The following is a 230,686-nucleotide window of genomic DNA, read 5'->3' as shown; positions in this document are numbered from 1 at the left end:
AGACCCACAGATCCGCCCGTCGGCGCCGACGCGCTCGAGCAGGCCGAGCACGCCTCGACGAGCGGGCAGCCGGGGCCGAGCCCCGTCGTCCGCCAGATCCTGCGCCTCGGCTCGCGGGGCGACGACGTCGTCGCCTGGCAGCGGGTCATCGGGGTCGATCAGGACGGGATCTTCGGCGGCGTGACCGAGCGGCTCACGCGCCAGTGGCAGAAGCGGCACGGCCTCGGGGCGGACGGCATCGTCGGTCCCCTCACCTGGAGCGCCGCCGAGGCGCGGAGCGGCGAGGCCCTGCCCCCACGCGAGGTGCCCAAGCAAGCCACGCCGCTCTCCGAGGCGGAGCTCTCGGCGGTGCTGGAGCACAGCCACGAGCTCGTCTTTCAGGAGAACCCGAGCCGCGCGCGCCTCGCCTGCGCGTGGGCGCACGTGGCCATCGAGAACGGACGCGGGCAGAAGGTGTGGAACTACAACCTGGGCAACATCACCGGATTCGGCCAGTGGCCCGGGCAGTATTACGTGATCCGCGTCGCCGAGCGGGTGCAGCGCAATCCCGACCTGTGGAAGCAGGTGGACATGCGCTTTCGCGCCCACGCCGAGGCGCTCGACGGCGCCGCCGACTACTGGCGGCTCATGGGCAAACACTACCAGCCGGCGCTGGCGCGCTTCGACGCGGGAGACGCCGCGGGCGCCGCCTTCGAGCTCTCGCGGCTGCGCTACTACACCGCGCACGCCGACACGTACGCGCGGAACATGAGCTCGCTGTACCGCTCCTTCCCCGGCTGATCGCGCGGCGCGCCGCCGCCCGCCCGGCGCGCCGGCGCTGGCTCCGGCCGCGCGCCGCTGTGGTACCCTCCCGCCCATGGGTACCGCGAACGCCCTTGTCCCCGAACGGCGCTCTGCCCTGCGCCGCGCCCCCTGCGCGGCCCTCCTGCTCGCCGCCTGCGGCCCCGCGCCCACCCTGGCCGAGCCGCGCGCCCCGGAGCCGCCGCCCCCCGAGACAATCTACATCGTCATCCACGATCCGCTCCCGGCGGCGGGAGCCGCGGTGGCCGCGGACGACTGGGTGCCGGACGAGCCCCGCGGCGACAACCCGTTCGCGCGGACGCGCACCTGGATCGGCGATTACGACTGCCCGCAGGGCACGACCGAAATGACGTTCCGGATCCTTCAGGTCCAGGGCGACCGGATCAAGGCCGTCTTCGACTTCCGTCATGCCGCGTCCGGCGCGTCCGGGAAGTACCTTATGCGCGGCCGTTACGACCCCGAGACGCGCACCGCGACGTTCTCGCCCGGCGCCTGGCTCGAGCGCCCTCCCAACTACGTCACCGTCAGCATGAAGGGCGATCTCGCGCTCGACGGCTCGCTCTTCGCCGGGCGCATCGAGCACCCGGAGTGCGGCGCCTTCCGGCTCCGGCCGGCGGGCTAGCGCGCGCCGCTCAGCGGCCGGCGGACAGACGCCCTTCCGCCACCGGGCCGGCGAGCGCCGCCCGGTACCCGAGATAGCGCCCGAACGCGCGCATCGCCTGGTTCCAGTGCTTGGGCTGCTTCACCCACATCTCCTTCACGCCGACGTCGGCCAGCGCGTCTCCCACGTCGATCCATCGCGGTTCGCCGGTCAGGGCGTAGGCGGCGCCGAACACGGGCACGATCAGCAGGTTGAGGTCGGCGGTCCCGCTGTCGTCGTACGCGTCGGTCTCGCAGCCCCAGAGGTACCGGAGCGCGCGCCGGTCCGAGGTGATCGCGCGCTCCGCGAGCCAGCCCGCGGCGCGCGCCACCACGTCGCGGACCCGCGGGTCGCCGGTGAGCGCGCGGTAATCCATGAGCGCGTCGACGAGCAGCGCGGTCATGAACGGCGAGCCGCCGCGCGGGCCGCGCTCGCACTCGGTCGGGTCCGCGCGGTTGAGGTCGTGCTCGAAGGCGCCCGACGCGCCCTGCCGCTGCCACGCCACCGTGCGATCCGCGAGGCCGCGCAGCGCCGCGAGGAGCTCCGGCCGCGGGTCGAGCGCGTAGTAGCTCGACAGCGTCATCATCGCCCAGGCCATGTTGCGCTCGGTCGCGCGCAGCACGTCCTCCTTGCCGCCCGTGAGCGCCGGCAGGTTCAGCCGGAGCGCCTCGCCCATCGCGAGGACCGCTTCCTTCGCCGCCGGGTCGCCGGTGAGCAGGTAATCGTCGAGCATCCCCTGGCCGAGCATGCGCCGGAGCACCTGCCAGGAGAGGGGCGCCGCGGGGGTCCAGTCCTCCTTCTCGCAGACGTGGACCGCGAGCCGCCGGTCGGGCGAGAACCGGAGCTCGTGCTGCCGGTACCAGACGGCCTCGGCGCGCGCGCGCCGGTAGCGGGCGGCGTCGCCGTTCCGGAGAAAGCGCTGGTAGAGCGCGTGCGGGCCGTCGTAGTAGGTGCGGTGCGCGCCCGCGCAGCTGACGCCGTACGCGTCGTAGGCGGGCGTCATGCGGGCGAGCGCACCCTCGATGCCGCTCTCGAAGCCGGGGAAGCGGCGGTCGTCGATGGCGGGGAGCTGCGGCCCGCACACCTGGCTCGCCGCGTACCACGAGGGCGGCAGCACCGCGGCGATCGGGCCGTCCGGGTCCGGCAGGAGCGATTCGTCGAGCACGGCGCCCTCGATGCCCGGCGCGTCCGCCGGCTGCCCGGGGGAGCTCGCCTTGGCGCGGCGCCGGGGCGCGCCCGCCGGGGGCTCGCCGGGCGGAGCGCCCTTTGCGGGGCGCGGGGGAGCGCCGTGCTCCAGCGTGTAGATCGCGCGCTCGCCCGGCGCGAGCGCGGCGCGGAACGCGACGAGCGCGCTGCGGATCGAGCCGTCCAGCGGCCAGACCGCGAGCGGCTTCGTGCGCAGCGGGACCGGGGCGCCGCGGCCGTCGCGCAGGCGGAGGAGGCGGACGTCGCGCAGCGCGCCCGGCGGGAACGGCACGCCCGAGGACACGACGGCCTCCGGCGGCGGCGTCGCGCCGGCCGGGCCCTTCGCGGGCGGCGGGCCCTTCGCGGGCGCGCTCGTCGCGGCGTCGGCGACGAGCAGCAGCGGGACCGAGCCCGCGCGCGCGGCGGCGACGTGCGCCTCCAGGACGGCCCGCACGCGCGGCTCCACGCGGCGCGCCGCGGGCACCCGAGCGGACGGCCGGCCGCAGCTCGTCCAGAGGAGGGGCGCTGCGAGGAGCAGCGCTGCGAGCAGGCGGAGGGCGCCGGGCCTCGCCTTTGCGCGCTGCGCATCCATGCCGCATCCGATGACCGGCGCCCGCCGGGCATCGCGGCCGAGCATCGGGGAGCGCGGCCACGATGAGCCCGGCCGTTCGGACATGGTGCGCTCACCTGGTCGCGCCCGCCGGCTCCCGGCGCTCGCCGCGCCCGTGGCTCGTCGTGATGGCCTCTTCGATGTACCGTTCCGACCAGCGACCGCGTGCCTCGTGGGCTATCCCGGGCTCCCCACTGACGATGGCGTCGTGCAGGACGAGGACGCGCCGGGCTGTGCTCGCTCTCTTTCGAGGATAGCGAGAAGCTCTCAGCTCCGCACCGTCCCGCCGGCAATTCCGATGTTCGTCCGGCGGTGGAAGGGATTGTCGCCGAGCATCGGCCTCTCAAGTGGACATCCTCATTGCAGGAGGTCGATACTACGGCGGTGCAGCCGGGGGACGTGATCGCTGGAAGGTTCGAGATCGACGGGCGCGCAGGCGTCGGCGGCATGGGAGAGGTCTTCCGGGCGAGAGACCGGAGCTCTGGCAGGGACGTGGCAGTCAAGGTCCTCCTCGAGCGGCGCCTCGACGATGAAGTACGGTTCACGCGAGAGGCCGCGGTGCTCTCCGATCTGCGACATCCAGGGATCGTCGAGTATGTGACCAGCGGCGAGACCCCTTCGGGCCAGCGCTACCTGGTGATGGAGTGGCTCGCGGGGGAAGACCTGTCGGTCCGCCTCGCGCGCGGGCCGCTCGGCGTGGACGAGGCGCTGGCGCTCGGAGCGCGCGTCGCCGAGGCGCTCGCGGCGGCGCACGCGCGCGGCGTCGTCCACCGCGATCTCAAGCCGAGCAACATCTTCCTGGTGGAGCGCGACGTGACGCGCGCGAAGGTCCTCGATTTCGGGATCGCGAGGCGCGGCGACGCCAAGACGATCACCAGGGCGGGAGCGCTGCTCGGCACTCCGGGGTACATGGCGCCGGAGCAAGCGCGCAGCGGGCGCGACGTCGACGCGCGCGCGGACGTGTTCGCGCTCGGCTGCGTGCTGTTCGAGTGCCTGACGGGGACGCCGGCATTCCTCGGCGACGACCTCATCGCCATCCTCGTCAAGGTCCTTGCCGAGGAAGCGCCACGCGTGCGCGAGCGCTGCCCCGAGGTGCCGGAGGCGCTCGAGCAGCTCGTGAGCCGGATGCTCGCCAAGGAGCCGGAGGAGCGCCCCGGCGACGCGGTCGCGGTGGCCGAGGAGCTCGAGGCGCTTCGCGGCGCGCAGCGGCGCCCCTCCGTCCACACGCGGCGCTCGAGGAGCACGCAGCCTCCGTCGTTGACCGGCGGAGAGCGGCGGATCCTGTCGGTCGTGCTGCTCGGCAAGCAGCCGCCCGCCGAGGACGGCGCGCCGACGCTCTGCGAGGCAGAGCTCTCCAGCGTTCAGGGAGAGCTGCGCCGGACCGCCGCAGACCACGGAGGGCTCTTGGAGGTCCTGGTCGACGGTACGGCCATCGTGACGCTCGCGCGGACGACCCAGGTCCCCACCGATCAAGCGGCCCAGGCCGCGCGCTGCGCGCTCGCGCTGCGCGCCGTCTCCCGGGATCGACCGGTCGTGCTGGCGACGGGTCGGTCCGAGGTGACCGGGCGCCTGTGCGCGGGCGACGCCATCGACCGGGCCGCGCGGATGCTGGCGGCGCCCCCCGCGCGCGGCCGGGATCGGCCCGTCGCCATCGACGAGGTCACGGCCGGGCTGCTCGACGCGCGCTTCGAGGTCGTGGAGACCGACGCCGGGCTCGAGCTACGCGCGGAGCGCGAGCTCGCGGAGGGAGCGCGCACGCTGCTCGGCAAGGCCACGGCGTGCGTGGGGCGCGATTGGGAGATCGCGACGCTCGAGGCGCTCCTCCAGGAGTGCTTCGAGGAGCCGCTCGCCCGGGCGGTGCTGATCACGGCGCCGGCCGGGATGGGCAAATCGCGCATTGCCTCCGAGCTCACCGGCCGACTTCGCCAGCGTGGCGACGAGGTCGCGATCTGGACCGGTCGCGTCGACTCGCTGCGAGCGGGATCGTCCTTCGGCCTGCTCGGGCAAGTGCTCCGGAGCGCGCTCTCCCTGCGCGACGGCGAGCCGCTGGAGGCGCGCCGGGACAAGATCCGGGCCCGGGTGGCCGGGAGCACCCCGGCGGCCGATCAGCGGGGTATCGCGGCGTTCCTGGGCGAGATCGTGGATACGCCGTTCGCCGACGAGGAGAGCGTGGCCCTGCGGACGGCGCGTCAGAACGCGCAGCTCATGAGCGACCAGCTGCGGAAGGCATGGCTGGATTTCCTTCGGGCCGAGGTGGCGCAGCGTCCGGTGCTGCTCGTGCTCGAGGATCTCCACTGGGGCGACCAGCCCACGGTGAGCTTCCTCGACGCAGCGCTGCGCGATCTGCGCGCCATGCCCTGGATGGTGCTCGCGCTGGCCCGGCCCGAGGTGCATGAGGCCTTTCCCCGGCTGTGGGCGGAGCGCCAGACGCAGGAGATCCGGTTGAAGGAGCTGCCGCGCAAGGCGTGCGAGCGGCTGGTGCGGCAGGCGCTCGGCGCGAGCATCGGCCGGGAGATGCTGGAGCGCATCGTGGCGCTCGCCGGCGGGCATGCGTTCTACCTGGAAGAGCTCATCCGGGCGGTGGCCGAGGGCCGTGGTGAGGCGCTGCCCGAGACCGTGCTCGCCATGGTGGAAGCACGCCTGTCGCGGCTCGACCCCGAGGCGCGGCGGCTGCTGCGCGCGGCCAGCGTATTCGGCGAGGTGTGCTGGGAGGGCGGCGTCTCGTCGCTGCTCGGTGGTACGGAGCCTCCGCCCTCCACAGATGCGCATCTCGCGCGCCTGGTCGACCTGGAGGTGCTCGTGGCGCTCCAGGAGAGCCGTTTCCCGGGAGAGCGAGAGTTCGCGTTCCGGCACGCGCTCCTCCGGGAAGGCGCGTATGCGATGCTGACCGAGGCGGACAGGGCGCTCGGACATCGGATCGCGGGCGCGTGGCTCGAGCAGCGCGGGGAGACGGATCCCATGCTGCTGGCCGGACACTTCGAGCGCGGCGGGGATCGCGCCCGGGCAGCAGACTTCTACCTGCGCGCCGCGGACCAGGCGCACCGGAGCGGCGACGTGGCCGCCGCGGCCGTCCGCGCTCGCCGGGGGCTCGCGTGTGGAGGCTCGGAGGAGCTACGGAGCGCGCTGCTCGGCGTCCTCTGCGAGGCGCTCGTCTGGTGTCCGCAGACACTGGGCGACGCAGCGGCGTACGCCGAAGAGGTGATGAGGATCTCGCCGCGCGGCTCCTCCTCCTGGTCGCGGGGGGCGATGGCGATGCTGGCCAGCGCGTTCGCGGCGCGACGGATCGATGAGTACATGGCCACGATCCAGCTGCTCCAAGAGACGACACCCGCCCCCGGCGCCGCGCGTCTTCACGCTCTGGCGATCGTCGCCGCCGTCAGCGGGCTCGACGTCCTCGGGAGAGTTCGACGGGCGGACGAGGCCATGGAGCGGCTCGACGCCGGCATCAACGCCCTCGACCGTCAGGAGCCGCTCGCGTCTCTTGTGTGGACCGCCATGTCCTCGATCAGGAGCGCCTGCGTAACAGGAGAACCGTGGCGAGGGCTCGACTACGCAAATCGCGCCATGGATCTCGCTCGCGCTCAATCGGCCAATCACGAGTCCGACATCGGCGTCGCCCACCTGGCGAAAGGAATGTGCCTATGGCACCTCGGCGCGCCGCTCGCCGCCGAGCAGGTCCTCTCGGGGCTGGCCCCGTTCGTCGACACAGGCCTCGCCGTATTCAGCGCGTTTCGTCGCTTCAGCCTGGCGTGGCTGCGCGCCGACCGCGGCGCGCACGACGAGGCCCGCCAGCCAGCCGTGGAGCTCCGCGATTTCGGGTACGAGCACCGCGTCCCCCTCGACGAGGGTCGAGGCCGCTGGGCGCTCGCGGAGGTGAGCCGCCGCGCCGGAGACCTCGAGAGCGCCGAGCGCGAGATCACGGCGGCGCTGCAGCTCCTGGCGGAGGCGTCTCCGATGGACCATCCCGGCGCGCTGGGGACGCTCTCGGCCCTCCGGCGCTCTCAAGGTCGCGCCGCCGAAGCCCTCGCTGCTGCGGAAGAAGCGCTCGCTCGCGTCGACGACATGGGCGGTGCATGCGGAATGTTCCGCGGCGCGTTCGTGCGCCTCGCCCACGCGGAGGCCCTCCACGCCATGGGGGATCGAGCAGCCGCGCGCGCCGCCATTGCCACGGCCCGAGCGCACCTGCTCGCGATCGGCCACAAGATCGCTGACCCCAATTACAAGAAGAGCTTCCTCGAGAACGTTCCGGAGAACACCCGCACCCTGGCGCTGGCGCGCGCATGGTTGGGAGAGCCCGCCGAGGCGGCCGCGGGTCGACCTTGACGAGTGGCCGGGATCCCGGCCTTTTCCTCTCCTCTCGGGAATGAGCATCTCTCCTCGGGCGTACGGCAGCCCGCATGCAAGACCACCCTCGATCCTCACGCCGCGGCTTCCTCGGTGGAGCCGCCTCCGTCCTTCTCCTCGGCTGTGCGGGAGCACAGCAGCCGCAACCGGCGGGCGCCCAAACCTCGAGCGGGGCCCCGGCGACGACGCCCCCAGCGGCGGCGAGCGCGCAGGCCGCCGCTTCGCCAGCGCCCTCGCCCGGGCCGGGCGCGCAGGCCGCGCCGGCCCTCGCGCGCATCGAGGCGCAGCTCGGCGGCCGCGTCGGCGTGGCCGCCCTCGACACGGCGACCGGGGCGCGCCTCGGTCACCGCGCCGCCGAGCGCTTCGCGATGTGCTCCACCTTCAAGGCGCTCCTCGCGGCGTGCGTCCTCGCCCGCGCCGACCAGGGCCAGCTCAGGCTGGATCAGCGCGTCACCTACCGTGCGTCCGATCTGCTCGAGCACGCGCCGGTCACGCGCGCCCGGCTCGCGGAGGGCGGCCTGAGCGTCGAGGACCTCTGCGCCGCCATCGTCGAGATCAGCGACAACACGGCCGCCAACCTGCTCCTCGCGCAGATCGGCGGCCCCGCCGGCCTCACCGCCTACGTCCGCGGCCTCGGCGACGAGGTGACGCGCCTCGACCGCAACGAGCCCGCCCTCAACGAGAACGTGCCCGGCGATCTCCGCGACACGACGACCCCCGACGCCATGACCGACACGCTTCGAGCCATCCTGGTCGGCGATCGCGCGCTCCAGCGGGTGTCGCGCGAGCGCCTCGCCTCGTGGATGGTCCGGGCGACCACCGGCCTCGCCCGCCTCCGGGCGGGCCTGCCGAAGGACTGGGTCGTCGGCGACAAGACCGGGACCGGCAACGGCATCGCGAACGACGTCGCGGTCGCGTGGCGCCCGTCGCGCGCGCCGATCGTGATCGCGTGCTTCGTCGACGCGCCGTCGGCGAGCGCCGACGCGCGGAACGCCGCGCACGCCGACGTCGCCCGCGTCGTCGCCGAGGCGTTCGGCTGAGCCGGCGCCCCCCCTGCGCCGCCGTCGAGCCACGGCGGCGATCGTGCGCGCCGGACGTCGTGATAAGCGTCGCCGCACCATGCAGGCGCCCGACACCGACCCCTCCGCGCCCTCGGAGCCGCTCCACGACAGCGCCCCCCCGGCCGCCCCCATCGCGGACGCCGCCGCGCCCTCCGACCGCGGCGCCGCCCCCGCGCCCGCCGCCCCCGCGCCCTCCCCACCCCGCCGCTGGGCCGTCGGGCTCCTCAGCGCCCTCCACGCCCCCGTCTTCGCCTGGGCCGCCCTCTCCCTCCCCTTCCGGCCGTGGACGCTCTTCGCCGTGGCCACCGCCGCGCTCGCGCTGCTCCACGCCGCGACCGCCGCGCTCTCGCTCCTCCCCCACCCCCTCGCGCCGCGCGCCTTCCGCGCGACGTCCTTCGCCTCGCTCGGCTACCTCGCCTTCCTGAGCTACGGGCTCCTCTCGTCGGCCGTCTACGTCGCCTCGCTGAACCGCGGCCTCGGCACCGGCATCGCCGCGGCGCTGCTCGCGGTCTGGGCGGTCGTCGCGCTCCTCACGCTGCCGTTCGCCTGCTGGGGCGTCGCCTCGACCGGCGGCCTCCGCCTGCTCCGCCCGGAGCGCCGGCCCACGCCCGCGCTCGCCGCGCTCGCCGCGCTGGCGCTCCTCGCCGCGATCGCGCTGCTCTTCCGCCACCGGGTCGCCAAGGCCGACGTCCTGCCCGTGCCGGGCGGCGCGCCGTCGCGCACCGGGGCGGCGCTGCGCGAGGCGCTCTCGTCCTTCGACGCGCTCCCCGCGCCGCCGGCCAAGGCGCCGTCGCTCATGACCACGGCGCCGGCCGCGTGCCCCGCGCCCCCGGAGCCCGGCCGGCCCACCCTCGTCGTCACCCACCTCGCCCGCGCCGAGGACCCCCAGCGCGCCGCCGCCGCCACCCGCTGCCTCCAGCCCGCGCCCGGCGACGACCTCGCGGCGGCGCTGCGCGGCGCGCTCGCCGAGGCGCTGCGCGGCCCCCTCAAGATCGACGTGGTCTCGGCCGTGCAGCCGCTCGCGTCGCCGGGGCCGGGCCTCGTCGGCCTCGCGCTCCGCCCCGGGCTCGACGGCCTCTGCCTCGCGGAGCGGTGCCTCATGCCGTGGCAGCTCATCGCGACCGACGCCTTCAACACGAACGCGCCGCTCGCCGGCGTCCCCGACTTCCGCTTCGGCGTGGACCTCGCCGTCCTGCGCCGCGCCCTCGGCGAGCCCGAGCCGCCCGGCGGCCGCGCCCCCGACGACGCCGCGCTGCGCCGCGGCCTCGCGCGGATCGAGACGCTGAGCTACGCGGTCGACGCCGACGGCGTGCTCCACCTCCTGTCCCGGATCGGCGAGCCGTCGGTCCCGCTCACCGAGGCGACCGCCCAGCGGGCGGCGGCCGCGGCCCAGCGCTACATCCTCGGCGCGCAGCGGAAGGACGGGATGTTCCGCTACATCGTCGACCCGTTCACCGGGCGCGCCTCGTTCGACGGGTTCTCGATCGCGCGACAGGCCGGCACCACCCTCGCCCTGTGCGAGCTCGGGGGCGGCGACGGCGGCGCGCCGGCGCGGCCGGAGCTCAGGAAGGTGGTGCAGCGCTCGCTCGGGCTGCTCGCGAAGCTGGAGCGCAAGGGCGGCGAGGGCGGCGCCGTCGGCGCGCTCTTCTACCCCGCGGACAGCCCCGGAACGGTCGCGAGCCTCAACCCCACGGCGCTCAGCCTCGTCGCGTTCCTGTCGTGCCGCGACGTCGTCGGCGATGGGCACGACGCGCTCATCGGGCGGCTCGCCCGCATGGTGCTCGCGACGCAGCGGGACGACGGCGGCTTCGCGCCGCAGCTCGACCTCGCGCGCGTCGCGCCGATCCTGGGCCCGACGCAGCTCTACGAGGGCGGCCAGTCGGTCCTCGCGCTCACGCTGCTCGAGGCGCTCGCCGCCCGCGATCCGCGGCCCGAGCTCCCGCCCGCGGCCGAGGTGCGCGCCGCCGTCGACCGGGCCATGGAGTACTACGCGAACCGCTACTGGGACCATTTCGCCAGCGATTTCGTGTACATGGAAGAGAACTGGCACTGCCTCGCGGCGCGCGCGGCGCTCGGCCACCACCGCCGGGACGACTACGAGCGGTTCTGCCTCGACTACGTGGCGTTCAAGTCGCGGCTCGTGCTCGACGAGGACAGCGACGTGGCGCCCGATCTCGTGGGCGGGTACGGGTTCGGCAACGTGCTGCCGCCGCACAACACGTCGACGGCCGGGTTCGGCGAGGCGCTGGCCGGGGCGATGGCGGTGAAGGAGGCGCGGGGCGAGGATCTCGCGCGGGAGCGGGCGCTCATGGAGCGGGTGCTCGGGTTTTTGGTGCGGCAGCAGTGGTCGCCGGCGACGTGCTTCGCCTGCAGCCGCGACGTGATCGTCGAGGGGGGCTTCAGCGAGAGCATGGCGTCTCCCCGGATCCGCATCGACTACGTGCAGCACGCCTGGGCCGCGCTCGGCCACGGGGGCCGGATGCTGGGGCTCGTGCCGGGGCGGAGCGCGCCGGCGGCGGGGCCGCTGTGAGCGCGGGCGCCGGCGGCGAGGGAGCCGGACGCGCGGGCGCGGGCGATCATGACGCGAGCGCGGCCGTGGCCGGTGCCCCCGCGGCGAGCGCGGCCGTGGGCGGCGGCCCGCGGCTGGTCGAGCGCAAGGGCTACGCGTACGGCGTGACGGCGGGGCTCGTGCTCCTCATGCTCGCCCCGCTGTTCCGGCGGCCTCCGGTCGACAGCTTCCCGCTGTCGACCTACCCGATGTTCTCGTGGGGCCGCCACGACGCGCGCACCACGGTGGAGCGCGCTGTCGGCGTGGACTCCCGGGGCGAGCGGCGGCCGATCCCGCCGCGCCTCGTGGGCAGCGAGGAGGTGCTGCAGGCCAAGGCCACGCTGGCGCAGAGCATCCGCCAGGGCGCCCGCGCGGCGCGCGCCCTGTGCCGCGGCGTCGCGACCCGCGTCGCGGAGGACGATCGGTACGCCGACGTCGTCAAGGTCGAGATCCGGACCGACACCTTCGACGCCGTGGCGTTCTTCGATGGGCACGAGACCCCGGTCGACTCGAAGCTCCACGCGACCTGCAAGGTGGGCGCGCGATGAGGCGGCTCCTCGACCGGCTCGACCGCGGCTTCTTCGCCGAGGCGCCCGCCGAGCGGCTCGCGCTCCTACGGCTCCTCGTCGGCGCCTTCGCCCTCGTGTACCTCTGCGTCCGCGCGGTGCACCTCCAGCGGGTGGGCCACCTGCCGCCGGAGAGCTTCAGGCCGATCGGCGTGGTCTCGGCGCTGTCCGCGCCGCTCCCCCTCTGGGCGGTGCGGGGCCTCATCGGCGCGGCGATCGCGGCCGGCGCGGCCTTCGTGGCCGGCTACCGGTTCCGCGTCGCCGGCCCGCTCTTCGGCGCGCTGCTGCTCTGGGTCCTGACCTACCGGAACTCCTGGGGCATGGTGTTCCACACCGAGAACCTGCTCGTGCTCCACGTCATCGCGCTGAGCCTCGGGGCGTCGGCCGACGCCTTCTCGCTCGACGCGCGGGCCGCGCGGCGCGGGGGCGCCGCCCCGCCGGCGCCGGACGGCCGTTATGGCTGGCCGATCCGGCTGTTCTGCGCGATCACGGTGGCTTCGTACTTCATCGCGGGGGTGACCAAGCTCCGGAACAGCGGCCTCGACTGGGCGTTCAGCGATATCCTCCGCAACTACGTCGCTTACGACAACGTGCGCAAGATCGCGCTCGGCGACACGCACTCTCCGCTCGGCGGCGCGCTGGTCCGCTACCGGTTCCTGTTCCCGCCGCTCGCGCTCGCGAGCCTGGCGATGGAGCTCGGCGCGCCGCTCGCCCTGTTCAGCCGGCGCATCGCGGTCGTCTTCTGCGGCGCCGCGTGGCTCTTCCACCTCGGCGTGCTGCTGACCATGGCGATCCTGTTCCCCTATCCGCTGCTCGGGATCGCGTTCGCGGGGTTCTTCGAGCTGGAGAAGATGCGCGATCTGAGGCGCCCGCGCCGCGGGGGGCCCACCTCCAGGGCGGGAGGTGTCGAGGGGCTCGCCTGAAGCGACGAGCATTTCGGAAACGCTGAACGGGGTGGAGATTTGAACCTGCAAGACGCCGAGGACGCTGGGGAGAGATTCAGCGCTTGGCGTCTTGCAGGTTCTTTGTGCAGGCTCAGCTCCGCGCGACACCGGGTCGTGCCCCCGGTCTCCTTTCCATGTCCAAGTGGTCGAGTAGCTCCTTCACTTCAGCGACGAGCTGCTCGTTGCCGTCGGCCCGCGCGACGTCGAGCGTCTCAAGGAGCACGTTTCGCGCTTTCTCCGCCTGATCTCCGAGGAACAATGCCGTGCCGAGGGAACGAAGCGCGTCGCTCAAACGTGCGCGGTCACCGGCCTCCCGGAAGCGTGCGACGGCAAGCTCGTACCAGACGGCAACATTGGGCCAATCTCTGAATTCGACCATGATACTGCCGAGCGCCATCAGCGCGCGTCCCGCGGCAGAGCGATTCCCCGTTTGCTCGTAGAGGCGCGCGGCTTCTTCGTACTCTCGCAGAGCGCCTTCATGATCGCCGCCCTGACGACGCACCTGTGCGCATTTGAAGAGCAGGGCCGCTTCCCAGGAAGGATTTCTCAGCTCACGTGCAAGCTCCAGCGCCGCGTTGTAAGCGTCTCGCGCGAGCGCCACGTCATTCATCGATGCACACGCATCGCCGAGCCCCTCGATTGCCCGCGCCTCCCCGGCTCGGTCGGAGAGAGAGTGATAGATCGGCGCGACCTCTTCGTAGGCTTCCCGAGCCCGGAGCGGCTCACTCCGGCGCAGGGAAAGCTCCCCGAGCGCCTCATGCGCGGCAGCCTCATAGAGCCGGTTTTTATGCTCCCTGGCGAGCGACAGGGCTTCCTCGAAATCCTGGCGAGCATTCTTGACGTTGCCCTCGAGCTGCCACAACCGCCCACGCGAGAGGAGCGTGGCAGCGCGCTCGACCCGATCCCCGGCGTCGTCAAAAGCGGCGAGCGCCCTCTCGTAGGCCGCCCGTGCTTCCTCGAGCTGGTCGAGCTGGACCCTGGCATCTCCGATCGTCGTCCATCCGGAGCCTTCCTCGCTCCGCATGCCGAGGCGCTGGAAGAGCCGTACGGACTCTTCCGCATCCTCCATCGCCTCATGCGCGCGCCCCGTCCAGAGCTTCATCTGGGACAGGCGATCCATACAGAAGGCGAGCCCCTTCCAATCATCAGCAGCCGCCGCCAGCTTGCGTCCGCGCTCGAATAGCGCCTCGGCGGCATCCCACTGATCGAGTGCCGCGCGGGCGATTCCCGCGCCGAAGAGAGACATCACGGCCGCCTCGGGCGCAGCGCCGGAGCGCTCCAGCCATTCGCTCGCGGCATCATAGAGCGCCGCGATCCGCTCGATGGTGGTGGGATCCATGATCTCCCCGCGCCGCCGGTTCTCGTTTATCGCCAACTTATATAGGGTCATCCCCGCGACATGCAGATCATCGTTGGACCAGGCGCTGTCGTCGCGTTGCTGGCGAGATCGGAGCAGGAGCCGAGCTCCCGACTCTGCATCACCATCCTCGACGAGCTTCAGCGCCGTGCGGACAGCCATGGCATGGGGCTCGGGCAGGCTGGGCGAGCGCGCCTCGACGGGGCTCGGCAGCTGGGTAGATACAATCTCCCTGCCAACTTGTATCGGTGACGCCCGCCCCTCCGCTTCGGGAAACAGCCCGGGGGCCAGCTCCGCGATTGATCCCTCGAACCGCCGCAGCGCGGCGACGTGCAATAGCGCCCGCCGGAGGACCTCCTGGTCGCGTAGCAGGTCGAGGATCGGCAGCATTCCTCCCGTGTCGGCGAACCCCGCCTTGTGCAGCGCCTCGCGCCCCTCGGCTCCGAGCGCTTCGCCCCTCCCGACTGTAACGAGGGCGCGCACAGCGGCCTCTGCTGGCCCGGTCGCGAATCGCCCGGCGATGATACGTCCGATCGCCTCCGCTTTCGCCACGCCGACCCCCTCGCCCTGCGCCTCGGCCTCGACCATGGCCTCCGCCGCATCGACGAGGTCGATCGGGCTGATCAGCTTTGCCGAAATCTCCCGGACTGCATCGGCGATCTCCTCATATCCCCCCACCGGCCGCTCATCGAGCAGCCGATCCAGGATGCGGTGCAGCACCCCCATCTTCAGGGGCCCGAGCCACGCCTCCGCTGGCAAGCTGACCTCCTGATCGAAGTCGTACAGCGCGAGCCCCGGCGTCATCTTGCTGCCCTCGATGACAACCGCCTGCGGGTCCACCACCGGCACAGCGTCGACGCGCCACCACACGAGCACCGAGCTCGGCAGGTTGATCCGGCCCGAGAGCAGGGCGTGCCGCTCCGCCCAGCGGAGCTGCACCAGCCTCAAATCCGGCTCGAGCGCGCGCAGCGCCTGCGCAAGCAACACCGCGAGGCGGTCGCGGTGCGCGCGCGGAAGCCCGAGCGGCATCACCCACGGCCGCGGCAGATCACCGCTCTGGACGGCGAGGCGCGGAAAATGATCGCCGGCGAACAGGCGCACGCGGCCTCCTCCGGGTCAGGGAGCCTGACCGGCCGCGTGCTCGCAGAGGAAGTGGAGCCCGGGCGAGAGCATGTACCGATCCGGGCTGAGCAGCCAGTCGGGAACCAGAGCGCCGTACCGGAGTGCGCGCTCACGGAGCTCCTGCGTCACGCCGTGCGTGTCGAGCTCGACGCCGGTGAGGAACTGGTGCGGCGCGTGCTTGAACGCCGCCGCGACGCGGCGGATCTCCTCGCCGCGCAGCCCGGCAAACCGATTCTCCGCGATCCGGAGCAGGGCCTCGCGCAAGCGATCCCCGTCATCGGGCGCGAAGTCGATCCGCTCGTAGTCGAGATCCGCGAGCCACGAGAGATACCCCCAAGCATTCGTGGTCCACGAGGCGAGCGTCGCTGCGAGCTTCTCGAACCCGGCTTCCTTGAGGGCCAGGCGCTTGTCCGGGCCCGCCGTGCCCATCCGCGTCTTCGCGATCCGGAGGAGCTCCTCGGGCTCCAGGCCTTTCACGACGACCTCGTTCGAGTACAGCTTGCGCAGGTCCGCAGACACGAACTCGGTGCGGAGGTTCGCGACGACCACGCAGTCCCGGAAGCCGAGGATGGCCTTCGCCAGATCGGTGACCCGACGCACGTCCTCCTCGATCTCGGCGTAGCCGACCTGATCGAGGTTGTCGACGAAGAGGACCACGTGCTCCCCGGCGGCGCGGCAGTCGCTGAGGAAGTCCTGCACCTTGTCCCTGAGGAAATCGGCGTCGATCGCGCGCTCGTACGACTCCTCGACGGTCCGGACCCGGCCGGCGGCGCCGCTGATGCCGAACTCGACCTGCACGCTCTCGACGAGCTTCGACTTCACCGAAGCGCCGAGCTGGATGTTGCGCGACCACTGGCGAACCTCCTTGACGCTGACCTTGGTGAGCGCAGCGAAGCGCTGGAGCAGCTCCGCGCCCTTCTGCAGCGCCGGGTCGTTCGCGTTCTCCGTGGCTTCACGGCCGAGGTCGGCTGCGATGCGCTTGAGCACGGCGTCAGGGCCGTGGCCTGTCTGGGCGCCGTCCACGATGACCCGGAGCGCGCCGGGCGACGAGATGACCGTGTCGAGCGCCTTGCGGGTCAGGATCGACTTTCCGACCCCGCGATGCCCGCGAACCAGGATCCTCGCCTGCCCCGGTCCACCCGGCTCCAGGACGCTCTTCAGCCTCTCCACCAGGTCGCTGAGGAGCTCCTCCCGGTTCGTGAACAGCGCCAGATCGACGTAGTTGTCCGGCTGGAAGCAGGCCGAGCGGGTGGGCTTGGGGCGAGGGGTCATCGCGACGCTCTCCGGACGCCTTCGTGGCTCGACAGGCTTTCGCACGTCCTCGCCGGGCGTTCAAGGTGCGCTGCACCGCCCGCCCGCCTCCAGCGCCGGCGCCCCTCGCGCCGCTACGCGCGTTCGTCCGGCGCGTCGTCGAGCGGCTCGCACACGACATAGGTCTTCTTCCCGCTCGGATGGATCGCGAGCGTCGCGTAGCGCTCGCACGCCAGGCACGCCCGCACGTCGATCGCCTCCTCTCGCCGCGGGCAGCGCACCTGTTGCGGCTCCACGCCGCCCCCCTCGATCTCGAGCCACGCCAGCTTCTCCGGTGCATCCAGACGACGGGTCATCGTGACCTCCTCCCGCGGCCCTCGGCCGATGAAAAGGGGTTGTGCAATCGACGATCCGCGCGAGGGCGCGCCGCGGCACGGGCGCGACGAGCCGTCCGGGCCGTATTCCGATCGCGCCTCCTGCCGCGGATCCCGCGCCCCTCCGCCCCGCTCCTCCGACCCGCGGGTGCGCGGCCGGCGGGCCGAGCGGCTCGGTCCTCGCGCCGCGGCGCACGCCCTGCGCTGGAGGGCGCACGGCGTGCATCGGCGACGAGCGCTGCTCGCCGCGCCGGGGTGCTCACGCCGGCGCTCCCGATGGCGTGCCGATTGCTGCGTCGTACACGCAGCGTTCGGAGGGGTCACGATGGCAGCAGACTGGCTGATCGAGCTGCTGGCGGCAGCCGGCGGCGTTGGGGCGGTGGTCGTCGCGACGAGACGCCTGCTCGCCCGGCGCCATTACCGCGCCTCGGACGTCACCCTCGTCTGCCCGCGGACCGGCACCCCGGTGCGGTGCCGGATGATCGCCGACGGGCGCTCGGGGGAGCTCGTCGAGGTCGCGCGGTGCTCGCGGTTACCCGTCGGGCAGCCCGCGTGCGATCAGGACTGCGTGAAGCTCCTCAACCTCGGCATCCGCCTCTCGCCCGTCGATCCCGCGCGCAGCGGCCCCTCACCCGTCGATCCCGCGCGCAGCGCCGCGCGCGCCGACGCTGGCGACCCCGGCGACCCGCCCGGCCCTCCGGCGCCCTGACGCGCACGGCATGCGCCGACGCGCAATCCGTGCATCTCCCCGCGCGCGGGCAGCCGTCCTCGCCGGGGAGCCGTCGTGGGCACATGGCGTGCTCTCGGCCGGGGATCATGGCTTTCCAGACCCAGACGACCACGACCCGCTCCTCTGGCAATCTGCCGATCGCGCTCCTCCTCCTCGGGGGCGGCGCCCTCCTGTGGATCCGCGCCGCCCTGCGCACCCCGGGCGCGCTGGCGCTCCTCCCCGGCGCCGACGGGTGCCTGACCGCCGGGATCGTCGGCGTGCTGCTCGCGCTGCTGCACGGCATCGCGTACCGGACAGCGCTCGTCTCGATCGCGGCCCCGCTCGTCCTCGTGCAGGTCATCACCAGCGCGCTCGCGGGGTCGTCCTTCCTCCCCGCGCTCGGGATCGAGCTCACCGCCCTCGGCCTCTTCGGCCTGCCGCTCTCCCGGCTGCCCCGCCGCCGCACCGCGGCCGCCGGGGCCGTCCGCTCGCTGCGCGAGGCGCACCCGTCGCCCTCCTGAGCCCGCAGACGACCGACAGCGCCGCCGGAACAAGCGCTCTCCCGCGACGCGCACGCCGAGGTCGCGCCGACCCCGGCGCGCGACAAAAGACTTGGTTGCAGTCCCGCCTCGCCGGGGCTCGTCGCCCGGCGATCCGCCGGGGGCCCGGGCGGCGCGGGCCCCGCCCGGGCGGGCGGGGCCCCTCGCTGCCGCGGATCAGAACTCGAACTTGTCGAACGAGTTCAGGTCCTTGAACGCCTCGACGAGGCGCGCGGCCAGGCCCTTCTCGCCGAGGTGGAGCCAGCCGCGCGGGTCGATGTACTTCTTGTTGGGCTTGTCCTCGCCCTCGGGGTTGCCGAGCTGCGACTTCAGGTAAGCACCCTTGTCATCCATGTACTTCTTGATGGGCTGCGTGAAGGCCCACTGCGTGTCCGTGTCGATGTTCATCTTGATGACACCGTAGGACACCGCCTCGCGGATCTCCTCGGGCGACGAGCCGGAGCCGCCGTGGAACACGAAGTCGACCGGCTTCGCGCCCGTCTTGCGCTCCTTCTGGATCGCGTCCTGGGAGTTCTTCAGGATGGGCGGCCGGAGCTGCACGTTGCCCGGCTTGTAGACGCCGTGCGTGTTGCCGAACGACGCGGCGACCGTGAAGTTGCCGATCGGCTTCAGCGCGTCGTAGGCCGCGAGGACCTCGGCCGGCTGGGTGTACAGCTTGGCGTTGTCGATGCCGCTGTTGTCGACGCCGTCCTCCTCGCCGCCCGTGACGCCGAGCTCGATCTCGAGGGTCATCTTGATGGCGGCCATCTGCCGCAGGTACTTCTGGCAGATCTCGAGGTTCTCGTGGAGCGGCTCCTCGGACAGGTCGAGCATGTGCGAGGAGAACAGGGGCTCTCCGTTCTTCTCGAAGAACTTCTTGCCGTGCTCGAGCATGCCGTCGACCCACGGGAGGAGCTTCTTCGCGGCGTGGTCCGTGTGCAGGACGACCGGCACGCCGTAGGCCTCGGCCAGGTTCCGCACGTAGTGGGCGCCCGCGATCGCGCCCGCGACGGCGGCCTTCTCGCCCTTGTTGTCCAGGAACTTGCCGGCGAAGAAGTGGGCGCCGCCGTTCGAGAACTGGATGATGACGGGGCTCTTGGCCTCCCGTGCCGCCTGGAGCGCGGCGACCGTGCTGTGCGAGCCGATCACGTTCACGGCCGGCAGCGCGCACTCGACGCTCTTCATGTACTCGAACAGCTCCTGAAGAGCGGAACCAGTGATCACGCCGGGCTTGAGCTTCATCTTGGACATGGCACCTTGAATCCTTGTTCCTTGCTCGGGTTGCGCTGAGCATGCAACGCGAGGGCGGAAAGCGGAAGGGTGGATCGGATCCCCAGGGCGGGCGCGTCCCGGTACCATCGCCGAAGCCCCGGGAGCAAGCGGATTCTCCCGTGCGGCAGCGCGCGGACGAGGAGCGTTGCGTCACCGCGGCGACGGCGAGGGACGAAGCGGCTTCGAAATCTTCCTGAGATGTCAAGCGCAACCGGCGCTCGTGGCCACCGCCCGGTCCCTTGCCGAGAAAAATCTATCAATTCCAATAGGTTACCATCGACCCAGGGGACGGCTCGCGATTGACGCCGCCGGGGAGGTGGGCCATGCCGGACGCACGCCCATGACCATCGAATGCGCAACGATCGCGAAAAGGATTCGCACTCGGGTCGCCTGGCTCGGCCTGGTTGCGTCGCTCGTCCCCCTGGCGGCCGGCTGTGGTGATGACGAGCACAATCAACCCAGCGGCACCGGGGGCGGGCAGAGCGCCGGTGGAGGCGGTCTCGGCGGCGATGGTGGCTTTGGCGGCGGCCAGGGAGGCAACGGCGGCCTTGGCGGCGAGGGTGGCATTGGCGGCGGCCAGGCGGGCAGCGGCGGCCGGGGCGGCGAAGGCGGCCTCGGTGGCAGCGGTGGCCTCGGCGGCAGCGGCGGCAGCGGCGGCAGCGGCGGCAGCGGCGGCTCGGGCGGCGAAGGCGGCCTTGGTGGCAGCGGTGGCCTCGGCGGCGCCGGCGGTCTCGGTGGCAGCGGCGGCCTCGGTGGCAGCGGCGGCCTCGGTGGCAGCGGCGGTCTCGGTGGCGCGGGCGGCGGGGAGCCGGGCGACGAGCATCGGGTGACGTCTCCCGGCGGCGAGATCGTCGTGACGTTCGACGTTCAGGGCGGGGTCCCCGTCTATTCGGTCGAGCGCGCGGGCAGGGCCATCCTCGCCGACTCCGCGCTCGGCCTCGCCCTCGGCGATCTCGGGCCGCTCGGCCGCGGCGCGCGCGTCACCGGCGCGGATCGGCGGACCGTGGACTCGACATGGAATCCGGTGTGGGGCGCCGCCTCCGAGGTTCGTGAGCATTACAACGAGCTCACGGTCCACCTGGCGTCGAGCGCGCCGGCGACGCGCCTCGACATCGTGTTCCGCGTCTTCGACGACGGGATGGGCCTCCGGTACGTCATCCCCGCGCAGGAGGGCCTCGGCGAGCTCGCCGTCACCTCCGAGGACACCGAGTTTCGCTTCGCCTCGGACGGCACCGCCTGGTGGACGCGCGCGGACTTCGAGGGCGACGAGTCGCTGTACAACCGCGGCGCGCTCAGCGCCGTCGAGAACGCCAATACGCCCTTGACGGTCCAGCTGGCGGAGGACCTCTACGTGGCCTTGCACGAGGCCGATCTCGACGACTACGCCGCCATGACCCTGGAGGCGCTCCCGGGCGCCCCCCACGCGTTCCGGAGCGCGCTCGTGCCGGCGCAGAGCGGCGCGGAGAGCTCCGCCGTCAAGGCGCGGATCACGCTGCCCTTCGAGACGCCGTGGCGCACCCTGACCATCGGCACCGGCGCCGGGCGCCTCCTGGAGTCGCACCTGATCCTCAACCTCAACGATCCGTGCGCGATCTGCGACGGCGACCTGTCGTGGCTGCGGCCAGGCAAGTACATGGGCGTCTGGTGGGAGATCCACAAGGGCCTGTCGACGTGGGAGCCGGGCGAGCACGTCGGCGCCACGACCGAGAACACGCAGCGCTACATGGACTTCGCGGGCGATCACGGCATCCCGTACGTCCTCGCCGAGGGCTGGAACCGGGGCTGGGACGGCAGCTGGACCGACATGGATTACACCGCGTCGAACGACCGCTTCGACCTCGAGGAGGTCGTCGCGTACGGGGCGGCGCGCGGGGTCGGCTTCGTCGCGCACATGGAGACCGGCGCCAACGTCGACGGCTTCGAGGCCCAGCTGGACGACGCGTTCGGGCTCTACGAGTCGCTCGGCATCCACGCCGTCAAGACAGGATACGTCGGGAGCATCCCGGGCTATCACCACTACAGCCAGCGGATGGTGAACCATTACGCCGAGGTGGCGAGGCGGGCCGCGGACCACAAGATCATGGTCGACGCGCACGAGCCCATCAAGCCGACCGGGGAGGAGCGCACGTATCCCAACTTCATGACGCGCGAGGGGGTGCGCGGCATGGAGTACGAGGCCTGGAGCGACGGCAACCCCGCCTCGCACACGCTGACCGTGCCCTTCACCCGCATGCTCGGGGGCCCGGTCGACTACAACCCTGGCATCTTCGACGTCCTCTGGGCGCCGGAGAAGATCCCCGAGAGCCCCTTCGCCGGGAACCCGCCCGCCCGGGTGCACACGACGCGCGCGCACCAGCTCGCCCTCTACGTCATCCTGCTCAGCGGGCTCCAGATGGTGACCGACGTCCCCGAGCACTACGAGGGGCAGCCCGAGCTCGCCTTCATCGAGCAGGTCCCGGTGACCTGGGACGAGACCCGCGTGCTGAACGCCGCGATCGGCGAGCACACGACCGTCGCGCGCCGGAGCGGGGGGGACTGGTACCTCGGGAGCGGCACGGACAGCACCCCGCGCGCGCTCCGGATCCCGCTCGACTTCCTCGGTGAGGGGGCGTTCGTCGCCGAGACGTACACGGACGACGCCGAGGCCGACTACGACGCGCGCCCGAACCTGGTCGCCCGGAGCCGGTTCCTGGTCAGGCCCGGCGACACGCTCGTCGCGGCGATGGAGGCCGGCGGCGGCCAGGCGGTCCGCCTCCGCCCGGCGACCGCCGAGGACACGGCGAGCCTCGAGGACTACCGGGAGCCGCGCTACGCGGTCGAGGACGTGGCGCTGCCGGCGGTGGCCGTGGAGGGCGACGTCGTCGCGGTGACCGCCGAGGTGACCAACCTGGGCAACCTCGTCGGCGGCGAGACGGTCGGCCTCATCGTGGGCGGCGCGCCGGCCGACGCGCGCTTCCTCCGGATCAACGCCGACGCGACGGCGACCGTCGCCTTCGAGATCCGGCTCTCCGGGCGCGGGCCGGTCAGCGTGGCCGTGGGCGACGCCGCGCCCGTGACCGTGACGGTGCTCCCGCGGGACGAGGCGCCCCCGGCGCCGGAAGACCTGCGCGTCACGGGCGCGAGCGCCGCCTCGATCGACCTGGCCTGGGGGGCCGTGCCCGGGGCGGTGGCGTACCGCGTCTACCGGCACCTCCCCGGCGGGCTCTACGGCGACACCCCGCACGCCGAGGTGGACGGCGCGCTCACGACGTTCACGGACGCGGGGCTGACCGCCGACCAGACCTACTTCTACATCGTCCGCGCCGTGCACGCGGACGGCGCCGAGTCGCCGGCGTCGAACGAGATCGTGCAGGCGGCGACGCCCCGCCCGGTGGCCGTCACGTTCCGCGTCTGGGCCCCGCCGGAGACGCCCGCCCTGGACACGGTCTACGTGCCCGGCAGCATCGGCGCGCTCGGCCCGTGGGACCCGGGCCTCGTGCCGATGACGCGCGTGGGCGGCGGGATCTGGGAGACCACGGTCGAGATCCCCGAGGGGACCGAGCTCCAGTACAAGTACGCGCGCGGCACCTGGGATCGCGTGGAGTGGTGGGGGCGCATCACCGGGGTCACGAACCGCGCCGTGTCGATCCCGCTCGGCGGCGGCCCCCAGGTCGTCGACAACACCTCCACGGCGTGGGACGACGGCGCGCTCCCCGACATCGACAAGGGGGTCCGCTTCTGGCGGGATCCGCTCGTGTCCGGCACGGCACCCGCCGACGGCGACGTCGTCGCGGCGGCGCCCGCGATCGAGGTCGGCTTCTCGCGCGACATCGATCCGCAGGGCGCGGGCGGCTACGAGGGGTCGGTGCAGGTGGCGCGCGACGGCGAGCCGGTCGCGGGCGCGGTGGTCGAGGCCGCGCCGGGCCGCCTGGTCTTCACGCCGGCCGAGCCGCTCGCGCCGGGCGCCTACGAGGTGGTGGTCTCCGACGTGAGGAGCGCGCTCGGCGTGGACGGCGTGCCGATGCAGGCGCCGTACGCCTTCGGCTTCACGGTAGAATAGCCCCCGCGGCGAGCCGCCCTCGCCGCACCGCCCTCCGGAGATCCGCATGCAGGCCGATTCCGCGTCGCCCGAAGAGCTCCTCGCCTCCCTGGGGGAGGCCGCGCACAACCTGCTGTTCCCCAGCGAGTCCGATCACCCGCTGGAGCCGTTCCTGTCGCGCGGGGACGCGTCGTCGCCGGCCGCGCTGCGCGCGGCCGAGGGCCTCGCCGCCGAGACGCCGGTCGAGGTCACGACCCTCGACGACTTCCTCGCGCCCGTCCTCGATCCGCCCGCCGAGGCCGGCGACGCGGCGCGGGCCGACGCCGAGCGGTACCAGGAGCTCGCGGACCTCCTGGAGCGCCACCTCGCCGATCTCCGCGTCTACCGCGTGGGCCGCGTGGACATCGACGCCTACGTCGTCGGCCGCCACCCGTCGGGCGCGTGGCTCGGGCTCAAGACCAGGGTCGTCGAGACGTGATCGACGGAGGGCGCGCCGCTCAGCGGCCGCCTACGGGCCCGTCGTCGGTGCGCGCCTCGAGCGCGCGCTGCACCGCCTCGGGCAGGGCGGTCAGGAGGTCGTAGCCCGCGCGCCGCTCGATCTCGTCCACCGTCGTGCGGTACTGCCCCCAGCCCTCGTCCAGGATCCCCGCCTCGTTCGGCATCACCGCCGCGATGACGCGCGTCGCCGGCCCGATGTCGTCCGGCCCCTGCCCCGGCTCGAGGACCACGGCGACCTTGAAGAACGCGTCCGGCACGGCGACGCCCTTGCCGATGGCAGCCGGGCGCGCGCGCCCGCCGAAGAGGCCGCCGGCGATCACGAACAGCACCCGCCGCTGCTTCTGCGCGAGCTCCTGGCACGCCTCCTCGAGCCGGAGCCACGGGCCGGCGTTGAGGTCGTGCCGCTGCGGCAGGATGTTCGTGAGCAGGAACGTCGCCTTGTTGTCGTCGGGGGTCCGCGTCCGCTCCTCGGAGCGGACCATGTGGCCGCGATCGAAGCCGGAGCCGGTGTAGTCGTCGTGCTGCACGCGGTACCAGCCGTCCGGCAGCGCCGCGTCGGCGAGGAACTTGCCCCGGTGGCGGGGCGCGTCGCCGAACGACGCCGCGTCGAGCCGCCAGCTGACCCAGTTCGCCACGTTCCTGGAGCGGTTGTAGGAGAGGGCGTACTGGGGCTTGATCATCAGATGATCGTCGGACGCCGCGGCCTCGGCCCGGGCGGCCTGCGCCCCGGTGCGGGCCGGCACGCCGAGCTCGAGGTGGACGCTCTGCGCCGGCGGCCGCGGCGAGGGCGCGCCCTTCGTCGGGGCGCCCTTCGGCGGCGAGGGGCTGCTGGATCGGCCGGACGACGGAGACGGCCTGGAGGGCCGGTCCTCGCCGCGGCCCAGGCCGAGCTCCTCGAGCCCGCGCTCCAGGCCGCACTTGACCCCTGCGGCGCTGAGCCCGGCGACGGCGAGCGCGACGAGCGCCCGCGAGCCCCAGGACTTCCGTTGTCGCTTCCTGTTCGAGCCCACGTCGGCGCTCCCAGCGTTCTACGGCAGCGAGGGTGCCAGCGTCCAGCGCGGCGAGCTCGGCGCGGCGCACCGACCGCGTGGAGCGCGCGACCGAGGCGGCACGTTTCGCTTGAGCATGCCGGCGCGACTCTCCATGGTTTCCGGAGCGCCGATGGAGGAGCCGGAGGACAGGGAGCTGCGACGCCGGAGCCCGGCCGGCGCCGCGGCCGGCGCCGCGCCGCGCGCCTCCCGCTCGGCGGGTCGCCGCCCGTTGCGCGGCCGGCGCCGGGTCATCGCCGCGTCCGCGGCGGCCGGCGCGCTCCTGACGCTGATGGAAGGCGAGTCGACGGCAGAGCCCGCGGCGGGGCAGCCCCGCGCCGCCGCGGCGCAGACCGCGCAGGTCACCCTGCCGTCGCCGATCGGCCCGACGGACCCGCCCTACCCGCCCGGCGGCGCCGGCGACGCGACGGTGGTGCTCCGCATCACGGTGCGCGCCGACGGGACGGTGGGCGCGGTCGAGGCGGCGGAGGGCGCGGAGCCGTTCGCGAGCGCGGCCCTGCGCGCGGCGCCTTCGTGGCGGTTCGAGCCCGCGCGCCGCGACGGGCAGCCCATCGGCGCGCGCATCCTGTTCCGCGTGACGTTCCGCGACCCTCGCCCCGCCGCGCCCGCCGCACCCGCCGCGCCCGCCGCGCCCGCCGCGCCCGCCGCGGCGGCCGAGCCTCCGCCGGCCGCCGCGGGGCCGCTATCGCCCCTGGCGAGCCCCGCGCCGGCGCCGCCCCCGCCGCCTCCGCCGCCGCAGGCCATCGACGTGGTGGTCGTGGGCGAGCGCGCGGCGCCGATGACGACCTCGATGACCCGCGAGGAGGTGCGCCAGATGCCGGGCGCGTTCGGCGACCCGTTCCGCGCGGTCGAGGCGATGCCCGGGGTGACGCCCATCGCCTCGGGCGTGCCGTACTTCTTCGTGCGCGGCGCGCCGCCCGGCAACGTCGGCTACTTCGTCGACGGCGTGCGCGTCCCGCTGCTCTACCACGTCGCGCTCGGCCCCAGCGTGATCCACCCGGCGCTCGTCGAGCGGGTCGATCTTTACCCCGGCGGCTTCCCGGCGCGCTTCGGGCGCTACACGGGCGGCGTCATCGCCGGCGAGACGAGGGAGCCCTCGCGCCTGTTCCACGGCGAGGCCAACGTCCGGCTGTTCGACGCCGGCGTCCTCGTCGAAGCGCCCTGGGCCGACGGCCGCGGCACCACGCTCGTCGGCGGCCGCTACGCCTACCCGGGCGCGCTCCTCTCGCTCTTCTCGCCCGGCGTGGAGCTCGGGTACTGGGACTACCAGGCGCGCGCCACCTACGATTTCTCGCCGTACGACCGGGTCGGGCTCTTCGCCTTCGGGTCGCATGACTACCTCGCCGAGATCGAGGACGACGGGGAGACCGACGTGGTGCTCGCCGGCGACTTCCACCGGCTCGACCTGCGCTACGACCGGTTCTTCCGCCGGGGCGGCCGCCTGCGGCACGCCGTCACGCTCGGCTACGAGCAGAGCTCGAACCAGGACGGCGAGCGGGCCGGGAGCACGCGCCTCCTCGGCGCGCGCGTGGAGCTGTCCGCGCCCGCCTCGGAGCACCTCACCGTGCGCGCCGGCGCCGACGCGCAGCTCGAGCGGTTCGACATCGACATCCGCGAGCGCGACGGGGATTTCCCGAGCCGGAACGACCGGGCGCTCGCGCGCCTGTTCCCGAGCCGGGAGGACCTCGCCGCCGGGCTCTGGGCCGACGTCGTCGTGCGCCCCGCGCCCGCGCTCGAGATCGTGCCGGGCGTGCGCGGCGACCTCTTCGCGTCGGGCGGCGAGACCGCGGCGACGGTGGATCCGCGCCTCGCCACGCGGCTGCAGGCGACGCGGAGCGTCGCCCTGCTGAGCGCCTTCGGCGTGACCCACCAGCCGCCGAGCTTCCTCGGCGCCGTGCCGGGCCTGCAGATCGGCGGCCTGCGCGGCGGCGTGCAGACCGGGCTGCTCGCGAGCGCCGGCGTCGAGCTCCGGCTGCCCGAGGGGATCAAGGCGACGATCACCGCGTTCCGGAGCGGGTTCTTCGACCTCAGCGACGCCCTCGGCAACCGGCTGCCCGGCACCGACATCGGCCTCGCGCAGCGGGCGGAGCTGCGCGGCACCGGCAGCACCCATGGCCTGGAGATCCACGCGCATCGCAGCCTGTCGAAGCGGGTCGGAGGGTTCGTGTCCTACACGCTCTCGCGCTCGGTCCGCCACGTCGGCCGCGAGACGTTCGACTCGGCCTTCGACCGCCGGCACGTGCTCAACGCGGCCGCCGCGGTCGATCTGGGCCGCGGCTGGAAGCTCGGGGGCCGGGCGGTGTTCTACAGCGGCCTTCCGATGACGCTCGATTACGATCTCTGGGGGAACGACGCCCTGAACGGGCAGCGACCCGACGACGGTGAGGATCGCCCCGACACCGAGGAAGACATCCGCCGGCGCGAGCGGCTGCGCGCGCAGATCGCTCGGTACGTACGCGGGCTGAACCTGCCAGAGCGGCTGCCGGCGTTCTTCCGGCTGGACCTGCGGCTCGAGAAGCGGTGGGTGCTCGGGGAGGGGCGAACCATCTCGCTCACGGTCGAGGCGCTCAACGCGACGGCCGGCAAAGAGACGCTGCAATACGAGTGCTCGATCCTGCGCGGCTGCGCGCCGGAGGAGCTCGGCCCCATCGTCATCCCGAGCCTCGGCGTCGAAGCGAGCTTCTGAGCGGCATCGACCGTGCCACGCCTACGCGGGCGCGCTCCGCCCGGCGCGCGCCGCGCGGCGCGCGCCGGGCGGAGCGCGCCCGCGTCGAGGTCGAGGATCCCCGGAACCGCCCGTTCGCGCCGGGTCACCGATGGGCCAGGCGACGGAGTGCAGTACGGCCGTGAAAATCGCATATTGGCGCATCACCCCGGACTCACGCGGTCACGGCGGCGGCTGGCCATGACGGATGACGAAGAACCTTGAAGCATAGCAGTAAAATTATCGCCAGCACAGCAAGCGCAACGCGGACGTGGGCTCCGGCATCTGCAGGAAACCGTTCATCCACGCCAGCCGCGGACGCAAATCATTGCGGCACAGCGCAACGATCGACGCAGCGATCACGCAACGATCCACGCAACGATCCACGCAGCGAAGCGCGCGGCGTCTGCGCCGCGCCACGGCACGGCCGGGTCCAGCGGTTCACACGGACATCGCCCCCGAGACGAAACTCATTAAGAAATGTGTTCGAGGGCGGCGCGCGCAGTGTTCGTGAGCTATCTTGGTGGATCAGACGTTTTATGGTCCGGTGTTTGCGAGCCTCGCGAGGTGGAGTTGGAGCTGAGAGACCACGGGACATCGCACCGCGAGAGACGTTGCCTCACCTCCCATCACCTTCCGCAACCATGAGGGTCGATCGATGAATTTGTATTCCCGCACACTTAGCACGGTTCTCTTCTCGGCGGCGCTCGCGGCCACCTCTGCCCCCGCGAGCCAGGCCGAGGCGTCGTCGTCGAGCCGGCACACCAAGGTCGAGCGTCTGGTGTTCCCGGTGACCCTCTCCGACGGCAACACGTACGAGGTCGTGGGCTACCTCTACTATCGCGACCACTACAAGTATCGCCCGCTTCAGGTGCTCGTCCACGGGCTCACCTACACGCACGAGTACTGGGATATCCCGTCGATCGGTGGACGCGACTATTCCTATGCCCGGCACATGGCCAAGGAGGGATACGCCGTCCTGGCGCTCGACATGCTCGGGGCCGGGGAGAGCAGCCGGCCGGACGGCGACTTCCTCGACCTGGCCGAGACGGCCGAGAGCGTGCATCAGGTCCTCACCGAGATGCGCACCCGCGGCGGGGTCTTCAAGACGCCCTTCAATCGCATCGCGCTCGTCGGCCACTCGAACGGCGCCATCATCAGCACGTACGTTCAGAGCACCTACAATGACGCGGACGTCCTCGTGAACACCGGCCTCACGTTCACGCCGCACCCGATCCCCGTCTCTCCGGAGGCGATCTCCGCGCTGCTGCAGACGCCCTATATCGCGATCCCGCCGGAGATCCGCGCCGACGTCTTCTACGACGCGGCGAACGCGGACCCCGCGCTGATCGCCTTCGACAACGCCAACATCGCCGACACGTACACGCGCGGGCAGTTCCTGAGCCTCCTCGCCGTCTCCGAGGACCCCTCGCTCTCCGGCATCCACGACGTGACGAGCCCGGTGCTCATCCAGTTCGGGGAGACGGACGAGCTGCAGCCGGCGTCGTATGTGAACTCCGACGCGGCGCTCTACACGAGCGCCGCGCGCGTGACGAAGGCGATCGTCCCCGACACGGGCCACATCCTCAACGGCCACCGCGGCACGCCGATCGGCTGGGAGCAGATCGACTGCTGGATTCACCACAACATGGGCTGGTAGCCCTCGAGACGAGCCCGGTCGCGGCCGCCGGCGCTGCGCGGGGCCTTGCCGGCTTGGCGGCCGCCGCCGGGGCCCTATGCTGCCCTCTATGCGCGAACAGCTCGCCAAGACGCTCGGGGAGGTCTTCTGGACCGATCTCCGCGCCCACGCGGCCCGCGACGGGGTCATCCTCGTCGCGGCCGACCTCGACCTCCTGGACGTCGGCGAGGCCATCGCCGCGAACGACGCCGCCAGGGTCCAGGCCTGGATCGCGGCCGGCAAGCTGACCAAGCCCACGGCCGAAGATCTCGCGCGATGGCCGCTCCAGCTCGATCTGCGGTTCCTGTCGCTGGTGGTCGCGCCGTTCGTGCTGGTGCGCCGGCCGGACTCTCCGCCGCCGTCCTGAGGCGCCCGGGCGGCCCCCCTGCGGGGCGACCGCGCGGGCTCGCGAGCGGCACTTCCCCGGCGGGGATTTCGCTCATGCCGCCTTCACGCTGGCCGACGGAGACATCGAGTTCGACGTCGCGCCGGCGCCTGCGGGCGCGGCGGCCCACGAGCGCGAGAGGGCGTGATAGCTTCGCCTCCATGCGCCGGTTCGAGTTCGTGCAGGGGACGAGCGCCAAGTTCTGGATGGCCGACGTGGACGACACGACGTTCGTCGTCGTCTACGGCCGGCTGGGCACCGCCGGGCAGCGCAAGGAGAAGGCGTTTCCCACCGCGGAGGCCGCGGCGCGCGAGTGCGACAAGAAGATCGCGGAGAAGCTCCGCGAGGGCTACCAGGAGGTCGCCGCACCCGCGGGCGGCGCGCCCGCCGGCAGCGCCCCGGCGTCGAGCGGCGACAAGGCCGCCCCGCCGCCGGCGAAGCTCGATCTGCCGCCGCGCGTGCGGCCCGGCGAGGCCACCGAGGCGCAGCGGAGGGCCGCCGTCCACGCGCTCTCCGCGCTCGCGGCCGCGCGCGGCCGGCGCAGCTGGGCCCTCGGGCGCGCCGTCCGCCGCGCCCGCCGCGCGCTCGAGCCGCTCGGTGGGCTCGACCCCGCGACCGACGCGGCGCTGTCGGCCGCCGTGGACGCGCTCATGGCCCGCGTCGTCGCGCCGAGCGCGGCCGATCGGCTGCCGCTCGTCCGCGCGATCGAGCTGCTCTCGGAGCTCGACGCCGCCGCGTTCGCGCGCGCCGTGCGCGACACCTGGAAGGCGCCGCCCGCGACCTCGCCGGCCGCCGGCGCGCTCGCCGTCCTCGGGCGCCAGCTCGAGGAGATCGGCGACCCGGAGCTCGGCCTCCGGCTCGGCGCGCTGCTCGTCGACCGGCCGCACCACGGCTCGATGAGCGCCGAGGTAGGCTGGGCGCTCCGCTGGAAGGCGCTCTCGCCCTACCTCGAGGCGCACCTCGCCCAGCGCGGGCGAAAGCTCAAGGAGTACCTCGCGGGCCTCGACGCGGGCAGCGACCCGCACGTCGCGCGGCGCATCGCCCGGATGCGCGCCGCGTGAGTCGACTCCGCTTGACCTGATCCCCAGGGCTCGCGATTCTCTCAGGCCATCCCGCCGCGGGAGGCGCCTTGGCGAGCTCACCGAACCCGATCGACATCGCGAACGTCAAGCAGCTCGCCGCGAGCGGCTCGCCCGCCCTGGCCGAGATCCTCGAGGCCTACCTCGAGCAGCCGGATCCCGCGCCGGAGGCGCCGCCCCGCGAGGGCGCGCTCACCTTCGCGGCGTTCCTGCAGCTGCTCTCGGTCGCGCAGGGCAGGAGCACCCCCGAGCAGCGGCGCGAGCAGGCGACCGACGCGTGGCGGCGCTTCCTCGCGCAGGTCGACGCCGCGCCGCCGCCGCGGCTCGAGCTCGCCGATCTGCTCGTCCGCATCTACGAGGAGGGCACCGACGCCGGGCGCAGCGCGCTCTGCGACGTCGCGAAGAGCGCGCCGCTCGTCTTCGGCGCGTGGGGCGGGCTCAAGCGCATCTACAAGCTGGCCGAGGCGCGCCTCGACGCGGAGCTCTTCGGCGCCCTCGCCTACCGCTTCGACGCCGAGCTCTCGCGCGGCGGGCGGCGCGAGGTCTCCCGCGGCACCCTGATCTACATGCGCCGCCGCGCGTGGCGCTTCCTGCGCGAGCTCGGCCGGAGCACCCCCGAGCTCTACCCGCAGTTCGCGATCGAGGTCCTCCGCCACTACCCGCCGGACACGGCCTTCCGCGACCTCTGGGTCGCGAACCACATCTGGGCGCACGGCGCGGGCAAGTACGACGGGCGCTCGTTCCACGGCGGCGTCCCGCCGAGCGACATGGTGAAGCACCGCGCCTTCGGCGAGGCGTGGAGGCGATCGCCCGATCCGCTGATGCTCCTGCTCTCGACCTGCCAGGCCGATCCTCCGGCGCGGTTCGCGATCCAGGGGCTCAAGAAGGATTTCGCCGACGCGCTGCGGAGCGCCGCCACGCCCGCGTGGCTCGCGCGCCTCGCGACCCGGCCGCTCGCGAGCGCGCACGACTTCCTCATCGAGACGCTGCTCGGCTCGCCGGAGCTCCACCAGAGCAAGCTGCGGAGCCTCGGGCTGCACGACGCCGCGCTCGCGCTGCTCGGCTCGCCGAGCCCCAAGGCGCGCGCGTTCGCGATCGAGTACGCCCGCGCGCACGCGGCGGATCTCGACCCGGAGCGGCTCGCCGCGCTGCTCGCCTCCGAGCACAAGGAGACGCGCGCGTTCGCGGCGTCGGCGCTCCAGGGCAGGAGCCCGCGCGCGCTCGGCTTCGCGTTCCTCGGGCGGCTGCTCGAGCACGGCGAGACCGAGGCCTGGGCCGGCAAGGCGCTCGGCGAGAGCTTCGACCGCGCCGAGCTGCCCGAGCCGTTCCTCGTCGACATGATCTACGGCGAGGGCGCGCAGAAGCGGTGGGCCGCCGCCTACCTCAAGGCGAAGTACCGGCCAGGGGAGCTCGGGCCAGCCTTCTGGATCCGCGTGCTCGACGACCCGCGCCACGAGGACGACGATCGCGCGACGGAGATCGCGCTCGACGCGCTCGGCAAGCACCCGGTCGCGGCGATCGGGACGCCGTGGCTGCTCGGCGCGCTCACGCGGAAGCGCATCGGGCGCGCCGTCGCGGCCTGGCTGGAGAAGGCCGACGCCCTGCCCGACCTGACCGCCGAGGGCGTGGAGCGCCTGAAGGGGCTCGTCTTCAGCGCCGAGACGCGCGCGGTCGCGCTCTCGGTGCTCGGCAATCCGAAGATCGTGACCGCGCGGCAGCTCACCCTGCCCTGGCTGCTCGCGCTCGCGCGGCGCGCCGACCCCACGCTGAACGGCTTCGCGCGCCGGTACCTCCTCGCGCACATGAAGCCGCAGGACTTCGACGCGGGGCAGGACGCGGGCGGCCGCGGCGACCGCGAGGCGGGCACCGCGCGGCTGTTCGCGCTCGCGCTCGGCGAGAAGGAGCCCGAGCCGATGCGCGCGTTCGCGCAGACCTACCTGCGGTGCCACCACCCGACGCTCGGGCCCGAGCAGAGCGAGGCCAAGGAGCTCGATCTGAAGCCGGCGCTGAAGCGCTCGGCCTTCACCGCCGAGCGGATCTGGCCCGCGCTCTCCGACAAGCGGGACGACGTCCGGCGCTTCGCCGCGCTGATCACCCGCGCGGAGCTGCGGGCGTGGGGCTACCAGACCCGCGTCTACGAGCTCGCGCACAGCGACGCGAAGGAGGTGCGCAACATCGCCTTCGACGCGCTCCGCAAGGCCGGCGATCCGTCGGCCGATCCGGCGCTGACGCTCACGCTCGACGAGCTCGATCCGGCGCAGGTCTTCGCGCTCACGGAGAGCCTGAAGAAGAGCGCGCGCGAGGTCGGCCTGTCGCTCATCCTGAAGCACTACGCGCGCCTCGGCGGCCCGGAGCGCCTCGGCTGGCTGATGCAGAGCGCCGACCGCGAGGTGCGCCTCTTCGCGGTGCGGATGCTCTGGGAGAAGCACCGGCCGCGCGATCTGCCGCCGGGCTGGCAGCCGCGCCCCGCGCGCGGGAAAGACGACGCGCGCGGGAAGGAAAAGGAAGAGGGGCCGCGCCCGGCGGCGGAAGCGCCGGAGGACGCGGGCCGGTTCGCGGACGTCGAGGCGCTCCGGGCCTTCCTGCGGTACGTGCTCTCCGGCATCCCCGCGGGGCGCTCGCCGGAGCCGGGCGACGACGCGGGCCCGCGGCGACGCCTCTCCGCGAGCGAGGCCAAGCGGCACGTGATCGAGGTCGTGCGCGATCTCGCGGTCGAGGACGCGGCGTTCGCGGCGCTCGTCGCCCCGGTCATCGCCGAGTTCACCGGGTCGATCGCGAAGGGCGAGTGGCAGGCCTGCCTGGCGGCGCTGATGCGGCTCCGGCGCGCGCACCCGGGGCTCGAGATCGAGGGGCTCGCCGCGCCGAGCGCCGGACAGGAGCGCGCATGAGCCACACGATCGGCCACTACGAGAAGGTCCGCGCGCTCGCCGCCGGCCCGCGGCTCCTCGCCGTCGGCGGGGTGCGCGCGCCGGCGCCGGGCGGGACGTCGCCCGCGCGATCGCCCGCCGGCGCGAGCCAGGTGACGCTGTTCGATCACGCGGCGAACAAGCCGGTGCGCTCGATCGACGTGCCGGCGCACGTGCTCGGCCTCGCGTTCGCGGGCGACCTGCTCGCCATGGCGTGCTCCGACGGCGCGCTGCGCCTCGTCGCGGGCGGCGCGGCCGAGGCGCTGGCGCTAGAGGCGCACCCGGGCGGCGTCACCGCGGTCGCGGCGGCGCCGGGCGGCGCGCGCCTCGCGACCGTCGGCGCCGACGGCGCGCTGCGGGTCTTCCGCGTCGGCGGGGGCGACGGGTCCGCTGCCCCGCCGCCCGGGGCCGCGGCCGAGGTCGCGGCGTTCGCGCTCTCGGCGGCGCCGCTCCGCGCCGTCGCCTTCGACCCCGCCGGCGAGCTCGTCGCGGCCGCGGGCGACGACGGCGTCGTCCGCGTGATCACCCTGTCGACCGGCGCCCGCCGCGACATGCCCGGCCACGACGGGCCGGTCGCGGCGCTCGCGTTCACGCCGCGCGACGGGCGGCTCGCGTCGGGCGGCGACGACGGCACCGTGCGGCTCTGGTACCTCGTCGGCGACGTCGAGTGCGAGGTGCGCGGCGCGGACGGGACCGGGCACGCGGGCGGGGTCCGCGCGCTGCTGTGCCTGCCCACCCCGCCGCCGCAGGACGACGGCAAGGAGGCCGGCGATCGCCTGGTGTCCGCGGGCGCGGACGGCGCGATCCGCGTCCACCGCCTCGAGGACCGGCGCAAGCCGCGCACGCTGGAGACGAGCGCGCTGCCGCTCCACGCGCTCGCGCTCGCGCCCGCCGAGGGCGCCGCCGCGCGCAAGGGGTCGCGCGCGTCCGGCCGCGGTACGGCGGACGCGAAGGACGGGCTCGGCGCCGTCTTCGCCGCGGGAGACCGGCGCACGGTGTGGCGCTTCCCGATCGACGCGGCGGGCGCGCTCGCCGACGGCGCCGCGGAGCTCGCGCACGGCTTCGACGCCCTCGCCCAGGCGCTCTCCGGGGCGCGGCCGGCCCGCGAGGCCGCCGTCAAGCAGCTCGCGGCGCTCGACGAGCCCGAGGCGCTCGAGGCCGCGGCGCGCGCGCTCCGGTCCGACCGCGACGCCGAGGTGCGCGCGCTCGCCGCCCGCGAGCTCGGGGCGCGCGGGCGCCGCGGCGCGCGCGCGAAGCTCCGCGAGGCGCTCGACGACGAGCACGCGGCCGTTCGCCTGGCCGCGCTGGAGGCGCTCCGCGCGATCGACCGCGACGCGCCGCTCACCCCGCTCCGCGCGGGGCTCGAGGCGCGCGCCGCGGACGTCCAGCGCCGGGCGCTCGTCGAGCTCGGCAAGCTCCACGGCAGCTCGCCGCTCATCCCGGGGCTCATCGCGGACAAGCTCGCCGCCCGCGACGCGTCGGTCCGGCTCACGGCGCTCGACCAGCTGGAGAAGCTCCACCCGGGCAGCCCGGAGCCGCTCCGCGCCGCGTTCGAGCGCGGCCCGGCCGACCTCCGGGTCGAGGCGCTCATCCGGGCCGCCCTCCAGGGCTGGCTCTCGGCCCCGGCGTTCGCGCCGATCGCGGCGCGCGCGCTCGACGACGAGGACGCCGAGGTGCGCCGCATCGCGTTCGCGGCGAAGGTGATCGAGCGGCGGGCGCTCGCCCACGCGCTCGAGGCGCGCGACGAGGACCTCGGCCGCGCCGCGCTCGACATCGCCCGGCGCGCGGCCGAGGTGCTGCGGCGCGCCCGCGACGGCGAGGGCGAGCCGCCCGCGCCGGACGCGAAGGCCAAGCCGAAGGCGCCCGACGACGCGGACCTGAAGGCCGCGCGCGCCCGGATCCCCGGCGTGGGGAGCCCGGGCGAAGGGCCGGCGGAGCCCGACCTCGAGCCGCTGCTCACCGCGATGGCGTGCCGCACGCCGGACACGGCGGTGCGCGGCGCGCGCGGGCTCGCGCAGCTCGGCGACACGCGCGCCCTCGGCGCGCTGCTGCAGCTCACGCGCGAGCAGGACCCGTCGCTGCGCCGGCAAGCGGCGACCGCGCTCGCCGAGCTCCGGGACACGCGCGCCGAGAAGCGGCTCGTCTGGATGCTCGACGACGCGGACGGCGCGGTGCGCGCCGCGGCGCTCGACGCGTACGCGCGGCTCGAGCCGTCGGCCCCGCTCGCCGTGGCCGAGGCGTCGCTCCGCTCGTCGCAGGAGGACATCCGCGTCCGCGGGCTCGATCGGCTGGTGGCGCTCGCCGGCGAGGGCAAGGGGCCGAGGCCCCCGGAGGCCGAGGCGCTGCTCGCCGACGCGATCGAGGACGAGTCGCCCAAGGTCCGCCGCGAGGCGTTCCGGACGCTCTGGTCGTGGCACGCCGCGGATCCGCAGACGGCGCTCGACCGCGCCCAGCGCGCGCGCTTCCCCGACCTGCGCCTGCGCGCCGTCGAGGAGCTCAAGGCGCACGGCGAGCAGCCGTGGGCCGCCGAGCGGCTCAAGGCGGCGATCGGCGACCGCGACGACGCGGTGGCCCAGGCCGCGTACGAGGCGGTCGTCAAGCTGCGCGGCAAGGACGCCGCGGAGCCGCACCTCGCCGCGATGGCGTCGATCCACCCGTCGGTCCGCGAGAGCGGCGCCCGCGGGGCCGCGCGCGCGCCGGTGAGCGACGCCGTCCGCAGCGCCCTCGTCCGGCTGCTCGAGGACGACCACGCGGGGCCGCGCACCGCCGCGATCGAGGCGCTCGACAAGCTCCTGCCCGGCGAGGCGGGGCCGCTCCACATCGGCCTCCAGTCGAGCCACCTCGACCTCCGGGTGCGCGCGGCCGAGCTCTGCGCCGCGCGGCGCGACGAGCAGCCGATCAACCCCATGCGGGCGCTCCTCGCCGACAAATCGCTGTTCAAGGAGCTGCCGATCCAGATCCTCGGCCCGCTCCGCGCCCGCGCCGCGACCACGCTGGCGACGCTCGGCGCGCCGCGGCTCGTCAAGTACTTCGCCACCGAGCTGCTCAAGGACGACTACCCCGACGTGCGCGAGCAGGCGGCGCGCGGGCTCGCCATGGCCGCCCGCCGCGGCGAGGAGGGCTACCTGCTCGACGCCATGGGCCACGCCGACGTCGCCGTGCGCTCGTGGGCCGCGGACGGGCTCGCGCGGCTCGGCGACGTGCGGGCGCTGCCGGTGCTGACGGGCACGCTGCGCCACGAGCACCCGCCCATCCGCGTCGCGACGATCATGTCGTTCGCGGCGCTCGGGCCCGAGGGCTACGGCGGGATGCTGCAGGGCCTCGAGGACAGCTCGCGCGAGGTCCAGGAGCTCGTCTTCGCGATCGTGCTCGCGCGCGACCTCCGGGCCTTCCGCCGCGGCGATCCGCCGGATCTCCTGACGAGCGCGCTCTCGTCGCAGCGCTCCGACGTGCGCTTCGCCGCGGCGCGCGCGCTGGAGCTGCGCACCGATCTGGAGGCGTACCTCGCCCACCTCATCGAGGTGCTGATGCCCCCGCGCCCCGACGCCGCGGCGCAGCCGGACCGGGATCGCGACGGCGCCGCCGAGGGCGAGAGGCCCGCCGGCATGAAGGACTGGCCGCCCGAGGTCGCGCGCGGCCGCATCCTCGTCGGGCTCGCCGAGGCGCTCGCCAGCGACAACCCGGAGCAGCGGTACGCGGCCGCGCAGGTGCTCCGCATCCGCCGCAAGCCGGTCGAGTACTTCCGCGAGGCGAAGCGCGTGGCCGCGCTGCGCCCGGCGGGCGCGCCCATCGCGGCGGACACGACCCCGCGCGCCGCGGAGGAGACCGACACGCGGCCCGCGAAGGGGTGGCTGCGCCGCCTGTTCGCGCAGCTCGCGCAGCCCGGGCAGAAGCAGGGCGACCGGCCGGCCGGCGACGCGGTCCCGGAGGGCGAGCAGCGCCGGCTCCGCTGGCTCGCGTTCGGCGCGTACATGGGCCTGCTCCGGCAGGTCTCGCCGGGCGACGACGAGGCGCACCGGACCCGCCGCGACGCCATCGACCGCATCGTCGACGCCTGCCAGAAGGGCCACGTCAGCAGCACGGCGGCGATCCCGCCGCTCGTCCGGGCGCTCGACGACCCGCACCACCTCGTCCGCAAGGCGGCCTTCGCCGGCCTCAAGGCGCTCTTCCCGGAGGGGGCCGGCGAGCCGCTCGCGCTCGGGCTCGCGTCGGCGTCGGCCGACGTGGCGCGGACCGCGCTCGACGAGATCGCGGCGCGCGGCGACGGCGCCCGGCCCGAGATCGCGCGCGCGCTGAGCTCGCCGCTCCCCGACGTGCGCCGCTACGCCTTCGAGCTCCTCGAGCGGCTCTGCCCGAAGGGCAGCCTCGAGCCGCTGCTCGCCGCGCTCGGCAGCGAGCACGCCGACCTGCGCCTCGGCGTGCTCGAGCGGCTCGCGTCGTCGAGCGATCCGCGCATCGTGCCGGCCCTGTGCCGCGCGATGGAGAGCGACCACGACGATCTCCGCCTGCGCGCGGCGGAGCTCCTCGCCCGCCGCCGCGACGATCGCGCGGTCGACGTGCTCGCGGCGTTCCTGCGCGAGGGCGCGGCGCCGCCGGCGAGCGCGACGCTCGCCCGCGCGCGCGAGGCGCTCGTCGCGCTCGCGAGCGGCGCCGCGGTGCGCGCCCTCGCGGCGCGCATGGACGAGGCCGCCGCGCCGGCGGACCGCGCCGCGCTGGCGCGCGCGCTCGGGAGCGCCCGCAACCCGGAGGCGATCCCCGCCCTCGCGGCGCGCTTCGAGGACGAGGCCGCCGAGGTCCGGGGCGCCGCGTTCAAGGCGTGCCTCGAGATCGTCGACCGCGGGCGCGAGCGCGACAAGCGCGACGCGGCGCGCGCGGTCGCGTTCCTCGCCGCCGCCGCGCGCGCGAAGGACCCGGCGCTCCGCCTCGCCGCGGCGCGCGAGCTCGATCTCGGCGACGACCCCGCGCAGAACGACCTGCTCGTCCCGCTCTTCTCGGACCGCGACCTCCCCACGCGCGTCGCGGCGGTCACGTCGTACGCGAAGCGCGTGAAGGACAAGGGCGCGCCCACCGGCCCGCTCGAGGCGGTGCTGCGCGCCGGCGCGCGCGAGCTCGTGCTGCCGGCCGCCGAGGGGGTGGCCGCGCGGGGCCTCGCGCCGGCGCTGCTGCCGCTCATGCTCGTCGTGCGCGCGGGCGAGCCCGGCGAGCGGGAGCGGGCGCTGCTCGCGCTCGGCACGCTCGGCGACGCCCGCGCGCTGGACGAGCTCGAGGCGGTGGCCGCCGGCGGCACCAAGGAGTCGCCGGTCGAGCTCACCATGCAGGCCGCCGCCACCGAGGCGCTCGGCCGCATCGCCCCGAAGCTCGAGGGCGCCGAGCTCCGCCGGCGCGCCTCCGAGCGCGTCGAGCAGGCGCTCCACGCCGACGCCGTCGACCTGCGCGAGTCGGCGGCGCGGGGCGTGCGCTGGATCGGCGGCGAGCGCGCCCGCGTGCTCCTGGAGGAGCTCGCGCGCGCCGGCGACACGCCCGACCGGCTCCGCCTCGTCGCGGTGAACGAGCTCGGCGAGCTCGGCGACCGCGCGGCCGAGCCCGCCCTCGCGCGCGCGCTCGACGCGCGGAGCGCCGAGGTCCGCAAGGCCGCGCGCAAGGCGCTGGAGAAGCTCTTCCCGGGCGAGCGGACGCGCGTCGAGCTCCTCGCGGTCGCGAGCGAGCACGACGACATCGCGAGCCCGGCGGCGAGCTACCTCGCCGCGGAGGCCGACCCGGCCGAGCTCCTGCCCCGGCTCGCGGCGCTCAAGGACGAGGAGCTCCGGCAGCGCCTCGCCATGGGCCTGCTCCGCCGCGGGTCGCTGCCGGCGGCCGCGCTCCGCGCCATGCTCGAGGACGACCGCGCCCCGGCGCGGCAGGAGGCCGCGCGGCTCATCGCCGCCGGCGCCGTGGACGGCGGTCGAGAGGCCCTCGCCGCGGCCATCGCCGCGGCGGCGCGGCGCACCGCGGAGCGCTGGTCGGCCGCGCACGGCGACGCGCGCGACGCCGAGGCCGCGGCGTGGCGCGAGCTGCTCTGGGCCGGCGCGCGGGCCGGCGCGACCGCGATGGCGCCCGCGCTCGCCGCGCTCCTCGCGGACGGCGCCGCCCCCGGCGAGGTCCGCCGCGAGGCCGCGCGCGCGCTCGCCGCGCTCGCGACCGCCGCGGGCGGCGCGCCTCCCGCGGGCGCCGCGGACGCCCTCGCGGCGGCCCTCGTGGACATGGACGCCGGCGTCCGCGCCTCCGCGGCGGCGGCGCTCGCCGCGCTCGCGCCGGACGGCGCGGCCGCGCGCGCGGCCGCGGCGCGGCCGTTCGATCCGGTCGCCTTCGGCCCGACGGCGCGCGCCGCCCCGCCCGCGGCGCTCTCGGCGCTCGCCGCGAGCGAGCCGGGCCGGCGCCTCGCGCTGCCGGCGATGCTCGCGCGCGGAGACACCGCCGCGCTCGCCCCGCTGGTCGCGCTCGCCAGGGGCGAGGGCGGCGACGCCGCGGCCCGCCTCGACGCGATCGCGGCGCTCGGCCGCGCCGGCGGCGAGCGCGCGCTCGAGGCGCTGGCCGCGCTCGCGTTCGACAAGGCGGCGGCGCCCGACGCCGCCGTCCGCAAGGCCGCGTACCGGGCGTACCGCCGCGCGCAGCGCAGCGCCGCGAACGAGCGCGCGCGGCGGGCTTCGACCACGCGCGCGCCCGCCGAGCCCGGGCCCCCCGACGGAGTCAACGCATGACCGCAGCCCTCGCCCGTCCGATCCACCTCCGGTACGCCGCGCCGAGCGAGCTCGCCGCCGCCCCGCTCCAGTCGAGCGTGCGCCTCTCCCTCGACAGCGCCCGCGGCCCGGTCGGCGTGCGCGGCACCGTCCGCGACGCGGCGCTCTTCCGCGACGCGATGGTCACGCTGGCGACGCTCCTGGAGAGCGACCTCCGGTACAAGGGCCGCGATCGCACCGCGTACCTCGCCTACCTGATGAAGCAGGGCAAGAAGGCGACCGCGGCGATCTGGGAGGCGCAGAAGGCGTACCTGGAGGGCGCCCTCGGCGGCGGCGCCGCGGGCCAGGGCGACGGCTCCCCCGGCGCGCGCAAGCCCGCCGGCGCGCTCGATCCGGTGCTCACGGTGCACCCGGACGAGGTCGCGATCGAGGTCTTCTCGCGCGACGAGAGCGCCTACGCCCGGCTCGCCTTCGCGAGCGATCTCTTCGAGGGCCGCGAGGCGGCCCACGGCACCGCGTTCGTCGATCTCTCGCCGCGCATCGTCGAGCAGATCGATCGCCTGCGCGTCTACACGAAGGTGGAGCTCGACGCCGGCGCGTCCCGCGCCCCGGGCGGCGCCGCGCCGGCCGCGCCGCCGGCGCCGATCGAGCGCTCGCTCGAGGTCCCGGCCACGTGGCTGCGCGGCTTCCTCCAGGTGCAGTCGGCGGCGACGCTCCCCGCGGTCTCGTGCGAGCTCGCCCCGATCGACCTCTACAACGCCCTCTTCGTGCTCCGCACGCGCAAGGCGAAGAAGCCGCCCCGCGGCCTGCGCTTCGAGCTCGTCCCCGGCAAGCCGCCGCGCCTCATCCTCGAGCCGTGGGAGATCCTCCTCGAGGGCCACGGCCCTCCGTACGAGGGCCCGCCGCGCGTGGTCCGGACCTTCGGCCGGCAGCGGCTGCTCGCGCTCTCGCGCCTCCTGCCGCACGTGCGGAGCGCCCGCGCCGAGCTCCGGGGCCCCGGGCTGCCGGTCTTCTGGGTGCTCGATCTCGGCCGCGCGACGCTGACCGTCGCGCTCACGGGCTGGACCGACGCGAGCTGGGCCAGCGCCGCCTCGTTCGACGCCCTGATGCCCCGCGACGGAGAGCACGGCGGCGCGCTCGACGCGCTCGCCGGCAGGCAGCTCGCCCTGCTCCGCGAGCGCGGGCCGCTCCCGCTCGCGGCCCTCGCGGCCGGCGCGAGCGCCGAGGACGCCCGCGCGGCGCTCCAGCTCGAGTGCCTGCGCGGCCGCGTGCTCTACGACGTCGCGCGCCGCGTCTACCGCCCGCGCGAGCTCTTCGCCGAGCCGGTCGACGAGCGCGAGATCCGCTACAGCTCGCCCCGCGAGGCCGCCGCCCACCGCCTGCTCGCCGCGCCGGGCGCGGTGCGGCCGACCAAGGTGCACGAGATCGCCGGCGAGGGGACGGAGATCCACGGCGAGGTCGCGGACCGGGAGGCGCACCGCAGCTTCTCGCCCCGGTTCACGGTGGATCTCGAGGGCCGCGTCTCGGACGCGTGGTGCAGCTGCCCCACGTTCCGCCGGAGCGGCCTCCGGGAGGGGCCGTGCGAGCACATGATCGCGCTGCGCGTCGCCTACGCCCGCGAGCGCGCCGCGCGGGACGCCCAGCGAAAGACGGCCGAGGGGCGGGCGCTCATCCGCGCCGAGACGCGCACCTACGTGCGCCGCGAGGCCTCGGGCGCGGAGGTGGTCTACCGTGTCTCGCTGGACGACCGTGTCGTGCACCTGTCGTGGGGCGCGCGCGGCAAGGAGGACCCTCGCCATCAGCGCATTTGGTTTGACACGGACGGCGAAGCGCGCGACGCGTATTTCAAGCGCCTGGATGCGTTGACGTCGTCGGGGTTCGTCGACGCCGAAGCGTCGACGGCGTGACGAGGGGAAGGAGGTCTCAGCAAACGTCAGTCAACGTCAGATTGCGTCGTGTTGCCAGGAGAGGTTCTGAACGCACCAGCCTCCGCGCCTCGAGCGCAGGAGCGGCGTCGCGCCGCTCTGGAGGAACCGCCAGTCACTCTCCGCAAGGTAGCCTGTTCTTGGTTCTCTTCGGCTAGACCAGCGCTACGGCGCCGGGAGAGCTGAGACAACCTCGCAACCGCCGTTTCTCCCGGCGCCGTAGCGCTGGTCTAGCCGGAGAACCGGTGAGGCTACCGTGCCCCATGGGTAGAAGGTGATGCGCTCGGGGCCTCTCTTGGCGACATGAACCCGCGATCGGCGAAGGGCGCCGAGCTCGACCGCCGGCCGCCGGCCGCTTCCATCGTGCTGTACAGCCGCGCTTTCACCGAGACATGACCGCGAAGATCGACGCGACCGTCCCCGCCCGAGCCCCCGTCGTTCTCCCCCTCGCGACGCCGCCCGCCCCGTTCGCGGCGGCGCGCGGCAGCGCCGAGGAGCGCCGCCTCGCCCACGAGGAGCGCGTCGCCCGCTGGAAGGCGATCGCCGAGGCGGGCGGGATCGACGCGTGGGTGAGCGCGGAGCTCGCCGCGCGCGGCGCCGTCGCGACCGGCGATCCCAAGGCGATGTCGGACCGGGAGCGCGCCCAGTGGAAGGAGCGCAAGAAGGTCGAGGCCCGGGAGCGCCGCGCGCTGCGCCGCCTCGCCTGGGAGGCGTACCTCGCCACGCACATCAACCACCTCGGCGCCGGCGTGCACTTCCGCGATCGCGAGGGGCCGGACGCCTTCGACGTCCCGGGCCTCGCCGAGCGCGCGCGCTCGCGCGGCCTGCCCGACCTGCCCTCCGCGGGCGAGCTCGCGAGCGCGCTCGGGCTGACGATCCCGCGGCTCCGCTGGCTCGCGTACCACCGCGAGGTCGACGCCGGCACGCATTACCGGCGCTGGCTGATCCCGAAGCGCGACGGCAGCGCGCGCGCCATCTCGTCCCCGAAGCGGGAGCTCAAGCGCGCGCAGCGCTGGGCGCTCCGCAATCTGTTCGAGAAGCTCCCGGTCCACGCCGCGGCGCACGGCTTCCTCGCGAGCCGCTCCATCGTCACGAACGCGGCCGCGCACGCCGGCGCCGACACGATCGTCAAGATCGATATCAAGGACTTCTTCCCGACGATCACGTGGCGTCGCGTGCGCGGCCTGCTCCGCAAGGCGGGGGTCGCCGAGGGTCCGGCGACGCTCGTCGCGCTGCTCGCGACGGAGGCGCCGCGCGAGGTCGTGCAGTTCCGCGGGCAGACGCTCTACGTGGCGACCGGCCCGCGCGTGCTCCCGCAGGGCGCGCCCACCTCTCCTGCGATCACGAACGCGATCTGCCTGCGGCTCGATCGGCGCGTGTCCGGGCTCGCGCGCAAGCTGGGGTTCCGCTACACGCGGTATGCGGACGATCTCACCTTCTCCTTCCGCGCGCCCGAGCCGTCCGGGGTCGCCGGCGCCGCGCGGCCGCGCGCGCCGGTGGGCGCGCTGCTCCGGGGCGTCCGGGAGATCTTGACCGCGGAGGGCTTCCGGCTGCACCCGGGCAAGACCGTGGTGATGCGCAAGGGCAGCCGCCAGAAGGTGACGGGCCTCGTCGTCAACGGCGCGGGCGAGGCGGCCCCCGCGGCGCGGGTCCCGCGCGAGCGGGTGCGCGCGCTGCGCGCGGCGATCCGCAACCGGGAGCTGGGGAGGCCCGGGAAGGGGGAGACGCTCGCGCAGCTCAAGGGGCTCGCGGCGTTCGTGTACATGACCGATCCGGTGCGGGGGCGCGCGTTCCTCGGGCGCATCGAGGCGCTCGAGCGGAATCCGCCGGCGCCGGCCGATGGGGAATCCGGGCGGTAGGCGGGCCAGGCAGCCTGTTCAGAGCGCCGCGCGCGCGAACGCCAGAGCAGGCAGCAAGAGGGCTACTGTCGCTCCATCCTGAGCAGCGTGACGTCCCCCGCGTCCCTGGCGATCGCTGTCCCCCGCTGCCCCTGCGCCGTCAGCACCCAGTCGAAGACGCTGACGCCGCCGGACGAGTCGACCGTGGTGAAGGTGCCCGTGCCGTCCTGGTCCAGCGTCCATGTACCGGTAAAGGTATCGGAGAAGTACGCCCCCTCGAGATTCCCCGATTCCGTGGCGGTGAGCGTCCCATTGCGGTGGAATGTAATGGTCCCATTCGCCACGAAATTGCCCTGCCCGACGATGGTGCCGGAGGCGTCCCAGCCGAAGCGGCCCTGAAAACCGCCGCCCCTGCGCTCGGACGCCGCAGGCTCCTTCGCGTGCGCGATCCCGGCGCCGCGCTGCTCCACGTCGAGGAAGCACGCGCCAGTCAGCAGACCAACGATCGCCAGCCTTACCAATGAATTTTTCATGTTGCACCTCCACTCCCGGCTTTCGCGGAGCGGGTATGTTCGAGATGGTCCGATGAGGGGCACAGGCCCCCTCGATCCGAGCGCTCGCGTCTTCGCGCCTGCGGCGTGCCCAGATGGGTCATGACCCGAGGGACGCCGCGAGCATCGAGCACCCAAGTCTCGGTATCTGATTGAGGCTACGGGCTAGCGGGCTCATCTGTCAACACCGAGGGCACGCTCACGACGAAACCTGCTCGAATGTCGGAGCCCGAACAAATCTGCGCGCCTCTACGCTCCCCGCGGGCTCGCCAGGAGGAGGTCGAGGAGCCAATGGGGGCGCGCCGCGCCGGCCTCGCGGGCTCAGCTCCTGGTCGAGAAGAGGCGGATCGCGTCCTTCGGGGTGCGCATCGTGACCATGCTCGAGAGATCGATGCCCAGCGAGGTCATCGTCTGCGCGACCGCGGGCTGGATCCCTGTGATCGCGGCGCGCGCGCCGAGCAGGGCTATCGCGCGGACGATGCCGACGAGGCGGTCGGCGGTGCGCGTGTCCATCGCCTCGAGCGCCGAGAGATCGATCACGACGCTGCGCACGTGCCGCGTCGCGATTGCGTCGAGCAGGCGCTCGGTGAGCATGGCCGTCCGCTCTTCATCCATGGCGCCGATGAGCGGCACGCCGACGATGCCGTCGGCGACCTCCAGGATGGGCGCGGAGAGCGCGAGGATTTGCCGGTGCTGCGCCTGGATGACGGCGAGCCTCCGGTCGAGCTCGGCGGCGAGCGCCGATTTCTCGTCCGCCTCGCGCCGGGCCGCCGCGGCCATTGTCTGCAGCTCGCGCGCCGAGCGCTGGAGCGCCTCCTGGGCGCGCTGGCGCTCGGAGACATCCACGCTGAAGCAGGCGACCTGCACCTCGCCGCTCCTGCGGACGATCGGCTTCTTGACGGTCTCGTACCAGTGCACCTCGCCGTTCGGCCGCGTCTCCTTCTCCTCGATGACCGCCGGCTGCCGTGTGTCGATGACCTGCCGGTCGACGCTGGCGAACCCTGCCGCCTCCTCGGCGCTCGAGGTGAGCTCGTGCTGGGAGGCGTGGACGACCTGCTCCGGGGTCATGCCGTAGCAGTCCGCGAGCGCGCTGTTCGCCATGACGTAGCGGCTGCGCCGGTCCTTGATGAACATGAGGCTGGGCGCGAGGTCGATGAAGCTGCGCAGGAGCTCCACCTCCTCGGCGAGCTCCTCCTCGCGGCGGCGCGGCGCCGCCCCGCCCTGCGCGCGCGCGTGCACGAAGACGAGCGGCTCTCCCTCGGCCCTCGCGCAGCGCAGGAACGTCCAGCGCTGCGGGTCCGATCCATCCCCCGCCCCCGCGTCGATCTCCATCCGGCGCTGCGCCCCTCCGAGCACCGCGCGCGCGGCCTCCTCCGCCTGCGGCGCGAGGACCGGCGCTGCCCCGAAGGCGTCGCGCCAAGCCGCGTTGACCTCTCGCAGCCGCAGGGTCGCGTCGAGCACCGCGAGCGGCTCAGGAAAAGCGTCCAAGTCTGCGCGCATGCGCACCTCCGTGGCGGCCGGTGCGACGCTGCAGACGCACCGTGTCGGGAGCGACGACGATGCCTGTACGGCGCGCGGTTGTCTACGGCGTCCGCCGGTGAGATGTCGTGAGCACAGGCACCGTCCCGGGCGCTTTATCCATTCACGCTGGGAGCTTGTTCGTCCGCTCCGCAACGAGGGTGTCCGGGTCGCTCTCCAGCTGTGAAGCGGGGCTCGGACCTGAATGCCTAAGGAAGGTTGGGCGGCGCGCTCTCCTTCAGGGGCAGCCGCGCAGGGGCAGCCGCGCCGCCGGATCGCCGAGCAGCACGTAGCCGCGCAGGTCGTTGCGGAGCATGAAGGCGCGGCTGCGGTGCACGGGCTCGACCGGGGAGGGCCGGTTCCACGCGCGCGCGTCCTCTTCGGCCTGGTAGCCGGCGATCAGCTCGTCGTTGACCTCGCGGTACGAGCGCATCAGCGCGTCGAGCGCCACGCCGGCGCGGCTGCCGCGGGCGGTCGACTGGAGGCTGCTGAAGATCCGGGAGGCGCGGCTCTGCGCCGCGCGGGCCGGGTCGACGAAGCTGTAGGTCCAGGCGAGGTCCAGGTGCCCGATCACCGCGAGCGGCCCGTCGGGGTTGCGGAGCGCGGCCTGCGGCAGCGCGGCGAGGAACGGGCGCTCGCCGTCGCGGGGCAGGCTCGCCAGCACGCGCCGGGCCTGGCCGGCATAGGCGCCCTCGCGCGCGAGGAGGGAGAGCCAGGGGTAGAACGCGCTCTGCTCGGGCGTCCCGGCCCCGAAGCAGGCCAGGCAGAACCAGAGGCCGCCCGGGAGGAAGGGGGCGCGCTGGAGCATGTCCGCCGTGAGCAGCGCCTCGGGGCCCCCGCAGGCGCCCACGAGCAGCGCGCCCTGGAGCGCGCGCTGCTGTTCGACGGAGGCCCATCCGGCGCTGGGCCGGCCGAGCCCGTGGCTCACGGACAGGAGCACGGAGGGCCTCGCGGTGCTCCCCGCGCGGAGGAGGTCGTCCGCGATCTCGGCGCTCGGGATTTCGACGACGTTCGCGGCCGGAGCGCGCCGCTTGCCCGGCTTCCGCGCCATCGCAATGCAGGGATCGACGAGCAGGCTGCGCCCCAGCTCGGTCGCGGCGGTGCCGTCCTCCGCGACGTAGAACAGGGCGTCGGGCTGGTCGTGGTCTGTCGGGGTTTCGGCCCAGCGCACGACCTTCTCCGCGTAGGCGGCATAGCCGGCGGGGTCGGGACGGCCGTCTGCGCCCGCGACGTGGAGGCGGCCGACGAAACTGCCGTTCGCGAGGACGTGCTGGAGCTCGGCGGAGATCTGGTCGAGATCGCCGAGGAGGAGCAGGTATCGCGGCCTCTCCTCCTCGGCGACGCGCTCGTCGCGCAGCACCTCGTGCTTCCACCGGAGCGACTCGGCCACGCCCATGCCGGACCGGACGCGGTAGGGCTCGACCTTCGCCCCTTGCTCCGCCTCGCGCAGCCGGAGGAGCGGAGAGATCGCCTCGAGCGCCTGGTCGCCCAGCGCGCCCTCGGGCGCGATCACCGACCAGCGCTGGAGCTCGAGATCGTTGGGCTCCGCGTCGGGCCTCTCGAGCGAGAGCGCGTCCACGGCCCGCGCGGTCTTTTCGGGCTTCGGCGCGATGCCCGCCGCGAGCTCGGGCAGACCGGCCGCGAGGGTGGGGCGGAGCTCGATGGCGTCCGCGAGCAAGAGCTCGAGGGTGCTGGGGGCGGCAGCGGTCATGAGAGCGGCAGGGTGCCAGGGGGGTGATGGGGGGTCAACGCGACGGGTCGGCGGCATTCCGAGGATGCCGTAGCCATTGATGATTTCTCGCCGCCAGGTGCGGAGGAGGGGTCCAGAGCGGGAGGAGCGCACGTCGGCGGTGTCCTTGAGGGACAGAATCGCCCCGTCGAACCTCGTGTTGCCGAGCCGTCGGCGGCGACCTTGCCGGCCTGGCGGGCTGGCGACGCCCCCTGTTCCTTTCGATGGTCCCTCGCGGTAGAGTGACGCGGTGATGTGGCTGCGCGCCGAGATGCCTGACGCGCTCGTATCGGAGGTGAACGATGCTGGACTGGCTCAAGAAGCGCCTCGGCTCGAAACATCAGCCCGTTCATCCGCCGTGGAGAGCTGGCCAGTATGTGACCTATTTCCTCGAGCGCGAGGACGGGACCTGGACGGCCATGGCGATTCGCCTCCATGGCCAGCTGGACGATGGATCCTGGGCCCTCTCCGCAGATTTAAAGACCCCGCTCGGCGAGTGCACGGCCTGGTTCCGCTCCGATCCGCGGGCTCCTCTGGACGTGCCCGATCCCACGCCGGGCCGGGTCGAGCGGATCCGAGGTGCCCCCATGAGCGGGAATGTCGATGTGGCGACGCTCGTCCAGCGACCCGAGATGCAGACGTCGATGGCGATGAACCTCCTCCTGGTCCGCCGCTGGGACGCCGCGAAGGAGGCCCTGGGCGGCGCCGCGCGCGAGGTTCGCTATCCGTGCGGGATCGACCGGGCGTACCCGCTCGTCACGCCCATTCCCGGGGCCGAGCACCAGAAGCACCACGATCTCAACCCGCGCGTGATGCTGACGGGCGTGGCGTGCTTGTCGATCGACGGCGGCAAGAACCCGATCACGGTGACGTCGTTCGGGTGGAGCGATCCCAAGGGGAGCATGCCCGACTCGTACGATGACTTCGTGGATTTCTCCCACCCGAAGCGCGTCGATCACGAGGGGTTCTCGCTCGCGTACCCGGCGACCTGGTTCCTCCGCTCGGAGGAAACCGAGGAGTCTGGCCTCCGGACCGCCAAGCATTTCGCGCAGCTCGGCGGCAACACCTGTGCGACGACGCTCTCGGTCACCCTGTCCCACGGCGATGAGGCGCAGGTCGCCGCCGAGCGCGACGGCATCGTGAGCAGGCTGGAGGCGCTCCCTGGGTCCCAGGAGGGCGAGGTTCGCCGCCGAACGGAGGATGTTCCGGTGTTGTCAGGGGACGCCGCGGGGTTCGCGTTCGATTTCAGCGGTCCGGCGATCGATGGCTTCTCCGCGAACGGCGTCTTCCGCGCGGAGGCTGGCGATCGCGTGGCGCATGTCTCCCTGTTTGGCTGCGTCGCGAGGGGGAACCCCCGGCGAGATCGGGCGCTCGCAGACATGCGCGCGGTGTTCCGAGAGACCGTGGAGAGCTTTCAGTTCAGCTGAGCTGGCTGGTCCGCGTTCGCAGGCCCTTCTCCTTCTGCTCCGTCCGACCGCCGTGAGCTCGGCTCCGTGTGCTCAGGAACGAGGCGAACGGCCTGGATCTGGTCCTGTGCGATCGCGAACGTCGCTCGCCCTTCTTCCGAGACGAGGACGCCATTGAAGGAGATGTCGAGCACGCGGACGCGCCGCGCTCGCGCCCAAGGATCGGCCCAGCCAGGCGCCGCCCCGATCACCAGGTCGACGGCCGCGCCCGTCTCGCTGGCGCTCTTCAGCTGCTGGTAGAGGCTCACATCGCCGGGCAACGCCCAATCCGTGCTCAGCGCCTCGTCGATGAATCCCCAGCGGAGCCGGACGAAGCCGTGGAGGACACCGTACTGGTAGAATGCGTGGAGCGCCTTCACATCGCTCTCGAGCCGGCGCGCGAGCTTCGCGTGGTCTCCTTCGGCCAGGTAGCTCGCCACCTTCTCGGGGTCGCCGAGAGGACGACTGATACCGGTGGTGCCGGCGATGAGGAGCTCCGGCGTGATCTCCAGGATGCGGCCGGCGCGGTTCAACCGTCTCGACTTCTTCGGCGGCCTGAGGTCCACGACGCGGCGGCGGTCGGCGTCGAGCCCCAGCGCGTGCAGCGTGTCGCGGATGTGGAGGCCCGCGATCACGTCGAACCGCTTGAGCGCGCCGGCGAGCTCGGCCATGTCGCGACCGAGGAAGGTCCGGATCGACCGCAGGCCGACGTCGAGCACCGCCGCGGCCTGCGGCTCTTCCGGAAAAGGCACCACGCGAACGACGGCGCGGCGGGCGGAGCGCGCGATCTCGGTGTCGCGGCGCGCCTCCGCGTCGAGCTCCGCTCGCCGGGCCGCGATGCGCGCCGTGCACGCCGCGCGCTCCGCCCGCCGGACGAGCTCTGGCTGCGACAGCTTGCGGATCGCCCGCCGCATCGCGGCGAGGCCGGGCGCGCGCGGGGCCAGCGTGAGGCGTCCGCCGTCGCCGAGGACCAAGAGGTCGCTGTTCTCAGGCCCGTTGCGCTCGCCGAGCGGCGTTCGATGATTCGTGAGCGCCGCCAGGCAGGCCTCGATTTCTTGGACCGTCATGGGCTCCTGCCGTGCGTCGAGCACGGCCGCGGCCTGCCGGACCCATGAGAGGCTCGTCATGTAGCGATCGCGGAAAGCCGCGTCGAGCTCCTCGGCGGACAGCGGGACGTCGTCGCCGGGCGCGGGAGGTGTCGGCGCGGGGGGTGCCGGCGCCGCGCGTGTCGCGAGGAGGCCGGCGGCGCGCACGAAGATGCGGAGCGCGAAGGCGTCGAGGTCGAGGCCGAAATGACCGGTTGCGTCGCGGTAGACCGGCGCCATGCCGTGCCATGCTTTTCGGAGCGAACGGGTGAGATCGCCAGTCTCTGCGACCACGCCGGCGGCTTCGAGGCGCTCCGCGATCTCGTCGAAGGTCATGGGTCCGCCGCGCTCGAGGAGGGCGACGATCAAGAGGTGGAAGAGCTTCGCCGTGCCCTGCGCTGCGACGTGCTCGACCCGGGGAACGGCGATGCCCAGGCGCTCGCAATACCTGTTCTGGGCGGGGCTCATGGCGCGGTCGGGGCGTGCCACGGCACGCTGCATGTCGCGTGAGCGCTCGGACCGAGCGCGGGTTTCTTCGCGGTTCTCGTGGTCCTCGTGATTCGGGAACTCGGCTTCGGCATGGGCGCGCAGCCTACCGCAGGAAGCGAGTCGGATGGCCGACCACAAGTGCGGTAAATTCGAGCACGCCACCGGAATGCAGGCCCGATGCGGCATTGGCATTCCGATAAGCCTCATCTGATTATCGCGCAAACGACGCCCCGTGCCGAGGTGCGGCCCAGCGGGGGAGCGCGCGGGCGGCCGTTCCGTGAGCGTCGTCGTGGATGGCGCGCTCTTCAGCGCTGCCGTTCGACGCTCCGGTAGATCGCGGCGGCGTCCTCGCCGCCGGCTTCCAGGAATTTCTTTCCGTGCTTCCTGGGCTGGAACCAGAGAGAGTTCATGTAGGTGATCCCTTTGGCTGCTGCCGAACGTCGGGCATCCGGTGGGCCTGTTGCCGTGGCGGGGCACGCGCCGATGTTACATGCGGTTGCATCGAGGTGGGGGGTCCACAAACGGAGCGGAGATGAGCCAGGCAACGGGCGTCGAGGCCGCTGACGGGGCGCCGTTGTTCACGGAGACGGAGTGTCGAGGAAGATCGGCTCCACGTGGTCGTCGCTCGGTCTCACCCTTCCGGTGTCATATCGCGCGGAGGGCACCTTCGCGGCTCACGGCAGGTTGACATCTGGGTAGAACGGTATTCGGCCATAGGAGCGCTCGCAAGACTCGTAGCCTTTCCGGGCGTCTTCCTCGCTCTCATCGAGGTAAGCTCGGCGCATTTCAGCGGAGAGGCAGTCGGTGGTGGCAGAGCGGAGGAATAGCTGAAGAGTGGAGACAGAGAGAGCCCACACACGCGCTGTCTTGTCGCCCGACGCTGTGACCACCCGCTGCCCGTCAGCGCTGAACGCCGCGGAGACACCCGCATCCTCGTGGCCCCGGAGCACGACGGGCGGGCCGCTGCCGTCCGCTTGCCACACCCGCGCCGTCTTGTCCTTCGACGCGGTGACCACCCGCTGCCCGTCAGCGCTGAACACCGCGGACAAAATCCAGTCCTCGTGGCCCCGGAGCACGACGGGCGGGCCGCTGCCGTCCACTTGCCACACCCGTGCCGTCCTGTCGAATGATGCCGTGACCACCCGCTGCCCGTCGGCGCTGAACGCCGCGGACCAAACCTCAGCCTCGTGGCCACGAAGCACGACGGGCTGGCCGCTGCCGTCCGCTTGCCACACCCGCGCCGTCTTGTCGAATGATGTCGTGACCACCCGCTGCCCGTCGGCGCTGAACGCCACGGACAAAACCCTCTGCTCGTGGCCACGAAGCACGACGGGCTGGCCGCTGCCGTCCGCTTGCCACACCCGCGCCGTCTTGTCGAATGATGCCGTGACCACCCGCTGCCCGTCGGCGCTGAACGCCGCGGAACTAACCCTCTGCTCGTGGCCCCGGAGCACGACCGGCTGGCCGCTGCCATTTGCGTTCCATACCCGTGCCGTTTTGTCGTCCGACGCGGTGACCACCCGCTGCCCGTCGGCGCTGAATGCCGCGGACAAAACCCAGTCCTCGTGACCCCGGAGCACGATGGGCGGACCGCTGCCGTCCGCTTTCCACACCCGCGCCGTCTTGTCGAATGATGCTGTGACCACCCGCTGCCCGTCGGCGCTGAACGCCGCGGACCAAACCTCGGCATCGTGGCCCCGGAGCACGACGGGCTGGCCGCTGCCGTCCGCTCTCCACACCCGCGCCGTCTTGTCGAATGATGCTGTGACCACCCGCTGCCCGTCGGCGCTGAACGCCGCGGACCAAACCTCGGCCTCGTGGCCCCGGAACACGACCGGCTGGCCGCTGCCGTCCGCTTTCCACACCCGCGCCGCCTTGTCGAATGATGCTGTGACCACCCGCTGCCCGTCGGCGCTGAACGCCGCGGAACTAACCCTCTGCTCGTGGCCTCGGAGCACAACGGGCGGACCGCTGCCGTCCGCTCTCCACACCCGGGCCGTCTTGTCGTCCGAGGCGGTGACCACCCGCTGCCCGTCGGCGCTGAACGCCGCCGACAAAACCCACTCCTCGTGGCCCCGGAACACGACCGGCTGGCCGCTGCCGTCCGCTTTCCACACCCGCGCCGTCCTGTCCCTCGACGCGGTAACTATCCGTTGCCCGTCGGCGCTGAACGCCGCCGACACAACCTCGCCCTCGTGGCCCCGGAGCACAACGGGCGTTCCGCTGTCGTCTACGTTCCACACCCGCGCGGTCTTGTCGTCCGACGCGGTGACCACCCGTTGCCCGTCGGCGCTGAACGTCGCCGACACAACGTCGCCCTCGTGGCCCCGGAGCACAACGGGCGCTCCCCTGCCGTCTGCGTTCCACACCCGCGCCGTAGCGTCCCTCGACGCGGTGACCACCTGCTCCCCGTCGGCGCTGAATGCCGCCGACACAACCTTGCCCTCGTGCCCCTGGAGCACGACGAGCGCTCTCGTGCCGTCTGCGCTCCACACCCGCGCCGTCTTGTCCGCCGACGCGGTGACGACGCGCCGGCCATCGGGGCTGAACGCCGCCGACACAACCTCGCCCTCGTGGCTCCGGAGCACAACGGGCGCTCCGCTGCCATCTGCGTTCCACACCCGCGCCGTCTTGTCCGCTGACGCGGTGACCACCCGCTGCCCGTCGGCGCTGAACGCCGCCGACACAACCTCGCCCTCGTGGCCCCGGAGCACAACGGGCGCTCCCCTGCCGTCTGCGTTCCACACCCGCGCCGTCTTGTCCGCCGACGCGGTGACGACGCGCCGGCCATCGGGGCTGAAGCCGGCAAAGAACACTTCACTGCGATGACCGCGCAGCGTCAGCATCGGAGGACCCAGAACCAGCACATCATGTGTCAAGTCGGTCCAGCCTCGTACTTTTTCCGGCTCCGCGACTTCGAGCAGCAGCTTCACCGCTGGCGCCGGCTTGTTTCTCGCCAAGAGCTCACGAACTCCGGCCATCAAGAAAGAAGTCCGCGCGCGCCCCGCCTGGGCCGTAGCCTCCTGCTGCGCTGTCTTCGCCGCCCCCTCCGCCCTTCGCGCGGCATCTTCGGCGCTCCGCGCCATGTCCCGCTGCCTTAACGCCCACAGAACGATGACCGCCATCGCGGCGGCCACCACAACCGCGGCTGCCGCAATCGCTGCCAGCGTCCGCCGCGCTTTGCGCTCGCGGGCGATCCTCTGGCCATCTTTCTCCCTCCGCTTCCTCTCCGCCTCTTCCTGTTCCCGCTCCCGCCTCCGCTGGAACACCCGGCTCGCCAGCCAGTCGTGCCCGAGCTCGAAGTACCGGCTCCCCTGGTGCTCCGCTGCGCGAAGCACCGCCGCCCTCTCCAACCGCCCGAGCACCTCCTCTGCAGCGCCGGCGGGCAGCACGCCGCGCGCCTCGTGCTCGGTCAGCAAAGTCCGGTGCCCCTCTCCATCGACGAGGTGCTCCTCGAGCAGGTGCCGCGCTGCCTCGCTCAGCGCCCCCAGCCCATCCACCGTGGCCTCGAGGTAGCGGTACACGATGGCCTCCGCCTCCACGACCCCGGCCTCGCTGCCCTGCCCCGCCGCGCGCTCCTCCCACAGCGCACGGCAAACGATCTGCCCGAAGGCGGCCTGCACCTCTGCCTCCTCCGAGGCCGACGATCCAGGCGTCCGCACCTCCAGCATCAGTGCGCGTACCTGCTCTCCGCTCCAGCGCTGGGCCGGCCTCCCGTCCTTCACCGCCTGGCACACCGCCCGGGCCATCTCGCCGACCGTGAGCGGTCCTAGCCGAAAACCGTGATCGAGAAGTTCCCGCCGCCCTCTCGCCCGATCCCGGAAACGCCCGAGGTAATCCTCCCGCAGCGAGAGCGCGATTTGCAGCCCCCGGCTCGGGCTCTGCGCCAGCCGATCGACCGCCTCGATCAGAGCGCTCACCTCCGCCGTGTCTCTCCCCGAAAAGAGCAACTGCTCGAGCTGATCCAGGTAGATCAGGATCGGCCGTTCGCTCCTCCGCTCGGCAAGGCTCATCGCCTCGTCAAGCGCTTCGACCAACTTCTTCCCGTCAGGCACATCGCCCAGCTGTAGATCGTCGAAGATCGCGCGCACGAGCCAGGAGAGCGGCATCTCCCCGGGCGGCCACGTATCAACGCGCACGATCCGGAAGTCGTGCGCCTCCTCCAGGAGCGGGATCACGCCCGCTTGCATCAGCGACGACTTCCCCGCCCCGGAAGGCCCGAACACCGTGGTGCATGGGTGCGCCATGAGCCGATGCGCGAGCTTCCTCGTGAGCTCCTCCCGGCCGAAGAAATACCCGCGATCCGCGGCGCGGTACGGCTGCGGGCCCGGAAAGGGGTTGTGCGGCGCGCTCGCCTTGCTCATCGGCTGTTCCCCCCAGCCGCCACGAGCGCTTCGAGCCAACCGACGACGTCCTCGCCGCTCGCCGCGACGACCCCCACGCCGGCTCTCCCCGGCAGGCTCACGCCCTTCTCCCAGAGCTCCCGCTCGGCGTCGTCCGGCTCGATCATCGCCAGGCTCCCTCGCGGCACCGGCCGCCGGCCGAACAGCCGGTGCAGCAGCATCCGGTGGTGCCAAGTCGTCAGCGACATCCCGGCGATCAGCGCCGGCCGGCTGTTCAGCGTGCTCAGGATCTCGTCGGCCACGTCGCGGGGCAGCGCGCTCTCGAGCTCGCGGAAGCCGAGCAGGTAGTCATCCTCGGTGAGCAGCGGCCGCGTGAAGATCTGCTCCGGCGTGTACCCGCGGTAGAGCCGCAGCAGCACGATCTCCCGCTCCAGATCGACCGACGCGGGCGGCGCCTCGAGCGCCTCCCAGTCGCCGCCGGCCGCACGCCGCAGCACCAGCGTGCTCTCCTCGTCGGGCTGGATCACGTGGATCGTCCTCTCCGGCTGCTGCTCCGCGAGCGCGATCTCCAGCAGCGGGCTGCGGAGCAGCGTCGCGTGCGCCCCGGGGCCGAGGGCGCGCGCCAGCGCCTTGATCACCGGAGGAGCCTCCGCGCCGGCGCGGAACGCGCGCTGGAACTCGGCGCCCAGCTTGTCGGCCCCGCGGCGGAGCGCGTACCGCTGGGCCAGCGCGCTCATCGGCAGGCCCGCCGGCGGCGGCTCGGACCCCCTCGCGAGCTCGGTCCGGAGCTTGTCGCGAAATCGGTCGAGCGCGGCGCGCTCCGCCTTCCACCGATCCCCGAGCAGCAGCGAGAACGGCCGCGAAACGATGCGCGCGAGCGCAGGCTCGATCGCCCTCGCCGCGTCGCTCACCGCGGGCTGCAGCACCAGGGGAGGAGCCACCTTGCGCCCCTTGAAGTCGAACAGCACCCCGTCCGGCCCCCGGAGGTACACGACCGGCGAGAACGCCTCGGCGCTGCCCTCGAACTCGGCGAGGATCGCCCGCCGCGCCTCGCTCACGGCGCGCGCGACGTCCCCTTTGCCGAGGCTCGCGCCGGCGAGCGCGCGGTAGAGCTGCGTTGAGAACGCCCTGGCCACGTCGGCCTGGACCGGCCACAGGTGCGCGACCACCGCGTCCGCGCCGGCCCGGGCGAGGATCTCCGCGGCCGACGCGAACGCCGCCGGCCGCGCTCCCTCGCACGCCTCGAGCACCACGAGCCGGAGAAAGCTGCAGAAGCCGGCCGCGAGCTGCTGCCCGAGGAGCTCGACCCGCAGCCAGCGCTCGTCGCCGTCCGCGTCCGCGAGCCGCAGGACGGGGACGCCGTCCTGCACCCCTCCGTGGCCGACGAAATGGAGCACGTGCGGGATCGGCTCGCAGCGCAGGCGATCGAAGAGCCACGGCAGCCGCGCGGCCTGCCCCTCGATCGGCGCCAGCCACTCGACCTCGCCCGCGGCCATCGGGCCGGCGAGCGCCTCCTTGAGCCGCGCGAGCGCGGCGCCGCCGGCGGGCGCGATCGCGAGCACGCGCACCGCGCCGCGCACCTCGCGCGGCTGCCACGGCTCGTTGCTCCTGACGCCGCGCACGGGCAGCAGATCCGGCGACGTCCCCCAGTGGCGCATCGCCCCGCCCGGCGCGGCGAGCGCCTCCCACGGGACCTCTTGCAGCCCCGGCTCGCCGATCGCGAGGCGCACGAGCAGCGGCCCGCCCGCGGCCTCGCCGAGGCGCGCCCGGAGGTCGTCGATCCCTTCGCGGAGCACGGCGCCATGGAGCGCCTGCGCCATCCTCGCGACGCGCTCGTCCAGCGGCCGCGCGCGCGCGGCCGCCTGGCGCACGTCGCCCGCGAAGCGGTCGAGGTGCTCCGCGCCCAGCTCCGGACCGAGCGCATGAGCTGCGGTCTGCTCCCCCCGGTTGCCGCGAGCCGAAGCCCGCACCTCGGCTCCGCCGCTGTCGAGCGCGATCTCCATCCACACGCCGGGCGCCCCAGGCCTCTGCATGAGAGCGAGATTACCTGGTCCACGCGCGTCGTTTCGCCTCGGGCACGCTCCGCGTTTCGCCGAGCAGCGTTCCAGCCCGCCCGCGCACGCACTGCATGGCAACCCGGAGGGGTCCGGGACCCCTGCGAACGCTCTGCAGTGCGGTCCGGAGGGGTCCGACCCCCCCTCTTGGCACAACAAACCGCGTTTTCAGGGGGCAAATGGCACAAAAAAGCGCGTTGCGGAGCGATTTTTGGCACACAATCGCACTCTCGGACGCTCCGAAGAACGTTCTCGAGGGGTCCGGACCCCGGTGTGTCGCAATGCATTGCGGTTGTGCCAGTGCCGGACCCCCCCTCACCTGGCACAGATCGAGCCCTGCACGGCACAGAGCCGGGCGCGACGCGCTGAGACCGCGCCCGCGCCAGCGACTCTCAGCGCGGCCCCGACGAGGCGCGCTCCTCGACCATCACGGCACACACACACCAGCGGCGCTGCACGATTGACCTCGGTCGCATCCATAGAGCTGCTCATCGGGCCAGGAGCAGTCGGGATCAGGAGCGCCGCAGTTGCAATCGCACCCGTCGCGCGTGCCGTAGAAGCTCATCGGGCAACGCCAGGAGGCGAAGGTCCCGCCGCCGCTGCTCGGCCCGAGGTACTTGAACTTGATGGCGTCGACGTTCGTACCGGGCGAGATGTCCGTGGCCCGCACGTAGGCGCCGTTCGTGAGCTCGACCGAGCTCGCGATCACCGCCCAGCCCGTCTCCATCGAGCTCCTGTGCTGGTCCACGGTCTCCGTGGCGATCTCGGCGCCCGATGCGTTGTACACACGGTACGTGACCGTACCGCTCTCCGGGTCGCCGACGAACTTGGTCGACACCTCGAACATCCCGCCCGCCTCGAGCCGCGGCGTCCAGCGGGCGGCGCGGTTTGCTTCGTTCGGGTAGTACCAGTTCCCCATGGGGCCGTAATAGGTCCACCACACGAGATCGCTCGTGCCGTCGATCGCGTCGTTCACGTCGTCCACCTGGAAGACGTTCCGCGCGGCGTTCCCGCTGGTGGGGTTGTTCCCGGTGTCGACCAGCACCGTGTAGGCGCGCTGCTCCGCCGGCTCGTTCGGGAAGAGCTGGATGGCATCGCGGAACCACCGCGAGCCGTCCCGCCCCCGCACGAAGAAATCGTGGTGCGAGATCGCCTTCCCCTGACCGCCCTCGGCGATGCCTGCCCAGCCGTCGTAAGGGTCGTTGACGATCACCGCGTCGTCGTCGCGGGACGGGGTACCCTGATCTTCGATCCCGAGGATCACGAGGTAATGACCGGCGGCGCTGTCTCCGTTGGCGTAGACGTGGCCGATCACCGGCCCTGCCGCAAGGGCGCTGTACAGGGCGTCCTCGCTGTACAGGTCCGTGGTCTGCATGCCCCAGACGTGGTTGAGGTACCTCACCATCGCCTCCCGGAGCGCGCCGGAGTAGCCCCGGCGCTTGTAGTAGTCCTTGTAGCCAGCGGGTATCGCCGTGTCTCCGGGATCCGCCGTGACCCCCGCTCCCCAGCTGATGTTGCGGTACCCCACGGCGGGGCCCTTATAACCGTAAGACTGGAAGCCCGCGTGGTAGATCTCCGGGACATCGATGAAGCTCGTCGGATAGTAGTAGCGCAGGATCATCGCAAGCGAGGTAGGCCCGCAGGCAGACTCTCCGATCCCGGCGTAGTCGAGCTGGCGCAGGTAAGGAACGTCGGCGATCAGCGCCTGGGCGGCCGACGCCGTGTGGTCCAGCCCGGCCTCGGGGGTCTCCGTGCCAGGGGCCGAGCACGCGGCGAGCGCGACAGGAGCCGCCAGTCCAGCGAGCGCGACCATACTGATGGAAAGACGCGTGTCCATGTTCTCTCTCCTCATCTCGTTCCAACATCATGCGTCCCGGGAGCGGGTCTCCACGCCCGGGCGCGAGCACTCCCCCTGACAGCACGCGCCGTGCCGAGCCGAGATGGCGGTCATCTCGCGGGCTTTCGGGTCAGAGTGCATTCGCCCGGATGCACCCCTCCGCGATCCGCGCCCCGGCGGTGCATCCATCTGAATGCACCACCGGGCGTTCGACAGGCGACGGCGGCCGAGGTAGCTTGTCGCGCCATGAAGCCCGAGGACAAGACGCTGCCTGTAGAGCGCTCGGCGGAAGGTCTCAAGCTGCGGTCGAACAAGATCCGCATCGACGTCGTGAAGGGACCGGCGGCCGGAGCGAACGCCGACCTGCCAGGCCCCGAGGTCCGCATCGGCAGCAGCGAAGAGTGCGACTTCGTGCTCGAGGATCCGACCGTGAGCCGCGTGCACCTGATCCTCCGCATCGAAGGCGACGCGATCCGGGTCATCGACGCCGGCAGCAGGAACGGGACATCGATCGACGGGACGCAGGTGCGCGACGCCTATGCGCGGCCCGACTCGTCGATCGCCGTGGGCGGCTCGACGCTGCACCTGCGCATGCTGACCGACGTCGTCGAGGTGCCCCTCTCGGCCAACGATCGCTTCGGGCGGCTGCTCGGCGGCAGCGTCGCGATGCGGCGCGTCTTCGCCCTGCTCGAGCGCCTCGCCCCGACGGACGCGACGCTCCTCGTCGAGGGGGAGACCGGGACGGGGAAAGAGCTGGTCGCCGCGGGCGTCCACGAGAACAGCGCCCGCGCCGCGGGGCCGTTCGCCGTCTTCGATTGCTCCGCTGTGACACCGAGCTTGATGGAAAGCGAGCTCTTCGGCCACGTGCGAGGCGCGTTCACGGGCGCCCTGACCGATCGCGCCGGGGCGTTCGAGGAGGCCGACGGCGGCACGCTGTTCCTGGACGAGATCGGAGAGCTCCCGATCGAGCTCCAGCCGAAGCTGCTCCGCGCCCTCGAGAGCCGGGAGGTGCGCCGCGTCGGCTCGAACAAGCCGCGGCGCGTCGATGTCCGGATCATCGCGGCCACGAACCGCTCCCTCAGCAAAGAGGTGGAGCGCGGCGAGTTCCGGGAGGATCTCTACTACCGGCTCGCGGTCATCACCGTGCGTCTCCCGCCACTGCGGGAGAGGCTCGAGGACGTCCCTCTCCTCGTCCGGCACTTCGAGCAGGAGCGCGCCATCCCGGGGAGCCCGAGACCTCCGCTCCCCGACGCGGTCCTGCACGCCTTCAGCGCTCAATCGTGGCCCGGCAACGTGCGCGAGCTGCGCAATGCCGTCGAGCGCGCGCTCTCGCTCGGCGGCCCCGGCGCCCGGTTCCAGGAGGTCGGGCTCGCCCCGATCGCCGCGACGCTCAACGTGTCGCTGGACGTCCCGCTCCTCATCGGCCGAGATCGCGTCGCGGAAGCGTACGAGAGAGCATACCTGGAGATCGCGCTCAAACAGGCGGGTGGCAACGTGTGCCGCACTGCCGAGCTTGCCGGTGTGGGGCGGAATTTCGTCCAGAAGGCAATGAAGCGATATGGCCTGCGCGGCGGCGCCGGGACTTGATGGATGGGACGTGATGGGCTATTGGTTTGGACCAACCGCCGCTACCCAGTGACCGATGACCAGTGACCAATGGCCGATGAGGCGCCGTAGGCCCATTCGCGTGTTCACCTTGACTCGGTGATGCTCTGTCGCGATGACGCGATCATGTCTGCGAGATGGAACTCCTGGAAGGGCAACACATCACGCCGAACCTGCGCCTCGTACGTCCTGTGGGACAGGGGGGAATGGGGAGCGTGTGGGCTGCCGAGCACCGGAGCCTCGGCGCGCTCGTCGCTGTCAAGTTCATCCAGCCCGACCTGTCCGGCAGCGGGGTGATCGCGGCCCGCTTCAAGCGCGAAGCGATGGCGGCCGCGCAGATCAAGAGCCCTCATGTCGTGCAGGTGTTCGACTACGGGCTCACGGGTGATGGCACGGCCTACATGGTGATGGAGCTCCTCGAGGGCGAGGACCTCGGCCAGCGCGTGAGGCGCGCCGGTCCGCTGACGATGGCCGAGGTGGCGACGGTCGTCCGGCAGGTGTCGCACGCTCTGGCCAGAGCGCACCCGCTCGGGATCGTCCACCGCGACATCAAGCCGGACAACGTCTTTCTGACCGAGGAGCCGGACGGCGGCCTCTTCGTCAAGTTGCTCGATTTCGGGATCGCCAAGCAGGGCGAGCTCAGCGGCGCGACGTCCGCCGGCGCGGCGATCGGCACCCCGGTCTACGCGAGCCCGGAGCAGCTCGACGACGCGCAACGCGTCGACATTCAGGCAGACCTCTGGTCGCTGGCTGTCACCACCTACTATGCGCTGTTCACGCAGCTGCCGTTCAACGGGGCGACGCTCCAGGAGCTGCGCGCCCACATCGCCCTGGGGGCATTCACCCCGCCGAGCGAGCTCTCGCCCGACCTCCCAGCGGCGCTGGACGTGTGGTTCGAGCGCGCGTTCAGCCGATCCCCCGCAGGCCGGTTCCTCTCCGCGCTCCAGATGGCGATCGCCTTCGAGGTCGCGTCCGGGGCGCCCGCAGACGCCGCGCCAGCACGGTCAGGGCGCGATCGCCCGGGGCCGACATGCGCGGGCGGCCCGAGGACACCACAGCCCGACCGTGAGCCGCCGGCCGCGCGTGCGGGCGAGCGAGCCTCGCCGGCCAGCGCGCCGCGCGCTGCGGGCCCGCTGCCGCTGCCCGCGGCCAAGCAGGCCGCCGTATGCGGTGACAGAGTGCCTCGGGGGACGCGCGCCAGGGGCGTGGCCACGGTGGCGGCGATCGCGGCGATCGTCGCCGCCACGTCCGTGGCCACGCACGTCGTCGGGCGGCGCGCCGAGCCGGCGAGGCTCGCGGAGCCCGTCAAGCCCTCGGAGCCGGTGATGATGGACGTCACGCCCGGGCCACAGCCCGAGGCCACGTCGCCGCCCCGGAACAGCGGAGTCGGCGAGGTGCCCGCGGCGATGTTGACGGCGGGCGCTGCGCCGGCGAGCGTGGCCGCCGCGGCAGTCACAGCGATCCCCGAGCGCGCACGGACGCCGCCCCATCAAGCCAACCGGCGGCGCCTGACCATGTCGCCGGAGAGTCACCAGAAGCTGCCTGCGCAGACGCGCCAGGCTCCCGAGGGACCCAACGATGACGGACTTCCCCCCGCGATGCCAAGGACCGATGGTTTCTGAACGCATCCCCTTGCGCAAGGCACGCGCGGCAGTGGCCGCCGTGCTCGTGGCCGCCGGCGTCGCCCTGTCGGCCGGCCCGCTCCGCGCGGAGCCGACCGGCGCCGAGCAGGAGATCGCGCGCGTGCGGATGGCCGAGGGGCGAGCGAGGTTCGCCAAAAGCGATTTCCAGGGGGCGCTGACCGCGTTCACCGAAGCCGATGAGATCATGAAGGTCCCCACCACGGGGATCGCGCGGGCGTTGACGCAGCAGCGCCTGAAGCGGCTCCTCGACGCGCGCGACATCGCGCTTCGCGTCATGCGGTATCCCGTGTCGCCATCGGAGCCGCCGGAGTTCACGAAGGCGCGCGTCGAGGCAGCGAAGCTCTCGGAGGAGCTCCTGGCGCGCATCCCGGCAATCGAGATCACCGTCGAAGGTCCCCCCTCCGGCGCGGCGGTCGTCGTCAAGCTGGATGGCTCCGTTCTCCCGAGATCCGCGGCGGGTCTTCGCCGGATGGTCGATCCGGGCAGGCACACGATCACGGTGGCTGCCCCGGGTTACATGACAGAGCGCCTCACGGTCATGGCCGCCCAGGGGGATGTGGTGCCGGTCGAGGTCGTGCTCAGATCCGCTCCGCTCGCGGCGCCGGACGTGCGACGGCCGGAGCTACAAGCTCGATCGACGCCGAGATGGCCGGGGTGGGTCGGCGCCGGCGGAGCGCTCGCGTCCGCCGCGGCTGCGGTGTTCGCCGCCGACTTCGGGATCGCGCAGCGCGCTGTCGACAGGCGCTGCCCGACCTACGAAGGCGGAGGCTATGACTGCCCGTCGCTCACGGCCGCGCAGGCCAGGGATCTGGAGGCCCGCCGGAACCGCGATCTCGTGCTCGCCATCTCGTTCGGGGGTGTCGGCGCAGGGGCGCTGGTCGCGGCGGCGGTCGGGTACCTGAGTGCGCCCTCCTCGCGAGAGCGTGCCAGGCCGACACCCACGGTGACAGGCTGGGTCGCCTCGAGCGGAGGTGGCGGGGTGATCCAGGGGAGCTTCTGATGCGCCGCCTCCGCTCGGTTGGATCCGGCTGGCTCGTGGTGCCGCTCCTGCTGTGCGGCCCCGCTGGGGCGGCGTGCATCTCCCTCCGCGGCCTGAAGGACAGGGAGAGCGATGCCGTCGCGGGCGACGGAGGGGGCAGCGGCGCGGCGGAGAGCGGCAGCGGTGGCGTGGTTGAGCGCGGCGGAGGTGGTACCGGAGACACCGGCGCTGGTGGCGTCGGCACGACCGGTGCGGGCACGGTGGGGACGGGTACGATCGACACCGGCGCGACCGGCGGAGGCGGCGCCCCCGTGCTCAGGTGCGATGTGCCGACGGGCGGACTCTACTGCGGCAACAACGATGTTGAGGGGGGTGATGCCCACACCCTTTACCAATGTTACCAAGGAACCGCGACCATCGACAAGGAGTGTCCGTTCGGCTGCGAGCGCAGGCCCGATGGGACAAACGACCGCTGCAAGGGCGGCACGGCCGGAGAGATCGCGACGCAGCTGCTCGGGAGGTCGAGGAGCTTCCTGATCGGGCTCGGGCATGCTCAGGCCGACGAGCAGGTTGCCCACCATGAGCTCGGGATCACGCTCGATCTGCACGACCACCTCGTCGATCGCCTGGCCGATCCGACGAACGACCGGCGATGGTCGACGCTCGACCAGGCGCTCGCAGCCGACGATCGGAACGGCGTGGTACCCATGGTCACGCTCTCGCTGGGCACGTTGCACACCCTGAGCTGGCCGAGCATCAGAGCGATCCTCGCGGACCAGACGGCGATGCGCGTCTACTGGGACAACGTCACCGAGGTGTTCAGGCGCCTCGCGCGGACCGGCGCGCCGCGGGTGGTGAACCTGGAGCCATACCTCTTCGCCCACGCCCAGGACCAGGCGGCGCCCGCCGTGGCCACATTGCACCTCCAGGAATGTAAGTGGATGACCGCCGATCTGAATCATTTTGGGCGCTGTCTCATGCACCTCGCGCATGTGATCGCCCCGAACGTGGTCGTGGGGTTCCATGCCACGAGCGGGCTTGCCGGCCCTCCGGCGAGCGATGCGCTCACGCTGGATCGGATAGGCGCCTCCGACGCCGACATCCTCATCGTGAGCGTGCTCGATCGTGACGCCGGGTGTTACGAGTCGGGTGATTGCAGCAGCGACGGCGGCCCCTGGTACTGGGAGACCGAAGATCGGTTCACCGAGTACATCCATTTCGTTCAGAAGCTTTCCGAAGACGTGGGCCGGCCCGTGCTGTGGTGGCAAGTGCCGCTCGGGCAGCCCAGCGATACCCCCGGCGGGACGCCGAAGCGCTACCGCGACAACCGCGTCCGCTACTTCTTCGATCACCTGAGCGAGCTCGTGAGCATCGGCGCCCTGGGCGCCGTGTTCGGCAGCGGCGATGTCACGCAAACCGACATCGACAGCGACGACGGGCAGTTCCGGGACGCGGTGCGTGAGTATTTGTTGGGTGGGGCTCACCCGCTCCCGTGAGGACGCGCCCTCCGCCGTCCCGGCGCGGCGCCCGACCGAAGCCGCGCGCCGCGCGGCCCCCTCACCGAGCGCGCTCACCTCGTCCGCTTCAGCGCCGCCTTGAGCACGTGCTCCGCGATCAGATAGCCGAACCCCTCCCCGTCGATCCGCCGGAGCAGCTGGTCGCGCGCGATCCGGAGCGCCGCCGCGGTGGCGTCCAGGTTCCACCCGTGCGCGGCGAGCTGCTCCAGGAGCCGCGCGCGCCGCACCTGCCCGGCCGAGAGCCGGTAGGTCTTCGCGTACTCCAGCGAGCCGTCGTCGCGCACGATCGCCTCGCCGATGTGGTTGTCGAGCGCCGGATCGAGCTCGGTCATGAACCGCTGCAGCGAGAACGGCCCCGCCCGGTACACGCGCTGCGCCGCGATCGGCCGGCCGAGGAGGCCCGCGGCCGTGTCCACGTGCAGCGCGCCGGCCTCGGCCCGCGCCCGGCCGAGCGCGGCCCGCAGGTCGTCGAGCGAGCCGATCTGCGCCTCGTCGATCGGATGCACGAACGCCTGGCTGTCGCCGTTGTGGCGGGCCGCGTAGAGCAGCGTCTGCTCGTAGAAGTCCTCGATCAGCGTGCGGTGCAGCGCGCGGTAGTCGTCGGGGTGCGACACCACGAACACCGACGCGAGCAGCTCGCCGACGAAGAGCAGCAGGCCGCTCTGGCCCTCGTGGATCTCGAAGACGCGCAGCGCGTCCTCGAGGCTCGGGATCGCCCGGCCGGAGAGCGACACCTCGGTGCGCGGATCGAGGCCGCGGGAGATCGCCCGCCGCGAGTACTCGGACCAGGCGATCTCGGGGGCGTTGAAGTGCAAGGCGAGGAAGCCCTCCATCGCGAGGTGCTGCGGCAGGAGGCGCAGGCGGTTCCGCTCGGCCGGGTCCTCGCCGCGCGCCTCGCGCCGCACCATGCGGTGGAGCACGTTGACGCCGCGGCAGATCTTGGCGAGCGGGTTGCGGTCGGCGGGCCCCGCGAGCGCCGCGCCGTAGGACGCGACCGGCGAGCCGTCCTCGGTCCACCCGACCACGAGCGCGTGCGGCACGTAGCTCGAGTAGTACGAGCCGTCGCCCACATCGACGAGCGCCATGGGGTCGTCGTACCGGCGGCGGGCGATGCGCAGGTCGTCGCGCGGCGCGGACCGGAGGAGCGGGACCAGGCGCACGCCCGCGAAGACCTGGGCGTGCGTGGCCGTGAGGCCCCGGAGCGAGAGCGACTGGAGCAGGGCCGGCCCCTTCGCCATCAGGGCGCCTCGAGCGCCGCCGCGGGCGCCTCCTCTGACGGCGCCGCCGCGACGGGCGACTCTTCCGCCGGCACCGACGCGCCGGGCGCCCTGGCGTGCCGCGCGAGCAGGGCATCCGCGCGCCGCGCGAGGTAACGCTCGAGCTCCGCGAGCGGCGCCGTCCCCTCGGCGAACCGCGCGAAGCCGAGGACCGTCGGCAGATCCTCGGCGTCGCGCAGGCCGACCGTCGGGATCGACGGGCCGAGCGCGCGCGGCGCGTAGCGCTCGCTGTCGAACACCGGGTTGATGTGGACGATCGACGTGCGCTGCCCCGGATCGAGCCGCGCCCGGAAGCACCGCGCGACCTCGGCGGCGGCGCCGGCCGGGTCGTTCTCGAAGCCGTCCGAGACCACGATCACGACGTCCGGCCGCCACGCGAGCGCGTCGAGCAGCGGCGTCGCGAGATCGGTCTGGCCGCGCGCGCCGACGAGGATCTCGTCCGGTGTGGGCGCGGTCCAGAACGCGCGGTACTCGCTCGCGGCGGCGCGGAGCAGGTAGCTCACGCCGAGCGCGACGGCGAGCGGGCGGCGGCGCTTCTCGCTCGATCCGGACGCCGAGTAGCTCCGGTCGAGCACGGCGGCGACGCGCCCGAGCGCGGCGGGGCTCCGGCGGAGCGCGCGGGCGGCGGCGCGCTCGAGCGCGGCGTGGAGCTCGTCGCGGCGATCGCGCCGCGCCGCCTCGGGCAGGGAGAGCGCGTAGAGGGCGACGCGCGTGAGCGGGGCGCGGCCGAGGTCGACGGCGAGGTCGACGTCCTCGCGCCCGGCGGCGCGCTGCAGCCGCAGGCGCTCGCCCTCGGTCATGCGCGGGGCGGCGCGGCGCAGGAGCTCGTCGCGCGAGACGCCGCGGGCGGCGGCGAGGCCCTCGGCGACGGTCAGCGGCAGGTCGAAGATCGCCTCCTTCGCGTAGCGGGCCTGCCGCGCGCGCTCGAGGAGCGGCGCCTCGAACGGCGCGCGCCGCCCGGGCTCGAACAGGAACGGCCCGATCTCGCCCGGGAGCCGGAGGTGCGCGTGCACGGCGAGCGCGCGGACGTGGGCGCGGTACTTCACGGCGTCGAAGGCCGGGTCGGGCCGGCCGGCGAGGTAGTCGCGGATGACGGCGCGCGCGCGGCGGTTGTTCACGCGCCGCTCCCGGAGCTCGCGGAGCGCCCGGAGCGCGCGCTGCGGCGGCAGCTCGCGGAGCGCGGCCGCGATGAGCAGCCCCTCCTCGCGCCGATCGGCGGGGGGCGTCTCGGCGCCGGTCGCGAGGAGGTTCACGGCGATGCGCGCCTGGTTGAAGTGGTTGATGCCGGCCGCGAGCGTGCGCGCGTAGAGGCGGCGGTAGTTGCCGAGGATGTACTCGTGGAGGAAGTCGACGGAGACGACCTGGCCGCCGGAGGAGCCGTAGAACTCGGCCTGCCCGGTGCACGCGAAGCAGGCGTTGATGAACATGACGAGGTCCTCGCGCTCGACGCGCTCGGTATGGAAGCGTGCGGGGGGCGCGGGCGGCATACGAAAGCCGCCCGGGGAATGGTGGGGCGATCTACCTACGACAGTAACCAGACTGGGCTCGGAAATCGCCCCGGAGTCCCACGGGCGGCAACCGGCAGGATACACCGGGAGGGCGCACCGCAGAACCGGCCGAGCAGCTTTGCCACACCGGCGCTGCGCCGCGCAGGCGCCCGGATCCACGCCGGTCTACTCCGGCCAGACCTCGATCCAGACGAACAGCACCTGTCCGGCGGCCTGGTTGCCGACGGCCACCGGAACCACCGTGCGCGCCCGGAGCGCCTCGATGAGGTGATCGCGGTGGATGGCGAACCTCCCGATGAAGTCGTCGCTCACGAGGTCGCGGTCGATGAGCTCACCGCTCACGTGGACGTCCGGCGCGAGCGGCACGCGGCGCCAGGTCGGCGGGCCTTTCCACCCGGGCGTGCAGGTGTCGCGCTGCCCCGGGCGATCGAGCGTGAGCCGGCCGAGCGACCGGCCGCCCGCGAACAGCTCCGCCGAGCCGAACGGCTCCGGCGGCTCGGTGCCCGCCCCCGCCGCCTCCGCGGCGTACCCCGCCGCGCTGGCGGCCGCCGCGGCGGGGTGCGCCGCGCGGAGCAGGTCGCCGATGGCGGTCAGCGCCCCCGCCGGGACCGTGCCCATGCCGTCCCACTGGCGCCCATCCGCCTTGGCCGGGCTGATGACCGCGCCGTCGATGGAGACGCGCACATGGGCCGGCAGCGGCTCCGCCGCCGGCTTGCACGCCGCGCAGCCGAGGGCGAGCCCACACACCGAGGCCGCTTCAAGGAGAAGACGTGACGCCATGCCTCGGGAGCGTACCCCGGCGGGCGCGGGGCACCAACGCGCAAGGCCCCGTCCGGCCGGTAGAAGGGGCGTGACGCGGGAAACACCTGCTTCCGCCACCTCAAGCGGGCATGGCGATCCGCCCTCGACCCCCTCGAATCGTTTTACTTTTCCTCCGCCCTCGGTAGGCTCTGAATCTGGCGTCCCTCGGCAGCCGCAGGACTCGCACGAAGCGCTCGTCCTCATGGCAGGTGCGCATGCCTCGCTCGCGTCCTCGACGGCGGTCAGCTCGAATCGGTCGCGCCAGATGAAGAGAGGGTGAGGAGCGCGCGCTCGGAGCCCCTCAGGCGATCACAGGAGAGAAGAACCAGATCATGTCGCACAAAGAGACCGTGTCCATCATCGGCTTGGGTCAAATGGGCGCCGCGCTGGCGCGCGCCTACATCAACGCCGGTCATCGGGTGACCGTATGGAACCGGACCCACAGCAAGGCAGCGCCGTTTCAGGGCCAGGCGAAGGTGGCGGCGACGCCCGAACAGGCATGCAGCGAGAGCGACCTGACGATCATCTCGCTGTCCAACTACGAAGCGAGCGACCAGGTCCTCCGCGCGCCCGTCGTGGCCGAGGCCGCGAAGGGTCGGACGCTGGTACAGCTGACCAGCGGCACGCCCAGCGACGCCCGCAGCGGGGCGGCATGGACGTCGGAGCTCGGGATCGGCTACCTGGACGGGTGCATCATGGCTTACCCCAGCTACATCGGGGGTGAACAGACGCCGGTGTTCTACTCGGGTCCCAAGGGGCTCTACGACCGCCACGAGCCGACGCTGCGCGTCATCGGCGGGGCAACCTCCCACGTCGGCGAGCCGATCGGGGCCGCGGCAGCGCTCGACTGCGCTCTCCTGGAGAGCTTTTACGGCGCCACGCTGTCGTTCCTGCACGGCGCGGCGATCTGCGCGTCGGAGAAGTTCCCCCTCGACGCCTATTTCGCCAAGTACCAGGCGATCATGCCGCTCATCTCGATCACCGCCGACATGTGCAACAAGATGCTGTCGACCGGCGATTTCAAGGGGACCGACTGCACGCTGGACATCCACACCGGCGCCCTCGAGCACATCGCGCGTCTCAGCCGGGAGAACAACGTTGACCGGCGCATCCCGGAGCTCATCCTGTCGTATTTCAAGCGGGCGTTGCAGCTCGGCCACGGCGCCGATGAGATGGCCGCCGTGTTCAACGCCATTCAGGATCAGGCCCGCGCCGACCAGCGCTGAGGGGTCCGCGCAGGCCGCGGGTCGGGCGGGGAGCGGCGCAGCCGGCGCGGCGCGCTCGCTCCCGCGCGACCGCGCGACCGCGCGGCGCCGGTCAGCTCGCGGCCTTGTCGGGCGCGATCAGGGTGACCGTCAGCCGGAACGTCGGCGCCCCGAGCACGAGCCCCAGGAACGTCACCTCTTGCCGGTACAGGGCGATCTCGCGGCTCGCGAGGAGCTCGGGCTTCCACTTCGCGACCAGATCGCGCAGCGCCGCGCCGTACGCCTCGTCGTAATCGAGCTTCGTCGACGAGCCGACGCCCATGAGCGGCGCGGGCAGCCCGGTGTTCGTGGGCGTGGGCGCCGCCGCCGACGCCTTCGGCAGCTTGACGGGCACCCGGATCGTCTCGCTGGCCGACGCGATGACGATCTCCTCGGGCGGCATCGCGCCGAGATCGAAGCCCTGCTCGTGATGGAAGGGCGAATCCCCCTTCCCCAGCGGGCCCGTCCAGCCCATGAGATTGTACCTCAGGCCGCCGACGAACTTCTCGTCCCGCACCAGCACGAACCCGGACGTGAAGTTCTGCGCCTCGCCGCTCACCTTGATGCCAAGCACGCCCACGACCCCGCCAAACCCGGTGGCGCGAAACTCGGCCGTCGCCTCGAGACCATGCGTCGTGACCGGTCCATAAAAACCCATGATGTACCTCCTCAAAGGGATTGTTGTTGTCGGAAGCGCGCTTGGCGCTGTCCGTCCCCTTCTGCCCCTCTCATTTCAATGATCGTGCCGCGCGCCTGGCGAGGAGGAGGAGACCTGGGCTAGCGCGCTCGATCCGCGCGTAAACATGGTGAGGGCTGGCCATCGACAGCGGTCCTCGGACCGTGGTCGAAGGCCAAGGCGAGGGCGATCGGCGAAGGAGCTGGCAAGATCTTGCCGGGGCTTGCCGGAATTGCCGGCAAGATCTTGCCGCAGGTGGAGACCCATGGCCTCCGGCCGTCGACTCAGGAGCGCTCGCGGACCAATTCCTCGCTCTTCGCCCAGAGCGCCGCTGCTCGCTCGAGATCGAGGGCGTACGGACGGACCCCTTCGCTGATGGGATCGATCGGGTCGAGGGTCACCCTCGTGGTGACATGGCAGTTCTCGCAGTAGCGGCCTCCGACCTCGTCCGCCTCGGCCACGACGCCAGCCCAGACCGACGTCGCCGCGCCTTGGGGGATCGTCTTCGGGACGAACGGCGGTTTGCCTCGAGCAGCGAGGTCCGCGTTGATTCGCTCGACCAGGGTCGAGAGGGAGTCGCCGGGGAGGTGACGCCCGAGCTCGGTCGCGATGACGCCCGGATGCACGGCGGTGGCGCGCGTCCCGCGCCCGCGGAGGCGTCGATCGAGCTCCACCGCGAACAGGATGTTCGCGGTCTTGGAGCGCCCGTAGGCGACGAACGGCTCGTAACGCGTGCGCTCGAAATGAGGATCGTCGAGGTCGACGTCCGCGTAGCGATGCCCCGCGGACGAGAGGGACACCACCCTCGAGCCCGCCCGCAGCAAGGACGCGATCCGGTTGACGAGCACGAAATGCCCGAGGTGGTTCGTGCCGAATTGCAGCTCGAACCCATCCTCGGTCAGGCCGAACGGGCACGCCATCACGCCGGCGTTGGCGATGACGAGGTCGAACGGCTCCCCCTGCCTCAGCAGATCGTCCGCGCAGCGGCGCACGCTGGCCAGCGAGGCGAGGTCCAGCTCCACGAGCTCGAGCCGTCCGGAGCCGGCGTTCGCCGCTCGCACCCCGCGGGTCGCCGCTTCCGCTTTCTCGAGGTTGCGCGCTGCGCCCACGACGTGGGCCCCGTGGGCGACCAGCGCGCGCGCCGTCTCGACGCCGAGGCCGGCGGAGACGCCGGTGACCAGGATGCGTTTGCCGCTGAGATCGCGGCCCTCGAGCACTTCGTCCGTGGTCGAGGTCGATCCAAACGACGGGGTCATCGTTGTCTCCTTGCGCGCGCGCTCTTCCGCGCGCTCAGGACGCCTTGTACTCCGTCGCGACATCCAGGACCCACGTGACGCCGAAGCGATCCTTGAGCATGCCGTACAGGGGGGTCCACCCCGACGGCGCCAGGGGCTGCACGATGGTCGCGCCAGCGGAGAGCTGCTCCCAGAGCGCGGAGATCTCGGCGGCCGAGTCGCCGCGGACCGAGACGAAGAACGCGTTCTCGCCTCGCTCCCATGGCGTCCGGGAGGGCACGTCGTAAGCCATCACGCGAAAGCCGTTCTTGGCGGCGACTTGGCCCCACATCACCTGATCCGCCTCCGACGGAGCCTGGACGTTGTGGGCGTCCTTGTAGGTCACGATGGTGAGGTCACCGCCGAACACGGACTGGTAGAACTCCAGCGCCGCTCGGGCATCGCCGCGGAAGTTGAGGTGGTTGGTAACGCTGACGGTCATGACGTTCTCCTATGCAGGTTCAGGGTTTCGAGCGTGTCCGCGCGCGCGGGGCCCGTCGGGGCGCCGGCGCGGATTCGTCGGCCGGTGAGGTGGTGGGATCAGGCCGACGGCCTGTCGAGCCTTGTCCCACGCCGGAGGGCTGATTCCGGAGGGCTGGCACGATGACGCCGTCGACCATCGACACGAGGAAGGCGAGGTCGATCGGCTTGCGCTGGACCAGGGTGCGGTACGCGGCCATCGACGGGACGACCTGGGACAGGGTGGCGATGTCGGCGGACGCCGAGATCTCGCCGCGCGCCACGGCCCGCTGCATCAGCGCGAGATGCGCTTCGGCCCACGGCTCGACGACCGCGCTGTTCGCTGCCTCGGCGAGCGCCTGCTCCTGCGAGAGCAGCGAGGCGAGCCCGGTCATGATCTTGAGCTTGCGCTCGCCTTCTTCGATCGACGGCGGCTTGAACAGGCCGAGGAGGTCTCCGCGGAGCGTGCCCGTGTCGGGCAGATGCTCGATGTCGACCTGATTGCGCTTCATGTGCGCGACGGCGTCGATGACGAGCTCGACCTTCGAGGTCCAGCGACGGTAGATGGTCGCCTTCCCGGCGCCGGCCCGCGCGGCCACCAGGTCCATCGTCAAGCCTGCTGCGCCCACCTCGGCGAGGACCTCGAGCGCGGCCTCGAGGATCGTGGCGTCGCGCGAGCGGTCTCGCTTGCGCCCCGGCCTCGCGGGCTCGACCTCGGCGCGCTCGTCCTCGTTCTGGGTCATGCGGTCACCTCACCCTGTGCACATATCGATACCGACGAGTTTCGATACTGTCAAGTTCCGAAACCGTCCGGTGTCGTTTTTTGCCGGCGTGCCCGGCGCCTCTGCGTCGCCCGCCGGGCGCGGAGCGGCTGGGCGCCGGCGTCGCCAGAGGGGGCGAGCTGCCGCGATCCGCCCCGTCCCTCGCTCCGCGGTCCCCTTACCGCCGTGCGCGCCCAGCACGCCGCCGACGTCACGGCCGGCGCCTGGGTGGCCCTCCCCGACGGGACGCCCAGTTGCGCATCCGTCGCGCCCCCTCAGGCGCCCCCGGCCCCCCGCAAAGGGCGCGACTGCTGCCGGTGTCGGACGGCTCTATACGATGGATCTGGACCGCGTTTGGGTGTTGCGGCGAAGAGCCGATCCGTGAGATTTTTCGCGCGGGGACGTCACAAAAGACGACGATTGAGAGAGACCTGGCCCGGCGGCTTCGGTCGACCCATCGACGGATCGTTGGGTAGGCTCGGAGGGGCCGCGATGATTGACGCGATGACGATCTTGATGGCGCAGCGCTCCTGGCGCGACGCGGCCCTTGCCGACGCCCAGGCAGCGGCGCGCGACGCGGTGCACGCGCTCGCTGGTTTGGAGAAGGCCGTGGCAGCTCTCATGACAAATCTCCGCGATCTGGGCTACCCGCCGGTCCCGGGAGTCATCCCGCCCGAACCTGGCCTCGATTCGAGACGGTGGCACCTCGAGGCAACGGTCGGTGGAGAGGTTCCGCCGGTCCTCGTCGCGTTTTGGCAGCAGGTTGGGGGGATCTCACTCGTGGACCTCGAGGGGTACTCGCACGTCTAATTCTGGAAGGCTCACGGTGTCACCGGGCCGGACGGCTACTGTGATGGCGTCCACGTGGACCCATGTAGCGCTGCGTGGGTCGAGTTTACCGTGCAAGACTTCACCGACTTGAGCGAGGATCCGGGCTCGCCGCTGCTGGATGGTCCGTACCTGCTGAGCCTCGCTCCGGACGGCTACCACAAGGACAACATCAGCGGCGGGGTGCCGTATGGCATCGCGGTCGGCGGCGGCTGGCTCGCGCCCTGGCAGAACTTCTCCTGGACTGGACCGCGACGCCCGGTCTCGGCGCTGCCCGATCCCAGCGATCTGTTGGGATACCTGCGAACGTCCATCCTTGAGTGTGCGGGGTTTCCGGCTCTCCTTGGTGTACCGGCGTTCGAACCGCTCCGTGAACGATTGCTACGAAACGTCGAGGTGTTTTGAACATGGGCGGCTCACCGGTAGTCGCTCGGCTCGACGTCCTGGTCGCCGTCCTCGACGGCCTGGCTGTATCGCCACACATCGGGGCGTGAGCCGTCGAGGTCGGTGAAGCCGTACTCGGCCGCCAGCTGCGCGGAGGTCACCGACCGCTGGTTCCATCGCTCACGCCGGGTGTCGGTCGCAAGCGCCACGACCGCGCGCCCCACGTAGCGAGGCGACTCCGAGACCGCAAACCCGGGCGGAGCGGGCGCAGCGCGCCAGTTGTCCTCGGTGACCTTGTAGTTCTCGAGCATCATCTCGGATCGGAGCCATCCGGGGCTGATCGCCACGGCCGTGGCCCCGTGCGGCGCGAGCTCGTGGCCTTGGGAGAACGCCAGACGATTCACCGCCGCCTTGGCCAGGTCGTAGAACACCGAGATGCGGTATCGCGAGGCGTTGTAGTCGGCGGTGCCGTCGGTCACCTCGACGAGAAGGCCTCCGGGGCGAACGATCAGGAGCGGGATGAGGTGGTGGGAGGTGATCAGGTGCGTCTCGATGGCGAGCCGGAGGATCCGGAGCCCCTTCTGGAGGTCGTGCCGCCAGATGGGCGTGTTCCATTCGGAGGGTCCACCTTTGAGCCGCTCGGCGCCCCAGATGTCGTTGACCAAGATGTCGATGTGGCCGTACGCATCCCGGATCTGGCCCGCCAGACGCTCGACCTGGGAGTCGTCGAGGTGGTCGACGACCATGGGGATGCCGCGGCCGCCCCGCGAGGTGACGAGCTCGGCGGTCTCCTCGATCGTCTCCGGGCGGCCGTAGTCGGATTGCAGGGAGCGGTTGCGGCTGCTGCGGCCGGTACAGATCACCGTGGCGCCGGCCTCTCCCAGGGCGATCGCGATCCCGCGGCCCGCCCCCCGCGTCGCCCCGGCGACGACCGCGATGTGACCACGCAAAGCCTCCGGATCCAGACGCCAGCTCGTCATTTCGCTGCTCCTTCGACGGCTCCGCCGCCGAGCAGCCCGCGTCGCTGCCGGGCGCGATCCTGCGCAGCGAAGCGGCACCGGGAGGACGTGAGGCCATACCGCGCGAACATATCCGGAGGCCCGCGACGCACCAAACTGGAAGCAGCGCGGGCTCGCGCGGCGGGGGCGCCGTGCGCTCGCGTGGGGCTGGGCGCGCTGAGCGACGATAGGGTGTCCGGCAGCGCGCCTGCCGACAGGGCGCAACGCGCTCAGCGGCGCATATCCGAGCCGTCGAGCGCCCGTTTGCGCGCATGCGAGTGCGTCGAGGACCTGGAGATGAGTGGCGAGCCTCGGCCGGGCGCAGGCGCTGCTCAGCCGCGAGGGTGTTGCCCGCGGCCCTGGCCGCGCTTCGGGCGAGGGGCGCCGTGGCCGGCGCGGCGCGCTCGGTCACGTGCGCCCGAGCGGCATTTGTCAGCTCGCAGCCTTGTCGGGCGCGATCAGGGTCACCATCCGCCGGAAGGTCGGCGCCCGCCGACAGGCGCGGCGCTCCACCAGACCGTCGAGCGGCTCGCGTCGCGCGTGGCGTCCCGGCTCGCTGCCGGGGTGGACGAGGCGCCGGCGAACGCCGCCCGCTGGCGCCGTGGTTCGGCGTGCCCCGCTCAACGCCGCGCCAGGAGTTTGCACTTCCTATATTCTTGTGAGAGGTCTAACATAGACTCGATGTGGATGGGTCCCGCCTTGGGTGCCAGCCTCGGCGCCGCTCTGATCGTAGGTCTCGGTTGCGGCGCGGCCGGCGGCGCCACGCCGGGCGCCGAACCTCGCGGTTCCGGAGCCGACGCTCCGCCGCAGAACGCGCGAGTTGCCCTCTTCGCGGTGGCGCTCGTCGACGAGCTGGAGGCGCAGAACGCAAACCCGCTCCAGGGCGGGGGAGCGATGGACGGAGCACGGTCCTTCGAGACGCGCCTCGTCAACAGAGTCAATGAGTGCACCGCCGAGGCGGACACGACGTTCCGTAGGTGGGCGAGCGAGAAGTCCTTCGTCCTCCTCCAGCGCAAGATATCGCGAGGCGATCTGCTCCTCCACTTCAGCAAGGACAGCTTCCCAGGGCTCCTCGAGTTCGTCTACAATATCACACCAGAAAATTCGAACATCGTCGCGAGGGCGACTTTGTTCTACAGGAAACTGGATGGCGCTAAGGTACACATCCAGGACTTGAAGCCCCATTTGACCGCAGAAGATGTAGGCAGACTGCAAGAAGTCATCACGCAAGCCATCGACTGCCCAGGCACCTGACCCATGAACGATATCGTCCTGCTCATCGATCTCGAACCCGGCGAGTGGAAATCTACCTTTGGCGGCTGGCGTGTTGAGGCCCTGCGGATACCGGGGGCTACGGTGACGTCTCTCTTTCATCTAACGAAACAAGTGGACCCGCAGGATTACCGGGTGGACCACGAGGTGGTTAGGTACGGCGCGAGCGCCCCTTCCGAAAAGGTCGTGCTGAAGGTGACTGTCCCCAGTACCCTGATGACGATCGACAGGCTGCAAGAGAAGGAGCTCGAGCTGAAGAAGGTCCAGGAGGAGAACCTGACTGCCTACCGGCGGCGGGAGCTCCGGGTCAAGTTGGCGCTCGGGATGCTGACGTTCGCCGGAGGGCTCGCCGCGGCGTTCTTGATGCCCGGGAGGCAGGCGGCCCCGGTCGCCGCGCCCGACCTTCGCGACTGCCGCAACAATCTCCAGCTCGTCATGTCGCTCAGCGTACGCCCCGAGACGACAGGCGAGACCTTGAGGTCGCTCGTCGCGAACGAGATCGAGCCGTGCCTGCGCACACTGGACAAGGTGACTCGGAATGAAACGCGTTAGGCGCACAGCCATAGCAGCGCTCCTCGCCGCGAGCTGCGCGACGCCGCGTGCCGACGCACCGCCTGGCAGCGCCGCGCCGCCGGCTCCGGGCACGGAGGCGCCGCGTGAGGGGCGCGGCCGCCTGGTCGTCTGCGTCGGCGACTCCGCGACGGACGTCGTGCCCGCGACCTGGGCGCTCTCCTCCGTGGCCCGGGAGCTAGGGGTGCCTTTGTACGACGTCTCCGTAGGAAGCTGCCCTCCAATCCCGCCGTGCTTCTCCGACGAGCGAGGGCTCCTCTGCCGCGCCGACGTCATCGCCAAGCTCGTGAGGACCGCTGCGTACCTCGCCCATCAGCGCTGGCAAGGCCCGGGCGATGCCCAGGCCGCTTTCCCCGATCACGCGATGGCGACAGCGGATATCGCATCGGTCAACACCGATGAGAAGATCGAGCAGGCGATCGCGGCCGCGATGCGCGACGAATCCGGCTTGACGGCCGAGGAGCAGCGGCTCGCCAGGCTCACGCGCTCAATCATGTGGGTTCCGCTCACGTTCCTCATCGGACACGAGGACTTCCACATGCGGGGCAATGTGTGCGGAGCCCCGATGGAGCAGGCTCTCCGCCGGCAGGTTTCCACGATGAGCAAGCTCGACGCGGGCGAGACGCTATTCTGCAAGGGCCACCTGGAATTGAACGAGGTCCTCGCGGACCAGTGCGGCCTTGCCTATGTGGAGAACATCGAAAAACGAGGTGTGCCCCTGGAGGGTGCCGATCTCGCCTATGCAAAACGAGCAGGCGTAGCGCTGAGCACGTGGATGCTGTTGAACCGGTTCCGCTGGTCTCAGCCTGGCAAGATGGTGATCACGTCACCGGCGGGCTATCTCCGTGCGCCGTTGCGGGCGCTCTTGGTCGGGTCGAGGGCTGCTCCGGCCGAGGACAATCACCGTGCATGCGGCGAGGCCGCCAAGCTGATCGTCACCTACATCCAGGCGGAGACCAAGCGCTGCGAGGATGCCGGGCTGCCCTGGGGCGGGGATGTGCCGGACTCGGTGCTGGAGCTGCTCCCGCCTCGGGTCGCCCTGGCATGGGCCGGTAAGGAGCGTTGGGACGAGTCGACTTTCTCCTGTACCGACTAAACTCGATTTGGACATTTTTCTCGTAAAATCCGCGACCATTCTCATATCAACGACGACCGGCCTGCGGTGGTCCGCGATCGTGCGCCGTGGTGGCAGCGCCAATCCGTGCACGTTGTCGCAGGGGGTGAGGGTCCGCGGTGCCGAGCAAAAACATGATTGAGCTTGATTCCGAGCTCCGCCTCCCCATCGCGGGAGTCCATCGAACATCGTAAATGGCGAGATAGCGTCCCACGTCACGCCGTCGAGCTCGACAGGGCTGGCACGTCCAGGGCGCGCAACGGCGACGGGCGAAGGCCGCGCACAACCTTCGCCCATTACCTGCGGCCTTCGTCCGGGCGCGCTACGGTTGCTCTCGGATCAGCTTGACACAGAGAGCACGCCGGAAGAGGCTCGAGCGATGAGAGGCAGGGGAGGGGCTGCGACGGCGACAGTATGGCTCTCGGCGGCTATCGCGGCTGCGTCTGGCGGGTGCGCGCAGCTCATCGGCGCAGACTGGGACAGGTATGGGCAGGACACAGCGCCGGGCGGTGCAGGGGGAACGTCCGGCAGCGGAGCCGGGGGGATGCCCGTGCCGGAGTCACCGGTGCCGCCCCCCGAGCGGCTCACGCAGAGCTCGCCCGATAAGCTCGACCTCCTCCTGGCCATCGACAACTCGGGCTCGATGGCCGACAAGCAGGACGTCCTCGCCAAGGCCATCCCCGACCTCGTGCAGAGCCTCGTCAACCCGCGCTGCATCCACAAGAACGGCATGGAGCCGCCCGAGACCGTCTCGTCGCCGAACGAAGAATGCAGGCCGGACTTCAAGCGCGAGTTCGAGCCGGTCAAGGACATCCACATCGGCATCATCAGCTCGAGCCTCGGCGGCCACGGCTCGGGCGCCTGCCCGGCGATGACGAGCCCGTCCAACGTGGACATGGCGCACCTCCTCGCGCGCGAGAGCGAGAACTCCGAGGTCAACGACCTCCCGACCTACCTCAACAAGGGCTTCCTGGCCTGGGACCCCGATCAGAAGCGCGACGTGAACGGAGAGCCGGGGACGCCCGACCCGGAAGACGGCGAGGCGGACATCGAGGGCGACTCGCCCAACGATCTCAACGACACTTCGCTCGTCGAGCAGCTCAGGGCGATGGTCAAGGGCACCGGGCAGTCCGGCTGCGGCTTCGAGGCGCAGCTCGAGAGCGTGTACCGCTTCCTCGTCGACCCGGAGCCCTACGAGCGGATCGAGATCCAGGGCGACGTCGCCGTGCCGATGGGCCTGGACGGCACCGTCATCGAGCAGCGCAAAAACTTCCTCCGGTCGAGCTCCCTCCTCGCGATCATCATGCTCAGCGACGAGAACGACTGCTCGATCCGCGAGGAGGGCCGCAACTACCTCGTCGCTGAGACCAGGAACGGCTTCCGCCTGTGGCGGCCGCGCGTCGAGTGCGCCACCGACCCGGGCGACAAGTGCTGCAGGTCGTGCAGCCAGAACCAGGACGGCTGCCCGCCCGACCCGGCCTGCACGGGTACGGACGGCTTCCCCGCCCGGCTGAGCGCCGTCGAGGATCCGGTCAACTCCCGCTGCTGGGATCAGAAGCACCGGTTCGGCTTCGACTTCCTCTACCCGATCGAGCGCTACCGGCGCGCCTTCACCGAGGCGCAGATCCCGAACCGCCAGGGCGATCTCGTCCCGAACCCGATCTTCAGCGACCTGGTCACGGAGGACGATGACTCGATCATCCGCGATCCCGGGCTCGTCTTCTTCGCCGGCATCGTCGGCGTGCCCTGGCAGGACATCGCGCGCCAGAACGCGCAGGGCGAGCCGGACCTCCTGCGCGGCCTCAACGAGGACGGCGAGCCGGTCGGCGGGTTCAAGAACGCGACCGAGCTCGGCTCCCCGCTGCTCGACAACGCGTTCGCCAGCACCTGGGAGCTCATCCTCGGCGACCCCGCGAAGTTCCAGCCGCCGAAGGACCCGTTCATGATCGAGTCGACGGCGCCGCGCTCGGGCACGAACCCGATCACCGGCGACACGATCATCCAGCCGGACCAGACGGGCTGGAACACCATCAACGGCCGCGAGTACACGATCCCGCAGACGAGCACCGGCGACCTCCAGTACGCGTGCATCTTCGATCTCCCCGAGTCGAAATCCTGCGAGGGCAACGCCCAGAGCTGCGACTGCAGGGAGCAACAGGGCGCGCCGAACGACAACCCGCTGTGCCAGCCGGAAGCCGGAAGCAACCAGGAAGCCCCGGGCTCCAGGACGACGACGCAGATCAAGGCGAAGGCCTACCCGGGCCTCCGCGAGCTGCAGCTCATCCGCGAGCTCGGACCCCAGGGCATCGTCGGCTCGGTGTGCCCGGCGCAGCTCGACGACGACAACGCGGCCGACTACGGGTACCGGCCGGCCATCGGCACCATCATCGATCGTCTGAAGACGGTGCTCGGCAGCCGGTGCATGACGCGTCCCCTAACGCCTGACGCTGGAGGACAGCTCTCCTGTCTGCTCCTCGAGGTACGAAACTCGAAGGGCGCGTGCGACTGCGGTGACCTGCCGGCGCGCACCGACGCGGCCGAGGCGTACCCGTCGGCGGAGGCGGCCGTGCTCTCCGTCGACATCGCGAAGGCTGCCGGGTGGGATTGCGTGTGCGAGATCGAGCAGCTCGCGGGCGCAGCGGCCGAGGTGTGCAGGACCGATCCCGACGACATCCTCAGCGTGAACGGCAACGACCTGCACGGCTGGTGCTACGTTGATCCGTCGAATGGCCTTGGCGACCCCGCCATCGTCGCCGACTGCCCCTCAAACGAGCCGCGCAAAATCCGGTTCGTCGGCGAAGGTGAAGCCCAGCGAGGGGCCACGCTGTTCATCTACTGCCCGGACGAGTAGGCCATTCGCTAGTTTAGCGCCTCGGGGGTGGAAGGGAATTCGAGCGCTCACGCGGGTCTCCTCCGCTACGCGCCTGCCGGGCCCGCCCGCGCTCTCGTGCGGCGCCGGGATCGGGGCAATGTCGTGCCAGCGGTCGCGGTATGAGCTCATCTCTTACGAGACAAGGCGCGCCGAGGTACTGCCAAGCGTGTCCCTGCCGGCCTCTCGCGCCCGAGCGGCCGGCCGCGCTCCAGCGTACCTCGCGGACGGCGCGCGATCCAATGGTTGGACCAGCGTCGCTTTCCCAGGGGTCGTCGGGTCGCAGGGAAGAACGTTCTGTCAACCCGGCGTAGGTCCCACAGATCCCGCAGTTTTGTGGTGACCACCAAATTCGACTCTCGCCCGAATTGTGCAGTCCATCAACGAGGACGTGCCGTCACGCGTCGAGGCATAGGCGGGTATGCCTATACCTCGATCCAGCTGGCTCGGGTACGAAGTGGTGGCAGTCAGTTGCATCGTGCGATGCGAGGACAGACGGCGATCTCGGAACAGAGGGGCGAGGGCAGCGCATCCTCGCCGTACCGGATGACTACGATTCGATTCGTGCTCACCGGCTGTTCTTCGCCTGGGCGCACCCTGGACACCGAGACCACCCTCTCGACTTCAAGCGTGGCTACGAGCCTCTCGAATTGGATCGGCGTTCGCCACGACGATGCATCGCAAGGCAGATGCAGGCCTTTCGCACCCTGAAACCTCGGCACGAATTCGGACACTGGAGAAAGAAAAATGCGGTCAATACGTCGCTGCGTCTCTACGAACTTGATCGTCCTCGGTCTCCTGAGCATCGGCATTTGTGCCTGTGGTGAGGCGAACGACGGTGATACGACCTCGACCAGCGGAGGCACCCCTGACGGGTCTACCAGCGGCGGGGGTACCACGGCGACGGTCGGCACCGGCGGCACGGGTACTGGCGGCATGGGCCCTGGCGGGACCGGAGGCTCGGCAGCCGAGAGCACCTCGAGCAGCGGTGGCGCGACCACCGGGCCGGCCAGCAGCTCGGCCAGCGGCGGAGAAACGGCCAGCACCGGCGGGAGCTCGGGCGAGTGCGTCACGGGCCAGACCAGGGGAAATCAGGTCGCGGTCATCGGCGAATCGTTCATCGCCGCGACCCACGGCATCACGCAGCAGATCGAGAAGCAGGCCAAGGCCAACGGCTCCCTCGCCGAGAACGAGCGCTACATCGACAACTCGGTCAGCGGCACGACCCTGGCCGGCGATCAAATCCCCAGCCAGTACCGAAAAGCCGCGGAGAACGGCATGATCAAGTACGTGCTGATGGACGGGGGCGGGAACGACTGCTTGTTGCGAGGGGACGGCGACGGAGCCCTCGCGGCGGCGGAGTCGTTGTTCGAGACCATGGCCGGGGACAACGTCGAAAAGGTGGTCTACTTCTTCTATCCAGACCCCATCGGAAACCAGTTCGCGTCGCTCAAGACCTGCCTCGACGCGCTCCGACCGAAGATGAAGGAGCTGTGCGACGGGCTCACGTCGCCGAAGTGCTACTGGCTCGACCTTCGTCCGACCTGGAACGGACACAACGAATATACGCAAGACGGGATCCACCCCACCTCTGCCGGCAGCATCGCCACCGGGGATGCCGTCTGGGAAGTGATGAAGGAGAACTGCGTCGCGCAGTGACGACGCCGAAGCGACGGCCCCGCCGGCCGGTGGTGGCCCAATTCGCCCCGGCGTGATTCACATGAAGGCGGAAGGCAGGAAGATCATTGATCTTTTCTTCCCGCCTTCCCGCCTTCATGTTCAAATCTGGCCACCATCCGCCCGCCGATAGCGCGACGTCCTCCGCGCGGCGCGCGCGCCGCTCACCCCCGGCCCATCCGCGCGATCGCCTCGGCCAGCGCGCCGTCGTCCGCGCCCTCCACATCGCCCGCGAGCGCCGCCTCGGCCGCCGCGAGCGCCGCGTCGCGGAGGCGGTAGAGCTCCGGCTCGGGGATCCGCTCGCGCGCGGCGAGCACCCCGGGCGGGACGCCGCGCAGCATCTCCAGGACCACCCCGAGGCGGCGCCTCGCCTCGGGCGGGGCCGGCGCGCCCAGGCCGAGCCGCCGGCGCGTGGCCTCCGGCGCGCCGGCGACGCGGCGCGAGGCCGCCTCGGCGACCTGGGCGGCCAGCGCGCGGTACGCGGGCGGCGACGGGAGCGGCGCATCCATCCAGACGAGCAGCCGCACAAACTCGCGCGCGCCGCCCTCGAACGCCCGGCGGCCGTGGAGCATGCGCCGGTTGTCGACCACCAGGAGATCCGCCGGGCCGAACGCGAGCTCGATCACCTCGCGCCGCGACGCCTCGACGAACCGCGCGAGCCGCGCGGCGATCGCGTCCCCCGGCGGCGCGACCGGCGCGTGCGTCAGCGCGAGGGCGCCGTCGCGGAGCGACACCGTGGGGCCGAAGACGTCGCCGAAGACGAACGGGATGCGCCGGTAGGCCGTGAAGAGCGCGCGGAAGAGCTCGGGGTCGGCGCGCTCGACGGCCGCGAGCAGCGCCCAGCCGTCGAGCAGGAGGCTCTCGCCGCCGCGCTCCGCGGGCCGGACGCAGGCCATGATCTGCACGGCCGGCGGCGCGCCCGCGAAGCTCTGGCTGTCGGTGTGGAGCGGCGCCGCCGCGGAGCTCGCGGCGAACGACCTCCCCCCAGGCACGGCCTTGATCGGCTGCCGCTCGACGAGGCGCGGCCTCGACCCGAGGAGCCGCTCGGCGAAGCTCCACGGCGCCCGCGCGGCCTCCTCGGGGGCCAGCGAGGCGTCGCCGCGGAGGACCGAGAAGCCGCGCGCCGCGAGCTCGTCTAGGAGCCTCGCCGGACCGCGCTCCGCGCCGGGCCAGATCCACCGCTCGCTCACGGGCGCGCTCCGCGGGGGCGCTCGAAGGGCGAAATCATCACCGATATCCAGCACATACAGCCACGATGACCGCGCCGTCCACGCCGCTCACGCATCGAGGAACCGAGCCTCCCGGAAGCCGGCCCGGAGCAGGTCGCGCGGGATCGGCAGGACCCGGAGCAGCGGCGCGCCCTCGGGCACCTCGATCGGCGCCCCGATCCGGCGCACGTGGAACACCGCGGGGGTCGCGAAGAAGACGTCGGTCGCGACCACGCCGCGCATCACGTCGTAGCCCTCGCCGTGGATGCCGTCGAGCAGGCTCGACCAGCCCGGCGGCGTCCGGGTGAAGGCCCACGGCTTGACGAAGAAGTGCGGCTCGCCCGGCGGGTGGGGCGTGAAGTACTTCGTCAGGTACCAGAGCGCCCCGCGGTTCGCGGCGATGAACTCCTCGCCCAAGGCCCGGGCGAAGGTGCGCTCCACCGCGGCCGCGCCCTCGGCCAGGCGCGTCGCCTCCGGCGCGACGGCGAGCGTGTGCCCGTCGAACGTCGCGCGGAACGGCACGGCGTTCCTCACCACGAGCGACTCGAGGCGCCGCGCCCCCCCGCGCCACGGGACCGGATCCGGCCCGGCCGCGGTCGTGACCTCGGTCACCTCGGCGATCTCGGGCGCCGCCGGCCCGGCGACCACCAGCCGCACGCGCGCCGGCCCCGCGCTCCCCTCGCCCGCGTCGCTCCCCTCGCCCGCGTCTCCCGCTCGCGCGCTCCCCGCGCCCGCATCGCTCCCCTCGCCCGCATCGCTCCCCTCGCCCGCATCTCCCGCTCGCGCGCTCCCCTCGCCCGCGTCTCCCGCTCGCGCGCTCCCCTCGCCCGCATCGCTCCCCTCGCCCGCATCTCCCGCTCGCGCGCTCCCCTCGCCCGCCTCTCCCGCTCGCGCGCTCCCCTCGCCCGCTTCGCCCGCACGCCCCTTCCGCGCGCCGGCCTCGCCTCCCACGAGGCGCCGGTACTTGCGGGTCACCTCGCCCTTCTTCACCGCGAAGTACCTCGCGTCGTAGAACTCCGCGTGCGCCCGCCCCACCTCGGGCGCGTCCGCCAGCGCGCAGGCCTCGATCCGCACGCCGGGGCGCACCGGCGCGAGGCAGCCGATCTCGCCCTCGAGCCGCAGGCGCCGCGGCGCCTCGTCGCGGACGCGCAGCTCGACCACCAGCGGGACGAACGCGCGCTCGTCCGCGAGGTACGCCTCGCTCACCTCGATCAGCACGTTGCGGCGGTTCGCCGCGCCCGCGACCCGCAGCCACACGCCAGGGTCCGGGCGCACCAGGAGCCCGGTCCACAGCCGCAGGCGCGGCCGCCCCAGCCCCGTCCGGCACGTCCAGGCGAGGCCGCCGCGCAGCGCCCGGTGCCACGCCCCGTCCGGCGCCAGGAAGCCCTGCGACACGAGCCGGGGCAGCGCTGCGCGGTGGGCGCGGAGCAGCGCCTCGCGGTGCTCGCCCACAGGCTCGGCGCGGAGCGACCCGAGGCCCCGCTGCACCTCGATCGGCCGCGCCAGCGTGATCTGATGACCGAACGCGTTGCCCTCGAGCAGCGGCGCGCACGCCTTGGCCACGCGCAGCGGCACCGCGCCGTCGAGATCGCCGGCGCGCCGGGTCAGCCGGCACAGGCCGAGGGCGTCGAGCACCTCGAAGCAGGCATCACCCGCCGCAGCCACCGCCACCGCCGCAACCGCCGCCGCCACCGCAGCCGCCGCCGCCGCCGCAGCTCGACGAGCTGCACCCCGAGCCGCCGGAGCCGCCCTCGGTCGAGACCACGCGCGGCGGCGTGATCGCGAAGATCATCGGCCCGAAGAGCGGCGACATCGCGAGCGCCGCCGTGCCGGTCGCGGCCACCGTCAAGCCGATGTCCACCGCCTCCCGGCGGCGGCCGCCCGCGACGTCGGCGCGCAGCGAGACGGTCGAGTCCTCGATCCAGTCGAGGTAGGCCGACTTCAGGGCGCTGTACGCGCTCGTGCTCCTCGCCACGAGCCACGTAGCGAACAGGAGCGCGATCATCTCCACCACCAGGAACGTGTGCGGCCGGTGGAGCTCCTCCGCGCGCAGGACGCGGATCAGCCCCACGCCGAGCAGGACGACGCCCACCGCCCAGACCACCGCCGAGAGGATCGCCACCGTCCCCCGCGGCCGGATCATCCCGGCGGCGGCGAGCTCCTCGCGGAGCTCCGGCTCGACGTCGGCCGCGACCCGCTCGGCCGAGGCGCGCACCTGCGCCACCGAGAGCGCCGCGCTCGGGTCGCCGCCCGGGCGGAGCGACGTGAGCAGGCCGAAGAACGCCGAGAGCACCCGGTCCCGCGGCGGGGCGCCGCCCGCCACCTGGAACGACTCCCCCTTCCCGTCGCCGCCGGGGACGAGCCACCCCGCGGCCATCGCGACCGCGATCAGCGTGGCCGCGACGCCCTTGTTCTCCTCCCGGAGGTACGCGATCGCCCAGTACTCGTCCGGCTGCGGGACCCAGCCCACCGAGAGCCGCTGCCGCTCGGGCGGCGGCGCGTGGAAGCGGTACGGCGTGCCCGCCGCGGCCGCGGCGGCCGCCGGCGCGCCGCCCGGCTGCGCCGCGCGATCGAGCGACGCGCCGAGCGCCTTCCGCGCCAGCGCGGCGAAGAAGAGGCCGGACGACGACAGCACGAAGTAGAACAGCAAGAACTCCGGCCCCGACGCGATGTTGAACGGGAAGAAGTCGAAGATCTCGTGGATCATCGCGCCGCCTCGCCGTGCTCGAGCCGATCGACGTCGTCGACCGCGCGCGCGAGCAGCGCCGCCAGCGCCTCGTAGGCCGCGCCCGGCGCCTCGTGGGCCCGCTGCAGCGGGGCGACGTCCACGCCGAGCAGCTTGCCCGCGCCGACGAGCACCGTGCCGAGATCGTCGTCGCCGTCGATGCCGCGCAGGCCGAGCAGGGCGTGCAGCGGACCGCGGATCTGCTTCACCTTGCGGAGCACCGCGCCGCGCAGGGCCTCGTCCGAGCCCATCCCGTCCACCACCGCGCGCCGGAGCCGGATCTGCGCCTCGCGGAGCTCCTGCTCGACGCGCAGGCGGCGGTTCTTGCCGTCGATCACCAGCGCCGAGAACGGGTCGCGGCCGGAGAGGAGCACGTGGCACCGGCGGATGTCGTCGTAGAGCAGCGGGAACACGTCCGCGGCCTGCGGGATCTCGGCCGCCGTGAGGATCATCGCCTCGATCCGGGCCGCGTAGCGCGCGAGCCGGAGCGCGTTGGCGATCGCGTCGAGGCTCTCGCGGGACGCCTCCTCGAGCACCACCATCAGGTCCACGTCGCTCTGGCCGTCGCGGTAGCCGCCCCGCGCCGCGCTGCCGTAGACGAGCAGGCACGCGAGCCGGTCGCCGAGCGCCCGCTCCAGGCTGTCCTTGAGCTCGACGAGCCGCGCCTGCACCGGCGCCGGCAAGCGGGAGACCGCGCTCCCCGCGGCGTTCGATCCGTCTTTCATAGGCTATCTTCGCGGCTCGACGATCCGGACATCGGCGCTCGAGCCCATCCCCTTGATCGCCCAGATTACCCGACCTCCGGGCAGCCGTTCCCGCCGAATGAACGGCAGGAGCCTGGGCCGCACGCTCCCGTCGGCCGCCGGCCCGACGAAGCGGGCGCGGAGGAGCAGGCCATCGACGAGCGCCTCGGCCGCGAGGCGCTCGTCGGCCGCCGCCGCGGCGGCGATCCGGAGCGCGTCGGCGACCGCGGCGAGGCGGTGGGCCCGCGGCGACGCCTCGACGCACCGGGCCCCGAGGCGCGCGGCCGCCTCGCGGTGCGACGCGAGCCGCGGCAAGAGCGGGAGCGCGTCGTCGACCCGCTTGCGCTGGAGGATCGCGCGCGATCGCGCGACCTCGTCGGCCGCGAACGGCCGGACGTCGGCCGGCGACGGCGCGCGCGGGGCGGTGAAGAGCTCGGCCACGCGCGCCTGGACCGCGGCGAGCGCCGCGGCGCCGGGGGGCGGATCGGCGGCGGACGCGGGCGGCGACGCGGGCGGCGACGCGGGCGGCGGCGGGGGCGGCGAGCGGCGCGGCGGCGCGGACCGGGCGAGCGCGCGGGCGGTCGCGAGCTCGGCGGCGAGGGCGGCGAAGGGCGGGAAGTCGCCGTCGCGCTCGAGGAGGATCGGGACCGGCCCGGTGGCCGCGAGGACCGCGGCGAGGAGGGCGAAGACCGGCTCGGGGACGGGGTGGGCGTGCGTGTCGAAGTAGAAGCCGTGCTCGCGGGCGCCGCCGGCGACGTGGATCATCGCCACGCGCTCGAGCGGGTACGACCGGGCGAGCGCCCCGGGATCGACGCCGGCGTTGACGGCGTTCGCGTAGACGTTGCCGACGTCGAGGAGGAGGTCGCAGCCGGTGCGGGCGACGACCTCGGCGTAGAAGCTCCCCTCGTCGAGGCTGTCGTCGGGGAAGCGCAGCGTGCGCGCGGCGTTCTCGAGCAGGAGCGGGATGTCCGGGAGCGCCCGCCGGGCGGCGGCGACGTTCCGCGCGACGACGCGGGCCGCCTCGAGCGTGTACGGCAGGGCGGTGAGGTGCCCGATCTCGCGCCCGCCCCCGCGCACGAAGGCGACGTGCTCGCTCACGACCGGGGCCGCGAGCTCGCGGCAGAGCGCCCCGAGGCGGCGGGCGCGATCGAGGTCGACGCCCTCGGCGCTGCCGAGCGAGAGCTTCACCCCGTGGGGCACCACCGGCCAGATGCGCGCGATGGCCGCGGCCTCGCGCCGCGCGGCCGGGCTCGCGAAGCAGGCCTCGGCCACGACCTCGACGAAGTCCACGGCCGAGGGCGCGGCGAGCAGATCCGCGGCGAGCTCGGGGCGGAATCCAACGCCGACGCCGCCGACGCCGCCGACGCCGCCGACGCCGCCGTTCAGAGGAACTGGCTGCTCCATTTGCGGAACGTCATGATGGTCTTCTCGCCGGCGCACAGGACGGGCTGGGGGCGATAGATCTTGTTCTCCCAGATCGGGATGTCCTCCTCGATCTGCCGGCACACCTCGGCGGCGAGGGCGTGGCCGAGGCGCTGCGCGCCGTCGTTGCGCAGCCAGAAGGCGACGCGCACGTCGACGAGCTCCTCGTCGATCGGGGTGACCGCGTTCACGAAGAGGAGCTCGACGATGCCGGTGAAGCGGATCGTCCCGTACCCCATGCCGTGGCCTTCCCAGGTGATCGTGCCGTCGACCACCTGCCCGTTCGGGCCCTTCTGCTTCACCGACGATCGGGATCGGATGATGTGACCGTCGATCTCGATCTCGGTCCGGGGCTGCGCCGGCATGCTGTGCACCACGACGAAGTGGGCCGGGTCCACGATGTTCTCGAGCGTCTCCTGGACGTGCGTCCGGATCCTCCAGCGCTTGCTCATGCCCGGGGACCACTCCGCCGAGCGCGCCTCGGGGAGCGGCGGGATCTCGAACGCCGGGGGCTCGCCCGAGGGCGCGTGGTGGACCAGGATGGCGCCGTCGAGCTCCCGCACCTCCCAGCAGCGGACCCTCGCCTTCGGGGGGATCGTGTCCGCGTACGGGATGTGCACGCACGCGCCCTCGCCGGAGATCACCCATCCATGGAACGGGCACCGGATCCCGCGCTGCTCGACGCGGCCCCCCACCCCGAGGTGGGCGCCCATGTGCGGGCAGTGGGCGTCGAGGACGCGGGCCTCGCCGTCCTGCGTCCGGAACAGCACCAGGTCCTGCCCGAAGCAGCGGAGCGGGAGGGGGCCGCCGGTGGACAGCTCCTCCGCAGAGGCGACCTGGAACCAGCCTTTCGGGAAAGGCGGAAGGGGGATTCGAGCGCTCACGTGGATCTCCTCGGCGCCGCGCCTGTCGTGTTCGCCCGTGCGCTCGTGCGGCGCCGGGGGTGGGGGCGGAGTCGTGCCGGCGGTCGCGGCATGAGCTCACCATCTTACGAGACCCGGGCGCGCCGAGGTACATCCGAGCTCACGCCGGCCTCGCGCGCCCGAGCGGGCAGCCGCGCTCCAGCGAACCGCGCGCTCGGCGGGCGATCCGATCAGGCGGGGTGGAGCGTCATCGTGAGGGCATGGCGCGGCCGGAGGGTGGTGACGGCCTGAGGCGACACCGGGCGACCGGGCACGAGGCGCGTGCGGAGCCGCCGCAGCAGGACGGCGAGGAGGATCTGCGCCTCCATGATCGCGAACAGGTTGCCGATGCACTGCCGCGGTCCGCCGCCGAACGGCATGAACGAGTAGCGCGGGCGGGAGGCCGAGCGCTCGGGCGTGAAGCGCTCGGGGTCGAACCTCTCGGGGTCCTCCCAGAAAGCGGGGTCGTGGTGCATGACGTACTGGCTGACGATGACGGTCGCGCCGGCGCGCACGGGATAGCCGCAGATCTCGTCGTCCTCCTTCGCCACGCGCGGGAGGAGCCAGGAGGGCGGATAGAGGCGCATCGCCTCCTGGATCACCATTTTTGCGTAGTCCATCTTCGCCAGGTCGGCGGCCGTGGGCCGCCGGTCGCCGAGCACCTGCTCGATCTCCGCGCGGAGCTTGCGCTCGACCTCGGGGTGCCCGTCGAGCAGGTAGAAGAGCCAGGTCATCGTGATCGCCGTGGTCTCGTTGCCGGCGATGAACATGGTGACGAGCTCGTCCCGGAGCTGTCGGTCATCCATGCCGGAGCCGGACTCGTCCCGCGCGTGCAGGAGGAGCGAGAGGAGGTCGTCCCGCTCTTCCCCGCTCCGGCGGCGTTCCTTGACGAGGCGCAGGAGGCCCTCGTCGATTTTGGCGAGCGCGCCCCTGAAGGCGCGGTCGCCCGGGATCAAGCGGTCGGGCACGAAGTAGAGGAACATCCTCGCGTTCAGCGCCTGGAACGCGGTGAGGAGCGCGTCGCCGAGGCTATCGGCCTGCCGGGGGGTGATGCTGGCGCCGAACATGGTCGCGAAGATGATGCGCTGGGTGAGCCGCATCATCTCCCTGTCCATGTCGATGACGGCGCCGGTGCGCGCCAGCTGCTCGAGCCGCGGCAGATCGCTCTCGACGACATCGACCATGAGGTCGACCAGGCCCTCGAGCTGCCGCGGCGCGAATAGCGGCTGCATGCGTCGGCGGTTCCGGAGCCATTCGTCGCCGCTGGCCGAGATGAGGCCGTTGCCAAGGAGCTTCCTGAGGGGCTTCCACATCCCGCCTTCCTTGGTGAAGTTGCGCCAGTTGTCGTTGAGGACGTACTGCGCCTGATCGGGGTGCGTCGCCAGGTAGGCGTGGAGGACGCCGAGATCGAGCTCGATGAGCGCGCCCGGGTGCTGCCGCGCGAGCTGGAGGAAGAGGCTGGGCGCGTCGTGCACCAGCCCCGGGAGCAGCCCTACCACCGGATAGCCGCGGGCACGCGCGGCAGGCTTGCGAACCGACGTTGACGCAGCCGTGGACGAGGGATCGAACGTTTCGAGCATGGTCGCGCTCTCCTCTCCCGGAGGAGGCTACACGAGCTCGGTCGCCTGCCCAACCGCGGCTGGGGCGGACGCCCCCGCATGTCCCACGATGCAGCCAAACTGCCGACCAAGGCGGTCAACGCACCGTATCGTGCTCGCATGTGACCGTTGAACCGGCGGTCACGTCCTACGAGCCCACCATCGCTCGAGGTCGATAGAGGTCCTCGCGCGACGACGCTACGGAATCGCGAACGACTGCGACCGGGTGACCGGGCCTCCGGCGAACGGCGGGATCGTCGCGCCGCGGAATATTGAGGTGACACAGGAAGCGACGTCGGTCGCCGCGAACGGCTGACCGACGACGACCGCATGGCCGACGTGTCCATTCGGCGCGAACGTCACCTGCACGACGCCGCTTCCCGTGGGGCCCGTAGCGCGCGCGCAGCTCTTTGCCTTCGCCGCGGCCTCGACCAGGACCCGACGCGCGAACAGGTCGTGGAAGGGCCTTGCCGGCGCCGCCGCCGCCCTCCCCTCAGGCACGGGCACGACCGGCTCCGCGTACACGGGTTCTGCTTCCGGTGTGCTCGGCACGCGAAGCGCAGGGCCGGGAGCGCTCGCCTTGTCCTCGTCGTAGCGGCCGTCCGACGCGACCGGCCGGGGCTGCGGTGTCCTCCGGCCATCCTGCGGTTGCACGGTCGGCTGGCGTCCTTGACCGATGTTCCCGTCCGGGGGAGCGCTCGGCTGCGCGACCATCGCCGCTGAAGGCGGGCGGCGTTCCTCCAGCGCCCGCGGCTCCGTCGACTCACGCTGCTGCGCGGGCGGCGGCTCCGTCGACCCACGCTGCGGCGCGGGCAGCGCCTCCATCGACATGCGCGGGCTCGGCGCCTCCACGTCGCCCCTCGAGGCGGCCCACACGAGCCCGCATCCTCCCAGCACCGCAGCGGCCGCGACGCCCAGGAACCAGGCCCGCGTGGAGGTCACCGGGAGCTGTATCGACTCCTCGGGGGAGATCCTCGGGCCGGAGTCCGTCACCGCGGAGGAATCCGTGACATGCAAAGCGGGCACGCCGGACGCGCGATTCTCGGGCGCGAGAGGCGCCTCGCTCGGCTCGGCCCTCGGCTTGGGACGGAGGTCGACCGTCGCGTGGTCCGAGCCGCGCACCAGACCTGACGTCGCTTCCTCCGGGCGATCATCCTGGCCCGGCGTGGGCGCGTCCTCCGGGGGCGCTGGCGCCGTGGTCGCCAGGCCCAGCACGGAGACCCCGGCCGATCGCTCTCCGGCCGCCGGCGGCTCCATCTCCGGCAGCGACGCGGCCGGCCTCGGCACGCCCGTGATCCGCGCGAGATCGTCCAGCATCTCGTTGACGGACTGGAACCGCTGCGTTCGATCGCGCTCGAGCGCGCGGGCGAAAAACGAATCGATCGCGCGCGGTAGGTCGGGCGCGGCCCGCGTCGGACGTGGCGGTGGATCCACGAGGATCTTCGCAAAGACCGAGCCGAGCTCGTCGCCCGGGAAGGGGAGCTCGCCCGTGATGGCGCGGAACAGGATGACCGCGAGGGACCACAGGTCGCTTCGGTGATCGATGTCTCGCTCGCCCCGCACCTGCTCCGGGCTCATGTAGTAGGGCGAGCCGAGCACTTCGCCCGTGCGCGTCACCTCCGTCATGGGTCGGCCGGAGATGTCCTTGGCGATGCCGAAGTCGAGGATCTTGACGACCTCCTCGTCGTCGACGCGGGCGAGGAAGAGGTTGCCGGGCTTCAGGTCGCGGTGGACGAGGCCGGCTTCGTGCGCGCGGCGCAGGGCCCTGCCCGCCTGCATCAGGATGCGCGTCGCGCTGGACACCGACAGCCGGCGCACGCGCTTGAGACGCGCTTCCAGGTCCTCACCATGAAGCAGCTCCATGACGAGGTAGGGATGGCCGCCGTCGATGCCATGATCCTGGACATGGACGACGTGCGGGCTCTGGAGGTTGGCCGCGATGCGGGCTTCGCGCTCGAAGCGAGCCACGAACGACGGCACGGCAGCCAGCTCGGGGGCCATGAGCTTGACGGCGACGGGAGAGCCGAGCGTGACGTGGCGCGCCACCCAGACCGACCCCATGCCGCCTTGCGAGAGCGGGCGCTCGATCCGGTACTTCCCTCCGATGACGGATCCTGGAGCGATGTGCATGTCTGGCGCCTACTTCTGGTTGCCCTACGTAGGCGAGGGTACATGAACGGTGGGCGAGGAACCAGAATCTCTGCGGAAGGGCGCCTACCCGACTACCCGAACCTGGGTCGGATATCCCGAACCGGCTGCACCATGCCCGCCGAGGTGCGCGCGCGTCACGGCCAGGTCGCTGGAGAGCGAGGTCTCCGGGCACGCTGCGCCCCGCAGCACGGCGTCCACGACGTTTTGTTCAGCCGCCCTTCCGCGGGCGCCGCCTACCAGCAGGTCGGCTGTCCCTGGCAGCAACCGGGCTCCCCGGGCTCGCAGGTCTGTTCGTCGCAGTCCGCCATGCAGGCGTCCCGCTCGCCGGCGCACAGCTCGTAGTCATCGCCGGACTGGACGCAGAGCATGAAGAACCTGGCGCACCGGCCCTTGCAGTTGAGCATGGCCTGGCTCGCCTCGCCCACCTCGCCGTCGGGGGACGGCTCGTCGACGACCTCGACCTGACAGCCGATCAGGGTGAAGCTCACCAGCAGCGACGCGAGAAGGACGGACATGGTTCGTTGGATGACGCGAGTAAACATTCGATTCTCCTCGATGTAGACCGGGCATGTGAAACAGAGATGTCTTTGACGTCGACAGGAGCTCACCTCGAGCGCCCTTTGCGTCGGAGTCGCCCGCAGCTCCCGTCGAGCTACGCGCTCGCGCGAGGGGCCGGCGCAGGCCGCGATCGACGGCCCTTCGCGACGGCTACTCGCAATGGCAAACAGGCGGCGGCCCCAGGGTGCATACGACCTTCTCACCAGGCAGGCAGAAGGGAACGGGCGGCTTCGCTGCGGCGTCGCTCTCGGCGGCGGCCTCGACCACCGCGCCTTCGCTCGATCCGGGCGTGGCGGGGTCGGCATCGCCGACGTGCGCGAGCGGCAGCAAGAACGCGGCAAACAACAGGTGCTTCATGGACAGGCTCCTTCGGGTTGCTGTTCGTCTGGACGCCGACGCGCCGCCCCCTGCGCGCCGAACCACGCGCGACGTGCGTGGCTCGGCGGTCGAAGCGGCGTTGTCGGCGAGAAACGAAGCGGTCGGCGAAGGAACCAGCAATCGTCATGCCGCGGCGGGCGGGCCGGGCGACCGTCGGCGAGCTCCCGCGTTTGCTCCGAAAACGAGGCCAATCGCTCGCCTGAGCCACGGAGATGAGCGCGAGGCTGGCGAGCCCCCTGCCTCTCCAGAGGAGACACCTGTTCCTCCCAAGGAACAGCCGGGGGGTCAGCGCTGCGCTTGCTTCGCGAGCGCGGTCAGGCGACGGCCCTCGAGGACCGAGGCGACGGCGTAGCCGCCGCCGCCGGCGATGGAGAGGACCCAGAAGAGGCCGGGAGCGCCGAGGAAGAGCGCCGCGGTGGAGGTCAGGGCGAGCCAGGTGCCGAGCCCGTAGTGCAGCAGGTTGCGGCGGACAGCGCCTTCGCCGAGGTAGATCAGGCCGACGACGAAGCCGGAGCCGGTGGGCCAGAGGATGGTCTGCAGGTCCGGCATGTCGAGGGTGTACGCGAGGCCGGTGATGGCGAGGAACAGCGCGGTGAAGGCGCTGACCCACGAAGCGCCGAGCAGCTTGCCGGACAGGGCGTCGGCCCCGCTCGCGCCGCGCTGGGCGCGCGCGGCGGCGAGGGTGGCGTAGACGGTGCCGACCGCGAGCCCCGTTCCCAGGAGCGCCATGGGCAGCCAGCCGGGCAAGGCGAGCAGGGGGCTGGCTCCCTTGGAGAGCGCGGCGGCGCCGTGGCCGAGCGCGTAGGCAAGCCCGAAGCTGATGTAGATCGCGCGGTTGTCGACCTCGCCCACGGGAAGCGCGGGGACGGCAGCGGTGGTGGTGGCGGCGAACAGGGTCGGGGTGGCGGCGGACATGATGGGAACCTCCGGGTCATGGGGGCGAGCCGAGAACGGCGAGCCGTTGAAAGACAACGCGACGCCATCGGCATCGACTTACATGTGTAAGCTTATTATCGTCACCTAACGGTTGTCAACTTAACTCGGCGAGAAAATCGCTCCGGTGCGCGGAGGGTGTCGGGGCGTGACGCGAAGCAGCTGGCCCGCGCCCCCTCGCTGGGGCTGAGGTCCGCCTTCTCGGGCCGCAAGACGACGAGCCCACGGACCGGAGCCAGAGCGCAGGGTCACGGCCGCTCGTCGCCGCCGTCGAGCAGGTCCGCCGACCCTCCTCATATGTAATGATTCTTACGTTATCGTCAGCCCGCAAGGGCTAACATCGATAAGTTTTTGGGTGTAAGGTAACACCATGAGAGACAGCGGAACGGCGGCGTCGGCCGCACCGAAACCGGCCCGCGACCGCAACCGCCGCGGCGAGGGCGCCCGCCTGCGCGACGACATCGTGGCCGCGGCGGTCGCGCTGCTGGACGAGGCCGGCGACGAACGCGCCATCACGCTGCGATCGGTGGCCCGCCGGGTCGGGATCGCCGCGCCCTCGATCTACCCCCACTTCCCCGATCAGCCGGCGATCATGCTGGCCGTCGTGCAGCAGGCCTTCGCCGAGCTCGAGAGCAACCTGCGCCGCGCCGCGGAAGAGGCCGGCGACGATCCACGAGAGCGGCTGTACGCCGTCTGCAACGCCTATCTGGAGTTCTCCCGGACGCACCCAGAGCGCTATCGCACCATGTTCGGTGGCCTCTGGATGCCCACGCTGGGCGACAGCTCCCTGACGGAGCGGGACCTGACCACGCTCGGCGAGGGAGCCCTGAAGCTCCTCGTCGACGCCCTCGGCGGCTGCGTCGCCGCCGGCTGCTCCGCCAGCGCCGACCCCGCCGCCGACGCGATCGCGCTGTGGCTCGGCCTGCACGGGCTCGCACACCAGCGCGCCGTGACCCGCATCTTCCCCGGGCCCGCCGACATCGCCGAACGGATGATCTCCGCGCTTGCGCGCCTCAACCCCTGAGCGGGCGGCGCGGCTCAGCAGCCGAGGAAATCGAGCACATCCTCGTTGAACTTCTCGGGGTTCTCGACCCACATGAAGTGGCTGCCCCCCTCCTCGGCGCTGAAGATGATGAGCTCCGCGCCGGGGATCTGGTCGGCGACCCACTGCTGGGAGATGGGGCTGAAGATGCTGATCTCGCCCCCGACCACGAGGGTGGGCACGTCGATCCGCGGGATCACGTCCCGCCAGTCCTGCGCGGCCTGGTCCACGAGCAGCTTGGCCGCGTACTCGCGCGGGAGCTTCAGGTTCTCCTCGACGATGGCGGCCAGCCGATCCGCCGGAAAGTCGGGGCTGAAGAGGCTCGCCACGAGGCCCTGGGTCGTGGCGAGCCCGTCGGGGCCGCGCAGCGCGGCGGCCGTGTCGTAGAGCGACTGCGGCGTGAACAGGGACCCTGCCTCGACCTTCTCCTCCTCGGACCAGTCGGGCCAGGCCGTCATCGCCGGGCCCACGTCGACCAGGATCAGCCGATCCAGGTACTGCCCACCGTAGTTGTCCCAGTAGCTATAGAGCACGCCGCACCCCATCGAGTGCCCGAGCGCGGTGACGCGCTTGAGCCTCATCCCGCGGAGGAACTCGTGGAGATCCGCGCTGAAGCGCGCCATGCGATAGCCGTGGTCGACCTTCTCCGACTCGCCGTGGCCGCGCCAGTCGAGCACGATGACGTGGTAGTGCTCCGCGAAGGCGAGGATCTGCGTCCGGTACAGCGCCGCCGACTGGGACCACCCCGGCAAGAGGAGCAGCGGCTCGCCTCGGCCCGCCTCCAGGTAGTTGAGCGCGACGCCGTCGCTGGTCGTGAAGGTCCCGGAGCGGATGCGCGGGCGCGGCGCGGCGGACGCCTCTCCGCCGAGCAAGCTCGCGGCGGCCAGCCCCGCGCCGAGGCCCACCGCCTGCTTCAGCACCTGGCGGCGCGTACGGTCCGAGCGGGACGAAGGTGCTCCTTGCTTCTTGTCGGTCATGACTCTCGATCTCCACTGCAGGCCGCGCGAGCACGAGGCTGCCCCCCGGACACAGCGCCGCCACTGCAAAAGAAAGCTCTCGACACGACGGCAGGGACGTCGGAAGTGACGACCTTTGCCGGCGCGCCACCGGGCAAGATGCACACGAGTGGGCCGCCGCGGCAAGGAGGGAAATGCTCTTTACCAAAGAAACGTAAACAAACCTCCGACACCGGCGCTCGCCATGAGTCTGGCGGTCTGGCCAGCTGCGCCGGAGGGGCGGCTGGGTCATCCGTCATCCGCCATCCTCCATCCGCCATGCACGCGCATCGCCGCGCGTCAGGCCATGAACCGGACGCAGTAGATCGGCGGGAGATGGGTGGAGATGGCCTGCCACGAGTCGCCCTGATCCTCGGTGATCCAGAGCGAGCCTGTGGTGGACCCGAAGGCGAGGCGATCGCCGCTGTCGTCGATGTCGAGGGCGTGCCGGAACGTGAGGTCGTACGCGTGGCGCTGCGGGAGCCCGTCGCGGAGCACGTCCCAGGTCTCGCCGCCGTCGCGGGTGCGGGACACGACGACGCTCGCGCCGACGGGCACGCGCGTCTCGTCCTTCTGCGCGGGGACGAGCCACGCGGTGTCGGGGTCGCGCGGGTGGACGGCCACGGCGAAGCCGAACGTCGAGGGGGTCGCGCTCGGGACGTCGCGCCACAGGGCGCCGCCGTTCGTGCTGCGGAAGACGCCGTTGTGGTGCTGGGCCCAGAGGTGGTCCGGCCGCGCGGGACAGGCGACGACGCGGTGCGGATCCTGGATGGCGGGGTCGTCCCGGCGCTCGGGCGGCATGTACGCGGCGTACATGCCGGTGCCGCGCAGCGCCCACGAGGCGCCGTCGTCCTCGGTCTGCCACACGCCGCCGGACGACACGCCGATCGTGACCCGGCCCGGGCGCGAGGGGTCGACGCAGATCGAGTGGATCCCCGGCAGATCGGCGCCGCCGCCGAACCACTCCCTGCGCTTCGGGTGGTCCCAGAGCGACCGCACGAGCGTCCAGGAGGCGCCGCTGTCGTCGGACCGGAACAGGCCGCCCGGGATCGTGCCGCAGAAGAGCGTGCCCGGCTGGCTCGCGTGGGCCGCCTCGAGCGACCAGACCTGCTGGAGGCGCCAGGGCCACGGCTGCCCGTCGGGCAGGGAGTCGGCCTCGCCCTCGGGCTGCTGCGGATAGGCCGGCGTGGGGAGCTCCTCCCAGGTCTCGCCGCGATCGCGCGAGCGGCGCAGCTTCGCGCCGAAGTGGCCGAGCCCGAGCGCGGCGTAGATCGCGCCGTCCCGCGCGTCGGGCAAGACCATCGGGACAGCGTCCCCGAGGAACGACACCTGGGCGATGTCCCACCCGGCGCTACCGCGGTCGATCCGGAACAGGCCTTTGCGGGTCGCGACGAGCAATGAGTTCATCATGGTCCCTATCCTCCGGAGAGCGCCTGCATGACGTAGAGGCTCGTCCCGCCGCGCACCGGCTCGCTCAGGCCGGCGCGATCCCTGAGCTGCTGGCCATCGACGAAGATCACGACGTGCTTGCGGAGCGCGCCCTGCTCGTCGAGCACGTAGCCGCGCACGCGCGGGTGCAGCGCGAAGTAGCGCTCCAGCGCCTCGCGCACCGTCCCGCCGTCGACCTCGAGCGCGGGACATTCCACGTGTCTTGCCAGGTTCTGCGTGAAGGTGATCTGCGCCATGCCGCGTGCTCGCGCGCGGAGCCCGCCGCGCGCCCCTGCTCGGGCGGCATGGTCGATCTGGACGGAGGACGATGCAAGCCCCACGGCGGGGCCCGGCCGCCCGTGACGGCGATCACAGCGAGGCCGCGCCGCCCGTCAGGACAGGCGGCCCGTTCAGGGCATCACGGACGCCTGCCGTTGCCTCACCCACGCTTCTCCGAACGGGAACTCGAACCTCTCGAGCGACTCGGGCCGCAGGGTGACGCTGCATCCCGCCGCGCTGGGCGGCATGTAACGGCCAGCCTCGATCACGACCGGATCGACGAAGTGCTCGTGGAGGTGGTCGACGTGCTCCAGGACGCGATCCTCCAGCGACGCGCTCACGCAGATGTAATCGAAGAGCGAGAGGTGTTGCATGATCTCCGGCAGGCCGACCCCGCCGGCGTGAGGGCAGACCGGGACGCCGAACTTGGCCGCCATGAGCAGCACGGCGAGCACCTCGTTGACGCCGCCCAGCCGGGCGCCATCCACCTGGCAGAACCGGATGGCGCCGGTCTGGAACAGCTGCTTGAACATGACCCGGTTGTGGGCGTGCTCTCCCGTCGCCACGCCGATCGGCGCGATCGCCCTGGCGATGGCGGCGTGGCCGAGGATGTCGTCGGGGCTCGTGGGCTCCTCGATCCACCACGGATCGAACGCGGCGAGGCGCTGCATGCTGGCGATCGCCTGGTCCACGTCCCACACCTGGTTGGCATCCATCATGAGCCTGCGGTGCGCCCCGATCTCCTCACGGAGGATCTGCGCCCGGCGGATGTCGTCGTCGAGGTTCGCGCCGACCTTCATCTTGAAATGGGAAAAGCCGCGCGCGAGCCCCTCGCGGCACAGGCGGCGCAGCTTGGCGTCGGAGTAGCCGAGCCACCCCGCGGACGTCGTGTAGGCGGGGAAGCCGCGCTCTCGCATCTCTCGCTCCCGCGCGCCGCGGGTCGGCGCGCTCCGGCGGAGGATCTCGAGCGCCTCGTCGGGGCCGAGCGCATCCGTGATGTAGCGGAAGCTCACGCAGCGGACGAGCTCCTCGGGGGTCATGTCCACGAGCAGCTTCCAGAGCGGCTTGCCCGCCGCCTTCGCCCGCAGATCCCAGGCGGCGTTGACGATGGCCGCCGTCGCCAGGTGGATGACCCCCTTCTCGGGGCCGATCCAGCGGAGCTGGCTGTCGCCGGTGATCTCGTCCCAGAATGCCCCCGAGTCGGCCGTCACGTCGGCGAGGCGCCTGCCCACGACGAACGGCCGGAGCGCGCCGATCGCCGCCACGCAGAGCTCGTTGCCGCGGCCGATCGTGAAGGTCAGGCCGTGGCCTTCCAGCCGCTCCGGGCTATCGGTCTCGAGCACGACGTAGGCCGCCGAGTAGTCCGGCTCGGGGTTCATGGCGTCCGATCCGGCGAGAGAGCGCGAGGTCGGAAAGCGGATATCGCGGGCGACGACATCGGTGATACGGACGGACATAGGCCCCCTTCGAAGACCGCGCCGGACAGCGCGCGTGGCCCTCGCCGGTTAGATGCCGGCGCAGCGCGAGGGGGGCGGTCACGAGCGGCGCGGGCGCCGGGATCGCAGCGACGATCGGTCATGCGCCCGGGGCAGCGCGTCGAGGCGAGCGCCGGTCATTCGCAATTCCAGCCGCCACCGGTCACGCGCAAGCCCGCGGCGCAAGCCCATCGCTCCTCCGTGAGGGCCTTGTAGACGCAGGACAGCGATTTCTCGTCGAGATCGAACGCATCGGTCCCGATGGCGCAGCCCACCGCGTCGAACATGACCCCGATCGCGCCGCCGCACGGGAAATTGGGGACGAGGCACTCGTTCCCGATCTCCTCCACGCGCTTCGCTGCCACCTCGGCGGAGATGCCTGAATCTTCGCAGAACACCGGGCGCTCCTCGCAGGCCGGGCGGCCATCGAGCGGGATAGGCTTGTAATCCCAGTCGGTGACGATGACCCCACCGACGCCAAAGCCCCCGAGATCGTCCCGGCCTCCCGTGCCGCCCGAGCCTCCGGCGCCGTCCGAGACGTCCCGGCCCCCCGCGCCGCCGGCGCCGCCGGTGCCGGGGCCCGACGCCGGGTCGCTGGTGGCGCAGCCGAGAGAGATCACGAGCCCAAGGACAAGGAATCGCTGTTTCGATTGCATGGCCAGAGCATAGGCGCTTCCGTGGAGAGCACAACACGACTCTTCGGGTTCAGCTCTCGGCTGCCGCGAGGCGCTCGGCAGTCGCCCCGCGCCGCCGGCGAGCTCGAGGCGCTGCGCCACGAGGGACAGCCGCTCGCACGACACGGCGACGTCGATCACGTCGACGATCGCGCCGCCGAGCCGGAGGAGCGCGAAGCGGCGCGCACCACCTCGCGCTCGGGCGCCGGCCGCGCGGCGAAACGGGCGCCACCGCACGACCAGGCGAGGATAGCCCGTCAAATGGAAGCGCAAGCTTTGAGATGGGGGAGCAGAAGGTGGCCAATCTGCTCGCCGAGGCAGTGGGCCAGGAGCAGCTCATGCTCGGGCTTCCAGGCCTCCCGGGCGGAGGCTTCCGCTTCGAGGTGGGCGGTGCTGATGAGGCGCAGATCGAGGCCCAGCCGGCCGATCACACGGCCGTCGGGAGCGAACAGGTACGCGTCGTGGACCTCGCCCGGGCGAGCCAACCCGGGCGTGACAGCTACACGGAACCGCGCGAATACCGCATTACCGGAGCGGATCCAACCGTCCACGACCGCGCCAGGAGCGATGGCGTCTGCGGGGCCGAGGTCGAGGCTCTTGTCGAGGCGGACGTTCCAGACGAGGCGCGCGCTGGGCTCGAGCTCGAGGGTGCGGGGTGTCTGCAGGCCGTCGAAGCGCAAGCTGCGCAGGCAGGCGTCGACGGCCGGTCGGGGACCGGCCGGGAGAGGCGTGTCGAGCAACTCCAGATCGGCCAAGCCGAGCACCAGGCGATCCCCCAGGGGGTCACCCTCTGGCGCCACGCGCCAGCCTTGGGCGGCGTGGCTGCGCAGGAAGCGCCCAAAGTCGCGCACGATGTAGTATTCGAGCGCGGAGGCGTGTGGATCCCAGTCTCCTTGCTGGAGCAGGCAACCCGGGCCGACGGGTGAGGCCGGGGGCAAGGGCTTGCCTCCGCGATAGACCCGGTAGGCACTGAGCGCCTGGGCGCGCGCCCGGGACCGGTCCACGTGGCGGAGCAGGCGTGGGAACTCGGCGTGCGGATGGCCGATCAGGCCGCGGGCTGGCGGCACGATCATCTCGAGCGTCGTCACCACCGCCCGCGTCACCGCCAGGCTCTGGGTGGGGTCGACCGATTCGGGCTCGACGGCCACGAAGACCTCGGGCCCGCCCACGTAATAGGCCACGCGGTCGCGTTCCCACCCTTCGACCAGCAGGTCGTACACGGTCCGCTGCGCGTCTTCGGGATTCGCAGGGCTGGAGTCCACCCGTACGACGTCGAGGGCGACGTCTCGGGTCCCCTGCCGTGCGGCCAGGACGACTCCCGGTCGAAGCCGGCAAACCCCCTTCTCGGTGATGGTCGGCAGGCCATCGATCAGCGTCCAGGGTTCGGCCGCCGCGATGCGGGGACCGGCGGTCGAGGCGCAGCGGAACGGGTGGCCGTCGGTCGCCCAGAGATCGAGGTCGTTGATCCGGTGGAGCGTGCGGGTCCCGCGCGGCGGTTTTTCGACGAGGACGACGCGTCGGGGGCCCCTGTCGGTCGCCAGGAGGTCGCCGTTCTCGATGGTCTCGATGCCCTGGGTGGAGCCGTCGGCCATGAGGACCTGGGTGCCCGCGGAGAAGCAGCAGCCGCTGTCGTGGGGCACATACCAGTTGAGGGATCCCCATTGCGTGAGGCTGACCGCATAGCCGTTCGATTCGCTCGGGTACGTCACCGAGGGGTAGCTGCTGCCGGTGTAGGTGGTCATCTTCTCTTCCGGCATGGAAGCGGCGATGCCGGCACTGGCCTGAGGCAGCACGTCTGCGCCGGTCAAGGCCGGGAACCAGCTGGTGTAGCCGCCGCTCCGCCAGCTGACGGCCTGCACTTCGGCAGGCACTTGCAGGCCGTTCTGCTGATATCGGGTGATGGCGCCGTCGACGTCGGGCAGCCCCAGGGCGTCGAGGACCACCCAAAGATTGTAGAGGAACCACGTCGCCGCATTGGCGCTATCGCCGCCCATGGCCAGGGCCTGGTTGATGTCGGCGGTGAACTGGCCGCGGGAAATGGCTTGGTCGAGCAGCGTGGCTGCCGCGCCGGACTGGCCGGCGCTGACGATGGCGGCGAAGGCGCTGGCCGTGCTGGCGTAGCCACTCGTGAGAACCGGGAGGTAGCTGGCGGTGAGCGCCCCACGGAACGCGCTGTTGCCGTTGTCGAGATCGGTGGAGAGCTTGCCGCCATCGAGGCTGACGGACACCTCGCGACGAACCCCGTCCGTCAGGACCGTGACCCCGAAAGAACCCCACCAGCTGGGATTCAGAGATGATTGGGAAGCCTGAACCTTGGCCAGGATCAGCCCCGCGAGGCTGCTCTGACCAACGCCGCCGTAGAAGGCGTCGCGATAGCCGGAATAGGGCCCTCGATAGTAGTAGATGGAGAGATAGTAAGCATACCACGGACCGGATTCGTCCGGGTGCGGGGCGACGGCGTTGTTGGGCAGGTAGACCGCCAGCAGGTTGGCCAGGGCGCCACGGTGGACGGCCTCCATCGCCATGTCGCCGTAGTAAGGCAGGGCGTCGACGAGGGCGTCGACCCGGCGGCTCAGGTCAGGATCGCCCGCCGCGGCTGGGGCCCGACGGCCGTCGGCAGCTGCATCGATGCCAGCGGTCAGGTCTCGCGCAAACCGTTGTTGATATTCGGGATAGGTGGGCATGGCTCTCGGAAGGTAGGAGATTGGTGGGGCACGGGCTGGTTCATGGCCCGGACATGCACCGCCCCCCCTCTTCGAGAGGAGGGCGGTGCGGGTCGAGGAGCACACCGAGCGCGCTCTACGAGACGGTGATCACGAAGTCCGCATGGTCATTACCCAGATCATTCGTCGCCGTGATCGTCATCGGCCGTTCGAGGGCCGCGCTGGCCGCGCGACCGTTGGGGCTGAGCTTGCCGGTGGCATCGTCGAAGTCGAGGAAGTCCGGCAGGGAGCCGCTCAGGGTGTATTTCAGCGGCGAGCTCGGGTAGGTGCCGAAGTTGGGCCCGAAGGACTGAGAGGTGGAGGGGGTGGTGTTCACCAGGAACCTCGGGTTGACCATCGACATATAGTTGGGCTGCAGGCCGGCCATGGAGAGGAGGAAGTCAGTGGCTCGATCGCGGCTCCAGGCGAGCGTGTTGCCCTGGAGGACGAGCTGGCCCGACGCCTGGCTGGGCGAATAGTCGCCGTTTGCGTCGGGCAGTACCGGCTGGAGGTAGATCTGCATGGACGCGAGGGCGGTGGCGCCGTTGTCGGTCTGGGTGGTGGTGACGCCGCCGGCGGTGTTGCAGAGCCACATCTGCGTCGTGACGGTCGGGCCGCCGCTCGACCTGGGCGGGTTGGCCTTGGTCACCTTGGGCTGGAACGACACGCTGTTGTCGCTCATCAGGCTGAGCAGCAGGCTGACGGGCGCCTTGCCCTGCGCGGGCTGCACCTGGGCGCAGATTTGCGTCAGGCCGAAGCCGTCCGCGGCCGAAGCCCAGACGCACGAGGGCATGTAGTTGGGCGTGCCCAGGGCGATCGTGCCGTCGCCGTTGGCGAGCAAGGCCTGCGCCCCGACGGTGAGCTGGAAGCCCATCATGAGCAGGTGCGTGCCGGAGCGGGCGTAGGAGGTGGCGTAGTCGATGGCGCCGCACTGGGTGGCCACGTAGAAACCGGCCGGCCTCACGTAGTCGTCCACGAACTGCTTCACCGGGTCAGGCGGAGTCTGGAACATTTCCCAGATCATCAGGGCGACCCCCACCAGGGCGGCGATGATCGCCAGCGGGCCGGCCACCGCCACCATGGTGGCGAAAACACCGGTCGCCCCCTCGACGATGAACCAGCCCCCGACGACCGCGAAGAGCGAGAGCGCGCCGCTGACGAGGTTGCAGATGTCGGCCCCCAGGGCCAGGCCGGACTCCCCGGTGGCGATGAAGTAGATGCTGAGGCCCATGCCCGCGAGGATCAGCACCGGCCCGACCCGCGTGGCGATGAACTCGTCGAGGTTCCGGCCGAAGATCTTGGTCGTCCAGCTGACTTGCGCCGCCTCGTCTTCGCCGAAGAGGCCGACGCGGGCGAGCCTGGCCATGGCCTCGCGCTCGGCGTAGCTGCCGGCGGTGTCGCCGATCCAGCGCGCCATGTTGTTGGAGACCTGCATCATGGCGTCGTTCATCACGGCGGTCTCCGCTTCGCCGCTGCCGATGACCTTGAAGATGCTCGCGAAACGCTGGTATGTGGTGAGCCCCTCGGCGCTGTAGATGGCGTATACCCGGACGCCGCGCGTGACCACGGCCGAGATCATCTGCAGACCGAACTGGCAGGTCTCGAGGATGAGCTCGGCCTTCTGCCCGGCGTCGAGCTTGTCCCACTGCTTGTACTCGCGGATCATGTTGAACACGGCGAGCATGTTGAGGCCCGTCAGCACCATCGTGCCGAAAACGCTGCTGTACTTCGACAGGCGCGGGTAATTCGTCTCGAACCACTTGACGAAGCGGTTGGCGACGTAGGGCAGCGCCAGGGCCTCGTCGATGCTCTCCGCGATCGTGCGCAGAGCCGCGAGGGAGTTCTTCAGGATCTCGTCGGCATCCTCCTCGTCGAGGATCGCCTGGATCTGCACGGCGGCGGCGGCGATGTCCTTGTTCTCGCTATTGATGTTCTGCTTGACGAACTCCTGCAGGTATTCTTTGAACAGGTTGAAGTCGTCAGCGTCCCCTGTGAAGCCATACATGCTCGGGAGGATGTTCGTGCACATGAAGGTGTTGATCGCCTCGTTGTACTTCCGGGCGAAGTAGCCGGAGGGGTCGAGCGCGGTCAGCACGGTGATGTTTTGCTGGAACAGGCGGGTCAGCGTGGTGCCGTCGGTCGAGCCGGTGTTGACGCCGAGCTGGATCGCGATGTTGGCCAGGATGGCGGGCGCCGTGTTCCAGGTGTAGTACGCGAAGGCCCAGTAGAGCTTGTTCGTCTTCGCATAGAGCCCGGCCTCGCCCACCTGGTCCTCCAGCTTCTGCTTCATGTCGGCCGGAGACGCGTCATTCGCCACCACGTTCCGCTCGATGTCTTGCACGCTGAGCTTCACCTGGGCGTCGATGGTCGGCTCATAGGCCCCGGCGTTGTCGATCTGGTCGGCCAGGTAATCGTTGATGAGCGGGTTGCGCTGGGCCCACCGGTAGGTGAACAGCAGCTGGCTGTGGGCTTGGTAGACGGGAGCGTTGGCGACCTCCTGCTGCAGCCACGCGCCGGCGCGCGGGCCGTTCATGTTCTTGCAGTTCTCGTTCGAGCCGCCGGACATGCCCTGCGTCATCACGGCGGTACCGAGCGATTGATACCAGCTCACCGGATCGTCCACCCCTTTGACGGGCGTGTGCGCGACCCGGGTGAGCTCCGCGTTCAGGGTGGGCTTGGGCGTGCTGGGGAACAGCAGCTGCCAGATCGAGTCCGGCACGAAGGAGTTCATGATCGTGCCGAGGTCGTCGCGGACGGCCTTCTGGACGACGTCTTCCCAGGCGCCCTTGTCGTTCTGGCCAAAGGGCGTCATCGCCAACAGCCCCTGGATGGTCAGGTTGAGGTCGGCCATCGCGCCCGCGTGGCTCTGCGCGGCCCGGAGGACCCGCGGGTGAAGGTCGCGGTGCTCGCCGAGGGCGCGCAGCGTCTGGGCGGCGTCGAGGCGCTGGGCCCCCAAGCCCTCCGGGGACTCCGCGCTGCCGCCGTGCGAGGCAAAACGCAAGCTACCGCGCTCGGGCAGTCCGAGGCGCTCCTGGTGCTCGGGCGAGAGCCCCTGCCAGTAGAGCGTGTCGGCGTCGGCTCGACACCTGGCGACCGCCTGGCCGTCCACGTGGAGCTTCCCGTGGAAAACGCCGAAAGGCGCCTTGTCGCCCGCGGTCTGGTAATACCCGGACACGGACGGCAGCACGCGGGCCCCCTGCACGCCGATCAGCTGGCCCTTGGGAGCGATGTTGTTGATCTCCATGGCGCCGTCGATGGTGGAGGCGGAAGCGTCCTCGATCGCCTGGAGCCAGTAGGGATAGACGCTCTTCGGACCTGTGGATGGACCAGAGTCCTGCGGCGGATCGATCTCCGACTTGAAGACGAGGTTCCAGATCATCCTTCCCTGAGGGTCGACGCCCAGCTTGAGGCTCGCCAGGAAGGAGCCGACCACGGGATCCCACGGGAGGTCGCCCGTCTCATCGTCTGCGAACTCGAAGGTGAAGCTGGGCGGCAGGATGGGGCTCTCCTGCGTGACCGTGTAGGTGAGGAGCAGGCGGTCTTGCACCCATGCGGCGTTCTTCCAGGCGGCGGAGCTCGGATCCCAGTGAAAGCCGACCACCTTGTCGCCGTCGGTGATGTAGGTGGCGCCGCACTTTTCGGCCACCGCGCAGCGGAACTGCGCTTGCGCCCCGCCGGTGACCGAAACGGGCCCTGCCTTGGTCGAAAGCACCCCGACGGCGCCGCGGGTCCGTTGGGCCAGGTGGAGCTCGCCACCCCCGTCGTGATCCGTCCAACGCAGGATGCGGTCGTGCGCGTCGAACGACCACGCTTCGCGGGGGAGCGGGACCTGGTCGATGAAGAGCTGGTCGTAACCGCGGTCGAGGGGATTCGAGCGGATGAGGGTAACGAAGCTGGGAATCTGGCCTTCAGGGTTATTCGGAGTCTCCATCCGGCGAAGGCGGAGGTTGACGACGTCCTCAGGACGAGCGGAGAGGCGTTCCTTTTGCTTCGTGTTGGACGGATCACGGCGAATCATTGAAAACCTCTAGTTATGGTGGTGGATAGCTGCAACATCCTCGGACGCGAGCTTCGCGCTATCGACAACGCCGTAAGGGTCTCGCTTGTCGTGATAGCAGTCGCCTCGCATTTGTCTCGCGACGACGACGCTCAGCCTCCGATGGTGCACGCACCGTGCCCAGCCAGAGGCCCGGCGCTTCAGGCGCTCGTCCGCGCAGCGCGGCGACGGCGCTGGGTCACTCGCGCTCGCAGCGTGGATATATCCATATGCAGGTCGACCCGGCCGAGCGGCTCCGAGGGTATGTCGCCGCGCGATCGCCGCCAGTCGACGCTTCGCCGAGGACGTGTTGCCGGCGCGCCTTGCCAGCCCGGCGCGGGCAACTTCTTGCCGTGGAGTCTCTGCCGGCGTCGCGCGGGCAACTTCTTGCCGGCAACGCGTTGCCGGCTTGGCGCGGCGAACCTCTTGCGGTCGCCCCCGGCGACGCGCTCGCTATCATCGAGGCAGTCCGGGCGCCGTCGTGCGACTTGCCCCCTGCCCTGCTCGACCCCTTGCGCTTATGGCGAAGCGCTCCTCTTCCGTCCCGGGATGTGCGTGCGCAGCGAGGCGAAGCTCACGACCACCAGCGCGACGGCGGCGGCCACGGCGTAGAAGAAGTAGCTCACGGGCGGCTGCGGATCGAGCGCAAAGAACGAGCCGCCGGCCACCGTGCCGAGGAGCCCGCCGGCGCGAGACACCGTCTGCGCGCAGCCCACGCCGGACGCGCGGATATACGTGGGATAGGAGTGCGCCCCCACGGTGTAGAGGAAGCTCTGCATGCCGTTCATCGCCATGCCCGCGAGCGTGAGCAGCGCGAGCGACCGGCCGTCGAGGACGCCCCCGTTATCGAGGATGGTCGTGCCGATGAGGAACGTGGCGAGGGCGCCGACCGTCGAGAGCGCCGCGCCCACGCGGCGCGAGCCCCACCAGCCGATCATCACGGCGCCGCCCAGCGCGCCGAAGAACCCGCCGAAATTGAAGAGCTTCGAGCCCTGCAGCGACTCCGCGGTGCTCATGCCCGTGAACGACAGCACCGTGGGCAACAGGTTCACGCAGGAGAACAGCGCGAGCGTGTTCAACGCAAACGCGGCCCAGAGCAGCAGCGTCGTGGAGCGGTAGGTGGGGCCGAGCAGCCCGGCGAGCCAGCTCTTGGGCGGCGGCGGCGGCTCGGCCACCACGAAGCGCTCGTCGCCGGTGAAGCGGCGCTCGCGGAACAGGCGATTCAGCAGCTTCGCGAGGCGGCCGTGCAGGTGGGGGCGCTGCGCGAGGTACTTGGGCGACTCGGGCAGCAGGAACATCGCCGCCACGAAGAGCACGAGCGGCAGCGCCGCGCCGATCCAGAACACACCGCGCCAGCCGTACATCGGGATGACCCGCTGAGCGACCCCCGCCCCGAGCATGCCCCCGAGGGGCACGGCCACCATGGCGCACGCCACGGCGATGCTGCGGGCGTGCTTCGGGGTCCATTCGGAGATGATGGCGGCCGCGAGCGGCGTCACCCCGCCGAGCCCGATCCCCGTCACCACGCGCCAGATCGTGAGGCTGGCGAGCGAGCCGGCGTGGGCGCAGAAGAACGACCCGAGGGCCAGGAACGCCATGCAGGCGATGTACGAGCGCCTGCGCCCGACGCGATCGCCGGCCCAGCCGAGCGCCACCGAGCCGACGGCCATGCCCACCATGCTGCCCGTCAGGGCCGGCGTCAGCGCCGCACGCGCGATCCCCCACTCCTTCAGGACCTCGGGCGCCACGAACGCCATCGCCTGCAGGTCGAAGCCGTCGACCAGCATGATGATGACGGTGAGCACGGTTATCGCGAGCGGCAGGCCGATGAACTTCGCCGAATCGATGAGCGAACCGATCTCGATCTCGTTCTTGTTCATCTGGCCTGCTGCTCGACGCGACGCGAACGGGGTTGCACGTCCTACTCGACCTGGCCTGGCGCGTCCATCGCCCGGCGCCGCGCCCGCGAGCCGAGCTGATCCGCCGCGGCGTCTGCGCCGAGCCGGCTCGCCGCGCTCCGCGGCGCACGCAGGCTGTCGAGGCGAGTCCGGTCGGCGCGCGCGCAGAGGCCCTGCTGTATCTGTGCGAGCCCATCATAACAGGGGACACGAGGGCTCCTCGCCCATTGAAAAATTCGCTTGAGTTCACCCCAGACGGAGCGCGAGACATGGACTCAGGGCAGGAGCCGGAAACGCGCTGTCCGTCGAGGTTTGGACGAGCACCTTTGACCGTTGCGCCGTGAGCGGGGCGCGTGTTAGGGGTCGGGGAGGAGGAAATCCGGTTCGTTCGCCCCAGGCGCCTCGGGTTTCCAGCGGAGACAACCTCGATTGCCACGTGAGCGAGCCCGACCCTGGGTGGGAGCCGGCGTCGCCGAGCGATCGCGCCGGGGCGTGCCGGGGGCGCCCTCATCGCGCATCGGAGGGCGAGCGAGGGCTCGTTCGAGGTCGTGGACGACCGCAATCGTCGGAGCCAAGAGGGGTCATGAGACGCAGCGAAGACCGGATTCTCACCACCCACGTCGGCAGCATCGCCCGACCGGCCGCGATGCTCGAGATGGCGAGCCAGCGCATCGGCCCGCCGAAGGACCCGGAGGCCTACGCCAGGCTGCTGCGCCAGTCGGTCGCCGACGTGGTCAGCCGGCAGGCGGCGGCCGGGATCGACATCGTGAACGATGGCGAGTACGGCAAGTCGAGCTGGGCGAACTACGTCCTCGAGCGCGTGTCGGGCTTCGAGCTCCGGCCTGGCGGCAAGAGCCCGCGCGACTGGCTCGGCCGTGACAAGGTCCGCTTCAAGGAAGTCGTCGATCTCGAGTTCAAGGACAACCCCGGCACCCTCATGCAGCACGTCTGTACGAGCGCCCTCCGCTACCGTCCGGGCGACGTGCAAAGGGACGTCGACAACCTGAGGGCCGCGCTCGCCGGCGTGAGCGTCGCGGAGGGGTTCCTCACGGTCGTCGCGCCAGGGAGCGCCGTGTTCAACGGCCTGAACGAGTTCTACGGGAGCGAGCGCGACTACATCTTCGCCCTCGCCGAGGCGCTGCGCGAGGAGTACCTGGCCATCTCCAAGGCGGGCCTGGTCGTCCAGGTGGACGACGCGGTGCTCGCGAACATGTATGATCACCTCGTGCAGCAGAGCCCGCAGGCGTACCGCAAGTGGGCAGAGCTGCGCGTGGAGGCGCTCAACCACGCGCTCCGCGACATTCCGGAGGATCGCGTCCGCTATCACGTGTGCTTCGGCAGCTGGCACCTGCCGCACACGTCCGACGCGCCGCTGGAGGACATCGTGGACCTCATCCTCCGCGTCCGCGCGGGCGCGTACTCGATCGAGGCGGCGAACCCGCGGCACGAGCACGAGTGGCGCGTGTGGCAGAAGGTGAAGCTGCCGCCGGAGAAGATCCTCATTCCCGGCGTGATCACCCATCACATCACGACGGTGGAGCACCCGCAGGTGGTCGCCGATCGCATCGTGCGGTTCGCCAACATCGTGGGCCGCGAGAGCGTCATCGCCGGGTCGGACTGCGGGTTCGCCCAGGCCGATCACATTCAGCGCGTCCACCCGACGGTGATGTGGGCGAAGTTCGAGTCCCTCGCGCAGGGCGCGCGGCTCGCCACCGAGGAGCTGTGGGGGCGCAAGGCGTGACGCGCTGAACGCGCCGCGCGGGGGCCGCGCGGCGGAGCGTCGATGAACAGCCGCGGGTGAGGCAGCCGCCGCGGAGGGGGCGCCGGGTCAGCCGCGGCGTCCCCACGCGTGCGCCGGGGGGATCCGCGCCTCGAACCAGCAGAAGGTCTCGTGCACCAGGAACGCGCCGCCTTCGCCATGCTGCTCGGCGAACCGCGCGAGCGCCGCCGGCTCGATCGCCCGCGGGTCGAAGCGGTCGTGCGTCGTCGCCCGCCACCAGGTGAGCAGCGCGTCCAGCGTCGGATACACGTGTGTCCCCTGCTGCTCCTCCACGCGGAGCAGCTGAAGGCCTGCGCCCTCGACGTGGCGCGCGAGCGCCGCGGCGTCCTCGAAGGCGAAGTCCCGGAGGATCCTCTCCCCCGACGGGTCCGCGAGCCGCGAGAGCTCCCCGACGAGCGCGGGGAGCGACGAGACGCACTGGACGACGATGCGCCCCGCGGGGTGGAGCAGGCCGCGCAGCCGGCGGAGGACCGCCCGCTTGTCGCGGATCCAGTGGAACACGAAGTTCGAGAAGACGAGATCGACGGGGCGGTTTCGGGCGATCTCGCCGAGGGTCTCGGCCGTGCCCACCCGGAACTCGAGGTTGGGCGCGACCGCGGTGTCCTGGGCGAGCGCGATCCGCGCCTCGTCCGGATCGATCCCGACGACGCGCCCGCCGGGGCCGACGAGCTCGGCGAGCTGTTGTGTGAGGCCGCCCGTGCCGCAGCCGAGGTCGAGCACGAGCTCGCCCCGCCTCACGCCGGCGAGCTCGATGAGGCGCTCGCCGCGCCCCTTCTGCCAGAGGCTCCCTCTCCGGTAGGCCTGCGCGGCGGGGGGGATGGTGATGGATGGCAACGTCGCGTCGGCATCGGCGTCGGCGTCGGCGTCGGCGTTCCGAGGAAGACCGCAGCTCATGTCGCGACCCCGCGATCGAGGCGCACGGTGACGAGGTAGCCAGAGCCCTGGACCACGTTGGCGGAGTGCGGGACGCCCGGCGGGATCCAGATGCTCGTGCTGCCCGTGACGAGGTGGGCGCTGGAGCCGAGCTCGATGCGGTACTCCAGGCCTGTGGGGTCGGGGAGGATCAGGTTGATCTCCGGGACATCGTGGGTGTGCAGCGCGGTGTAGTCCCGGCGCGCCGGCTCGGCGCTGTCCACGCGATGGACCGCCAGGTGAACGGGGAACCCCGCGGCGAAGAACCGCTGGATGCACTCGACATCCTGATGAAATGCGACCGCGGACAGCGGGCTCGGCACGTTGGCGCAGAGAACCGCCTCGTCGAGCCGCTGCTCAGCAGAAATGGACCTCGCGAGGAGGTTCATGGTGGTCATCGGTATCGGCGCAGACATCATGATGCTCCGTTCCCCGGGTGATGGCGCGGCCATCCGCGCGCCTGTGCGTTGCGAGCCAGCGCGCGGATCAGCAAGGCACATGCCGTCTGGCGCGCCCTCCGAGGGAGCGCGCCGGCGGCGCAGCTCCGGCCGAACCGGGCGCGCCGCGGCCCGCGCCGGCCGAGGGCGCCCTCTCCCGCGGGGCGAGCCGCGGCGACATGTCACGGCCCGAGGCGTGACATGTCACGGCCCGAGGCGTGACATGTCACGCTCGCGCCGCGCGGCGCGGCTCACGGAGCGCGCGCATCGCACGCCGACCCCGTGCGTTGCTCAGTGAGAGGCGCGCTTCCTGCGCGAAGGTACCTTGTCAGCGCCCGGCGTCTCGCTGCCGGCGACGGAGCGTCAACAGCGCGAGGCCCATGGCGACGGCGGCTGCGGTCGAGCTCATCGGCTTCGAATCGCCGACGACATAGGCGCATCCGCCCGATTCGGATGCGGAATCCGGGCCCGCGCCGGGGTCGTCGCTGCCCGCAGCGCCGGTCGGGGTGCTACCGCCCGTGCCGCCGCCGCCCGTACCGCTGCCGGCGGGCTGCCCGCCAGAGCCGGCGGTTGCGCCCCCGCCGGTGGTGGTGCTCCCCGCGGCCGGTCCGGTGCCGCCCCCGGAGCCTACCGCGCCGCCCGCGCCGCCTGCGCCGCCCGCGCCGCCCATGCCACCGCCGCCGTCCGGCCCCGGACAGGCGGGCTCTGGATCGGCGCCGCCGGCCTCGTCGAGGCCGAAGAACGCGAGGATGGCGTCGGCCTCGTACGGCATGGAGTGCGCGCCGTCTTTCCCTGACCACGCCTCGAACACCGTGTAGCCACACTCGTCCTTCCAGAACTGGCGCTCATAGGTCGTCCCGTTCGAGGTCGTGCTGTCGGTCGAGCTCGGGGCCTCGCTCAACCCCAGGACGTTGGTCCACTCCTTGATCGCCTCGCCCTGGTTCTTGTAGTTGATCGTGGCGTCCGCCGTGCCGTGGAAGATCTGAAGACGCGGGCGGTGTCCCGTGTAGCCAGGAAACATCGCGCGAACCTGGTCTCCCCATTGCTCCGCCGTCTTGCTCGTCCTGCCCCCCGCGCAGTTGCCGCTCCACTGGTTGCTCGGGTCGAAGCCGTCGGCCCAGCACCCAGCCGGCACCCCCGCCCTCGCCGCGCCGGCCCTGAAGATGTCCGGGTACACGGCCAGCATGGCCTGGGTCATCATCGCCCCGGAGGAGCCGCCCATCACGTAGACGCGCTTCGGGTCGCCGCCGTACTTCTCGAGCGTGTATTTCACCATCTGAGCGACGGCCTGCGTGTCGCCGCCGCCGTCGTGGGTCAGGGACTTCGTCGAGCCCACGTCCCAACAGTTCCGGCCGGTGGCCTCCGGAAGGACGATGATGAAGCCGTTCCTGTCGGCCCCGGCGCGGATCCCCGAGATGCTGTTGAAGAACCCGCTCACCGGCGTGCTGCAAGAGTGGCAGGCCACCACGATGGGTGGATTGTCCGCCAGCCGGTCCGGGACATAGATGTTCATGTTGACGTAGTCCGGTACGCCGCTCGCGCCCCACGTCGTCCGGTCCACCTTCACCACGGACGCCGCGCGCGCTGGCATGGCCGCGAGCAGGCCCAGAGACATCGACGCGACCACGAGGGCGCGGTTCAGAAATCGACGCATGTCGAGCACCTCTTGCGCTGGCGTCGCCGACGATGGCGCGACGCTTGCCGCGTCGATGCTAATCGACGACAGAACTTCGGCGCAAGCCACGCTTCGAGTTCTTCCACGCCGGCAAAAGTTGCATCATACCGTTCCCGGCCGCAGAACATTACAGCATTGCAGAAGGCCGTGAGCCTGGGGTCTGCGCCGGCGCGCCCTCCGAGCGCGCAGCGCTGCCCCGAGGCCGCCGAGCCTTCCATCGAAGCGCCCGGATTAGCACGAAACCAAACGGATCGGTGTTCTAGCCGCTACGACGGCGCGCGACGATCCCGTCAAAGCGCCCGGCGGGCCAAGCGCCCGCCAGGCGATCGTCCCTCAGGGAGAGCAATCTATCTGAGGGGGCAGGCTCTTGAGCAGCGTACACCCCGGACGTCCGCATTCGATGGCGCAAGCCGCTTCCACCGTGGTGCACACCGTGCCCCCGCAGCGCTTGAGATCGAAGCATTGGCTCCCCGCGGGACAGAGGCCATGTTCATCACAGCGCGCGAGCGCATCACAGCGCGGCGCGGCCGCCTGCTGGACGCCGGCGGCCGGCGCGGCTGGGCTCTCCGCGGGATGACGTTCGGTGCTCGGCGGCTGCGGAGGGGGCTCTTGTGCCGGAGCGCCGGCGTCTTCGGCCGGACCGCCGGCGTTCGAGGCAAGCGGTGAGCTGCGCGGCGCCTCGCGTCCGGTCCCCGCCCCCCCGACGCGGCTCGAGCCGACGCACGCTGAGCCAGCGACCACAGCCCCGAGGAGAAACGGCAAGACGGCCTGCCACCGCGGGCCGCGGCGGTGACCTGTTGCGGAGCGTGCGCCGCGGGGCGCCCGCGGCTTCGGTTCATGCATCGGCGTTCGCATCGTGTCGACACCCAGGGCCGCGCTTCAGGCCGCGGGGAAGCGAACGCGCAGCGAGCTCGGCCCGCGGTCCTGCAGGTTCGACCCGGCGTAGCTCAACGTCGGTTCGGCGAGCTCCCAGCGCGGCAGCGAGAGCAGAGCGCGCAGCGACTCCTCCACTTCCATCCGGATGAGCGGGGCCCCCGGGCAGTAATGAGCGCCGCTCCCGAAGGTCAGGTGCCGGCTCTGCTGCCGCGTGATATCGAAGCGGTCCGGTGCGGAAAACAGCCCGGGATCGCGGTTCGCTGCGGCGATCATCGCGAAGACGAACTGCCCCTCGGACACCCTGACGCCCCGGATCTCGGTGTCCGTTTTGCACATGCGGCTGAGGGAGAGCACGGACGGCTCGAAGCGCAGGCTCTCCTCGACCGCGCCGCGGACGAGGCCCGGCGCCTCCCGGAGCTTCGCGAGCTCTGCGGGGTGGTTGAGGAGCGCGAGCACCGTGTTCGCGATCTGGTTCACGGAGGTGACGAAGCCGGCGGCGACCATCTGGAAGCACTGCATGGCCGCCTCGCCCGCGAGCTCGGTGTCACCGTCCTCCGCCGCGATGAACCTGCTCGCGACGTCCTCGCCCGGCGCCTTCCGGCGCTCCTCGACGAGCCTCATCATGTAGTCGAGCATGTCGCAGCAGCTCTGCTTCACCGCCCGCTTCTGCTCCTCCGAGCTCACCCCGCCGCCGGCGAGCTTCAAGAGATCCGTCGACCATCTCAGGAACTGCGGGCGATCGGGCTCGGGGATCACGAACATCTCGGCCAGCGTGTTGAGCGCGACCGCCTCGGAGAACGCCGAGACGACGTCCATCTCGCCGTCCCGCCGCGCCCGCTCGATGGCCCGCTGCACGAGCCCCAAAACCCGCGGGCGCATCCACTCGACCGCCGAGGGCGAGAACCCTTTCATGATGAGCTGCCGGAGCTGCGTGTGGCGCGGCGGGTCCTGGAAGAAGGTGAGCCGCGACAGGGAGTCGAACGTCCTCCTCGAGAGCTCGTCGTCGCCGAGCATGCCGAGGCCGCCGAGGAGCGCCGTCGCCCGCCGCGCGGTGAAGCTCGAGTCCCTCACGAGCCCCTCGATATCGGCAGGAGCGGTGATGATGAAGCACTGGAGCGGCTCGAAGAAGTAGACCGGCGCCTCGGTCCGGAGCCGCTCGAGCGTCGGGAAGGGATCGGCGAAGAAGCGCTCGCTCGTGAGGTCGAATCCAGCGGGAACGGCCATGAGTCCTTCCTTCCTTGTGGCGCCCGCGGCGCGGCTCGTGGCGCCCGTGGCGGCGGAGACTGACGGCCAGGCTATCCGAGGGGGACGGCGGAGGCAACCGGGCGGCGGTTCGACGCGAGCGGCGAGGGAGGCCGCCAATCACTCCCAGCCGGACATGCCGTTCGTGTCGCGCAGGATGGCGTGCACGGCGTGCACCTCACCGCCGGACATCTTGATCATGTGCATGTCCAGATGCCCGTCCGTCATGAAGTCGAACATGGTGAGACCGATGGCGATGCCGCGCACCTCGTCCGCCAGGATGACGCGCGGGATGAAGGTGCCGCCGGACCCAGGATCGCCGGCGCTGCAGGACGCTCCCGTGCGGCAAGAGAAGTTGCCGCCGCCGTTCTCCAGGCGCTTGCAGGCTGCCGTGACGTCGCAGACGCCGGCGGGGAACGCGCGGAAGTATTTGTCGATCCAGCTCGTCAGCTCTTCCCGCGTGGCCCGCTCGGCTTCCGGGACCTCGTCGTGCCATCCGATGTCGTCCGCGATGGCGATGATCGCGGCGGGATCCGACGCGACCGCGAAGGACGCCGTGTAGTCGCCCGGGCGGACGACGATCGTCTCGATCTCCGTCATCTCCGAGCCTTCCACCTTGATGCGGAGGGCGACGGGGAGATCCCTCCCGCCTTCCGGGATCACCGCCTGAGCGCCGACGCTGCACGCCTCGGTGTCCAGGGCGCGCTGCGAATGCTTCACCTCGCCAGCGTTCTTCCAGAAGTCCGTCGTGCCGATCTCGGCCTGCACGGCGTTTTCGGTGAACTTCACGCCTTCTGCCAGGGGTAGGCTGGAAGGATCCCCGGCGGCGAGGGCGGCGAAGTAGTCGTCCAGGAGGCCATCCAGGAGCTCGCGCGTGCATTCGCCCCCCGGAGCGCCGCCCGACCCCGACGCTCCGCCGGTGGCCGCTCCGGATCCACCGCCGCTGGAGGTGCCGCCGCTCGGCCCCGCCCCGCCGGTCGACGTCGCGCTGCCGCCGCCCGACGAGGCGCCGCCGGTCGCTTGCGGCGCGCCGCCGGTGCCTCCCGCGGGGCTCTGGCCGCCAGAGCCCGCCGCGCTGCCCGAGGCTCCACCACCTCCGGTGCCGCCCGCGGCGTCACCACCTTCGCCAGGGCCGCAAGCACCCAGCGTCAGGGCCAGGGCGACCCCGAGAGCTTGAAACGAGCTATGATTCATGGGCTACCTCCTCTGCGCTCGATCAGAGCTCGCCGGTGAGCGTCGGCGGTGTCCAGTCGATGTGGTCCAGGTGGTTGGGCTTGTTGGGCAGGTCCGTGGCGAAAGCGCCCGTCGCCGTGGCGTCCTTGCCCAGCAGGAACTTGTCGATCATCGCGTTGAGGGACGCAGTGTACTGCGAGCGCCAGCTGCAGTGGCTCCCACCCGCGCCCGTGTAGGCCATATGGTCTCCGACGCCGAGCGCCTCGAAGATCATCTTGCCGACGTTGGCGGTGACCCACGCCGAGTTCCGATCGAGCCCGTTGTACATGGTGCTCGGGTTGTCCACGATGTAGAGGCCGCGCGGCGCGATGAGGCCCATCATCTCGTGCATGTCGACGGGGAGCTTGTTCGTGTTGTCGGCCCCGGCGTTGTTGCCCGTGGTGAACTGGCCGAGCGCCACCTCCGAGAGCCAGCGGACGTAGCTGATGCCATGATAGGGCCACTCGGAGCCGCTGTAGCTGTCGAGCACCTCGACGAGGCGCAGGCCGACCGTGCCCCCGAGACCCGACTCCACCGGGATGGTCAAGGCGATGCGGTTGTCGAGCGCGCCGGCGACGAAGGCCCCCTTGCCCCAGCGTGAGCAGCCCGTCACACCCACCCGGCGCGGATCGATGACGCCGGGGTTCTGCTCCAAGACGTCGAGGACGCGGCTGATCTGCCAGGCCTGCGCCGTGAGGTACCCCGCGGGATGGTCCGAGCCGTACACGCTGTAGAACGGCCCGTTCTTCGCGCCGCTGCTGCCGGTCGACTCCACCGCGGTGAAGGTGATCGTCGCGACGCCTCTCGGGACTGGCATGCCGCTCAGGCCGCCATAGCCGATGATGGCCGGGGCGGGCGCCGTCGCACCGTTCATGTTCACGGTGAGGTTGAACGAGCCGCTGCCTCCGCCATCGTTGACCTGGACCGTGATCCTGCTGTCGCTCACGGTACCGGACACGGCTCCCTCTGCCGGGACGGGCTTGTCGCCGTAAATGAATTTGTAGGCTTGCTGGAGGATCTCTTCGCGCCGGCAGGCCCACTCGCTCTTGTCGGCGATGCGGGTGCCGTCCATCTTCTTGAAGGGGTCCGGCAGCTTCGCGTTCGCCGTGAGCGAGCCGACGCTCGGCATCGGTCCGACGGCGCACCCGGCTCCAGGGTCTTCCACCTGGCCCCACTCGGCGCTCGCCGCGTCGCCGCCGCCGCTGCCATCGGTACCACCGGTTCCCGGCGCTCCGCCCGTTCCGACCGGGCCCCCACCACCGCTGCTGGCCTCGCCCGTCGTTACGCCGCCGCCCGTCCCGGTCGGGGCACCACCCGAAGAGGACGCTCCGCCAGTGCCCGTCGACGCCCCTCCGGTGCCGCTGCTGCCGACGCTCCCTGTGCCGACTGACGAGCTTCCTCCTGAACCGGCAGGATCCGATCCTCCGTCTCCGGTGCCGCAGGCGGCGAGCGCCAAAGGCAGCGCTGCGAACAAGGCCAAAGAGATCGTGGGACGTGCGGTGCGTAGACGCATGTTGAGCGCTCCTCGTGAAGGGACCGTGAAGCAGGACACCGCCGGGGTCGGGCGACGGGGTGGCGGACGAGGGCCCGACCCGCGAGTGCCACTGTGGTTATTCCCCACTTTGCCGATCGTCTCAAGTCGATTCTGTCTTATTTCGTCGCGTCCGTTCGGTGCGCGCACCGCTCAGGTGGACTTTTTCGGGCCTTGAAAAATCTTGACTCTGGCGGAACGCGCCGGGCGTGCGGCCTCCGCGCTGCTTCGGCGGCTTGCCGCCGAACGAGCTCTCTGCGTCCTTTTCGACGGCCTCGATCCCTCCGGCCGCAGCTGGCAATCGTCCTCTTCGCCCACGCCAGGGGCCAGGAGCAGGCCGAAGCCGATTCCCCACTTGACCCTCGACGGTGCGACGAAAGAATCCTTTGCTTTGTACGCGAGGGTATCGAGGCGCACGATCGAGCTCTCGCGGACGTGCGGCGAGTCACCGATGAACGATGTCTCTATCTGCCCACACCGTCACGTCGCCGGTCTCGGGGAGCGGAGACAGGCTTTGAGGTGAGAGAATACTCGGAGTCCTTCAAAAGAAGGAGCGTCCAGCGGCGCGGGGCTAGCACTCCGGCAGGTGGACCCCGACCTCGAGCGGCAACTCGACCACGTTCACCGCGAGGCCGCCGCGCGCCGTCTCCTTGTACTTCGACTCCATGTCCGCGCCCGTGTCGCGCATCGTCTTGATCACCTTGTCGAGGCTCACGAAATGCGCCCCGTCGCCGTGCAGCGCCATGCGCGCGGCGCTGATCGCCTTGATCGCGGCCATCGCGTTGCGCTCGATGCACGGCACCTGGACGAGCCCGCCCACCGGATCGCACGTCAGCCCGAGGTTGTGCTCCATCGCGATCTCGGCCGCGTTCTCCACCTGCGCCGGCGTGCCGCCCAGCCCCTCGGCCAGCGCGCCCGCGGCCATCGAGCACGCGGAGCCAACCTCGCCCTGACACCCCACCTCCGCGCCGCTGATCGACGCGTTCTCCTTGTAAAGAAGGCCGATCGCGCCCGCCGTCAGCAAGAACCGGATCACCCCCTCGTCCGTCGACGTCGGCACGAAGCGCCGGTAATAGTGCAGGACCGCCGGGATGATCCCCGCCGCGCCGTTGGTCGGCGCCGTCACGACGCGGCCTCCGGCGGCGTTCTCCTCGCTCACGGCGAGCGCGTAGAGGCTCACCCAGTCCATCGCCGTCAGCGGATCTCGGAGGCCCGCCTCGGGGCTCTCGATGAGCTTGCGGTACAGCGCCGGCGCGCGGCGCGCCACCTTGAGGCCGCCCGGCAACACGCCCTCTGTCCGGAAGCCGCGCCGCACGCACTCCTGCATCACCTCCCAGATCCGCAGGAGGCCCGCCCGGATCTCCGCCTCCGGACGGAAGACCTTCTCGTTCTCCAGCATGACCTGGCTGATCGACAGGCCCCCGGCCGCGCACGCCGCGAGCAGCTCCGCGGCGCTGTGGAACGGATACGGGAGCGGGGTCGCGTCCTCCTCGATCGGATTCTCCCCCTTCGCCGCGGCCTCGTTCACCACGAAGCCGCCGCCCACCGAGTAATACACGCGCACGCGCAGCGGGGCGCCGCCCTGGTCCAGCGCGGTGAAGCGCATGCCGTTCGGATGGAAAGGCAAGCTCCGGTGCAAGAAGGCCAGATGCCCCTTCACCTCGAAGCCGATCTCGTGCCGGGCGAGCAGCGACAGCCGGCCGCTCTGGCGCACGCCCTCGACGACCTCGCCCGCGCGCTCGACGTCCACGCCGTCCGGCGTCTCGCCCATGAGCCCGAGGATGACGGCCTTGTCGCTGCCGTGGCCGCGGCCCGTGGCGCCGAGCGAGCCGAACAGCTCCACCCGGACCGACGCGGTGCGGTCGAGCAGGCCCGACGCGTCGAGATCCACCGCGAACATCCGCGCGGCGCGCATCGGGCCGACCGTGTGCGAGCTGCTCGGCCCGATGCCGATCTTGAAGAGATCGAAAATGGTGACTGCCATGTGCGCTGGTGCGCCGGAGAGCCACGCAGGGGCGCCGCTCGACGCCCGCGGACACTACGGGATCGCGCCGGCGACCGCCACCGCCGCGCCGGCGCGGCGCAGAGAAGCGCGCCGCCGCGGCGCAGAGAAGCGCGCCGCCGCGGCGCAGAGAAGCGCGCGGGGGGACGCGGGCAAAATCGCGCGGCGCGCCGGACGCCCGCCGGCGCGGGGCCGGCGTCCCGGTGGTATACTCGGCCCGTCTTCCTCACTTCCCTCACCCTCCGAGATGAGGTCCCCATGCGCCATCTCCCGGCCCTGCTCCTCGCCGCCTCGCTGCTCGCCCCCGCCGCCGCCCGAGGCGACGGCCCGGCACCCGCGCCCGCGCAGGGCGAAAAGGCCCCGAGGCCGCCCGCGCTGGAGGTGACGATCGACCGGTCGAAGGTGGACCTCAAGGGCCGCCAGATCGAGGTCAAGCTGTCGCGCGCCGCCGCCAAGGTGCGCATCAAGGTCGTCGGCCAGTCGGGCGCCGTCCTCGCCGAGGAGGAGAAGCCGTTCGGCGGGGCCGCGGCCGGCACGCCGCTCACCGTGACCTGGACGCCCTCGAGCGACGAGACCGTCGCGCGCATCGAGGTGTACGGCCACGACACCCAGGGCTACTGGGCGGGGGTCGCGATCCTCCCGTGGAACGTGAGCATCCCCCACGAAGAGGTGCAGTTCGAGACCAACTCCGATGTCATCCGGGCGCCCGAGGTGCCCAAGTTGGAGGCGAGCCTCCAGAAGATCTCGGAGGTCGTCGCGAAGACCAGCGAGCTCGGCAAGATCACCCTGTTCATCGTCGGCCACACCGACACCGTCGGCAGCGCGGAGCACAACCTCGCCCTGTCGCGGCGGCGCGCGCGCGCGATCGCCGCCTGGTTCAAGGGCCGCGGCCTGAAGCTCCCGGTCGCGTTCGAGGGGCTCGGCGAGTCGGCGCCGCTCGTGAAGACCGCGGACCAGGTGGACGAGCCGCGCAACCGCCGCGTCGACTACATCCTGTCGGTCGAGCCGCCGCGGCTGCCGTCCGGCGAGGCGTCCTGGAAGGCGCTCTGAGGCGAGGGCCCCGCATGAAGACCACCGTGCTCGCCGTCGGGACCCGGGGCGACGTCCAGCCCGCGATCGCGCTCGGCAAGGCGCTCGCCGCCCGCGGCCACGACGTCCGCGTCCTCGCCGGCAAGAGCTTCCAGGGCTGGATCGAGGCGCACGGGCTCACGGCGATCCCGGCGAGCGTCGACACCGTCGACATCATGGAGAGCGACCTCGGCAAGGCGTGGGTGGCGCGCGGCACCGATCCCCTGGCCCAGCCGCGGATCCTGCAGCAGATCATCGATCGCTACGGCGTGGAGATGTCCGAGGACGCGCTGCGCGCCTGCGAGGGCGCCGAGCTCATCCTGAGCAGCTTCACCTCGGACACGTACGCGGCGTCGATCGCCGAGGCCTCCGGCGCGGTGCAGATCAGCATGCCGCTCCAGCCCGCGATCCTCGCCACGCGCCACGGCCCGACCGCGATGGTCGCCCCGGTCCCGCGCGGCGACAGCGCGCTCAACCTCCTCGTTGGCAAGCTCCTGATCGAGCCGACGGTGTGGCGCTGGTACGCCGGCGTGACGAACCGCGTGCGGGAGCGGCTCGGCCTGCCGCCGCAGGGCCGGCGCGCGTACCTGGCCACGCTGCGCCGCACGCTGGTCGTCCACGGCTACAGCGCCCACGTGGTCCCGCGCGCCCCGGACTGGCCGCCCGGCTTCCACACGACGGGCTACTGGTTCCTCGACGAGGGCGGCGCGTACCGGCCGCCCGAGGCCCTCGAGCGGTTCCTCGCGGCGGGCGAGCCGCCCGTCGCCGTCGGCTTCGGCAGCATGACGTCCCACGATCCCGCCGCGACCACCCGGCTCCTCGTCGACGCGGTCGTGCGGAGCGGCCGGCGCGCGGTCCTGCTCTCGGGCTGGGCCGGGCTCGGCGACGCCGCGCTCCCCGACTCGATCCTGCGGATCGACGCCGTGCCGCACGACTGGCTGTACCCGCGCGTCGCCGCGGCCGTGATCCACGGGGGCGCCGGCACCGTGGCCTCGTGCCTGCGCGCCGGGCGGCCCGCGGTGGTCGTCCCGCACCTCGGCGACCAGCTCTACTGGGGTCGGCGCGTCGAGGAGCTCGGCGTCGGCCCGCGCGCCATCCCGCGGCCGCGCCTCACCGCCGAGGCGCTCGCGGCCGCGATCCACGCCGCCGCGACCGACGCCGGCATGCGGCGGCGCGCCGAGGAGCTCGGCCGCAAGATCGGCGGCGAGGACGGCGTGGCGACGGCGATCGGCCACATCGAGCGGCGCCTCGCGGCGCGCGCGTGACGCGGGCGCCTGCCCCCAGCGCGCCGCCGCTTGCCTCCGGGGCCCGGCGGCGCGAGGGAGCCGGCGATGGCAGAGGACAAGGCGTTCGCCCTGTGGCTCGTCCCCGGCGGCGCGCCGGCCGCGCGGCTCCGGGAGCTCATCGCGGCGCTCGCCCGGGAGACCGGCGGGCCCGCGTTCGCGCCGCACCTCACCCTGGTCTCCGGGCTGCGCGGCGACGGCGCCGCGCTGGCCGCGCGGCTCGGCGAGCTCGAGGGCGCCCTCCACCCCGTGGAGCTCGAGGCGCGCGGCCCCGCCGTCGGCGCCTCCCGCCACCAGTGCGTGTTCCTCGACGTGGCGCTCACCGAGCCGCTCGCGGCGCTGCGCCGCGCCGCGCAGGCCGCGCTCGGCGCCGGCGAGAGCCCCTTTCGCCCGCACGTGAGCCTCGTCTACGGCGACCTGCCGGAAGACCGCCGCCGGTCGCTCGCCGCGGATCCGCGGGTGCGCTCGCTCGGAGGCGACCGAGCGTGGGCCGAGCGGCTCGAGCTGTGGGCCGTGGACGGGCCGACCGAGCGCTGGCGCTGCGTCGAGGGCGTCGCGCTGACGCGCCCGTGATCGCCTCGCCGGGCGGGCGCCGAGCGTCGAGCCGCCCGCGGCATGCCCGGGCGCGCGTGTCCGGGCGCACAGCTCCGACAGTTCCGCCGGGGCGGCGCGGCTCGCCGGAGCTTTGTGTCCTGCGCGCAGGGCGCGGCGCTCCGGAGTAGGTGATCCCCTCGGATCTCGGCTAGCCTACGGGCCATGGTGGCGGTTCCCGTTGCGATAGGCGATGTGCTGGCGGGCAAATACCGCGTGGAGCAGATCGTTGGCGCAGGCGCGATGGGCACGATCGTCGCCGCGTGGCACCTGGAGCTCGATCAGCGGGTCGCGATGAAGTTCCTGCACTCGCCCGGGACCGAGGGCGGCGACCCGGCGGAGCGGTTCCGGCGCGAGGCGCGCGCGCTGGCCAGGATCAAGAGCGAGCACGTGGCGCGCGTCCTCGATGTCGGCTCGATGCAGGGCGGAATGCCCTACATGGTCATGGAGTTCCTCGAGGGGAACAACCTCGCGGAGGAGATCCGCGCGCGAGGTTCGCTCCCCGTGGTGGAGGCCGTCGGGTACGTCCTCGAGGCCATCGAGGCGATGGCCGAGGCGCACGCCGCGGGGATCGTCCACCGCGATCTCAAGCCGGCCAACCTGTTCCTCGCGCGCCGGCCCGACGGTGGGCGGATCATCAAGGTGCTCGATTTCGGGATCTCCAAATCGATGCTCGGCGGCTCGCGCGACGAGCTGGCGCTGACCAAGACGGCGGCGCTCCTCGGCTCGCCGCTCTACATGTCCCCGGAGCAAGTGCGCTGCGCCAAGGACGTGGACGCGCGCACCGACATCTGGGCGCTCGGCGTCATCGTGTACGAGATGCTGATCGGCCGGACGCCCTACAACGGCGACTCGGTGCCGCAGCTCTTCGCGTCGCTGCTCCACGAGACGCCCCCCACGATGGCGCAGCTGCGCGCGGACGTGCCGCGCGAGCTCGACGCGGTGGTGATGCACTGCCTCGCCAAGGACCCCGAGCAGCGGTGGAGGAACGTCGGCGATCTGGCGGCGGCGCTCCTCGCGTTCGGCCCGGCCGGGAGCCACGTGCACGTCGAGCGGGCGCGCCGCGTGCTCGGCCTCCCGGGCGGTCGGCCGTCAGCGTTCAGCCAGCCCGGCATCTCGCTCCCTCCGCCCGGCGCGGCGACCGGCGGGCAGCTCGCCGGAGCGCGCGTGTCCGTGCCGCACGGCGCGTCGTCCCCCGCGGCGTCGGCGGACACGGGGCCCGCGGTGAGCTCGTGGAGCAACACGGGCCAGGTGCCGCGCGCGGGGCGCAAGGGGGCGCTCGTCGGCGTCGCCCTCGCGGTCGGCGCCGCGCTGGCCGCGTTCTCGTTCGGCGCCCTGCTCTTCCTCTTCGTGCGCCCCGGGAGCACCGCCGGCGGCGAACAGCCCCCCGCGCCGGCGGCCACGCAGCTGCCCGGCGCCCCCGCGCCCGGCGCTGCGCCAGGCGCCGCGAGCGCCGCCCCGCCCGGCGCGACCGCCGCGCCGGAGCCGCCCGTGGCCGCCGGCAGCGCCGCCGCGCCGGAGCCGGCCGCGGCGGTCGGCAGCGCCGCCGCGCCCGAGCTGCCCGCGGCCGCCGGCAGCGCCGCCGCGCCGGCGGCGGCCTCCAGCCCGCCTCCCGCCTCCCGGCCGGCCGCGCCGCCGGCGAGCGCGGCGGCCCGCCCCGCCGAGCGCCCGCAGCCCGGCGCGGGCGCGCCGCAGGAGCCGCGCCGGAACACCACGATCAGCGACTTCGGCGGGCGGCGCTGAGCGCGGCGCCCGCGTCAACCGGGCGACGGCCCTCGGACGCCGTCGCGGCCAGCTTGGAGGAGAGTACAGGACGAATGAGACGGCATCAGCGAAGCACCGCACACCCCGTCGCGCTGGGTCTGTGCGCGGCGTTGATCTCCGGGGCGCTCCCCGCGCGGGCGGAGCCGAGCGCCGCCGAGAAGGCGACGGCGGAGGCGCTCTTCGACGCGGCGCTCGATCTGATGAAGCAGGGGCGCAGCGAGGAGGCGTGCCCGAGGCTGGAGCAGAGCCACCGCATCGACCCGGGGATCGGCACGCTGCTCTACCTGGCCGAGTGCTACGAGAACACCGGCCGCACGGCGAGCGCCTGGGCCACGTTCCGCCAGGCCGCGTCGGAGTCGAGGGCCGCGGGCCAGGCCGAGCGCTCCCGCAAGGCGCAGGCGAGGGCCGCCCGGCTGGAGCCGGGCCTGTCCAAGCTGAGCATCGGCGTCGCCCCGGAGAACCTGGCCCTCCAGGGGTTCGCGGTGCGCTCCGCCGGAAAGCCCGTCGAGCCGGCGATCTTCGGCATCGCGATCCCGGTGGATCCGGGCGAGATCGCGATCGAGGCGAGCGCGCCGGGTCATGAGACCTGGAAGACGACGGTGAAGCTCGGGAGCAACAAGGCGTCGGCGAACGTCGACGTGCCGGCGCTCAAGCGGCTCGAGGGGCCGCCGCCCGACCCGGTCAAGCCGGCGCCGAGCGAGGCGGAGGTCGCCGCGCCCGTGGTCGGCGCGCCGGCGCCGGCGCCTGCTCCGGCGCCCGCTCCGGCGCCGGCGGCGTCGCGGGGCGACACGATGCGCCTGATCGGCCTTGTCGTGGGCGGCGCGGGCGTCGTGGGGCTCGGCGTGGGGACGTTCTTCGGCGTGAAGGCCATCTCGAAGAACGGCGACGCCGAGGGCTACTGCAAGGGCGGCAGCACGTGCGAGGATCCGCGCGGCGTGACGCTGACCGAGGAGGCCAGCAGCGCCGCCACCGGCTCGAACATCGCGTTCGGGCTCGGGGCGGCCGCGCTCGCCGGCGGCGCGGTGCTGTACTTCGTGGCGCCGCGGGCGTCGTCGCGGGTCGAGGTGGGGCCGATCGTGGGCGCGCGCAACGTCGGGCTGCGCGTCGGAGGGACGTTCCAATGAGGCGCCCCCTCACGACCGGGCTCTTGCCGCTGGTCCTGCTGGCCCCGCCGGCGCTCTTCGGCTGGCTCGGCTGTCACGCCATCGCCGGCATCGAGGACCGCACCTATGTTCCGCCGGAGGAGGAGCCGGATCCTTCTCCCGTGAGCGAGGCGTGCGCGTCGTACTGCGCCGACGTGATGGCGAACTGCACGGGCGAGAACCAGGTGTACTCCACGCTGGACACGTGCCACGGCGTGTGCGCGGCGCTCCCGGCGGGCGATCCGCTGGAGCCGGTGGACAACACGCTCGCCTGCCGCGCGCGCCAGGCGGAGCTGGCGGGGCTCACCGACGAGCCGGCGGTGCACTGTCCGGCGGCGGGCCCTGGCGGCGACGGGGTCTGCGGGACCAACTGCGAGAGCTACTGCGCGCTGCAGGCGGCGGCGTGCTCGCCCGAGCTCCCCACGCAGGAGGAGTGCGTCGCCAAGTGCGCGGGGCTCCGGAACGTCGAGGGGTTCGACGCCATCGAGAACCACGAGGGCGACACGCTGCAGTGCCGCCTCGTGCACGTGAGCTCCGCGACGGTGGACCCCGACGAGCACTGCGATCATGCGAGCCTGATGCCGGTGGAGCCGTGCATCGAGCCGGAGGGGACCGAGCCGAGCTGCGAGGACTTCTGCCGGGTGGTCATGACGTCCTGCGAGGACGACCTGGCCGTCTACGACTCCGTCGAGCAGTGCCTCGCCGTCTGCGGGGCGCTCCCGCCGGGCGGGACGGAGGACCGGAGCGAGAACACGGTGGGCTGCCGCCAGTACCACGCCTACAGCGCGCTGCTGGCCCCGGACACCCACTGCGCGCACGCGGGGCCGGGGGGCGACGGCCATTGCGGGCTCGACGGCGACTCCACGACGACGGGCAACTGCGCGTCGTACTGCACGCTGCTCGAGGCGGCGTGCAAGGAGGCGTTCGACGAGATCTTCGTGGAGCGGGGCGCGTGCGAGCTCGACTGCGGCGACGTGTCGGGGGCGGGCCACGACTCCGGCTACGCCGTGGCGAGCGCGGAGGGCGCCACGGTCGCGTGTCGGCTGCTCTACGTGAGCCGCGCGTTCGAGGATCCGACGCTGTGCGCCGTGGCGCTCGGCGACGCCCCCTGCCAGTGATGGGTGACGAGCGGCGCGGCGCCGCGCTGTAGACCTTGAGGCCGGCGCGCTGAAGGGGCTCGGCAGCGGGCGTGAGCCGTGCTGCGGGGCTGCATGGTGCGGGCTCCGGCGCGGCGGGTGCTCGCGCCGGCCCTCGGGAGTCACGGTCACGGATCCCCGACAGCGCGCGCGGATCCGCCGTGCCGAACGGCGCCACTTCAGCGGCTGGCGCCTTTCTGGTCAACACCTCGGCATCCGGGAGCGGGTCTCGCCCACGCGTCGGCGTGCCGCGAGCAGCAGCCCCACCAGCACCGAGAGCTCGCCGCTGCCTCCGGAGGGAGCGTCACCCGTGGCGCAGCCGTTGCCGTGCAGCCGCGCGTGACCGTCAGGCGCAGGGATCATGCCAGGCGCACCGCCCGCGTCCGGGCCGCTGCCTCCGGCGCCTCCGCTGCCGTTGCTGCTGACGCTCGTGGAACCATCGTCCGCGCCCCCAGAGCCGCCGCTGCCGGCGGCGCCTGCGCTGGAACTGCCGTCGTCGCCCCCGGAACCGCTGCCAGGGGGCAATTCGATGGAGCAGCCGCTGGCAAGGCACACGCCGCGCTGACCGCCGTCGACGCAGGGGGTACCTTCGAGCTTCGGGGCGGGTACGCAGGCCCCCGTGCGAGGATCGCACCGCCCGGCGATGCACACGGCCACGTCGGGGCAGGTGACGTGGGTGCCGCTGAGGCAGACACCGTCCTGGCAGGTGTCGCCCTGGGTGCAGAGGTTGCCGTCATCGCAGGCGGCGCCGTCGGGCCTGGGGGGGCTCGCGCAGTCGCAGGCGTCACCGCGGCCGTCGTCGTTCGCATCGGCCTGGGTGGGGTTCGGGACCGTCGGGCAGTTGTCGGTCGGGTTGGGCACGCCGTCGCCATCGGAGTCAGGGGAGCAGACGCCGCCGAGGCACTGGGCGTTCAGGCACTCGTTGGTCGCGGCGCAGGGGTCACCGAGCGGCTTCTTCGGCGAGCAGGTGCCGGCGGCGCAGTACGCCTCGGGCACGCACGTGGCATTGCTAGCGCACGTCGTGAGGCAAGTAGCCTCCGCGCACAGGAAGAGGCCGCAGTTCTGGGAGCCGCCGTCCGTGCAGGCGCCGAGGCCATCGCATTGGTCGGGCAGTTCCATCAGGGCGCCGCTACAGGTCGCAGGGCCGCAGGGGCTACCGGCGGGCTTCGGAAGGTAGGCGCATTCGCCCGTAGCAGGCTCGCAGATGCCAGGTTCGTGGCAGGCGCCTGGCGGAGCGCAGTCGACAGGGGTCGAGCCGATACACAGGCCTGCCTGACAGGTGTCCGTCTGGGTGCAGGCATCGCCGTCGTCACAGACGGGCCCGGTAACCGGACCACAGGTGCCGTCGACCACGGCGCCAGCAGCGACCGAGCATGCCTCACACAGTCCGGCACAGGTCGTGTTGCAGCAGCTGCCGTCGACGCAGTAGCCGCTGCCACACTCAAGCGCGGTGGTACACGCACTGCCGACAGGAAGCTGGAGACGGAAGCTGTACACCATGCCAGAATCGGTGCCCGAATCATCCTCCCGGTACGCCCCCACCAGCGCGGTATCTCCCGACAACGCAACCGCAGTGCCGAAATAGTCATCCGCCACCCCGTCGGTCGAAGTTAGACTAGCCTCCAACGACCAGGTGACGCCGCTGCGAACGAAGACACGGGCCGCGCTCATTCCGGCGTCGCTATCCCAAGAAGGCCCAATCACTGCAGCGTCGCCTTCCAGCGCAACCGAGATACCAAAATCTCCTCGATTTTCAACCACTCTATGCTGCTGTAGCCATGTGGCGCCGCTACGCACGAAGATGTACGCCGCTCCAGAGTCCGGTCCCGCGGCGTGGGGGGCGCCAACCAGCGCTGTCTGTCCCGCGATCGCGACCGATTCGCCAAACGATGCTCGACTACCAAGGTCGCCAGGCCGGAGCTCAGCCTGCCGGGTCCATCTGGTTCTGGTACCAACGAATACGTGGGCCACGCCTGCGGTCGGCCCTCCTACAACATGGCCATTTGGAGCCCCAATGAGAGCTGTATCTCCAGACAGGGAGACCGACTGACCAAAAGATGAAAATCCATCAATGTCAGAAATAACATCCTGCTCAGACCAGACGCCACCGTCGCGGGCGAATACATGCACCAGTGAATGATTGGGTGAGCCAACCAGTGCCAAATCTCCGGAAATAGCAACCGAGTGACCGAAAGCAGCATCGTGAACTACGCCGGCGGGGTGGAGCTTAGCCTGTAGAGACCATGCGGCGCCGCTGCGCACGAAGACATACGCCGCACCAGTCTCACTGCCCCGAGAGTCGTTGCGCTCGGCCCCGATCAGCACTGTATCGCCGGATATCGCAACCGAGACACCGAACCGGTCGTCCCCGGATGCGTCGTGAGGGGAAAGCTTGATCTGCTGAAACCAGGCGTCTCCGATGCGCGCGAAGATGTAGACCGAGCCGTGTCCATCGTCATAGGGGGCGCCGACTACCGCTGTATCTCCCGACAGAGCAACTGAGCTACCGAAATAGTCATAGGGCATGCCGTCATTTGCCGACACCTTCGATAGTACCCAAACGAATGGATCTACCAGAACCGGATACGCGGCCCGCCGCACGTCCACGCGGATGGCCACCGATCCATCGCGCACCTCCAACCGTGCTGGTAACTGCTGCTCTACATCATCGTGCACGTACAATTCTCCGTAGCGCGCGACCCGCGTCCCGCCCGGCTCGCGCAGCGTCACCTCGCCACCCCCATCGACCGACTGCGCTGGCACCGCGCCCGCCACCGACAGCTCGATCACGACCTCCTCCGGCCGCGCTCCGTTGCCGCAGTCCGGCGCCGCAGGCAGCGTAAACCCCTGCTCCAGGCCGAGCGGACCGTTCACATACCACTCCACCAAGCCCACCCCCGTGGCCCCGTCGCGGCGGTACTCCACGCGGTTCTTCTCGCCCGTGGGCTCGACCGAGCCGACCGGACGCAGCGCGCCCGCGCACCCGTAGCGCGCGGTCGCCAGCGAGAAGCTCCAGCCCTCGTGCTCCAGCCGCACCCCTTCTGCCGTGAGCTCTATACCGAGCCGTTGCCTCGAATTGTGGGCCCGAAGCCTTCCCGTTGCCTCCGACGTTACGTGATACGCCGCTGGTGCCCCAGCCTGCACTGCCGCGAGGTGCGCGGCGCGCAGCCCTGGCGGCGCCCCATCGCTCCGCGCCGGCCGCCTGAGCCGTCGGGGCCAGGGATCGGACACCGCTGCCGTGGTCTCCGCCGACAGCTGTTCGCCCCCGGCGCCTGAGTCGACCTCCAGGCTGGCGCAACCCAGGCCCGCTACCTGGACTGACCCCACCGCCAGCAGGACAGCGCGCCGCACCCCCACACCGATCTTCTCCATCTTGACGTGGCGCACTATCTCAACAAACGCTCATGAACGCAACGAGCGCCGCCCGCTGCGCTCGCTAAAGAGGCACGATGGAGTGCGCGAGCGGCATCCCCAGAAGCTGCTGTGTTCGCTCAGGCTCACGGTCCGCTCTGCAGAAGGGCGAACGTCCTTCCGCGGCAGAGCTGCGCTGCACCGCGCTGTTGAGCTCGGGTGCCGATTTCCGCCGGCGCCTCCTGACCGCTGCGGCGATGGTCCGCGCTGTCGATCGAATCGCGTTTCACGATGTCGGCCTCTGGCGCGCAGGAGAGTCCGCATTTTTTTCACGAAATTGACGACCTGCGATGGCCTTCCCACGTCGGATGTCAACGAGAGCAGCGCGTCGAGCGCGCGCGCTCTCGGCCATAACCAGAACCCGCCGGTGCGCCTGGCGCCTCCTGGACACCGCGGTGGCAGCCAACGCCCTTCCAAAAGAAGCACGCGAAGTGCGCAGTCCATAGCGCGCCGCGGCTGTGTCCGTCCGTGTAAGTTCCTGACGACCTTAGGAACTGGCTTCGCGTTCGGTCGCGTGTTCGTGGCTGCCCTGATCCCTCTCCAGGGCCAAGGGCGCAGGTTCTTCAGGGAGTGCCTCAGGTGTTGCGCGTAGGCTTACGTAGTCTATCCACTCCGATGCGCGCCCACAGGTGCCCATGGTTGGGAAGCGCTACACACCCGCATGGCAGCCCCAATCAGCTACATGCGTTCCATATTACGCACAAGGTCCGCATGATGCCTGAGAATCCATCAAAACGGGCACTCCACCCACGCAGGAAACCCGACGCTCGATGCACGCGCGCATCAACCACCATGTCGAATGGTCTCGGAAAGCGCAGCGCGCGATACGGCCTCTTTCCAAGCCTCAGCAGCCCCGCCCCCCTCGCCCTGCCCTCACGGCGGCGCCACAAACGACGCCGGCCCCGCCACCGCCGGCGACCGGTCCTTCCGGTACCGCTCTTCCAGCAACGCCCGCCGATCCGCCGTCCACCCGTTCTTCGGCGACGCCGCCTGCACCAGCGCCTCCAGCGCGAGCCGCCGCAGCCGCGGATCCTCGCTCCCCCGCAGCGCCTCCTCGAGGAGCGACGGGTGCACGCAGCCGTGCACCGCGGCCATCGCCGCGACCATCGCGTCGTGGTGCAGCAGGTCCCGCCGGCCGAGCTCGACGAGCGCCTGCCCGAGCTCCCGCCACCCGAGCAGCCGGGCCGCCAGCCCGAGGTACTGCGGCACCGCCAGGTCGTCCGCCTTCAGCACCGCGAGCAACCCCTCGCCGACCGCCACGTGGTGCCGCGCGGCATAAGCGCCGAGCCGCGCCGAGAGCACCGGCAGGAACGCCACGAGGTGCCGGCGCCTCGGCGAGAGCTCCTTCAGCCGCGCCACCACGGCCGCGACCTCCCCCGGCTGCATCCGGGCGAGCACGGCGGCCAGCGCCACCGCCGCCTCCTCGGGCGCGGACGCGTCCAGGTGCCCGAGCAGCCGCTGAAAGAGCGCGCGCTTCTCGTCCCGGAGCGGCAAGGACGCGGCGCGCCGGAGCAGATCGAGCCGCGCCTCCGGCTCCGCCCGTCCGAGGATCGCGGCGAGCAGCTCCACGACGCGCTGCTCGGCCTCGCTCGAGAGCCGGCCGAGCGGGATGTCCGCGAGCTTCGAGGCCACGATCCAGTCGGGATCCCGGACGGCGCGGCCGAAGACGTCCCACGTCTCCGGCCGGTCGAGGTGATCCCAGAGCGCCCGCAGCAGCGCGATCCGCACGTCGCGGTGGGTCTTCGGGCCGTCCAGCCGGAGCAGCTCCCGGTAGGCGTCGTCGCCGCCCAGCTCGCCGAGCAGGCGCACGACCTCCTTGGCCACCGTCACCTTCGCCGTCGGCACGGCCCTGAGCTCGGCGAGCACCCGGTCGCGGGACATCTCGGAGAAGGCCTTCCGGAGCGCGTAGATGGCCCAGCGCGCGCGGTCGTCGCCCAGGCACTCGATCAGGACGGGCACGCCCTGGCCGGCGTCGAGCCACGGCAGCGCCCGGACGGCCATCTCGCGGAGCGGCTGCCGCGGATCCGCGGCGAACGGGACGATCGCCGACGCGTCGACGTACGCCAGCCGGGCCAGCGTGGAGACGGCGAACCGCAGCGTGGGGACGTCGCACGTCTCGTCCGCGAGCAGCGCGCGCAGTCCGGCCGCGTACCGCGCCTGCTGCCGCGCCGTCCAGCGGGCGTGGCCCGCGCCGAAGTCGATCACCCAGCGCGTCCGCCCCGTCGCGTACCTGCCGGTCATGGGCCGGCCGTCCAGCAGCGGATCGAGCAGATCCTGGCGCCTCCGGCTCACGTGCCGGGCGACGTCGCCGATCAGGGCGAAGCTCGCGTCCTCGCGCAGGAGCGCGGGCACGAGCCGCGCGAACCGCGGCCGGTCGTGGATGCGGAGGAGCGCCAGCGCCCCGGCCGCGACGCCGACGAACGGGAGCTCGCGGGACAGCCGCTCGAGCGCGTCGAGCAGCGGCGCGACCACCTTGAGGCGGACGCCGAGGCTGTGCGCGAGCGAGAGCACCGCCCCGGCCCGCTCGGCGGTGCTCCACGCGCCCGCGAGCTGCGCGAGCGCAGGTGTGAGCCGCTCGGCCTCCGCCCGCGTGAGCCCCTCCCCGAGCCCGGCCGTCGAGACCGAGCCGCGCACGGCGAGGATCCGCGCGAGCCAGCGGGCGCCCCACGCGCCGTCGACGCGGAACAGCTTGACCACGAGCCGCTCGACGGCCGAAGCCGTGGCCTGGGACAGGTCCGCGGCGTCGAGCGCGTCCTGCGCCACGACGGAGACCGCGTCGAGGTGCTCCGGCCCGAAGCGGGCGAGCGGCAGCGCGGCGAGGGCGCCGATCATCGCGCGCCGCACCGGGTCCTGCTCGAACTTGCGGGCGCGCACGTTCGCGAGCGCCTCGGCGAGCGCGCCCCGGTCGTGCAGGACGCTCGCGATCAGCAGCGCCTGCGCCTTGGCCCGCTCGTCGCCCTCGGGGTGCCCGAGGAACGGCGCGAGCACCGCCTTGGCCTCGGCGAACGGCAGGAGGCGCGCGTAGCTCATCCGCCGGTCCGGCTTGGCGACGAGCGCGGGGCAGTCGAAGAGGTGCCGCCGCGCCTCGCGCTCGCGCAGATCGCCCGGCAAGGCGTCGAGCACCTCGGGCGCGATCGAGCCGTCGGCGGCCTGCGCGGCGCACGACCAGCGCTCGAAGGCCCGCTCGCGGACCGCCTGCTCCTCGGCGGACTCGGCCTTCACGTAGCGGAACAGGAAGGCGCCGAAGCCCCCTCGCCCGCCGAGGAGGAAGGCGCGCAGGACCGCCTTCTGGTCGTCCGTGCGCAGCCGCAGGAACCACCGCACGCCCCGCTTCCCGTCGCTCAGCGCGCCCCAGGCGTTGCGGATGAGGAAATCGAGGCGCTCGGCGCCGAGGGCGGGCGCGCCCTCGTCGAAGCGCACGACCCCGAAGGCGCCCGGCGGCCGGGCCGGGCGGCCGCTCTCGTGGCGCGCCTTGAGGAGGTCGAACGTGGCGGCCGGGCGCGACCGGGCGAGCAGGCGGAGCTCGTCGGCGAGAGACGAGGGATCCTCGCCGCGGTCGAAGAGGGCCTGGATCAGCGGGAGCGCCGCGTCGGGGGCGCGCCGGGCGAGCGGGGCGAGGAGCGGCGCGAGGCGGTAGCGCTGGCGCACGTCGAGCGACCCGGAGCGCGCGATCGCCTCCCCGAACCAGCGCGCCGCGCCTGCGGGGTGCCGGTGGGCCAGCCGCGCGAGGCAGAGCGGGCCGCCCGCCTCGTCGATGGCGCGCCGGTGCGCCGACACGAGCGGCTCGGAGCCGAACGGGAGCAGATCGACGATCGTCGGATCGCGCCCCTGCTGCTGCAGGCGCGCGCCGAGGAAGGCGTCCACGACCGCCTGGCGCTTCCGCCGCGCGAGCTGGGCGACCGTGCGCCGGAGGGCGCGACGCTCGACGACGGCGCCGAGCGCCGCGAGCGCCTGCGCGTCGTCGCAGAAGCGGGCCACCATGCGGCCCGCGCGCCGCCGGACGAGGCGGGACGGGTCCGACACGGCCGCGAGGACGCGCGCGCCGTCGCCCGAGCCGTACACGGCCATGAGCGCGAGGAGGCGCTCGTAGGCCTGGGCGCTGCCCGAGAGCGCGCCGACGAGGGCGGCGGCGCCGGCGTCGCCGCCCGCGGCCGCGCGGCCGAGCGCGACGGCGCGGCGGACGCGGTCGTAATGGGCGAGCGGCTCGACCTCGGCGAGGAAGGAAGCGGTGTCCATGGCGGCGATCCTACCGCCGAAAAGCGTGCTCAGGACAGGGCCGGGCGCTCCGCCGCTCCGGGGCCAGGTGCGCTCATCGCACCCCCTGGCGCCCGGCTCGCGTCAATTCACGACGGGCACGAACTCCTCGCACGCCTCTTCGATCGCCGTGAGGGCGTTCGTGAGGCCGTCCTCGAGGCGCCCTTGGCAGAGATCCCAGAAGAAGCCGCGGCCGTCGGCGGCGAACGTGTCCACGATCCGCTGCAGGTTGTCGGCCTCTTCCGCGTCCCCATAGGCCCCCTCGCATTCGGTCTTCCCGCCGATGCCGAGGAACACGACGTTCTTCGCGTCGCCCTTCACGGCGACGAGCCGATCGTGGATCGCTTGCGGCTGCTGGCGGGGGACGGGCTGCTCGTCCTCATCGGTGATCACCACCACCACGAGGAGCGCGTTGTCGCGGCTGAACCCCGCGTTCTCCGCCTGGGAGAACGGCGGCTCCAGCGCGGCGGCGACGGCGGACGCGGGCTGTTCGTCGTCGTTGTTGCCGCTGCACTCGACATCGTCCACATAAAGATCTGCGGCGCACTGGAACTCGCTCGTCAGGTCGTTGCTCGAGCTATCCATCCACGCTTGTCCGCTCTGGAACGAACATTCGCCCGCGGCGCCGCGCGTGTGGAAATTTGCAGGGAGCGGGCAGGCGTCGATCACGGCCGCGCGGAAGTCTTGGATGCCGCTGATATCGAGCAGCGCCTGCGCGAAGGCCGGGAACACGACCTCGCGCATCGACTCCTTTTCCTCGTTCATGCTCGAGGAGTTGTCGAGCGCGAACACGACATCGACGTGCTCGCACCCCGCGCTGTTCGCGCCGCTGCCCCCCGTCCCGCCGGTCGCTCCGCTGACCCCGTTGCCGAAGGAGCCCCCTCCTTGCCCGATGGGGCCACTCCCCGACCCGAAGATGTCCCCGCCTTGCCCCTGGCTCCCTCCGTTGCTCGCGCCCGGCGAACCGCTGTCCTCGTTGGTGCCCGAGTCGCCGCCGCACGCCACAAGACCCATCATCCCTGCGCAGAGCGCCGCGCACCATGTCCTGAGCTCCATCCCGCACTCCTTCTTCTTCGGGGGCGCTATGCCCTACCCAATCGTCAACGGTCCCGCGACATCGATCGCCGGAACGTGGAGGGTATCACGCGCGTAGCGCCGGCTCCAGCGGATCGGCCGACGGGGGCGACGAGCGTTGCCGTCCCTGCCGCGGGTTTGCGCCGGGTTTGCGCCGGGGAAGAGGGGGACCTGATCATCCATGCGCCGATGAGCTCGATGATCCATGTGCGCAGCAGCCGCGTGCCTCGATGGCGCGCGCTCGAGAACACCGGCAACATAAGGGATCGTCGGGTCTTCGAGCCGCCCGAGCGCCAAGCGCAGGGCGTCACGTCCTGCGGTGTCGCGGCGGCGGACGATAGCTGCGCGTGGCTCGCGGTCAGGATCTTCTGCTGCGAGCGATACCGGGACCGCCATTGCCCCCCCCGGAAGCTCCGCCGGGCGAGCCGGAAGGCCATCCGCCGCGTTCCGCCGTTCCGCCGTTCCGCCGTTCCGCAGCGGCGCAAAATTCAGGGTCTCCCCGACCTATTGGTCGGTAAACGCATCCACTGACGCTCTCTGCGAGCCACCCTACAGTGTGTTGGATCGACGGGGGGGACGCTGTTCCTAGGACGAACAGGCCTATCGAGGTTCAATCATCGAAGCGCCCACGTGCGGGTGGGACGCGTACGAGGATCCGGAGGCAGCCGGGCGCCGATTCGACGATTCGCTTCTTTTGGCCCGACGGCATACGCCATTCTCCAACGGCGGTAGGCCCTCGAGGCGACCCGAGCGACGCCGCGCTACTCCCAGCGCTCCGAGAGGACCGCCCGCATCCGGTCGATCCTGAGCGCGCGCTCCAGGGCGCGCCCCTCGAAGGCGCTGAGCAGGGCGGGCAGCGCCTGCCGGGCCAGCGCCAGGAGCGCGCGGCGGCGCACCTCGGGATCGAGCCTGCCCTCGGTCACGATCTGGCTGAAGGCGAGCGCGAGGATCGCCTCGTCGCGCGTGAGCAGGCTGTACTCGTCCTCCTCGCCGAGCGCCTGGACCTCGGCCGCGTCCACGGCGTTCCAGTGGGCGCTCTCCACCTCCCAGCGGGCGAGGAGCGCGTCCAGCAGCTCGATGGGGCTCCCCTTCGGGTGCTCGTCGCGGAAGTCGCGGAACGCGGTGAGCGTCTCGTGCGCCGTCTCGTTGCCGAACGGGGCGGTCTCGTCGGTCAGCGACCAGAAGAACGGGTCGGCGAGGGCAGCGACCGCCCGGGGGTGAGCGTCGTCGGGGGAGAGGTCGGGGAGCTCGGGCGCTTCGGTCATGGAGGAGGGCCTTCCGTCGGGTGAGGCGGGCGCGGCGCCGCTACCTTACCGCGCCGGGACGCCGCGTCACCTCGCCGCGTCACCTCGCCGGGGCGCCGCGCGAGGCCGCGGCGCGGGCCCTCCTCACTTCCAGCGCCACTTGCCCTTGCCCTTTCCCTTGTGCTTGCCCTTGTGGATGACGATGACCCGGCGGCCGTCGTCGTCATCGTCGTCGTGCACCACGACCGTGGGCTTCACGTTGACCTTCACGGCCCACGCGGTGGCGACCAGGATGCCGATCACCGGCGCGCTCGGGCCGACCACGATCACCGAGCCCGGACGGTAGCCGCAGAGGACCACATCCGTGTGCCCGCCCTCCTTCACCACCACCGTGATCTTGGTCGGGTTGACCTTCGCCTTCAGCTTGCCGGTGAAGTAAAGCCGATCGGGCCCGGGCGCGAGCACGATGACGTCGGGGCCCGACGCCGTGTGGATGGCCAGCTTGATCTCGCGCTCGCCGATCGGGACCGGCTTGAGGTTGAGATCGAGCACGTAGACGCGCAGGTCGCCCGTCTCCTTGTCGGCGACGATCTCCACGATGTCGTCCCCGACCGGCTGGAGCACCCCGCCGTTGGGGCCCTTCATCCCATCGACCTTGGTCGCCTGGTTCTCCTTGGCGCTCTCCTGGAGCTCCCGGGTCCCGCCGCGCGGCACGTGCAGCACCCCCGTGAACGGCTCGCCCTTGACCTTGAACTCGTAGCTCACCTCGGTGAGGTCGTCCTCGAGCGGCGGGATCTTGGCGCGCAGGACGCCGCCCGACTTGGGCTCCGGCACGAGCTCGGCCTTCACCGCGGCGCCGTCCTTGCCAGGCACCTTGACCGTGAGGTTGCCCGACACGCCCTCCTCGATGGGCTTGCCGCCGCTGTCCTTCACGAGCACCGTCACCTGCCCGTCCTGGGCCACGGTCATGACCACGGAGCCGGGCTCGTGCTGCTCCGTCAGCGCCCAGTTGTCCTCGATGCTCTCCGCCGTGATCTGCGGCGACTTGCTGCAGGCGGGCGCGACGAGCGACGTGGAGACCACCGCGAGCGAGAGGAGCACGGAGCGGAGACAACCCTGGATTCTCATACATCCCTCTTTGGCAAAGCCCGGATCGAGCGCTTCGACTGCGGAGTCCATCGAACGGCGGCCGGGTGAGCCGGCCGCATCGTACCAGAGCGGCCGCGCCCGCGTGGCCGTCCGCCCGCGCCACGGGCGCGCGCCGGCGGCGCCGCGCGGCCGCCGACCTGTCCCGAGGTGCTCATGGTCCGCATCCCGCCTCACACCTGCTTGCGGGTCACGGACCAGATGAAGCCGTCGTACCAGAAGTGCATCAGCGCGACGGTCTGCGTGAGCGACCAGAGCGCGCGGTCCTCCGCCGGCGCGAGCTCGGCCCACACGCCGTAGGCGAGGACGCCCGCGAGGAAGACGGCCACCGCGATCGGCTTGCCGGCGCGGCGCGCGTCGAGGCGCAGCCGCCGGCGGAGGCGGCCGCCCTCCGACCACCAGACGAGCGCGAGGTACTGCACGGCGTGGAACAGGTTCATGATGAAGAACGCCTGTCCCCAGGGGTTGAACCCCCATGTGTAGATGGAGCAGAGCCCCGCGGTCGCGAACAGCCACACCTTGGGGAACGACACCCGATAGCCCCGCCGGTACAGCGAGCGGTAAGCGAGCGCGTAATAGACCAGGAACAAGGTCCCTGCGGCGACGACGCACCAGCGGATGATGCGGTGGTGCGACTCCATCAGCCCCGGGACGGAGGCGAAGAGCGCGGCGCCCACGTCCTCGAAGGCGTCGAAGCTCTGGAAGTGGAGGAGCATCGTCGCGCCCGCCAGGATGGGGCCGACGTAGAGGAGCAGGTTGAGCCAGAGATCCAGCCGGCGGCCGAGCGCCGGCGCGTTCCCCGCGCGGGCGTCGTAGATGCGCCCGAGGCCGAACGTCTGGAGCGCCGAATGGTAGACGTCCCAGAACACGACGAGGACGGTCACGCAAACGACGGCCCACATGGACAGCATCATCGCGGCGAACAGGGCGACCGGCGCCGCGAGGAAGCGGAGCCGGTGCCGCCGGAAGATATCCGCGTTGCCGTGGCTCCGGAGGAGCACCGCGGCGAGGTGGCCGTGAATGAGCGTCCCGATGAAGAGCCCCGCCCACGTGACCTTCTCCCCGTACAGCCGGAACCGCGCGTCGGTGAACGGCGTCCCCGCGATCAAGGCGCCGGCGGCCAGCGCGACGAGCGGCGGGAGCAGGAAGAAAGCCCAGTCGTACCCCGGGCCGACGATATAGGCCGTCCTGCCCGCGGCGGGGGGCGCGGGAGACGCGGGCTCGGCCCGGGCGCTCATACAGCACGCTCGACCGGGGCGGACCCCGGCTCCGGAGCTGCTGGCGAGAAGCCGATCGTCCACCCCTGCACGGCGAGATGGTCGACGAGCGACAGGAGGAAGAGATTCAGGCCCAGCATCTCCATCGACTCCTCCACGAAGTCGATGAGCGCGTAAACGAGGTTGTCGCTCCCGGCCTGCTCGGTCCAGTACCCGAGCGGCAGCTCCAGGGCGAGGGCGCCGGCGACATAGATGCTGCCCGAGAGCAAGAACCGGTTCCGGGTGCCGCGCGGGAGGTGCGCGAGGAACCCGAGGTACGCGAGCGCGAACGCCGCCACCACGACGGCCGCCGGGATCACCCAGCTGAAGTACAGGACGCCGCCCAGATCGAGCCAGGAGCTCGCGGCTTCGTGGAGCTCCACGACCTCGTCGAGCGAGATGTACAGGAACGCCGCGGCGAGCCCCCACCAGTGCTTTACGAACCGGCCCCCGCGGCGGGCGCCGGCGGCGATCGCCGCGAGGGTGAGAGAGCACGCGAACAGCAGACACGATGTGTACCACGTGGGCACATTCTGCTCGTAGCTCAGCGAGAGCAGCGGGACGACGCCGCTGCGGCTCTTCAGATCGAGGATCGGCTTGAGCACCTCGACGGCGAGCCCGGCGCCCGCGACGGCCGCCATCGAGGCGAACAGCGCGGTTCGCAGCCTGGCGCTCGCGAGGGTGATCTGCATCGAACATGAACAGATACGCGAGGACGTCTCACGCCGTCAACGCGCCCGGCCCCCCGGCCGCGCGGCGCGCTGGCGAGCGGCCTCAGGAGAGCTTTGAATGCGGCCTCCGACGCCGTCCGGCGGCGGAGCGCGGCGAGGACGAACTGGCATCGTCGGTCGCGTTCGCCCCTGCTGTCGCGCGCTCGGGCTCGCCGCCGGGACGCGGGCGATCAAGGCGCGCGGTAGGCGACGACCTGGCCTTCGAAGCGGTAATCGCCGCCGCTCGCCCAGAACACGTCCTGACCTTCCGGGGCGACGATGCGCCAGGCGAAGTGCTGGCCGAGCGCGAGCACGACGGTCGTGCCGCTCTCGAGATCGTGCGCGTTGACGCTGCGGTTCCGGCTCGTGTCCGTCGAGAACAGCGTCGAGCCCCGGAGGGCCAGCCCCGCCATCGAGCCCCCCTGGTGGATCAGCGTCTTGGCCCCACCGGCGATCGGCGCCTTGAACACGCCGCCATCGCCGGTGTTGGCCCAGTAGACGAACTCCGCGTCCACCGCGATCCCGGCCGGCTCCGCCTCGTTCTCGGCGATGACCGTCACCTCCCCGCCCGACTTCGCCACCTTGTAGACCTTGTTGGTGGCTTTGCCGCCGGTCCAGTAGATGTGGTCTGCGTCCTGCGCGAGGTGCTCGGGCTTGCCGGCGCCTTCCGCGAGGACGACGGGCTCGCCGCCGTCGAGCGCCATCTTGTAGATGTTGTGTCCATCGCCGTCGCCGAAATAGATCGACGTTTCGTCGCCGATGAGGCTCAGCAGATAACCGACCTCGGCCAGCGTCTCCATCTCCAGGGTGGATTTGTTGACGCGCTTGATCGCCGACGGGATGACCGGATCGTTGTCGCCGCCGCTCGCCCAGTACACGTCGGTGTCGTTGACCCACAGCGCCGTGGGGTCGGGATCGGGGGGCGTCATCGCCTCCGCCTCGGTGGTGCCCTTCTTGACGCGATAGATGAAGCCGTCGTTCGAGTCTTCAGGCGCGGTGTCCTCGGTGCCGCCGCTCGCGAAATAGAGGTACGCGTCGTCGGCGGCGATCGCCTTCGGGAAGTAGTGCTGGGTCGCCATCGCCGTCGGCGGGATCATCCCGGCAAAGAAGCTGGAGAAATGCGAGGTCTCCGTGATGACGCCGGCGGGAGAGGGGTCGTGACGCTCCATCGGGGCGAAGTCGTCGGAGCCGGTGGGCGCGGTGAAGCCGTAGGCGTCGAGGAAGGTGTTCTCCCCGAGCTCCGCCTCGAGCTCGACGGTGATCGGCAGCGTGAGCGTGATCGGCTTGGCGAACGTCTGCCCCTCAGGGCCGAGGACATACATGGGCCCCACCGCGCCGTCGCGCGTCGGCTCGACGCGCTCGATGGTGAGCCCCGTCGCCGCGCTGACCGCGCCCGGCGGCACCTCGATCGTGAAGCCGTCCTCCGCGGTGAAGACGCCGCCCTGGGCGTCGACGGAGAACTGCGGGCTTTCGCCCGGCGTGGCGTCGTCGCCCGCGTCCGTCCCCCCGCACGACGCGCTGCCGAGCGCAGCCGCCGCGCACGCCAACACCACGAATGAGGATTTACCCATCGTCTCGCCTCTCCGCGGGCGGTCGTCGCCGCCCCACCCGCACTGGTTGTCCTGGGCGAGCAGTCGCGCCCCGGCTCGCCGGCGGCTCATGAATCGACGCGACGAGATCGGCGCGACGGAGCCGACCGGCCGTGAGGACGCTCGGCGCGCGTGGGGTGGTGTGGTGATCGGGTGAGCCTCGCTCGCGGCGCGAGAGGCCGTTACCGGCCGGGGAGCGGCAGGCCGGCGTGCGCCGAGAGGCGGGCCATCGCGAGCTTCGCGGCGACGAGCGCCTCCTCCGGCGTGCTGCCCGTGGCCGAGAGGTGGCCCATCTTGCGGCCGGGGCGGGCGATCCGCTTGCCGTAGAGGTGGAGCCGGACGCCCGGGATCTCCAGCGCGGCCTCGAAGGGCGGCTGCGCGCCGTCGAGCCACGCGTCACCGAGCAGGTTGACGATCGCGGCGGGGCGGACGATCTCGACCGAGCCGAGCGGCAGATCGCAGACGGCGCGGACCGCCTGCTCGAACTGGCTGGTCGCGCAGGCGACCTCGGAGGCGTGGTAGCTGTTGTGCGGCCGCGGGGCGAGCTCGTTGATGAGGAGGCGGCCGTCCTTGAGGAGGAAGAGCTCGACCACGAGCAGGCCCTCCACCCGCAGGCCGACCGCGAGATCGAGCGCGATCTGCACCGCCTGCCCCGTCACCGAGGCCGAGAGGGGGCCGGGCAGCAGCGACCAGTCGAGGATCTGGTCGCGGTGGTGGTTCAGGGCCGGGGGGTAGACCGCCAGCTTGCCGCTCGGGCTCCGCGCGACGAGCACCGAGAGCTCGGCCTCGAGGTCGAGCGCCTGCTCGACCACGCAGCGCTGGCCGCCCAGCGATCCGAAGAGCGCCGCCGCCTCGCGCTCGAGGTCGTCGCCGCCGCCCGGGGACGCGCCCCCCGAGAGCCGCAGCTGCCCCCTGCCGTCGTACCCGCCGACGCACGACTTCACGAAGCACGCCCCGCCCATGGCGCGCGTCGCCGCGAGGAGCTCCGCGCTGGTCGCGACCTCGCGGAAGGGGCCCACCGGGAAGCCGTTGCTCGACAGCCAGTTCTTCTGGACGCCGCGGTCCTGCACCATGCCGAGCACCTCGGCGGACGGGCGCACCGGCGCGAGCCGCGCGGCGGCCGAGAGCCCGGCCGTGGCGACCTTCTCGATCTCGAGCGTCACCACGTCGCACTGCGACGCGAGCTCGGCCGCCTGCGCGGCGTCGTCGAACGAGGCGACGATGCAGCGATCGAGCACCGACCGGGCCGGGCAGTCCGGATCCGGGTCGAGGGCGTGGACCTTGTATCCGAGCGTGCGGGCGGCGAGCGCCGTCATGCGGCCGAGCTGACCGCCGCCGAGGATACCGAGCGTAGAGCCGGGAGCGATGGGCATTTCTGGGACCTGTGAGAACCTGGGTGATGCTGGACGATGCTAGACGATGACCGAGTCGCGGAGCACCGACGCCTCCTGGGCGCTGCGGAACGCGGCGAGGCGCTCGCGGAGCTCGGGGTGCTTGCCCGACAGGATCGCCGCCGCGAACAGGGCGGCGTTGGCGGCGCCGGGCTTGCCGATCGCCATCGTGGCGACCGGGACGCCCTTGGGCATCTGGACGATCGAGAGCAGCGCGTCCATGCCGTTCAGCGCCGTGGCGGGGATGGGCACGCCGATGACCGGGAGCACGGTCTTCGCGGCGACCATCCCGGGCAGGTGGGCGGCGCCGCCCGCGGCGGCGATGATCACCTCGAGCCCGCGGTCCGCGGCCGTCCTCGCGTACTCGAACATCCGGTCCGGCGTGCGGTGCGCCGAGACGACGCGCACCTCGTGCGGGATGCCGAGCTGCGTGAGCAGCTCGCTCGTCACGGCGAGGTGCTCGTAGTCGCTCTTGCCCCCCATGATCACACCGACCCACGGCTTCTCCGTCGAGCTCGCTCCCATCTCCGTCCTCGCCCGGCCCTCGCCGGCTCCTCCTTGCTCCGTCGTGCTCATCGTTCCGCTCATCACCGACCCATCATCCATCGACCGAGGCGCCGCGCCCCGGTCAGCGCGTGAGCTGCTCTAGCAGGCTCAGGCTCTCGCGCTCCTCCTCGCCGATCTCGCCGTCGGACGAGATCATCTCGCGCGCGGCCGCCAGGAAGAGCTGCCGGTGCGCGCGGGGGATCTTCATCGGATCCAGGTCGTCGGCCGCGGGGGGCACCTCGAGCCAGCTGCGCACCTGCTTGGCCTCCTCCTCGTCGAGCTGGAGCCGCAGGATCATCTTGCGCACGAACGCGCGCTCCTGCTCGCGCACCTGGAGGTCGGCCCAGGCGAACGAGCAGATGAACCGCATCAGCTGGAGGCGTTCTTGGCGAGAGAGCTTGTCGAGCATGGGCGGAGACTCTAGCCCGGATCAGCCGGCGCTTTGTGTGGAATCGGCACGCCGCCCGCCGTAAGGGGATTCCCGGACCGCGCCGTTCGCCGTTCGCGCTGCCGCCTCGAGTTCGCGCACCCCGGTCCCCGACCGCTTCCGTTTCTTCCCGTTCCTTCCCGCTCCTTCCGCGGTTCCACGCTGCCCGCCCGCGGCGCCTCAGCGGTACGGGCGAGCGACGCGCCGGCCGCGCAGGAGCGCCGACAGGTGCAGCTGCGCGCCGAGCAGATCGCGCAGGGTCGCGGGGTCCTCGAGCGGCGCCGGCACCGTGATCACGATGGCGTGCGGCGCGATCCGCAGCGCGTCCGTGCGGGCCCGCAGGCGCTTCACCGCCTCGCGCGCGCCGGGCGAGGCCGCGCGCAGCTGCTCGGGATCGTCGGGGTCGAGCGCCGCGTCGAGGGGCGGATCGAGCACCAGCGTGACCTCGGAGCGCTCGGGGTAGGGGCCTCGCTCGAAGCACGTGTCGATGTGGAACGTGGCGCCGTCGAGCTGCGCGTCGCGGATGCGCATGCGGCCGACCTCGAAGCGGCCATGGACCTCGGCCGCGAACCGCTCCCACGCCGGGCGCATGCCGGCCATCGGCGTGGGCGGCGGGATGCGCGCGGACGCCGCGGTGATCTCGGCCGCCAGCGCGGCGAGGTGATCCAGGAACGCGCCGAGCCACGGCTGGTCGTGGCCCGGCGTGCGGGACCGGACCGACACGTGCTCGTCGTCGAGCCGGACGTCGTCGAAGGCGAGCAGCGCCCTGCGCAGCGGCCCCGCGACGACCGCGCGGACCTGGCCGGGGTCGCGCCCGCGCACGCGGTAGCGGCGGCCGAAGCCCTCGTCGTCCTCGGAGGCGAGCGCGAGCAGGAAGCGCTTCACGCCGACCTCCAGATCGAGCCCCCACGACGGCCAGCGCAGCTCGCCCACGAGCGCGCCGCTCGACGACGAGCCCGCGTCGATCCACACCGACGCCGCGCAGCCGGAGAGCGCGCCCGAGAGGCGCAGCTCCAGCGGATCGAGCGACAGGCCGTGGCGCGCGCCGACCGCGCCCCAGACCGCGCGCCACCGCCCCGAGCCGATCTGCCGGCGGATCGCGCCGAGGCCGGGCGGCCGGTCGAAGACGCCGAGCACGAGCGGCGTCGTGTGGACGACGCCGTCCGCTCGCGCGAGCTCGACGCGCACCTCGAGCCCCCAGACGAGGGCGACCCACCCGGCGTCGAACGAGGGCGCGACGGAGCGGGGGATCCGGAACCGGAAGGGCAGCTCCCGCCCCTCGTCGCGGCTGTCCGCGCGGCGGAAGGCGGTGAAGCGGTGCGCCTCGGTCGCGCGGTTCGACGCGGCGGGGCCGCCGCTGAGGAGGCGCTCGACGCCGACCAGCGAGATCTCCATCCCGCGCACGCCGCGGCCCTGCACGTTGCCGAGCGCCACCGCCCCCGAGATCTCGTCGCCCGGCGCGAAGACCTGATCGTCGAGCGAGACCTCGATGAAGGGGCTGTCGCCGCGCGCGGTGGTGCCCGCGGCCGGCGATCGGGGCGGGCGCGTGACCGGGCGCGGCGTGACGAGCACCTCGTACGACTCCTGGACGTCGAGCCACCACGGGATCGCGATGGAGAGCGTGATGCCGTAGCGGATCTCGGCGCGGGTGCCGAGGTACGAGCAGGGCGCGTCGGCCGGGAGCGGGAAGCTCGCGCGGTAGCGCTGCTCGCCTTCGGGGAGCGTCGTCTCGCCCGCGAGGCGGGCGACGAGCGAGAGGAAGTGGGGCGGCACGAGGACGCGCTCCTCGACGCGGGCGATCTGCATGCCCTCCAGGTGGAGCGCGATGGAGTCGACGGGCGTCCTCGCGCGGCTGCGCAGCACGAGCTCGACGAGGACGACGTCGCCCGGGTGGACGGTCCTGGACATCCGGAGCTCGACGTCGGGTCGGCTGCGCATGGCGAACGGCTCAGCGCGGCGGGCGCGGGCTCACTTCACGAGCGGCGCCGGGACGGCGAGGCGGAGCGGCCCTCGGGGAGCGCCGCGCTCGAAGACCTCCCCGCGGCGATCGGCGACCCCGAGGCGCAGGAGGCCGTCAGCGCGCACGAGCGCGAAGGGGGCGCGCGGGACCGGCGCGTCGCGGGACGAGCCGCCCCGGCCCGCGTCGAACGGGACGACGAAGACCGCGACGTCCTCGGCGCCGGCGGGCGGCGCGCCGGGCGAGGCGGCGCTGGCGCAGCGCCCCGCGACCGAGGCGTTCCGGTCCTCGCCGGCGCAGCGGGCGAGCGCGCGGCGATCGGCGTCGGCGCCGCCCTGCGCGAGGTGGTCGGCGGCGGCGAGGCGGACGGCCTCGGCGGGGTCGCGCGCGAGCAGGTCGCGGGCCGCGGCGCCGTCGCAGCGCGCCCGGGCGACGGTGAGGCCGGCGAGGGCGTTGGCGCGGACGTAGGGGCGCGCGTCGGCGAGCGCGCCGCAGAGCGCCGCGGCCGCGCGCGCGGGCTGGCCGGCGCGGCCCGCGGCGCGCCCGATCGCGCCCGCCGCGTTGCCCGCCACGGCGGCGTCGGGGTCCTTGAGGAGCGGCTGGAGCAGCGGCAGCGCGTCCCGGTCCCCCACGGCGCCGAGCGACCAGACCGCGTTGGCGCGGACGCCCGGATCCGGATCGCCCGCGAGCTTGCGGAGCGCGGCGGCCGCCTCCGGGTGCCCGGCGAGCGCCTCGGCGATCTTGCGGCGGTCGTCGATCGGCGCCGCCGAGGCCATCCGCGCGAGCGCGGCGCCCGCGGCCTGCCCGGGCATGCGGCCGAGCCCCTCCAGGAGCGCGTCGCGCGCGGCGTCCGGCGCGCTCGCGATGGCGGCCGCGACGTCGCGGGCGAGGCCCGCGCTGCCGCCGTCCTTCGCGTCGTTCGCGCCCGTCGCGCCCTTGTCGTCCGGGACGCGCGACAGCGCGCCCGAGAGGGCGATGCCGAGCGCGCCGCGGTCCTGCTCGGCGGCGACGGTGAGGCGCTGGAGCAGCGCGCGCGCGCTCCCCGGGCCGGCGACGCGCGAGAGCGCGATCGCCGCGCGGAGGCGCACGTCGGCCGACTCGTCGTCGAGCGCCTCGAGCAGCGCGGCGTCCACGGCGGCGCCGAGCTCGCCGGCGGCGCGCGCCGCGCCGAGCGCCTCGATCACGGCGAGGCGGAGCGGCGCGGAGCGGGCCTTCGCGAGGGGCAGCAGCACCTCCTGGGCGCGCGGCGAGCCGGTGCGGCCGAGGAGCTGGACGAGGGCGAGCTTCTCGTCGGGCGGGGTGGCCGGGTCGACCAGCAGGGCGCGCGCGGGGTCGACCGCGCGCCCGTCGGGCCGCGCGGGATCGAGCAGCGCGGTCGCGGCGCGGATCGCCTCGCGGCGGACCGAGGGATCGGCGTCGCCGAGCAGCTCGAGCACGCTGGGCAGCGCCGCGGGGTCGCCGAGCGCGCCGAGGGCGCGGAGCCCGTGCCGGAGCGGGACGACGCCGCGCTGCATCGCCCGGACGATGGCGGGCAGCCCTTCCCTGGCCTTGAGCTCGCCGAGCACGAGGGCGGCGCCCGCCGCGGTGTTGGGCGACGGCGCGGCCCCGAGCGCGCCGACGAGCGCGGGGACGGCGGTGCCCTTGCGAGCGTTCGCGGCGCCGGCGCTCCCCGCGCCGCCGCCGGGCGAGGGCGCAGGAGCGGGCGCCGCGGGCGGCGCGGGGGTCGCCGCTGCCGCGGGCGCCGATGCCGCGGGCGTCGCCGACGCAGCGGGCGCCGCAGCCGCAGCGGGCGCAGCCGCCGCCGCAACCGCAGCCGCCGCCGACGGCCTCCCGGCGGTGACCAGCGCGTCGCGGACCGCGGACCGCGGCGCCGCGGGGTCGTCCTTCGCGAGCGCCGCGAGCAGCACCTTCACCGCCGCGTCGGTGCCGATGCGGCCGAGCGCCCGGAGCGCCGCCTCGCGCACGTCGTTGCTCGAGGTGCCGCTGTCGGTCGGGCGCGCTCCGAGGAACGCGCCCGTGGGCAGCGGCGACGCCGCGACGAGCTCGGCGATCGCGGACGTCGCCTCGTCCGAGCGCAGCCGGCCGAGGGCGGTCACCGCCTCGACGCGGACGTCCTGGGATGCGTCCTGGAGCGCGAGGATGAGCGCGCTGACCGCGCGCGCGTCCCCGAGCTCTCCGAGCGCCCGCGCCGTGGCCCGGCGGACCTCCGGGACCGAGTCCTGCACCTTGCCGATGAGCGGCACGACGGCGCGCGCGTCGCCGATCCGGCCGAGCGCGCGCGCGACCTCCGCGCGCACCTCCGGCGCGGTGTCGTCGAGGTGGCCGAGCAGCGGCGAGACGGCGTCCGGGAGGCCCGCCGCGCCCATGGCGGCGGCGGCGGCGAGGCGGACGTGCGGGTCGGGATCGCCGAGCACCCGGCCGAGGGCGACGACGGAGCGGTCGGTGGGCGCGGCGCGGATCACGTCGCAGGCCGCGAGCCGCAGGCGCGCGTCGCCCTCGCCGAGCCACTCGATCACGAGGTCTCCAGCGCGCGGCATCCGGAAGCGCACGGCCGCCCCGGCGAGGTGCAGCCGCACCTCGACGTCCGGGTCGCTCATGCCCTTCTGGATGAGCGCGATCGCCGTCTCCGGGGCGAGCTCGCCGACGCGGGTCGCGGCGAGGCGCCGCTCCGAGACGTCGCCCGACGTGAGCGCGCGCGCGATCTGCTCCGGCACGTTGGGCCAGAGGAACGCGGCGGCGTCCCCGGGCGGCGCGAGCGCGGCGGCCGAGGCGGCGACGACGAGCAGGACCTGCGGGAGCCGGCGCAGCGGCGAGACGGTACGGCGCACGACCCGAGCGTAGTACAGCGGCCGCGGCCGCGTCATGGCCGTTCCAGGCGGCCCGGACGCCTCGGGCGGGGGCGCCGGGCGGACAGGACCGCCGGAGCGCCGGTGCGAGGGCGCCGCCGCGCCTCGAGCAGCGCCGGCCTCCGGGCGCTCCCGCAACCGTCCTCGGCGTGCAACAGTCGAGCGAGGTGCCCGACATGACTCCCTTTTCCGTTCTCGACCTGTCACCCATCGTCCAGGGCGGAGACGCCTCCCAGGCCTTCCGCAACACGCTCGACCTCGCCCGCCATGCCGAGCGGCTCGGCTACCGTCGCTTCTGGCTGGCCGAGCACCACAACATGGGCGGCGTGGCCAGCGCCGCGACCGCCGTCGTGATCGCGCACGTGGCCGGCGGCACCCGGGCGATCCGCGTCGGCGCGGGCGGGATCATGTTGCCGAACCACGCGCCGCTGATCATCGCCGAGCAGTTCGGCACGCTGGCGTCGCTCTTTCCGGGGCGCATCGACCTGGGCCTCGGGCGGGCTCCCGGCACCGACCCGGTCACCGCCCGCGCGCTGAGGCGCAACCTCGCCGGCGACGTCGACAGCTTCCCCCAGGACGTCCTGGAGCTGATGGGCTACTTCCGCCCGGCGGAGCCTGGCCAGCTGGTGCAGGCCGTGCCCGGCGCCGGCCTGGACGTGCCGATCTGGATCCTCGGCTCCAGCCTGTTCGGCGCGCAGCTCGCCGCGGCGCTGGGGCTCCCGTACGCCTTCGCCTCGCATTTCGCGCCGGGCCACATGGCGCAGGCGATCGCGCTGTACCGCCGGGAGTTCCGCCCCTCGGCGCAGCTCGCGCAGCCCCACGTCATGCTGGGGATCAACGTGTTCGCCGCCGACACCGACGAGGAGGCTCGCCGGCTCTCGACCTCGCTCCAGCAGGCGTTCGTCAACCTGCGCCGCGGCCGGCCGGGGCCCCTGCCGCCGCCGGTCGACGGCTTCGAGCGCGAGCTGAGCCCGACGGAGCGCGCCGGCCTCGATCAGGCGCTGTCCTGCACGGTCGTGGGCTCGCCCGAGGCCGTGCGCCACGGGCTGGCCGCGTTCATCGCCCGGACCCGCGCCGACGAGCTCATGGTGAGCTCGTCGATCTTCGATCATGCCGCGCGCGTGCGCTCGCTCGAGATCACGGCCGAGGCGCGCGACGAGCTCGCCCGGGCCGGGTGAAGCGCCTCGCCCACGGCGCGGGCGCGCGCCGGGCTCAGCGCCTCACCCCGGGTCGATCCGGTAGATGCGCCCCGTGTTGAACATCACCACATAGATCTCCCCGGCGGCGTCCTCTCCGAACGACGCCGGGAGCCCGTTCGGGCTCAGCGCGGAGGTGAGCTCGACGCGATCGGTCGCGGCCTTGCCGTCCCACACGAAGGAGAAGAAGCGGCCTGTCACGTAATCCCCATACAGGTACCGGCCGCGCAGACACGGGATCTTCGCCCCGCGATAGACATAACCGCCGATGATCGAGCCCGCCTCGCTGCGGGGGTGCTCCACCGCGGGCGGGAGCCCGCGCGGCTTGCACGTCGCGCCCGGAGGATAGCAATGGGCGCCCTCCATCGCCTCCCAGCCGTAATCGTTCCTGCCCTGGCCAGGGCGCTCCACCAGGATCTCCTCCCAGCTCTTCTGGCCCACGTCGCCGATGTACAGATCCCCCGTGAGCCGGTCGAAGCTGAACCGCCACGGGTTGCGGAGCCCGTAATCCCAGATCATCGGATCGCCGCTGGTCATGTTGCCCGCCGGCGCCTTGGTCGGCTGATCGACGTCGATGCGGAGGATCTTGCCGAGCTTCGAGGTGAGATCGGCCGCCGGGCTCGGCGATCGCGCGGAGTCGCCGATCGCGGCGTACAGGTAACCGTCCTTGCCGAAGGCGAGCATGCCGCCGACGTGGTTCCAGGCGCCGTGCTTCACGTCGACGAGCGACCGGACCGGCTCGGGATGGGCGGTGTCGGCGCCCTGCGCGGCGCGCTTCCACTCCTCGATCACCACGTTGCCGCGCGGGGCGGACGAATAGTGGAGCCAGAAGCGCCCGTTCTTCGCGTACTCCGGGTGGAAGGCGAGCCCGAGCAGGCCGCCCTCCGCGTTCGGCGTCGGAAAGAACACGCGCGATCGCACGTCGAGGAAGGGCGCCGGCTGGACCGCGCCGTCCTTGACGAGCCGGAGGGTCCCCGCCTTCTCGAGCACCACGAGGCGCGCCGGATCGCCGGGCGGCGCGGCGACGTACGTCGGCTGATCGAGCCCGCTCGCGACGAGCGTGAGCTTCAGCGGCGGGACGCCGCCGCACTTCGCCGGGCGGGCGAGCTCCGCCGCGTTCGCCGGCGGCGGCGCGGGCGCGCCCTGCGCCGCGGGCGCGGCTTGCGCGGCGGCCGCGCCGTCCGCCGCGGCGGGCGCCGGACCAGGGGCCGCAGCGCCCGCCTGGGCCGCCGGCGGGGACGCGTTCCCTGCCGCGGCCGGACCGGCGGCGACGCCCTCGCGCGGCTCTTCGGGCGGCCCCGCGACCTGCACGCGCCGGTCGCAGGCGGCTACACTGCCTGCGAGCAGGAGGCACCAGGCGGTCCGATGGCACGCTCTCGTCAGCCAGGCAGCGCGCCCCGCGCGCCGGTGGATCGGTCTCTCGGGCAAGCGGACACCTCCGCCTCCACCTTCATCATGAGCGGCCACCTCTGGCAAGCCGTGCTCGCATCGCTGCTGCTCGCGAGCTGCGGCGGCTGCGGCGCGCAGGAGACGCCCCAGGCCGATCGCCTCCCTGCCTCGGCCCCGCCCGTCCCGGTCGGCCCGCACGCCGGAGCGGCCGCGCGCGACGCCGGAGCGGGCGAGCGCTCCGGCGAGAGCGCGCCCGCGGTGCCCCGGGAGCCGCCTTGCAGGGACGGCGACACGGACCCTCACGATCTCCGCTGTACCGGCCTGTACAGCGACTTCGGCGCGCGCTCGCTCGCGGCGGGCGTCCGCGAGTTCAAGCCGGCCTTCGAGCTGTGGAGCGACGGCGCCGAAAAGACGCGATGGATCTACCTCCCTCCGGGCTCGACCATCGATGTCTCGAGGATGAACGACTGGATCTTCCCCGTCGGCGCCAAGCTGTGGAAGGAGTTCCGGACGCCCGCGTCCGCCGGGGGCCGCCGGCTCGAGACGAGGCTCCTCTGGAAGACCGCGGAGGATCGCTGGACGCGCGCCACCTACGTCTGGTCCGAGGACGGCGAGAGCGCGCTGCAGGTCAAGGCCGGTGTCCCCCACGTGCCCGGCGCGGACGGCTATGCGATCCCGGCGCAGGTCGACTGCATCCGCTGCCATGCGGGCAAGACCGATAACCCGCTCGGCTTCGAGGCCGTCCAGCTCGCCGCGCGGGGCGCGGGCGGCCTGACGTACCCCGAGCTGGTCCAGCGCGGCCTGCTCTCGGCGAGCGCCGGCGGCCCGCTGCCCAGCGCGGACGCGCTCGAGGTGCCCGGGACCGAGACGGAGCGGCGCGCCCTCGGCCTGCTCCACGCGAACTGCGGCGTCTCGTGCCACCATCCGCTCGGCGTCGCGACGCACTTCGAGCTGCGCCTCGACATCGACGCTGCCGGCCGGGTGGGCGACGTGCGCGGCACGCGCGCCTACCAGACGGCGATCAACCAGCCAGCGAAGCTGCGCCCGCCCGGCGCGCCGCCGGGAGCGCGCTATTACCGGCTGAGGCCCCGCGATCCGGATCGCAGCACCCTGCTGCGCGCCATGGCCCGGCGCGACGCGCCCGGCGCGCCGCCCGAGCAGATGCCGCCGCTCGCGACCCGCCGCGTCGACGAGGACGCCGTCGCCGCGGTCCGCGCCTGGATCGAGGCGATGACCCCCGCCGCCGGCTACCCGCCGGCCGCGCCCTGAGCGCCGCGCGCTGGAGGCGCCCTCGCCGGCCGCGGGTGGCTGCCCGCAGCCGGAGGGCCTATCCTCCGGCCATGCCGCCCGCTGCGCTGAAGAAGGCGCCCGCCACGGTCGCCGACCTCCTCGCCATCCCGGAGCCGGAGCGGTTCCACGAGATCATCGGCGGCGACCTCGTGCGCAAGGCCATGCCGAGCCCGCGCCACGGCAGCTCCCAGGCGCGCCTCACCATCCGGCTCGGCGGCCCGTACGATCGTCGCCCCGGCGGGCCGTGGCCCGGCGGGTGGCGCTTCCTGACCGAGACCGAGGTCCAGTTCGAAAGCAGCGAGATCTACCGCCCGGATATCGCCGGCTGGCGCAGGGAGCGGCTGCCCGAGCTCCCCAGGGAGAGTCCCGTCCTGGTGCGACCGGACTGGGTCTGCGAGATCCTCTCGCCCTCCAACGAGCGCAACGACGTCGTGAAGAAGATGCGCACGTACAAGCGCTCGGGCGTACCTCATTACTGGCTCATCGATCCGATCGCCGAGACGCTCATCGTGTATCGCTGGACGGAGGACGGTTATCTCCTGGTCCTGGACGCCCAGGGAGAGGAGCGCGTCCACGCCGAGCCCTTCGAGGCCGTCGCGTTCTCGGTGCACGGCCTGCTCGACGGCGACGACGACGGCTGACGAGCACGGGCGAGCGTCCGGCCTGACCGCGCCGGAGCCCCTGCGCGCGCCGTCTCCAGCCGTCTCCAGCCGTCTCCGCCCGCCCGACCGCCGCCGTCCGAGGCGCTGGCTCGCAGGGCGCGCCGGAGATCGATGAAGGGAGCGCGCCGGAAACGCCCTCGCGCGCGCGCCGGGCCGTGGTGATCGCGGCTGCCGGGCTTCATGCTCCCGGCGGTCGCAGCGCCGCGCGGCCCCGGCAGGCGCCGGCGCGCCGCGCGCACGGCACCGGCGGACGCCCCGCCCCTGCCCGAGGAGCGCCCGCGACCACGACCGGGGGGAACACGTCACGTGAAGCAGCCGAAAGAGATCAAGAAGGCAGAGGGCAAGCTCGCGGTCCTGCTGCCGGGGCTGGGCGCCGTCGCCACGACGACCATCGCGGGCACCCTGCTCGCGCGGCGCGGGCTCGCCCCGCCGATCGGGTCGCTCACGCAGCTGGGCACGATCCGGCTCGGCCGGCGCACCGACCACCGCGCGCCGAGGATCAAGGATTTCCTGCCGCTCGCGGCGCTCGATCAGCTGGCGTTCGGCGCGTGGGACATCTTCCCCGACAACGCCTACGAGTCGGCGCGGCACGCGGACGTGCTCGAGCGCCGCCACCTCGACGCCGTCCGCGACGAGCTCGAGCGGATCCGGCCGATGCCCGCGGTGTTCTATCCGGAGTACGTGCGGCGGCTCCACGGCACCCACGTGAAGAAGGGCGCGAGCAAGGCCGAGATGGTGGAGCAGGTCCGGGAAGATCTCCGCGCCTCCCTGCGCGACAGCGGCGCCGCGCGCGCCGTGGCCGTCTGGTGCGGCTCGACCGAGGTGCACATCGCGCCCGCGGAGGTCCACCAGTCGATGGCGCGCTTCGAGTCGGGGCTCGCCGAGGACCACCCGGCCATCTCGAGCTCCCAGATCTACGCCTGGGCCTGCCTGAAGGAGCGCATCCCGTTCGCGAACGGCGCCCCGAACCTCACCGTCGACTTCCCCGCCGCGTGGGAGCTCGCGCGCAAGCAGGAGGTCCCGATCGCCGGCAAGGACTTCAAGACCGGCCAGACGCTGATGAAGACCGTGATCGCCCCGGGGCTCAAGGCGCGGATGCTCGGCGTCGCCGGGTGGTTCTCCACGAACATCCTCGGCAACCGCGACGGCGAGGTGCTCGACGACCCGGAGTCGTTCCGGTCGAAGGAGGTCTCGAAGCTCGGGGTGCTCGAGCACATCCTGAAGCCCGATGTTCATGGCGAGCTCTACGGCAAGCTCTTTCACAAGGTGCGGATCGAGTACTACCCCCCTCGGGGCGACGCCAAGGAGGGCTGGGACAACATCGATCTCGTCGGCTGGCTCGGCTACCCGATGCAGATGAAGATCAACTTCCTCTGCCGCGACTCGATCCTCGCCGCGCCGATCGTGCTCGACCTCGCGCTGCTCCTGGATCTCGCGCAGCGCGCCGGGCTGAGCGGCACGCAGGAGTGGCTGAGCTTCTACTGGAAGAGCCCGATGACCGCGCCGGCCCTGTACCCGGAGCACGACCTCTTCATCCAGTCGATGAAGCTCAAGAACACGATGCGCTGGCTCATGGGGGAGGATCTCATCACCCACCTCGGCAACGAGTATTACGACTGAGCCGAGTCGCGCAGCCTGGCGACAGGCCTCGACGAGCGGGGGAGCGCGCAGGAGGCCGCGCGCTCCCCCACCCTCCGCGCCGGATCAGTGGCTCCAGCTCGTGCCCTCCGCGATCTTCTGACCGGCCGGGCCGAACGTCGTCTGGAGCACCGACTTGCCCTTGATGCGGACCTTGGTGACCGTCTTCGGGATAGACCAGCTCACGACGTCGTCGCAGCTCGGCTGGATGAAGCCGCCGCCCGGGTAGTACACGCCGGTCTTGCTCTTCGTCGCGCCGATCTGCACCCAGCAGCCCTCGACCTCGTCGAAGCCGTAGAGCGTCGCCGTCGTCGTCGTGTGCTCGCAGACGCTCTTCGACTTGGGGGCGTTGACGCTGTACGCCATCGCCGTCTGGGTCGACGCGAACGCGTTCTTCACGTTCGTGACCTCGACGACGTAGTTGCCCTTGCTGCTGTAGTACGTGTTGTCCGGCGACTCGCGGAGGGTGAAGCTGCCGACGTCGCTCGAGTTCGACTGGGCCGCGGTCTGGTCGACCTGCAGGGCGGAGATGTCGACGCACAGCGCCTGCGAGGTCTCTTCGACCTCCTCCAATCCGGCCAGCTCCGCGTCGAGGTCGGTCGCGTCGGCGACGCAGCCAACGAGCGCGAACGAGGACACGAGGGACGAGGCGAGGAGGATCATTGCACGCTTCATGATTGAGCTCTCTTTCGGGTATTTAGTTGAACGACACGTGATCTGACGCGCGGGCGGTCCGCCGCGGGTGCGACGGAGTCGAGTCCATCCGTCGCCCGGGTCGCCCTGCTCGCCGCTTGGACCGCGCCGAGCGTCACGCAACGCCTTTAAACAGGAAGCGTGCCACTCCCCGATTCCGGCGCTCGGCCGCGCGCGCGCCGGCATTTTCGCGCCTTCGCGCGCTCCGCGGCCCGGGCGGTCCGCGCCCGCGCCGGCGCGCTGAGGGCGCGCCCCCTCATCCTGGAGGCGCCGCCCTCCAGGGGGGAGTCGTCAGGGGGGGTCGGAGCGCGCCGCAGCGCGGGCCGGTGTGGGATGGTGGCCGGCGGCGGCGCCGGCGCTCAGGGCGCGAACGACACGTCGAGCGTGTACGGCCCGGCGTCGGCCTGGGACCAGAAGCCGTCGACGACGATGAACAGCGGGGCGCCGCCGGTCACCTCGAGCTCGAGGGTCTCGATCGCGGGCGCGTCGCCGGCGCCTGCCTGCGCGGCGTCCTCGCACGCGAGCTCGGAGCTCGCCCACGGGCAGCTCGACCTCACGGACAGGGTCAGATCGGTGGCGGACGACAGCTCGAGCGTGAGCTTGCCGTCCGCCGGGGGCGTGAACCGGTACACGTCCTCGCGCGTGTCGGGCATGGAGCAGCTGCCCCGGAGGGCGATCGTGCCGGTCCGCGTGTCGCCGGTGTTCACCCCGAGGACGGCCTCCCGCGCGCCCTCGCAGACCGAGGAGCAGTCGTCGGCGCAGGCGCCGAAGGCGTCGGGGTCGTCGCACTGCTCGGGCCGCGTGACGGCGCCGTCGCCGCAGATCGCCGGGGCGAACGTGGAGCGCAGCGTGTACGGGCCCTCCTTGCCCGGCGCATGCGCGTCGACGACGACGGTCACCGGCTCGCCGGCGCTCAGGACGACCTCGATCGGCGCGGCGCCCCCGCCGACGGCGAGCTGGGCGCACGCGAGCTCGGTGGTTCGGTCGTCGCACGCGCCGCGGACGTAGAGCCCGTGGTCGGTGTCCGACTCGAGCGCGACCGAGAGCGTGCCGGACTGTTCCTCGGGCGGGGCGAACAGGTACACGTCCTCGCGGCCGGCGCCCGTGCAGCCGGCCCCGAACGCGTTCGTGCCGAGCGAGGTGTCGCCCGAGACCTCCGGCGGCAGGGGCGGCGCGGCGGCGCAGGTCGCCGCGATCGCGGCGCAGGGTCCCTCGCAATCGTCGTCGTCGCAATCGAAGGCCGCGTCGAAGTCGTCGTCCGCGCGATCGTCGCAGATCGCCTCGTAAATCCTGCAAAGGCCGGTGGCCACGTTGCACCTGCCGCGCGTCGGGCACTGCGCGTCCTCGGTGCACGCCGGCCGGCAGCTCAGCGCCCCGTCGGCGGCGGGGACGCAGGCATAGCCGGGACGGCAGTCGCTCGAGGTGTCGCACGCTGCATAGCAGAGGTGCCCGTTGCTGCCGGTCTCGATGCAGACGCCGTGGCCGGCGCAGGTGCCGCCGGTGTGCTCGCACGAGCTGATGCAGTAGCCGGAGGGCCATCCGTTGAGGTCCTCGCGGTTGCAGAAGTTCCCTGCGCACATCGCGTCGTCGGTGCAGGCGGCGCCGTCGGGCAGGTCGAGACTTCCGCCGGAGCCGCCCGCGCCAGCGTCGCCGCCGGAGCCGCCGATGCCGCCGATGCCGCCGCCGGTGCCGTCGGTGCCGCCTGTGCCGCCGATGCCGCCGCCGGTGCCGCCGATGCCGCTGATGCCGCCCGCGCCGCCCGCGCCCCCGATGCCGCCGCCGGTGCCGTCGGTGCCGCCTGTGCCCCCGATGCTGCCGCCGGTGCCGTCGGTGCCGCCTGTGCCCCCGATGCCGCCGCCGGTGCCGCCGGTGCCGCCGATGCCGCCAGTGCCGCCAGTGCCGCCGATGCCGCCAGTGCCGCCGATGCCGCCGCCGGTGCCGTCCGCGCCCCCGACGCCGCCGCCGGTGCCGCCTGTGCCCCCGATGCCTCCGCCGGAGCCACCGGTACCGCCCCCCGAGCCGCCGATCCCGCCCGCGCCAGCGTCGCCGCCCGCGCCGCCGGAGCCGCCAGAGCCGCCGATCCCGCCCGTGCCGCCACCGCCGCCCGTGCCGCTCCGTCCGCCATCGCCGCCGGAGCCCCCGAGACCTCCGGCACCACCGACGCCGCCCTCGCCGCCCCGGCCTCCGCCCCCCATCGCACCCGCGCCGCCCTCGCCGCCCGTTCCTGTGCTCGGGCCCGGGGTGCCGTCATCGTCCCCGCACGCCGCGGCGCTGGCCGTCAGCCCCAGCATGAGGAGGCAGGTCGTCCATCGTAGTCTCATTCTGTCGCTCCAGGGAAAAGGGGGATTCGCCCGTCGATGACGCGGCGTGACATGTCACCCGCGCGGCGCCATCTTCGGTGCAACCGCCTTTCGTGGGAAGCCCCCATACGCGCCGCTTCCCGGCTCCCTGATGCTGTCGAGACGCCGTCTCGCTCCCGCCGGAGCGCGCGCCCACCGCTCCTTCGCGGGAACCCGTCTTCCCGTGTGCCGTGCAGGCATGCGCGCGTCGAGGGGTCGACGCGACCTCCTCTTCGGGCTGCGCGCGGCGCGCCGGTGGCCGCGTCGAGGCGGCGGGCGCGCCGGGTCGCCCGTCGGCGGTGGCGTCACTGCCAGCGCAGGTGCACGTCGATGACCGCGCCCGTCCGGGCCGCGGCGCCGTCCGAGAACGTGAACGCGGCGCGCTCGATCTCGCAGTTGCCGCGCCCGTCGCAGCGCCGGTCGCGCCCGTACGAGAGCTCGATCGCGACGAGCCCGCGCGACGCGAGCGGCTCGAGCTCTCCGGCGCTCGAGGCGCGGTTCGCGTCGCGGTCGCTCCACAGCACGAGCCGCGACCACGCCTCGTCCCGCTCCGTGATGCGGCCGTCTCCGTCGGAGTCGAGCTCGCGGAGCGCGGTGAACCCGTTGTCCGCGCGGGCCCCGCTCGCGAGCACCGTCGCCGAGCCGAACAGCTCCTCACCGCCGTCGATCGCCCCATTGCCGTCCCGATCGAGCGCGAGCCACGGCGTCGCCGCGGTGGGCCAGTCGGTGGCGATCGTGGCCCCGAGCCCGCTCAGATCGAACGCGCCGCTCATCGCGGTCAGGTACTCGACCGGACGCTGATCGAACGAGAGCACGAGCGGCGTGCTGACGCTGCTCGACTGACACCCGGTCCAGGTCGGCACCCCCTCAACGTCCTCGCACAGCTCGTAGCCGCCCATCCCGTGGTTGGTGCAATTCCGGGACTCGCCGATCGTGCACGCCGCCTCGGCCTCCTCGCCTCCGGGCGTGTTCCCGCCGCCCCCGCCGTTTCCATTCCCGTCCTCGGTCGCCTCCGCGCCCTCGAGCGCGCTGTCGTCGCTCCCCTCGCCCTCCGCGGAGATCACCTCTCCGACGCACCCGGCGCCGAACGGCACCGCCGCGAGGAGCAGCGAGAAGGAGAGCGTTCCCATGAAACCCAAGCGAGTCCGTGAAAGGGTCGTGTTCATGGCACAGCTCCCGAGCAAGCCATGCGCCAGCCCCTCTCCGCCCGGCTAAACCATTGATTTTGCATGCATCAAGGGAGCGAAGAGCGCCCCTGTCTCCACGCGTTTGCCAGCGTGTGCCGTGCGCACCAGGGAATTGTGCCAGATTGGTCGCGCATCGATCTGTGCCGCTCGTGCGGGGACGGGCACCTGGGGCGGGACCCGGCGGCGGCTCCCGGGGCGGCTGGAGCCCCAGGCGGGCGGCGCTCCCCGGCGCTACCCCCGCGGCGGCGCGTAGAAGTCGACGATCCGGATCGGCTCGGTCAGCCGCACGCGGACGCGCGAGCGATCCCCGCGGACGTCGCCGCCGATCTGGAAGCTCGTCGCCGGATCCATCTCGATCGTGACCTCGTCCACGAAGTAGTCGAACACCGTCTCCAGGTCGTCGAACTCTCCGTTCCAGATGCTCGAGAAGTTCCGCACGAAGGTGAACGGCGAGATCATCGACACGCGCAGCTGCATCCGGTCCTGGCGATCGTCCGCGTACGGGAACATCCGGAAGCCGAAGCCGTAATAGGGGATCGTCGACAGCGCCGCGATCTTCGCCGGACCCTCGTAGATGACGCCGCCCTTCTTGATCGGCGCCCCGAGGATCGTCCCCTTCTCGCCGACGCGGATCGCGTCGTTGCCCTCGTTGATGATGCGGCAGTGCGGCGTGCGCCGCACGAGGTAGCTCGGGATCGTCCGCGTCGTCGCGGCGACGGCGTACGCCACCGGCCCCGGCGCGAGCCGCTTCAGCGGGCCGCGCGCGAGCGCCGACTTCACCGCGTTGTAGTCGCGCAGCATCACCGCGTCGATCCCGAAGCCGCAGAACGGCGACAGGATGTCCTCGGCCTCGACGAGCCGCAGGTTGCGGCTCCCGGCCTCGGCGCGCAGCCGCTGGAGGTCCACCGCCAGCCCGGGCTTCGCGCCCGCGCCCCCGGACGCGCCGAGCACCCACGCCAGCGAGTTGCCCGTCCCCAGCCGGAGCAGCCCGAACCGCGGCAGCGGCAGCCCGCGCCGCTTCGCCTCGTTCACCACCGCCGTCACCACCACGGTGAACGTCCCGTCGCCCCCGCCCGTGAGGATCGTGCCGTAACCCCGGTCGACGAGGATCCGCGCGATGCCCTCGCTCTCCTCGACCCGCCGCGACACGAACAGATCCCCCGTGTCAAGGATCTGATCGAGCGTCTCGATCACCTCCGCCGTCACGCTCTTGGCGTTGCCGTTCACCACCACGGCAATCCGGTTGCTCGCCACGCCCCGCGGCACGTCGCTCGGACGACGCGGCGCATCAGCGGCCTGGGAGACGTCATCGGAGCCGCGACCGGCGGGCGGAGAGGTCATGCACCGCGATCTACCACGACCGACCCCCGCGCTTGGAGATCGCGCGGGCGCGCGCCGTGGAAGCCGTGGAAGGAACGACGCCGCCACGAGGCCGACGCGGGCGCCGGCGCCGGCGCGGGGGGCCTTGCTCGACCGGAGCGTCGAGCCCGCCGGGATCGTGCTGTAGGCCAACGTGGCCAAAACAGCGCGCCCACGGCGGTCGCCGCTGTCCGAGAGAGGCCCAAGCGTGCGATGCTCATGGGTTTTGGCTCTCGAGCCGATCTTGGGTCATGCTGACCAACGGGAAAGCGAGGAGCCTCCCCCGAAACATAGTGGACGGGGAGGTCGATTTTTTGGTAAGGCGACGACCTGGCGAGCCAATTCGGCTTGACAGCCGCGCGGGTCTTTCCCCCGCGCGGGCGGCGCGCGCTTGTGGCGAAGGGCCGCGACGATCTCGTACCCAGCGGGGGACGCAGCGACATGCCGAAGATCACAAAGCAGGGCAGCTCCGAGAAGGCGACGGGCACGAAGAAGAAGGCCTCTTCGAGCGCCAAGGGGGGCGCTGAAGCTCAGCTTGCGAAACCCGTGAATCCGGTAATCAAGGAAGACTCGAAATCTTCGTCGAGCGCCTCGAAGCGTAAGCTCGGCCTCCGCGGCGCTGCGCCCTGGGCTGCCCGGCACGCGGCGAAGCACGCCGCCGAGGCGCGGGCACGGGCCGCCGAGCCGGCGCCCCCCGGCAGCGCCCGGGCGACCATCCGCGTGCCCACCGGCGCGGAGGAGATCAAGGCGAAGATCGCCGAGCTCCACAACCAGACCCAGAAGATCCGCACGCTCCGCAAGCGGCTCGACAAGGGGTTCTTCGACATCGGGGTGGTGCTCGCCGAGATCCAGCAGCAGGAGCTGTATCAGGCGAAGGGCTACGGCTCGTTCGAGGCGTTCCTCGAGCGCGAGATCGACCTCGGCAAGCAGACGTCGCTGCGCCTCATCAAGGTCGCCCACGTCTTCCAGCGCGAGGTGGCCCTCGACTACGGCATGGACCGGCTGTTCGTGGCGCTCGCCGCCCTCGAGGGCGACGCGGTCCCCAAGCCGGCCCCGTCCGCGATCCCCTCGGCCCCCGGCTCCAAGCCGCCCCTGCCCCTGAAGCCGCCCATGCGCATCGTGGGCTGACCGCCCGTCAAATCCCCGCGCCCCGGGGCGGCAGGGAGCTCGTCGTGGGGCGAGACATCGGCACCGGCTCGGGGATGAAGCGGGGGAGCCGCACGCGGACCGTCGCCCCCTCGGCCGCGTGCGTGCTCACCTCCACCCGGCCGGCGTGCTGGTCCACGATCTTCCGGACGATCGCCAGCCCGAGGCCGGTGCCCGCCGCCTTCGTGGTGAAGAACGGATCGAAGATCTCGGCGAGGATCGTCGGGTCGATCCCGGGCCCCGTGTCCCCGATCGACAGCCACACCTCGTGCGCGTCCCCCGACGCGCACGCCCGCAAGACCCCGCCGTCGGGCATGACGTCCAGCGCGTTGACGACGAGGTTCAGGACCACCTGCTTGAGCTTCTCCACGTCGCCGAGCGCGAAGCAGTCGTCGGCCAGATCGCGGACGACCTCGACGCGGTGGCTCGCGAGCGCCTCCTCCTCTAAGTCGAGGACGTCGCGCACGACGCGGGCCAGATCGACGGGCTCGCGGTGCGGGGCGCGCGGGCGGGCGAGCTCGAGGAACTCGCCGAGCAGCCGGCCCAGCCGGCCGATCTCGGCCTCGACGATGCCCACCCGCCGCTTCATGGGCTCGCGGATCGCCTCGTCGGAGAGGCGGTCGATGCCGCGGCTGAGCAGGTGGAGCTCCAGGACCGCGGCGTTCAGGGGGTTCCGGATCTCGTGCGCGAGCCCGAGGGCGAGCGGGGCCATGGCGTTCAGCGCCTCGGCGTCGGCGGCGCGCCGCTCGAGCGCGCGCCGCTCGGTCACGTCGATGCCGATGCCGTAGACGAGGTCGGTCCGGCCGCCGCGCCCGCCGCTGCGGACGCCGGAGAGGTGCCAGCGCACCCGGCGGATCGCGCCCACCGCGTCCCGGACGCCGACCTCGACCTCGGCGGCGGCGGCGTCGCCCTCGACGACGCTCTGGAACGACTGGTTGAACCGGCGCTGCTCGGACTCGTCGACAAGCGTCTCGCAGAACGGCATGCCGAGCGCGGCGTCGCCGCCCACCCCGGTCAGCGCGGACAGGCGCGGGTTGAAGAGGGCCACGCTGCCGTCGGCGTTCAGGCCGAGGATGAGCACGTCCGCCGCGTCGACGATCGCCCGGTACCGCCGCTCGAGCTCCTCCCGCTCCCGCTTCAGCGAGATCTTCTCGATCGCCTGGGCCACCGTGGAGATGAGCTCCTCGGGGCGGAACGACTTGAGGACGAAGGCGAAGGCGCCGGCGCGGAGCGCGGCCATGGCGGTGTCCACGGTCGCGAAGCCGGTGACGAGGACGATCTCGCCGTGGGGGGCGGCGGCCCGGAGCGGGGCGATGAGCTCGAGCCCGCTCGCGTCGGGGAGCTTGACGTCGACCACGGCCACGTCGAAGCCGTCGCGGCGGGCCGCCGCGAGCCCCTGCTTGCCGTTCGGGGCGAGGGCCACCTCCACGTCGAGCTCGCGCGCGCCCTCGAGGACGTCGCGAAGGTTTCCGGCGAGGCTGGTGTTGTCGTCCACGATCAGGATTCGAGCGCGCACCTGGGATCTCCTGGTCGAGCGGTCCGGCGGGCGGCCCGATGCACGGGGTGGCCTTCCGCTGTGGGGTCTTTCCTGAGTTTTATGCTATGAGCCGCCACCATGCGGTTCGTCGATCAGTGCCGTCTGAAGGTCATCGCGGGGGATGGCGGCAATGGAGCGATCGCATTCCGCCGCGAGAAGTACATCCCGTTCGGCGGCCCTGCGGGCGGCGACGGCGGCCGCGGCGGGGACGTCGTCTTCGTGGGCGACGAAGGCCTGTCCACGCTACTCGACTTCACCTACGCGCGCACCCTCGAGGCCGAGCGGGGCGAGCACGGGATGGGGAGCGACTGCCACGGGCGCGCCGGCGCCGACCGGGTCGAGAAGCTCCCGGTGGGGACGCAGATCTTCGACGCGGAGACCGGCGAGCAGATCGCCGACGTGACCGAGCACGGCCAGCGGGTCGTGGTCGCCCGCGGGGGCAAGGGGGGCCGCGGCAACCTGCACTTCAAGTCGCCGCACGACCGGGCCCCCCGGCGCGCCGAGCCGGGGGAGCCGGGCGAGGCCCGCGAGCTCCGCCTGGAGCTGAAGGTGCTCGCCGACGTCGGCCTGCTCGGCTTCCCCAACGCCGGCAAGAGCACCTTCGTCGCCGCCGTCTCGGCCGCCCGGCCGAAGATCGGCGACTACCCGTTCACGACGCTGACCCCGACGCTCGGCATGGTCGAGATCGGCGGCGGCGTGCGTTCGGGCGGGTCGAGCTTCGTCATCGCGGACATCCCGGGGCTGATCCCGGGCGCGAGCGAGGGGGTCGGGCTCGGCACCCGGTTCCTGAAGCACGTGGAGCGCACGCGGGCGCTCCTCCACCTCGTGACGCTCGATCCCGGCGACGGCCGCGAGCCGCTCGCCGACTACAGGGCGCTCCGCAAGGAGCTCAAGAAGTTCAGCCCGGATATCGCGCAGCGCCCGGAGGTCGTCGCCCTGACCAAGGCCGACCTGACCGAGGTGCGCGAGGCCTACCCGAAGCTCAAGGCGCGGTTCGCGAAGGCGAAGGTGAAGCTCCACCTCGTCAGCGCCGCGACGGGCGAGGGCGTGACCGAGCTCATCCGTGAGCTCGCGGCGATCGTGCGCAAGCGCGAGGAGTGACCGGCCGAGCGCGGGAGTCCTCTCCGCGCAGATCACACGGTGTCCTCACGTGGGCTGACCGTGCACATCGGTCGCGGATCTGGCGAGCGCGCGACGTCTGGACAACGCGGCGAAGTTGGCGTCCACTTTTCGTTTCGGACTCACGCGTCCTGCCAGGAGAGGAGGCCCGATGCGCTGGTCGATCTTCAGCTTCAGCAAACCGTCTGCCCTTGCGTGGTGTGTGGCCCTCTCGGCGGCGCTCGGCGCGAGCGGGACGGCGCGCGCCGACATCGTGCAACCGAACGGCACCACGATCCCCGCCGTCACCGGACGATTGAGCGACCTGCTCAACGGGTCGGCGAACAACGACAACATCGACGAGATGATCGACGTCGTGGCCGACGCGGCGGTGGAGCCGCAGGTGTTCTCGCCGCTCTGCGAGTTCAGCGGCAAGTACATCGCCAAGGGGGGCGGCGCCAACTTCGCCGTCGGCTGGTACAACGTCGACGACAGCCGCGCGAGCGACGACCCGCCGAAGTACGTCTCCGTGGACACGGGGGCCAACCTCAACACCGCGGCGCCGGAGAGCGATGTCCAGATCCTCTTCCCCTTCTCGACGTCCCTGCCGCCTGCCGCGATGCGCGAGCTGACGGCGGTGTCGATCCGGGAGAGCCCCGCGTACGCCGGCGGGCTGATCGGCTTCGTGCTGATCCCGAACCCGAACGGCACCGGCACCAGCAACGCCACGCAATACCATTACACCGAGCACCGGTTCAACGTGGCGTGTACGCAGTGCGAGACGCCGGGCCCGTGGTACTCGGACCTCATCTATCGTTCGAACGAGCTGCTCAACACGTTTTACCTGGGCTTCGAGGATCTCGACTTCCGGAACGCGGCCGGCGCCGCGGGCGTCAACGGCAACGATCTCGACTACGAGGACTTCCTGTTCCGCTTCTCGGGCATCACGTGCCCCGAGGCCGGCCAGCCGTGCGAGGTGGACGAGAACGTCGGCGCGTGCCGCCTCGGGATCTCCGACTGCGACGCGCAGGGGGCGGTGATCTGCACGCCCTTCGTGCTGCCTGGCAGCCAGGCCGAGCAGTGCGACGGCGTCGACAACGACTGCGACGACGTCATCGACGAGGAGGCGCCCTGTCCGGAGAGCCAGGTGTGCAACCGCGGCCGCTGCGTGGATCGCTGCGGGTCCGCGGAGTTCCCGTGCGAGCAGGGGTTCGTGTGCCGAGGGGGCCTGTGCGTCGAGCAGGCCTGCGTCGACGTGATGTGCGAGGTGGGCGAGGTGTGCCACGAGGGCGAGTGCAGCGCGCCGTGCGACGGCGTGGTGTGCCCGCACGACCAGGTGTGCCGCGCCGGGCGCTGCATCGATCCGTGCCAGGACGTCGTGTGCAACTCCGGCCAGGTGTGCGAAGGCGGCGTGTGCGTGCTCCAGTGCAACTGCCGCGGGTGCCCGACGAACGAGCGCTGCGACATGGAGAGCGGCCGGTGCGTGGAGGCCGCGTGCGCCGACGTCTCGTGCGATGAAGGCACGTATTGCCGCGAGGGCGCGTGCGTCGATGCCTGCGACGGGGTCGCGTGCCCCGCGGGCGAGCGGTGCGAGGCGGGCGCGTGCGTCGAGGCGCCGCCCCCGCCCACCACCGCCACCGCGTCGATCGGCGCGGGGCTCGATACCGTCGCGTCGTCCGGCGCGGGCGACGCCGCGTCCGGCTCGGGCGGGGCGTCCGCGTCGGGCTCGGGCGGGGCGCCGCCTGCCGGCGCGGGCGGCGGCGATTCCGGGGGCGGCGAGTCGTCGGGCTGCGGGTGCCGCCTCGGCGCCGACACGCCCTCGGCGGGCGGCGTCGCGGCCCTGCTCCTCGCCGCCGGCCTCGCGTTCCGCCGCGGGGCGCGCCGCCGGCCGGCCCGCGGGCAGCGCCGCGCGTCCGGCGGCGGCGAGATGCGTTGAAGCGTCGCGAGGGGGCGCGGGCGAGCGAGCCGCCCGCGCCCCCTCACTCCTACGGGCGCTCGACGGTGAAGCTCGAGGTCTGGTCGTCGAAGTCGTAGCTGTCGAGGTTGGCGTCCGCCGTGATGACGCGCGACGCGGGCGAATAAATGAAGAACAGGTCGTAGAGCGTCAGCTTGAAGCCGTCGGGGACGCGGACGGAGCTGATCCTCTTGTCCCAGGCGCCGCCGATGAGATACCTGCTGCCGACGCCGTAGAGGAGCGAGTCGCCCGAGAAATCGGCGTGCTCGTAGAGGGCGACCACGTCCTCTTGCGGGTCCGAGGCGCGCGAGACGACGAAGCTCGAGATGACGTCGCTGAAGCCCTCGGCCACGAGATCCGTGTCCGAGGTGAAGACGCGCGCCTCGCCCTCGAAGTTGTGGTGGAAGAACACCGTGACCCGGAGCCCGGCGGGCACCTTGATCGCGCTCGCGCGGTCGTTGCCGATGATCGCCATGTCCGGGAGGTTGTGGCGGCCGATCCCGAAGCTCTGTGAGACGCCGGAGAAGTCCGAGAGATCGTGGAGCACGACCTCGTCGTCGGGGTGGTCGGTGGGGCCGCTGGCGATCGTCGCGTCGATCCACGCGCGGTGGCGCGCGACGTCGACGCCGGCGAGCGACGCATGCAGGTTCGTGCCGTCCTGGCCGCTCGAGGCCGAGAACACGGCGACCTGAAGCCCGTCGACGAACCACGGGCCGCCGGAGTCGCCGCTCCAGCCCGAGCCCGTCACGCCCGTCGCCAGGAGCTCGTCGTCGGAGCGCCGGCCATCGATGTGGATGACCGCCTTCTTGAGCGACGGCGCCATCACCAGCGGCGTGCCCTCGCTCCCCCAGCCGTAGACCGTCGCGTCCGTCCCGTCCACGGCCGGCCCCGCGGGGGCGAGCTCTACGACCGCGCTGCCGGCGTCCTCGGTCAGGTGGAGCAGCGCGATGTCGACCTCGGCCGAGGGCACCTCGATGGCGTCGACCTCGATGCGCCGGCCCTCGCGGTACGCGTTGCTGCCGATGCGCACCGCCGACGTCTCGCCTTCATCCGCCATGCAATGCTGCGCGGTGAGCACCCAGCGCGGCGCGACGAGCGTGCCCGTGCACTGATAAAAATCGCCCGTATCCCCGCGCACGTCGAAGACCTGGACGGCCCAGGGGCTCGCCTCGGCGATCTCGCCGCCGATGATCTCGGACGACTGCGAATCGAGCGACTCGACCGGATCCTCCGGCGCATCCGCGATGGTGCAAGCCGTGGAGAGACTCAACGCGATCCCGGCGCAGATCGCGATACCCAGTTGATTCCCAAGCTCTTCTTTGTTCATGTCATCTCCGCATGGGTCACGTCCGGAGTATGCGGCGATACCCGGACCACGCCAGGCGGCGTTATGGAACGGCGGCGTTCGATGAGCGGAACATCGAGGGCGCTGGATGAGCGGCTTGGCCTGTCGGAGCTCGTGCACGTTCACGCGAAAGGTTCGCGCAGCGCGGCAGGCGCGCTGTCGAGGCCGCAGGCGCGCTGTCGAGGCCCGGGTCGATTCGTGCATCCATGAAAAGCATCGCTCTCCCGCGAGCGTGCCAGTGCCGCCGCGGCGCGCAGGCGACCTCTCGGCGCATGAAGAACAGCAACATCGTCGTCGCCCGGGCGGGGCCGCCGCGTCACATCGAGAGGCGCGCGGCCTCCTGGACCTCCGCGATGCGCGGGTCGTCCGCGCGGCCGACCACGGCGAACCCGTAGCCGTTGCGAAACCAGTAGCTCGTCGCGAGCCCGCCGTCGCGGCGCGTGCCCGTGAGCTCACCCGGGCGCGAGCTCGGGCGGATGTAGAAGCTCACGCGCTGACCGTCTCGGTCCTCGTACATGAGCAGGACCGCGGGGCCGTTGGCCGTGGAGAGCAGCCGGCCTCCGAGGAGGTCGAACCCGTACGGCGCCAGATCCGGCAGCGCCACCGGGCGCCCCAGCCGGCCGGAGAGCCAGGCCTGGAGATCGCCCCCGTCCCCCGCCGCCATCTCCACCGGCCGCACGCGATCCGTGGCGAAGGTGCGGTAGGCCTCGACCGCGTCGTCCATCGGCGCAGGCGCCCCCGGCAGGCTCATCGAGCGCGCCGTCCAGCCGCCGAGCGCGCCGATCCCGAGCGCGACCGCGAGCGAGGCGCCGAGCATCGCGCGCCGCTGGGAGCGCTGGCGCAGATCGCGCCGGATCGCGCGCGGATCGAGGCGTGGGTTCGGCGGCAGCAGCGAGGCCCCGGCGAGCAGGGCGCGCAGCTCCTCGGCGTTCCGCCGGTAGGCGGCGACGCGCGCGCGCTCGTCAGGGTGCGAGGCGAGGTACGCCTCGACGGCGCGCGCCCGTTGGGGATCGAGCCGGCCGTCCACGAAGGCCTGGAGCTCGTCCTCGGTCGGGGGATCGAGGCTCATTTGACCCTCCGGATCCGGGCGGGGGCGGGCTCGGCCTCGGTCAGGGCGCGGTAGGCCTCGCGCGCGCGGGAGAGGCGCGACATCACCGTGCCGATCGGCACGTCGAGGGCCTGCGCCGCCTCCTGGTAGGAGAAGCCCTCGACCGTCACCAGCAAGAGGACCGCGCGATGATCGACCGAGAGCTTGTCGAACGCGCCGAGCGAGGACCGCGCGAGGACGGCCTCCTCGCCGGGGTGCTCGCCCTCGGCGCGGACGCCGAACGCCTCCAGCAAGCGCCGGACGCGCCCCGCGCGCCTCCGGCCGTCGAGGAACTGGCGGACCATGATCGCGTACAGCCAGGCCTTCAGGCTCCCCTCCGGGCGCTTCGTCTGCCAGCGCGAGAGGGTCTTCTCGAGGCAGCTCTGCACCAGATCGTCGGCGGCGCTCGCGTCGCGCGTCAGCGAGGCCGCGAACCTCCGCATGCCCGGCAAGAGGGCGCGCAGCTCCTCGTCGTTCAGATCGCTCATCGCCGCACCTGCCCGCTCCTCGGCTCCAAGGCCTCCACGGCCGCGAGACGCCGCTCGAACCGAGGTTATTCCGTGGGGGGATCTTCTTTGTAGCCCGCGGAATACCGCCCCCCGGGCGGCGTCACGGCTGCATCCACCCACGCCGCCGCGATGGCGGAGGAGCTCGTGATGTTCGGATTTCTGCGTTCCGACGGGGGCCTCCAGGGCCTCTTGCGCGCGAAGGCCGGCGAGATCGCCCGTGCCGCGCTGATCTTCGCGATCGTGGCCACTCTGGCCGCGACGTTCGCCTTCGTTGCGGGGGTCCTGGATCCGTCGCGGTTGACCCCGGCGAAGCTCGTCGACGCGCTCGAGGGGCATGACGGCCTGCACCCGGGCTTTCGCCGCGCGCACGCGAAGGGCGTCTGCTTCACCGGGCGGTTCGAGGCGAGCGGCGCGGGCGCCCAGCTCTCCAGGGCGAGCGTGTTCGCGCGCGGCGAGGTCCCCGTGGTCGGGCGCTTCTCGACGGGCGGCGGCATGCCGTACGCGCCGGACGGGCGCGTCGCGCTCCGCAGCATGGCCCTCAGCTTCTCGCTGCCGAACGGCGAGCGATGGCGCACCGCCATGAACCACATCCCCGTCTTCCCGGTCGCGACGCCAGCGGCGTTCCTCGATTTTCAGCGCGCCACCTCGCCCGTCGCGGCCACGGGGAAGCCGGACGCCGCGCGCGTCGAGGGCTTCCTCGCCGCGCACCCGGAGACGCGCGCCTTCATGGCCCGGCTGCGCGACGGCGATCTGCCGTCGAGCTTCGCGAACGGCACCTACCACAGCGTGAACGCGTTCCGCTTCACCGGCGGCGCCGGCCCGGCGCGCGACGTCCGCTGGTCGATGGTGCCCGAGGCCCCGCTGGAGGCGCTCGACAAGGGGACGCTCGCCTCGAGGCCGCCGAGCTTCCTCTTCGAGGAGGTCGTCGCGCGCCTCGCGCGGGGCCCGCTGCGCTGGCGGATGCGGGTGACGCTCGCGGCCCCGGGCGATCCCACGGGCGACGCCACGCGCGAGTGGCCCAGCGATCGCGAGCAGATCGAGGTCGGCACGCTCGTGGTGGAGCGCGCCGCGACGGAGGAGGCAGGGCCGTGTCGCGACATCACCTTCGATCCGCTGATCCTGCCGGCCGGGATCGAGCCGTCGGACGATCCGCTGCTGAGCGCGCGCTCTTCGGCCTACGCGGTCTCGCTCACGCGCCGCGCCGGCGAGGGGCCGGCGCCGAGCGCGCTCTCGCGCGGCCCCGCCGAGGAGGGCGCGCGCCGATGAGCCGTCCGCAAAAGTTTCACCCTCTGGCGCGCGCCCTGCACTGGACCATGGCCGTCGCGATCGTCGCCATGCTGTTCATCGGGGTCGGCATGGCCTCGACGGTGAGCGGCGCCCGGACCTTCCTGCTGCCGGCGCACCGGTCGGTGGGCGTCGTGCTCCTCGCGCTCGCGGCGGTCCGCCTGGGGGTGCGCCTCGCGCGCCGCGCGCCGCCGCTGCCGGAGGACATGCCGGCCTGGCAACGGCGCGCGGCGGGCGCATCGCAGATCGTGCTCTATGTCCTGATGTTCACGATTCCGATCGTCGGCTGGGCGATGCTCTCGGCGGGCGGCTATCCGGTGACGCTGCTCGGCGGGTTCCAACTGCCCTCGATCGCGCCGCAGAGCCCCGCGCTTCACGCGGCGTTGCGCCGCGCTCACACCTACCTCGCCCTGCTGCTCTTCGGCGCCTTCCTCCAGCACCTCGCGGCGGCGCTCTTTCACCTCTTGATCCGAAGAGACGACGTGTTCGCGAGCATGGCCCCGCGGTGGTGGCGCCGGCGCGGCGGATAGCGCGGACCGAGCCCGCCTCGCGCTCCGGGGATCTGCCGCTCGCGCCCGGGGACCGGGCGGCGAGAGGGCCCTCGAAACGACATCTCCGCGGGCCCGGGGCGCTCGCCTCGGGCCCTCGCGTCAGCCGATCACGGATCGCCGGACGTCGCGCCGAAGAGCTCGACGTCGTCGATCACGACGGCGCCCGAGTCGGCCTTGCCGCGGCCGAGGAAGCCGTTCGCGCCGACGCCGTTCATCTCCGGGCTGAACGCGAGGCCGATGATCGACGCGAGCACGTCGTTCACGTCGTCGCCGGGGTCGAGCCCCTGGTCGATCGCCCAGCCGGGGAGCGCGATGTCGGCGAACTTGAGCTCGATGAGCTGCGGCTCGACGCCGAGCCGCACGTCCCAGCCGTGGCGGACCCCGCTGAGCCCGTTGGTCTGCGCGGGGCTCTCGACGTCGACGCGCAGCCCGCGCGCCGTGTCGGCGCGCGCCCGGAAGCGGACGCCCTCGAGCGACGTCACGTCGACCGAGCCCTCGGCGAGGGGCACCGTGAAATACACGTACTGGCCCCAGGGGTACGCCTCGTCGCGGAAGTCGAAGCTCAGGAGCAGGCTCTGCGCCCCGTCGAGCGGCGCGTCCTGCGTGAGGCCCTGCACCGCGCCGGACGCGTTGTTGGTGGCGAGCAGCGTGCCGACGTACAGCTCGACCGCGTCCGCCGCCTCGAAATCGTTGATCCCCGCCGCGGTGAACGAGAACGGCACGAGCGGCGTGTTGCTGGCGAACCGGCGCAGGCGCTCGCGCAGGATCGGCACCTCGCTCCTGAGGCGCGCGACCGCCGGCTCCCACGAGGCGAGGCCGGGCCCGAGCGGATCCTCCTCGACGGCGGCGCGGATCTGCGCCGCATACGCGTCGACCTGCGCTTCGAGCTTCCCTTCGCCGAACGGCCCGTCGAGCAGCGCCTGGAGCGCGGCCTGGTAGCCCGCGGGGTCCTGGCTCAAGGCGCCGAACAGCGCGTCGCACCCCGGCACGCGCACCCGCTCGGCGCCCATGAACACCGGCACCACGGCGGGGCAGGTCGCCGGCGCCTCGGTCCAGCGGGGCACCTGGCCAAAGTAGGTGCTGGCGCCGAGGGTCTGGTCCATATCCCACGGGATCAGGTGGAATTTGCCCGAGGCGGGATCGTCGTAGATGTAGAAGTTGTGGTTGTTGGCGCCGCCGGCGGCATCGACGTAGAAGGTCGTGACCCCGTCCCAGTTCACGATCGCCTCGTCGACGGCCATGTAGCGTTGCAGCTGCTCGATGTCCGCCCACTGCGACAGCGCGGCGAGGCGCTCGTCGCCCTCGGCGGACGCGAGCGCGGCGGCGAACGCCACGAAGCGCTCGTGCGTGGCCTCGTCCTCGTTCGTCTCGATGCGCTCCGCGTAGTAGCTGGCGTCGTCCGTGACCGGCCACGCTTCCTTGTAGAGGTCGCCGTCCGGCCCTCCGGGGAAATGGCTCTCCAGGAAGCGGCCGTCCACCTCCTCGACCATCGAGAAGAGCCCCTGGGGCTCGCCGTTCACATAGAGCGTGGCCCAACCGCTCCTCGGGGCCGCGACGCCCATCTCGCGGTACAGGCCATAGGCGATGCGCTCGTGGAGCTTCGTCGGATCCCAGATCATCGAGTGGAAGTTCAGCCGCTCCTGCGCGTAGAAGCGCTGGCCGTCGACGTACTCGTCGAACTTCACCTTCATGCTGAGCTTCGGGCAGGTGAGGTTTCCCTCCTCGTCGAAGCACATCTGCAGGGTGCCATAACCGCCCTTGAAGCGCAGGCCGACGACGCCCAGGCTCTTGCCCATGTAGCAAGCCTCGGCCTCCACGTACTCCTCGTCGCGGGCGTTCGCCTTGAGCTCGGCCCAGCGCTCTTCCGGAAGGAGGAAGTCGAAGCGCAAGACCTCGTCGGCCGCATACAGCTCGTCCGCGTCGCGGTCGGCGAGCGTGGGGTCGGGCGGCGCGCACGGCGGCATCGGCGGGGCCTCTCCGCCGGCCCCGCCGTCCCCCCCGCCGGTGCCCGCCCCGCCCGAGCCTCCGCCTCCAGCGTTCGCCCCGCCCGAGCCTCCCCCTCCGGCGTTCGCCCCGCCCGAGCCTCCCGGCCCGGCGCCGCCGGTCCCGCCCTCGTCATCCCCGCATCCCACGCCCGCGGCGACGGCCGCCAGCACAAGCCATGTCCAACACGTAAGCTTCATGCACGCTCCTTCAGCGGCTTCGAGCGTAATCGTGCACCTCGCGCGCGTCGATCCCTGTTTTTCGCGTCACGGATCCCCGGGCCTGGCCGTCCGAGAGGCCGTCTCTGTCCGCCCCGAGTCGGGAGCCTCTCCGTGCGATCCAGTTGACAAAAAGGCACGGAATGATTCGTCGCGCCCGGGCTTTTCCGGTGCGATGACAGACAGCAAGGGGCGCCTCCTCGGGAGGGTGAGACGTGTGGGGATCGGGCTCGCGGCGACGGCCGCGCTTCTCGCGCTGTTCCGGGCCGGCGCGTCGGCGTGGGGTCAGTCCCGGCTCCGGGATTACCGGGATGCCACCCGGGCCGAATGGGACGCGGAGCGCGCGCGGATCCGCGAGCGCTCGCGGCCCGCCGGCGAGGGCGCCGCGCAGGAGGACTGCGGAGCGAGCTACGCGAGGACGGCGTCGATTCAGCTGGACGTCCATCCAGAGTGGATCAAGCGGGCGCTCGAGGCGGGGCCCGGCGCGCCGCTCTCGCCCGAGCTCGCCGCCGAGATCGAGCGGCGCCGCCCGGAGATCGACGCCTTCCGGCAGACGGCGCGTTGCTCTCGTTACGAGCTGCCGGACGACAGCGCGTGGATCGATTACGGTCCCATCCATCCGGTGTGGCACGCAAACCGCGCTGTCCTGGTCCAGGGGCGCTGGCTCGAGGCCAAGGGGGATACGCGCGGCGCCCTGGACCGTTATCTCACCGTCGCCAAGGTCGGCGCGGACCTGTCCGCGGGCTCGGCCATCGCCGGCCTGATCGGCATTCACGACGCGGAGCGCGCCTACCGCCGCGCCGCGGCCCTCGTCGCCGGCGCGCCCCGGCTCCCCGCGGCGGAGCTCGCCGAGCTCGACCGGGCGCTCGAGGAGCGCGGGCGCCACCTGCCGCGGCTCGCCGACGTGCTCCGGAGAGAGCGCCTGCACCTCCGCCAGATGGCGATGCGCCTGAGCGACGGTGGCCCCCTGCCCGAGGAGGAGCTCCGTCCTCTCGCGCCGTCCACCGGCGCCCGCGCGCTCACCGCGGTGCTCCCGATGGCCGCCGTGTTCGGTCACGCCCTCCCGCCGCTCGACGCGCAGCTGCGCGCCGCGGAGCAGATGGCGCTCGACGCGCAGCGTGATTCTTCCCAGGTCACGCGCTTTCAGGAGGTGGCCGCCGATTCGCTCGCCGCCGACGTCACGGGGCTCGGTGCCATGTTGGACGCCGAGCATCTCCAGAGGACCGCGAGGCGGGATTGCGCCTTGCGGGCGTCGTATCTGCTGGCCCGCGCGGCCGTCCAGGCAGAGCGGGCGTATGCGGACGGCGGCTATCCGGAGGCGCTGCGGACGCTCCCGCAGGATCCTTGTGGGACAGGCCCGCTCGTGTACGAGAGGAGCCCGGGCGGCGATGGCTACACGCTGTCCAGCGTCGGCGAGAACGGCACGGTCGACGGTCCGCGCGCGGCCGGCGGCGCGGCGGGCGACAGCGACGATATCGTCGTCACGAGGCGGGGCTCGGACGTCCTGTAGCTCGCGACCTCGATCACCCGCGATGCCGCGGGGCGCCCGCGGCCGCGGCGAGGGCCGGCGCCGCGGCCTCGACGGCCAGGCACGCCTCGAACCCCTCGCGGTAGCTCGGGTAGAGCAGCGTCATGCCGAGGGCGCGCTTGATCTTCGCGTTGTCCACCGCGCGATCGTGGCGGAGCGTCTCGTGGAGATCCTCCCGCGGCGCGCCGGCCGGCAGCGAGAGGCCGAGCCGCGCGCAGAGCCAGCGGACGACCTCGATCTGCGGCACGGGCGCGTCGTCCGCGACCACGAAGACGTCGCCGGGGGCAGCGCGCTCCAGCGCCGCGAGCGCGAGGCGCGCGAGGTCCTCGACGTGGATGCGCGAGACGACGTTCGTGCCCTGCCGATCGCCCTCGCCGGTCATGCGGAAGTCGCCGCGCAAGAGCCGCTGGTGCAGGCCGCGGCCCGGGCCGTAGATGCCGGCGGCGCGCAGCGCCACGGCGCCGCGCTCGAGGTACACGGCCTCGGCCGCGAGGCGCGCGGCGGCGCGGGGGCCGTCGGCCGACGTGGGCGTCGCCTCGTCGATGCGCCCGGTGGCGTCGCCGTAGACGGCGGTCGACGAGACGTACGCGATCGCGCGCGCGCGGCGGAGCGACGGCGCGATCGCGGCGTCGGTCGCGCCGTCGGGCGGGAAGGCGACGAGCACGTCCGCGCCGTCCCCGACGAGCCGGTCGACGGCCTCGGCGGTGAGCGCCGGCAGGACGCTCACCTCGATGCCGGCCTGTGCGAGCTCTGCGGCGCGCTCGGACGAGCGCGTGGTCGCGACGACGCGGCCGCCGGAGGCCGTCCGAAGGCCGGCGACAACCGCGCCGGTGAAGCCGCAGCCGAGGACGATGAGCGGGGGAGAGGCGTCGGGCATGGTGTGGGCGACCCTTGTACCAGCAAGAGAGCGGGGGCGCGTCCCGCGGCGCGAGGGCGCTGCCGGCCGCCGGGCTCGAGCTGCACCGATGGGATCGCGACGTCGCGAGGACGTTTTCGTGCCGGTGGGTCGCTGGTCAGCTCAACGCCGCTAGGATGCCTGTCCTACGGCCGTCGGCGACGTTGCGACCGCAGGCGTGGCGGGGGAGCGCGCACGGCAGCGCAGGGAAGGACGGGGCGATGGGTCACAGGAAACGGACGAAGAGGCTGCTGCTCGTGGTCGCGGCGGCGGGGCTCACCGCGTGTGAGGACGACAGCCCCATCAACCCTCCGCCTCCGCCGCTCGTGTGCGACGAGGTCGCCGACGGCTCTGCGCTGTGGGCCAGGGCGACGCTCACCAGGGATCCTCAGCAGCCCAGCGCTCTCCTGTGGATCGAGCTGAACCACGAGGGCGCGTGGGTCGACCCCCCGGTCGTGACGGCCCTGTCGGGGATGACCATCACCTCCATCGACGCCTCCTTCGGTTCGAGGAACATCCATGCCGCCATGGACGACGGAGCCACGACCGCAAGCTTCCAGGTGCGCGGCAAGCTCACTGACCCCGAGACGACGTGCGACGTGGACCGCACGTTCACCTTGACGATCGACGAGAGTGGCGGCGTCGAGGTCACGAGGCGCGACGCGCTGCCGTTCCTTCCGCACCGGCACGCCTCGCTCGATCCGCGCCGGCACACCTCGTTCGACGTGATGCAGTGCAGCGGCGGCGAAGCCGAGCTGTGCGCGCCGGGCGGCGACAGCGAGCACGTCGCGCGGACGAACGCCGGCGGCACCATCGAGGCGACGGCCGGCGGGGCGCGCGGTGACGTTGGCCGGCGGGGCCGGGCATCGCCCCGGCCGAGAGGCTGATCGAGCCCGGCGAGGGCGGCTCCGCGCCGGCGTCGTGGCCCCTCGACGTCACGGGTCGCGGCCCGGCGCGCCGCGGAGGTTGCCCTGATCGCTCCTTTCCACGGCCCTGGGGGCGTGGAACCCGCGGAGTGTCGAGGCAAGCGCCGCCTCTGGTAGCCTGGTCGTCGCGGAGCGGGCGGCCGAGACGCAGCGCGCTCGCCGCCGCAGCGACGCCCACAGCGCATGGCGGTCAACGTCTTCATCTCCTACGCCCCCGCGGATCGGTCGTACCTCGAAGCGCTCGAGGCGCACCTCGCCGCCCTCAAGCGGCAGGGCCTGGTGAGCACGTGGCACCGCGGCCGGATCGGCGCCGGCGCGGCGCGCGACGGGTCGATCGCGGCGGAGCTCGCCGCCGCCGAGGTGGTGGTGCTGCTGGTGAGCGAGGCGTTCCTCGCCTCGGACAGCTGCTACGAGCGGGAGCTCGGCGCCGCGCTGGAGCGGCATCGCCGGGGCGCGGCGCGCGTGGTGCCGATCCTGGTGCGCGCGTGCGACCGGGAGGGCACCGCGCTGGCGGACCTGGAGGCGCTGCCGCGCGACGGCGGGGCGGTGACGAGCTGGGCCAACCCGGACGAAGCCTGGAGCGACGTGGTCCGGGGCATCCGCGCGGCCGTGGAGGAGGCCGCCGCGAGCGCGCGGCCGGAGGCGGCGCCCGCGAGGGCCGCGCCGGCGAGCGCGCTCGCGGCGACGCTGCGCGAGGCCGAGGAGGCGATCCGCGCGATCGACAAGCAGATCGCCGCGGCGCAGAAGCGGCGTGTGAGGCTGAAGGCCGCCGGCGCGAGCACCGCGGAGGTGGATCAGGAGATCGTCGACCTCAGGCGCAAGCGCCGGGAGGGCGGCCAGCTCCATGTGGGCGAGGAGCTCAGCGAGGGCCGGTACCTGCTGCTCGAGCGGATCGGCCGCGGGGGGTTCGCGACGGTGTGGCGCGCGCTCGACGCGGGGCGGGGCGACCAGCCGGTGGCGATCAAGGTGCTGCACCCGAACCTCGCGGGCGACGAGGGGCGGCGGGAGCGGTTCTTCCGTGGGGCGCGCGCGATGGCGGAGCTCGATCACCCCGGCGTGGTGCGCATCCTGGAGCCGAAGGGCGAGGACGGCGGCTGGCACTACTTCGTGATGGAGCTCGTGCACGGCGAGGACGTGCAGAGCGCGGTCGTCGGGAAGCGGCTGCCGGCAGAGGGGGTGATCCCGATGATCCTCCGCGCTGGAGAGGCGATCTCGTTCGCTCACGGACGGGGGCTTGTGCACCGGGACGTGAAGCCGGCGAACATCCTGCTCGACGGAGAGGGGCTGCCGCGGATCACGGATTTCGATCTGGTCTGGGCGCGCGACACGACGGGGGGCACGAAGAGCGGCGCGCTGGGCACCTTCCTTTACGCGGCGCCGGAGCTGATGCACCGCCCGCAGGACGCGGACGCGCGCGCGGACGTGTACGGGCTCGGCATGACGGCGGTGTTCTGCCTGCACGGGGGGGAGCTGCCGCCGATCATGATGCGGTATCCGGGGCGGGTGCTCGAGCGGCTGCCGTGCAGCGACGCGGTGCGGAAGGTGCTCGAGAGGGCGATCGAGTTCGAGGCGTCGGAGCGGTATCCGGATGTGGCGGCGTTCTGCGATGCGCTGCGGGGCGCCGTCGGCTGCGCGAGGGAGGCGCCGCCGGACGCGACGGGAGCCGCGACAAACGACGGCGGGGCGTTCCTGCGTTCGCTGAGCGATGACACGGCCGAGCCGGGCCAGACCGCCTCGATCCCGGAGGCGCCTGAGCCGCCAGTCGAGGGAATGTAGAACCGCAAAGACACCAAGAAGAGAATCTTATCTTGGCGTCCTTGGTGTCCTGACGGTCCATTTCTCGCTTAAATCAACGCGATCGGTGTTCTAGGCCCAAGGCCGGTCACCGGCCCGGCTTCCTCGTATACCGGTGCTTCACCCCCAGCGGGAAGTACTCCGGATCCCCCGCTGCCCTCAGCGTCACCCGCGGCGCGCGCTTCCCCGCCGGCACGTAGTTCCTGAACTCGCTGTTCAGCCGCACCAGGTGCTCCTCGATCGACCGCGCCGCGGCCTCGCGCCGCGCCTCGCTCTCCCCCTCCCCCGGCGCGAGCTCGACCACCACCGACAGGTACGGGTCCCTGTCCGCGCCCTCGCGGACCTCCAGCACGAACTTCCCGGTCACCCACTCCTTCACGCCGGGCTGCTCGATGCCCACGACCACGTTCTCCGGATAGATGTTCGCCCCGAAGTACGACACCGTGAAATCCGAGCGCCCGAACACGTAGACGAACGGCAGCTCCCGGGCGCCGCGCTCGCCGTCGAGCTCCCGCCCCGGATCGAAGCCGAAGCCGGCGAGCGCCGACATCATGTCCGCGTGCGCATAGACACCCCCGCTGTCGAGGATCGCATAACGGACCAGCGGAACCCCGTTCTCGCCCGAGAAGAGCAGCATCCCCTCGCGCTGCTCGAAGAACCTCACCGCCGGGTCGTACTGCACGAGCGTGGGGAGCCGGTCCTGCCCGAAGAGGGCGCGCGCGGCGTCCGGCCTCCCCGCGAGGAACCGGCGGATCGCGATGCTGAGCGGCGTCTCGTTGCCCAGCACGCCGGCGTCCGCCGTCCCGTACAGCGACGCCGAGTCGTAGCAGGGCGACGTCGACCCGACGCGCTCGCCGACCAGGCTCCGCCACTCCTCGCTGAACACCTCGCCGGCCATCACGAGCTTGATCCGGAGCGGCGCCCAGTCGACCCCCCGCGCCCGGCCCGTGTCGATCACGTCCTTCAGGAACGGCGGATACCCGAGCAGGACGACCTGATCGAACGCCGGCCCCAGATCCAGGACGACGCGGAAGATCTCGTCCTTGTTGTTGCCCGGCGTGACGACCGTGATCGGATATCCCTTCGCCGCGAGGTGGCGGCAGCACGCGGTCGTGTACATCCCGCCGACCCACGAGCCGAGCGCGAAGCACACGACGGCGAGCGTGCGGCGCGCGTCGGCCCGGAAGCTGTCGTGAAACACCTGCTCGAAGCGCCGGGCCACCGGGAGCTCGTCCGCGACCGACCGCGGCCAGAACGTCGGCTTGCCCGTCGAGCCCGACGAGACGGCGACCATGTCGCACGACTCGACGCGCCCGCCCCGGCACAGGTCCGCGATCGGGTGCCGGAGCACGTAATTCTGCTTCGTGATCACCGGGAGCGCCGCGAAATCCGCGGGGGTCCGGACCGCCGCCGGGTCGACGCCGTGCTCGTCGAGGAAGCGCCGGTACGCGGGGACCGTCGCGGCGACCTCGTGGAACAACGCGAGCGCGCCCGCCGCCGGATCGACCTCGCGATGCCGAGACAGCGCCGCGTCGAGCGGCGTGCTCAGGAAAGCGTCGACGGCCGCCAAGACCCGCCTGGGTGCTGCATCCTGCATCGCGAGATCTCCCTCCTTCGGACGTTTCACGGCGAGGCGCGCGGCCGGCGCGAGGCCGCCCGGCCCGCTCGCCTCCCCGCGGCTCCAGCGTACCTCACGCGCGGCCGGCGTTCCCCGCCCCCGCCTCGGCCGCGAGCGACACCTCGTCGGCGCGCCGCTCGTAGCCCGGCGGCGGATCGGACGGCGGGTTCGCGAGCAGCGACGTGACCACCGTCTCCAGCCACCGCCGCAGCGGCGTGTGCTGGAAGCCGAGCTCCGCCTTCGCCCTCGATGGATCCAGCGTCGACATCCAGCGATCGCTGAACGGCGACATCGCGACCGGGTCGATGCCGCGCGCCCGGAGCGCGGCCGAGGCGACCGGCGCGAGGCGCGCCGGCGCGCCGAGCAGCTCGGCGATCAGCGCGAGCAGCTCCGAGAGCGTCGGCGTCTCGTCCATGCAGAGGTTGTACGCCTGCCCGAACGTCGACGGCACGAGCAGCAGCGCCACGATCGCCCGCACGACGTCGCCGCTGTACACGTGCCGCACGGCGTGCCCGCCGCCGTCCGGGACGAGCAGCGGGCCGCCGTCGAGCACGCGCGCGACGTAGCGCTCGAGGCGGCGGTGCGGGTCGCGCTCCCCGTTCACCATCGGGATGCGCAGCACGGTCGCGGGGAAGCCGTCGTCCCGGAAGGCGGCCGCGAGCGCCTCCTCGCAGCCGCGCTTGTCCATGCCGTAGGCCCACGCCGCGCGATCCTCCTCGCCCTCGGGCTCCGGGAGCAGCGGGCCGTCGTAGTCGCGCTCGCGCGACGGCCGCGGGCACCCCTCGCGCACGAGGTACACCGAGCCGGTGCTGATCATCACGTAGTGCCCGACGCGCCCGCCGCCGAGCGCCCGGGCCGCCGCGCGGCCGTCCGCGGCCGCGTACGCGGTGAAGTCCACCGCGGCGTCGAACTCGCGGCCCCCGAGCGCCTGCGCCAGGTCGTCGGCCGCGCGGTCGCAGCGGACCCGCGCGACGCGGTCGCCGAACCGATCGGGCGTCGCGCCGCGGTTCAGGAGGGTGACCTGGTGGCCCGCCGCGAGCAGGCGGTAGACGAGGAAATGGCCCATGAACCGGGTGCCGCCGAGCACGAGGACGCGCATGCGCGGCAACCTACCACCGCCGCGCGCAATGCGGACGATGCGGACGACGCGATCGCGGCGCGGGCGGGCGACGAGCGGCCTCTCGCGCTCGAGCGGGATCAGGCCACGCCCCGGCCGTGGTAGAGAGCGGTCCGTGCCGTTCTCCCATATCCTCGGCCAGGACACCGCGGTCGGCACCCTCGCGCGCGCGCTCGAGACGGGCCGCGTGCACCACGCCTACCGCTTCGAGGGCCCGCCCGGCGTCGGCAAGGAGCTCGCGGCCGTCGCGCTCTCGCAGGCGCTGGTCTGCACCGGGGGCGACCCGCTCGGCTGCGGCCGCTGCGACGCGTGCCGGCGCGCGGCCGCGCGCTCCGACGGCCGCCCCGCGGCGCCGCTCCACCCCGACGTGCAGATCGTCGCGAAGAACTTCTATCCCGCCGCCGTCATCGGCCGGAGCCGCGACGAGCTGACCGAGATCTCGGTCGACCAGGTCCGCTCCATCGTGCTCGCCCACGCGTCCTACCCGCCGCACGAGGGGCGCGCGCGGGTGTTCATCGTCCGCGACGCCGAGGACCTCAGCGTCGGCGCCGCGAACGCGTTCCTCAAGACGCTCGAGGAGCCGCGGCCGGGCACCCACTTCATCCTGCTGACCTCGCGCGGCGATCGCCTGCTCAACACGATCCGCTCGCGCACCTTGCCCGTGCGCTTCGCCCCGCTCTCCGAGCCGATCGTCCGCGGCATCCTCCGCGATCACGGCGTGCCCGAGGAGCGGCACGACCTCGCCGTGGAGCTCGCCGCGGGCAGCGCCTCCACGGCGCTCGAGCTCGCGGACGAGGAGCAGACCGCCTCGCGCGACGCGTTCGTAAGGAGCATCCTCACGGCCGCGGCCGCCCGGGACCTCGGGCCCGCCGTCGCGTTCGCGGAGTCGCTGGATCGCGACAAGGGCGCCCTCAAGGACGACCTCCGCGCGCTCAACGCGGCGCTCGCCCGCGAGGCCCGCGCCGCGGTCGCGGCCGATCCGCGCCGCGCCGTCGTCTCGGCCAGGCGCTACGCGGCGGTCTCGCGCGCCGTGGCGCAGCTCGAGCGCAACGCCTCGCCGAGCCTGGCGATGGCCTCGCTGATCGCGGAGCTGCGCGGCGTCATCGGCTGACGGCCGCCGCGATCGCTCGGCAAGGCGACGCAGGCCGCGTCAGCCCTCGCCGCCGCCGCCGAGCCGCTCGTACCCGCCCTCCTCGACGCGCCGCCCGACCCAGGCGTGGATGCGCCCCTCGCTCGCGAGCACCACGGCCGCGTCGTGCCCGCCGCCCTCGTACAGGGCGATGATCCCCGCCTCGCCCAGCGAGGGCGCGCCCTGCCCCAGGCGCTCCAGCGCCGCCGGCAGCCGCGCGCGCCGCCGCAGGGTCATGCCCGCGATCTCGAGCGTCGCCGGCGGCTCGTCGGGCGAGTCTGCCGCCGCGGGCGCGAGCCACAGGATCTCGCGCCGCGGCGCGGGGAAGGCCACCACCGCCCGCTGCGTCGCGCCCTCCGGCGCGAGGAACACCGCGGCGACGATCTCGCCCCGCTCGCGCGCCACGATCGCGCCCGACAGCCAGCGCTCCTCGCTCCCGGCCAGGACCACGTCGCCGAGGGCGAACGGCAGCTCGTCCCACACCGCGTCCTCGGGGGACGCCGCGGGCGCGGCGCGCTCGTCCTCGTCGCGGTCCTCCCACAGCGCCTCCCGCTCGCGGCGCGCCGCCATGTAGCCCACGGTGGCGGCCACCGCCGCGGCGGCCGCCGCGAGCAGCGTGAGGCTCATCGCGCGCCCGCGCCGGGCGGCGCCGCGGCCGCGAGGGCGTCCTTGAGCGCCCGCGCCCGCGCGCTCACCTCCTCGAGGGCGCGCGACGTCGGCGCGCCCGGCGCCGGCAGCAGCGCGGCGATGATCGACGCGGCGGAGCAGAGCGGGCCCACGTCGCGCGCCCGCTCCAGCGAGATGCCGCCGATCGCCACGACCGGCAGCCCCGGCCGCGCCCGCTCGACCATGGCGCGCAGCGACGCGAGCCCCTCGAGGCCGACCACGGCGTCGGGGCGCTCCTTGCTCGACGTCGAGAAGATCGGCCCGATCGCGATGTAATCGAGGTGCTCGCTCGATTCGCGCAGCGCGGCCTCGATCTGCGCGGGCGTGTGGGTGGAGAGCCCGACGCGCAGCCGGACGCCGGCGCGCTGCGCGAGCCGGTGCACCGCGGGCACCGGGAGATCGTCCTGGCCGACGTGCACGCCGTCGCAACGCGCGAGCACCGCGAGATCGGCCCGGTCGTTCGCGTACAGCGGCACGCCCGCGCGCGCCGCGAGCGGCTGGATCGCGCGGAGGAGCGAGAGCGTGCGCGCGGCCCCGCCGCGCTTGTCGCGCAGCTGGAGGGCCCCGGGGCGAGCGTCGAGGACGGCCTCGGCGAACGCCGCCGGATCGAGCCCGCGGCGCTCGAGCGAATCGGTGTCGACGATGGCGTACAGACCGCGCATGACCACGCTTCGAGCGATGGGAGAGCGCCCGGGCGCCCCCGAGGGAGGCCGGGCTCGCCGGCTACGCTAAGGTTGACGCCCCCGGAAAGAAAGCGGAAGCGTTCGCTCCCGAACGGATCCTCCATGCGCACACGTCTCGTCCGGATCGCCTGTCTGTTCCCGTCGGCCGCCTCGGCCGCCGTGGCCGTCCTGGGGCTCGCGTCGAGCCCTGCGCTCGCGGAGGAGAAGCCGGGCCCCGCGCAGCAGGGGGAGAAGCCGAGCTCCGCCGCGCCGGCCGACGGCCCGAAGGCCGACGCCGCCGCCCCGCCTGGCGGGGCCAAGGCCGCGGCGTCGAAGACGAGCGCGGCCGCGCCGAGGGCGGGCGCGAAGAAGAAGGCGACCGAGCCCCCGCCCCCTCCGCCGGCGCCGGCGCGCGTCTGGCTCGTCGCGCCGTCCCCCAAGGGGCCGTGGACGCTGCGGATCGACAACGAAGGGGAGCGCCCGATGCGCATCCCGGCGGACGTGCGCCTGCTGCGCTTCGAGATCGACACGCTGAACAAGCGCACGAAGAAGACGACCCGCTGCGCCGCCCCCGTGGGGCTCAAGCCGAGCGGGTTTCCCGAGCGGCGCGCGCTCCTGCTCGCGCCCGGGCAGTCGTACGTGGAGCATTTCGATCCGCGCCTGCTCTGCTTCGGCAAGGACGAAGCCGCGCTCGCCGGCGGCGCGGTGGTGAGGGCGTGGTACGGCTGGGGCCCGCCGCCCAAGTGGTCGAGAAAGGCGCCCTCGCCGCCGTTCGCCGCGGAGTCGACCGACGATCCGCCGGCGTTCGCCCCGGCGCCCGGGCTGGCGGCGCCCACCGTCGTGCTGAGCTACGGCCTGCCCCGCAAGGAGGCCGCCGCGGACGGCGCGGGCGACGCCGAGCCCCCCTCGGCGGCAGACCATGAGGCGCAGCCGTCGGCCGACACGACGCCGCAGCCGTCGGCCGACAAGACGCCGCAGCCGTCGGCCGACAAGGCGCCGCAGCCGTCGGCCGACAAGACGCCGCAGCCCCCGGCCGACAAGCCGATTCAAGTCGCTGCGGGCGCGCCGGGCGAGCCGATCGTGGACGCGAACGCGCCTCGCCTGGAGCTCACGAGCGAGCCCTGGTCCGACGCGGCGAGCCCCCGCTCGATCGTCGTCCGGGTCAGCGCGAAGAACGCCGGCAGGCGCCCCATGACCGTGGCCATCCGGTCGCGGATGCTCGCGTTCCTCGTCGTCGGACCGAACGGCACGACGGTGTGCGAGGCGTCCGCGCCGACGGGGGCGATCCCGCGCGACATGTTCAGGACGCTAAAGCCCGGCGCGTCGGTCGACCTCTCGCTCCTCCTGCGGGAGGTCTGCCCCGACAACACCTTCGCCCGCGAGGGTCTCTACCAGGTCAGGGCCACGCTGCACGCGAACGAGCCGGGCACAGCGCTCGGCCTGGACGCGTACACCGCCGTCGTCCGCGCCAGGAGCTCGACGCTCCTCCGCGTGAAGAGCGCGCCGGAGCCGTTCTACGCGACCGCGCCCCGGGCCGTGCCGACGCCGAAGCCCGAGGAGGGCGAGGCGGCGGAGCAGGAGGACGGCGAGCGGCCTTGAGGCGGCTCGCCGCGCGGGGCGCGGCCGATCCCCGCGCTACACGGGGATGATCCCCCGCTTCTTCTCCGGCCGCTCCACCCGCTTCTTCCGCGCGAGCTCGAGCCCCCACGCGATCGCCCGGCGCGTGTCCCGAGGATCGATCACGTCGTCGATGAGCCCCCACCCGGCGACCTTCATCACGTCGATGTTCTTCTGGAGCGCCTCGATCATCCCCTGCTTCACCTCGGGCGGCGGCGGCGCGTCCCCGAACAGCTTCTTCGCCGCGATCCCGAGCATCCCCTCCGGCCCCATCACGCTGATCTCCGCGGTCGGCCAGCCGACGATGAGGTCCGGCTCGTACGCGCGCCCGCACATCACGTAATAGCCGGCGCCGTACGCCTTGCGCACGACCACCGTGATCTTCGGCACGGTGGCCGCGGCCATGACGTGCAGCATCTTCGCCCCGTGGCGGATGATCCCCTCGTGCTCGACCTTCGAGCCGATCATGAAGCCCGGCACGTCCTGCAGGAACACGAGCGGGACGTTGAACGCGTCGCAGATCTGCATGAAGCGCGCGGCCTTGTCGGACGCGTCCACGTCGAGGATGCCGCCCATCTGGGTCGGCTGGTTCGCCACGATGCCGACCGGCTGGCCGCCGATGCGCGCGAGGCACGTGATGATCGAGCGCGCCCACCGCGGCTTCAGGTCGAACCGCTCGCCGTGATCCACGATCGCGTCGATCAGCTTCAGCATGTCGTAGGCGCGCCGCGGGCTCTCCGGCAGGAGGTCGAGCAGCGACTCCTCCCGCCGCTCGACGGGATCCGTCACCGGCAGGCGCGGCGGCTCCTCGTCGCAGCTCGACGGGAAGAACGACAGGTACCGCTTCACCGCGGCGATGCACTCGGCGTCGTTCGCGTACTCCGCGTCGCCGACGCCGCTCTTCGTCGCGTGCACCTTGCTGCCGCCGAGCTCCTGCTCGGAGATGTCCTCGCCCGTCATCGCGCGCACGAGCGGGGGGCCGCCGAGCGCCATCGAGCCGACGTCCTTGACCATCGGCACGAAGTCCGCGAGCCCCGGGATGTACGCGGTGCCCGCGGCGCCCGGCCCCACCATGGCGGCGACCTGCGGCACCACGCCGCTCATGTGCACCTGCTCGCGGAACAGGTGCCCCGAGCCGGCGAACAGCGAGATGCTGTCCGGGTGCATCGAGCCGGGATCGATGCGCGCCCCGCCCGAGTCGATGAACCACACCATCGGCCAGCGCCCGCGGAGCGCCATCTGCCGCAGCCGGGTCACCTTCTCCTCGCCCGTCTGCCCGATGCTGCCGCCCTTCACGGTGAAGTCGTACGCCGCCGCGCACACCATCCGCCCGTCGACCTTGCCGAACGCGCACACCACCGCGTCGGCCGGCGGCCGGTCCTTCCCGTCCGGCCCGGCCGCGAGCCCCATCTGCGTGCCGTGCATCCCGACCTCGAAGCACACGCCGTCGTCGAAGAACGCCGCGAGCCGCTCCCGCGCCGTCATCTTCCCGCGGGCGTGCTGCTTCGCCACCCGCTCCTCGCCGCCCATCCGCCGCACCTGCTCCCGGCGGGCCTCGAGGTCCTTCACGAGCTCTCGCATGTTCACGGGCCACCTCATCCTGCGCGCCCCGCTCGCCGTCGCGCGCCGCGCGGCGAGCGGGGCCGCCTCAACCGAGAGCCAGCGAGCGCCGCGGCCTGCGGCGCCCTCCCGTCCCCCGCAAAGCACCCACGCGCCCCCCGGCGCCTACCTGCCCGACCAGCGGGGCTGCCGCTTCTCCAGGAAGGCCATGAGCCCCTCGCGCGCGTCGTCGGTCGCGAGGCAGCCCGCGAGCCGCTCGCGCAGCAGCGGCAGCGCCGACTCCAGGTCGAGATCGTCCTGCGCCGCGAACGCCTCCAGGCCGAGCCGCACCGCGATCGGGCTCTTCGCCGCGATCGCCCGGGTCACCTCGTCGACCGCGGCGTCGAGCGCGCCCGGCTCGACCACCCTGCTCAGGAGCCCGCACTGCGCGGCCTCGTCGGCGTCGAGGCGCTGCCCGAGCAGCATCATCTCCAGCAGCCTGCGGCGGCTCACGTGCCGCTGGAGCACCGCCATGATCATCATCGGGAACAGGCCCACATTGATCTCCGGCGTCCCGAGCTTCGCGCCGCGGGCGGCGATCGCGAAGTGCGACGCCGCGACGAGCCCGAGCCCGCCGCCCAGCGCGTGCCCGTTCACCCGCGCCACGATCGGCTTGCTCGAGTTCGCCATGGCGAGCAGCAGGTCCGCGTAGTCGCCCTTCGGCGCGGGCGCCGGCGCCCCCTCGGCGCCGGTGAGCTGCGCGAAGTCGCCGCCGGCGCAGAACGCGTCGCCCGCGCCGGTCAGGACCACGCAGCGCACCGCCTCGTCGGCCATGCCGGCCTCGAGGGCGTGGAGCAGCTCGTTCACCATCGCCGGCCCGATCGCGTTCTTGCGCCCCGGGTTGTTCAGCGTGAGCCGGAGGACGCCCCCCGCGGAGGCGACCTGGACGACCGCGGTCGCGCCGCCCGTCACGAGGCCGCCCCCGCCGCCGGACCGCCCGCGCCGTCGCCGCGCAGCCCCAGGATCTGCCGGGCTTCCTCGACCGTGGCCGGCCTGCGCCCGACGTCGCGCACCATGCGCACGGCCACCTCGCACAGCTCGCCGTTGCTGCGCGCCATCTCGCCGCTCGGCAGGTAGAAGTGGTCCTCGAGCCCGCACCGCACGTTGCCGCCGAGCACGAGCGCCGCCGCCAGCATCCGCCACTGCCCGTGGCTGATGCCGATCACCTCCCACTCCGAGCCGGGCGGCATGATCTTGGTCTGGAGCTGGAGCGACTCCACGTGCGCCGGGATGCCGCCCAGCACGTTGACGATGAACGAGAACTGCAGCGGCGGCTTGAGCAGGCCCATGTCGACGAGCGGCCACACGCCGTGGGTGTGCCCGGTGTCGAAGCACTCGAGCTCGGGCTTCGTCCCGGCCTCGTTCATGGCGGTGAGGAGCTTGCCGATCTTCGCGTACGTGTTGGGAAACACCATGTCGAAGTCGAAGCTCTTCCGCGCGCGCGAGTACTTCGAGTAGTTCATGGTGCCCATGTTGAGGGCCGCGATCTCCGGCCGGCTCTCGCGGATGGCCGCGCACTGCTCGCTGACGTCCTCGAGGATCGTGCCCGTCGAGAAGTTCAGGATCACCGGGCAGCGCCGCCGCACCTCTTCCTTGATCTTCGCGAACACGGCCGGGGAGAACGTCGGCGACCCGTCGTCGTTGCGCGCGTGGATGTGCACCGCCGCCGCCCCCGCGTCGTAGGCCCGCTTCGCCTCCTCGGCGATCTCGACCGGCGTGTACGGGATCGCGGGGCACTGCTTGCGGTTCGCGAGCACCCCGGACAGCGCGCAGGTCACCACGCAGACATCGGGGTCTCGCTCGTTCGGCTTCCGCGGTTCCCCGGTGAACGTCGGCTTCTCTCTCATGCCCCCTGCCTCCCTTTCACGTCCTGTCGCCGCCGTCGCCCTTCTTCGGTCCGCTCTGCGCGACCCGGGCGACCACCTGTCTCTGCAGCTTCGTCAGGATCCGGAGCAAGTCGCGCAGATCGGTCGAGCTCAGGCCGAGGAGCGCGCTCCGGAAGATCTCCATCGGCTCGACCTGGATCTCGCGGGCGAGCCGCGCCCCTTTCTCGCTGAGCCGGATGTGCACGACCCGCCGGTCGGCCTTCGAGCGCTCGCGCCGGACGAGCCCTTCCCTCTCCATGCGGTCGACGATCCCCGTCACGGTGCTGTTCTGCGCCCGGATCCGCTCCGACAGCGTGGACAGCGACAGATCTTGAAACGACTCGAGCAGCTTGAGGATGGTGAGCTGTGGTCCGGTGAGGCCGAACCCGCTCGCCATGCCCTTCGTGAGCCGGCGCGACTCCGTGTAGAGATAGATGATCATCTCCACGATGGCGTCGATCTCCGGCCTCTCTGGCGGGGGCAGGGTCGCGGTCACGATGCTTCGTGTACGAAATATTCGCTCCCGAAGGTCGCGTCAAGCGCGCGTCCTCACACGCCACGCGCGTACCGAGCGGACGCATCTGCGCCCGGACCGCAGGCCCCCGGGGAGGGAGCTCGTGGCGCGGCGCCGGGAGGACCGGTGTCTGAGCCTGGTGACGATGCGTCCCCGGCGTGCAGCGCACGCCGCCGGGGCGCGTTGTCCCAGGCGAGTTCGGTCCTCCCGGCGCCGCGCCACGAGCTCCCTCTCCGGGGGCCGGGCAGCTCGGATCACCCTGCGCCCTGCGCCCTGCGCCCTGCGACCCGCTACCGGCCGCTGCGCCCCTGCCGCCCCCGCTTCCCTCGCCGCCCTTCCGCCCGGATCTCCCGGATGCACCACCGCAGCGCCTCCTGGAGGTCGCGGTGCACCTGGACCGACGAGAGATCGATCCCGAGCGACGACGCCGTCTGCGCCACCTGGGGCTGCACGCCGGCCACCACGCCTTGCGCGCCGAGCAGCTCGATCGTCTGCAGCATGCTGATGAGGTGCTGCGCCGTCGTGGAGTCGACCTCTTCGACCCCCGTCACCTCGACGATCGCATACCGCGACTTCGTCTCGACGATCGTGCGCAGCAGCTTCTCCGTGATCTCGGTGGCCCGGTGCCGATCGATGCTCCCCACGAGCGGCAGCACGAGCACGCTGTTCCAGACCTGGATGATCGGCGTCGACAGCGTCTCGATCGCGGACTCCTGCCGCTCGATCACCGCGCGCAGCGACTCCTGCTGCTCGACCACCGCGCGCAGCGACTCCTCGGCGCGCATGCGCTCCAGCGTGATCGCGAACATCTCCCCGACGACCTGGAGCAGCGCCCGCACGCTCTTGTCCCACGCCCGGATCGAGCGCACCGCGTCGATCCCCACGACCCCCACGAGCCGGCCCGCGTACGCCGCGGGCATCCGCACGAACGAGGCGATCCCCAGCTCCGTGAACGCTCGCCGCTCGCTCTCTGCCTCATCCGGCAGGTCGGCCACGCGCGGCACGTCGCACACCTCGAGGCGGCACAGCCTGTCGACGAGCCACGGATACACGTCCTTGGAGACGACGGCCCGCTCCGCGAGCAGCGACGGGACCCCTTCGGCGCACCACTCGTGCGTGTTCAGGAACCGCCGCCCGTCCTCCGAGAGCAAGAACAGGCTCGTCCGATCGGCGCGCAGCGCCTTGCCGAGCTCCGCGAGCGCCAGCTGAAAGCCGCGGTCGATGTCCGCGAGCTTCACGTTGATGAAATGGGCCGAGATCGACGCGACCAGCATCTTGGTCTCGATCCGCTGCATCAGCGCCCGCTCGACGCGCTTCTGCTTGCCCACGTTGCGCGCCCAGGCGTAGACGAGCCCCTCGCCGGGCACCGACAGCATCGACCAGGACAGCCATACGTAGAGGCCGCTCCTGCTCCTGCACCGGTTCTCCATCCCGAGCGTGACCGGCCCCTCCCGGAGCCGCGCCAGCTGCTCCCGCGTCGCGGCGAGGTCGTCCTGGTGCACGAGATCGAGCAGGTTCCGGCCGACCAGCTCCTCGGCCCCGAGGCCCAGCGTGCTCTCCCAGGCGCCGCTCACGCGGAGGAACGATCCGTCGATCCGCAGAACGCAGAGCGGATCGGGACAGACAGCGAAGAACCTCGCTACGTCCGCTTCGTTCGCAGGTGCGTCCATCGCCGGTCGCCTTACCGAGCCCCCACCCCACGCTTACGGCTCTTTGACATCCTCGAACGTCGTCCGCGCCGCCACGTGCTCCTCGTTCAGGTTGAGCAGGATCGGCAGGGTCTCGTGCTGCCAGTCGTCGTCGAGGATCCGCCGCACCGTCACCCGCCCGGGCACCAGGTTGTACACGGCGTCCACGATGTCCATGATGACGTAGAAGCCGTTCGAGTTGCAGAACCGCATCTTCACGAAGTCCATCACCGTGGACGTGATCGGATGCTGCGGCAGGACTCGCGCCAGCTCGTCGAGGTAGCTGGACAGGTACCGGTACGGGTTGTCGATCCGGATAGCGCCCTCGAAGGTCAAGACGAGGCGGTTGTCGTCATCGAGCCGGGCGACCGACTGAAAGACGCTCAGCCCGCCATCCGTGATTTCTCCATAGCTGAGAGCCTTCATACGCGACCTTTCGTGGAAAACATACGGAGCCTTTTCAAGGGAAAGTAGCCTGGACGACGAGAATTCCATCGACGTACTGCGTCGAGAGATGGAATTTGTTCTCAGCGGTCAGCCGAATGAGGCCGAGGCCGCCCCTCCGCCGGTCGTTGCGCCGCTCGCGCACCGTCCTGGCGAAGAGCTCCCTCGGGTCCTCCGCGGCGAAGATCTCGTCGAATACCGCCTTGACGGTACGGTACTCTTCCGGCGTAACGCGGTTGGATACCTTGATGAGTAGCCGGTCGGGATCGATGCTCAGATCGAGTCGTACCTCGCTGTCACGCTCGGTCCCGTGCTGGATCACGTTGGTGACCAGCTCGGTGACGACCACGTTGACCTTCTGGCAGATCCGTCTGGGATAGAACCTCACCAGGAGCGCATCCAGAAAGTTCGCAAGCAGGCCGGCCACGTCGCCCGTGATGTGATCGATCGGAGATATATATATCGATGCACCGACCGACGTCTGCGAATGATTCTTCTCGGGCTTCATCAGGCGCACCTTCGCAGGATGATCAGTGTGATGTCGTCGGCGTCCGCCACTCGGAACCGCGTGTAGTCCTCGATGCACCGGTCGAGGATGACCTGCACCGGCTCCTCGCTGTGCTTGACGACGATTTCGTTGAGACGTTGCACGGAATATATCTCCCCGCTCGCGTCCTGCGCCTCGAACATCCCGTCTGTGTACAAGGCGAGGACGTCGTCCTCCTCGAACGGCAGCTCGAACTCGTGAAACGGCTTGATGCGCAGACCGATGAAGTTGCTCACCCGGTTGAACGAGCGAGGCGTACCCCGACGGACCAGGAGCCCGTACCCTCCGCCCGAGACGTAGCGGAGGAATCGGTCCGTAAACATGACGAAGTTCACCGTCGCGTACCGGCGAACCTCCCGGAGGAACGAGTAAGCGCTCCGGTTCACCCAATCCACGATCGCCCCGGGGCTGTCGAGGCGCTTGGTGGCGTGGGCGAACTGAGCCTTCAGAAACGCCATGATGAGCGCCGACGATACTCCGTGACCCGAGATATCGTAAACACCGATCGCGTGGCGCTCGCCGGGGAGATAGAAGAAGTCGTAATAGTCCCCTCCCACCTGCGCTAGCTGCTTGTGGAAGATGGCCATGTCGAACGCCGAGGCGATGGGCCCGCTCGCCTCCGGCAGCAGGGCGCGCTGGACCTGCCGCGCCACCGCGAGGTCGTCGTCGATGGCCCGGTTGTACCCTTCTAGCTCGTTCTCGATGCTGGTCGCGTGCTCCAGGATCGCCTCGTGCACCAGGGAGAGGTCGTCGAAGTCGAGCTTCAGCTTATCGACGTACTCCAAGAGTGCGCTGCAGCGCTCCATGAAGTCTGTGAAATTCCCCTCGTCGCGCAGGAGAGTGTTCCACGCTTGCCGCTCCTTCACGATCGCCCTGATGGCATCCAGATTGCTCTGCTTCTGTATGAAGCCTCTGGAGTGCATCGAGCTGATGTCCTTAGGTGCAGTCATGGCTCGACCTGGACGCGATTCGGGTTGGACGGAAGATCCCATCCGATCTCAATCACAGAGTATCATCTCGAAGTTCTGGTTGAACTTCTTGAGGTTGGGCAGCGACTTCCCCTGCCACGGGATGGACTTCGAGCCGCGGACGATGAGCTGGAGCTCTCCCTTCTTCCGGGTGGCGATGGCGAACTTGTAGAGGACGTTGATCCCCGAGCTGTTCAGGAAGTTCAGCGCCCTGACGTCGAGCGTGATGGTGGGAGGGTTCGTGGCCAGGACCTTGTCGAGCAGCTCCTCGATCGGGGCGTACTCGGTCGTGCCGCCAAGACGAAGGATGCCCTCCAGGTACACCACAACCTCAGAGGGATCGTACCAAACCCGGTAGTTGCCACCTTTGATTTCCATTCTCGACCTTTCGTTCAAAATAGGAATCCTGGCCATCGTCTTGATGCTGAAGCTGTTCACCGAGATCGGATCGAGCTTCCACCCAAGACTGACACCGTAATCATTCATGATGATGAGATAGCCGAGCCCCGACCCGGCGTTCTCTGCGTCTTCGGCGTTCGCCTCCGCCTGCCGCCGCAGGAGCTCCCCCGGGTCCTCCTGCGTGAGCTCGAGGAGCTTCTCCCGAAGCGACGGGACGGCCGCGTTCGTGATCTGGTTGCTGACGAGGCACACCAGGTCCTCACGCCCGATGCCGACGGTCACGGTGATATCACCGTGCTGATTGAACTTGACGGCGTTCTCAACCAGCTCGTTCAGAACGTAACCGATGGCGCCTGAGACCTCGTCTCGGCTGATGAGCCTGTCCTCGCCGTCGATCTCCGGGAAGAGCTCCCCGAAGTACTCGGCCATGAAATTCGCCGTCAGGTTACACAGGCTCCATCTCACCGCGAACGAGTCGGGGTACAACGTCAGCGACATGTGCTCGCTGAACGAATCGTCTAAAGAGTAGACGCCGATGATTTCGCTCATGGTAATGCCCAGTCTCCCCCTTGCTCATACCCTCTTAATGACAAGTACCGTAATGTCATCATGGATTTTGTTGTAGCCTACGTGCGCCAAGACGTCCTCGATGATAGCGTCCTTGATCTCCCTCGAGGTCCTTTCGTGATTGCGCGAGATCACCTGACACAGCCGGTCGATGCCGTATTGCTCTTCTGAAGAGTCCTCCGCCTCGGTGATGCCGTCGCTGAACAGCGTCACGACGTCCCCGGGCTCGAGCTGCACCTCGATGCTGCCGATGAAGTCGCTGATATCCAGATCGATGCCGATCGGCAAGCCGAGCCCCATTGTCTCGACGCGATCGAGGGTGCCGTCCTTCCGGACGATGATCAGGTCCTCGTGCTGGCCGGTGAGCTGGAGCTGGCCGTCGCTGTAGTCGAGCAGGGTCAACGACAGGTTCTTGTCCGAGCGGATGCGCTGGATGTTCTGGTAGATGACCTTGTTGACGATGCTCAGGAACTTCTTCGGATCCCGCTCGTTGCTCGCGAGCAGCGTCCGGACGGCCGTCTGCACCATCAGCATGAGCACGCCGCTCTCCAGCCCGTGGCCGGTGACGTCGCCGATGCCGATCTTCACGAGCCCGTCGCTCCGGAGCACGTCGTAGTAGTCGCCGCCGACCTCGTCGGCCGGGGCCATGTAGCCGGCGATGTCGAGGCCGGGGATCTCCTGGAGCTCGCTCGGCGCCGGGAGCACCATCAGCTGGAGCTGGCGCGCGACGTTCAGCTCGGCGCCGAGGCGGATGTTCTCCTGCGCGAGCTTCGCGTTCAGCTCGCTGATCTCCTCGTTCGCCTTCTCGAGGGCCATCGTCCGCTCGCTGACGAGCTCCTCCAGGTTCGTCGTGTACCGCTCGATGTCGGACGCCATCGCGTTGAAGGTCATCCCGAGCCGCCCGATCTCGTCCTGGCTGTCGATGTTGACCCTCATCGAGTAGTCCTTGTTCATCAGCCGGTGCGCCGCCTCGGAGAGATCGACGAGGTTGGCCGTGATCCTCCGCGCGACCCAGGCGATGCCCACGAGCACGGCGAACAGGCTCAGCACGACGACGATGATCTGCTGGCCGAGGATGTTCCCCGCCGTCGACTGGATGGCGCGCTGGGCCGTGTGCACCGTGGAGAAGAGCTCGGACTCGGGCACCACGAACCCGAGCACCCAGTACTCCATCCCGATGGGCTTCTCGCCCCGGTAGAAGTTCATCCCGGGCAGGCGCCGCAGGACGATGACGTAGGGCGTGGCCGGCTCGCCCGGCGCCCGCTGGATCGAGACCCGGTGGAACACCGGCTTCTCGCTCGACGGCATCGCGATCTTGGCGACCTCGGGGAACTGGCTCTGGCTGAGGAGGCGCTTGACCTCCTTCACGCCCTCGTTCTGCCCGTCCCGCGTCCCGATCCCGAGGACCTTCTCCCCCTCGCTGTTGATCGCGAGGACGTTCGTGTCGGACATCGACATGAACGCGAAGCCCGAGGACTTGATGTGCACGTGCCGGATGAGGGCCACCGCCTGATCCAGCGTGATGTCGATCGCGACCGCCCCGGCGCAGTCCGTCCGGTCCTTCGTCCAGAGGGGGTTGAAGAACGTGACGATGTTGCCGCCGGTCGCCGCGTCGATGTAGGGCGGATAGCCGGTGACGTCGGTCTTCGGGACGGGCTTGCTGCTCGGGTCCTTGAGCCAGCGCTGCCATCCCTCGTAGATGCCCGGGAAGAAGGAGTCCCAGAAGTTCTTGTCCGTGTGCCCGGGGTAGAGCCTGTCGAACGTCTGCGCCATCTCGAGCCAGGGCGTCAGACGCATGATGGGCTTTTCCTTCGGCCCCACGTAGTAGACCTGGAGCTTCTCGCTCCCGTTCTTGACGATGGCCGGGGCGAACAGGTCGAAGATCGCGTTCTTCTTGACGTCCTTCAGGATCTCCGGCTTGATCGAGCCGTCCTTCTCGAGCATGTAGTGCCACACGCTCATGACGGACTGCTCGCCCGGCTTGTTCTGGGTCCACTTCCCGTTCGGATCGACCTCGAAATCGTCCTTGAAGAAGGACGATTTGTCGGGGAGAGTGCCTATGGCCTCCGCGGCGTCCGGGTTGTCGATCAGCGTCTGGAGTATCGACGCCGTCATCCGGAGCTCGGAGAACGTCTGCTCGAACAGGAGGTCGAGGCGGAGCGCCGTCGTCTCGATGTAGTTCTCGAGGTACTCGTCGTTCGCCCGAGCCAGCCCGCCGTAGACCTCGGCGCTGGCCTCCTGCTCCAGCCGCGTGACGTTGTAGAGGGCCGTGCCCGCGCTCGACGCAAGAGCGATGAGGACGCCGAACGACGCCACGAGCATGAACTTCGTACGGAAGCGCCCGGAGGACCTCTCGACGATCCACTGAACGATCGAAAACTTCTTGCGCTCCTTAGCTTCCATAGGTCGGCTCGCGGCGCCTCATCGGCCTCTCCAGTTCACTCACGCTATCGCATCAGCCGTTCTGGCTTGCGCCCGGAGCCGGCGAGTATCGGCCAGTTCGCGTACCCCTTGTCGCTGAGGATGGCAGAGACGTGGGCCCTGAGCCCGATGCCAATCTCCTCGAAGATCACCGGATCGGCGTTCGCCGAAGCAGCGACGTCGCCGCAGAACTTGATCCAGCTCTCCACGACCTTCGCGAAGTTGTTCGGGTCGGTGTTCATGTTGTTGATGTCGATGAGATCGCTGCGGATGTCCTCGAGCCCCGCGTTCGCGAGCAGTTCGCGGGTCCTCACGCCGATGTCGAAGTCCATCCCGACCATCCGGCTCAGCTCGAGGTAGCGCCGGTACCCCATGCGGATGAGGTCCTGATCCGGATAGCCGGTCACGCACGCGAGCATCTCGTTCGTGATGTAGACGCGGCCGCCGGGCTTGCAGATCCGGCAGAGCTCCTTCATCAGCTGGTCCGGCATGTGGAAGACCTGGATGGCGAGCCGGCAGGACACGAAATCGAAGGAGTCGTCGGGGATGAGGAGCGCGGCGGCGTCGCCGTACTGATACTCGATGTTCTCGATCCCGAGGCTCCTCGCGTGCGCCTGGGCGTGCTTCAAGAACGCCCTGGAGTGGTCGACCGCCGTGACGTACTCCGGCTTGTACTCCGCGTTGAGCCGCACCGCGAAGTCCCCGAGCCCGCAGCCGATGTCGGCGACCTTCATGCCCGGCCGGAGGCCGTGCCGGTGGAGGAGCTTGCGCTCGTGGTTATAGACGATCTTCTCCTGGGTCCTGAGGACCCTGACGAAATCCTCGTCCTCGATCACGCTCTGGATCGGATAGAGCGCCTTGTCGTAGACCTCCACCGAGACGTTCGGATAGAGCTCCTCCATCACCTGGAACTTCCGCATCGCCCAGGGGATGACGCTCGAGATGATGAGGCGGATCTTGAGGTTGGGCCGCTCTTCCACGGCCCACCGGACGAACCGGTTGATCTCGAGGAAGGCGACGTTGTTCATGTACTTGAGGCGCTTGAAGTCGAGGGTGAGCTCGCCTGTCGCGTTCTTCGCGGCGGTCTCCAGCGTCCCTCGGATCGCCCGCATCTGGTCGCCCACGAACGGCCGGAGCATGCCGGCGAGGGCCACCTCCTGATCGTCCTGGTCGACCCGCATGTTGAAGGTCACCGACGAGCGCCATGACGGAAGGCTCCCCGATGAGGACGAGGGCGGGACGGCGTTCTCAGGGTAGATTGAAGCACTCATTTTCATCTACCTCAGTAAACGGCAGCTCGATGTTCAATGTCAGCGAGGTCCCGTTCTTGGGTTCAGTAAGGCTTAGCGTCGAACCGTAGACTACAGCGAGCTCTAGCAGACCTAGAGTCGTAACATCGTTGTCGGGCACGTCGTGCTCGAGCTGCTCTCGGTACCAGGCCATCGGATCTGGCTGGTTGAGCAGCTGGACGGCGTGCTTGTAGAACGCCACGTTCTCGCTGCTGGCGGGCACCTCGGCCGTCACGCTGATGCGACCGTTGTTCCTCTGGAAGGTGATGATGATGTCGCCCGACGGAGCGTGATTGCGATAAATGGCTTCAAGCAGCTCGTTGAAGAAGGTCGAGAGCAGCGTCGCGTAGCGCTCCGGGTCGTCCTCGTTTGCGCTCGCGTACCGCGCGAGGAAGTTCGCCATCTGATGGCAGTGGCTCCAGCGCTTGCTGAAGCCAGTGACCGAGAAGTTGGCTGAGATGATCATGCCGCTCGGCGCCATGACCGGCGGTGGTCGCAGCGTCGGGGCTACATCGGTCGGCTTCGAAACGGACATCAAGGCCTCGGGGTTGGTTTGCGAGAGGAGGCAGGACGCAGAGTACCTGGAGTCTGGGTGCCGCGTCGAGTGCGTCGCGCTCCCGCTCGAGGTCGCCATGGTGGACTCGGACGAGCACAGCGCTGACGAGGACTGCCTTGGAGGTGCCCGGATTGCCACAGGATCGAAACGATAATGTGGTACAGATCACATTTATTCGCTGCTGATATTCCGTGCAGGTAGAGAAAGGTATTCTTCGCGTGCGCCCGCTGAGGTCCGGACCGCGACGTGCGCTGTTGCTCGGGCGCGACGCCCGGTGGCCGGCCCGCGGCGCGGGCGCTCGCCGGCCGAATTGTCCACAGATCGGCGCGCGCGCGCCGTGCAGCGACGACGGAGAATTCGCCGCGCCGCGCGTCGCTTGCGGACCCTGGCAGGCGGCGCCTGCGATCATCGAAGCCCTCGAGAACACCTTCAAGGGAGGTAATCGAAAGCGCGTCGGTCCTGTCAACACTTTCATGCCGCGCCCGCCACTGCGGAGATCACTCATGGCGTGTGGTCGCGAGTCGCTACGGAACTGTGCGGAGCTCGGTGGGGCGACCTACCCAGTGCAGGCGGGCGCGGCGCGCGGGGGCGAGTGACCCTCTCCGGCGGGTGATTTCACAGCGACGTACGCCTCGGGCGCGCGCTCCGGGCCCGGCGCCCGCGCGCGCGCTGGCGGCCGCGGGCCCGCGCGAGCCGTGAGCTCGCTTGGCCCGCCAACTCGCTCTCTCCGCCCACGTCGCCGAGCGCTTGAGGCTGCGGTCGGGCGGGGCGTCGCGCCGGGCGACGATTGCGCTTGACACGCGCCCGGGCGGCAGCGCCGGATTCGCGGCTGTCACCGCGGCGCGGCGCCGCGCCGCTCGATCGCGTCGAGCTCGTCGATCACGGCCTTCACCCGCGGATCCGCGGGGTCCACCGCGCGCGCCTTCTCGTACGCCGCGCGCGCTTCCTTCAGCTGGCCCGACTGCGCGAGCGCGTTGCCCAGGTTGATCCACGCGCTGCCGAGCTTGTCGTCGAGCCGCAGCGCCTCGCGGTAGAGCGCGGTCGCCTTGGGCAGGTCGCCGCGGAGGTGGTACGCATACCCGAGGTTCGATCGGTACGTGGCGCGCGCGGGGTCGCGGGCCACGGCCGCCTCGAGGTACGGCACGGCGCGCGCCGGATCGTTGGCGGCGAGCAGCGCCGTCCCGAGATCGTTTTGCAGCCGCGCGTCGGCCGGCGAGAGCCTCGCGGCGCGCTCGTAAGCGCGGATCGCGTCGGCCGTCTTCCCCGCCGCGAGCAGCGCCGTTCCGAGGTTCGCCTGCCGCTCGGCGTCGCCGGGGGCGAGCTCGGCGGATCGCGCGAGCTCGCGGACGGCGTCCTGCAGGTGGCCGAGCGCGAGGTGAGCGACGCCGAGCGCGGAGCGGGCCTCGGGGTCGCTCGGGGCGAGCTCCGCGGCCCGCGCGAGCTCGCCGAGCGCCGCGTCGGCGCGGCCGAGGACGAGGAGGGCGCGGCCGAGCTCGAGGTGCGCCGGCGCGTGCTCCGGATCGAGCTTCACCGCGCGCTTGAGCTCGGGAATCGCGGCCAGGAGCGTCTTGTCGCCCGGCGCCCCGTTGTACTCGGAGGACACCCCCGCCCTGGCGATCGCCGCGCGCTGGGTCCCCACGATCGGCGCGGGGTCTCGCCTGTCGAGCAGCGCGGCCGCGCGATAGGCCCTCTCCGCGGCGGCGAAATCGCCGCTCGCGTAGGCGGCGTCGCCCTCCTCGAGCTTCCTGTCCGCCGGCGTGCCGGTGCCGCGCGCGACGCGCGGAGGAGGGCTCGCCGGCGCGCCCTCGCTGGTGGACGGCGCGTCGAGCGGGACGCCCGAGCCGGTCGCCTGAGGCTCCGCCGCGCCCGCGGCCGCGCCGTTCGCCGCCGCCGCCCCGCTCGCCGCGGGAGGCGCGGCGGGCGCGGCGGGCGCGGGCGGCATCGCCGGCGGGGCGTGCGGGGCCGATCGCGCGGGCGCGTCGGCCGGCGCGCCCGCGCAGCCGGCGAGCGCGACGAGGACGGCGAGCCCGCGGATCGAGCCGCAGGAGCTCACAGCTTGTACGGGGTCATCGCGTGCTCCTTGCCGTCGTAGCGGAGCAGCACAGGCTTGTTATCCATCTTCGTCGCCACGCCGACCGGCCGCTTCCAGCAGCGGACGAGCGCCACGAGCGTCTCGCGCGCGTAGTCGGCGCGCAGGTCGAAGCCGCCGTGCACGTGCTCGAGCAGGAGCTCCCCGCGGTTGCCGTAGTTGGCGTCGACGACGCGGATGTAGGGATCGCCGAAGTTCGTGAGCTGGAAGAGGAGCTTCTCCTTCACCTCCTTGAACTCGCGGCTCTCGATCTCGAACCGGTCGTTCCGGCCGGAGAAGCCGAACGTGTACATCTTCTGGTCGATCACGAACTCCGGCGTCAGGAACTCGTCGATGAAGGTCACGTCGTTGTAGAGCGCGCGCACCTGGAAGATCTTCTCGCGGCCGAGGCCGAGCCGCATGTCCCAGGTGCGCTTCGCGTCGAGGTCGGTGCACTCCTCCCACTCGCGGCCGAAGCGCCCCTTGTTCCACCGATCCTCGATGTAGCGATAGAGCTCCACGCCGACCTTGTAGGGGTTGAACCGCCCCGGCGCCGTCGCCATGACGCCGGCGTTGTTCTCGGCGTAGTCGATGATCTCCGACGCATCGAGGACCTTCTCGGTCATCATCTTCGAGTGCCAGTACGAGGCCCAGCCCTCGTTCATGATCTTCGTCTGGCGCTGCGGCACGAAGTAGTAGGCCTCCTCGCGGATGATCTCGAGCACGTCGCGCTCCCACCGATCGAGCGGCGCGTGGTCGAGCAGGAACTTGAGCACGTCGCGCTCCGGGCGCTCCGGCACCTTGCGCTCCGGCTTCTTCTGCTCCTGCCGCTTCTTCTTCTGCGCCGCGAGGATCTCCTCCGGGTTGATGAAGGAGTCCATGTACTCCTTGGCCCGGAGCTTGTACGTGTCCATCGGCTCCTCCGAGGGATCCTCTTCCTCCTTGGGCGCCGGGCGGCCGGTGAACGGGGCCCACGGGTCGATGAGGTTCTCGAGCGAGAGGCAGTGGTCGACGAACGCCTCGACCTTGTTGATGCCGTGACGCTCGATGTGGCGCGACACGCGGGCGCCGTGGTTCGCCATCTTGTCGATCCACTTGCGATCCGGGTCGTAGGAGTCGCTCCTGCGCACGGGGTCGAGGATCGGGCCGCGCTGGTCGAGGTCGGTGGACCGGAAGCAGAAGTTGTTCTTGAAGAAGTCGACGTGCCCGAACACGTGCGCCATCACGAGCTTCTGGTCGGTGAGCGAGTTGCCCTCGAGCAGGTAGGCGTACGAGGGGTTGTTGTTGATGACCATCTCGTAGATCTTCGAGAGGCCGTACTCGTAGCTCTTCGAGAGCTGCTCGTACTCCATGCCGAACCGCCAGTGCGGGTAGCGGCTCGGGAAGCCGCCGTACGCGGCGATCTCGTTCATCTGGTCGTACGTCAGCATCTCGAAGACGACAGGGAAGAAGTCGAGGCCGTAGTCCCTGGCGATCTTCTCGATGCGCTCCTTCTCGGTGCGCAGGTACCGGGGGAGCGCGGTGTTCAGCGCGAACTTGCTCATGCCGCCCTATTTCCCCTTCCCCAGGAAGTCCTTGATGCTGCCCACGATGGCGTCCTTGTCCCTGATCTCGCTCACCACGACGCGGTCGTCCTGCGAGAAGTGCTCCTTCAGATCCTTGATGAACTGGCCCGAGCCGTACGGGCTCTCGACCTGCCCGTAGGCGAACATGTTGACCCTCGGCAGGATCTGGGTCTTGAGCACGTCCACGCAGGAGAGGGTGTCGTCCATCGACCAGTTGTCGCCGTCGGAGAAGTGGAACGGATAGATGTTCCACTCGTCCGGCGGGTAGTCGTTGTCGATGATCTGAGAGCAGAGCTTGTAGGCGCTCGAGATCATCGTGCCGCCGGACTCGCGCGTGTGGAAGAACGTGTCCCGATCGACCTCGCGGGCGATGGCGTCGTGGATGATGAAGCGCGACTCCAGGCCCTTGTACTGGCGCGTGAGCCACGCATCGATCCAGAACGACTCGATGCGCACGATCTCCTTCTGCTCGTCGCCCATCGAGCCGGAGACGTCCATCATGTAGATGATGACCGCGTTCGCGACGGGCTCGGTGATCGTCTTCCACGAGCGGTACCGCTTGTCGTCCGGGATCGGGACGACGACCGGCGCCGTCGGGCGGAACGTCCCGCTCGAGATCATCCGCTTGAGCGCCTCGCGGTACGTCCGCTTGAAGTGGCGCAGCGACTCCGGGCCGACCCGGCGGATGCCCGAGTAGCGGTCGTGGGCGTTCGAGATCTTGCTCTTGCCCTTGTCCTGGATGTCGGGCAGCTCGAGCTCCTCGCCGAGGATGCTGGCGAGCTCCTCGAGCGTGACGTCGACCTCGAGGATGTGGTCGCCCTCGCCGCTGCCCGCCTGCCCCTGCCCGGGCTGCTTGTCGTCCGAGCCCCCCACGGGATCGCCGGGGTTGCCGTCGCCCTGCCCCACGCCGCCGCGCTGCTTGTCGCCGAAGCGGAAGCGCGGGATGTCGATCTGAGGAATCGGAATCGAGACGAGGTCCTTTCCCTTTCGCCCGATGAGCTCGCCCTGCGAGATGTACTTGCGCAGGTTCTCGCGGATGCGGCCGCGAACGATCTGACGGAAGCGCCCGTGATCCTGGTCGATCTTCAACGACACGCTGGCGAGTGTAGCATCGGAAGCGGCCCCGGGTCCGAACGTTCGGCGGGCCGCCGAGGTCTCCCGCGCCGTCGTCGTCCCATCCCCGACGGCCCCCTGCCCCGGCGTTCGCGCCCCCGCCGCTCCGGCCCCCCACCGCGCCCTCCCCGCGCCTTCCCTGCGCCCTCCCCCCACGGTTCCCCGCCGCTTCCCCCACCGTCACGCCCGCCCGTCGTGAACTGCACCCGTGATAGCCTCGGGACCGTGCCTTCCCGAGCGCCGGTCCTTCTCTTTGTGGTCCTCATGGCGCTGGCCCTCGGCTGCGGCTCCCGCGAGCAGCTCGTCGGCCTGCCCGAGCTCGCGGACGCAGGGGGCGCCCCCGACGCACGGCCGGACGCGCCGGTGTGCCGGGAGGACGGGCTCCCCTGCGAGGGCGCGGCGGACTGCTGCAGCGCCGCGTGCGCGCGCGGGATCTGCGGCGGCGGCAGCTGCGCGCAGGACGGCGCGCCGTGCGCCGCCCCGGGCGACTGCTGCACCGGGGTGTGCACCGAGGGGCTCTGCGGCCAGGGCTGCTCGGTCGACGGGGCGCCGTGCCAGAGCGCGGCGCAGTGCTGTACCGGTGTCTGCACGGGCGGAGCGTGCGGACAGGGCTGCTTCCCGAGCGGGAGCGCGTGCAGCTTCGCGGGGCAGTGCTGCTCGCTCCGCTGCGAGGAGGGCGCTTGCCGCGCGCCGTGCATCCCGAACGGCGCGCTCTGCGAGGGCGGCGACGCGTGCTGCAGCGGCGTCTGCCGCGGCGGCGCCTGCGGCCTCGCGTGCTCGCCCGACGGCTTCGGCTGCAACACGGGCGCGGACTGCTGTTCCGGGCGCTGCAACGCGGGCGTCTGCGGCGGCTGCAGCCCGGACGGGGAGATGTGCGGCTCGGCGGACGCGTGCTGCTCCGGCGTCTGTGACGAGGGCGTCTGCGGGGGCGTTTCCTGCTCGCACGGGCCCTGCGCGATCGGCGCGCCGCTCGCGGCTGAGTGCGGCGGCTGCGTGGCGGAGATCTGCCGGTTCGACTCGTTCTGCTGCGACGCCAGCTGGGACGAGATCTGCGTCCGCGAGGTGACCAGGCTCTGCGGGCTGACCTGCGGCGAATGCGCCCAAGACGGCAGCCGCTGCGCGTCCGACGCGGCGTGCTGCAGCGGCGCGTGCGAGGACGGCGTCTGCCGGACGCCGTGCACGCCGGAGGGCGGCGGGTGCGCGGCCGACGCCTCGTGCTGCAGCGGGAGCTGCTTCGACGGCGCCTGCGTCGGCTGCCTGCCGAACGGGGCGAGCTGCGGCTCGGCGGAGAGCTGCTGCAGCGGCGCCTGCGATCCGGCCCTCGGGTGCGTGACCGAGTGCAGGCCCGACGGGCGGCCCTGCGCGGACTCGGGCGAGTGCTGCAACGACAACTGCCAGAACGGCCTCTGCGGCGGGCCCGCCTGCCCGTCGGACGGGACCGAGTGCGGGGGCTGCGTGGCCGAGGGCTGCTGCGCGCAGCTCAACCAGTGCCTCGCCAGCGCCGCGTGCGCCGAGGACGTGGCGTGCTTCTTCGGCTGCCTCGACGCGGGGAACGACTCCGCGGTCTGCGGGTTCGAGTGCATGAACAGCCCGGAGACGTTCCGGCTGCTGCTCTGCGTGGGCAGGAGCTGCGGCGGCGGCACCTGCTTCTGACGCGGCGATGCGCGGGGCGATCGTGCGGGGCGCGTTGGGAAGGGTGTCCGCGCTGGCGTGGGGCACGGCGGTCGCGGCGCGGGGCGCGACGCGCGTCGTCGCCGCGCGGCTCGAGGCGCACGTCGTCGCCGCGCGGCTCGCGGCGCGCGTCATCGCCGCGCTGCTCGTGACGTCCCTCGCCGCCGCGCCCGTCGCCGAGGCCGCGCCGCGCGATCTCGCGGTGGTCGGCCTGCTCGCCGATCTCGAGAAGATGGTCGAGGTGCAGCAGTCGCTCGGCTGGACGATCGACCGGTACGAGATCGACGAGATCATGTCGCCGGCGCTGATGAGCGTGTGCTCGGCGACGGCGGAGACGCGCGCCGCCGCGCTCGCGGCGCTCGACCTCCGGATCGTCGAGCTCGGCGGTCCCGTCGAGGAGGCGTTCCGGCGTCGCGGAGAAGACCTCGACGAGGTCGCGGATCTCCTGTTCGCCACGCGGGTGCGCGCGCTCCTCGCCGAGGCGATGCGCCGCGCGATCGGCGCCGGCGATGCGCCGGCCGAGTGTCCGTTCTGGCTCCGCCCCTCGCCGGCCTTCCGGGGGCGCGAGACCGACGCTTACCGGACCACGCTCAACCTGGAGGGGGGCGGCATCGCGGTGCTCGAGGGCGCCGGCGGCAGGGTCCTCCCCGGCGCCGGCGGCTCGGCGCGGCTGCTGCTCGGCCGCGGGATCGACGAGCGCTGGACGTTCCTGGCCGGCGGCGAGTTCGGCGGCACGGCGCAGTTCGAGCAGACCGAGACGAAGACGCGCTTCCCCATCAGCTTCGTCGCCGCGCTGCCGATGGTGCTGCGGTACCACGCCCGCACCTGGCACTACGAAGGCGAGCTCGCGTCGCTCGCGTACTTCACCCAGGACGACCTCCGCGTGAGCCCGGGGCTGCGCGCCGGCGCGCTGGTCGGCGTCTCCTCGCTGCGGATGCGGGGCATCATGCCGTGGGCCGGCCTCGGCATCGCGGTCGAGCACGTGCTCGAGACCCACCGGCGCCCCGCCCAGTGGAACCTCAAGGGCGGCGCCCGCGTCGGCTTCGACTGGGATTTCTGAGCGCTTCCGAGCGGGTTTGCGGCGCCGATCTGCCGCCGGCCTGACGCGCAATAGGCGCCTCCGCCGGGGTGGGCTACAGCAGATCCTGATTTCGATTCCGGTCCTTCCCGCCGACTTTCCGACCGGGAAAGAGGAAAGGCTGTGGCACCATGAGGCCACGAGCGAGCTCATGTCGAGAGAGCTCGGGGGAGGGCTCTATGCCGAGAGGCGAGACAGCAAAGGATACGTCCAAGCAGAGAAAGCGGGTCGGGAGCGGCGAGCGCGAGCAGCCTTCGCCTGCGACGTCCCAGGGCGAGGCCGGTCGGACGGCGTCGGGCAGGCGGACCAGGGCCGCGGCCGGCGGCGCGAGGAAGGCCGCGAGCCCGACCCGGCGCGCGACCCAGGCCAGGAAGGGGTCGCGCAAGGCGGGAGCAGGCGCCGCCGCGCGGCCGGGCACGGCGCGGAGCACCTCGGCGGGGGCGAAGGCCGGGCCGAAGCAGCGGGCGGGCAGCGCGGCGAGGAAGACGGCCGCCGGCCAGACGAGCCGGCCGCGGAGCGCCGCCGCGAAGAAGGCGGCCACGACGCGGAAGCGGGCCGCCGCCGGCGGTACGGCGGGGCGCGGCCGGGGCGCGACCGGGCCGGCGGCGGCCGGCGGGCAGAAGACGGCGCGCAAGGCGGCAGGCGCCAAGCGGGCAGCGCCGCAGCGTGGCGGCGCGGCGAGGCAGACGCCGTCCACCGGGCGCGGTGGCGCGCGGCGCACGAGGGCGACGCAGCCGCGCGCGCAACGGGCCGGCCAGAAGCGCGCGACCGCCGGAAGGCGGACCCAGGCCAGCTGAGCCTCGACGCCGGGCGCGCCGCTCGCCGCGGAGCGCCCGCCCGCGTTGTTCCCATCCACAGCGATGCCTGCCCGGGGCTGCCCATCCAGCGGCCCTGGCCGAGTCCTGCCGACCGGCAGGATGCCAATCCGAGCGAATCCCGCCCAGCGCTGTCGCTCTCGGAGCGGTGCCCGCCCAGGCTGCCGCATCCCGGCGGAGCAGGGCTGCCCTATCCCGGCGGAGCAGGGCTGCCCCCATCCCGCGGTGCTGATCAGGACTGCGACGACGCCGGATCGCCGACCATGAGGACGACCCAGGTGGCGGTCAGGAAGTGGTACGACGTCCCGCCGAGGCCCGGGAGGGTCGCCTCGCCCCGCGCGCGCCTCGCGCAGAGCGGACAGCCCACGTCCCCGCGCCGGCCGATGAGGTACCGGCGCGAGGACGGCGGCACGGACGCAGGACAGACCTGAACTTCATCGTCCTCCATCGCTCCGCACATACCCCCCATCTCGCTCTGCGGCGGAAGCGCCTCCGTGCGCCCGATGCCGTGCGCTGCCCCGATCGATCGCGGCGCGCGGCCGCCCTCGCGAGGCCTGCGCTCGATGGTCCGACCTGCAGCCGCTGGCGTAGGGCGATGCTGGACCATCGTAGGAATGCTCCTTCGGGCGAGCCGAAAACCAGCGACCCAGGCTCGGATGTGGCGCCGCACTGCGGCCGAGATTCATCCTAGCAGGATCCCCGGACCATGCATGGATGACATTCCGTAGATGCGTGGTGCTTCCCACCGCGACAGCCTCTTGTCTCTGCTGTCGTTCTCCTTGCCGTCTTTCTCTGCTCAATCGATGTCGCTGCGCGGCGCGGAGAGCGGAGCGGCGGAGTGACTCGCAGCGTGGGCCGCTGACCGCTCGCGCGCAATGCGAAGACCGACGCGACGAGGCGCGCGGGCGTCGCGCGTCAGCGGCGGAGCGCAGCAGGAGGCTCCGGAGGGACGCTGCGGCGAGCCCCGAGGACATGCCGACGCTCCGCGGCGCGCGCGGCGACGCGCGACCGACCCCCGCGCGCGGACGAGCATCGTTTGCGGGCAGTTCGGGAGGGATACGACGCTCGTCAGGAGAACGCCGATGTCCGGCGCTCGGCCCCGGCAGAGGGCTCCGGGGCAGCGCGGCGAGCGAAGCGGGCGGGCGGGGTCGGCCGGAGCGCGTCAGTGGGGGACGGGGACCTGCGGCACCTCGTCGTCGGGCACGATGCAGGACGACAGGTCGAACAGCATGAAGAGCAGCGCCTTCTCCTGCGGGGTCAGCTCGTCCGTGGAACACCCCTCCGGGAAGGGCGGGCCCGTGACGTCTCCCGCGGAGACATGGATGTCTGTGAACACCAGGCGTCCGCACTGTTGATCTTCGTCGACGCCGATGGGCGTGTTGAACGTGAAGTACTGGACCCCCGCCGGCTCGGGCTCGTTGTAATAGATCCACCGGGTCGAGATGCCGTCGCCCACGTCGTTCACCGTGTGCTGCGCCCCGTTGATCACGATCTCGCCGGGCACGGTCGAGGCCCCGACGTTGACGAGCCAGTCCGCCAGGGCCTGCCCTTTCGGGAGCGTGGTGTCCACGAGCGCCGTGAGGGGGCTCACCGGGTCCTCGTTGAAGTTGTCCCAGACCGCCGTGTCCGGGAACGGAGCCGGCCCCCGCTTCAGCCAGTAGTTGTGCCAGTGGGAGGCGAACACGCGCCCGCCGAGCGAGGTGTAATCGAACAAGGCCTGGCGCGCCGTCTCCGGCTTGTCCGCGGCGTAGGGATCGCCCTCGCAGGCGAGGATCACCATGTCGTACTGGCGCAGGGTGTCGACGGTCCCCCAGAGGCTCGTGGCCGACGTGAACTCCACGCCTTGATTGAGGCTGTCCGCAAACCGCGTCGTCACGGGGTGCCCCGCGTCGCCGCGGCCGGCGAACAGGTGGACGCGCCCCGTCCCGGTCTCCGGCGTGAACTCGCTCTCGTCGATCCCGAGCTTGTGCAGCAGGCACTCGAGCGGATCGGCGCCGCCCGTCGTGAGGGCGATCTTGGGGATGTGCCCCTCCGCCTTGTTGCGCGGCAGCCGGATGGTCCCCGCCTCGGTCGCGGTGTCCTTGCATTTCTCGACCGCTGGGAGCGTGATCTCGCGCCGCCACTTGCCCACCTGGACGACGAGCGGGATGTCCTCGCCGACCGGCACGTCCTCCAGGACGAAGCTCCCTTTCGTATCGGTCAGCGCCGTCACGATGGGCGAGCCCGAGAGCGTCGCGCTGCATTGATCGCAGGTCGCGCCGTCGGTGAGGGGGTCGAGCGGCTCGTTGGGAACGTAGACAATCACGTTATAGAGGGGCAGTTTGCCCGAAGGGTCGTAGACGGTGCCGCTCACCGTGGTCTTCGCCCCGTCCTCGCATTGGACCTGCTGGCACTCGAGGCCCTCGCACGAGCCGTTCCCTCCCAGTCCCAGGCCGCCCCCGCCGACATTCGCCGGGAAGCCGCCGAAGCCCGTGCCGATCCCGCCGCCGTCCCCGCCCGCGCCGCCAGGCCCCGCGCCGCCGGACGCCGGGGGCGCCGTGCCTCCCGTATCGCCGCAGGAGCAGCCGGAGACAACGCCCGGCGCTACAGCGATCGCAGCCATCAAGACTCCCGCCCTGCCCGACCAAGTCAACATTTCGAGCCTCCCGGGCGGTGCGAGCAAAGGTACCCTGCTACCGCCCAGTCTCTATCGTAGGCCAGAGCGTAGAAATCGGGAAGTATGTCCGGCGAAGAGCAGGAATGAAGCGATAGTAGATTAAGGTAAGCCCTGATACCCCTGACTACCGACTCCGCGCAGGACGCGCACATCGCGGCGTGGGACAGATCGAACAGCGGATCTCCGCGCCTGCGACATGGTGGGCGACCGGATGCCGCGGAGGATCGACGCGTGGGTCTTTGGGAGGGGGCGCGCCGCCAAAGCGGCTGCGCGCGACCGCGCCGCGAGCGACGGCGCCGCCGCGCAGAGGCCGCGCGCGGGCGGCTCTCTCGGTCCGATCGACCGGAGCGCCGGTTATTGCAGATCGACCCGCGTCAGCCCGAACCAGAGCACGACGTGCCACCGCTCGTGCCACTGCAGCAGCACCGGCCCGATCGCGAGCCCGGGCGACGGGGTCCTCAGCTCGTCCTTGAGCGCGCTCACGGGCCAGGGATTGCCGAACGCCTTCTCGCCGTAGGTCAGCGCGAGCGTCGGCTCGCCGTCGAGCTCCGAGGGCACGAGCTGCGCCTTGAAGCGGCACACCTTGCTGCCGCGGACCCGGTTCGTGCCGGAGTTGCCCCCGTGGTCGAACTCGTTCCCTTTCCAGGGCATCCAGTCCGACGCGAGCGCCCTGATCAGCGGGCGCACCGCCAGATGAACCCCGGCGGTCGGCTGCAGGGAGAGCAGGCGGCCTCGCGGCGCGTCGCCGAGCTCGGCCGGATCCGCCGGCTTCCCCGCCCTGTAGATCTGCCGGAGCGCGTCGGGGTGCGCGCCGATGAGGCTGTCGAGGGAGGACACCTGGGTGATGAGGCGGCGCCCGGCCGCCGCGCCTGCGTTCTGCTCGCTCTGGGTGTTCATCGGGCCGCCTGGCATTCCACCGCGCCCGTCGAGGGTCAACGGCAACCGTCAGCGCGTCAGCGCGCCTCGTCGCCGCTCGCCTCGTCGCGGCTCGCCTCGCCGCCGCTCGCCGCGCTCGCTGCCGCGCCGCGCGCGACGATGGCCTCGTACGCGCGGCGGACGCGCTCGGTGATGGCGCCGTAGCGCGCGAGCAGCTCCTTCGCGGCCTCGCCCCCGGTGCGGCCCCGGATGCCCGTCCGCCGCGCGAGGAGCGGGACCCCGGGCGCGTTCTCCTGGAGCAGCTGCGAGGCGTCCGCGTGCACGATGCGGATCCGCTGCTCCAGCTTGCGCAGGAACGCGTGGCCGTCCCGGAAGATCTCGGCGTGCGCGGCCGCGAGGTATCCGGCCGAGGCGAGCGCGTCGATCGCGGCGAGCGTCTCGGAGGTCCGGACGCGCGGATCGGCGCCGTGGCGGATCTGCAGGAGCTGCACCGCGAACTCGATGTCCGCGAGGCCGCCCCGCCCGAGCTTGAAGTCGCGGCGGCCGCGGCGCTCGTGCGACAGCTCGCGCTCCATGCGCATCCGGAGCCGGTGGATCTCCTCGGCCATCCGATCGAAGTCGTCCGCCTGGAGGTACGCGGCCTCGTGCGCGATCGCGATCGCCTCCGCCCCGAGCGCCGGATCGCCGGCCGACGCGCGCGCCCGGATCAGCGCGAGCCGCTCCCAGATCGCCGCGCGCATGTGCCGCGCCCCGGGCGACGATTCCGGCTCCGCGGGCGCCTGGGCCGCCCCGTCCGCGCGGCGGATGCCGTGGTAGCGCGCGAACGCGTCGAGGGACGTGACGAGCAGCCCCTGGCTGCCCGACGGGCGCAGCCGCGTGTCGAGCTCGTACCCCGGGCCCGCCGCGTGCGACATCGAGATGAGCCGGATGATCTGCCGCGCGCGCCGCGCGTAGTAGGTGCCGGGGTCCGAGCCGGGCCCCTGATCGCCGGACGGCGCGCACGTCGGATCGAACAGGAAGAAGACGTCGAGATCCGAGCCGTAGCCGATCTCGCGCCCGCCGAGCTTGCCCATCGCGATCACGGCGAGCCCCCGCACCGGCTCCCCGGGCGGCGTCCCCAGCGCGAAGCGCGTCGCGGCCTCGAGCGACGCGTCGGCCAGGTCCGAGAGCGCGAGCGTCGCCTCGCGCGTGCCGACCTCGCCGCTCAGATCGGCGAGGCCGACCTCGATGGTGACGCGCGCCTTCGCGCGCCGGAGCGCGGCGATGAGCGCCTCCTCCGGATCTTCGTCCGGCGCGGCCTCGCTGAGGCTCTCCTCGATCGTGTGCCTGATCACGCCGGCGCTCGGCGCGCCGCGCGCGAGCAGCACGACGTCGACGAGCTCGGGGTACCTGACCATCGCGTCGCCGATGAACGCGCTCGACCCGAGCGCCTCGACCAGCCGGCGGAGCGCGCGCGGGTCGTCGCCGAGCATGCGCGCGTAGACGGCGGAGTGCCTGATGCGGGAGAAGCACAGCCGGAGGAAGCGCGCGGCCTGCTCCGGATCGGCGGCGTCGATGACCGCGGCGAGCAGCGTCTCCGCGAGCGACGACGACGCCTCGCGGCTGCGCGCGCCGAGCAGGCCGTCGGGGTGGCGCGAGAGCTCGTAGAGGTCGTCGGCGACGTCGCGGAACCGCGCGGTCAGCGAGGCGCTCGCGCCCGGCTCCGGGGGCGCGCCGGCGGCCGACGCGGCGAGCTCGGCGGCCTCCGGCTCTCCCCCGGCGCCGCCGAGGACGAGCACCGCGTGCTTCGCGAGCGCGTCGGCGAAGGCGTCGCGATCGCCGCGGTCGAGCGCGGCCATCGCCTCGATCCACCGCGACGGCCTGGTGCTCCCCTTCGGCAGGAGCGACAGGAGCCGGGCCTTGATCCGGCTCCGGCGCTGCTCGGTGTCGGCGAGGAACGCCGCGGCGTCCTCGAAGCGCAGCGTCCGGGCGAGGCGCTCCATCTCCGCCTCGCTGTCGGGGAGCAGGTGCGTCTGCACGCCGGTCGCCGACTGGACGGCGTGCTCCGCGCGCCGGAGCGCGAGGTACCCCTCCACGAGCTCCCGCCCTTCCCGGTCGGTCACGTACCCGAGCGCGCGCAGGCGCCGCAGGCCGTCGAGCATGCCCTGCGCGCGCGCCCGCGGCTCGCGCCCTCCCCAGATGAGCTGCAGGGCTTGCACGAAGAACTCCGCCTCGCGGATCCCGCCGGGGCCGAGCTTCAGGTCGCGCGACGCGTCGTGCGAGAGCTCCGCGCGGGCGCGCTCGACGAGCTCGATCATGTCGACGGCGAGCTGCGGATCGACCCGGCGCCGCCACACGAACGGGCCGAGCACGCCGAGCGCCTCGGCGCCGAAGTCGAGATCGCCGGCGATCTCGCGGGCGCGGAGCAGCGCGGCGCGCTCCCAGAGCCGGCCGAACGACTCGTAGTAGCGCTCGGCGGCGGCCAGCGAGTTGACGAGCGGGCCGCTCCGCCCCTCGGGGCGGAGCCGGAGATCCACGCGCCACACGAACCCGTCCTCCGTGACCTCCTCGAGCGTCGCCGTGAGCCGGCGCGCGACGCGGGTCCAGAAGTCGTGCAGGGTGACCGACACGGCGCGGTCGCCGGAGGGGCCCACCTGCCCTTCGTCGGTGTCGTAGAGGTAGATCAGGTCCACGTCGGAGCCCGCGTTGAGCTCCTCGCCGCCGAGCTTCCCCATGCCGAGGACGACGAACTTCGACCGCGCGCCGGTCGCGGTGCGCGGCTCGCCGAACCGCGCGGTCACGGCCGAGATCGCCTCGGCGAGCGCGACCTCGATCGTGGCCTCGGCGAGGGCGGTGAGCTCGCGCGCCGTGACGTCGATGTCCGCGCCCCCCGCCGACGGCGGGAGCAGCTCGCGCAGCGCGATGCGGATCCGCTCCTCGCGCGCCACGCGCCGGAGCTCCCGCCGCACGCGATCGGCGTCGGAGACGTCGCCGACGCGGCCGCGGATCCGCGACAGGTACGTGGCGCGATCGCGGGCCGTCTGGTGCCCCTCCGCCGCGAGCCGCTCCGCGATGTCCGGATTTGCCTCGATGGTCGCGCCGATCGCGGGGTAGGCGGCCGTGAGGAGCGCAGCGATGGCGAAGGCCATCGTCCCCGGCGGCAAGCGGGGCGACAGCCGCGCAGCGCGTTCCTTCACGCGTTGCTCGTCGATCGCGTTCGCGATCTCCAGGAGCCTCGAGACCTGTTGCATGGCGGGAGGCTAGCAAGACCCTGGCGTCGCGAACGCCGGTTCCGCAGCGCCCGACCGCCAGTTTATCGCCCAGAGCCTTCACCTCGCGCCTTGGCGACGTCGCCCTCCGATCCTATGCTCGCCGGGTGCGATTGCTCTGCGTTTCGGATATCCACGGCCACGCCGACGCGCTCGCGGCGGTCCTGGCCACCGCGGAGCGCCGAGGCTACACCCAGCTCCTGGTCGCCGGAGATCTCTGCTTTCCCGGCCCGAAGCCGCTCGAGACGTGGCGCCGGCTGACGCAGGCCAAGGCGGTTTGCGTACAGGGCGTATCGGATCGCGCCCTGGCGACGCTGGACATCGAGAAGGTCAGGCCACGGAGCGAGCACGAGCGGGCGCGGCTCGATCGCCTGGCCCAGACGCGCACCGAGCTCGGCGAGCTGATCCTGGCCCGGCTGGCGCGTCTCGCCCCGACGTACCGGCTGCCGCTCGAGGACGGCGGCGAGCTCGTCCTGGTCCACGGCTCCCCTGCGGACCCGATGGAGCCGATCTCGCACGACATGACGGACGAGGAGGTGCTCTCGCTCCTCGGCGACGATCCGGCGGATGTCGTGATCTGTGGTGGCTCCCACGTCCCGTTCGACCGGATGGTGGGGGGCGTGCGCATCATCAACGTCGGCTCGGTGGGCGAGGCGCCGTGCTCGATGCGGGGCGAGGTCGACCGGGTGCGCGTCGGTGGGCGCCCTGCCAGCGAGCTTGTGCGCAGCGGGCCTGTCTCCTACGGGGCGGGGCACGCCGACGCGACGTTCATCGAGCTCCGGGCGGGCGAGCTCTGGGTCGAGCAGGTCGTGGTGCCGCTCGGTAGGGCGGCCTGAGCGCGCCGGGGCGCAGGAGCGACGGGCGCGCCCCGAGCGCCCCGGAGCCACGCGACACTGCGCGAGGCACGCGCGGCGCTCGTCACCCATCGTACCAGGCGAGGAACAGCGCGCGCGCCATGCCCTCCCGCTTGAACCTATATCAAGGATTTAGGATCATCCTCGGGGAGCATGGGCAGCTACTCCCCCGACGATGATTTCGAGGCCACGCGGGTGGCCAACGTTGGGGAACTCCAGAAGGAGCTCCCGGCGCGCTCGCCGAAGGATCGCGCCTACCTCATCGTGCTCGCCGGCTCGAACGTCGGCGAGATGTACCGGGTCGAGGGCGCCGAGATCGTGATCGGCAGGGCCTCCGGGGCGACGATCCGGCTGAACGACGACGGCATCTCGCGGCGCCACGCCCGCCTGCTCCAGATGGACAGCCAGGTGCTGATCGAGGATCTCAACAGCTCCAACGGGACGCTGGTGAACGGCGAGCAGGTGACGCGCGTCGCCCTGCACGACGGCGACAAGATCCGCCTGGGCTCGACGACGATCCTCAAGTTCACCTACCACGACCACCTGGACGAGTCGTTTCAGCAGCAGATGTACGACGCCGCGCTGCGCGACGCGCTCACGAAGGCGTTCAACAAGAAGTACTTCCTGGATCGGCTCGAGACCGAGGTCTCCTATGCCCGGCGGCACAGCGCGCACCTGTCGCTGCTCATGTTCGACGTCGATCACTTCAAGCGGATCAACGACACGTTCGGGCACCTCGCCGGCGACTACGTCCTTGCGCGGATCGCCAAGATCGCGAGCAACACGGTGCGGACCGAGGACGTGTTCGCGCGCTACGGCGGCGAGGAGTTCGGCATCCTGTGCCGCGGCGTGGCGCTCGAGAACGCGGGCATCCTCGGCGAGCGGCTGCGCCTGCTCATCGAGGGGTCGGTCTTCGAGCACGAGGGCGTCCGCGTGCCGACGACGATCAGCGTCGGCGTGGCGGCGCACCCCGTGGTCCCGGTGCAGACCGGGCTCCAGCTCATCGCGGCGGCCGACGAGGCGCTCTACGAGGCGAAGCGCACCGGCCGCAACCGCGTGCTCCTGAAGTTCGGCCCGAAGCCGTAGGCCCGGGCGAGGGGCGCGCGGCGGGTCAGCCGGCGCGGCCGCGACGGGCGCCGTGGCAGCCGCGCCTCGGCGGCCACGCGCGAGCGCCGCGGCAGCCGCGCGTCCGCGAGCGCGCGTCGCGGCACCGGCGCGCGGCGCCGCCCCCGCGCCTCAGTCGATCTTGAGGAGCTCCTTGACCTTGGCGATGACCTGCGGCGCCTGGATGGGCTTCGTGATGTACGCGTTCGCGCCGAGCTGCAGCGCGCGCTGGCGATCCTCCTGCGACCCCTCGGTGGTGATGATGATGATCGGGGTGTCCTTGTGGACCGGATCGGTGCGCACGCGCTTCACGAGCTTGAGCCCGTCCATGATGGGCATGTTGATGTCGGTGATGATCACGTCGTACTTGGTCGAGGCGAGCTTGCGGAGACCGTCGACGCCATCATCCGCCTCGGTGACGCGGAGGTTCTTCACGCGCGCAAGCGCGAAGACCAAGAGCTGCCGCATCATGGGCGAGTCTTCAACGATCAGACACGAGTACTCGGCCATGATCAGTCCTCCAGGTCCAGGAATGCCTGGACGCCGGGCACCTTCCGGCCGGCGTCGGTGAAGAGCCGCGCGTTGATGAGGGCGGGGGCGGCCTGGGCCCCGAGGAGCTTGAAGAGCTCGGTGTCCACGTTCACGAACTCCGTCTTTTGCGGGAGCGTGCTGAAGATCGCGATGACACCCACGGTGCGCCCGTTGAAGTCGAGCGGGATCACTGCCGCCGGATCCTCGATGCTCCCCTTGGAGACGTCCTTGGTCTCGTCGAAGAAGATTTCCCCCTTCGAGAATGCCTGGCCGACGACGCCTTCGGTCACCGGCATGCGCGCGATCTCCTCGACGGCGACGCCTTCGCTCGCGATCGCGACGAGCTCCTTACCATCGGGGGACGCCAGGTACACGGAGAAGGCGCCCGCCCCGAGGAACTGCGCCAGGAGCTCCTTCAGGTTGCGGAGGACATGGCGCACGTTGCGCGCTGCGTGCAGCTGCGAGAGCGCGACGTACAGGTTCGCCAGGTTCGCGAGCTCGCCCTCCGCCTCCGAGTAGCGGCTGTTGAAGCGGTCTGACGCCGCCACCATCCGCACCGACTGCGTCACGAGATCGCGCTTCTCCTGCTCGAGCTCCTCGATCTTGCGGAGCAGGTCGCGGATGGCCGAGTCGCTCGCGAGGTGCGCGCGCAGCTTGCCGTTCTCCGATTCGAGCTCGGTGATCTTGTCACGAAGGCGCTCGTTCTCGCGGAGGAGCTCCTCGGTCAGCTGCGCCCCCTTGCGGAAGAACTGCTGAATGAAGGCATCACGCTCCTTCTTCAGGTCCTCGGGGGGACGATCGCTCGGACGCCCTTTTTTCTCCGTCATTTTATCCCGGGGTTCTCCAGAGCTTCGGACCGTATCATGCGGGGCTGACCGGACGGAAGCGTCGAGCGCGGGCCGCCGGCGACGCCCGGATCCGCCCCCGTCTCCCAGGGGGCGGCCGTCACGGCCGCCATCGATGACGTCGGCTCGGGCGCGCTCGCCCTACCTCGGAGACCGGACCCCCGCCCGCCCGGCCCGCCCACCCCCGCCTCCACGACTACGCCTTCTCCATCTGCTTCAGCAACTTGGTCCACTGGCGCAGCTCCCGGCCGAGCAGCACAGGCGTCTTCCGGAGCGACGCGATGTCGCGCGCCCCGACGAGCAGCATGACCGCCCGGAGCTCCGCCTCGATGTTCTCCAGGTACCGCACCGCGGCCTCCCGTCCCCCCGAGACGAAGGCCTGCAGCACCGGACGCGCGATCCCAGCCGCATGCGCGCCGAGCGCGACCGCCCGCGCGATGTCAAGGCCGCTGGTGATGCCCCCGGTCGCGATGATCGTCTTGAAGCGGGGACGGATGGTGCGGGCAATGAGCACCGAGGCGGCCGTCGGGACGCCCCACTCGCGCAGGGCCTGCCCGAGGGAGCGGGCCGCGCCGCTGGCGCGCTCCGTCTCGACCGCGACCCACGACGTGCCCCCGGCGCCGGAGACGTCGATGTTCCGGACGCCGGCCCGGATCAACCGGTAGGCGGTCCCCGGGCCGATCCCGCAGCCGGTCTCCTTCGCGACGACCGGCACGCTGAGGCCGTTCGCCAGCCGGCTCATCGCCTCCAGGGCGCCGGCGAAGTCGCGATCGCCGCCCGGCTGGACCAGCTCCATCGCGGGGTTCATGTGGATGCAGAGCGCGTCGGCGCCGACCTGCGCCACGAGCTCGGCGACCGCCTCGGTCGACAGCGACCGCGCCTGCACGGCGCCGATGTTCCCGAGGACGAGGGTCGTCGGGGCGCGCTCGCGGACCTCGTACGAGGCGGAGGCGTCGCCGTTGAGCATCGCCCGCTGGCTCCCGAGGCCGAAGCCGTACCCGCGCTCCTCGGCGATCTGCGACAGCTCCCGGTTGATCGCCTGCGCGCGCTCGGTCCCGCCGGTCATGGCCGCGATGAGGAGCGGCGCGCGGAGCCGCTTGCCGAGCAGCAGCACCGAGGTGTCGATCGCGTCGAGGGAGAGCTCTGGCAGCGCGTCGTGGATCAGCTCGACCTGCTCGAGGAGCGTGGTCTTGGCCCGAAACCCGACATCCCCCGTCGCGCAGAGCTCGATGTGGTCCGCTTTCCTCTCGGAGATGTCCTTCGCCTCTTCCGTCATGGGAGCACAACTTTACGCGGTCGCTGACCGCCGTCGAAAAGGAAGTGGCATGGACAAAAAATCGACAAAAATCGCGTCTGGAGCTTCGCACCGGCGCAGGCCGCGGGCGCCGGCCCCCGCCCCTGTTGCAGCGACCGCGCGACCGGCGCCCAGCCGTGGCATAAAGTAGCCGTATGGACCTCCCGGACGAATCGCAAATCCGCTGGATCCTTCGCACATCCTCCACGCTCCTCCAGCACGGCGCCGAGCCGGTGCGCGGGCTGGTGCAGCCGACGGCCGAGTTCTTCCCCGACCCCTACGACGGCTCGCCGAAGACGGTGGCCGCCCTGATGCTGCGGGTGCAAGAGCACGCGGGGCTCCAGGATCTGCCGGTGGAGCTGGCGGTGGTCACGCCGGAGGGGCAGGCCAGCACCGTGAGCTGCTCGAGCGGCGCGTGCGGCGGGATGGCGCTCGACACGAAGCTCGAGCGGGTCGCCCGGCGCGACGACGGCGGCTACCGGGTCGCCCTCTCCGCGGGCGAGCTCCGCAACCCGACGGTGCTCACCACGGCGTTCGTGCGCGCCGTGTCGTTCATGTTCCTGAGCGAGGCCGGCGCCTTCGAGGCGCTCGTGCCGCCGGACCGCGATCCCGCCGTGGATCTCGCCGCCGTGCTGCTCGGCTTCGGCGTCCTCGTGACGAACGGCTCGTACCTGTACGCGAAGGGCTGCGGCGGCGTGCAGGTGCACTCGGCGACGAAGATGCCGGTCGACGAGCTCGCGCTCGCGCTCGCCGTCTACTGCCGGATGCACGAGGTGCCCGACCGGACCGCCGCGCGGCACCTCGACGTGACGCCGCGCGCCCACTTCGACGAGTCGGCGGTCTGGGCGAGCTCCAACATCGCGCTCGTCCGCATGCTGCGCGCCGCCCCGGATCGGATCGCCGCGGACGACTACGCGATCGGCGAGTCGAGGAGCTGGCTGGCCCGCGCGCTCGGCCTCGGCAAGCGCCGGCCGGCGCGGACGGCGGAGGACGAGCTGCGCGAGCTCGAGCGAGAGCTCGCGCCGGCGGCCGGCGCGGCGAAGCCGCGATCGTTGGATGAGGGCAAGGCGAAGAAGCTTGCGGAGATCCGTGCTCTCGTGGACGAGAGCCTAGGGAGCTGAATGAGCGTACGACTCTGGGACAAAGGGGGCGCGACCGACGCCCAAATGCTGCGGTACACCTCGCGCGACGACTGGCAGCTCGACCAGCGCCTGCTCGCCTACGACCTGCGGGCCACGATCGCGCACGTCCGCGGGCTCGAGCGGATCGGCGTGCTCAGCGAGGCGGAGCGCGACGCGCTCGTCCGCGAGCTCGAGGCGCTGACGGCGCAGAACGAGGCCGGCGAGCTGCGGCTCACCGAGGACGACGAGGACGGCCACAGCGCGATCGAGGCGGCGCTGGTGGCCCGCATCGGCGACGCGGGCAAGAAGGTGCACACCGGCCGGAGCCGCAACGACCAGGTGCTCGTCGCGATGCGCCTCTACGAGCGCGACGCCCTGGACGAGCTCGCCGAGCACGCGACGGCCGGCGCCCGCGCGCTGCTCGATCTCGCCCGGCGCGAGGCGGACACGCCGATGCCCGGCTACACGCACCTGCAGCGGGCGGTGCCGTCGTCCGTCGGTTACTGGGCCGCCTCGTTCGTCGAGGGGCTCGCCGACGCGGTCGACGTCGTCCGCGCGACGCGGGCGCTCGTCGACCGGTGCCCGCTCGGCGGCGCCGCCGGCTTCGGCGTGAACCTGCCGCTCGATCGCGTCGGCGTCGCGCGCGAGCTCGGGTTCGCCGGCGTGGCCCTGAACCCGCTGGCCTCCCAGACGTCGCGGGGCATCATCGAGGCGCAGATCCTCGCGGCCGCGTGGCAGGTCGTCGCCGTGAGCCGCCGGCTCGCGTGGGATCTCAGCCTGTTCGCGATGAGCGAGCTCGCGTTCATCCGGCTCCCGGAGGCGTTCACCACCGGCTCCTCGATCATGCCGCAGAAGCGCAACCCCGACGTGGTCGAGCTCATGCGCGCGGCGTGCTCCGTCGTGCAGGGGGCGCTCGCCGAGGTGCAGTCGCTCGTGGCGCTCCCGTCCGGCTACCACCGCGATCTGCAGCTCACGAAGGGCCCCACGATGCGCGGCCTCGACGAGGCGCTCGCGACCTCACGCCTCTTGCCGCGGCTCGTCGACGGGCTCGCGTTCGATCGCGAACGCATGGCCCGGGCGATCACGCCCGAGTGCTTCGCGACCGATCGCGCCGTCGAGCTCGCCGTGCAGGGCGTCCCGTTCCGCGAGGCCTACCGGAAGGTCGCGGCCGAGATCGCGGCGCTCCCCGCCGGCGACGCGGCGGCGAGCCTCCGCGCGCGCGTGTCGCTCGGCGCCCCGGGCAACCTCGCGCTGGACGACCTGGCCCGCAGGCTGGAACGGAACGCGCGCTAGAGCGACAAACGGGTTGAATCTGCCTGAAAAGCGCAGAATTTTGAACCGGCAAGACGCAAAGAAGAGAATCCTCTCTTGGCGTCTTGCCGGTTGATCAATCGGTGCTCTAGCGCCGCCTCCATCACGAGCCCGCGCCCGCGGTGCGCGGGCGATGTCGCAGGGCTGCCCGGCGCTGCCGACGAGCTAGCGCTGCCGGCGGAGCTCGCGGACCGCGCCCGCCTCGGCCACCAGCACGAGCGTCGCCATGTCGAGGAACAGGCCCGTGTCCATGACCCCAGGGATCTTGCGGATGCGCGCGTCGAGCGCCGCCGGGGCGTCGATCGGGCCGAACGCCGTGTCGAGGATCCAGTTGTGGTTGTCGGTCTGGAAGGGATACCCGTCCGCGTTCTTGCGGATCGCCGGTTTGCCCCCGAGCGCCGCCAGGTGCCGCGCGGCCGACGCGCTCGCGAAGGGCACCACCTCGATCGGGACGGGGACGCGTGAGCCGAGCTTCTCGACGAGCTTCTCGGGGGTCACGAGGATGATGAAGCGCGCGGCCTCGTAGGCCACCACGCGCTCGCGGAGGAGCGCGCCGCCGAGGCCCTTGATGAGGCCGAGATCGGGCGCCACCTCGTCGGCGCCGTCGACGGCGACGTCGAGGCGCTCGACCTCCTCGAACGGCAGGATCGGGATGTTCTCGCGGCGGGCGAGCGCCGCCGAGCGCTCCGACGTGGCGACGCCCTGGATCTGGAGGCCGCCGCGGACGCGCTCCCCGAGGCGCCGGATGAACGCCTCGGACGTGCGCCCGGAGCCGAGCCCGAGCAACATCCCGCTGTCGATGTGCGCGAGCGCAGCGACAGCGACACGATCCAGATCGGCAGGGTCCAGCGCCGCGATGTTCATGCGCTGCTCATCGGTCATCGCGGCCGCTAGCGCAACGGGATTTTTCGAGCTCGTCGAGCGGCGCGGGGCAAAGCGGCCGGAGCCGGCAGCCTTTGCACTCGGCGCCCGTCCAGATGGCCTCGAACGTCGCCTGCATCTCGTCGAGCAGGAGGTCGTCGTCCGTGAGCACGCCCGCCTCGAAGTTCCGCCGCCCCTCGCCCTTCGCCCCGAGCCCGGCGCCGGTGAGGTTCGCGGAGCCGAGGTACAGGAGCGCGCCGTCGACGGCGATCATCTTCAGGTGGACCCGCGGGCAGCGCCGCATCTCGATCGGCGGCCGGGGCCGGCGGCGGAGCTCGGCGCGGAAGGCGCGCGACGGGACGCCGGCGTGCAGCAGGCGCAGCTCGACCCCGCGGGCGGCGAGCGCGTCGAGCAGGTCGAGGAACGACATGTACCGGCCGCGCGCCCGCGCCCTCGACCCGATGGGCGCCTCGACGCGCAGCTCCTTCACGTTGGCCGTCGCGATCCACACCGAGACGCGCGCGTTCGCGACCGCGCCCATCACGAGCGCGTCGTAGTGGGCCCTGTCGCGGAGGAGCGTCAGCTCGACGCGCCGCTTGAGCTGGGTCCGCGGCGTCGCCTCCACGTTGCGCGCCCGCGCGCGGGGGCGCGCCGGCCGCGCGCTCACGCCCGTTGACCGGCGCCGGCGGGCGCCTGCTCGCTCTCGAGGTGGGCCCTGAACAAGGCCCGGACGTCGTCCGGCATCGGGACCGAGACCAGCTGCACGAGATCGGCGGTCACCACCGTGTGCCGGAGCTCGGCCGACAGCACGCCGTCGTGAGCGCGGACCATGCGGTACCGGAACGTGGCGCTCCGCCTGCCGAGATGGACGACCGAGGTCTCGATCCGGAGCGTCTCGCCGTAACGCGCCGGCGCCGCGTAGTCGGCCTCGACCCGCACCGCCGGCAGCCCGATCCGCCGCTCGAGGATGAGCCGTGCGTAGCCTCCCTCGAGCGGCGCGAAGAACCGCTCCATCGCCTCGTGCGCGTAGCTGAGGAAGCGCGCGAAGAAGACGATGTTCGCGGCGTCGACGTCCTCGAACTTGATCGGGCGATCGAGGGAGACCATCGCGGCTAGGAGAGGTCCTCGGCGAGCTTCTCCAGGGTCGCCCTCCCGAGCGGCGCCTTCACGGAGTACCGCGGGTGCGCGACGACGATCGAGACCGCCGCCTTCTTGGCCTTGATCGCGGCCTGCGCCTCGGCCGGGAGATCCACCTTGAGGTAGTGCACCGCCGTCGTGCGGTCCTCCAGGACCGACGCGTCGCGCTTGCCGCGCGCCTTGGCGGCGACGCCGTCGACCTCGACCGACACGGTGTCCTCGAGCCCGACCAGATCGACGAGCATCTGGTCGCGCAGCGCCCGGTCGGGGATCTCGACGAAGAGCGTCAGGCTGAGCTGCCCCTCCCCCGGGATGAGATCGTTGTACGTCTCGATCTCGTGGAGGATGCCGCTCTCGCTCGTGATGCGCTCGGTGCGGAGCATCTCCTGGATCTGGAACAGCACCGAGTCGCGGTTCTCGAACACGGCGGTCAGGTGGTCTCCGATCCGCACGCGGCGGGGCCGCTTCTCCTCGATGATGCGGTTGCGGAATCGCTCCCGGATCGCCTCGTATTCGCCGATCCCGAGCACCTCGTTGCGATCGATGGGACGCATGACGGCTCCTCTCTTCGACGTCTCGCTCACGTCTCCCTCACGACTTCGGCTCGATGTACGACGTCGGCCCGAGCCCGTACGCGTGGGCGAGCGCCTCCACCGGGTGCAGCACCTTCGCGCCGTTCTCCTTGACCATCCTGAGGCCGGCGAGCGTGCAGTCGCTGACGATGACGTCCGCGCCCGCGACGCCGCGCACGAGCTTCGACGCGTACTTGCGGCCGGTCTCGTAGTGCGCCGCCTTCATCCCCCAGGTGCCGTCCACGGCCGAGCACTGCTCGACGACGCGCACCTCGGTGTCGGGCACGACGCCGAGCACCCTGGCGCCGGGGAAGCCGATCTTCTGGGCGCGCAGGTGGCACGCGGCGTGGTACGCGATCGTGCCGAGCCCCCGCTTGAACTCGCGGTTGAGCTTCTTCTCGCGCCCGAGCTGGACGAGGAACTCCATCATGTCGACCGTCGCGGCCGCGACCTCGCGCGCCTCCGCCGTCTGCAGGTATTCGGGCCACTCCTTCTTCATCGTGTAGCCGCACGTCGGGCCGACCACGACGATCTTCCTGCCCCTGCGGACGTGCGGGAGCAGCAGCGCGACGTTCTGCTTCACCTTCGCGGTGAACGCCTCGAGATCGCCGCCGTCGAGGTTCGGCATCCCGCAGCACGTCAGCGCGTCCGTCGGGGCGTCCTGCGGCTCGTCCGGGGCGGCGCAGCCGGGCACGTGCACCGCGTAGCCGTTGTGCTCGAGCACGCGGACCGCGGCCTCGGGGACCCCGGGCGTGTTGTACTCGCCGTAGCAGGTCGCGAAGAGGACGACGGAGCCTTGCTTGCCGGCGTCCGCCGCGGCGCCGTGCTCCGCGAACCACGACGAGAACGGCTTGCGCGCCATCTCCGGGAGCGGGAACTCCGACGAGATCCCCGTCACCTTCTCCTGCACCTTGCGCAGCAGGCGGCTCGCCTGCACGAGGTTCGCGAGCGGCGCGGCGGGGCCAGAGCCGAGCGCGCCGATCAGCTGCGGCTCGCCGAGGATCCTGTCCACCAGCGGGATGCCCTCCCGCTGGGCGCGCATCGCGCGCTCGCGCGCGAGCACGCGCGGGTAGTCCAGGAGCTCGTAGGCGTGCTCGTCGGCGGTGTACGGGCACTTGATGTAACAGAGCTTGCACTGCCAGCACTCGTCGCCGATGGCCTTGAAGTCGTCGTAGGTGAGGGCCTCGGCGCCCTCGGCGACGCCGGCCTCGATGTCCCTGTCGACGCGGGCGAAGAGCTCGGGGAACGAGCCGCAGTACCCGACGCACATGCGGCACTCGTGACAGATCTGGAACGTCCGCCGCAGCTCGGCCTCGAGGTCGCGGGGATCGAGATATCGCTCGTCGTTCGGCGATGTCGCCGGCGGACGGTCTGGTGCACGCCGAATGACGCTCACGGGTCGGTTCCTCTCAACATCCTTTGGGAGTACGGGGCGAAGGGGCGGCTGGCTGCGCGGCGCGGCGCCGGGCGGGCCGCGCTGGCAGCGACGGCGCGCGCGCCCCGGGTCGAGCCGCCGGCGGCTCGGCGCGATCCGGGGCGCTCGCGCTCACGCATCGGTCGAGATCAGAAGTCGAGCGACTGCAGCGCCTTCTGGAAGCGCCCGGCGTGCGACTTCTCGGCCTTGGCGAGCGTCTCGAACCACTCGGCGATGTCGTCGAAGCCCTCCTCGCGGGCCTCCTTCGCGAAGCCCGGGTACATCGTCTCGTACTCGTGGGTCTCGCCGGCGACGGCGGCCTTCAGGTTCTTCTCCGTGCTGCCGATCGGCAGGCCCGTCGCCGGGTCGCCGGCCTGCCGGAGGTAGTCGAGGTGGCCGTGCGCGTGGCCCGTCTCGCCGTCCGCCGTGTCCTTGAAGAGACCCGCGACGTCGGGGCGACCTTCGACGTCGGCGACCTTTGCGAAGTACAGGTAGCGGCGGTTGGCCTGCGACTCCCCGGCGAACGCGTCCTTCAGGTTCTGGTGCGTCTTCGTGCCCGTAAGCTGCTTGGTGGTCATGGTGTTCGCTCTCCTTGGTTGAACGGCTGGGACGATGGATCCCTGGTGCCGCGCAGGTCAGCTCGGCGGCGCGGAGGCTCCGCTAGCCACGTTCGGGGCGCCGCGCCCCTCGAGCCCCTGCGGGGCGGAGTCGACTGTGTTCCTCGCTGCGCCCGGCGTCGCGCCCGGCTGCCTGCGCGCCCTCGTCTTCCTGGCCGGCCTTCGCGCAGGCCGCGCAGAGCCCCCGGTAGATCCGCTCCACGGCGCGGATCTCGAAGCCGGGCGCGGCCGCGAGCGGCGCGGGCGCGACCTCGTCCGAGCGCTCGCCCGAGGGCTCGCACGGCACGTCGCGGACGAGCCCGCAGCGGTCGCAGACCGCGTGATGGTGCGCCGCCATGTTCGGATCGAAGCGCGAGGCGCCGGGCGACAGCGACAGCGCCACGCACAGCCCCGCCGACGCCAGCGCGTCCAGCGTGTTGTAGACGGTGGCGAAGCTCATCGTCGGCAGCGCCGGCCGGAGCCGCTCGAACAGCTCCTGCGCGGTCGGGTGCGTCGGATCGGCCGCGAGCTCGCGCACGATCGCCAGGCGCTGCGGCGTCAGCTTGAGCCCCGAGGAGCGCACGCAGGCGAGCATCGACGCGACCCGCGCATCCTCCTCGATCCCCTCGCGATCGAAGGCGACCCCGCGCCCCTGGGCGTCGCGGGGCGTAGGCCCCTTGGCGGCAGGTGTTCGCGAGGCGGCCACGGCGAGAGTGATACTTAGAAAGTTTCTCAGTTGCAAGTCCTAACAATCACGGCAGATGAGCCTGGCAAATCCGGGTCGGATCAGGCAGATCTGCCGCGTCCAGGCTGGTCGAGCCTAGACGACGCGCCGCGGCGTCGCGCGCCGTACGGCCGGGGTTGGCTCTTGCGAGGCCGGAGGGCCTCTGTCATAGTGCGCGCCCCGCGCCGCCGGCCCCCGCCGGCTTGCATTTTCGCCCGCCAACGGGGCAAGTTTTTTTCCAGCAAAAGAGGACGCTGCAAGACATGCCGACCGACGCCATTCAGTGCAAACCGCTCGAGGTCGCCGTGGGCGACAAGGGCATCGAGCGCGCCATCAAACACCTCAAGAGGAAGATGGCCGCCGAGGGGATCCTCCGCGAGCTGAAGCGGCGCCGGCACTACATGAAGCCGTCCGTGAAGCGGCGGAAGAAGGCGTCCGAGGCCGCTCGCCGGCGCCGGAAGCGGTCGAAGATGGACATGGTCGCCTAGCGCGACCGCCCCTCGCGCAAGGGCACCCCGCCAAGACGCAGAAGACGCGCGCGGACGCTTGAATCGAGCCTCCGCGGCGTGCTCTGCGTCTTGTCATTTTTGTCTCCCAGAGCCGCCTCGGCGGCGCGACGCGCCCCGGGTTGCGCGCGTCGGCGCCACGGCGGTGCTCGCGGCGCCCCCGCGCCAGAGGTCCCGATGCGCGCCGTCGTGCTCACGACGTCCTATCCGATCAGCGACGAGGATCCTTCGGGCCATTTCGTGCGCTCGTCGGCGCAGGCGCTCGCGCGCGGCGGCGCCGAGGTCCACGTGATCGCGGCCGGGGGCTCGGCCTTCGCCCCCCCCTCACGGGACGGCGATCTCGTCGTCCATCGGGCAGGCGGGGGCGCGCTGTTCGCGTGGCCGGGCGCCGTGGCGCGCGCGCGCGAGTCGCCGCTCCGGCTGCTCTCCGCGGGTCCATTCGCGGCCGCCGCGCTCCATCGGCTGCGCCGGCTCGGGCAGGTCGACCGCGCGGTGGCGCACTGGATCGTCCCGTGCGCGTGGCCGCTCCTGCTCGCCCTGCCGCGCGCGCCGCTCGAGGTGCACGCGCACGGCGCCGACGTGCGGCTCCTGCTCGGCGCGCCGCGCGCCGCGCGCGCGGCGGTGATGGGCGCGCTCCTCCGCCGCGACGCGCGCTTCGTCTTCGCCGCGCGCGCGCTGCGCGACGCCCTCGCGGCCGCGCTCGCTCCGGAACAGGCGCGCGCGCTCGCCTCCACCTCGCGCGTCGCGCCGCCCGCGATCGATCTGCCGCCCGTCGCCGAGCGCGCGGCCGCGCTCCGGAGCGAGCTCGTCCAGCGCCCCGGCGATCGCCTCGTCGTCGTGGCGTGCCGGCTGATCCCGACGAAGCGGGTCGAGCTCGCGATCGAGGCGGCGCGCGCGGCGGGCGCCGGGCTCCGGCTCATCATCGTCGGCGACGGCCCGGAGCGCGCCGCGCTCGCGCGCCTCGCGCGCGCGAACGCATCGCGCGCCGCGGAGAGCTCACGCGGCGCAGACGTCGCGGCGGTGCGCTTCACGGGCACGCTCCCGCGGAGCGAGGCGCTCGCGTGGATCGGCGCGGCCGACGTGCTGCTGCACCCGTCATCGCACGAGGCCGCCCCCACGGTGATCCGCGAGGCGCGCGCGCTCGGCGTGCCCGTCATCGCGTGCGACGCGGGCGACGTGGTCGCGTGGGCCAGGGACGACGACGGGATCCTCGTCGCGGAAGGCACCGCGGAGAGCCTCGCGGCCGCGCTCCGCGCCGTCCCGCCGCGCCGCCCAGAGCGCGCGCGCTGAACGACCGCGCGTTCGCGCTGGAAGCGGTGCGTTCTCGCTGGGCCGGCCACAGCGCGCGCCCGGCTCCGGACAGCGCCGGACGCCCCTTCCGGAGCGAGTCTTCGATCCGCGATGCGATGTCCTTGCAATTCCCAAGGCTTCGACTACGGTGCGCCTCGCTCCGCACCGAAACGAGGCGGCGGAGTGGCTCGGGGCGTAGCGCAGCCTGGTTAGCGCACTTGACTGGGGGTCAAGGGGTCGGTGGTTCGAATCCACTCGCCCCGACTGGTCCGGCGGAGAGGGTTCTCCGGCGGACCTTTCGGCTTTGTAGGGCTTCAGTTCTCGTCGACTGTGGACGCGCCGGGCAACGGCGGCGTGGCCCCGCCATAGCGTCCCGGTGTCGCTCACGTCACCGGGCCCCCGGGGCTCACGGCGTCATCCGGCGAGCGGGGGCGGTGAGACGGGCGTGACGGGCCGATCCGGCTCGCCGGCGAGTTCGTCCTCGATGGTGATCATCGCGGCCAGCACCACGTGATCGCTGAAGGGCAAGCCGACCACCTGCACGCCGACGGGCAGCCCCTCGCTCCTCGCGTCGACCTCGGCGGCCCGCTTCTCCAGCCGATCGCGCGGCCGTTCGCGGCGCGCCTCGCCGGCGCGCACGCGGGTCACGGGGACGACGCCGGCCGGGAACTGCGCGAGGTTCCAGAGCATGGCGGCGCTGCCCGCGAGGACGAAGTCGCGCGACGCGGTGTGCGGCAGCGCCGGCGTGGCGTACGGCGGGCAGAGCAGCAGGTCGAGCGACTCCGCGCGCATCGCCGACGCGATCGCGGCCCTCGCCTCGCGCAGCGCGTGCGTGACGCGCCAGAGCTCGGCGACGGACTTCGGCCCGGTGACCTCGAGGAGGCGCTGTAGACGCCGTTCGCCCGCGATCCCGGCGACGCGCGCGGCGGCGCGGCGCGCGAACGGCGGGAGCGACGCCATCGCGCGGAGCGAGCGGAGCGAGACGTCGACGTCGGCCGCGTCGCCCTGGAGGAGCGACATCGCCGTCGCGCCGCCGTCCGCCGAGAGCGCGGCGAAGTACCCGTAGACCGCGTCGGGGATGCCGGGCGGCGTGAACGGCACGACCGTGGCGCCGCGCGCGCGCAGCGCCGAGGCCGCCTTCACGACGGCGCGGGCGACGGCGGTCGAGGAAGGGACGAGCCCGTCGTCGCAGTAGAACCCGACGCGCAGCCGCGCCACCTCGACGCTCGCCGGCTCGGTGAACGGGAACGGCGGCACGCGCACGTCCAGCGCGGCCATGGTCGCGGGGTCGAGCTCGGACATGACGAGCGCGAGGTCGCGCGCGCTCCTCGCCATCGGGCCGACCTGCGAGCGGATCGCCTCCTGCCCGAGCAGCGCCGTGTTGCTCCCCAGGTTGGTCCAGCGATCGAGCGTGGGCTTCATGCCGGCGATCCCGCAGCAATGCGCGGGGACGCGGATGCTGCCCCCGATGTCCGTGCCGATGCCGAGCGGCGACATCCCCGCCGCGATGGCGGCGGCCTCGCCGCCGGACGAGCCGCCCGGGCTGTGATCGAGGCTCCACGGGTTCGCCGTCTGCCCGAAGAGCGGGTTGCGCGCCTCGCTGTACAGGAGCAGCTGCGAGACGTTCGTGCGCCCGAGGATCACGGCCCCGGCCCGGCGGAGCAGCGCGGTGACGCCAGCGTCGCCGGCCGCCCGGTGGTCCCTGCGGGACGCGACGCCGAGCGTCGAGGCCATGCCGGCCATGTCGAGCGACTCCTTCACGGTGATCGGCAGCCCGTGGAGCGGGCCGCGGATCTCCCCGCGACGGCGCTCGTCGTCGAGCCCGCGCGCGGCCGCGAGCGCCTCGTCGTGGAGCACCTGGGTGAAGGCGCGGAGGCGCGGATCGAG

The 230,686-nt window shown here is 72.1% G+C and carries 170 protein-coding genes and 1 tRNA gene (2 of these 171 running past the window's edge); 64 read left to right on the top strand and 107 right to left on the bottom strand.

Annotated elements, in window-relative coordinates; genetic code table 11:
- Both WMF26_RS11770 and WMF26_RS11765 read left to right on the top strand, forming a co-directional pair.
- Positions 1-780, top strand: partial view of a peptidoglycan-binding protein gene (locus WMF26_RS11770; protein WP_438000394.1) — the 3' portion only. The gene continues 681 nt to the left of window position 1, outside the view; 780 of the gene's 1,461 nt are visible here — the last part of the coding sequence; its start codon lies off the left edge, out of view; its stop codon occupies positions 778-780.
- 76 nt (positions 781-856) lie between these two features.
- Positions 857-1,423 carry a hypothetical protein gene (locus tag WMF26_RS11765; RefSeq protein ID WP_438000393.1) on the top strand — a complete coding sequence of 189 codons (567 nt, stop codon included), beginning with the start codon at positions 857-859 and terminating at the stop codon, positions 1,421-1,423.
- Positions 1,424-1,433: 10 nt separating this feature from the next.
- Here WMF26_RS11765 and WMF26_RS11760 read toward each other — a convergent pair whose 3' ends face one another.
- Entirely contained in the window at positions 1,434-3,218 is a 1,785-nt protein-coding gene (locus WMF26_RS11760) for a hypothetical protein (protein WP_438000392.1), read from the bottom strand.
- A 330-nt stretch (positions 3,219-3,548) separates the two neighbouring features.
- Here WMF26_RS11760 and WMF26_RS11755 point away from each other — a divergent pair, with 330 nt between their 5' ends.
- From WMF26_RS11755 to WMF26_RS11735, 5 genes are all read left to right on the top strand, one after another.
- Positions 3,549-7,559 (top strand): protein kinase domain-containing protein, encoded by a 4,011-nt coding sequence (locus WMF26_RS11755; RefSeq protein WP_438000391.1) that lies wholly within the window; start codon positions 3,549-3,551, stop codon positions 7,557-7,559.
- A gap of 74 nt (positions 7,560-7,633) precedes the next feature.
- Positions 7,634-8,620, top strand: a complete 987-nt coding sequence (bla, locus tag WMF26_RS11750; protein ID WP_438000390.1) for a class A beta-lactamase — start codon at positions 7,634-7,636, stop codon at positions 8,618-8,620.
- Between the two features lie 79 nt (positions 8,621-8,699).
- On the top strand, positions 8,700-11,171 hold the full coding sequence (locus WMF26_RS11745) for a hypothetical protein (protein ID WP_438000389.1): 2,472 nt from the start codon (positions 8,700-8,702) through the stop codon (positions 11,169-11,171).
- Between the two features lie 65 nt (positions 11,172-11,236).
- The gene (locus WMF26_RS11740; protein WP_438000388.1) at positions 11,237-11,737 is read left to right on the top strand and encodes a hypothetical protein; all 501 of its coding nucleotides are present in this window, start codon (positions 11,237-11,239) and stop codon (positions 11,735-11,737) included.
- On the top strand, positions 11,734-12,678 hold the full coding sequence (locus WMF26_RS11735) for an HTTM domain-containing protein (protein WP_438000387.1): 945 nt from the start codon (positions 11,734-11,736) through the stop codon (positions 12,676-12,678). The genes WMF26_RS11740 and WMF26_RS11735 overlap by 4 nt, the downstream gene beginning before the upstream one ends.
- Before the next feature lie 112 nt (positions 12,679-12,790).
- On the opposite strand, the gene WMF26_RS11730 is transcribed toward WMF26_RS11735, so the two are convergent.
- The 3 genes from WMF26_RS11730 to WMF26_RS11720 all read right to left on the bottom strand — a co-directional run bounded on the left by WMF26_RS11730 (position 12,791) and on the right by WMF26_RS11720 (position 16,785).
- Positions 12,791-15,157, bottom strand: coding sequence for a tetratricopeptide repeat protein (locus WMF26_RS11730; RefSeq protein ID WP_438000386.1), 2,367 nt, complete (start codon positions 15,155-15,157; stop codon positions 12,791-12,793).
- A gap of 15 nt (positions 15,158-15,172) precedes the next feature.
- Positions 15,173-16,450, bottom strand: a complete 1,278-nt coding sequence (locus tag WMF26_RS11725; protein ID WP_438000385.1) for an AAA family ATPase — start codon at positions 16,448-16,450, stop codon at positions 15,173-15,175.
- Positions 16,451-16,563: 113 nt separating this feature from the next.
- Positions 16,564-16,785 carry a hypothetical protein gene (locus WMF26_RS11720; RefSeq protein ID WP_438000384.1) on the bottom strand — a complete coding sequence of 74 codons (222 nt, stop codon included), beginning with the start codon at positions 16,783-16,785 and terminating at the stop codon, positions 16,564-16,566.
- 343 nt (positions 16,786-17,128) lie between these two features.
- Here WMF26_RS11720 and WMF26_RS11715 point away from each other — a divergent pair, with 343 nt between their 5' ends.
- Together WMF26_RS11715 and WMF26_RS11710 are read left to right on the top strand one after the other, a co-directional pair.
- Positions 17,129-17,512, top strand: coding sequence for a hypothetical protein (locus tag WMF26_RS11715; RefSeq protein WP_438000383.1), 384 nt, complete (start codon positions 17,129-17,131; stop codon positions 17,510-17,512).
- Between the two features lie 107 nt (positions 17,513-17,619).
- The gene (locus WMF26_RS11710; RefSeq protein ID WP_438000382.1) at positions 17,620-18,033 is read left to right on the top strand and encodes a hypothetical protein; all 414 of its coding nucleotides are present in this window, start codon (positions 17,620-17,622) and stop codon (positions 18,031-18,033) included.
- A gap of 195 nt (positions 18,034-18,228) precedes the next feature.
- Here WMF26_RS11710 and fbaA read toward each other — a convergent pair whose 3' ends face one another.
- Positions 18,229-19,302, bottom strand: coding sequence for a class II fructose-bisphosphate aldolase (gene fbaA, locus WMF26_RS11705; RefSeq protein WP_438000381.1), 1,074 nt, complete (start codon positions 19,300-19,302; stop codon positions 18,229-18,231).
- 277 nt (positions 19,303-19,579) lie between these two features.
- A complete protein-coding gene (locus WMF26_RS11700; RefSeq protein WP_438000380.1) occupies positions 19,580-20,146 on the bottom strand; it encodes a hypothetical protein in 567 nt (188 codons plus the stop codon).
- 3 nt (positions 20,147-20,149) lie between these two features.
- On the opposite strand from WMF26_RS11700, the gene WMF26_RS11695 reads away from it, so the two are divergent.
- Entirely contained in the window at positions 20,150-23,362 is a 3,213-nt protein-coding gene (locus WMF26_RS11695) for a glycoside hydrolase family 97 catalytic domain-containing protein (RefSeq protein WP_438000379.1), read from the top strand.
- Between the two features lie 46 nt (positions 23,363-23,408).
- Entirely contained in the window at positions 23,409-23,819 is a 411-nt protein-coding gene (locus WMF26_RS11690) for a nuclease A inhibitor family protein (protein ID WP_438000378.1), read from the top strand.
- Between the two features lie 19 nt (positions 23,820-23,838).
- On the opposite strand, the gene WMF26_RS11685 is transcribed toward WMF26_RS11690, so the two are convergent.
- Positions 23,839-24,849, bottom strand: coding sequence for a DNA/RNA non-specific endonuclease (locus WMF26_RS11685; protein WP_437337181.1), 1,011 nt, complete (start codon positions 24,847-24,849; stop codon positions 23,839-23,841).
- A gap of 133 nt (positions 24,850-24,982) precedes the next feature.
- Here WMF26_RS11685 and WMF26_RS11680 point away from each other — a divergent pair, with 133 nt between their 5' ends.
- The 8 genes from WMF26_RS11680 to WMF26_RS11645 all read left to right on the top strand — a co-directional run bounded on the left by WMF26_RS11680 (position 24,983) and on the right by WMF26_RS11645 (position 44,140).
- A complete protein-coding gene (locus tag WMF26_RS11680; protein WP_438000377.1) occupies positions 24,983-27,574 on the top strand; it encodes a TonB family protein in 2,592 nt (863 codons plus the stop codon).
- 676 nt (positions 27,575-28,250) lie between these two features.
- On the top strand, positions 28,251-29,252 hold the full coding sequence (locus WMF26_RS11675; RefSeq protein ID WP_438000376.1) for an alpha/beta hydrolase: 1,002 nt from the start codon (positions 28,251-28,253) through the stop codon (positions 29,250-29,252).
- A gap of 88 nt (positions 29,253-29,340) precedes the next feature.
- On the top strand, positions 29,341-29,637 hold the full coding sequence (locus WMF26_RS11670; protein ID WP_438000375.1) for a DUF2288 domain-containing protein: 297 nt from the start codon (positions 29,341-29,343) through the stop codon (positions 29,635-29,637).
- Positions 29,638-29,816: 179 nt separating this feature from the next.
- Entirely contained in the window at positions 29,817-30,716 is a 900-nt protein-coding gene (locus WMF26_RS11665; protein ID WP_438000374.1) for a WGR domain-containing protein, read from the top strand.
- Between the two features lie 68 nt (positions 30,717-30,784).
- Positions 30,785-33,622, top strand: a complete 2,838-nt coding sequence (locus WMF26_RS11660) for a hypothetical protein (RefSeq protein ID WP_438000373.1) — start codon at positions 30,785-30,787, stop codon at positions 33,620-33,622.
- Positions 33,619-40,377, top strand: coding sequence for a HEAT repeat domain-containing protein (locus WMF26_RS11655; protein ID WP_438000372.1), 6,759 nt, complete (start codon positions 33,619-33,621; stop codon positions 40,375-40,377). The genes WMF26_RS11660 and WMF26_RS11655 overlap by 4 nt, the downstream gene beginning before the upstream one ends.
- Entirely contained in the window at positions 40,374-42,263 is a 1,890-nt protein-coding gene (locus WMF26_RS11650; protein WP_438000371.1) for an SWIM zinc finger family protein, read from the top strand. Before WMF26_RS11655 ends, WMF26_RS11650 begins: the two co-directional genes overlap by 4 nt.
- A gap of 410 nt (positions 42,264-42,673) precedes the next feature.
- Positions 42,674-44,140, top strand: coding sequence for a reverse transcriptase family protein (locus WMF26_RS11645; RefSeq protein WP_438000370.1), 1,467 nt, complete (start codon positions 42,674-42,676; stop codon positions 44,138-44,140).
- Between the two features lie 62 nt (positions 44,141-44,202).
- Here the strand turns inward: WMF26_RS11645 and WMF26_RS11640 are convergent, their stop codons facing one another.
- The 3 genes from WMF26_RS11640 to WMF26_RS11630 all read right to left on the bottom strand — a co-directional run bounded on the left by WMF26_RS11640 (position 44,203) and on the right by WMF26_RS11630 (position 47,899).
- A complete protein-coding gene (locus WMF26_RS11640) occupies positions 44,203-44,652 on the bottom strand; it encodes a hypothetical protein (RefSeq protein WP_438000369.1) in 450 nt (149 codons plus the stop codon).
- A gap of 339 nt (positions 44,653-44,991) precedes the next feature.
- Entirely contained in the window at positions 44,992-46,170 is a 1,179-nt protein-coding gene (locus WMF26_RS11635; RefSeq protein WP_438000368.1) for a PAS domain-containing protein, read from the bottom strand.
- Between the two features lie 256 nt (positions 46,171-46,426).
- Positions 46,427-47,899 carry a hypothetical protein gene (locus WMF26_RS11630; protein WP_438000367.1) on the bottom strand — a complete coding sequence of 491 codons (1,473 nt, stop codon included), beginning with the start codon at positions 47,897-47,899 and terminating at the stop codon, positions 46,427-46,429.
- Between the two features lie 320 nt (positions 47,900-48,219).
- On the opposite strand from WMF26_RS11630, the gene WMF26_RS11625 reads away from it, so the two are divergent.
- A complete protein-coding gene (locus WMF26_RS11625; protein WP_438000366.1) occupies positions 48,220-49,344 on the top strand; it encodes a hypothetical protein in 1,125 nt (374 codons plus the stop codon).
- Here WMF26_RS11625 and WMF26_RS11620 read toward each other — a convergent pair.
- The 4 genes from WMF26_RS11620 to WMF26_RS11605 form a co-directional block, all read right to left on the bottom strand.
- Positions 49,332-51,128 carry a hypothetical protein gene (locus WMF26_RS11620; protein WP_438000365.1) on the bottom strand — a complete coding sequence of 599 codons (1,797 nt, stop codon included), beginning with the start codon at positions 51,126-51,128 and terminating at the stop codon, positions 49,332-49,334. The two genes, WMF26_RS11625 and WMF26_RS11620, sit on opposite strands and share 13 nt — an antisense overlap.
- A gap of 482 nt (positions 51,129-51,610) precedes the next feature.
- Complete coding sequence (locus WMF26_RS11615; protein ID WP_438000364.1) at positions 51,611-55,300, bottom strand: nSTAND1 domain-containing NTPase; 3,690 nt, start codon at positions 55,298-55,300, stop codon at positions 51,611-51,613.
- Positions 55,297-57,312: a CHAT domain-containing protein gene (locus WMF26_RS11610; protein WP_438000363.1), complete on the bottom strand. Its 2,016-nt coding sequence runs from the start codon at positions 57,310-57,312 to the stop codon at positions 55,297-55,299. Before WMF26_RS11610 ends, WMF26_RS11615 begins: the two co-directional genes overlap by 4 nt.
- Positions 57,313-57,760: 448 nt before the next feature.
- On the bottom strand, positions 57,761-59,170 hold the full coding sequence (locus tag WMF26_RS11605; RefSeq protein WP_438000362.1) for a C39 family peptidase: 1,410 nt from the start codon (positions 59,168-59,170) through the stop codon (positions 57,761-57,763).
- Positions 59,171-59,416: 246 nt separating this feature from the next.
- On the opposite strand from WMF26_RS11605, the gene WMF26_RS11600 reads away from it, so the two are divergent.
- The 4 genes from WMF26_RS11600 to WMF26_RS11585 all read left to right on the top strand — a co-directional run bounded on the left by WMF26_RS11600 (position 59,417) and on the right by WMF26_RS11585 (position 64,893).
- On the top strand, positions 59,417-60,757 hold the full coding sequence (locus WMF26_RS11600; RefSeq protein ID WP_438000361.1) for a sigma 54-interacting transcriptional regulator: 1,341 nt from the start codon (positions 59,417-59,419) through the stop codon (positions 60,755-60,757).
- Between the two features lie 155 nt (positions 60,758-60,912).
- Positions 60,913-62,397: a protein kinase domain-containing protein gene (locus tag WMF26_RS11595; RefSeq protein ID WP_438000360.1), complete on the top strand. Its 1,485-nt coding sequence runs from the start codon at positions 60,913-60,915 to the stop codon at positions 62,395-62,397.
- Between the two features lie 10 nt (positions 62,398-62,407).
- Complete coding sequence (locus WMF26_RS11590; RefSeq protein WP_438000359.1) at positions 62,408-63,418, top strand: hypothetical protein; 1,011 nt, start codon at positions 62,408-62,410, stop codon at positions 63,416-63,418.
- The gene (locus WMF26_RS11585; protein WP_438000358.1) at positions 63,418-64,893 is read left to right on the top strand and encodes a hypothetical protein; all 1,476 of its coding nucleotides are present in this window, start codon (positions 63,418-63,420) and stop codon (positions 64,891-64,893) included. The genes WMF26_RS11590 and WMF26_RS11585 overlap by 1 nt, the downstream gene beginning before the upstream one ends.
- A 74-nt stretch (positions 64,894-64,967) precedes the next feature.
- Here the strand turns inward: WMF26_RS11585 and WMF26_RS11580 are convergent, their stop codons facing one another.
- The 3 genes from WMF26_RS11580 to WMF26_RS11570 all read right to left on the bottom strand — a co-directional run bounded on the left by WMF26_RS11580 (position 64,968) and on the right by WMF26_RS11570 (position 68,479).
- Positions 64,968-66,152: an ARPP-2 domain-containing protein gene (locus WMF26_RS11580; RefSeq protein WP_438000357.1), complete on the bottom strand. Its 1,185-nt coding sequence runs from the start codon at positions 66,150-66,152 to the stop codon at positions 64,968-64,970.
- A complete protein-coding gene (locus WMF26_RS11575) occupies positions 66,152-67,678 on the bottom strand; it encodes a hypothetical protein (RefSeq protein WP_438000356.1) in 1,527 nt (508 codons plus the stop codon). Before WMF26_RS11575 ends, WMF26_RS11580 begins: the two co-directional genes overlap by 1 nt.
- A gap of 186 nt (positions 67,679-67,864) precedes the next feature.
- Positions 67,865-68,479: a hypothetical protein gene (locus WMF26_RS11570; protein WP_438000355.1), complete on the bottom strand. Its 615-nt coding sequence runs from the start codon at positions 68,477-68,479 to the stop codon at positions 67,865-67,867.
- Between the two features lie 353 nt (positions 68,480-68,832).
- Between WMF26_RS11570 and WMF26_RS11565 the strand changes: the two genes are divergently transcribed.
- Complete coding sequence (locus tag WMF26_RS11565; protein WP_438000354.1) at positions 68,833-69,726, top strand: NAD(P)-dependent oxidoreductase; 894 nt, start codon at positions 68,833-68,835, stop codon at positions 69,724-69,726.
- A 91-nt stretch (positions 69,727-69,817) separates the two neighbouring features.
- Here WMF26_RS11565 and WMF26_RS11560 read toward each other — a convergent pair whose 3' ends face one another.
- The 4 genes from WMF26_RS11560 to WMF26_RS11545 form a co-directional block, all read right to left on the bottom strand.
- Positions 69,818-70,402: a hypothetical protein gene (locus tag WMF26_RS11560; protein ID WP_061625347.1), complete on the bottom strand. Its 585-nt coding sequence runs from the start codon at positions 70,400-70,402 to the stop codon at positions 69,818-69,820.
- A 302-nt stretch (positions 70,403-70,704) separates the two neighbouring features.
- Positions 70,705-71,676: an SDR family NAD(P)-dependent oxidoreductase gene (locus WMF26_RS11555; protein WP_438000353.1), complete on the bottom strand. Its 972-nt coding sequence runs from the start codon at positions 71,674-71,676 to the stop codon at positions 70,705-70,707.
- Between the two features lie 34 nt (positions 71,677-71,710).
- The gene (locus WMF26_RS11550) at positions 71,711-72,136 is read right to left on the bottom strand and encodes a VOC family protein (protein ID WP_438000352.1); all 426 of its coding nucleotides are present in this window, start codon (positions 72,134-72,136) and stop codon (positions 71,711-71,713) included.
- 19 nt (positions 72,137-72,155) lie between these two features.
- Positions 72,156-72,896 (bottom strand): TetR/AcrR family transcriptional regulator, encoded by a 741-nt coding sequence (locus WMF26_RS11545; RefSeq protein WP_438000351.1) that lies wholly within the window; start codon positions 72,894-72,896, stop codon positions 72,156-72,158.
- Between the two features lie 522 nt (positions 72,897-73,418).
- Between WMF26_RS11545 and WMF26_RS11540 the strand changes: the two genes are divergently transcribed.
- Together WMF26_RS11540 and WMF26_RS11535 are read left to right on the top strand one after the other, a co-directional pair.
- Positions 73,419-73,724, top strand: coding sequence for a hypothetical protein (locus WMF26_RS11540; protein WP_438000350.1), 306 nt, complete (start codon positions 73,419-73,421; stop codon positions 73,722-73,724).
- A gap of 90 nt (positions 73,725-73,814) precedes the next feature.
- Entirely contained in the window at positions 73,815-74,147 is a 333-nt protein-coding gene (locus tag WMF26_RS11535) for a hypothetical protein (RefSeq protein WP_438000349.1), read from the top strand.
- 11 nt (positions 74,148-74,158) lie between these two features.
- Here WMF26_RS11535 and WMF26_RS11530 read toward each other — a convergent pair whose 3' ends face one another.
- On the bottom strand, positions 74,159-75,106 hold the full coding sequence (locus WMF26_RS11530) for an SDR family oxidoreductase (RefSeq protein WP_438000348.1): 948 nt from the start codon (positions 75,104-75,106) through the stop codon (positions 74,159-74,161).
- A 705-nt stretch (positions 75,107-75,811) separates the two neighbouring features.
- Between WMF26_RS11530 and WMF26_RS11525 the strand changes: the two genes are divergently transcribed.
- The 5 genes from WMF26_RS11525 (at position 75,812) to WMF26_RS11505 (ending at position 82,608) form a co-directional block, all read left to right on the top strand.
- Entirely contained in the window at positions 75,812-76,378 is a 567-nt protein-coding gene (locus WMF26_RS11525) for a hypothetical protein (protein WP_438000347.1), read from the top strand.
- A 3-nt stretch (positions 76,379-76,381) separates the two neighbouring features.
- On the top strand, positions 76,382-76,948 hold the full coding sequence (locus tag WMF26_RS11520) for a hypothetical protein (RefSeq protein ID WP_438000346.1): 567 nt from the start codon (positions 76,382-76,384) through the stop codon (positions 76,946-76,948).
- Complete coding sequence (locus WMF26_RS11515; protein ID WP_438000345.1) at positions 76,935-78,062, top strand: hypothetical protein; 1,128 nt, start codon at positions 76,935-76,937, stop codon at positions 78,060-78,062. Before WMF26_RS11520 ends, WMF26_RS11515 begins: the two co-directional genes overlap by 14 nt.
- A gap of 562 nt (positions 78,063-78,624) precedes the next feature.
- Positions 78,625-80,931 (top strand): hypothetical protein, encoded by a 2,307-nt coding sequence (locus tag WMF26_RS11510; RefSeq protein ID WP_438000344.1) that lies wholly within the window; start codon positions 78,625-78,627, stop codon positions 80,929-80,931.
- A gap of 954 nt (positions 80,932-81,885) precedes the next feature.
- On the top strand, positions 81,886-82,608 hold the full coding sequence (locus WMF26_RS11505) for an SGNH/GDSL hydrolase family protein (RefSeq protein WP_438000343.1): 723 nt from the start codon (positions 81,886-81,888) through the stop codon (positions 82,606-82,608).
- A gap of 182 nt (positions 82,609-82,790) precedes the next feature.
- On the opposite strand, the gene WMF26_RS11500 is transcribed toward WMF26_RS11505, so the two are convergent.
- From WMF26_RS11500 to WMF26_RS11450, 11 genes are all read right to left on the bottom strand, one after another.
- Complete coding sequence (locus WMF26_RS11500; RefSeq protein WP_438000342.1) at positions 82,791-83,816, bottom strand: TauD/TfdA family dioxygenase; 1,026 nt, start codon at positions 83,814-83,816, stop codon at positions 82,791-82,793.
- 87 nt (positions 83,817-83,903) lie between these two features.
- Positions 83,904-85,505: a hypothetical protein gene (locus tag WMF26_RS11495; RefSeq protein WP_438000341.1), complete on the bottom strand. Its 1,602-nt coding sequence runs from the start codon at positions 85,503-85,505 to the stop codon at positions 83,904-83,906.
- Positions 85,483-86,541, bottom strand: coding sequence for a hypothetical protein (locus tag WMF26_RS11490; protein WP_438000340.1), 1,059 nt, complete (start codon positions 86,539-86,541; stop codon positions 85,483-85,485). Before WMF26_RS11490 ends, WMF26_RS11495 begins: the two co-directional genes overlap by 23 nt.
- On the bottom strand, positions 86,538-87,284 hold the full coding sequence (locus WMF26_RS11485; RefSeq protein WP_438000339.1) for a nucleotidyltransferase domain-containing protein: 747 nt from the start codon (positions 87,282-87,284) through the stop codon (positions 86,538-86,540). Before WMF26_RS11485 ends, WMF26_RS11490 begins: the two co-directional genes overlap by 4 nt.
- 3 nt (positions 87,285-87,287) lie before the next feature.
- Positions 87,288-88,706 (bottom strand): DUF692 domain-containing protein, encoded by a 1,419-nt coding sequence (locus WMF26_RS11480; RefSeq protein WP_438000338.1) that lies wholly within the window; start codon positions 88,704-88,706, stop codon positions 87,288-87,290.
- On the bottom strand, positions 88,685-89,608 hold the full coding sequence (locus tag WMF26_RS11475) for a Rieske 2Fe-2S domain-containing protein (RefSeq protein WP_438000337.1): 924 nt from the start codon (positions 89,606-89,608) through the stop codon (positions 88,685-88,687). The genes WMF26_RS11480 and WMF26_RS11475 overlap by 22 nt, the downstream gene beginning before the upstream one ends.
- A 209-nt stretch (positions 89,609-89,817) precedes the next feature.
- Positions 89,818-91,206 (bottom strand): cytochrome P450, encoded by a 1,389-nt coding sequence (locus WMF26_RS11470; protein ID WP_438000336.1) that lies wholly within the window; start codon positions 91,204-91,206, stop codon positions 89,818-89,820.
- Positions 91,207-91,422: 216 nt separating this feature from the next.
- Entirely contained in the window at positions 91,423-93,354 is a 1,932-nt protein-coding gene (locus tag WMF26_RS11465) for a protein kinase domain-containing protein (RefSeq protein ID WP_438000335.1), read from the bottom strand.
- Between the two features lie 254 nt (positions 93,355-93,608).
- The gene (locus tag WMF26_RS11460; RefSeq protein ID WP_438000334.1) at positions 93,609-93,890 is read right to left on the bottom strand and encodes a hypothetical protein; all 282 of its coding nucleotides are present in this window, start codon (positions 93,888-93,890) and stop codon (positions 93,609-93,611) included.
- A 193-nt stretch (positions 93,891-94,083) separates the two neighbouring features.
- Positions 94,084-94,290 carry a hypothetical protein gene (locus WMF26_RS11455; RefSeq protein WP_061623378.1) on the bottom strand — a complete coding sequence of 69 codons (207 nt, stop codon included), beginning with the start codon at positions 94,288-94,290 and terminating at the stop codon, positions 94,084-94,086.
- A gap of 306 nt (positions 94,291-94,596) precedes the next feature.
- Positions 94,597-95,226, bottom strand: coding sequence for an ABC transporter permease (locus tag WMF26_RS11450; protein WP_438000333.1), 630 nt, complete (start codon positions 95,224-95,226; stop codon positions 94,597-94,599).
- 388 nt (positions 95,227-95,614) lie between these two features.
- Here WMF26_RS11450 and WMF26_RS11445 point away from each other — a divergent pair, with 388 nt between their 5' ends.
- The gene (locus tag WMF26_RS11445) at positions 95,615-96,268 is read left to right on the top strand and encodes a TetR/AcrR family transcriptional regulator (protein ID WP_438000332.1); all 654 of its coding nucleotides are present in this window, start codon (positions 95,615-95,617) and stop codon (positions 96,266-96,268) included.
- Between the two features lie 14 nt (positions 96,269-96,282).
- On the opposite strand, the gene WMF26_RS11440 is transcribed toward WMF26_RS11445, so the two are convergent.
- The 8 genes from WMF26_RS11440 to WMF26_RS11405 form a co-directional block, all read right to left on the bottom strand.
- A complete protein-coding gene (locus WMF26_RS11440; RefSeq protein ID WP_438000331.1) occupies positions 96,283-97,263 on the bottom strand; it encodes an alpha/beta fold hydrolase in 981 nt (326 codons plus the stop codon).
- A gap of 318 nt (positions 97,264-97,581) precedes the next feature.
- Positions 97,582-98,691: a WD40/YVTN/BNR-like repeat-containing protein gene (locus WMF26_RS11435; RefSeq protein WP_438000330.1), complete on the bottom strand. Its 1,110-nt coding sequence runs from the start codon at positions 98,689-98,691 to the stop codon at positions 97,582-97,584.
- Between the two features lie 5 nt (positions 98,692-98,696).
- Positions 98,697-98,966, bottom strand: coding sequence for a MoaD/ThiS family protein (locus tag WMF26_RS11430; RefSeq protein ID WP_438000329.1), 270 nt, complete (start codon positions 98,964-98,966; stop codon positions 98,697-98,699).
- A gap of 153 nt (positions 98,967-99,119) precedes the next feature.
- The gene (locus tag WMF26_RS11425) at positions 99,120-100,445 is read right to left on the bottom strand and encodes an L-fuconate dehydratase (RefSeq protein WP_438000328.1); all 1,326 of its coding nucleotides are present in this window, start codon (positions 100,443-100,445) and stop codon (positions 99,120-99,122) included.
- A gap of 155 nt (positions 100,446-100,600) precedes the next feature.
- A complete protein-coding gene (locus WMF26_RS11420) occupies positions 100,601-101,119 on the bottom strand; it encodes a hypothetical protein (RefSeq protein WP_438000327.1) in 519 nt (172 codons plus the stop codon).
- 275 nt (positions 101,120-101,394) lie between these two features.
- Positions 101,395-103,821 carry a Hint domain-containing protein gene (locus WMF26_RS11415; RefSeq protein ID WP_438000326.1) on the bottom strand — a complete coding sequence of 809 codons (2,427 nt, stop codon included), beginning with the start codon at positions 103,819-103,821 and terminating at the stop codon, positions 101,395-101,397.
- Between the two features lie 115 nt (positions 103,822-103,936).
- Positions 103,937-107,857, bottom strand: coding sequence for a hypothetical protein (locus WMF26_RS11410; protein WP_438000325.1), 3,921 nt, complete (start codon positions 107,855-107,857; stop codon positions 103,937-103,939).
- 536 nt (positions 107,858-108,393) lie between these two features.
- Positions 108,394-109,755 (bottom strand): MFS transporter, encoded by a 1,362-nt coding sequence (locus tag WMF26_RS11405; RefSeq protein WP_438000324.1) that lies wholly within the window; start codon positions 109,753-109,755, stop codon positions 108,394-108,396.
- A gap of 601 nt (positions 109,756-110,356) precedes the next feature.
- Between WMF26_RS11405 and WMF26_RS11400 the strand changes: the two genes are divergently transcribed.
- A complete protein-coding gene (locus WMF26_RS11400; RefSeq protein ID WP_438000323.1) occupies positions 110,357-111,514 on the top strand; it encodes a cobalamin-independent methionine synthase II family protein in 1,158 nt (385 codons plus the stop codon).
- Positions 111,515-111,601: 87 nt separating this feature from the next.
- On the opposite strand, the gene WMF26_RS11395 is transcribed toward WMF26_RS11400, so the two are convergent.
- The 7 genes from WMF26_RS11395 to WMF26_RS11365 all read right to left on the bottom strand — a co-directional run bounded on the left by WMF26_RS11395 (position 111,602) and on the right by WMF26_RS11365 (position 121,422).
- Entirely contained in the window at positions 111,602-112,447 is an 846-nt protein-coding gene (locus WMF26_RS11395) for a class I SAM-dependent methyltransferase (protein WP_438000322.1), read from the bottom strand.
- Positions 112,444-112,854 (bottom strand): hypothetical protein, encoded by a 411-nt coding sequence (locus WMF26_RS11390; protein ID WP_438000321.1) that lies wholly within the window; start codon positions 112,852-112,854, stop codon positions 112,444-112,446. Before WMF26_RS11390 ends, WMF26_RS11395 begins: the two co-directional genes overlap by 4 nt.
- 376 nt (positions 112,855-113,230) lie before the next feature.
- A complete protein-coding gene (locus WMF26_RS11385; protein ID WP_438000320.1) occupies positions 113,231-114,556 on the bottom strand; it encodes an extracellular catalytic domain type 1 short-chain-length polyhydroxyalkanoate depolymerase in 1,326 nt (441 codons plus the stop codon).
- A gap of 900 nt (positions 114,557-115,456) precedes the next feature.
- Positions 115,457-116,677: a cytochrome P450 gene (locus WMF26_RS11380; RefSeq protein ID WP_438000319.1), complete on the bottom strand. Its 1,221-nt coding sequence runs from the start codon at positions 116,675-116,677 to the stop codon at positions 115,457-115,459.
- Between the two features lie 138 nt (positions 116,678-116,815).
- Positions 116,816-117,889, bottom strand: coding sequence for a hypothetical protein (locus tag WMF26_RS11375; RefSeq protein ID WP_437337136.1), 1,074 nt, complete (start codon positions 117,887-117,889; stop codon positions 116,816-116,818).
- A 22-nt stretch (positions 117,890-117,911) separates the two neighbouring features.
- Positions 117,912-119,072, bottom strand: coding sequence for a glucuronyl esterase domain-containing protein (locus WMF26_RS11370; RefSeq protein ID WP_438000318.1), 1,161 nt, complete (start codon positions 119,070-119,072; stop codon positions 117,912-117,914).
- A 937-nt stretch (positions 119,073-120,009) separates the two neighbouring features.
- Entirely contained in the window at positions 120,010-121,422 is a 1,413-nt protein-coding gene (locus WMF26_RS11365; RefSeq protein ID WP_438000317.1) for an L-serine ammonia-lyase, read from the bottom strand.
- Positions 121,423-121,698: 276 nt separating this feature from the next.
- On the opposite strand from WMF26_RS11365, the gene WMF26_RS11360 reads away from it, so the two are divergent.
- From WMF26_RS11360 to WMF26_RS11335, 6 genes are all read left to right on the top strand, one after another.
- Entirely contained in the window at positions 121,699-122,490 is a 792-nt protein-coding gene (locus WMF26_RS11360; protein ID WP_020734248.1) for an OmpA family protein, read from the top strand.
- A 14-nt stretch (positions 122,491-122,504) separates the two neighbouring features.
- Positions 122,505-123,773 (top strand): glycosyltransferase, encoded by a 1,269-nt coding sequence (locus tag WMF26_RS11355; RefSeq protein WP_438000316.1) that lies wholly within the window; start codon positions 122,505-122,507, stop codon positions 123,771-123,773.
- A 66-nt stretch (positions 123,774-123,839) separates the two neighbouring features.
- Complete coding sequence (locus tag WMF26_RS11350) at positions 123,840-124,364, top strand: 2'-5' RNA ligase family protein (RefSeq protein ID WP_437337131.1); 525 nt, start codon at positions 123,840-123,842, stop codon at positions 124,362-124,364.
- Between the two features lie 183 nt (positions 124,365-124,547).
- Positions 124,548-126,125 (top strand): serine/threonine-protein kinase, encoded by a 1,578-nt coding sequence (locus tag WMF26_RS11345; protein ID WP_438000315.1) that lies wholly within the window; start codon positions 124,548-124,550, stop codon positions 126,123-126,125.
- 74 nt (positions 126,126-126,199) lie between these two features.
- Positions 126,200-127,270, top strand: a complete 1,071-nt coding sequence (locus WMF26_RS11340; RefSeq protein WP_438000314.1) for a hypothetical protein — start codon at positions 126,200-126,202, stop codon at positions 127,268-127,270.
- Positions 127,267-128,406: a hypothetical protein gene (locus WMF26_RS11335; protein WP_438000313.1), complete on the top strand. Its 1,140-nt coding sequence runs from the start codon at positions 127,267-127,269 to the stop codon at positions 128,404-128,406. Before WMF26_RS11340 ends, WMF26_RS11335 begins: the two co-directional genes overlap by 4 nt.
- A 219-nt stretch (positions 128,407-128,625) precedes the next feature.
- Here the strand turns inward: WMF26_RS11335 and WMF26_RS11330 are convergent, their stop codons facing one another.
- The 3 genes from WMF26_RS11330 to WMF26_RS11320 all read right to left on the bottom strand — a co-directional run bounded on the left by WMF26_RS11330 (position 128,626) and on the right by WMF26_RS11320 (position 137,145).
- Positions 128,626-131,460 carry a thrombospondin type 3 repeat-containing protein gene (locus tag WMF26_RS11330; protein WP_438000312.1) on the bottom strand — a complete coding sequence of 945 codons (2,835 nt, stop codon included), beginning with the start codon at positions 131,458-131,460 and terminating at the stop codon, positions 128,626-128,628.
- Between the two features lie 1,248 nt (positions 131,461-132,708).
- Entirely contained in the window at positions 132,709-136,071 is a 3,363-nt protein-coding gene (locus WMF26_RS11325) for a hypothetical protein (protein WP_438000311.1), read from the bottom strand.
- Positions 136,072-136,173: 102 nt separating this feature from the next.
- Positions 136,174-137,145: a hypothetical protein gene (locus WMF26_RS11320; protein WP_438000310.1), complete on the bottom strand. Its 972-nt coding sequence runs from the start codon at positions 137,143-137,145 to the stop codon at positions 136,174-136,176.
- Positions 137,146-137,352: 207 nt separating this feature from the next.
- On the opposite strand from WMF26_RS11320, the gene WMF26_RS11315 reads away from it, so the two are divergent.
- A complete protein-coding gene (locus tag WMF26_RS11315) occupies positions 137,353-137,694 on the top strand; it encodes a hypothetical protein (RefSeq protein WP_438000309.1) in 342 nt (113 codons plus the stop codon).
- Between the two features lie 230 nt (positions 137,695-137,924).
- On the opposite strand, the gene WMF26_RS11310 is transcribed toward WMF26_RS11315, so the two are convergent.
- The 10 genes from WMF26_RS11310 to WMF26_RS11265 form a co-directional block, all read right to left on the bottom strand.
- A complete protein-coding gene (locus tag WMF26_RS11310; protein WP_437940055.1) occupies positions 137,925-138,428 on the bottom strand; it encodes a hypothetical protein in 504 nt (167 codons plus the stop codon).
- 123 nt (positions 138,429-138,551) lie between these two features.
- Positions 138,552-139,535 carry a hypothetical protein gene (locus WMF26_RS11305; RefSeq protein WP_061624310.1) on the bottom strand — a complete coding sequence of 328 codons (984 nt, stop codon included), beginning with the start codon at positions 139,533-139,535 and terminating at the stop codon, positions 138,552-138,554.
- Positions 139,536-139,726: 191 nt separating this feature from the next.
- Positions 139,727-140,791 carry a hypothetical protein gene (locus WMF26_RS11300; protein ID WP_438000308.1) on the bottom strand — a complete coding sequence of 355 codons (1,065 nt, stop codon included), beginning with the start codon at positions 140,789-140,791 and terminating at the stop codon, positions 139,727-139,729.
- Positions 140,788-141,501, bottom strand: coding sequence for a hypothetical protein (locus WMF26_RS11295; RefSeq protein ID WP_438000307.1), 714 nt, complete (start codon positions 141,499-141,501; stop codon positions 140,788-140,790). The genes WMF26_RS11300 and WMF26_RS11295 overlap by 4 nt, the downstream gene beginning before the upstream one ends.
- Positions 141,502-141,710: 209 nt before the next feature.
- Positions 141,711-143,090 carry a DUF5050 domain-containing protein gene (locus WMF26_RS11290; RefSeq protein WP_438000306.1) on the bottom strand — a complete coding sequence of 460 codons (1,380 nt, stop codon included), beginning with the start codon at positions 143,088-143,090 and terminating at the stop codon, positions 141,711-141,713.
- A gap of 200 nt (positions 143,091-143,290) precedes the next feature.
- A complete protein-coding gene (purK, locus tag WMF26_RS11285) occupies positions 143,291-144,481 on the bottom strand; it encodes a 5-(carboxyamino)imidazole ribonucleotide synthase (RefSeq protein ID WP_438000305.1) in 1,191 nt (396 codons plus the stop codon).
- Between the two features lie 39 nt (positions 144,482-144,520).
- On the bottom strand, positions 144,521-145,075 hold the full coding sequence (gene purE / locus WMF26_RS11280; protein ID WP_438000304.1) for a 5-(carboxyamino)imidazole ribonucleotide mutase: 555 nt from the start codon (positions 145,073-145,075) through the stop codon (positions 144,521-144,523).
- 52 nt (positions 145,076-145,127) lie between these two features.
- A complete protein-coding gene (locus WMF26_RS11275; protein ID WP_020734229.1) occupies positions 145,128-145,454 on the bottom strand; it encodes a TerB family tellurite resistance protein in 327 nt (108 codons plus the stop codon).
- 198 nt (positions 145,455-145,652) lie between these two features.
- A complete protein-coding gene (locus tag WMF26_RS11270) occupies positions 145,653-147,410 on the bottom strand; it encodes a hypothetical protein (protein ID WP_438000303.1) in 1,758 nt (585 codons plus the stop codon).
- Positions 147,411-147,440: 30 nt separating this feature from the next.
- Entirely contained in the window at positions 147,441-150,257 is a 2,817-nt protein-coding gene (locus WMF26_RS11265; RefSeq protein ID WP_438000302.1) for a HEAT repeat domain-containing protein, read from the bottom strand.
- Between the two features lie 194 nt (positions 150,258-150,451).
- Here WMF26_RS11265 and WMF26_RS11260 point away from each other — a divergent pair, with 194 nt between their 5' ends.
- Positions 150,452-151,453, top strand: a complete 1,002-nt coding sequence (locus WMF26_RS11260; RefSeq protein ID WP_437337114.1) for an LLM class flavin-dependent oxidoreductase — start codon at positions 150,452-150,454, stop codon at positions 151,451-151,453.
- 42 nt (positions 151,454-151,495) lie between these two features.
- Here the strand turns inward: WMF26_RS11260 and WMF26_RS11255 are convergent, their stop codons facing one another.
- A complete protein-coding gene (locus WMF26_RS11255; protein WP_437337113.1) occupies positions 151,496-152,782 on the bottom strand; it encodes a PQQ-dependent sugar dehydrogenase in 1,287 nt (428 codons plus the stop codon).
- A 54-nt stretch (positions 152,783-152,836) separates the two neighbouring features.
- Here WMF26_RS11255 and WMF26_RS11250 point away from each other — a divergent pair, with 54 nt between their 5' ends.
- The 3 genes from WMF26_RS11250 (at position 152,837) to WMF26_RS11240 (ending at position 156,432) form a co-directional block, all read left to right on the top strand.
- On the top strand, positions 152,837-154,129 hold the full coding sequence (locus WMF26_RS11250; protein WP_438000301.1) for a hypothetical protein: 1,293 nt from the start codon (positions 152,837-152,839) through the stop codon (positions 154,127-154,129).
- A 71-nt stretch (positions 154,130-154,200) separates the two neighbouring features.
- Positions 154,201-154,791, top strand: coding sequence for a Uma2 family endonuclease (locus WMF26_RS11245; RefSeq protein WP_438000300.1), 591 nt, complete (start codon positions 154,201-154,203; stop codon positions 154,789-154,791).
- Positions 154,792-155,118: 327 nt separating this feature from the next.
- Positions 155,119-156,432, top strand: coding sequence for an inositol-3-phosphate synthase (locus WMF26_RS11240; RefSeq protein WP_437337111.1), 1,314 nt, complete (start codon positions 155,119-155,121; stop codon positions 156,430-156,432).
- A gap of 84 nt (positions 156,433-156,516) precedes the next feature.
- Here WMF26_RS11240 and WMF26_RS11235 read toward each other — a convergent pair whose 3' ends face one another.
- The 4 genes from WMF26_RS11235 to WMF26_RS11220 all read right to left on the bottom strand — a co-directional run bounded on the left by WMF26_RS11235 (position 156,517) and on the right by WMF26_RS11220 (position 161,923).
- Positions 156,517-157,125: a hypothetical protein gene (locus WMF26_RS11235; RefSeq protein WP_437337110.1), complete on the bottom strand. Its 609-nt coding sequence runs from the start codon at positions 157,123-157,125 to the stop codon at positions 156,517-156,519.
- A gap of 377 nt (positions 157,126-157,502) precedes the next feature.
- The gene (locus WMF26_RS11230) at positions 157,503-159,464 is read right to left on the bottom strand and encodes a DUF4215 domain-containing protein (RefSeq protein WP_438000299.1); all 1,962 of its coding nucleotides are present in this window, start codon (positions 159,462-159,464) and stop codon (positions 157,503-157,505) included.
- 323 nt (positions 159,465-159,787) lie between these two features.
- Positions 159,788-160,612: a calcium-binding protein gene (locus WMF26_RS11225; RefSeq protein ID WP_438000298.1), complete on the bottom strand. Its 825-nt coding sequence runs from the start codon at positions 160,610-160,612 to the stop codon at positions 159,788-159,790.
- A 288-nt stretch (positions 160,613-160,900) separates the two neighbouring features.
- Positions 160,901-161,923: a diacylglycerol/lipid kinase family protein gene (locus WMF26_RS11220; protein ID WP_438000297.1), complete on the bottom strand. Its 1,023-nt coding sequence runs from the start codon at positions 161,921-161,923 to the stop codon at positions 160,901-160,903.
- 546 nt (positions 161,924-162,469) lie between these two features.
- Between WMF26_RS11220 and WMF26_RS11215 the strand changes: the two genes are divergently transcribed.
- A complete protein-coding gene (locus WMF26_RS11215; protein ID WP_020734215.1) occupies positions 162,470-163,156 on the top strand; it encodes a hypothetical protein in 687 nt (228 codons plus the stop codon).
- A gap of 7 nt (positions 163,157-163,163) precedes the next feature.
- Here WMF26_RS11215 and WMF26_RS11210 read toward each other — a convergent pair whose 3' ends face one another.
- Positions 163,164-164,690 (bottom strand): ATP-binding protein, encoded by a 1,527-nt coding sequence (locus tag WMF26_RS11210; RefSeq protein WP_438000296.1) that lies wholly within the window; start codon positions 164,688-164,690, stop codon positions 163,164-163,166.
- A gap of 99 nt (positions 164,691-164,789) precedes the next feature.
- On the opposite strand from WMF26_RS11210, the gene obgE reads away from it, so the two are divergent.
- Both obgE and WMF26_RS11200 read left to right on the top strand, forming a co-directional pair.
- Positions 164,790-165,812, top strand: a complete 1,023-nt coding sequence (gene obgE / locus WMF26_RS11205) for a GTPase ObgE (RefSeq protein ID WP_438000295.1) — start codon at positions 164,790-164,792, stop codon at positions 165,810-165,812.
- A gap of 169 nt (positions 165,813-165,981) precedes the next feature.
- Positions 165,982-167,745, top strand: coding sequence for a hypothetical protein (locus WMF26_RS11200; RefSeq protein ID WP_438000294.1), 1,764 nt, complete (start codon positions 165,982-165,984; stop codon positions 167,743-167,745).
- A gap of 49 nt (positions 167,746-167,794) precedes the next feature.
- Here the strand turns inward: WMF26_RS11200 and WMF26_RS11195 are convergent, their stop codons facing one another.
- From WMF26_RS11195 to WMF26_RS11185, 3 genes are all read right to left on the bottom strand, one after another.
- Positions 167,795-169,090 carry a trypsin-like serine protease gene (locus WMF26_RS11195; RefSeq protein WP_438000293.1) on the bottom strand — a complete coding sequence of 432 codons (1,296 nt, stop codon included), beginning with the start codon at positions 169,088-169,090 and terminating at the stop codon, positions 167,795-167,797.
- 334 nt (positions 169,091-169,424) lie between these two features.
- Positions 169,425-170,177 (bottom strand): anti-sigma factor family protein, encoded by a 753-nt coding sequence (locus WMF26_RS11190; protein WP_438000292.1) that lies wholly within the window; start codon positions 170,175-170,177, stop codon positions 169,425-169,427.
- Positions 170,174-170,683 carry a sigma-70 family RNA polymerase sigma factor gene (locus WMF26_RS11185; RefSeq protein WP_020734209.1) on the bottom strand — a complete coding sequence of 170 codons (510 nt, stop codon included), beginning with the start codon at positions 170,681-170,683 and terminating at the stop codon, positions 170,174-170,176. Before WMF26_RS11185 ends, WMF26_RS11190 begins: the two co-directional genes overlap by 4 nt.
- A 168-nt stretch (positions 170,684-170,851) precedes the next feature.
- Between WMF26_RS11185 and WMF26_RS11180 the strand changes: the two genes are divergently transcribed.
- Both WMF26_RS11180 and WMF26_RS11175 read left to right on the top strand, forming a co-directional pair.
- A complete protein-coding gene (locus tag WMF26_RS11180) occupies positions 170,852-171,970 on the top strand; it encodes a catalase family peroxidase (RefSeq protein ID WP_438000291.1) in 1,119 nt (372 codons plus the stop codon).
- Positions 171,967-172,518: a cytochrome b gene (locus tag WMF26_RS11175; RefSeq protein ID WP_438000290.1), complete on the top strand. Its 552-nt coding sequence runs from the start codon at positions 171,967-171,969 to the stop codon at positions 172,516-172,518. Before WMF26_RS11180 ends, WMF26_RS11175 begins: the two co-directional genes overlap by 4 nt.
- A gap of 128 nt (positions 172,519-172,646) precedes the next feature.
- On the opposite strand, the gene WMF26_RS11170 is transcribed toward WMF26_RS11175, so the two are convergent.
- Positions 172,647-174,722 (bottom strand): CotH kinase family protein, encoded by a 2,076-nt coding sequence (locus tag WMF26_RS11170; RefSeq protein WP_438000289.1) that lies wholly within the window; start codon positions 174,720-174,722, stop codon positions 172,647-172,649.
- A 235-nt stretch (positions 174,723-174,957) separates the two neighbouring features.
- Here WMF26_RS11170 and WMF26_RS11165 point away from each other — a divergent pair, with 235 nt between their 5' ends.
- Complete coding sequence (locus tag WMF26_RS11165; protein WP_438000288.1) at positions 174,958-176,250, top strand: hypothetical protein; 1,293 nt, start codon at positions 174,958-174,960, stop codon at positions 176,248-176,250.
- A 13-nt stretch (positions 176,251-176,263) separates the two neighbouring features.
- Here the strand turns inward: WMF26_RS11165 and WMF26_RS11160 are convergent, their stop codons facing one another.
- A complete protein-coding gene (locus WMF26_RS11160) occupies positions 176,264-177,145 on the bottom strand; it encodes an NAD-dependent epimerase/dehydratase family protein (protein ID WP_438000287.1) in 882 nt (293 codons plus the stop codon).
- A 239-nt stretch (positions 177,146-177,384) separates the two neighbouring features.
- Here WMF26_RS11160 and WMF26_RS11155 point away from each other — a divergent pair, with 239 nt between their 5' ends.
- Both WMF26_RS11155 and WMF26_RS11150 read left to right on the top strand, forming a co-directional pair.
- On the top strand, positions 177,385-178,050 hold the full coding sequence (locus tag WMF26_RS11155; RefSeq protein WP_438000286.1) for a hypothetical protein: 666 nt from the start codon (positions 177,385-177,387) through the stop codon (positions 178,048-178,050).
- A gap of 222 nt (positions 178,051-178,272) precedes the next feature.
- The gene (locus WMF26_RS11150; RefSeq protein WP_438000285.1) at positions 178,273-179,865 is read left to right on the top strand and encodes a protein kinase domain-containing protein; all 1,593 of its coding nucleotides are present in this window, start codon (positions 178,273-178,275) and stop codon (positions 179,863-179,865) included.
- A gap of 106 nt (positions 179,866-179,971) precedes the next feature.
- On the opposite strand, the gene WMF26_RS11145 is transcribed toward WMF26_RS11150, so the two are convergent.
- Together WMF26_RS11145 and WMF26_RS11140 are read right to left on the bottom strand one after the other, a co-directional pair.
- Positions 179,972-181,480 carry a phenylacetate--CoA ligase family protein gene (locus tag WMF26_RS11145; protein WP_438000284.1) on the bottom strand — a complete coding sequence of 503 codons (1,509 nt, stop codon included), beginning with the start codon at positions 181,478-181,480 and terminating at the stop codon, positions 179,972-179,974.
- A 94-nt stretch (positions 181,481-181,574) separates the two neighbouring features.
- A complete protein-coding gene (locus WMF26_RS11140) occupies positions 181,575-182,600 on the bottom strand; it encodes an NAD-dependent epimerase/dehydratase family protein (protein ID WP_438000283.1) in 1,026 nt (341 codons plus the stop codon).
- A 133-nt stretch (positions 182,601-182,733) separates the two neighbouring features.
- On the opposite strand from WMF26_RS11140, the gene WMF26_RS11135 reads away from it, so the two are divergent.
- Positions 182,734-183,729, top strand: coding sequence for an ATP-binding protein (locus tag WMF26_RS11135; RefSeq protein ID WP_438000282.1), 996 nt, complete (start codon positions 182,734-182,736; stop codon positions 183,727-183,729).
- A gap of 39 nt (positions 183,730-183,768) precedes the next feature.
- Here the strand turns inward: WMF26_RS11135 and WMF26_RS11130 are convergent, their stop codons facing one another.
- Positions 183,769-184,374 carry a hypothetical protein gene (locus tag WMF26_RS11130; protein ID WP_438000281.1) on the bottom strand — a complete coding sequence of 202 codons (606 nt, stop codon included), beginning with the start codon at positions 184,372-184,374 and terminating at the stop codon, positions 183,769-183,771.
- Entirely contained in the window at positions 184,371-185,075 is a 705-nt protein-coding gene (locus WMF26_RS11125; RefSeq protein WP_438000280.1) for a thiamine phosphate synthase, read from the bottom strand. The genes WMF26_RS11130 and WMF26_RS11125 overlap by 4 nt, the downstream gene beginning before the upstream one ends.
- A 123-nt stretch (positions 185,076-185,198) precedes the next feature.
- On the opposite strand from WMF26_RS11125, the gene WMF26_RS11120 reads away from it, so the two are divergent.
- On the top strand, positions 185,199-186,674 hold the full coding sequence (locus WMF26_RS11120; protein ID WP_438000279.1) for a hypothetical protein: 1,476 nt from the start codon (positions 185,199-185,201) through the stop codon (positions 186,672-186,674).
- A gap of 36 nt (positions 186,675-186,710) precedes the next feature.
- Here the strand turns inward: WMF26_RS11120 and WMF26_RS11115 are convergent, their stop codons facing one another.
- The 15 genes from WMF26_RS11115 to WMF26_RS11045 form a co-directional block, all read right to left on the bottom strand.
- The gene (locus tag WMF26_RS11115; RefSeq protein ID WP_438002396.1) at positions 186,711-188,273 is read right to left on the bottom strand and encodes an acyl-CoA carboxylase subunit beta; all 1,563 of its coding nucleotides are present in this window, start codon (positions 188,271-188,273) and stop codon (positions 186,711-186,713) included.
- Between the two features lie 144 nt (positions 188,274-188,417).
- Positions 188,418-189,203 (bottom strand): enoyl-CoA hydratase/isomerase family protein, encoded by a 786-nt coding sequence (locus WMF26_RS11110; RefSeq protein WP_438000278.1) that lies wholly within the window; start codon positions 189,201-189,203, stop codon positions 188,418-188,420.
- The gene (locus WMF26_RS11105; RefSeq protein ID WP_438000277.1) at positions 189,200-190,138 is read right to left on the bottom strand and encodes a 3-keto-5-aminohexanoate cleavage protein; all 939 of its coding nucleotides are present in this window, start codon (positions 190,136-190,138) and stop codon (positions 189,200-189,202) included. Before WMF26_RS11105 ends, WMF26_RS11110 begins: the two co-directional genes overlap by 4 nt.
- A gap of 16 nt (positions 190,139-190,154) precedes the next feature.
- Entirely contained in the window at positions 190,155-190,652 is a 498-nt protein-coding gene (locus tag WMF26_RS11100) for a MarR family winged helix-turn-helix transcriptional regulator (protein WP_437337091.1), read from the bottom strand.
- Positions 190,653-190,960: 308 nt separating this feature from the next.
- A complete protein-coding gene (locus WMF26_RS11095; protein WP_438000276.1) occupies positions 190,961-192,340 on the bottom strand; it encodes an STAS domain-containing protein in 1,380 nt (459 codons plus the stop codon).
- A 33-nt stretch (positions 192,341-192,373) separates the two neighbouring features.
- Positions 192,374-192,784 (bottom strand): hypothetical protein, encoded by a 411-nt coding sequence (locus WMF26_RS11090; RefSeq protein ID WP_020734190.1) that lies wholly within the window; start codon positions 192,782-192,784, stop codon positions 192,374-192,376.
- 34 nt (positions 192,785-192,818) lie between these two features.
- Positions 192,819-193,310, bottom strand: a complete 492-nt coding sequence (locus WMF26_RS11085) for an ATP-binding protein (protein ID WP_236644532.1) — start codon at positions 193,308-193,310, stop codon at positions 192,819-192,821.
- A complete protein-coding gene (locus WMF26_RS11080; RefSeq protein WP_148314768.1) occupies positions 193,310-194,272 on the bottom strand; it encodes a SpoIIE family protein phosphatase in 963 nt (320 codons plus the stop codon). Before WMF26_RS11080 ends, WMF26_RS11085 begins: the two co-directional genes overlap by 1 nt.
- Positions 194,273-194,347: 75 nt before the next feature.
- Positions 194,348-195,265: a slr1658 superfamily regulator gene (locus WMF26_RS11075; RefSeq protein WP_012234413.1), complete on the bottom strand. Its 918-nt coding sequence runs from the start codon at positions 195,263-195,265 to the stop codon at positions 194,348-194,350.
- 24 nt (positions 195,266-195,289) lie between these two features.
- Positions 195,290-197,686 carry a PP2C family protein-serine/threonine phosphatase gene (locus tag WMF26_RS11070; protein ID WP_438000275.1) on the bottom strand — a complete coding sequence of 799 codons (2,397 nt, stop codon included), beginning with the start codon at positions 197,684-197,686 and terminating at the stop codon, positions 195,290-195,292.
- 44 nt (positions 197,687-197,730) lie between these two features.
- Positions 197,731-198,897 carry a class I SAM-dependent methyltransferase gene (locus WMF26_RS11065; RefSeq protein WP_129574225.1) on the bottom strand — a complete coding sequence of 389 codons (1,167 nt, stop codon included), beginning with the start codon at positions 198,895-198,897 and terminating at the stop codon, positions 197,731-197,733.
- Between the two features lie 55 nt (positions 198,898-198,952).
- Positions 198,953-199,528 carry a hypothetical protein gene (locus tag WMF26_RS11060; RefSeq protein WP_237245226.1) on the bottom strand — a complete coding sequence of 192 codons (576 nt, stop codon included), beginning with the start codon at positions 199,526-199,528 and terminating at the stop codon, positions 198,953-198,955.
- Positions 199,529-200,381: 853 nt separating this feature from the next.
- The gene (locus WMF26_RS11055; RefSeq protein ID WP_438000274.1) at positions 200,382-201,602 is read right to left on the bottom strand and encodes a tetratricopeptide repeat protein; all 1,221 of its coding nucleotides are present in this window, start codon (positions 201,600-201,602) and stop codon (positions 200,382-200,384) included.
- A complete protein-coding gene (locus WMF26_RS11050; RefSeq protein ID WP_061624954.1) occupies positions 201,599-203,161 on the bottom strand; it encodes a SpoVR family protein in 1,563 nt (520 codons plus the stop codon). The genes WMF26_RS11055 and WMF26_RS11050 overlap by 4 nt, the downstream gene beginning before the upstream one ends.
- A gap of 6 nt (positions 203,162-203,167) precedes the next feature.
- Complete coding sequence (locus WMF26_RS11045) at positions 203,168-204,277, bottom strand: DUF444 family protein (protein WP_438000273.1); 1,110 nt, start codon at positions 204,275-204,277, stop codon at positions 203,168-203,170.
- 282 nt (positions 204,278-204,559) lie between these two features.
- Between WMF26_RS11045 and WMF26_RS11040 the strand changes: the two genes are divergently transcribed.
- Both WMF26_RS11040 and WMF26_RS11035 read left to right on the top strand, forming a co-directional pair.
- A complete protein-coding gene (locus tag WMF26_RS11040) occupies positions 204,560-205,948 on the top strand; it encodes a hypothetical protein (protein WP_438000272.1) in 1,389 nt (462 codons plus the stop codon).
- 34 nt (positions 205,949-205,982) lie between these two features.
- On the top strand, positions 205,983-207,026 hold the full coding sequence (locus WMF26_RS11035; RefSeq protein ID WP_438000271.1) for a hypothetical protein: 1,044 nt from the start codon (positions 205,983-205,985) through the stop codon (positions 207,024-207,026).
- Positions 207,027-207,099: 73 nt separating this feature from the next.
- Here the strand turns inward: WMF26_RS11035 and WMF26_RS11030 are convergent, their stop codons facing one another.
- The 5 genes from WMF26_RS11030 to glnE form a co-directional block, all read right to left on the bottom strand.
- Positions 207,100-207,678, bottom strand: a complete 579-nt coding sequence (locus WMF26_RS11030) for a hypothetical protein (RefSeq protein WP_438000270.1) — start codon at positions 207,676-207,678, stop codon at positions 207,100-207,102.
- Positions 207,679-208,091: 413 nt separating this feature from the next.
- Complete coding sequence (locus tag WMF26_RS11025; protein WP_437337084.1) at positions 208,092-208,307, bottom strand: hypothetical protein; 216 nt, start codon at positions 208,305-208,307, stop codon at positions 208,092-208,094.
- Between the two features lie 714 nt (positions 208,308-209,021).
- Entirely contained in the window at positions 209,022-210,461 is a 1,440-nt protein-coding gene (locus WMF26_RS11020; protein WP_438000269.1) for a carboxypeptidase regulatory-like domain-containing protein, read from the bottom strand.
- 408 nt (positions 210,462-210,869) lie between these two features.
- Positions 210,870-211,412 (bottom strand): hypothetical protein, encoded by a 543-nt coding sequence (locus WMF26_RS11015; protein ID WP_437946033.1) that lies wholly within the window; start codon positions 211,410-211,412, stop codon positions 210,870-210,872.
- A 56-nt stretch (positions 211,413-211,468) separates the two neighbouring features.
- On the bottom strand, positions 211,469-214,621 hold the full coding sequence (gene glnE / locus WMF26_RS11010; RefSeq protein WP_438000268.1) for a bifunctional [glutamate--ammonia ligase]-adenylyl-L-tyrosine phosphorylase/[glutamate--ammonia-ligase] adenylyltransferase: 3,153 nt from the start codon (positions 214,619-214,621) through the stop codon (positions 211,469-211,471).
- A 125-nt stretch (positions 214,622-214,746) separates the two neighbouring features.
- Between glnE and WMF26_RS11005 the strand changes: the two genes are divergently transcribed.
- Positions 214,747-215,475, top strand: coding sequence for a metallophosphoesterase family protein (locus WMF26_RS11005; protein WP_437946031.1), 729 nt, complete (start codon positions 214,747-214,749; stop codon positions 215,473-215,475).
- Positions 215,476-215,646: 171 nt separating this feature from the next.
- Positions 215,647-216,579, top strand: a complete 933-nt coding sequence (locus WMF26_RS11000) for a GGDEF domain-containing protein (protein ID WP_020734173.1) — start codon at positions 215,647-215,649, stop codon at positions 216,577-216,579.
- A gap of 150 nt (positions 216,580-216,729) precedes the next feature.
- Here WMF26_RS11000 and WMF26_RS10995 read toward each other — a convergent pair whose 3' ends face one another.
- From WMF26_RS10995 to fni, 3 genes are all read right to left on the bottom strand, one after another.
- Positions 216,730-217,107: a response regulator gene (locus tag WMF26_RS10995; RefSeq protein WP_012234398.1), complete on the bottom strand. Its 378-nt coding sequence runs from the start codon at positions 217,105-217,107 to the stop codon at positions 216,730-216,732.
- 2 nt (positions 217,108-217,109) lie between these two features.
- Positions 217,110-217,955: a GAF domain-containing protein gene (locus tag WMF26_RS10990; RefSeq protein ID WP_061622393.1), complete on the bottom strand. Its 846-nt coding sequence runs from the start codon at positions 217,953-217,955 to the stop codon at positions 217,110-217,112.
- A 214-nt stretch (positions 217,956-218,169) separates the two neighbouring features.
- A complete protein-coding gene (fni, locus tag WMF26_RS10985) occupies positions 218,170-219,249 on the bottom strand; it encodes a type 2 isopentenyl-diphosphate Delta-isomerase (RefSeq protein ID WP_061622392.1) in 1,080 nt (359 codons plus the stop codon).
- Positions 219,250-219,422: 173 nt separating this feature from the next.
- Between fni and WMF26_RS10980 the strand changes: the two genes are divergently transcribed.
- Both WMF26_RS10980 and argH read left to right on the top strand, forming a co-directional pair.
- Entirely contained in the window at positions 219,423-220,388 is a 966-nt protein-coding gene (locus tag WMF26_RS10980; protein ID WP_437337079.1) for a hypothetical protein, read from the top strand.
- Positions 220,389-221,681 carry an argininosuccinate lyase gene (gene argH / locus WMF26_RS10975; protein ID WP_438000267.1) on the top strand — a complete coding sequence of 431 codons (1,293 nt, stop codon included), beginning with the start codon at positions 220,389-220,391 and terminating at the stop codon, positions 221,679-221,681. It abuts the gene before it with no gap.
- Positions 221,682-221,864: 183 nt separating this feature from the next.
- On the opposite strand, the gene rpiA is transcribed toward argH, so the two are convergent.
- The 7 genes from rpiA to WMF26_RS10940 form a co-directional block, all read right to left on the bottom strand.
- Positions 221,865-222,563, bottom strand: coding sequence for a ribose-5-phosphate isomerase RpiA (gene rpiA, locus WMF26_RS10970; protein ID WP_063823649.1), 699 nt, complete (start codon positions 222,561-222,563; stop codon positions 221,865-221,867).
- Between the two features lie 7 nt (positions 222,564-222,570).
- The gene (locus WMF26_RS10965) at positions 222,571-223,227 is read right to left on the bottom strand and encodes a phospholipase D family protein (protein ID WP_061622388.1); all 657 of its coding nucleotides are present in this window, start codon (positions 223,225-223,227) and stop codon (positions 222,571-222,573) included.
- Positions 223,224-223,667 (bottom strand): acyl-CoA thioesterase, encoded by a 444-nt coding sequence (locus WMF26_RS10960; RefSeq protein WP_438000266.1) that lies wholly within the window; start codon positions 223,665-223,667, stop codon positions 223,224-223,226. Before WMF26_RS10960 ends, WMF26_RS10965 begins: the two co-directional genes overlap by 4 nt.
- A gap of 5 nt (positions 223,668-223,672) precedes the next feature.
- On the bottom strand, positions 223,673-224,251 hold the full coding sequence (locus WMF26_RS10955) for a DUF3501 family protein (RefSeq protein ID WP_437946027.1): 579 nt from the start codon (positions 224,249-224,251) through the stop codon (positions 223,673-223,675).
- Positions 224,252-224,288: 37 nt separating this feature from the next.
- The gene (locus WMF26_RS10950) at positions 224,289-225,665 is read right to left on the bottom strand and encodes a hypothetical protein (protein ID WP_438000265.1); all 1,377 of its coding nucleotides are present in this window, start codon (positions 225,663-225,665) and stop codon (positions 224,289-224,291) included.
- Between the two features lie 167 nt (positions 225,666-225,832).
- Positions 225,833-226,261, bottom strand: coding sequence for a rubrerythrin family protein (locus WMF26_RS10945; RefSeq protein WP_020734163.1), 429 nt, complete (start codon positions 226,259-226,261; stop codon positions 225,833-225,835).
- Positions 226,262-226,343: 82 nt separating this feature from the next.
- Positions 226,344-226,985 carry a Fur family transcriptional regulator gene (locus WMF26_RS10940; RefSeq protein WP_438000264.1) on the bottom strand — a complete coding sequence of 214 codons (642 nt, stop codon included), beginning with the start codon at positions 226,983-226,985 and terminating at the stop codon, positions 226,344-226,346.
- A gap of 281 nt (positions 226,986-227,266) precedes the next feature.
- Between WMF26_RS10940 and rpsU the strand changes: the two genes are divergently transcribed.
- The 3 genes from rpsU to WMF26_RS10925 all read left to right on the top strand — a co-directional run bounded on the left by rpsU (position 227,267) and on the right by WMF26_RS10925 (position 229,063).
- Positions 227,267-227,491, top strand: coding sequence for a 30S ribosomal protein S21 (rpsU, locus tag WMF26_RS10935; protein WP_012234386.1), 225 nt, complete (start codon positions 227,267-227,269; stop codon positions 227,489-227,491).
- A gap of 207 nt (positions 227,492-227,698) precedes the next feature.
- Positions 227,699-228,799: a glycosyltransferase family 4 protein gene (locus tag WMF26_RS10930; RefSeq protein WP_438000263.1), complete on the top strand. Its 1,101-nt coding sequence runs from the start codon at positions 227,699-227,701 to the stop codon at positions 228,797-228,799.
- A 189-nt stretch (positions 228,800-228,988) separates the two neighbouring features.
- A tRNA-Pro gene (locus WMF26_RS10925) sits at positions 228,989-229,063 on the top strand.
- A 150-nt stretch (positions 229,064-229,213) separates the two neighbouring features.
- Here WMF26_RS10925 and WMF26_RS10920 read toward each other — a convergent pair.
- Positions 229,214-230,686 carry the 3' portion of an amidase gene (locus WMF26_RS10920; protein ID WP_438000262.1) on the bottom strand. The gene runs 117 nt beyond the window's last position, so only the last 1,473 of its 1,590 coding nucleotides appear in the window; the start codon falls outside the window, past its right edge — the gene reads right to left on this strand; it ends in the stop codon at positions 229,214-229,216.

The organism is Sorangium sp. So ce185 (assembly GCF_051526825.1).
GTDB classification, from domain to species: Bacteria; Myxococcota_A; Polyangia; order Polyangiales; family Polyangiaceae; genus Sorangium; species Sorangium cellulosum_D.
The sequence above is the reverse complement of the archived record's forward strand: the minus strand, read 5'-3'. Positions and strand labels throughout refer to the sequence as shown.

Bases quoted from the DNA above. Each gene is read 5' to 3' on its own strand.
- WMF26_RS11300 (WP_438000308.1), bottom strand. From the start codon at position 140,791: ATGAGCGCCCGGGCCGAGCCCGCGTCTCCCGCGCCCCCCGCCGCGGGC.
- WMF26_RS11595 (WP_438000360.1), top strand. From the start codon at position 60,913: ATGGAACTCCTGGAAGGGCAACACATCACGCCGAACCTGCGCCTCGTA.
- WMF26_RS11230 (WP_438000299.1), bottom strand. From the start codon at position 159,464: ATGAGACTACGATGGACGACCTGCCTCCTCATGCTGGGGCTGACGGCC.
- WMF26_RS11455 (WP_061623378.1), bottom strand. From the start codon at position 94,290: ATGAAGCACCTGTTGTTTGCCGCGTTCTTGCTGCCGCTCGCGCACGTC.
- WMF26_RS11690 (WP_438000378.1), top strand. From the start codon at position 23,409: ATGCAGGCCGATTCCGCGTCGCCCGAAGAGCTCCTCGCCTCCCTGGGG.
- WMF26_RS11060 (WP_237245226.1), bottom strand. From the start codon at position 199,528: ATGTCCGTTTCGAAGCCGACCGATGTAGCCCCGACGCTGCGACCACCG.
- WMF26_RS11480 (WP_438000338.1), bottom strand. From the start codon at position 88,706: ATGGAGCAGCCAGTTCCTCTGAACGGCGGCGTCGGCGGCGTCGGCGGC.
- WMF26_RS10980 (WP_437337079.1), top strand. From the start codon at position 219,423: ATGGACCTCCCGGACGAATCGCAAATCCGCTGGATCCTTCGCACATCC.
- fni (WP_061622392.1), bottom strand. From the start codon at position 219,249: ATGACGGAAGAGGCGAAGGACATCTCCGAGAGGAAAGCGGACCACATC.
- WMF26_RS11025 (WP_437337084.1), bottom strand. From the start codon at position 208,307: ATGGAGGACGATGAAGTTCAGGTCTGTCCTGCGTCCGTGCCGCCGTCC.
- WMF26_RS10995 (WP_012234398.1), bottom strand. From the start codon at position 217,107: ATGGCCGAGTACTCGTGTCTGATCGTTGAAGACTCGCCCATGATGCGG.
- WMF26_RS11525 (WP_438000347.1), top strand. From the start codon at position 75,812: ATGGGTCCCGCCTTGGGTGCCAGCCTCGGCGCCGCTCTGATCGTAGGT.
- WMF26_RS11490 (WP_438000340.1), bottom strand. From the start codon at position 86,541: ATGATCCACGAGATCTTCGACTTCTTCCCGTTCAACATCGCGTCGGGG.
- WMF26_RS11765 (WP_438000393.1), top strand. From the start codon at position 857: ATGGGTACCGCGAACGCCCTTGTCCCCGAACGGCGCTCTGCCCTGCGC.
- WMF26_RS11200 (WP_438000294.1), top strand. From the start codon at position 165,982: ATGCGCTGGTCGATCTTCAGCTTCAGCAAACCGTCTGCCCTTGCGTGG.
- WMF26_RS11175 (WP_438000290.1), top strand. From the start codon at position 171,967: ATGAGCCGTCCGCAAAAGTTTCACCCTCTGGCGCGCGCCCTGCACTGG.
- WMF26_RS11385 (WP_438000320.1), bottom strand. From the start codon at position 114,556: ATGCGTCGATTTCTGAACCGCGCCCTCGTGGTCGCGTCGATGTCTCTG.
- WMF26_RS11290 (WP_438000306.1), bottom strand. From the start codon at position 143,090: ATGGGTAAATCCTCATTCGTGGTGTTGGCGTGCGCGGCGGCTGCGCTC.
- WMF26_RS11145 (WP_438000284.1), bottom strand. From the start codon at position 181,480: ATGCAGGATGCAGCACCCAGGCGGGTCTTGGCGGCCGTCGACGCTTTC.
- WMF26_RS11650 (WP_438000371.1), top strand. From the start codon at position 40,374: ATGACCGCAGCCCTCGCCCGTCCGATCCACCTCCGGTACGCCGCGCCG.
- WMF26_RS11745 (WP_438000389.1), top strand. From the start codon at position 8,700: ATGCAGGCGCCCGACACCGACCCCTCCGCGCCCTCGGAGCCGCTCCAC.
- WMF26_RS11600 (WP_438000361.1), top strand. From the start codon at position 59,417: ATGAAGCCCGAGGACAAGACGCTGCCTGTAGAGCGCTCGGCGGAAGGT.
- WMF26_RS11565 (WP_438000354.1), top strand. From the start codon at position 68,833: ATGTCGCACAAAGAGACCGTGTCCATCATCGGCTTGGGTCAAATGGGC.
- WMF26_RS11130 (WP_438000281.1), bottom strand. From the start codon at position 184,374: ATGAGCCTCACGCTGCTCGCGGCGGCCGCCGCGGCGGTGGCCGCCACC.
- WMF26_RS11615 (WP_438000364.1), bottom strand. From the start codon at position 55,300: ATGAGCAAGGCGAGCGCGCCGCACAACCCCTTTCCGGGCCCGCAGCCG.
- WMF26_RS11720 (WP_438000384.1), bottom strand. From the start codon at position 16,785: ATGACCCGTCGTCTGGATGCACCGGAGAAGCTGGCGTGGCTCGAGATC.
- WMF26_RS11050 (WP_061624954.1), bottom strand. From the start codon at position 203,161: ATGAGCAAGTTCGCGCTGAACACCGCGCTCCCCCGGTACCTGCGCACC.
- bla (WP_438000390.1), top strand. From the start codon at position 7,634: ATGCAAGACCACCCTCGATCCTCACGCCGCGGCTTCCTCGGTGGAGCC.
- WMF26_RS10955 (WP_437946027.1), bottom strand. From the start codon at position 224,251: ATGCGTCCCATCGATCGCAACGAGGTGCTCGGGATCGGCGAATACGAG.
- WMF26_RS11015 (WP_437946033.1), bottom strand. From the start codon at position 211,412: ATGAACACCCAGAGCGAGCAGAACGCAGGCGCGGCGGCCGGGCGCCGC.
- WMF26_RS11520 (WP_438000346.1), top strand. From the start codon at position 76,382: ATGAACGATATCGTCCTGCTCATCGATCTCGAACCCGGCGAGTGGAAA.
- WMF26_RS11530 (WP_438000348.1), bottom strand. From the start codon at position 75,106: ATGACGAGCTGGCGTCTGGATCCGGAGGCTTTGCGTGGTCACATCGCG.
- WMF26_RS11270 (WP_438000303.1), bottom strand. From the start codon at position 147,410: ATGCGCAGCCGACCCGACGTCGAGCTCCGGATGTCCAGGACCGTCCAC.
- WMF26_RS11380 (WP_438000319.1), bottom strand. From the start codon at position 116,677: ATGGCCGTTCCCGCTGGATTCGACCTCACGAGCGAGCGCTTCTTCGCC.
- WMF26_RS10960 (WP_438000266.1), bottom strand. From the start codon at position 223,667: ATGGTCTCCCTCGATCGCCCGATCAAGTTCGAGGACGTCGACGCCGCG.
- WMF26_RS11450 (WP_438000333.1), bottom strand. From the start codon at position 95,226: ATGTCCGCCGCCACCCCGACCCTGTTCGCCGCCACCACCACCGCTGCC.
- WMF26_RS11310 (WP_437940055.1), bottom strand. From the start codon at position 138,428: ATGACCGAAGCGCCCGAGCTCCCCGACCTCTCCCCCGACGACGCTCAC.
- WMF26_RS11365 (WP_438000317.1), bottom strand. From the start codon at position 121,422: ATGGCAGTCACCATTTTCGATCTCTTCAAGATCGGCATCGGGCCGAGC.
- WMF26_RS11605 (WP_438000362.1), bottom strand. From the start codon at position 59,170: ATGGACACGCGTCTTTCCATCAGTATGGTCGCGCTCGCTGGACTGGCG.
- WMF26_RS11020 (WP_438000269.1), bottom strand. From the start codon at position 210,461: ATGGCTGCGATCGCTGTAGCGCCGGGCGTTGTCTCCGGCTGCTCCTGC.
- WMF26_RS11215 (WP_020734215.1), top strand. From the start codon at position 162,470: ATGCCGAAGATCACAAAGCAGGGCAGCTCCGAGAAGGCGACGGGCACG.
- WMF26_RS11415 (WP_438000326.1), bottom strand. From the start codon at position 103,821: ATGCCCACCTATCCCGAATATCAACAACGGTTTGCGCGAGACCTGACC.
- WMF26_RS11555 (WP_438000353.1), bottom strand. From the start codon at position 71,676: ATGACCCCGTCGTTTGGATCGACCTCGACCACGGACGAAGTGCTCGAG.
- WMF26_RS11550 (WP_438000352.1), bottom strand. From the start codon at position 72,136: ATGACCGTCAGCGTTACCAACCACCTCAACTTCCGCGGCGATGCCCGA.
- WMF26_RS11150 (WP_438000285.1), top strand. From the start codon at position 178,273: ATGGCGGTCAACGTCTTCATCTCCTACGCCCCCGCGGATCGGTCGTAC.
- WMF26_RS11095 (WP_438000276.1), bottom strand. From the start codon at position 192,340: ATGGACGCACCTGCGAACGAAGCGGACGTAGCGAGGTTCTTCGCTGTC.
- purK (WP_438000305.1), bottom strand. From the start codon at position 144,481: ATGCCCATCGCTCCCGGCTCTACGCTCGGTATCCTCGGCGGCGGTCAG.
- WMF26_RS11425 (WP_438000328.1), bottom strand. From the start codon at position 100,445: ATGTCCGTCCGTATCACCGATGTCGTCGCCCGCGATATCCGCTTTCCG.
- WMF26_RS11515 (WP_438000345.1), top strand. From the start codon at position 76,935: ATGAAACGCGTTAGGCGCACAGCCATAGCAGCGCTCCTCGCCGCGAGC.
- WMF26_RS11075 (WP_012234413.1), bottom strand. From the start codon at position 195,265: ATGAGCGAAATCATCGGCGTCTACTCTTTAGACGATTCGTTCAGCGAG.
- WMF26_RS11570 (WP_438000355.1), bottom strand. From the start codon at position 68,479: ATGGCGTCACGTCTTCTCCTTGAAGCGGCCTCGGTGTGTGGGCTCGCC.
- WMF26_RS11410 (WP_438000325.1), bottom strand. From the start codon at position 107,857: ATGATTCGCCGTGATCCGTCCAACACGAAGCAAAAGGAACGCCTCTCC.
- WMF26_RS11635 (WP_438000368.1), bottom strand. From the start codon at position 46,170: ATGCGCGCAGACTTGGACGCTTTTCCTGAGCCGCTCGCGGTGCTCGAC.
- WMF26_RS11185 (WP_020734209.1), bottom strand. From the start codon at position 170,683: ATGAGCGATCTGAACGACGAGGAGCTGCGCGCCCTCTTGCCGGGCATG.
- WMF26_RS11725 (WP_438000385.1), bottom strand. From the start codon at position 16,450: ATGACCCCTCGCCCCAAGCCCACCCGCTCGGCCTGCTTCCAGCCGGAC.
- WMF26_RS11675 (WP_438000376.1), top strand. From the start codon at position 28,251: ATGAATTTGTATTCCCGCACACTTAGCACGGTTCTCTTCTCGGCGGCG.
- WMF26_RS11670 (WP_438000375.1), top strand. From the start codon at position 29,341: ATGCGCGAACAGCTCGCCAAGACGCTCGGGGAGGTCTTCTGGACCGAT.
- WMF26_RS11115 (WP_438002396.1), bottom strand. From the start codon at position 188,273: ATGCGAGAGCTCGTGAAGGACCTCGAGGCCCGCCGGGAGCAGGTGCGG.
- WMF26_RS11485 (WP_438000339.1), bottom strand. From the start codon at position 87,284: ATGAAAGACGGATCGAACGCCGCGGGGAGCGCGGTCTCCCGCTTGCCG.
- WMF26_RS11235 (WP_437337110.1), bottom strand. From the start codon at position 157,125: ATGAAGCGTGCAATGATCCTCCTCGCCTCGTCCCTCGTGTCCTCGTTC.
- rpsU (WP_012234386.1), top strand. From the start codon at position 227,267: ATGCCGACCGACGCCATTCAGTGCAAACCGCTCGAGGTCGCCGTGGGC.
- fbaA (WP_438000381.1), bottom strand. From the start codon at position 19,302: ATGTCCAAGATGAAGCTCAAGCCCGGCGTGATCACTGGTTCCGCTCTT.
- WMF26_RS11190 (WP_438000292.1), bottom strand. From the start codon at position 170,177: ATGAGCCTCGATCCCCCGACCGAGGACGAGCTCCAGGCCTTCGTGGAC.
- rpiA (WP_063823649.1), bottom strand. From the start codon at position 222,563: ATGAACATCGCGGCGCTGGACCCTGCCGATCTGGATCGTGTCGCTGTC.
- WMF26_RS11575 (WP_438000356.1), bottom strand. From the start codon at position 67,678: ATGCCGCCCGCGCCCCCCGCACGCTTCCATACCGAGCGCGTCGAGCGC.
- WMF26_RS11715 (WP_438000383.1), top strand. From the start codon at position 17,129: ATGGCAGCAGACTGGCTGATCGAGCTGCTGGCGGCAGCCGGCGGCGTT.
- WMF26_RS11125 (WP_438000280.1), bottom strand. From the start codon at position 185,075: ATGCGCGGTCTGTACGCCATCGTCGACACCGATTCGCTCGAGCGCCGC.
- WMF26_RS11700 (WP_438000380.1), bottom strand. From the start codon at position 20,146: ATGCTCGTCGCCCGGCTCCCCGCCGCCCGCGCCACCGAGACCGCCGCT.
- WMF26_RS11400 (WP_438000323.1), top strand. From the start codon at position 110,357: ATGAGACGCAGCGAAGACCGGATTCTCACCACCCACGTCGGCAGCATC.
- WMF26_RS11120 (WP_438000279.1), top strand. From the start codon at position 185,199: ATGCGCACACGTCTCGTCCGGATCGCCTGTCTGTTCCCGTCGGCCGCC.
- WMF26_RS11350 (WP_437337131.1), top strand. From the start codon at position 123,840: ATGGCAGAGGACAAGGCGTTCGCCCTGTGGCTCGTCCCCGGCGGCGCG.
- WMF26_RS11325 (WP_438000311.1), bottom strand. From the start codon at position 136,071: ATGGACACCGCTTCCTTCCTCGCCGAGGTCGAGCCGCTCGCCCATTAC.
- WMF26_RS11085 (WP_236644532.1), bottom strand. From the start codon at position 193,310: ATGAAGCCCGAGAAGAATCATTCGCAGACGTCGGTCGGTGCATCGATA.
- WMF26_RS11170 (WP_438000289.1), bottom strand. From the start codon at position 174,722: ATGAAGCTTACGTGTTGGACATGGCTTGTGCTGGCGGCCGTCGCCGCG.
- WMF26_RS11440 (WP_438000331.1), bottom strand. From the start codon at position 97,263: ATGACCGACAAGAAGCAAGGAGCACCTTCGTCCCGCTCGGACCGTACG.
- WMF26_RS11645 (WP_438000370.1), top strand. From the start codon at position 42,674: ATGACCGCGAAGATCGACGCGACCGTCCCCGCCCGAGCCCCCGTCGTT.
- WMF26_RS11405 (WP_438000324.1), bottom strand. From the start codon at position 109,755: ATGAACAAGAACGAGATCGAGATCGGTTCGCTCATCGATTCGGCGAAG.
- obgE (WP_438000295.1), top strand. From the start codon at position 164,790: ATGCGGTTCGTCGATCAGTGCCGTCTGAAGGTCATCGCGGGGGATGGC.
- WMF26_RS11375 (WP_437337136.1), bottom strand. From the start codon at position 117,889: ATGAATCATAGCTCGTTTCAAGCTCTCGGGGTCGCCCTGGCCCTGACG.
- WMF26_RS11295 (WP_438000307.1), bottom strand. From the start codon at position 141,501: ATGCAGATCACCCTCGCGAGCGCCAGGCTGCGAACCGCGCTGTTCGCC.
- WMF26_RS11430 (WP_438000329.1), bottom strand. From the start codon at position 98,966: ATGGCGCAGATCACCTTCACGCAGAACCTGGCAAGACACGTGGAATGT.
- WMF26_RS11630 (WP_438000367.1), bottom strand. From the start codon at position 47,899: ATGACCGCTGCCGCCCCCAGCACCCTCGAGCTCTTGCTCGCGGACGCC.
- WMF26_RS11195 (WP_438000293.1), bottom strand. From the start codon at position 169,090: ATGAACAAAGAAGAGCTTGGGAATCAACTGGGTATCGCGATCTGCGCC.
- WMF26_RS11275 (WP_020734229.1), bottom strand. From the start codon at position 145,454: ATGCTCGACAAGCTCTCTCGCCAAGAACGCCTCCAGCTGATGCGGTTC.
- WMF26_RS11355 (WP_438000316.1), top strand. From the start codon at position 122,505: ATGAAGACCACCGTGCTCGCCGTCGGGACCCGGGGCGACGTCCAGCCC.
- WMF26_RS11580 (WP_438000357.1), bottom strand. From the start codon at position 66,152: ATGGCGAAGGGGCCGGCCCTGCTCCAGTCGCTCTCGCTCCGGGGCCTC.
- WMF26_RS11080 (WP_148314768.1), bottom strand. From the start codon at position 194,272: ATGCACTCCAGAGGCTTCATACAGAAGCAGAGCAATCTGGATGCCATC.
- purE (WP_438000304.1), bottom strand. From the start codon at position 145,075: ATGAGCACGACGGAGCAAGGAGGAGCCGGCGAGGGCCGGGCGAGGACG.
- glnE (WP_438000268.1), bottom strand. From the start codon at position 214,621: ATGCAACAGGTCTCGAGGCTCCTGGAGATCGCGAACGCGATCGACGAG.
- WMF26_RS11345 (WP_438000315.1), top strand. From the start codon at position 124,548: ATGGTGGCGGTTCCCGTTGCGATAGGCGATGTGCTGGCGGGCAAATAC.
- WMF26_RS11655 (WP_438000372.1), top strand. From the start codon at position 33,619: ATGAGCCACACGATCGGCCACTACGAGAAGGTCCGCGCGCTCGCCGCC.
- WMF26_RS11160 (WP_438000287.1), bottom strand. From the start codon at position 177,145: ATGCCCGACGCCTCTCCCCCGCTCATCGTCCTCGGCTGCGGCTTCACC.
- WMF26_RS11510 (WP_438000344.1), top strand. From the start codon at position 78,625: ATGCCCGTGCCGGAGTCACCGGTGCCGCCCCCCGAGCGGCTCACGCAG.
- WMF26_RS11470 (WP_438000336.1), bottom strand. From the start codon at position 91,206: ATGCTCGAAACGTTCGATCCCTCGTCCACGGCTGCGTCAACGTCGGTT.
- WMF26_RS11435 (WP_438000330.1), bottom strand. From the start codon at position 98,691: ATGATGAACTCATTGCTCGTCGCGACCCGCAAAGGCCTGTTCCGGATC.
- WMF26_RS11250 (WP_438000301.1), top strand. From the start codon at position 152,837: ATGGCACGCTCTCGTCAGCCAGGCAGCGCGCCCCGCGCGCCGGTGGAT.
- WMF26_RS11735 (WP_438000387.1), top strand. From the start codon at position 11,734: ATGAGGCGGCTCCTCGACCGGCTCGACCGCGGCTTCTTCGCCGAGGCG.
- WMF26_RS11620 (WP_438000365.1), bottom strand. From the start codon at position 51,128: ATGCCAATGCCGCATCGGGCCTGCATTCCGGTGGCGTGCTCGAATTTA.
- WMF26_RS11460 (WP_438000334.1), bottom strand. From the start codon at position 93,890: ATGTCCGTCCTTCTCGCGTCGCTGCTGGTGAGCTTCACCCTGATCGGC.
- WMF26_RS11105 (WP_438000277.1), bottom strand. From the start codon at position 190,138: ATGAGAGAGAAGCCGACGTTCACCGGGGAACCGCGGAAGCCGAACGAG.
- WMF26_RS11640 (WP_438000369.1), bottom strand. From the start codon at position 44,652: ATGAAAAATTCATTGGTAAGGCTGGCGATCGTTGGTCTGCTGACTGGC.
- WMF26_RS11260 (WP_437337114.1), top strand. From the start codon at position 150,452: ATGACTCCCTTTTCCGTTCTCGACCTGTCACCCATCGTCCAGGGCGGA.
- WMF26_RS11665 (WP_438000374.1), top strand. From the start codon at position 29,817: ATGCGCCGGTTCGAGTTCGTGCAGGGGACGAGCGCCAAGTTCTGGATG.
- WMF26_RS11245 (WP_438000300.1), top strand. From the start codon at position 154,201: ATGCCGCCCGCTGCGCTGAAGAAGGCGCCCGCCACGGTCGCCGACCTC.
- WMF26_RS11305 (WP_061624310.1), bottom strand. From the start codon at position 139,535: ATGAGAATCCAGGGTTGTCTCCGCTCCGTGCTCCTCTCGCTCGCGGTG.
- WMF26_RS11070 (WP_438000275.1), bottom strand. From the start codon at position 197,686: ATGGAAGCTAAGGAGCGCAAGAAGTTTTCGATCGTTCAGTGGATCGTC.
- WMF26_RS11505 (WP_438000343.1), top strand. From the start codon at position 81,886: ATGGGCCCTGGCGGGACCGGAGGCTCGGCAGCCGAGAGCACCTCGAGC.
- WMF26_RS11465 (WP_438000335.1), bottom strand. From the start codon at position 93,354: ATGCACATCGCTCCAGGATCCGTCATCGGAGGGAAGTACCGGATCGAG.
- WMF26_RS11560 (WP_061625347.1), bottom strand. From the start codon at position 70,402: ATGGGTTTTTATGGACCGGTCACGACGCATGGTCTCGAGGCGACGGCC.
- WMF26_RS11390 (WP_438000321.1), bottom strand. From the start codon at position 112,854: ATGAACCTCCTCGCGAGGTCCATTTCTGCTGAGCAGCGGCTCGACGAG.
- WMF26_RS11610 (WP_438000363.1), bottom strand. From the start codon at position 57,312: ATGCAGAGGCCTGGGGCGCCCGGCGTGTGGATGGAGATCGCGCTCGAC.
- WMF26_RS11315 (WP_438000309.1), top strand. From the start codon at position 137,353: ATGAGCTCGATGATCCATGTGCGCAGCAGCCGCGTGCCTCGATGGCGC.
- WMF26_RS11335 (WP_438000313.1), top strand. From the start codon at position 127,267: ATGAGGCGCCCCCTCACGACCGGGCTCTTGCCGCTGGTCCTGCTGGCC.
- WMF26_RS11360 (WP_020734248.1), top strand. From the start codon at position 121,699: ATGCGCCATCTCCCGGCCCTGCTCCTCGCCGCCTCGCTGCTCGCCCCC.
- WMF26_RS11155 (WP_438000286.1), top strand. From the start codon at position 177,385: ATGGGTCACAGGAAACGGACGAAGAGGCTGCTGCTCGTGGTCGCGGCG.
- WMF26_RS11585 (WP_438000358.1), top strand. From the start codon at position 63,418: ATGCGCCGCCTCCGCTCGGTTGGATCCGGCTGGCTCGTGGTGCCGCTC.
- WMF26_RS10990 (WP_061622393.1), bottom strand. From the start codon at position 217,955: ATGACGGAGAAAAAAGGGCGTCCGAGCGATCGTCCCCCCGAGGACCTG.
- WMF26_RS10945 (WP_020734163.1), bottom strand. From the start codon at position 226,261: ATGACCACCAAGCAGCTTACGGGCACGAAGACGCACCAGAACCTGAAG.
- WMF26_RS11180 (WP_438000291.1), top strand. From the start codon at position 170,852: ATGTTCGGATTTCTGCGTTCCGACGGGGGCCTCCAGGGCCTCTTGCGC.
- WMF26_RS11225 (WP_438000298.1), bottom strand. From the start codon at position 160,612: ATGGGAACGCTCTCCTTCTCGCTGCTCCTCGCGGCGGTGCCGTTCGGC.
- WMF26_RS11545 (WP_438000351.1), bottom strand. From the start codon at position 72,896: ATGACCCAGAACGAGGACGAGCGCGCCGAGGTCGAGCCCGCGAGGCCG.
- WMF26_RS11395 (WP_438000322.1), bottom strand. From the start codon at position 112,447: ATGAGCTGCGGTCTTCCTCGGAACGCCGACGCCGACGCCGACGCCGAT.
- WMF26_RS11340 (WP_438000314.1), top strand. From the start codon at position 126,200: ATGAGACGGCATCAGCGAAGCACCGCACACCCCGTCGCGCTGGGTCTG.
- argH (WP_438000267.1), top strand. From the start codon at position 220,389: ATGAGCGTACGACTCTGGGACAAAGGGGGCGCGACCGACGCCCAAATG.
- WMF26_RS11420 (WP_438000327.1), bottom strand. From the start codon at position 101,119: ATGCAATCGAAACAGCGATTCCTTGTCCTTGGGCTCGTGATCTCTCTC.
- WMF26_RS11540 (WP_438000350.1), top strand. From the start codon at position 73,419: ATGACGATCTTGATGGCGCAGCGCTCCTGGCGCGACGCGGCCCTTGCC.
- WMF26_RS11625 (WP_438000366.1), top strand. From the start codon at position 48,220: ATGCTGGACTGGCTCAAGAAGCGCCTCGGCTCGAAACATCAGCCCGTT.
- WMF26_RS11320 (WP_438000310.1), bottom strand. From the start codon at position 137,145: ATGGAGCTCAGGACATGGTGCGCGGCGCTCTGCGCAGGGATGATGGGT.
- WMF26_RS11140 (WP_438000283.1), bottom strand. From the start codon at position 182,600: ATGCGCGTCCTCGTGCTCGGCGGCACCCGGTTCATGGGCCATTTCCTC.
- WMF26_RS11445 (WP_438000332.1), top strand. From the start codon at position 95,615: ATGAGAGACAGCGGAACGGCGGCGTCGGCCGCACCGAAACCGGCCCGC.
- WMF26_RS11710 (WP_438000382.1), top strand. From the start codon at position 17,620: ATGGCTTTCCAGACCCAGACGACCACGACCCGCTCCTCTGGCAATCTG.
- WMF26_RS11090 (WP_020734190.1), bottom strand. From the start codon at position 192,784: ATGAAGGCTCTCAGCTATGGAGAAATCACGGATGGCGGGCTGAGCGTC.
- WMF26_RS11680 (WP_438000377.1), top strand. From the start codon at position 24,983: ATGGTTTCCGGAGCGCCGATGGAGGAGCCGGAGGACAGGGAGCTGCGA.
- WMF26_RS11040 (WP_438000272.1), top strand. From the start codon at position 204,560: ATGGCGCTGGCCCTCGGCTGCGGCTCCCGCGAGCAGCTCGTCGGCCTG.
- WMF26_RS11000 (WP_020734173.1), top strand. From the start codon at position 215,647: ATGGGCAGCTACTCCCCCGACGATGATTTCGAGGCCACGCGGGTGGCC.
- WMF26_RS11760 (WP_438000392.1), bottom strand. From the start codon at position 3,218: ATGGATGCGCAGCGCGCAAAGGCGAGGCCCGGCGCCCTCCGCCTGCTC.